The 218,375-nt window shown below is 62.0% G+C and carries 208 protein-coding genes, 2 tRNA genes, 9 pseudogenes and 1 riboswitch (1 of these 220 only partly in view); of the genes and pseudogenes, 101 read left to right on the top strand and 118 right to left on the bottom strand.

The features are described 5' to 3' along the window. The first annotated feature begins 305 nt into the window (after positions 1-305). Positions 306-2,234 carry an adenylate/guanylate cyclase domain-containing protein gene (locus NKJ09_RS08460; RefSeq protein WP_352484987.1) on the top strand — a complete coding sequence of 643 codons (1,929 nt, stop codon included), beginning with the start codon at positions 306-308 and terminating at the stop codon, positions 2,232-2,234. A gap of 365 nt (positions 2,235-2,599) precedes the next feature. Here NKJ09_RS08460 and NKJ09_RS08455 read toward each other — a convergent pair whose 3' ends face one another. From NKJ09_RS08455 to NKJ09_RS08425, 7 genes are all read right to left on the bottom strand, one after another. Beyond that, entirely contained in the window at positions 2,600-3,019 is a 420-nt protein-coding gene (locus NKJ09_RS08455) for an Ohr family peroxiredoxin (protein WP_352496626.1), read from the bottom strand. Between the two features lie 55 nt (positions 3,020-3,074). After that, complete coding sequence (locus tag NKJ09_RS08450) at positions 3,075-4,109, bottom strand: alpha/beta fold hydrolase (RefSeq protein WP_502896300.1); 1,035 nt, start codon at positions 4,107-4,109, stop codon at positions 3,075-3,077. 28 nt (positions 4,110-4,137) lie between these two features. Continuing rightward, entirely contained in the window at positions 4,138-5,172 is a 1,035-nt protein-coding gene (locus tag NKJ09_RS08445) for a redoxin domain-containing protein (RefSeq protein ID WP_352516211.1), read from the bottom strand. Positions 5,173-5,327: 155 nt separating this feature from the next. After that, positions 5,328-5,984: a VOC family protein gene (locus NKJ09_RS08440; RefSeq protein WP_031195072.1), complete on the bottom strand. Its 657-nt coding sequence runs from the start codon at positions 5,982-5,984 to the stop codon at positions 5,328-5,330. A 37-nt stretch (positions 5,985-6,021) separates the two neighbouring features. Beyond that, positions 6,022-7,302, bottom strand: coding sequence for an epoxide hydrolase family protein (locus tag NKJ09_RS08435; RefSeq protein WP_031195070.1), 1,281 nt, complete (start codon positions 7,300-7,302; stop codon positions 6,022-6,024). Then, on the bottom strand, positions 7,299-7,727 hold the full coding sequence (locus tag NKJ09_RS08430) for a DUF6130 family protein (protein WP_023722324.1): 429 nt from the start codon (positions 7,725-7,727) through the stop codon (positions 7,299-7,301). The genes NKJ09_RS08435 and NKJ09_RS08430 overlap by 4 nt, the downstream gene beginning before the upstream one ends. Positions 7,728-7,814: 87 nt before the next feature. Further along, a complete protein-coding gene (locus NKJ09_RS08425) occupies positions 7,815-9,176 on the bottom strand; it encodes an epoxide hydrolase family protein (RefSeq protein WP_023722323.1) in 1,362 nt (453 codons plus the stop codon). A 226-nt stretch (positions 9,177-9,402) separates the two neighbouring features. Here NKJ09_RS08425 and NKJ09_RS08420 point away from each other — a divergent pair, with 226 nt between their 5' ends. After that, the gene (locus NKJ09_RS08420; protein WP_352516210.1) at positions 9,403-12,258 is read left to right on the top strand and encodes an ATP-binding protein; all 2,856 of its coding nucleotides are present in this window, start codon (positions 9,403-9,405) and stop codon (positions 12,256-12,258) included. 419 nt (positions 12,259-12,677) lie between these two features. On the opposite strand, the gene NKJ09_RS08415 is transcribed toward NKJ09_RS08420, so the two are convergent. From NKJ09_RS08415 to NKJ09_RS08405, 3 genes and pseudogenes are all read right to left on the bottom strand, one after another. Further along, positions 12,678-13,871, bottom strand: a complete 1,194-nt coding sequence (locus tag NKJ09_RS08415; protein ID WP_502901345.1) for an IS91 family transposase — start codon at positions 13,869-13,871, stop codon at positions 12,678-12,680. Positions 13,872-13,875: 4 nt separating this feature from the next. Beyond that, positions 13,876-14,289 (bottom strand): annotated as a pseudogene (locus NKJ09_RS08410) (tyrosine-type recombinase/integrase); the annotation flags it as partial. Positions 14,290-14,327: 38 nt separating this feature from the next. Continuing rightward, positions 14,328-15,542, bottom strand: coding sequence for an NAD-dependent formate dehydrogenase (locus tag NKJ09_RS08405; RefSeq protein ID WP_352516209.1), 1,215 nt, complete (start codon positions 15,540-15,542; stop codon positions 14,328-14,330). Between the two features lie 1,308 nt (positions 15,543-16,850). On the opposite strand from NKJ09_RS08405, the pseudogene NKJ09_RS08400 reads away from it, so the two are divergent. After that, a pseudogene (locus NKJ09_RS08400) lies at positions 16,851-17,273 on the top strand (CBS domain-containing protein). A 307-nt stretch (positions 17,274-17,580) separates the two neighbouring features. Here the strand turns inward: NKJ09_RS08400 and NKJ09_RS08395 are convergent. Further along, positions 17,581-18,501: a complex I NDUFA9 subunit family protein gene (locus tag NKJ09_RS08395; protein ID WP_352516208.1), complete on the bottom strand. Its 921-nt coding sequence runs from the start codon at positions 18,499-18,501 to the stop codon at positions 17,581-17,583. A 296-nt stretch (positions 18,502-18,797) separates the two neighbouring features. Here NKJ09_RS08395 and NKJ09_RS08390 point away from each other — a divergent pair, with 296 nt between their 5' ends. The 11 genes from NKJ09_RS08390 (at position 18,798) to NKJ09_RS08340 (ending at position 28,437) form a co-directional block, all read left to right on the top strand. Beyond that, positions 18,798-18,956: a hypothetical protein gene (locus NKJ09_RS08390; protein WP_352516207.1), complete on the top strand. Its 159-nt coding sequence runs from the start codon at positions 18,798-18,800 to the stop codon at positions 18,954-18,956. 29 nt (positions 18,957-18,985) lie between these two features. Beyond that, positions 18,986-19,117 (top strand): hypothetical protein, encoded by a 132-nt coding sequence (locus tag NKJ09_RS08385; protein ID WP_352516206.1) that lies wholly within the window; start codon positions 18,986-18,988, stop codon positions 19,115-19,117. After that, the gene (locus NKJ09_RS08380; protein WP_352516205.1) at positions 19,117-19,971 is read left to right on the top strand and encodes an ABC transporter substrate-binding protein; all 855 of its coding nucleotides are present in this window, start codon (positions 19,117-19,119) and stop codon (positions 19,969-19,971) included. Before NKJ09_RS08385 ends, NKJ09_RS08380 begins: the two co-directional genes overlap by 1 nt. Positions 19,972-20,040: 69 nt before the next feature. Beyond that, the gene (locus NKJ09_RS08375) at positions 20,041-21,195 is read left to right on the top strand and encodes an ABC transporter permease (protein ID WP_352496623.1); all 1,155 of its coding nucleotides are present in this window, start codon (positions 20,041-20,043) and stop codon (positions 21,193-21,195) included. Further along, positions 21,192-21,956 (top strand): ATP-binding cassette domain-containing protein, encoded by a 765-nt coding sequence (locus tag NKJ09_RS08370; RefSeq protein ID WP_352496622.1) that lies wholly within the window; start codon positions 21,192-21,194, stop codon positions 21,954-21,956. Before NKJ09_RS08375 ends, NKJ09_RS08370 begins: the two co-directional genes overlap by 4 nt. 502 nt (positions 21,957-22,458) lie before the next feature. Next, the gene (locus NKJ09_RS08365; RefSeq protein WP_352496621.1) at positions 22,459-23,715 is read left to right on the top strand and encodes an ABC transporter substrate-binding protein; all 1,257 of its coding nucleotides are present in this window, start codon (positions 22,459-22,461) and stop codon (positions 23,713-23,715) included. A 140-nt stretch (positions 23,716-23,855) separates the two neighbouring features. Beyond that, positions 23,856-24,761 (top strand): carbohydrate ABC transporter permease, encoded by a 906-nt coding sequence (locus NKJ09_RS08360; protein ID WP_352496620.1) that lies wholly within the window; start codon positions 23,856-23,858, stop codon positions 24,759-24,761. A gap of 7 nt (positions 24,762-24,768) precedes the next feature. After that, positions 24,769-25,617 carry a carbohydrate ABC transporter permease gene (locus NKJ09_RS08355; protein WP_352496619.1) on the top strand — a complete coding sequence of 283 codons (849 nt, stop codon included), beginning with the start codon at positions 24,769-24,771 and terminating at the stop codon, positions 25,615-25,617. Between the two features lie 3 nt (positions 25,618-25,620). Next, positions 25,621-26,685: an ABC transporter ATP-binding protein gene (locus tag NKJ09_RS08350; protein ID WP_352496618.1), complete on the top strand. Its 1,065-nt coding sequence runs from the start codon at positions 25,621-25,623 to the stop codon at positions 26,683-26,685. Beyond that, positions 26,651-27,439 carry a formylglycine-generating enzyme family protein gene (locus NKJ09_RS08345; protein WP_352496617.1) on the top strand — a complete coding sequence of 263 codons (789 nt, stop codon included), beginning with the start codon at positions 26,651-26,653 and terminating at the stop codon, positions 27,437-27,439. The genes NKJ09_RS08350 and NKJ09_RS08345 overlap by 35 nt, the downstream gene beginning before the upstream one ends. Then, positions 27,418-28,437 carry a ScyD/ScyE family protein gene (locus tag NKJ09_RS08340; RefSeq protein ID WP_352496616.1) on the top strand — a complete coding sequence of 340 codons (1,020 nt, stop codon included), beginning with the start codon at positions 27,418-27,420 and terminating at the stop codon, positions 28,435-28,437. The genes NKJ09_RS08345 and NKJ09_RS08340 overlap by 22 nt, the downstream gene beginning before the upstream one ends. A gap of 15 nt (positions 28,438-28,452) precedes the next feature. Here NKJ09_RS08340 and NKJ09_RS32480 read toward each other — a convergent pair. The 3 genes and pseudogenes from NKJ09_RS32480 to NKJ09_RS08325 all read right to left on the bottom strand — a co-directional run. After that, positions 28,453-28,539: pseudogene (locus NKJ09_RS32480) on the bottom strand (formate dehydrogenase); the annotation flags it as partial. 685 nt (positions 28,540-29,224) lie between these two features. After that, on the bottom strand, positions 29,225-29,464 hold the full coding sequence (locus NKJ09_RS08335; RefSeq protein ID WP_352496615.1) for a hypothetical protein: 240 nt from the start codon (positions 29,462-29,464) through the stop codon (positions 29,225-29,227). A gap of 527 nt (positions 29,465-29,991) precedes the next feature. Further along, positions 29,992-30,153 carry a hypothetical protein gene (locus tag NKJ09_RS08325; RefSeq protein ID WP_352496614.1) on the bottom strand — a complete coding sequence of 54 codons (162 nt, stop codon included), beginning with the start codon at positions 30,151-30,153 and terminating at the stop codon, positions 29,992-29,994. Positions 30,154-30,377: 224 nt separating this feature from the next. Here NKJ09_RS08325 and NKJ09_RS08320 point away from each other — a divergent pair, with 224 nt between their 5' ends. The 4 genes and pseudogenes from NKJ09_RS08320 to NKJ09_RS08305 all read left to right on the top strand — a co-directional run bounded on the left by NKJ09_RS08320 (position 30,378) and on the right by NKJ09_RS08305 (position 32,677). Then, positions 30,378-31,049: a Crp/Fnr family transcriptional regulator gene (locus NKJ09_RS08320; protein ID WP_029356805.1), complete on the top strand. Its 672-nt coding sequence runs from the start codon at positions 30,378-30,380 to the stop codon at positions 31,047-31,049. Positions 31,050-31,272: 223 nt separating this feature from the next. Then, a pseudogene (locus tag NKJ09_RS08315) lies at positions 31,273-31,547 on the top strand (DUF4062 domain-containing protein); the annotation flags it as partial. A 694-nt stretch (positions 31,548-32,241) separates the two neighbouring features. Continuing rightward, positions 32,242-32,457, top strand: coding sequence for a hypothetical protein (locus NKJ09_RS08310; protein WP_352496613.1), 216 nt, complete (start codon positions 32,242-32,244; stop codon positions 32,455-32,457). Continuing rightward, positions 32,375-32,677: a hypothetical protein gene (locus NKJ09_RS08305; protein ID WP_352496627.1), complete on the top strand. Its 303-nt coding sequence runs from the start codon at positions 32,375-32,377 to the stop codon at positions 32,675-32,677. The genes NKJ09_RS08310 and NKJ09_RS08305 overlap by 83 nt, the downstream gene beginning before the upstream one ends. A 196-nt stretch (positions 32,678-32,873) precedes the next feature. On the opposite strand, the gene NKJ09_RS08300 is transcribed toward NKJ09_RS08305, so the two are convergent. Then, on the bottom strand, positions 32,874-33,038 hold the full coding sequence (locus NKJ09_RS08300; RefSeq protein ID WP_352494243.1) for a L,D-transpeptidase: 165 nt from the start codon (positions 33,036-33,038) through the stop codon (positions 32,874-32,876). Positions 33,039-33,112: 74 nt separating this feature from the next. Between NKJ09_RS08300 and NKJ09_RS08295 the strand changes: the two genes are divergently transcribed. From NKJ09_RS08295 to NKJ09_RS08275, 5 genes and pseudogenes are all read left to right on the top strand, one after another. Then, positions 33,113-33,406 (top strand): GYD domain-containing protein, encoded by a 294-nt coding sequence (locus NKJ09_RS08295; RefSeq protein ID WP_065012366.1) that lies wholly within the window; start codon positions 33,113-33,115, stop codon positions 33,404-33,406. A gap of 13 nt (positions 33,407-33,419) precedes the next feature. Beyond that, a complete protein-coding gene (locus tag NKJ09_RS08290; protein WP_352494223.1) occupies positions 33,420-33,617 on the top strand; it encodes a hypothetical protein in 198 nt (65 codons plus the stop codon). Positions 33,618-34,821: 1,204 nt separating this feature from the next. Further along, positions 34,822-34,932: pseudogene (locus tag NKJ09_RS08285) on the top strand (pyocin activator PrtN family protein); the annotation flags it as partial. Between the two features lie 280 nt (positions 34,933-35,212). After that, on the top strand, positions 35,213-36,178 hold the full coding sequence (locus NKJ09_RS08280) for a Vgb family protein (RefSeq protein WP_352494222.1): 966 nt from the start codon (positions 35,213-35,215) through the stop codon (positions 36,176-36,178). Positions 36,179-36,411: 233 nt separating this feature from the next. After that, positions 36,412-36,618, top strand: a complete 207-nt coding sequence (locus NKJ09_RS08275; RefSeq protein ID WP_352494221.1) for a hypothetical protein — start codon at positions 36,412-36,414, stop codon at positions 36,616-36,618. A 1,274-nt stretch (positions 36,619-37,892) separates the two neighbouring features. On the opposite strand, the pseudogene NKJ09_RS32475 reads toward NKJ09_RS08275, so the two are convergent. Both NKJ09_RS32475 and NKJ09_RS08265 read right to left on the bottom strand, forming a co-directional pair. Further along, positions 37,893-38,608, bottom strand: a pseudogene (locus NKJ09_RS32475) (pentapeptide repeat-containing protein). A 977-nt stretch (positions 38,609-39,585) separates the two neighbouring features. Continuing rightward, a complete protein-coding gene (locus NKJ09_RS08265; RefSeq protein WP_352494219.1) occupies positions 39,586-40,902 on the bottom strand; it encodes a tyrosine-type recombinase/integrase in 1,317 nt (438 codons plus the stop codon). Between the two features lie 158 nt (positions 40,903-41,060). Between NKJ09_RS08265 and NKJ09_RS08260 the strand changes: the two genes are divergently transcribed. Then, a tRNA-Arg gene (locus NKJ09_RS08260) sits at positions 41,061-41,125 on the top strand. A 493-nt stretch (positions 41,126-41,618) separates the two neighbouring features. Here NKJ09_RS08260 and lpxD read toward each other — a convergent pair. From lpxD to NKJ09_RS08210, 10 genes and pseudogenes are all read right to left on the bottom strand, one after another. Then, a pseudogene (lpxD, locus tag NKJ09_RS08255) lies at positions 41,619-42,698 on the bottom strand (UDP-3-O-(3-hydroxymyristoyl)glucosamine N-acyltransferase). 134 nt (positions 42,699-42,832) lie between these two features. Further along, complete coding sequence (locus NKJ09_RS08250; RefSeq protein ID WP_352494218.1) at positions 42,833-44,929, bottom strand: DUF3313 family protein; 2,097 nt, start codon at positions 44,927-44,929, stop codon at positions 42,833-42,835. A gap of 459 nt (positions 44,930-45,388) precedes the next feature. Further along, a complete protein-coding gene (locus tag NKJ09_RS08245; protein WP_352494242.1) occupies positions 45,389-46,801 on the bottom strand; it encodes a GMC family oxidoreductase in 1,413 nt (470 codons plus the stop codon). 389 nt (positions 46,802-47,190) lie between these two features. Continuing rightward, on the bottom strand, positions 47,191-47,682 hold the full coding sequence (locus NKJ09_RS08240) for a class I SAM-dependent methyltransferase (RefSeq protein WP_352494241.1): 492 nt from the start codon (positions 47,680-47,682) through the stop codon (positions 47,191-47,193). Between the two features lie 231 nt (positions 47,683-47,913). Beyond that, positions 47,914-48,780, bottom strand: coding sequence for a MipA/OmpV family protein (locus tag NKJ09_RS08235; RefSeq protein ID WP_352494217.1), 867 nt, complete (start codon positions 48,778-48,780; stop codon positions 47,914-47,916). Positions 48,781-49,005: 225 nt separating this feature from the next. Continuing rightward, the gene (locus tag NKJ09_RS08230) at positions 49,006-49,965 is read right to left on the bottom strand and encodes an aspartyl/asparaginyl beta-hydroxylase domain-containing protein (protein ID WP_352494216.1); all 960 of its coding nucleotides are present in this window, start codon (positions 49,963-49,965) and stop codon (positions 49,006-49,008) included. Between the two features lie 366 nt (positions 49,966-50,331). Beyond that, a complete protein-coding gene (locus NKJ09_RS08225; RefSeq protein WP_352515605.1) occupies positions 50,332-51,123 on the bottom strand; it encodes an antitoxin Xre/MbcA/ParS-like domain-containing protein in 792 nt (263 codons plus the stop codon). Positions 51,124-51,477: 354 nt separating this feature from the next. Further along, positions 51,478-52,593 carry a porin gene (locus NKJ09_RS08220; protein WP_352494214.1) on the bottom strand — a complete coding sequence of 372 codons (1,116 nt, stop codon included), beginning with the start codon at positions 52,591-52,593 and terminating at the stop codon, positions 51,478-51,480. Between the two features lie 884 nt (positions 52,594-53,477). Continuing rightward, positions 53,478-54,893: a sensor histidine kinase gene (locus NKJ09_RS08215; protein WP_352515606.1), complete on the bottom strand. Its 1,416-nt coding sequence runs from the start codon at positions 54,891-54,893 to the stop codon at positions 53,478-53,480. Further along, positions 54,890-55,645 (bottom strand): response regulator, encoded by a 756-nt coding sequence (locus NKJ09_RS08210; RefSeq protein ID WP_352494212.1) that lies wholly within the window; start codon positions 55,643-55,645, stop codon positions 54,890-54,892. The genes NKJ09_RS08215 and NKJ09_RS08210 overlap by 4 nt, the downstream gene beginning before the upstream one ends. Before the next feature lie 263 nt (positions 55,646-55,908). Between NKJ09_RS08210 and NKJ09_RS08205 the strand changes: the two genes are divergently transcribed. From NKJ09_RS08205 to NKJ09_RS08190, 4 genes are all read left to right on the top strand, one after another. Continuing rightward, on the top strand, positions 55,909-57,510 hold the full coding sequence (locus NKJ09_RS08205) for an efflux transporter outer membrane subunit (RefSeq protein ID WP_352494211.1): 1,602 nt from the start codon (positions 55,909-55,911) through the stop codon (positions 57,508-57,510). After that, positions 57,510-58,583 (top strand): efflux RND transporter periplasmic adaptor subunit, encoded by a 1,074-nt coding sequence (locus NKJ09_RS08200; protein WP_352494210.1) that lies wholly within the window; start codon positions 57,510-57,512, stop codon positions 58,581-58,583. The genes NKJ09_RS08205 and NKJ09_RS08200 overlap by 1 nt, the downstream gene beginning before the upstream one ends. Continuing rightward, positions 58,580-61,822, top strand: coding sequence for an efflux RND transporter permease subunit (locus tag NKJ09_RS08195; protein WP_352494209.1), 3,243 nt, complete (start codon positions 58,580-58,582; stop codon positions 61,820-61,822). Before NKJ09_RS08200 ends, NKJ09_RS08195 begins: the two co-directional genes overlap by 4 nt. A gap of 212 nt (positions 61,823-62,034) precedes the next feature. Further along, positions 62,035-63,009: a glycosyltransferase family 9 protein gene (locus NKJ09_RS08190; protein WP_352494240.1), complete on the top strand. Its 975-nt coding sequence runs from the start codon at positions 62,035-62,037 to the stop codon at positions 63,007-63,009. A 650-nt stretch (positions 63,010-63,659) separates the two neighbouring features. On the opposite strand, the gene NKJ09_RS08185 is transcribed toward NKJ09_RS08190, so the two are convergent. Next, positions 63,660-64,523, bottom strand: coding sequence for an alpha/beta fold hydrolase (locus tag NKJ09_RS08185; protein WP_245278662.1), 864 nt, complete (start codon positions 64,521-64,523; stop codon positions 63,660-63,662). 362 nt (positions 64,524-64,885) lie between these two features. Here NKJ09_RS08185 and NKJ09_RS08180 point away from each other — a divergent pair, with 362 nt between their 5' ends. Both NKJ09_RS08180 and NKJ09_RS08175 read left to right on the top strand, forming a co-directional pair. Continuing rightward, the gene (locus tag NKJ09_RS08180) at positions 64,886-65,935 is read left to right on the top strand and encodes a hypothetical protein (RefSeq protein ID WP_352494208.1); all 1,050 of its coding nucleotides are present in this window, start codon (positions 64,886-64,888) and stop codon (positions 65,933-65,935) included. Position 65,936: 1 nt separating this feature from the next. Then, positions 65,937-67,412: an FAD-dependent oxidoreductase gene (locus NKJ09_RS08175; protein ID WP_352494207.1), complete on the top strand. Its 1,476-nt coding sequence runs from the start codon at positions 65,937-65,939 to the stop codon at positions 67,410-67,412. A gap of 39 nt (positions 67,413-67,451) precedes the next feature. Here the strand turns inward: NKJ09_RS08175 and NKJ09_RS08170 are convergent, their stop codons facing one another. Both NKJ09_RS08170 and NKJ09_RS08165 read right to left on the bottom strand, forming a co-directional pair. After that, complete coding sequence (locus NKJ09_RS08170; RefSeq protein ID WP_352471470.1) at positions 67,452-67,922, bottom strand: YbhB/YbcL family Raf kinase inhibitor-like protein; 471 nt, start codon at positions 67,920-67,922, stop codon at positions 67,452-67,454. Positions 67,923-67,971: 49 nt separating this feature from the next. Continuing rightward, complete coding sequence (locus NKJ09_RS08165; RefSeq protein WP_352494206.1) at positions 67,972-68,409, bottom strand: DUF2267 domain-containing protein; 438 nt, start codon at positions 68,407-68,409, stop codon at positions 67,972-67,974. A 264-nt stretch (positions 68,410-68,673) separates the two neighbouring features. Between NKJ09_RS08165 and NKJ09_RS08160 the strand changes: the two genes are divergently transcribed. Continuing rightward, a complete protein-coding gene (locus NKJ09_RS08160; protein ID WP_352762587.1) occupies positions 68,674-69,153 on the top strand; it encodes an Hsp20/alpha crystallin family protein in 480 nt (159 codons plus the stop codon). Positions 69,154-69,243: 90 nt separating this feature from the next. Here NKJ09_RS08160 and NKJ09_RS08155 read toward each other — a convergent pair whose 3' ends face one another. After that, the gene (locus NKJ09_RS08155) at positions 69,244-69,672 is read right to left on the bottom strand and encodes a CBS domain-containing protein (protein WP_023677862.1); all 429 of its coding nucleotides are present in this window, start codon (positions 69,670-69,672) and stop codon (positions 69,244-69,246) included. A 284-nt stretch (positions 69,673-69,956) separates the two neighbouring features. Here NKJ09_RS08155 and NKJ09_RS08150 point away from each other — a divergent pair, with 284 nt between their 5' ends. From NKJ09_RS08150 to NKJ09_RS08135, 4 genes and pseudogenes are all read left to right on the top strand, one after another. Further along, positions 69,957-70,691 carry a phosphoribosyltransferase gene (locus NKJ09_RS08150; protein WP_352480831.1) on the top strand — a complete coding sequence of 245 codons (735 nt, stop codon included), beginning with the start codon at positions 69,957-69,959 and terminating at the stop codon, positions 70,689-70,691. Between the two features lie 324 nt (positions 70,692-71,015). Then, positions 71,016-71,516 carry a DUF6496 domain-containing protein gene (locus NKJ09_RS08145; RefSeq protein ID WP_023678569.1) on the top strand — a complete coding sequence of 167 codons (501 nt, stop codon included), beginning with the start codon at positions 71,016-71,018 and terminating at the stop codon, positions 71,514-71,516. A 295-nt stretch (positions 71,517-71,811) separates the two neighbouring features. Beyond that, positions 71,812-72,759, top strand: a pseudogene (locus NKJ09_RS08140) (arginase family protein). A gap of 194 nt (positions 72,760-72,953) precedes the next feature. Continuing rightward, positions 72,954-75,484, top strand: a pseudogene (locus NKJ09_RS08135) (NAD-dependent epimerase/dehydratase family protein). A gap of 108 nt (positions 75,485-75,592) precedes the next feature. On the opposite strand, the gene NKJ09_RS08130 reads toward NKJ09_RS08135, so the two are convergent. Together NKJ09_RS08130 and NKJ09_RS08125 are read right to left on the bottom strand one after the other, a co-directional pair. Beyond that, entirely contained in the window at positions 75,593-76,366 is a 774-nt protein-coding gene (locus tag NKJ09_RS08130) for a glucose 1-dehydrogenase (protein WP_352494204.1), read from the bottom strand. 108 nt (positions 76,367-76,474) lie between these two features. Continuing rightward, on the bottom strand, positions 76,475-77,893 hold the full coding sequence (locus NKJ09_RS08125) for an aminotransferase (RefSeq protein WP_352480837.1): 1,419 nt from the start codon (positions 77,891-77,893) through the stop codon (positions 76,475-76,477). 297 nt (positions 77,894-78,190) lie between these two features. On the opposite strand from NKJ09_RS08125, the gene NKJ09_RS08120 reads away from it, so the two are divergent. Genes NKJ09_RS08120 through NKJ09_RS08110 form a run of 3 tightly spaced genes read left to right on the top strand, consistent with a single transcriptional unit; the run spans position 78,191 to position 81,053 of the window. After that, positions 78,191-79,108, top strand: a complete 918-nt coding sequence (locus tag NKJ09_RS08120; protein WP_352480838.1) for an ABC transporter permease — start codon at positions 78,191-78,193, stop codon at positions 79,106-79,108. Between the two features lie 24 nt (positions 79,109-79,132). Beyond that, positions 79,133-79,957, top strand: a complete 825-nt coding sequence (locus NKJ09_RS08115; protein ID WP_023720898.1) for an ABC transporter permease — start codon at positions 79,133-79,135, stop codon at positions 79,955-79,957. A gap of 22 nt (positions 79,958-79,979) precedes the next feature. Further along, positions 79,980-81,053: an ABC transporter ATP-binding protein gene (locus NKJ09_RS08110; protein WP_352481109.1), complete on the top strand. Its 1,074-nt coding sequence runs from the start codon at positions 79,980-79,982 to the stop codon at positions 81,051-81,053. A gap of 2 nt (positions 81,054-81,055) precedes the next feature. On the opposite strand, the gene NKJ09_RS08105 is transcribed toward NKJ09_RS08110, so the two are convergent. The 6 genes from NKJ09_RS08105 to NKJ09_RS08080 all read right to left on the bottom strand — a co-directional run bounded on the left by NKJ09_RS08105 (position 81,056) and on the right by NKJ09_RS08080 (position 86,560). After that, positions 81,056-81,457, bottom strand: a complete 402-nt coding sequence (locus NKJ09_RS08105) for a hypothetical protein (RefSeq protein ID WP_352762583.1) — start codon at positions 81,455-81,457, stop codon at positions 81,056-81,058. A gap of 5 nt (positions 81,458-81,462) precedes the next feature. After that, positions 81,463-82,740: a flavin monoamine oxidase family protein gene (locus NKJ09_RS08100; RefSeq protein ID WP_352480840.1), complete on the bottom strand. Its 1,278-nt coding sequence runs from the start codon at positions 82,738-82,740 to the stop codon at positions 81,463-81,465. After that, the gene (locus tag NKJ09_RS08095) at positions 82,737-83,813 is read right to left on the bottom strand and encodes an extracellular solute-binding protein (RefSeq protein WP_352494203.1); all 1,077 of its coding nucleotides are present in this window, start codon (positions 83,811-83,813) and stop codon (positions 82,737-82,739) included. Before NKJ09_RS08095 ends, NKJ09_RS08100 begins: the two co-directional genes overlap by 4 nt. A gap of 114 nt (positions 83,814-83,927) precedes the next feature. Then, positions 83,928-85,016: an ABC transporter substrate-binding protein gene (locus NKJ09_RS08090; RefSeq protein WP_352480842.1), complete on the bottom strand. Its 1,089-nt coding sequence runs from the start codon at positions 85,014-85,016 to the stop codon at positions 83,928-83,930. A 26-nt stretch (positions 85,017-85,042) separates the two neighbouring features. Further along, on the bottom strand, positions 85,043-85,759 hold the full coding sequence (gene betI / locus NKJ09_RS08085; protein WP_502896875.1) for a transcriptional regulator BetI: 717 nt from the start codon (positions 85,757-85,759) through the stop codon (positions 85,043-85,045). Positions 85,760-85,765: 6 nt separating this feature from the next. Beyond that, the gene (locus NKJ09_RS08080; protein WP_352480844.1) at positions 85,766-86,560 is read right to left on the bottom strand and encodes a methyltransferase domain-containing protein; all 795 of its coding nucleotides are present in this window, start codon (positions 86,558-86,560) and stop codon (positions 85,766-85,768) included. A gap of 186 nt (positions 86,561-86,746) precedes the next feature. On the opposite strand from NKJ09_RS08080, the gene NKJ09_RS08075 reads away from it, so the two are divergent. Genes NKJ09_RS08075 through NKJ09_RS08060 form a run of 4 tightly spaced genes read left to right on the top strand, consistent with a single transcriptional unit; the run spans position 86,747 to position 91,475 of the window. Beyond that, positions 86,747-88,366: a phytoene desaturase family protein gene (locus NKJ09_RS08075; protein ID WP_352494202.1), complete on the top strand. Its 1,620-nt coding sequence runs from the start codon at positions 86,747-86,749 to the stop codon at positions 88,364-88,366. Then, on the top strand, positions 88,353-89,927 hold the full coding sequence (locus tag NKJ09_RS08070) for a phytoene desaturase family protein (RefSeq protein WP_352480845.1): 1,575 nt from the start codon (positions 88,353-88,355) through the stop codon (positions 89,925-89,927). The genes NKJ09_RS08075 and NKJ09_RS08070 overlap by 14 nt, the downstream gene beginning before the upstream one ends. Before the next feature lie 52 nt (positions 89,928-89,979). Continuing rightward, positions 89,980-91,212 carry an aminomethyl transferase family protein gene (locus NKJ09_RS08065; RefSeq protein WP_352762578.1) on the top strand — a complete coding sequence of 411 codons (1,233 nt, stop codon included), beginning with the start codon at positions 89,980-89,982 and terminating at the stop codon, positions 91,210-91,212. 2 nt (positions 91,213-91,214) lie between these two features. Next, the gene (locus NKJ09_RS08060) at positions 91,215-91,475 is read left to right on the top strand and encodes a hypothetical protein (RefSeq protein WP_023720906.1); all 261 of its coding nucleotides are present in this window, start codon (positions 91,215-91,217) and stop codon (positions 91,473-91,475) included. Positions 91,476-91,563: 88 nt separating this feature from the next. Here the strand turns inward: NKJ09_RS08060 and NKJ09_RS08055 are convergent, their stop codons facing one another. The 4 genes from NKJ09_RS08055 to NKJ09_RS08040 all read right to left on the bottom strand — a co-directional run bounded on the left by NKJ09_RS08055 (position 91,564) and on the right by NKJ09_RS08040 (position 94,679). Further along, positions 91,564-92,622 carry a dipeptidase gene (locus tag NKJ09_RS08055; protein WP_352480847.1) on the bottom strand — a complete coding sequence of 353 codons (1,059 nt, stop codon included), beginning with the start codon at positions 92,620-92,622 and terminating at the stop codon, positions 91,564-91,566. A 186-nt stretch (positions 92,623-92,808) separates the two neighbouring features. Then, a complete protein-coding gene (locus NKJ09_RS08050; RefSeq protein WP_352476216.1) occupies positions 92,809-93,108 on the bottom strand; it encodes a GNAT family N-acetyltransferase in 300 nt (99 codons plus the stop codon). Further along, a complete protein-coding gene (locus NKJ09_RS08045) occupies positions 93,101-93,736 on the bottom strand; it encodes an alpha/beta hydrolase (RefSeq protein WP_352480848.1) in 636 nt (211 codons plus the stop codon). The genes NKJ09_RS08050 and NKJ09_RS08045 overlap by 8 nt, the downstream gene beginning before the upstream one ends. A 10-nt stretch (positions 93,737-93,746) precedes the next feature. Beyond that, entirely contained in the window at positions 93,747-94,679 is a 933-nt protein-coding gene (locus tag NKJ09_RS08040) for a VOC family protein (protein ID WP_352494201.1), read from the bottom strand. Positions 94,680-94,898: 219 nt separating this feature from the next. Between NKJ09_RS08040 and NKJ09_RS08035 the strand changes: the two genes are divergently transcribed. Then, a complete protein-coding gene (locus NKJ09_RS08035; protein ID WP_023720911.1) occupies positions 94,899-96,467 on the top strand; it encodes an alkaline phosphatase family protein in 1,569 nt (522 codons plus the stop codon). A 51-nt stretch (positions 96,468-96,518) separates the two neighbouring features. Here NKJ09_RS08035 and NKJ09_RS08030 read toward each other — a convergent pair whose 3' ends face one another. Then, a complete protein-coding gene (locus tag NKJ09_RS08030; protein WP_352494200.1) occupies positions 96,519-97,862 on the bottom strand; it encodes a PRC-barrel domain-containing protein in 1,344 nt (447 codons plus the stop codon). A 252-nt stretch (positions 97,863-98,114) separates the two neighbouring features. Between NKJ09_RS08030 and NKJ09_RS08025 the strand changes: the two genes are divergently transcribed. Beyond that, positions 98,115-99,035 (top strand): diacylglycerol/lipid kinase family protein, encoded by a 921-nt coding sequence (locus NKJ09_RS08025; protein WP_352494199.1) that lies wholly within the window; start codon positions 98,115-98,117, stop codon positions 99,033-99,035. Between the two features lie 59 nt (positions 99,036-99,094). On the opposite strand, the gene NKJ09_RS08020 is transcribed toward NKJ09_RS08025, so the two are convergent. Continuing rightward, a complete protein-coding gene (locus NKJ09_RS08020) occupies positions 99,095-99,268 on the bottom strand; it encodes a hypothetical protein (protein ID WP_023720914.1) in 174 nt (57 codons plus the stop codon). A gap of 146 nt (positions 99,269-99,414) precedes the next feature. Between NKJ09_RS08020 and NKJ09_RS08015 the strand changes: the two genes are divergently transcribed. Continuing rightward, a complete protein-coding gene (locus tag NKJ09_RS08015; protein WP_352494198.1) occupies positions 99,415-100,941 on the top strand; it encodes a sensor histidine kinase in 1,527 nt (508 codons plus the stop codon). Between the two features lie 58 nt (positions 100,942-100,999). On the opposite strand, the gene NKJ09_RS08010 is transcribed toward NKJ09_RS08015, so the two are convergent. Next, the gene (locus tag NKJ09_RS08010) at positions 101,000-101,479 is read right to left on the bottom strand and encodes a hypothetical protein (RefSeq protein ID WP_352494197.1); all 480 of its coding nucleotides are present in this window, start codon (positions 101,477-101,479) and stop codon (positions 101,000-101,002) included. Positions 101,480-101,489: 10 nt separating this feature from the next. Then, entirely contained in the window at positions 101,490-101,816 is a 327-nt protein-coding gene (locus NKJ09_RS08005; RefSeq protein ID WP_023720917.1) for an ElaB/YgaM/YqjD family protein, read from the bottom strand. A 226-nt stretch (positions 101,817-102,042) separates the two neighbouring features. On the opposite strand from NKJ09_RS08005, the gene NKJ09_RS08000 reads away from it, so the two are divergent. Next, entirely contained in the window at positions 102,043-102,411 is a 369-nt protein-coding gene (locus NKJ09_RS08000) for a response regulator (protein ID WP_352480853.1), read from the top strand. Positions 102,412-102,442: 31 nt separating this feature from the next. Here the strand turns inward: NKJ09_RS08000 and NKJ09_RS07995 are convergent, their stop codons facing one another. Together NKJ09_RS07995 and NKJ09_RS07990 are read right to left on the bottom strand one after the other, a co-directional pair. Next, positions 102,443-102,994 carry a sigma-70 family RNA polymerase sigma factor gene (locus NKJ09_RS07995; protein WP_023678544.1) on the bottom strand — a complete coding sequence of 184 codons (552 nt, stop codon included), beginning with the start codon at positions 102,992-102,994 and terminating at the stop codon, positions 102,443-102,445. 3 nt (positions 102,995-102,997) lie between these two features. After that, positions 102,998-103,201, bottom strand: a complete 204-nt coding sequence (locus NKJ09_RS07990) for a NepR family anti-sigma factor (RefSeq protein WP_023720919.1) — start codon at positions 103,199-103,201, stop codon at positions 102,998-103,000. 215 nt (positions 103,202-103,416) lie between these two features. On the opposite strand from NKJ09_RS07990, the gene NKJ09_RS07985 reads away from it, so the two are divergent. From NKJ09_RS07985 to NKJ09_RS07965, 5 genes are all read left to right on the top strand, one after another. Next, positions 103,417-104,211, top strand: a complete 795-nt coding sequence (locus NKJ09_RS07985) for a response regulator (protein ID WP_023678542.1) — start codon at positions 103,417-103,419, stop codon at positions 104,209-104,211. A gap of 241 nt (positions 104,212-104,452) precedes the next feature. After that, entirely contained in the window at positions 104,453-104,617 is a 165-nt protein-coding gene (locus NKJ09_RS07980) for a DUF1328 domain-containing protein (RefSeq protein WP_023678541.1), read from the top strand. Positions 104,618-104,807: 190 nt separating this feature from the next. Further along, the gene (locus NKJ09_RS07975; protein WP_352515608.1) at positions 104,808-105,842 is read left to right on the top strand and encodes a sensor histidine kinase; all 1,035 of its coding nucleotides are present in this window, start codon (positions 104,808-104,810) and stop codon (positions 105,840-105,842) included. 138 nt (positions 105,843-105,980) lie between these two features. After that, positions 105,981-106,151 carry a hypothetical protein gene (locus NKJ09_RS07970; protein WP_352494195.1) on the top strand — a complete coding sequence of 57 codons (171 nt, stop codon included), beginning with the start codon at positions 105,981-105,983 and terminating at the stop codon, positions 106,149-106,151. 345 nt (positions 106,152-106,496) lie between these two features. After that, complete coding sequence (locus NKJ09_RS07965) at positions 106,497-106,742, top strand: YMGG-like glycine zipper-containing protein (protein WP_006328050.1); 246 nt, start codon at positions 106,497-106,499, stop codon at positions 106,740-106,742. A 99-nt stretch (positions 106,743-106,841) separates the two neighbouring features. Here the strand turns inward: NKJ09_RS07965 and NKJ09_RS07960 are convergent, their stop codons facing one another. The 4 genes from NKJ09_RS07960 to xylF form a co-directional block, all read right to left on the bottom strand. Further along, positions 106,842-108,464 (bottom strand): CHASE domain-containing protein, encoded by a 1,623-nt coding sequence (locus tag NKJ09_RS07960; RefSeq protein WP_352515609.1) that lies wholly within the window; start codon positions 108,462-108,464, stop codon positions 106,842-106,844. Between the two features lie 129 nt (positions 108,465-108,593). Beyond that, positions 108,594-109,394: an ATP-binding cassette domain-containing protein gene (locus NKJ09_RS07955; RefSeq protein ID WP_023720922.1), complete on the bottom strand. Its 801-nt coding sequence runs from the start codon at positions 109,392-109,394 to the stop codon at positions 108,594-108,596. 14 nt (positions 109,395-109,408) lie between these two features. After that, entirely contained in the window at positions 109,409-110,740 is a 1,332-nt protein-coding gene (locus tag NKJ09_RS07950; RefSeq protein ID WP_352494194.1) for a sugar ABC transporter permease, read from the bottom strand. Positions 110,741-110,882: 142 nt separating this feature from the next. Continuing rightward, positions 110,883-111,923: a D-xylose ABC transporter substrate-binding protein gene (gene xylF / locus NKJ09_RS07945; protein WP_352494193.1), complete on the bottom strand. Its 1,041-nt coding sequence runs from the start codon at positions 111,921-111,923 to the stop codon at positions 110,883-110,885. Between the two features lie 286 nt (positions 111,924-112,209). Here xylF and NKJ09_RS07940 point away from each other — a divergent pair, with 286 nt between their 5' ends. Then, a complete protein-coding gene (locus NKJ09_RS07940) occupies positions 112,210-113,454 on the top strand; it encodes an ROK family protein (RefSeq protein WP_023720925.1) in 1,245 nt (414 codons plus the stop codon). A 9-nt stretch (positions 113,455-113,463) separates the two neighbouring features. Here the strand turns inward: NKJ09_RS07940 and phoB are convergent, their stop codons facing one another. Genes phoB through pstS form a run of 6 tightly spaced genes read right to left on the bottom strand, consistent with a single transcriptional unit; the run spans position 113,464 to position 118,672 of the window. Beyond that, positions 113,464-114,153, bottom strand: coding sequence for a phosphate regulon transcriptional regulator PhoB (gene phoB, locus NKJ09_RS07935; RefSeq protein WP_031194536.1), 690 nt, complete (start codon positions 114,151-114,153; stop codon positions 113,464-113,466). A gap of 16 nt (positions 114,154-114,169) precedes the next feature. Beyond that, complete coding sequence (gene phoU, locus NKJ09_RS07930; RefSeq protein ID WP_023720927.1) at positions 114,170-114,877, bottom strand: phosphate signaling complex protein PhoU; 708 nt, start codon at positions 114,875-114,877, stop codon at positions 114,170-114,172. Between the two features lie 32 nt (positions 114,878-114,909). Beyond that, positions 114,910-115,713: a phosphate ABC transporter ATP-binding protein PstB gene (gene pstB / locus NKJ09_RS07925; RefSeq protein WP_352494192.1), complete on the bottom strand. Its 804-nt coding sequence runs from the start codon at positions 115,711-115,713 to the stop codon at positions 114,910-114,912. Further along, complete coding sequence (pstA, locus tag NKJ09_RS07920; protein ID WP_023720929.1) at positions 115,710-116,561, bottom strand: phosphate ABC transporter permease PstA; 852 nt, start codon at positions 116,559-116,561, stop codon at positions 115,710-115,712. Before pstA ends, pstB begins: the two co-directional genes overlap by 4 nt. A gap of 3 nt (positions 116,562-116,564) precedes the next feature. Then, entirely contained in the window at positions 116,565-117,551 is a 987-nt protein-coding gene (gene pstC, locus NKJ09_RS07915; protein WP_502896305.1) for a phosphate ABC transporter permease subunit PstC, read from the bottom strand. Between the two features lie 59 nt (positions 117,552-117,610). Beyond that, positions 117,611-118,672, bottom strand: a complete 1,062-nt coding sequence (pstS, locus tag NKJ09_RS07910) for a phosphate ABC transporter substrate-binding protein PstS (RefSeq protein WP_031194537.1) — start codon at positions 118,670-118,672, stop codon at positions 117,611-117,613. A gap of 661 nt (positions 118,673-119,333) precedes the next feature. On the opposite strand from pstS, the gene NKJ09_RS07905 reads away from it, so the two are divergent. Then, positions 119,334-119,687, top strand: a complete 354-nt coding sequence (locus NKJ09_RS07905) for a hypothetical protein (protein WP_352494191.1) — start codon at positions 119,334-119,336, stop codon at positions 119,685-119,687. 91 nt (positions 119,688-119,778) lie between these two features. Here the strand turns inward: NKJ09_RS07905 and NKJ09_RS07900 are convergent, their stop codons facing one another. Continuing rightward, a complete protein-coding gene (locus tag NKJ09_RS07900; protein WP_352494190.1) occupies positions 119,779-120,771 on the bottom strand; it encodes a DUF2865 domain-containing protein in 993 nt (330 codons plus the stop codon). Positions 120,772-121,104: 333 nt separating this feature from the next. On the opposite strand from NKJ09_RS07900, the gene NKJ09_RS07895 reads away from it, so the two are divergent. Next, on the top strand, positions 121,105-121,320 hold the full coding sequence (locus NKJ09_RS07895) for a hypothetical protein (protein WP_023720934.1): 216 nt from the start codon (positions 121,105-121,107) through the stop codon (positions 121,318-121,320). Positions 121,321-121,457: 137 nt separating this feature from the next. On the opposite strand, the gene tolA is transcribed toward NKJ09_RS07895, so the two are convergent. The 4 genes from tolA to NKJ09_RS07875 all read right to left on the bottom strand — a co-directional run bounded on the left by tolA (position 121,458) and on the right by NKJ09_RS07875 (position 124,585). Continuing rightward, positions 121,458-121,862, bottom strand: a complete 405-nt coding sequence (tolA, locus tag NKJ09_RS07890; protein WP_023720935.1) for a cell envelope integrity protein TolA — start codon at positions 121,860-121,862, stop codon at positions 121,458-121,460. A gap of 364 nt (positions 121,863-122,226) precedes the next feature. Further along, entirely contained in the window at positions 122,227-123,117 is an 891-nt protein-coding gene (locus NKJ09_RS07885) for a glutathione S-transferase family protein (protein ID WP_023720937.1), read from the bottom strand. Between the two features lie 27 nt (positions 123,118-123,144). Continuing rightward, entirely contained in the window at positions 123,145-123,726 is a 582-nt protein-coding gene (locus NKJ09_RS07880) for a VOC family protein (RefSeq protein WP_023720938.1), read from the bottom strand. A gap of 418 nt (positions 123,727-124,144) precedes the next feature. Beyond that, positions 124,145-124,585: an SRPBCC family protein gene (locus tag NKJ09_RS07875; RefSeq protein ID WP_023678521.1), complete on the bottom strand. Its 441-nt coding sequence runs from the start codon at positions 124,583-124,585 to the stop codon at positions 124,145-124,147. Between the two features lie 116 nt (positions 124,586-124,701). On the opposite strand from NKJ09_RS07875, the gene NKJ09_RS07870 reads away from it, so the two are divergent. After that, positions 124,702-125,769 carry an adenylate/guanylate cyclase domain-containing protein gene (locus NKJ09_RS07870; protein WP_023720940.1) on the top strand — a complete coding sequence of 356 codons (1,068 nt, stop codon included), beginning with the start codon at positions 124,702-124,704 and terminating at the stop codon, positions 125,767-125,769. Between the two features lie 694 nt (positions 125,770-126,463). Here the strand turns inward: NKJ09_RS07870 and NKJ09_RS07865 are convergent. The 6 genes from NKJ09_RS07865 to NKJ09_RS07840 all read right to left on the bottom strand — a co-directional run bounded on the left by NKJ09_RS07865 (position 126,464) and on the right by NKJ09_RS07840 (position 129,637). Continuing rightward, complete coding sequence (locus NKJ09_RS07865) at positions 126,464-127,102, bottom strand: glutathione S-transferase family protein (RefSeq protein WP_352494189.1); 639 nt, start codon at positions 127,100-127,102, stop codon at positions 126,464-126,466. A gap of 244 nt (positions 127,103-127,346) precedes the next feature. Next, positions 127,347-127,580, bottom strand: a complete 234-nt coding sequence (locus tag NKJ09_RS07860; protein ID WP_352494188.1) for a hypothetical protein — start codon at positions 127,578-127,580, stop codon at positions 127,347-127,349. Positions 127,581-127,677: 97 nt separating this feature from the next. Further along, on the bottom strand, positions 127,678-128,523 hold the full coding sequence (locus tag NKJ09_RS07855; RefSeq protein ID WP_352515630.1) for a DUF4238 domain-containing protein: 846 nt from the start codon (positions 128,521-128,523) through the stop codon (positions 127,678-127,680). Positions 128,524-128,684: 161 nt separating this feature from the next. Next, a tRNA-Glu gene (locus tag NKJ09_RS07850) sits at positions 128,685-128,759 on the bottom strand. Positions 128,760-128,849: 90 nt separating this feature from the next. Next, positions 128,850-129,257 carry a VOC family protein gene (locus tag NKJ09_RS07845; RefSeq protein ID WP_352494186.1) on the bottom strand — a complete coding sequence of 136 codons (408 nt, stop codon included), beginning with the start codon at positions 129,255-129,257 and terminating at the stop codon, positions 128,850-128,852. Continuing rightward, entirely contained in the window at positions 129,254-129,637 is a 384-nt protein-coding gene (locus NKJ09_RS07840) for a fimbrial protein (protein ID WP_352494185.1), read from the bottom strand. Before NKJ09_RS07840 ends, NKJ09_RS07845 begins: the two co-directional genes overlap by 4 nt. 26 nt (positions 129,638-129,663) lie before the next feature. Between NKJ09_RS07840 and NKJ09_RS07835 the strand changes: the two genes are divergently transcribed. The 3 genes from NKJ09_RS07835 (at position 129,664) to NKJ09_RS07825 (ending at position 132,666) form a co-directional block, all read left to right on the top strand. Continuing rightward, positions 129,664-130,704, top strand: coding sequence for an RluA family pseudouridine synthase (locus NKJ09_RS07835; RefSeq protein ID WP_023720953.1), 1,041 nt, complete (start codon positions 129,664-129,666; stop codon positions 130,702-130,704). Between the two features lie 187 nt (positions 130,705-130,891). Next, a complete protein-coding gene (rpoH, locus tag NKJ09_RS07830) occupies positions 130,892-131,803 on the top strand; it encodes an RNA polymerase sigma factor RpoH (protein ID WP_023720954.1) in 912 nt (303 codons plus the stop codon). 347 nt (positions 131,804-132,150) lie between these two features. Further along, a complete protein-coding gene (locus NKJ09_RS07825; RefSeq protein WP_036245367.1) occupies positions 132,151-132,666 on the top strand; it encodes a hypothetical protein in 516 nt (171 codons plus the stop codon). 171 nt (positions 132,667-132,837) lie between these two features. Here NKJ09_RS07825 and NKJ09_RS07820 read toward each other — a convergent pair whose 3' ends face one another. From NKJ09_RS07820 to NKJ09_RS07805, 4 genes are all read right to left on the bottom strand, one after another. Beyond that, on the bottom strand, positions 132,838-133,710 hold the full coding sequence (locus NKJ09_RS07820; protein ID WP_023720957.1) for an MBL fold metallo-hydrolase: 873 nt from the start codon (positions 133,708-133,710) through the stop codon (positions 132,838-132,840). Between the two features lie 152 nt (positions 133,711-133,862). Further along, positions 133,863-134,522 carry a peroxiredoxin gene (locus NKJ09_RS07815; RefSeq protein WP_023720958.1) on the bottom strand — a complete coding sequence of 220 codons (660 nt, stop codon included), beginning with the start codon at positions 134,520-134,522 and terminating at the stop codon, positions 133,863-133,865. A gap of 174 nt (positions 134,523-134,696) precedes the next feature. Then, complete coding sequence (locus NKJ09_RS07810; protein WP_023720959.1) at positions 134,697-135,062, bottom strand: cell division protein ZapA; 366 nt, start codon at positions 135,060-135,062, stop codon at positions 134,697-134,699. Positions 135,063-135,066: 4 nt separating this feature from the next. Then, the gene (locus NKJ09_RS07805) at positions 135,067-135,339 is read right to left on the bottom strand and encodes a DUF4164 domain-containing protein (RefSeq protein ID WP_006200774.1); all 273 of its coding nucleotides are present in this window, start codon (positions 135,337-135,339) and stop codon (positions 135,067-135,069) included. Positions 135,340-135,599: 260 nt separating this feature from the next. On the opposite strand from NKJ09_RS07805, the gene tkt reads away from it, so the two are divergent. The 3 genes from tkt (at position 135,600) to NKJ09_RS07790 (ending at position 140,868) form a co-directional block, all read left to right on the top strand. After that, a complete protein-coding gene (gene tkt / locus NKJ09_RS07800; RefSeq protein ID WP_352480874.1) occupies positions 135,600-137,591 on the top strand; it encodes a transketolase in 1,992 nt (663 codons plus the stop codon). 158 nt (positions 137,592-137,749) lie between these two features. Further along, the gene (gap, locus tag NKJ09_RS07795; RefSeq protein WP_023720961.1) at positions 137,750-138,760 is read left to right on the top strand and encodes a type I glyceraldehyde-3-phosphate dehydrogenase; all 1,011 of its coding nucleotides are present in this window, start codon (positions 137,750-137,752) and stop codon (positions 138,758-138,760) included. A gap of 218 nt (positions 138,761-138,978) precedes the next feature. Further along, positions 138,979-140,868 carry a potassium/proton antiporter gene (locus NKJ09_RS07790; RefSeq protein ID WP_023720962.1) on the top strand — a complete coding sequence of 630 codons (1,890 nt, stop codon included), beginning with the start codon at positions 138,979-138,981 and terminating at the stop codon, positions 140,866-140,868. Between the two features lie 178 nt (positions 140,869-141,046). Here the strand turns inward: NKJ09_RS07790 and NKJ09_RS07785 are convergent, their stop codons facing one another. After that, a complete protein-coding gene (locus tag NKJ09_RS07785; RefSeq protein WP_352494184.1) occupies positions 141,047-141,964 on the bottom strand; it encodes a polyprenyl synthetase family protein in 918 nt (305 codons plus the stop codon). A 78-nt stretch (positions 141,965-142,042) separates the two neighbouring features. Here NKJ09_RS07785 and NKJ09_RS07780 point away from each other — a divergent pair, with 78 nt between their 5' ends. The 3 genes from NKJ09_RS07780 to NKJ09_RS07770 all read left to right on the top strand — a co-directional run bounded on the left by NKJ09_RS07780 (position 142,043) and on the right by NKJ09_RS07770 (position 143,723). Then, the gene (locus tag NKJ09_RS07780; RefSeq protein WP_031194544.1) at positions 142,043-142,801 is read left to right on the top strand and encodes a transglycosylase domain-containing protein; all 759 of its coding nucleotides are present in this window, start codon (positions 142,043-142,045) and stop codon (positions 142,799-142,801) included. 139 nt (positions 142,802-142,940) lie between these two features. Next, positions 142,941-143,123 (top strand): 50S ribosomal protein L32, encoded by a 183-nt coding sequence (rpmF, locus tag NKJ09_RS07775; protein WP_006203806.1) that lies wholly within the window; start codon positions 142,941-142,943, stop codon positions 143,121-143,123. Positions 143,124-143,321: 198 nt separating this feature from the next. After that, a complete protein-coding gene (locus tag NKJ09_RS07770) occupies positions 143,322-143,723 on the top strand; it encodes a hypothetical protein (protein ID WP_023720966.1) in 402 nt (133 codons plus the stop codon). A 10-nt stretch (positions 143,724-143,733) separates the two neighbouring features. Here the strand turns inward: NKJ09_RS07770 and NKJ09_RS07765 are convergent, their stop codons facing one another. The 3 genes from NKJ09_RS07765 to NKJ09_RS07755 form a co-directional block, all read right to left on the bottom strand. Then, positions 143,734-144,165, bottom strand: a complete 432-nt coding sequence (locus NKJ09_RS07765) for a GlcG/HbpS family heme-binding protein (RefSeq protein WP_023720967.1) — start codon at positions 144,163-144,165, stop codon at positions 143,734-143,736. 100 nt (positions 144,166-144,265) lie between these two features. Continuing rightward, positions 144,266-144,496, bottom strand: coding sequence for a hypothetical protein (locus NKJ09_RS07760; RefSeq protein ID WP_023720968.1), 231 nt, complete (start codon positions 144,494-144,496; stop codon positions 144,266-144,268). Positions 144,497-144,572: 76 nt separating this feature from the next. Next, positions 144,573-145,097, bottom strand: a complete 525-nt coding sequence (locus NKJ09_RS07755; protein ID WP_023720969.1) for a winged helix-turn-helix transcriptional regulator — start codon at positions 145,095-145,097, stop codon at positions 144,573-144,575. A gap of 97 nt (positions 145,098-145,194) precedes the next feature. Here NKJ09_RS07755 and NKJ09_RS07750 point away from each other — a divergent pair, with 97 nt between their 5' ends. Beyond that, positions 145,195-146,061: an alpha/beta fold hydrolase gene (locus tag NKJ09_RS07750; RefSeq protein WP_352494183.1), complete on the top strand. Its 867-nt coding sequence runs from the start codon at positions 145,195-145,197 to the stop codon at positions 146,059-146,061. Positions 146,062-146,122: 61 nt separating this feature from the next. Next, on the top strand, positions 146,123-146,779 hold the full coding sequence (locus NKJ09_RS07745) for a glutathione S-transferase family protein (protein ID WP_352762561.1): 657 nt from the start codon (positions 146,123-146,125) through the stop codon (positions 146,777-146,779). Positions 146,780-146,926: 147 nt separating this feature from the next. On the opposite strand, the gene NKJ09_RS07740 is transcribed toward NKJ09_RS07745, so the two are convergent. From NKJ09_RS07740 to NKJ09_RS07730, 3 genes are all read right to left on the bottom strand, one after another. Next, positions 146,927-147,214, bottom strand: coding sequence for an ArsR/SmtB family transcription factor (locus tag NKJ09_RS07740; RefSeq protein WP_023720972.1), 288 nt, complete (start codon positions 147,212-147,214; stop codon positions 146,927-146,929). A gap of 31 nt (positions 147,215-147,245) precedes the next feature. Next, complete coding sequence (locus NKJ09_RS07735; protein ID WP_352480880.1) at positions 147,246-148,493, bottom strand: MFS transporter; 1,248 nt, start codon at positions 148,491-148,493, stop codon at positions 147,246-147,248. A 95-nt stretch (positions 148,494-148,588) separates the two neighbouring features. Beyond that, the gene (locus NKJ09_RS07730; protein WP_023720974.1) at positions 148,589-148,783 is read right to left on the bottom strand and encodes a DUF1192 domain-containing protein; all 195 of its coding nucleotides are present in this window, start codon (positions 148,781-148,783) and stop codon (positions 148,589-148,591) included. A 124-nt stretch (positions 148,784-148,907) separates the two neighbouring features. Between NKJ09_RS07730 and NKJ09_RS07725 the strand changes: the two genes are divergently transcribed. From NKJ09_RS07725 to NKJ09_RS07715, 3 genes are all read left to right on the top strand, one after another. Further along, positions 148,908-149,918: an NAD(P)H-quinone oxidoreductase gene (locus NKJ09_RS07725; protein ID WP_352494182.1), complete on the top strand. Its 1,011-nt coding sequence runs from the start codon at positions 148,908-148,910 to the stop codon at positions 149,916-149,918. Positions 149,919-150,050: 132 nt separating this feature from the next. Next, positions 150,051-150,191, top strand: coding sequence for a DUF1127 domain-containing protein (locus NKJ09_RS07720; RefSeq protein ID WP_023720976.1), 141 nt, complete (start codon positions 150,051-150,053; stop codon positions 150,189-150,191). A gap of 354 nt (positions 150,192-150,545) precedes the next feature. After that, positions 150,546-151,241: a DUF1013 domain-containing protein gene (locus tag NKJ09_RS07715; RefSeq protein ID WP_352480882.1), complete on the top strand. Its 696-nt coding sequence runs from the start codon at positions 150,546-150,548 to the stop codon at positions 151,239-151,241. Between the two features lie 61 nt (positions 151,242-151,302). Here NKJ09_RS07715 and NKJ09_RS07710 read toward each other — a convergent pair whose 3' ends face one another. From NKJ09_RS07710 to NKJ09_RS07700, 3 genes are all read right to left on the bottom strand, one after another. After that, positions 151,303-152,022, bottom strand: coding sequence for a helix-turn-helix transcriptional regulator (locus tag NKJ09_RS07710; protein WP_023678491.1), 720 nt, complete (start codon positions 152,020-152,022; stop codon positions 151,303-151,305). Between the two features lie 18 nt (positions 152,023-152,040). Further along, positions 152,041-152,448 (bottom strand): hypothetical protein, encoded by a 408-nt coding sequence (locus NKJ09_RS07705; protein ID WP_023720978.1) that lies wholly within the window; start codon positions 152,446-152,448, stop codon positions 152,041-152,043. A gap of 135 nt (positions 152,449-152,583) precedes the next feature. After that, a complete protein-coding gene (locus NKJ09_RS07700; protein ID WP_023720979.1) occupies positions 152,584-152,751 on the bottom strand; it encodes a hypothetical protein in 168 nt (55 codons plus the stop codon). A 203-nt stretch (positions 152,752-152,954) separates the two neighbouring features. Between NKJ09_RS07700 and NKJ09_RS07695 the strand changes: the two genes are divergently transcribed. Further along, positions 152,955-153,116 carry a hypothetical protein gene (locus NKJ09_RS07695; RefSeq protein ID WP_008873884.1) on the top strand — a complete coding sequence of 54 codons (162 nt, stop codon included), beginning with the start codon at positions 152,955-152,957 and terminating at the stop codon, positions 153,114-153,116. Between the two features lie 117 nt (positions 153,117-153,233). Here the strand turns inward: NKJ09_RS07695 and NKJ09_RS07690 are convergent, their stop codons facing one another. The 7 genes from NKJ09_RS07690 to NKJ09_RS07660 form a co-directional block, all read right to left on the bottom strand. Beyond that, positions 153,234-153,965, bottom strand: coding sequence for an SGNH/GDSL hydrolase family protein (locus NKJ09_RS07690; protein ID WP_023720980.1), 732 nt, complete (start codon positions 153,963-153,965; stop codon positions 153,234-153,236). An 85-nt stretch (positions 153,966-154,050) separates the two neighbouring features. Beyond that, on the bottom strand, positions 154,051-154,788 hold the full coding sequence (locus tag NKJ09_RS07685) for a DUF899 domain-containing protein (protein ID WP_352494181.1): 738 nt from the start codon (positions 154,786-154,788) through the stop codon (positions 154,051-154,053). A 151-nt stretch (positions 154,789-154,939) separates the two neighbouring features. Continuing rightward, the gene (locus NKJ09_RS07680) at positions 154,940-155,965 is read right to left on the bottom strand and encodes a class I fructose-bisphosphate aldolase (RefSeq protein WP_023720982.1); all 1,026 of its coding nucleotides are present in this window, start codon (positions 155,963-155,965) and stop codon (positions 154,940-154,942) included. A gap of 140 nt (positions 155,966-156,105) precedes the next feature. Further along, positions 156,106-157,302, bottom strand: a complete 1,197-nt coding sequence (locus NKJ09_RS07675) for a phosphoglycerate kinase (RefSeq protein WP_023720983.1) — start codon at positions 157,300-157,302, stop codon at positions 156,106-156,108. Positions 157,303-157,476: 174 nt separating this feature from the next. Next, positions 157,477-158,331: a lytic transglycosylase domain-containing protein gene (locus NKJ09_RS07670; protein ID WP_352494180.1), complete on the bottom strand. Its 855-nt coding sequence runs from the start codon at positions 158,329-158,331 to the stop codon at positions 157,477-157,479. A 4-nt stretch (positions 158,332-158,335) separates the two neighbouring features. Further along, positions 158,336-159,589, bottom strand: coding sequence for a flavodoxin-dependent (E)-4-hydroxy-3-methylbut-2-enyl-diphosphate synthase (gene ispG, locus NKJ09_RS07665; RefSeq protein ID WP_352480886.1), 1,254 nt, complete (start codon positions 159,587-159,589; stop codon positions 158,336-158,338). Positions 159,590-159,793: 204 nt separating this feature from the next. Further along, complete coding sequence (locus tag NKJ09_RS07660; protein WP_023678481.1) at positions 159,794-159,973, bottom strand: YdcH family protein; 180 nt, start codon at positions 159,971-159,973, stop codon at positions 159,794-159,796. A 241-nt stretch (positions 159,974-160,214) separates the two neighbouring features. Between NKJ09_RS07660 and NKJ09_RS07655 the strand changes: the two genes are divergently transcribed. Next, positions 160,215-160,418 (top strand): YdcH family protein, encoded by a 204-nt coding sequence (locus tag NKJ09_RS07655; RefSeq protein WP_023678480.1) that lies wholly within the window; start codon positions 160,215-160,217, stop codon positions 160,416-160,418. 34 nt (positions 160,419-160,452) lie between these two features. On the opposite strand, the gene NKJ09_RS07650 is transcribed toward NKJ09_RS07655, so the two are convergent. Further along, the gene (locus tag NKJ09_RS07650) at positions 160,453-161,256 is read right to left on the bottom strand and encodes an IclR family transcriptional regulator (RefSeq protein ID WP_023720986.1); all 804 of its coding nucleotides are present in this window, start codon (positions 161,254-161,256) and stop codon (positions 160,453-160,455) included. 127 nt (positions 161,257-161,383) lie between these two features. Between NKJ09_RS07650 and NKJ09_RS07645 the strand changes: the two genes are divergently transcribed. From NKJ09_RS07645 to NKJ09_RS07610, 8 genes are all read left to right on the top strand, one after another. Next, positions 161,384-162,265, top strand: a complete 882-nt coding sequence (locus NKJ09_RS07645) for a transporter substrate-binding protein (protein ID WP_031194546.1) — start codon at positions 161,384-161,386, stop codon at positions 162,263-162,265. Between the two features lie 71 nt (positions 162,266-162,336). Further along, positions 162,337-163,002: an amino acid ABC transporter permease gene (locus NKJ09_RS07640; RefSeq protein WP_023720988.1), complete on the top strand. Its 666-nt coding sequence runs from the start codon at positions 162,337-162,339 to the stop codon at positions 163,000-163,002. A gap of 1 nt (position 163,003) precedes the next feature. Then, positions 163,004-163,654 (top strand): amino acid ABC transporter permease, encoded by a 651-nt coding sequence (locus NKJ09_RS07635; RefSeq protein WP_023720989.1) that lies wholly within the window; start codon positions 163,004-163,006, stop codon positions 163,652-163,654. A gap of 4 nt (positions 163,655-163,658) precedes the next feature. After that, positions 163,659-164,453, top strand: coding sequence for an amino acid ABC transporter ATP-binding protein (locus NKJ09_RS07630; protein ID WP_023720990.1), 795 nt, complete (start codon positions 163,659-163,661; stop codon positions 164,451-164,453). A gap of 34 nt (positions 164,454-164,487) precedes the next feature. Further along, complete coding sequence (locus tag NKJ09_RS07625; protein WP_023678474.1) at positions 164,488-164,949, top strand: RidA family protein; 462 nt, start codon at positions 164,488-164,490, stop codon at positions 164,947-164,949. 17 nt (positions 164,950-164,966) lie between these two features. After that, a complete protein-coding gene (locus NKJ09_RS07620) occupies positions 164,967-166,172 on the top strand; it encodes an aminotransferase class V-fold PLP-dependent enzyme (protein WP_352480888.1) in 1,206 nt (401 codons plus the stop codon). A 99-nt stretch (positions 166,173-166,271) separates the two neighbouring features. Next, positions 166,272-166,769: a 5-(carboxyamino)imidazole ribonucleotide mutase gene (purE, locus tag NKJ09_RS07615; RefSeq protein WP_023720992.1), complete on the top strand. Its 498-nt coding sequence runs from the start codon at positions 166,272-166,274 to the stop codon at positions 166,767-166,769. Then, positions 166,766-167,842: a 5-(carboxyamino)imidazole ribonucleotide synthase gene (locus NKJ09_RS07610; RefSeq protein ID WP_352480890.1), complete on the top strand. Its 1,077-nt coding sequence runs from the start codon at positions 166,766-166,768 to the stop codon at positions 167,840-167,842. The genes purE and NKJ09_RS07610 overlap by 4 nt, the downstream gene beginning before the upstream one ends. Before the next feature lie 70 nt (positions 167,843-167,912). Here NKJ09_RS07610 and NKJ09_RS07605 read toward each other — a convergent pair whose 3' ends face one another. Beyond that, positions 167,913-168,335 carry a lysozyme inhibitor LprI family protein gene (locus tag NKJ09_RS07605; protein ID WP_023720994.1) on the bottom strand — a complete coding sequence of 141 codons (423 nt, stop codon included), beginning with the start codon at positions 168,333-168,335 and terminating at the stop codon, positions 167,913-167,915. Positions 168,336-168,571: 236 nt separating this feature from the next. Here NKJ09_RS07605 and ykgO point away from each other — a divergent pair, with 236 nt between their 5' ends. Together ykgO and NKJ09_RS07595 are read left to right on the top strand one after the other, a co-directional pair. Further along, the gene (gene ykgO / locus NKJ09_RS07600) at positions 168,572-168,697 is read left to right on the top strand and encodes a type B 50S ribosomal protein L36 (protein WP_006327841.1); all 126 of its coding nucleotides are present in this window, start codon (positions 168,572-168,574) and stop codon (positions 168,695-168,697) included. Between the two features lie 95 nt (positions 168,698-168,792). After that, positions 168,793-169,392 (top strand): tetratricopeptide repeat protein, encoded by a 600-nt coding sequence (locus NKJ09_RS07595; protein WP_023720995.1) that lies wholly within the window; start codon positions 168,793-168,795, stop codon positions 169,390-169,392. 107 nt (positions 169,393-169,499) lie between these two features. Here the strand turns inward: NKJ09_RS07595 and NKJ09_RS07590 are convergent, their stop codons facing one another. The 3 genes from NKJ09_RS07590 to NKJ09_RS07580 form a co-directional block, all read right to left on the bottom strand. After that, complete coding sequence (locus tag NKJ09_RS07590; protein ID WP_352494179.1) at positions 169,500-170,582, bottom strand: NAD(P)H-dependent flavin oxidoreductase; 1,083 nt, start codon at positions 170,580-170,582, stop codon at positions 169,500-169,502. 215 nt (positions 170,583-170,797) lie between these two features. Continuing rightward, complete coding sequence (gene pyk / locus NKJ09_RS07585; RefSeq protein ID WP_352494178.1) at positions 170,798-172,228, bottom strand: pyruvate kinase; 1,431 nt, start codon at positions 172,226-172,228, stop codon at positions 170,798-170,800. Further along, a complete protein-coding gene (locus tag NKJ09_RS07580) occupies positions 172,225-172,671 on the bottom strand; it encodes a DUF1036 domain-containing protein (protein ID WP_473505739.1) in 447 nt (148 codons plus the stop codon). The genes pyk and NKJ09_RS07580 overlap by 4 nt, the downstream gene beginning before the upstream one ends. A gap of 286 nt (positions 172,672-172,957) precedes the next feature. Here NKJ09_RS07580 and NKJ09_RS07575 point away from each other — a divergent pair, with 286 nt between their 5' ends. The 4 genes from NKJ09_RS07575 (at position 172,958) to NKJ09_RS07560 (ending at position 176,067) form a co-directional block, all read left to right on the top strand. Then, the gene (locus tag NKJ09_RS07575) at positions 172,958-173,755 is read left to right on the top strand and encodes an N-formylglutamate amidohydrolase (RefSeq protein ID WP_352494177.1); all 798 of its coding nucleotides are present in this window, start codon (positions 172,958-172,960) and stop codon (positions 173,753-173,755) included. Between the two features lie 25 nt (positions 173,756-173,780). Next, a complete protein-coding gene (locus NKJ09_RS07570; protein WP_023721000.1) occupies positions 173,781-174,089 on the top strand; it encodes a DUF1244 domain-containing protein in 309 nt (102 codons plus the stop codon). Positions 174,090-174,254: 165 nt separating this feature from the next. Next, the gene (locus tag NKJ09_RS07565; protein WP_352480892.1) at positions 174,255-174,716 is read left to right on the top strand and encodes a cupin domain-containing protein; all 462 of its coding nucleotides are present in this window, start codon (positions 174,255-174,257) and stop codon (positions 174,714-174,716) included. Between the two features lie 169 nt (positions 174,717-174,885). Beyond that, positions 174,886-176,067: an MFS transporter gene (locus NKJ09_RS07560; RefSeq protein WP_352494176.1), complete on the top strand. Its 1,182-nt coding sequence runs from the start codon at positions 174,886-174,888 to the stop codon at positions 176,065-176,067. On the opposite strand, the gene NKJ09_RS07555 is transcribed toward NKJ09_RS07560, so the two are convergent. Continuing rightward, positions 176,025-176,936, bottom strand: a complete 912-nt coding sequence (locus tag NKJ09_RS07555; protein WP_023721003.1) for a LysR family transcriptional regulator — start codon at positions 176,934-176,936, stop codon at positions 176,025-176,027. The two genes, NKJ09_RS07560 and NKJ09_RS07555, sit on opposite strands and share 43 nt — an antisense overlap. Before the next feature lie 92 nt (positions 176,937-177,028). Between NKJ09_RS07555 and NKJ09_RS07550 the strand changes: the two genes are divergently transcribed. Then, the gene (locus NKJ09_RS07550) at positions 177,029-178,006 is read left to right on the top strand and encodes an SDR family oxidoreductase (RefSeq protein WP_352494175.1); all 978 of its coding nucleotides are present in this window, start codon (positions 177,029-177,031) and stop codon (positions 178,004-178,006) included. Positions 178,007-178,043: 37 nt separating this feature from the next. On the opposite strand, the gene NKJ09_RS07545 is transcribed toward NKJ09_RS07550, so the two are convergent. The 6 genes from NKJ09_RS07545 to NKJ09_RS07520 all read right to left on the bottom strand — a co-directional run bounded on the left by NKJ09_RS07545 (position 178,044) and on the right by NKJ09_RS07520 (position 186,301). Next, positions 178,044-178,202 (bottom strand): DUF3309 family protein, encoded by a 159-nt coding sequence (locus NKJ09_RS07545; RefSeq protein ID WP_023678456.1) that lies wholly within the window; start codon positions 178,200-178,202, stop codon positions 178,044-178,046. A gap of 99 nt (positions 178,203-178,301) precedes the next feature. After that, on the bottom strand, positions 178,302-181,478 hold the full coding sequence (locus NKJ09_RS07540; protein ID WP_352494174.1) for an efflux RND transporter permease subunit: 3,177 nt from the start codon (positions 181,476-181,478) through the stop codon (positions 178,302-178,304). 2 nt (positions 181,479-181,480) lie between these two features. Further along, on the bottom strand, positions 181,481-182,692 hold the full coding sequence (locus NKJ09_RS07535; protein WP_023721006.1) for an efflux RND transporter periplasmic adaptor subunit: 1,212 nt from the start codon (positions 182,690-182,692) through the stop codon (positions 181,481-181,483). A 379-nt stretch (positions 182,693-183,071) separates the two neighbouring features. Beyond that, complete coding sequence (locus NKJ09_RS07530) at positions 183,072-184,202, bottom strand: patatin-like phospholipase family protein (RefSeq protein ID WP_023721007.1); 1,131 nt, start codon at positions 184,200-184,202, stop codon at positions 183,072-183,074. Between the two features lie 26 nt (positions 184,203-184,228). Beyond that, positions 184,229-185,011, bottom strand: coding sequence for a 3-hydroxybutyrate dehydrogenase (locus NKJ09_RS07525; RefSeq protein ID WP_023721008.1), 783 nt, complete (start codon positions 185,009-185,011; stop codon positions 184,229-184,231). Positions 185,012-185,212: 201 nt separating this feature from the next. Next, positions 185,213-186,301, bottom strand: coding sequence for a citrate synthase/methylcitrate synthase (locus NKJ09_RS07520; protein ID WP_352480894.1), 1,089 nt, complete (start codon positions 186,299-186,301; stop codon positions 185,213-185,215). Positions 186,302-186,392: 91 nt separating this feature from the next. Here NKJ09_RS07520 and NKJ09_RS07515 point away from each other — a divergent pair, with 91 nt between their 5' ends. Continuing rightward, positions 186,393-187,541: a citrate synthase gene (locus NKJ09_RS07515; protein ID WP_023721010.1), complete on the top strand. Its 1,149-nt coding sequence runs from the start codon at positions 186,393-186,395 to the stop codon at positions 187,539-187,541. A 42-nt stretch (positions 187,542-187,583) separates the two neighbouring features. On the opposite strand, the gene NKJ09_RS07510 is transcribed toward NKJ09_RS07515, so the two are convergent. Next, positions 187,584-188,237: a TetR/AcrR family transcriptional regulator gene (locus NKJ09_RS07510; protein WP_352494173.1), complete on the bottom strand. Its 654-nt coding sequence runs from the start codon at positions 188,235-188,237 to the stop codon at positions 187,584-187,586. A 101-nt stretch (positions 188,238-188,338) separates the two neighbouring features. Between NKJ09_RS07510 and NKJ09_RS07505 the strand changes: the two genes are divergently transcribed. Then, complete coding sequence (locus tag NKJ09_RS07505) at positions 188,339-188,785, top strand: hypothetical protein (protein ID WP_023721012.1); 447 nt, start codon at positions 188,339-188,341, stop codon at positions 188,783-188,785. A gap of 127 nt (positions 188,786-188,912) precedes the next feature. On the opposite strand, the gene phaR is transcribed toward NKJ09_RS07505, so the two are convergent. After that, positions 188,913-189,521, bottom strand: a complete 609-nt coding sequence (gene phaR / locus NKJ09_RS07500; protein ID WP_023721013.1) for a polyhydroxyalkanoate synthesis repressor PhaR — start codon at positions 189,519-189,521, stop codon at positions 188,913-188,915. A 278-nt stretch (positions 189,522-189,799) separates the two neighbouring features. Here phaR and NKJ09_RS07495 point away from each other — a divergent pair, with 278 nt between their 5' ends. The 7 genes from NKJ09_RS07495 (at position 189,800) to NKJ09_RS07465 (ending at position 197,796) form a co-directional block, all read left to right on the top strand. After that, positions 189,800-190,984 carry an acetyl-CoA C-acetyltransferase gene (locus tag NKJ09_RS07495; protein WP_352480897.1) on the top strand — a complete coding sequence of 395 codons (1,185 nt, stop codon included), beginning with the start codon at positions 189,800-189,802 and terminating at the stop codon, positions 190,982-190,984. Between the two features lie 104 nt (positions 190,985-191,088). After that, entirely contained in the window at positions 191,089-191,814 is a 726-nt protein-coding gene (gene phbB, locus NKJ09_RS07490) for an acetoacetyl-CoA reductase (RefSeq protein ID WP_023721015.1), read from the top strand. A gap of 32 nt (positions 191,815-191,846) precedes the next feature. Then, positions 191,847-192,146 (top strand): hypothetical protein, encoded by a 300-nt coding sequence (locus NKJ09_RS07485; protein WP_352480898.1) that lies wholly within the window; start codon positions 191,847-191,849, stop codon positions 192,144-192,146. Between the two features lie 398 nt (positions 192,147-192,544). Next, positions 192,545-195,961, top strand: coding sequence for a helicase-related protein (locus tag NKJ09_RS07480; protein ID WP_352494172.1), 3,417 nt, complete (start codon positions 192,545-192,547; stop codon positions 195,959-195,961). Between the two features lie 12 nt (positions 195,962-195,973). Beyond that, complete coding sequence (locus tag NKJ09_RS07475) at positions 195,974-196,360, top strand: RNA-binding S4 domain-containing protein (RefSeq protein ID WP_023721017.1); 387 nt, start codon at positions 195,974-195,976, stop codon at positions 196,358-196,360. Between the two features lie 148 nt (positions 196,361-196,508). Next, positions 196,509-196,847 carry a ferredoxin FdxA gene (gene fdxA / locus NKJ09_RS07470; RefSeq protein WP_023721018.1) on the top strand — a complete coding sequence of 113 codons (339 nt, stop codon included), beginning with the start codon at positions 196,509-196,511 and terminating at the stop codon, positions 196,845-196,847. 367 nt (positions 196,848-197,214) lie between these two features. Continuing rightward, positions 197,215-197,796 carry a CarD family transcriptional regulator gene (locus NKJ09_RS07465; protein WP_006327799.1) on the top strand — a complete coding sequence of 194 codons (582 nt, stop codon included), beginning with the start codon at positions 197,215-197,217 and terminating at the stop codon, positions 197,794-197,796. A gap of 74 nt (positions 197,797-197,870) precedes the next feature. Here the strand turns inward: NKJ09_RS07465 and NKJ09_RS07460 are convergent, their stop codons facing one another. From NKJ09_RS07460 to NKJ09_RS07450, 3 genes are all read right to left on the bottom strand, one after another. Beyond that, positions 197,871-198,644 (bottom strand): amino acid ABC transporter ATP-binding protein, encoded by a 774-nt coding sequence (locus NKJ09_RS07460; RefSeq protein WP_352494171.1) that lies wholly within the window; start codon positions 198,642-198,644, stop codon positions 197,871-197,873. Then, the gene (locus NKJ09_RS07455) at positions 198,641-199,321 is read right to left on the bottom strand and encodes an ABC transporter permease subunit (RefSeq protein WP_023721020.1); all 681 of its coding nucleotides are present in this window, start codon (positions 199,319-199,321) and stop codon (positions 198,641-198,643) included. The genes NKJ09_RS07460 and NKJ09_RS07455 overlap by 4 nt, the downstream gene beginning before the upstream one ends. A 121-nt stretch (positions 199,322-199,442) precedes the next feature. Continuing rightward, the gene (locus tag NKJ09_RS07450; RefSeq protein WP_352762550.1) at positions 199,443-200,216 is read right to left on the bottom strand and encodes an amino acid ABC transporter substrate-binding protein; all 774 of its coding nucleotides are present in this window, start codon (positions 200,214-200,216) and stop codon (positions 199,443-199,445) included. Positions 200,217-200,544: 328 nt separating this feature from the next. On the opposite strand from NKJ09_RS07450, the gene NKJ09_RS07445 reads away from it, so the two are divergent. Beyond that, positions 200,545-201,402, top strand: a complete 858-nt coding sequence (locus NKJ09_RS07445; RefSeq protein ID WP_031194549.1) for an RNA polymerase factor sigma-32 — start codon at positions 200,545-200,547, stop codon at positions 201,400-201,402. Here NKJ09_RS07445 and NKJ09_RS07440 read toward each other — a convergent pair. The 5 genes from NKJ09_RS07440 to thiB form a co-directional block, all read right to left on the bottom strand. After that, positions 201,399-201,584: a hypothetical protein gene (locus tag NKJ09_RS07440; protein ID WP_352480900.1), complete on the bottom strand. Its 186-nt coding sequence runs from the start codon at positions 201,582-201,584 to the stop codon at positions 201,399-201,401. The genes NKJ09_RS07445 and NKJ09_RS07440 overlap by 4 nt on opposite strands. Positions 201,585-201,656: 72 nt before the next feature. Beyond that, entirely contained in the window at positions 201,657-203,126 is a 1,470-nt protein-coding gene (locus NKJ09_RS07435; RefSeq protein WP_023721023.1) for a M48 family metalloprotease, read from the bottom strand. A gap of 243 nt (positions 203,127-203,369) precedes the next feature. Beyond that, entirely contained in the window at positions 203,370-204,161 is a 792-nt protein-coding gene (gene thiQ / locus NKJ09_RS07430; protein WP_352494170.1) for a thiamine ABC transporter ATP-binding protein, read from the bottom strand. Then, positions 204,158-205,777, bottom strand: coding sequence for a thiamine/thiamine pyrophosphate ABC transporter permease (gene thiP / locus NKJ09_RS07425; RefSeq protein WP_352480902.1), 1,620 nt, complete (start codon positions 205,775-205,777; stop codon positions 204,158-204,160). The genes thiQ and thiP overlap by 4 nt, the downstream gene beginning before the upstream one ends. Before the next feature lie 233 nt (positions 205,778-206,010). Further along, complete coding sequence (gene thiB, locus NKJ09_RS07420) at positions 206,011-207,024, bottom strand: thiamine ABC transporter substrate binding subunit (RefSeq protein ID WP_352762546.1); 1,014 nt, start codon at positions 207,022-207,024, stop codon at positions 206,011-206,013. Between the two features lie 43 nt (positions 207,025-207,067). After that, a riboswitch (TPP riboswitch) is annotated at positions 207,068-207,182 on the bottom strand. Between the two features lie 127 nt (positions 207,183-207,309). Between thiB and NKJ09_RS07415 the strand changes: the two genes are divergently transcribed. From NKJ09_RS07415 to NKJ09_RS07400, 4 genes are read left to right on the top strand one after another with little or no spacing between them, the layout of a single operon-like run. Further along, complete coding sequence (locus NKJ09_RS07415) at positions 207,310-207,954, top strand: thiamine diphosphokinase (RefSeq protein ID WP_352494169.1); 645 nt, start codon at positions 207,310-207,312, stop codon at positions 207,952-207,954. Position 207,955: 1 nt separating this feature from the next. After that, positions 207,956-209,776 (top strand): ABC-F family ATP-binding cassette domain-containing protein, encoded by a 1,821-nt coding sequence (locus NKJ09_RS07410; protein ID WP_352494168.1) that lies wholly within the window; start codon positions 207,956-207,958, stop codon positions 209,774-209,776. Positions 209,777-209,833: 57 nt separating this feature from the next. Next, a complete protein-coding gene (locus NKJ09_RS07405) occupies positions 209,834-210,076 on the top strand; it encodes a type II toxin-antitoxin system CcdA family antitoxin (RefSeq protein ID WP_352480905.1) in 243 nt (80 codons plus the stop codon). Next, positions 210,076-210,375, top strand: a complete 300-nt coding sequence (locus NKJ09_RS07400; protein WP_352480906.1) for a CcdB family protein — start codon at positions 210,076-210,078, stop codon at positions 210,373-210,375. The genes NKJ09_RS07405 and NKJ09_RS07400 overlap by 1 nt, the downstream gene beginning before the upstream one ends. A gap of 31 nt (positions 210,376-210,406) precedes the next feature. Here the strand turns inward: NKJ09_RS07400 and NKJ09_RS07395 are convergent, their stop codons facing one another. Both NKJ09_RS07395 and NKJ09_RS07390 read right to left on the bottom strand, forming a co-directional pair. Then, a complete protein-coding gene (locus tag NKJ09_RS07395) occupies positions 210,407-212,113 on the bottom strand; it encodes a hypothetical protein (protein ID WP_352494167.1) in 1,707 nt (568 codons plus the stop codon). Between the two features lie 74 nt (positions 212,114-212,187). Then, a complete protein-coding gene (locus tag NKJ09_RS07390; protein WP_023680654.1) occupies positions 212,188-213,486 on the bottom strand; it encodes an adenylosuccinate synthase in 1,299 nt (432 codons plus the stop codon). A 216-nt stretch (positions 213,487-213,702) separates the two neighbouring features. On the opposite strand from NKJ09_RS07390, the gene NKJ09_RS07385 reads away from it, so the two are divergent. Further along, entirely contained in the window at positions 213,703-214,605 is a 903-nt protein-coding gene (locus tag NKJ09_RS07385; protein ID WP_352480908.1) for a DMT family transporter, read from the top strand. Positions 214,606-214,689: 84 nt separating this feature from the next. Here NKJ09_RS07385 and serA read toward each other — a convergent pair whose 3' ends face one another. The 3 genes from serA to NKJ09_RS07370 all read right to left on the bottom strand — a co-directional run. Next, the gene (serA, locus tag NKJ09_RS07380) at positions 214,690-216,288 is read right to left on the bottom strand and encodes a phosphoglycerate dehydrogenase (RefSeq protein ID WP_352480909.1); all 1,599 of its coding nucleotides are present in this window, start codon (positions 216,286-216,288) and stop codon (positions 214,690-214,692) included. Between the two features lie 187 nt (positions 216,289-216,475). Then, a complete protein-coding gene (locus NKJ09_RS07375) occupies positions 216,476-217,651 on the bottom strand; it encodes a phosphoserine transaminase (protein ID WP_352494166.1) in 1,176 nt (391 codons plus the stop codon). 189 nt (positions 217,652-217,840) lie between these two features. Beyond that, on the bottom strand, positions 217,841-218,375 hold the 3' portion of the coding sequence (locus tag NKJ09_RS07370; protein ID WP_352494165.1) for an outer membrane beta-barrel protein. The gene runs 215 nt beyond the window's last position; 535 of the gene's 750 nt are visible here — the last part of the coding sequence; the start codon falls outside the window, past its right edge; it ends in the stop codon at positions 217,841-217,843.

Here is a 218,375-nt window from a genome sequence, read left to right as displayed (position 1 = left end):
AATCGGTGATTGCAACGTCACCACCGTGCCATGGCCGCTCGCCCTTCAGAGCAAGCGCCGTTCTCTCTCCAAAACTTTTTGCAGAACCTTCAGGACACTATCGGCCGGAACCGGACTGTCAGCTTTCAAGATGACTGGACAAGATAGCCGGCCCTTGCGTCCAGCCCCGTCTGACCGCTGTGCGCCAGAAGCGACCTTTCGGACCACTGGGGCTAATGGACGACCTCCTGGCTTTGGCCGGGCGGGCTCGTCAGGGCGCCGCGATAGGTGTACAATTTTAGCCATGTTGGGTCCGGGGCCGGATGATGATCGTCCCTCCATTGAACCGGAAACTGCTGGCGATCCTTGCAGCGGATATGGTCGGCTATTCAACGGCGATCGAAATTGACGAAGCTGGCACCATCGGACGCCTGAGAGCTATCCGGGCCGACGTAACCGATACGGCGATCGCTCTGCACCAGGGTCGAATTGTCAAACTATTAGGAGATGGCGCACTTGTCGTCTTCGACAGCGTGGTCGATGCGGTAATCTGCGCAGCCGAAATTCAAAAAGCTGTGGCCGTTCGCAATGGTGGACTGCCGGAGCATGAGCGGATTGTGTTCCGCATCGGGATAAATCTTGGCGATGTGGCGCTCGTGGATGGCGATGTGTATGGCGACGGCGTCAATATCGCCGCTCGGTTGCAGCAACTCGCTGACCCGGGCGGCGTGATCGTATCGGGCACGGCCTTTGACCATCTGCAGGGCAAGCTTGATTGGCCCCTCGATTTCGCTGGCGAGCAGCAAGTCAAGAATATCAATCGCCCCGTGCGGATGTACCGGCTGAGGCTCGATGGCAAGCCGGCGCGCCGCCCGCTTCTCGGAATGATGCCGCGCTGGGCCAGGACGGCTGCGGCGGCCATCGTGGTGCTGGCTCTGGCGGGTGGAGGGACATGGTGGGTCTTTCAGCCTGCGCCACTGGGGGCCAAGCCGTCGATCGCGGTGCTGCCCTTCAATAATTATGGCGGCGACGAGGCCACCGGGCGTTTGGCCGATGGCCTCACCGAAGACATCATCACCGATCTCGCGCAGTTTCCCGAACTCGACGTCGTGGCACGCAATTCGACGCAAGCGTACAAAGGCAAGTCGCTGGATGTCCGCCAGGTCGCGAGTGCGCTCGACGTCGGCTATGTGCTGGAAGGCTCGATCCAGCGCCTGGGCGGTCGGCTGCGGATCACCGCGCAGCTGATCGATGCAAAAACCGGCAACCATCTGTGGTCGGAGCGATGGGACCGGCCTGCTGAAGACGTATTCGCCGTTCAAACCGAGATCGCCGAGCAGGTCACCAACCGCCTCGGCAACGGCGTGGGGCTGATTCAAGGCGCGGGGCGGGCTGCAGCGAAGCGTAAACGGCCGGACAACTTGACTGTCTATGATTACTACCTGCTCGGAACCGAAAGGATTGAAAAGATTACCGTAGCGGATGAGGAGGAGGCCATCAGGCTGCTCAACCTCGCTGTCGAGCTGGACCCGGGGTTCGCCCGCGCCTGGGTGGAACTTTATCATGCTCATAACATATTGGCTGGCTTCGGTATCAATCCCGAGAGCGAGATCAAGGCGGCTGCCGATGTAGCCGAACGCGCGGTGCGGCTCGATCCGAGCGACGCCGAGGCGCACGCCGTTTTTGGCATGAGCCTCAAAGACAAGGGCGACAACGCCCGCGCCAAGGTCGAGCTGGACACGGCCCTCCGCCTCGCTCCGGGTTCGGCCGAAATCCTGACATTCTATTCCGGCTTTGCGGCAGGCTTCGACGAACCCGAACGCGGCGCTCAGTTGGTCGACCAAGTTATACGGCTCGACCCGAATTACCCGATGTGGGCAACTGCTTTCTACTCCACTGCCTATTTTATGGCTGGTCGCTATGAGGACGCCTTGAAGATGCTGGAGCGCAAGACGCCCGATAACTACGGCAAAGGGGGTTGGGTGGTGCGTAGCAGCTCCTTTGCGGCTCTGGGTCGAATCGATGAGGCGAATGCTTCGGTCCGGGAAACCCTCAAACGGTATCCGGACCTGACCGTCGAGGGCATGGTCAATGAATTCAGCTTGAGCAAGACGGAGCGCGGTCGTTTCATCGAGACAATGCCGCTAGCCGGCTTCCCGGCGTGCGCCAAGACCGGGTCGCTGGCAAAACTCGCCAAACCTGTGCGGCTGCCGGAATGCGAGGCGGGGGAGGCGCAGCCTCTCGGGCAGCCATAGAACAAGCTCGGCGCAAAAGGGAGACGTGAGCCGCGAATCGCCCCGGCACTGGCGGGCGCTGTCGCCGAAGGTTGGAGGCGATGACACATATGGTTGTGACGCCGCGCGAGGCTCCCGCTAGCGAACGAAGAACTCAGGGTCAAACGCTCAAGTGAGTATCCCTACGGTGGAAGCCGGCTGAGCAAGTGATTTTCTGAGCAGTGGCGATTATGTCAGGAATGGGCCGACAACGGATCGGCCGCTTCGAGCCCGTGGATATCGAAAGCGGACATTCACGTCGATGTGGGCATGATCATCATCTGACCCTGAACAGACTGGGAGCGAGGTGCCAAAAGCTTCAACGCCGAAGAGCGATTTAGGTCAAATCAGACGATCCTCATTACGACATCGATGTTGCCCCGTGTCGCTTTGGAGTAAGGACAAATCTCGTGCGCTTCATCCACCAGAATTTGTACCACATCGCGCTCCAGACTCGGCACGGCAATATCCAGTTGGACGTTAAGAAAGTGGCCGTTTTCTCCGTAGTTCAGATTCACCTCGGCCTCGATGCTCATCCCTGCAGGCAGCGCGATTTTTCGTTCGTGGGCCGCAGATGCGATTGCGCTTGCGAAGCTGGCCGACCAGCCGGCCGCGAGCAACTGCTCCGGATTGGTGCCGATGCGCGCCGATCCAGGCGTCGATAGCCAGATGTCCAGAAGGCCGTCGGAACTGCGCGAGGCGCCATTTTCGCGACTGCCCGTGGTTGCGGTCCTGGCCGTATAGACAACCCTTGTGATGTGGCTCATGGGCATTCTTTGCTGGTAGCGGTAACCGCCGCTTCGGCGGTTGCCGCGAACTCGATCAGGCGTCGACTTCGACAACGGCATCGGCAAAGGCCTGCGGCGCTTCCTGGGGCAGGTTGTGCCCGATGCCGCCGGTGACGACCCGATGCGCGTATCTGCCCGGGAACATCGTGGCGTATACGCTGGCGTCCGGATGCGGCGCGCCATTGGCGTCGCCTTCGAGGGTGATCGTCGGCACGCCGATGACCGGTGCCTGCGCGAGTCGCTCCTCGAACGCGTCGTATTGCTGCTCGCCGGCGGCGAGTCCGAGCCGCCAGCGATAATTGTGGACCACAATGGCCACGTGATCGGGATTGTCGAAGGCTGCGGCGCTGCGCTCGAATGTGGCATCGTCGAAATTCCACCGCGGCGACGCGAGTTGCCAGATCAGCCTGGTGAAATCTCGTGTGTATTTCTCGTAGCCGGCGCGGCCGCGATCGGTGGCGAAGTAATATTGATACCACCATTGCAGCTCGGCCTTGGGTGGCAGCGGCAGCTTGCCGGCTTGCTGGTTGCCGATGAGGTAGCCGCTCACCGAGACCATCGCCTTGCAGCGTTCAGGCCATAGTGCGGCAATGATGTTCGCGGTGCGCGCGCCCCAGTCGCAGCCGCCAATCGTCGCCTTTTCGATGCCCAGTGCGTCCATCAGGGCGACAATGTCCGCGGCAATCGCTGACTGCTGACCGTTGCGCATCGTGTCGTCCAACAGGAATCGGGTCGTGCCGTATCCGCGCAGGTAGGGAACAATCACGCGGTGGCCTTTCGCTGCCAGCAGAGGAGCGACATCGGCATAGGTGTGGATGTCATACGGCCAGCCATGTAGCAGGATGACGGGCGGGCCGTCGGTCCGTCCAAGTTCCGCATAGCCGACGCTCAGCACGCCGGCCTCGATCCGCTTCAAGGGCCCAAAGGACGCCGCAGGCTCTCCAGTCGTCTGTTGCGCTTGTGCCGGGCCGATCAGGCCGAACTGAGTGGCGGCGACAGCCATCGCGGCGGCGCCAAAGAACCGACGGCGATCTTGGTCGATTTCATCGGGGATATTGAGCGAATGCATTTGGGAACCTCTATCCTTGCGCGGGCGATCAGCCGAACGTGAATGCAAAGACCTCCACGCCTGAGTCGAGAAACTCGATCTCGAACTGGCGATCGACGATGGGTTTCGATTGTCGGATCAGTTGGTACAGGCGCTGCTCTGTCACTGCGCCTTCGCCCATTTCATTGACGTCGATGCCGTGAGCCGTGCCTGGCGGCTGCCCGTCGATCAGCACGCGAAATCTCACAGACGTTCCCGGCGCTGCCGGACCCATGACCAGATGAAGGTCGCGCGCGTGAAAACGGTACGCGATGCGGGCATCGGACTTGTTCAGTACGGCGGTTTCTTTCCTTACCGTCCAACTGCCAGACAGCCCCCACTCATTCAGGCGTAGTCGCGCCGGCACGTCGTAGATGTGCGGCGCGTCCAAGACCGCTTCACCGCCGGAGGCAGAATTCTGGGTGCGTTCGTAGCCGAGATAATTTTCCGGAGACTTGAGGGTCTCCCAATCGGCCGCGGCCTCGATGCCGCGGGCATCCACCGACACAGGCTCACGGTCGAATCCGCCGGCGCCAGCCTCAGTCAGCAATTCCTGGATGACCATTTCCGACTGTTGGTATGAGCCCTCGCCAAAGTGGTGATACCGGACGCGTCCCCGCGAATCGACGAAATAGAGTGCCGGCCAGTACTGGTTGCTGAAAGCCCGCCATATGAGATGGTCGTTGTCGACGGCGATCGGGTAATCGATCCCCAGGTCTTTCACCGCCCGGTGCACGTTGTTCAGGTCTTTTTCGAACGAGAACTCCGGCGCGTGGATTCCGATCACCACCAAACCATGCTTCCGGTATTTCTCGTCCCAGGCCTGAACGTAGGGAAGCGTGCGCAGCCAGTTGATGCAGGTGTAGGTCCAGAAATCGATGAGGACGACCTTGCCATGCAAAGCCGACGCCGTCAGCGGCGGCGAATTTATCCACTCGTGCGCCACGCCAAGCGAAGCAAGCTCGGATTGACTCTCGAACTGGTCGGAGGAAAGTCCGTGAAGGAACGGAACCCTCATCGGTGCGGAGGGTATCGGCTGAGCCACATTCGTGTCTCCCAGAAAACTGGCAATCGGAGCCCCGATTGCCATTGCGAGCGCCACGGCGACGAGCAGCTTAATTGCTTCATCGACGACGCCTTTTCAGTTTCGATCGATATCGCCGCGCAGACGGTTCAGCGGCGCGCTGCGCGCTGAATCCTTCAGAGCGGAAGCTCTTTGCCGGCCTGCTCAGCCACCATGTATTCCGCGTACCAGTCCGGCCAGTTCTCATCGCGCTGGCCGCCGTTGCGCTTCTCGTGCTCGCCGTGGGCCTCCGACGCGCGTCGCAGCGCGGCAACAAGATCCGCTCCGGAAGCGTAGGTCGTGGTGTCGATCCGGCCGGGAAAGCGGGTGGTGATTTCCTGCAGCAGCCATTCGTTGCCGTCCGGGTCCTTGAACGTCGCGAACGAGGAGTAGCTGCGCCGCTCGGGATCGCGCCCCTTGACCGCCGGCTTGCCGGGACCTGTGCGGTGAAACGCCTCGCTGACCTCGGCGCCGTGGCCAATGAGCTCGGCGCGCGCCGCCTCGATGTCCGACACGACAAGATAAAGCCCGCTTGCCGAGCCGGGCTCCGCCGTCGTGACCCCCGTGCCGAAGTGGATCGAGGCAGGCGAGCCCGGAGGTGTGAACTGCACACCCCGGAACGTATCGCCGACGACGAAATCGCCGTCGAGCCGCCAGCCCAGGCCGATATAAAAGCTCTTGGCGCGATCGACGTCCGAGACGGGGATGACCACGACCTCGAGCTTCATGTCGAGCGCCTGCTTTTTGAGGGTCCCGGTCGCAGTTTCGTGCTTTTCGTCACGGGGCGTTTTCATGGTTTGAGACATTTGTCGTTCCTTTCGAGTGAGGTGGTTATTTGGTTTGCCGCAGCGGCCTGAACGCGGCGCGCAACTCGGCAGAAAAGAGCTCCGGCCGCTCCCACGCGGCGAAGTGGCCGCCTTTGTCGACCTCATGGAAGTAGATCAGGTTGGGGTAGGCGCGCCGGGCCCACGTCTCGGGGGCCTGATAGCCTTCCCCCGGAAAGACCGTGATGGCCACCGGCAGCGAGACTTCGCTGGTCTTTTCAGGGCCGGCAAAAACGGGACTGCGCCCGCCGCCGTACTCCCAGTAAATTCGCCCGGACGAGGTGGCGGTGTCCGTCAGCCAGTACAGCGTGATATCGTCCAGCACCTCGTCAGGCGACTTTTCGGGGTCGCTTTTGTCGTAGGTCCAGCCCGAAAAGCCCGGATGCCCGAGCATCCAAGCGGCGAGCCCTGCGGGGGAGTCATTGATGGCGTAACCGATCGTCTGGGGCCGGGTGCCCATCATCGTGGCGTAGGATCTGTTCCCCATCTTGGCGGCCATGCTGAGCGCATCGAACGCCGCGCGCTCCTTGTCCATGAGCCCCGCCGGCGCCGGTCCGCCGGCGGCGAGCACCGCGGCAATCTCTGGCGGTACGACAGCCGGCAGGTTGACATGAATGCCGAGCAGGCCTGCCGGGGCCAGACGTCCCATTGCATTCGAAACGGGAGAGCCCCAGTCGCCGCCCTGGGCGACGTAATCTGTGTAGCCAAGGCGCTTCATCAGCTCTGCCCAGGCTCGTGCAATGCGGTCTGTACCCCAGCCGGTATCTGTGGGTTTGCCGGAGAAGCCGAAACCCGGCAACGACGGCAGTACGAGGTCGAACGCGTCTTCCGGGCTACCGCCATGCGCCGTGGGATCGGTGAGAGGGCCGACGGTCTTGAGCAGTTCCAGCACCGAGCCGGGCCAGCCATGCGTCATGATCAGCGGCAAGGCATTGGGATGTTTCGAGCGAACGTGAATGAAGTGGATGTCCACTCCGTCGATCGTGGTCATGAACTGGGGCAGGGAATTCAGCTTCGCTTCCGCTGTCCGCCAGTCGTAGGCCGTGCCCCAATACTCGACGAGCGGCCTGATCTTCGCGAGCTGTATGCCCTGCGACTGGTCATCGACCGTCTCCCGGTCGGGCCACCTTGTCTGCGCAATGCGACTGCGAAGATCATCGAGCGGCGCTTGCGGCACATAGACTTTGAAGGGCCGGATCGAGCGATCCTCGACCGGGTTGGCGGAGGCGGGCGCGGAAAGGATGCAAAGCCCGAATGCCAGCACGGCCGCCAGTTGGTCGAGCCTCATGGCTGCACCTTCTTGTCCGGAGTGTGGAACGTCACCGTTTGTTTGGTGAAGACTTTGCCTTCGGGATCCACCACCTCGATCAGCACCTTGTGCTGGCCGCTTGGCATGCCAACCAAGATGATGGTGTTGCTCTGACCGTAGTCCGCCCACGCCCAAGGCAGGTCGTCGACGGTGACGTGCAGATGCCCGACCCGCGGAGACACGTTGCGCGCGGCCGCCCCGCCCACAGGCAGGATGCGCAAGTTCTCCACCCGGTACGGGATGAACACGACGCCGTTGGCCAACGGACCCGGAAGCGGCGGCTCCACGATCAGCTTGGATGCGGGCTCGTTGTCGATGGGAACGACCGTGCTCTGGGCAAACGCGCCCGTGGCGAGCACGGTGCAAACCGCGAGTGCGGTGAGCGTCTTGATGAGGGGGTTCATTGCAGTCGCTCCCTTCGGAGGTTCGCTACGCAGCTATCGCTGGGCGGAAGATGACGAGCGTCCGGCGCGCCATCCCCCGCCAACACGTCATGTCTGCAACGTCTTGAATGTTGCGCGCACCTCATCGGTGAAACTCTTCGGCTGCTCCCAGGCGGCGAAATGGCAGCCCTTGTCCGTGCGGCCATAGTGCAGAAGCTTCGGGAACGCGCGTTCGGTCCAACTCTTCGGTGCGGTGTAGATTTCACTGGGGTTCGCAGTCGCACCGACGGGAATGGTGATGCCCTTGGCGTCGAAGAAGCCGGCCTTCGCCGTTTGCGTATGTTCCCAATAGAGACGTGCCGACGAGATCGCCGTGTTCGTCAGCCAGTAGAACGTGATGTTGTCGAGGATGTCGTCGCGGGTAAGGCCCTCCGGCTCTCCATCGAAGGAGCGGGCGATCAGCGCATAACTGTCCGCATCGTGATCGAGGATCCACGCCGCCAGGCCGGCCGGTGAATCGACGATCCCGTAGAGCGTTTGCGGACGAAGAGCCATCTCGTTGGCGTAGCCCAGGCCGTTTTGGTAGAAGAACGCTACCTGCTCGTAGGCACGCTTCTCGTCGGGGCCAAGATCAGCGGGGGGCGGACCGCCGGAGGCCAGCGCCTTCACGATCTCCGGCGGAATGGTCCCCGGCATATTCGTGTGGATGGCGACCAGCTCGGGAGGTGCGATCAGGGCCATCTGTTCCGTGATGAGTGCTCCCCAATCGCCGCCCTGCGCGACGTAGCGGTCGTAGCCAAGGCGTTTCATCAGCACGATCCACGCCCGCGCGATGCGCCCGGGATCCCAACCGGTTTCGGTGGGCTTGCCGGAAAAGCCGTAGCCCGGCATCGACGGGATCACCACGTCGAACGCCTCCGCCTCCGTGCCTCCGTGCGCAGTGGGATTGGTGAACGGGTCGATGATCTTCAAAAGTTCGATGACCGAACCGGGCCAGCCGTGCGTGATGATGACAGGCAGGGCGCCCTGATGCTTAGACTTCACATGGATGAAGTGGATGTCGAGCCCATCGATCTCAGTGACGAAATTCGGCAGCGCCTTCAACTGCGCCTCGCACTTGCTCCAATCGTATTCCGTTCGCCAGTACTGCATGAGCTTCTGCATTGTGGCGAGTTGCACGCCCTGCGTTGGCCCTACAGTTGCTGGGGTCGACCAGATCCGCCGGGACGCCTCGTCGGAGACGAGTTCGCGCTCGGGCCAGCGCGTGGCGGCGATGCGCCGGCGCAGCTCATTGATCTCCTCCTGCGGGAAACTGACGGAGAAAGGGCGGATGGCATCGCTCGTGGATGCGGCGGCCAATTGCGACGGGAGCAGGCTTGCCGCGCCGGCGGCGGCGATGCCGGCCGCCGCAGTGCCCAAAAGTCGCCGGCGATCCTGGTCGATTGCTTCGGAGGTTCTGGTCGTGTCCATGGGTCTCTCCTGGGTTGATGGGTTTGCGATCTATCTACGTAGCTTGAACTACGCCCAGGAGGCGGGATTAGCCCGTTATGCGTCGTGAGCTTGTGTTAGCCGCTGCCAGCCTGCCGCTTTTTTGAGCAGATAGGAGGCGCCTAGACTGTGAGACTCCCTATGGTGCAGGAGCGCTCCTTGACTTAAACTGCGGCGCTGGGTGCAGGCGGCTCCAAAAGAAGACGCCATGACGAAAACGGGAATACAAGCCAAAGACAGATTGTCGTTTGGCCCTTTCCATTTTGCTGCGGGTGAAAGGCTCCTGACAAGAGAAGGCGCTCCCGTAGAGTTGGGTTCGCGCGCCATCGACATTCTCATAGTCCTGACCTCTGCACCGAATGAAGTCGTCAGCAAGAAAGATCTAATGTCGCGGGTTTGGCCGGATGTCGTCGTCGAGGAAGGCAGCCTGCGGTTCCACATGACCGGACTGCGCAGGGCGCTGGGCGATGGAAAGGATGGCGCGCGGTACATCGCGACGCTTCCGGGGCGGGGCTATTGCTTCGTTGCGCCGGTTTTGCGATTAAACAGCCCACGCGACGAAGCCCTATTCATTGCCGCTGAGTTTCCGCACGCGAATCTTCCAAACCGCTTGAGCCGGATGGTCGGACGGGACGAGGATGTTCTTAAGCTGTCGGTGCAACTGAATGCTTCGCGGTTCGTCACCATCGTTGGCGCCGGTGGCGTCGGCAAAACCACCGTCGCGATCGCAGTCGGGCATCACCTGATCGAAGCATTTTCAGGGGCGGTCTTGTTCGTCGATCTGGGAATGATCGGCGATCCCGGTCTGGTGACGACAGCCGTCGCCTCGATGCTTGGACTAACGGTTCAAACAGAGGATGCGACGCCCAACCTGATCGCTTACTTGCGCAACAAGCGGATTCTCTTGATCCTCGATACCTGTGAGCATCTCGTGGATGCGGTGGCGCCTCTGGCCTCGAGCATCGTCGATGCGGCGTCACAGGTCTACATCCTGGCGACGAGCCGCGAGGCGCTTCGGGTCGAGGGCGAACATATCTGCCGGTTGGATGCGCTTGCGTTTCCGCCCGACGAACCGGGGCTAACGGCGGCCATCGTCCAGACATTCCCGGCCACCCAGCTGTTCGTCGAGCGAGCGGTGGCAGGTGGCGCTCGTTTGGACGTCGGCGACGCCGAGGCCTTGATCATCGCAAGCATCTGCCGAAAGCTTGACGGGGTGGCGCTCTCGATCGAACTGGCGGCCAGACGTGTCGAATCCTATGGGCTGCAGCAGACAGCCGCGCTTCTCGATCAACGCCTGACACTGCTGTGGCTCGGTTCACGGACAGCGCCGCCGCGTCAGCAGACCTTGCAGGCGACACTAGACTGGAGCTTTGGGCTCCTGACCGACGTTGAGCGCGTGGTGCTTCGCAGGCTCGCTGTATTCGTCGGTCATTTCACGCTCGATGCCGCCCTGGAGGTCGTGACGAGCGCGACCCTCGACCGATCGACCGTCCTTGGCGCCATGGACAGTCTTGTCGCCAAATCGATCGTGGCGACGCGTCCGGTTGGAGCAATGATGCGCTACAGGCTCCTCGATACGACGCGCGCCTACGTTCTCGACATCCGGATCGATGACGCCGAGGCTGCCGATCTGGCAGTGCGCCACGCCGCCTACTATCGGAGATGGCTGGAGCAGACCGGGATCGAGTGGCCAAGCCTGGCGACCGGTGAGGAGCGGGCGCCCCACTTCGCCGCCATCAACAATGTCCGGGCTGCCCTGGAATGGTGCTTCGGCGACAGCGGAAACGCCGACATCGGCGTCGGACTCGCCAGCGCTGTCGCGCCGGTTTTCCTGGCAATGTCCTTGTTGCCGGAGTGTCATCGCTGGTCTGAAAGAGCAATATTCGCTTTCGACGATGCCGCCCTTGGCGGACTTGACGAGATGCATCTTCAGGCAGCCCTCGGCGTGTCCTTCATGTTCATGCGGGGAGGACGCGACAGGGCGCGCGTAGCTCTGGAGAGGAGCCTGGCGATCGCCGAGCAGCGCGGCGATCCGCTGGACCGGGTGCGTCTGTTGGGTTCGCTCAACATGTTCCATCTGCGGACGGGCAATTTCGCAACCGCCCTTGAGTTTGCAAGGCGTTGTTCAGCCACAGCCGCGACCTTGGACGACTCGGTCGTCAACGCGCTGGCACACTCGATCCTGGGCATCTCGCTCCACCTGCGAGGCGACCTCGCGGAGGCCCGCGCAGAGCTGGAGGCGGCGCTCGACCGTGGGCCGCGCTCCCAGCGGACCACGACGATCTATCTGGGCTTCGAAGGCAAAATCCTGGCCAGGGCCATCCTGGCGAGGAACCTTTGGCTACAAGGCCATCCGGACCAAGCCATGGCACACGCCCGACAGGCCGTCGAAGAGGCTGCCGCCATGGATCATTCTCTAACGTTGGCGATCGCGTTGATCTGGGCGATATCGGTCTTCCTGTGGACCGGTGACCTGAAGAGCGCCGAGGCGTACATAGATATGCTCATCGCCCGCGCGGAATCCCATTCCATGACTCCTTACCTGCTGGTCGGTCGGGGCTTCAAAAGCGAAGTCGCGATCCGTCAGGGCGATGCAAAAAGCGGCGTCGAGGGCCTGCAGACATCTCTTCGGAAGCTCCACGCGGCGCCTTATGAATTGCTCACGACGCCGCTCAACCTCTCGCTAGTTAGGGGACTGTCCGCGATCGGTCAGGTTGATGAAGCCATTGCGTTGATCGACGAGTCGCTTGGTCAAGTCGAAAAGAACGGCGACCAGTTGTACCTCCCGGAGTTGCTACGGATGAAGGGAAGCCTCCTTCTCCAGTCGGAGCGCAACCGTGATGAAGCTGCCGCCTACCTCATGCAGGCACTGGAGTTGAGCCGAAGTCAGCGCGCACGGGCATGGGAGTTGCGAACCGCAATCGACATGGCGACGCTGATGGCCGGGCGCGGGGAGATCAACAGCGCTCGCGAGCTCTTGCAGTCGGTTGCGGCGTATTTTGTGGAGAGCCTGAATACGGCGGATGTCGGGGCTGCCGAACACCTGCTGGCGACACTGAGGTAGAGCCTCAATGCCACTTCTCCTAATGGTGTCGTCCCCTCTCGGCGCAATTTCGACGGTGGTGTGGGCACTATTAATGTCGGCTTCGGGAGGACAGGAGTGGCTGGCTGAATGACCGACATGCTGAAGGGTTTCGGGTGCCGTCAGGCGTACGAAAGTCTCTCATGCAGGAACCCGCGGGCCGCAGACGACGGCCTATGGGGATTTGTGTTTCGGAGCGTGCCAGCGCCTGGGGCGAACTTCCGCATAGGATGCGGTGGGCATGTCGTGGAAGCGGCTTCCGGGCCCGGTCGCAGAGCCTGGAGCGTTGATTCCGACGGGATTGGTGTGCGTGACGACCGGCTCGACGGCAATGTGCACATAACATCCCGTTGACCGTCGCCGGCGTGGCGCGGTCGTACGAGCAACTTGGTCATGCCGGGTCATGAGGTGTTCTCCCGGTTCGGCGCTCGTGAGGTTGGCGGCGCACGAGGCTGGCACCACCGTTCGAACCTCTCGATGACCACCATGCGCCCGCCGCAGCAAGGGCAAGGCGGGCGGACGTCAGCCGGTTCTTCTGGAGTGTCGTTTTCGGGCGGCGGAGCGACGCCCAGCAGTTTGCGCGCGAGTGCGAGGCTGGCCTTGCGGGCGGAGCCGGCGAGCAGTCCATAGTGACGGATGCGGTGGAACCCACGCGGCAGGACATGGAGCAGGAAGCGGCGGATGAACTCGTCGGCGGCAAGCGTCATGGCGCGCTGGCGCTCGACACCATCGCGGCGATAGTCCTTGTAGCGGAAGGTGACTCCAGCCTCATCGAAGGTGATCAGGCGGCGGTTCGAGATGGCGACCCGGTGAGTGTAGCGCGACAGGTAGGCGAGCACCGCTTCCGGCCCAGCGAAGGGCGGCTTGGCATAGACCACCCAGCGCTTGCTGCGAACAGGCTTCAGATGACGCAGGAAAGCCCGACGGTCGGCCAGGTGAGCCGCCGATCCGAAGAGGGCGAGCCGACCGGCGTCGTGCAGCGCGACCAGCCGAGTCAGGAACAGACGGCGGAACAGCTTGCCCAGTACTTTGACTGGGAGAAGGAAGGCTGGCCGCGACGATATCCAGCGTGACCCGTCCGGCGCGATGCCGCCGCCCGGCACGATCATGTGGACATGAGGATGGTGTGTCATTGCCGAGCCCCATGTGTGGAGCACGGCAGTGATGCCGATGCGCGCGCCGAGGTGCTTGGGATCCGCCGCGATCGTCAGCATCGTCTCCGATGCCGCCTTGAACAGCAGGTCATAGACCAGCGCCTTGTTGTGGAAGGCGATGACGGCGACCTCGGCGGGCAGCGTGAACACGACGTGGAAGTAACCGACTGGCAGCAGGTCGGCTTCGCGCTCGGCGAGCCATGTACGCGCGGCGGCGCCCTGGCACCTGGGACAGTGCCGGTTGCGGCAGCTGTTATAAGCGATCCGCCATTGACCGCAGTCCGCGTAGGCTTCGACATGACCACCCAATGCAGCGGTGCGGCAGTGTTCGATCGCCGACATGACCTTGAGCTGCTGCAGGCTCAGATGCCCGGCGTGGGCGACCCGGTATCCGGGGCCGGCAGCACGGAAGATATCGGCGACCTCCAGGTCTGCGCGCACCGGTTCAGCCGGGAGGCGTCTTGCCTTCCATCAGCGCCATCAGCCGGTCGAGCGGCCCTGCGATCGCGTGGATCGTCCGGGTCGAGACCTTGGTGTAGAGCGCGGTGGTATCGAGCTTGCTGTGCCCGAGCAGGACCTGGATGACGCGGATGTCGACATCCTGCTCGAGCAGGTGGGTGGCGAAGCTGTGACGCAGCGTGTGCGGGCTGACGCGCTTGCGGATGCCGGCGACTTCAGCTGCTTCCTGGACCGCGCGATGCAGTTGACGCGACGAGATCGGCGCCGTGCAACCGCGCCCTGGGAACAGCCAGCCGTGCGGGAGCATCACCCCGCGCCGCTTGCCTTCGCGCCACCACAGACGCACCAGTTCCAGCAGTTGCGGCGAGAGCATGGCGTTGCGGTCCCTGCGTCGCCCTTGTCTTCTTCCCGTCCGAGTCGAGCTCAGCGGAAATCGATCTAGCGCGGATCACTCCTAGCCTTGAAGCGTGCCGCCTCTTCCGACCCGCGGGTGGCGTCTCCCGCGCTGTAGGAATGCGCGCCAGCGCCGGCGAGCTTGCCGCCATCGACGATCAGATATTCCTCACGGATCGGCCGGCCTTCGAACCAGCATTCGAGAATTTCGCGGGTACCCGCGGCGTAGCGCGCCTGGGCGGAGAGCGACGATCCTGAAATGTGCGGCGTCATGCCGTGATGTGGCATCGATCGCCACGGATGATCCTTGGGAGCCGGCTGCGGGAACCAGACGTCGCCGGCATAGCCAGCGAGTTGGCCACTCTCCAGCGCGCGGGCGATGGCGTCACGATTGCAGATCTTGCCGCGCGCCGTGTTCACCAGATAGGCGCCGCGTTTCATCCTAGCGATCATCGTCTCGTCGAAGAGGTTCTCCGTCTCCGGATGCAGAGGTGCATTGATCGTGACCACGTCGCAGACGCCGACCATGGATGCGGAATCCTGGTGGAAGGTGACGCCGAGTTCTTTCTCGACCGCCTCAGGCAGTCGGTGGCGATCGGTGTAGTGCAACTTGACGTCGAACGGCTTCAGCCGGCGCAATACTGCGCTGCCAATCCGGCCGGCGCCAATGGTTCCGATCTGCATTCCCTCGATATCGTAGGAGCGTGCGACGCAGTCGGCGATATTCCAGCCGCCTTTCACGACCCACTGGTAGGACGGGATGTAGTTGCGCACGAGCCCCAGGATCATCATGACCACATGCTCGGACACGCTGATCGAATTGCAGTAGGTCACCTCGGCGACCGTGATGCCACGGTCCATGGCGGCTTGAAGATCGACATGATCGGATCCGATGCCGGCGGTGATCGCAAGCTTCAGTCTGCTTGCCTTGGCTATTCGTTCTTCGGTCAGATATGCCGGCCAGAACGGCTGCGAGATCACGATTTCGGCGTCAACGAGTTCGCGTTCAAAAATGCTGTGGGGACCGTCTTTGTCCGAGGTTACTACCAGGCTATGGTCCGCGCCTTCGAGAAATTTCCTCAGGCCGAGTTCGCCCGACACGCTACCGAGCAAGACCCCTGGTTCAAAGTTGATGGTCTTCGGCGTGGGAAGTGTCTGGCCGCCGGGATAGCGGTCGAGCTTCGGCAGGCCGTCCCGCGCATATTTTGTCGGATAGCCGTCGACCGGATCGTCATAGAGGACGCAAACGACCTTTGCCATTGTGTATCTCCCTTCGTCTGACAACGAAGAGGAAAACGCTCTGTTGTTAACGCTGCCGGCCAACGATGGTCGGCACGGCGATGCTCTATTGAATTGCTGGTGGGGAGCAGACTCATCTGCCGGCGCTTCCTCATTCGGAAAGTTGTGCGCTATTGCGTATTACATGGAAGACCCGGGCATGGTTTCAAGTGCTGCGGGCGGCACTGGTGCAGCGTTCGAGTTCCTTTATTTCAGACCGCGCGCACGGTTTGCTGACAACAAATGCTTGATGCGGACACTTCAGAATTGCCGAGGTTCGGCACCGTGCATCATGATCACTGACAGGCTCCGACTTCGCAGACTTCTGTATCCCCCCAAAGATTGCAAACAACCTGTTAGCCAGCGCTTATCAAGCAGAGGAATCTCGCATCGTTTGCCGCTCAGACGGTATTGCCAAGCCAGTTCGCAACGCTCACCAGCCAGCGCTACAAGGCTAGCCTTTCCACAATGCGGGCCGTTTGTTGCCTTTCTACAGAAAATACGAAAACGCCGCTCGACCGGAAGGGAGCGGCGTTTACCAAGTGTGGTGTCCTACCCTAGACGAAACCCCGATTTGGCCGGGGCCGTCGGACTTGAACCGACGTTTCCAGCTTGTTCGCTATCAGTTTATAGGTGGTGTTTTCCTGTCGTCCTTGCAAGCGCCATCGGCGCAGCTTTGCAGGGTGTGCAAGGATAGTCGGAGTCGATATAATTCCATCCGAATTCCGTAATTGAACGACGCTGCTTTCCGGCTTCCGTGACGCGCACACTCGCTGGTTCTGCCGTCAGCAACGTCATCAATCGACCGGTCGCGTTCGACGCGGCTCGGAACGGCGATGATGCAACGACATCCTGACTCGCCGTAGCGGCAGACGCTGGCCCTGTCGCCTAACTGCTCCGCCACTGTTTTCAGTGGAGCCGTAAGCCCGCGCCGAAAAATACTAGAAGCCCCGCTCCTGCGGGGTTTTTCGTTGGGGGAAGCGTTGCGGCGACATCGACGGGTGATCCGCAGGAGAGGGAGCAGCGCCAGAGATCAGCGATGCGGCTTGGTCGGCACAAGGCGACGGCAGGCCAACCTCACCAAGCCACTCGTCGTAGTGATGGTTTAGGGCCAACAACAACTCGTTTGGCTCGGCCGTCGTGCGCCGAACGCTCACTCGACCGCGCCTGGAGGAAAATAACGAATGACGAATGATGATCGCACCAGATAATCCCAGGAGAACGCCGGAATCAGCGGCCTTGTCAGCAAACGTCAACACAGCGGCGGGGCAACCAGCAAGGGAGTCCGCTATGAAAGTCAAAGACGCAATGCACAAGGGTGTCGACTGGGTCAGCCCCGAAACCCCTGTCGCCGAACTAGCGAAGATGATGCGAGCCCAGGATATTGGCTCGATTCCTATCGGAGAGACGACCGGTTGATCGGAATGGTGACCGACCGCGACATCGTCTGCAAAGCACTGGCGGAGGATGGTTTAGACAGCCGTAGCGCGACGGCGCGCGATGTCATGACCGCCGGCATTCACCGCTGCCGCGAAGACGAAGATCTGGCCAAGGCCATGCAGCACATAGAGGAAACTAAAAATCCGCAGGTTACCGGTGATCAACGAGAATATGCGGATGGTCGGCATCCTCGGCGTGGGCGACCTCGGTCAGTCGGCGCCGATGGAACTGATGTCCGAATACATCAAGAGCGTTTCCGCCCATCACCACTGAAAGGGTGGCTCGCCCGGCGGATAGTCGATACCCGTCGGGCTTCGGCTCCGACGATTGCGGAACCAACCGCAACTGTCGGCTGCATCCTTGAAATGCCGCGTGTGCAGGACGAACTTATACTGCACCCGTACGCAGCTCTGGCGGAGAAGGAGCAGCGGCAAATATCGGAGCGCACTCGGTCCGCCCTCGCATCTGTCGTTGTGGCGCTCCCATGCAGAACCTGGCCCATAGTGCATCCTTTGATTCGGACGACAATGATGAACCATCAAAGCCTGGGATCAAACATCTAGCCGAAGAGGCTCTTTAATCAGTGATCCCACAATATCTCCTGGAGCATTTCCTCGACCGAGTGCGGCGAAATGCCAAGTCCTTCAAATCCGGGCATCTGCGGCGATGACACATTGTCAACCTGCATCAGTTCCACCTGATTACGAGTGACGGGCGGACTCGCAAGCATTTCCGCGGCCCATGCGAACGCGTGCCAAGCGGCAAATGGCACTGGGACCAGTATGGGTCTAAGGCCGGCTTGGTGTGCAACGGCTTTGAGAAATTCCTCGTAAGAGTAGATGCGAGGACCGCCGCACTCATACGTGATCGCATGCGTTTCCGTTCCCTGCAGCGCTCTTGCGGTCGCCTCTGCCACATCGCCCACATAGGCCGGCTGCAATCTCGTCAGGCCGCGACCGAACATCGGATAGATTGGAAGCCGGCGGAGAAGTTTGAGGATAATGGTGAGAAGCGCGTCATCCGGTCCGAACATCACCGCCGGGCGGATGATAGTGGCGTCAGCAAACGCGGCACGCACCACCAGTTCGCCTTCGCCACGCTTGCGGATGTAGGGCGACGGCGAGGCAGCATCGGAGCCGATTCCTGAAACGTGAGCGAGCCGTTCGACGCCAGCTCGGTGTGCTTGAGCTGCAACCTGCCGGGCCGACTCGACATGCACGGAGTGAAAGGTCTCCTGTCCCCGTTCGACATAGAGACTGACCGCATTTACAACACCGAAAGCACCGGCAAGTGCATCGGCGATCGCCCGCTCATCGTGGATATCGGCTTTGACCGATTGAAATTGCGGATCATCAGAACCAAACAACTTCTTGGCCCGTTCCGGATGTCTTGATGCAATCCGAACAAAAAACTCGCCATCGCGGAGATGCCGAACAACGCGGCGGCCGAGAAACCCGGTTCCACCGAACACGATGACGACGCGATGGTTCATAGCAGCCATGGCTTAGACTTTGTCAGCTTGTGTCGGCGGTCTCGACCCGGCGGTTCAGGTCATGTGGGCGGCACGCCTACCGACCACTATCTGAGCTGCCTCGTACAGATTGGGGTCGATCTCGTCCGTCAACTGATCGAAAATGACCCCACTCCTTGCGGAATTCCGGCGATTGATGAGCCGATCGCAGCAGATCGCGATTCTGCCATTGTGCGTCGTTGACGGTGCGCCGCCCGTTGAGGCTGCTAGGCTGATTGAAGTCAGGCTGGCGCGCCATAAAAGCAGCAGGAGGATCTGGCCACCAATTGAAAGTGGATGTTGGTCGCCTGCGCGATGAACAGGGCAGCCAACGTCATGTAGATGCGGCCCAGCCTTTCGCCGTCAACGGACAGTCGTCGTTTGCAAACGATTCAGCACCTGCTAAAATTGCCAAAGCCTCAGCGACGATCTGTGACGTCGGCTGAGCATCAAAAGTCAACTCGAGAGGTGAAAAATGTCCAAGAGACAGCTTTGCCTTGCGCTGATCACAGCGCTGGCTCTGGCGGCAGCTCCGCAGGCTGCTGCCGCACAAGACAAGATCAAGATCGGCTTTCTGCCTGGCGTCGTCGATCTTTCTATCAGGTGATGCAGACTGGCGTTGAGGCTGCGGCGAAGGACCTCGGCGTCGAGGTCGTGACGCAGATCCCGCAGACGTGGGGCGTCGAGGCCCAGACGCCGATTTTGGACGCCATGGTGGCGCGCGGCGACCTCGACTACATCGTGACCGCGCCGACCGATAAGGACCAGATGATCGGTCCACTCAAGGCGGCGGTCGACGCCGGTATCAAGGTCATCACCGTTGATACGTTCCTCGGCGACGGCGACTACGTGAACGGCCCGGTGACCTTCCCGATCAGCTATATCGGCTCTGACAACGTCGAAGGCGGACGCATTTCAGCCCGGGGCCTCGCCAAGGCAATCGGCGGAAAGGGTATTGTCTACATCAACTCCACGAACCCGAACGTCAGCTCGGTCGAGGGTCGCGAGCAGGGCTTCAAGGAGGTGATGGAGAAGGAATTTCCGGACATCAAGGTCCTCGGGCCGGACTACAATCTCGATGACCAGAACAAGGCGACGCAACAGACCGCGGCGGTCCTCGAACGCGAACCCGACCTCGCCGGGGTGTTCGGCACCAACGTGTTCAGCGCTCAAGGCGCCGGAACGGCCGTCGTCAACGCCGGATTGGGCGGCCACGTTCAAGTTGTCGCCTATGACGCGACGCAATTGGCAATCGAGCTGATGAACAACGGCGTCGTCTCGCTGGTGTTGGCACAGAAACCGTTCGACATGGGTTACATGGCTGTGCAGTTCGCCGCGGCCGATGCTGCCGGCGTCACGAGCCTGCCGCGTCGTGTCGAGACCGGGTTCGCCATCGTCGACAAGGATAACGTCAAAGACCCGGCGATTGCCCGCTTCATCTATCAGGTTCCGGCCAAATAGCGGGCGACTGGCCTGCCGGGAGCGGCGCTCCCGGGATTAGCTCGCGTCCGCTCATGAGGACAAGGTTTCGTGGCCCGCGTGGAAATGAAGGTGGTGGCGGAGATGGCCCCCGCAGCGCAAACCCTAACGCCGCCGAAGCGATTCGTGCTGGCGCTGAGCCGGTCCTGGGCCTGGGCTTTCCTCGCCCTGATGATCGTCTTCTTCGTCGTGACAGTACCGATCGTCAGCTTTGGCGCCGTCAATTTCCTCACCGTGCGCAACTCGCAGAACATCCTCGTCGCCATCACACCGATACTGTTGCTCGGCCTCGGCCAGACCTTCGTCATCATCGCCGCCGGCATCGACCTCTCCGTCGGCTGGGTCATGAGTCTCGCCTCGGTGCTGTCGGCGCTGGCGATCCGCGCTGTCTTCAATGCCGGACTGCCGCTTTTTCCCTCGGTCGTCGTCGGATTCCTCGCTGCGGTGGCTGGCGCCGGTGTCGTCGGTTTCGTCAATGGCGTCATCATCGCCAAGCTGAAAGTACCGGCCTTCATCGTGACGCTGGGGAGCTCGTTCATCGTGCGTGGCGTCGCGTTGTTGATGTCCGAGAACACGACGGTGATCGGCCTGCCTCCAGGAATTCGCGCCTATGGCAATGACGCTCTCGTCTATTTCATACGCGGCGAGGCCGGCGGCCTCCATTTCCTCGCAGCGCCGGAGGTAAGCGGCGAGCTGCTCCGTCGCATGGACCGCATCCTTCCTTATCCCGTGGTGCTCACCGCCATCATTGTCGCGATCGCGATCTTCGTTTTGCGAAAGACGCAGTTCGGCCGGCACACCTACGCCATCGGCGGCAATGTCGAGGCAGCCATCCGCACCGGCATCCCGGTCGACCGCCATATCATCTCGCTCTACATCCTCTCCTCCGCAACGGCCGGTATCGCCGGTTTCCTGTCGACACTCCGCTTCACTGCCGGCTCGGCGGTGATCGGCGATGCGTTGCTTCTCTCCTCGATCGCCGCCGTCATCATTGGCGGCGTCAGCCTATTCGGCGGCGCCGGAAGCGTGATGGGCACCGTCATCGGCGCTTTGATCATCGCAGTGCTAACTACCGGTCTTGTCATGCTGAACGTCGAGGCGTTCTGGCAATTCATCGTCGTTGGCGTTGTCGTGATCGTCGCCGTGCTGATCGACCAGTCGCGAGACCTGATTATCGGCCGGGCGACACGAGGGCCGCCGACGTGACGGAGCCTGTCCTTTCGATCAGGAAGCTGACTAAGCGCTTCGGCGGCCTTGTGGCCGTCAACGACGTAAGCTGGGATGTCTACCCTGGCGAGGTCGTTGGTCTGCTCGGCGACAACGGCGCCGGCAAGTCGACCCTTATCAAGTGCGTCTCAGGCGTTTATCAGCCCGACGAAGGCGAGATCTACTTCGAGGGCCGGCTCAGCCGTTTTGCCCGCCCGATGGATGCGCGCCGGCAGGGCATCGAGACGATCTATCAGGACTTGGCGCTCACCAACAATCTCGATGTCAGCGCCAATATCTTCCTTGGGCGCGAAGCGAAGAAGCGCTACCTCGCCGGCCTCATCCGGACGCTCGACGAGCAGATGATGCTTCGGGAGTCCCGGGCGGCGCTGGAGTCGCTCGCGATCCAATTCCCGAGCCTCACGCAGCCGATCGAGAGCCTATCCGGCGGACAACGTCAGGCCGTCGCAATCGCTCGCGCCGTCTATTGGGACGCCCGGTTGATGATCATGGACGAGCCGACCAACAATCTGGGCGTTCCCGAGCAGCACAAAGTCCTGGAGCTCATCAGGAAGCTGCGGGACCAGGGGGTCCCCGTCATCCTGATCACGCACACACTGCCCGATGTTTTCGCGGTCTCAGACCGCCTCATGGTGATGCGCAGGGGGCACAAAGTGACGGAGAAGCGGACGGCGGAGACGCATACTCAGGAGCTTGTGCAATACATGGTGGGCGCCCTGGACGATACGCGCGTACAATAGATGGCGGCGCTCGGTGTACTGGAAGAGATGACACCGAAGAGTGACACGAACACAACGCGCCCCAGCGGGAGGAGCGCTCAAGCACGGCCATCAGTGCGAACGATACGTCTTCGGCGCGGACAGGAAGCGGTTCGTTGCGAACAACGGTGCACTCCTGGCCACTGCCGCCACCGCGGGGACCGACAATCTCGTACTGACCCGACCGGGGCGCATTTGTCACACCGTGGAGCCCGCATCCACTTCAACTGAAGCAGCCAAGATGTTAAAATGGCAGTTAGCGCACCTCGGTGCACCTACGGGAGATGTGGGTTGTGATGACCCACGAGTTGCCCCGCAGTATTGATGCTTTGGCGGTCCAAGTGGCCCCCTGCGCCGTTCGCACCCCTTTCAAACGTTGCCGTCTGCGACGGAGCGCTCGCGCGCTTCGTAAGCGGTCAAAACGCGTGCGAGCGGTTCTGGCACCGGCCGCCCGACAGGCCGGAGCGGAAACGGGAGGAATAAGATGGTCAGAAGATTTCTTTTCTCCGTGGTCTTGGCGCTGTCGTCGCTGATGGCGACGCACGCGTGGGCCGACATAACAGTGCTCGTTCCCTCGGGAAGCGAGGGCGACGGCCTGAGAGCCGCTGCCGCCGACTATGCGAAGCTGAAGGGCACCAAAGTCGAGATCGTCCAGGCTCCCTACAGCAACGTCTTCGAACAGGCGGCCAATGCCGGCCAGACAAAATCGGGCGCCTTCGATATCGTTCTGATGGACGATCCGTGGATTCCGTTCTTCGCGGAAAACGGGCATCTTGAAGATCTGACGCCCTATTTCAAGAAGGCCGGGCTCGAAGGACCGGACAGCGACTTCCTGTCGAAATCCCTGGCAGTCTGCCGCAATCCTTACAACAAGGGGCCCTACGTGTGCCTGCCCTATGTGGGAAACGCGCAGATGTTCTTCTATGACGCCACCAAGTTCAAGGAAGCAGGCGTTGAGGCACCGAAGACGTGGGACGACGTGCTGAAGGCAGCCAAGGCGCTCTCCGAAAAAGGCGGCGGCCGCTATTTCGGCTATGTTTTCCGGGGCGGCCAGGGCAACCCCGTCGTCGCCGACTTCATGCCGATCTTCTGGTCCTATGGCGCGGACATGTTCAACGCTGACCGGACAAAAGTGACGATCGACACGCCCGAAGGTGCGGCCGCGATGAAGACCTTCATGGCCCTGCGCGACGTCTCGCCGAAGGGCGTCGAGAGTTACAACGCCAACGAGGTCGGGCAGGCCCTGGCAGCGGGCACCGCAGCCTCGTCGATCAACTGGCCGAACTGGGTCGCGACCTTCGAAGATCCCAGCCAGTCGAAGATGGTCGGCAAGATCTCTTACTCGCCGATCCCGGCGGGCACCAAACCGGGCAGCTCGGAAATCGGCCACTGGACGATGGGCATCATGGCCGCTGCGAAGAACAAGCAGGAGGGCTTCGACTTCATGCTGTGGGCGACCTCACCGGAACAGATGAAAATCTCGGCCCAGCGCGGCAACCCGCCGGTGCGCAAGTCGATCTTCGCTGATCCCAGCCTGACCGGCCAGGAAAAATTCCGGCATTATCCAGTGCTCATGCAAGCGATCGAAGCCTCGACGCCGCGTCCGCGTCATCCGAAATGGCCCGAGATCGAGAACGCGTTCGGGATCGAGCTTTCCAAAGCCGTAGCTGGCACCGAAACGTCGGAGGAGGCGCTGAAGAGATCCCAGGCTGCGGTCGAAGAGATAACCGGCATCAAGTAGTTGGCCGCATATGGTGGTATCCGGTGATGCTGCTCCATTTTGCCGGATCAGCTCTCGGGGCAAGCACGAGCGAGTACGCGCCGGTTTGGATCTCGGGTTCGCCATGCTATGATTGACTGATATGACGGATAGAACTTCCGATGACCGTCTCTATCGGTGCGAAGTTCGGAAATTCGTTCGAGCGGTGGTTTGAGCGCCACCTGCGGGTATTGATGCTTGCGCCAGCTATGCTCGTGCTCCTGGCGCTCACGATATTTCCGTCGATCTACATGATCATTGCGGCGGCAACGCGGATCAGCCCGAATCCGGACCTGCCCTGGCAATTTGCCGGCGCTGACAATTTTCTGCGGCTTCTCACCGACGAGCAGTTTCACGTCGGCTTGTGGAACACGCTGGTGTTCACCGTCTTCGCTGTCGGCACCGAGTTCCTGTTTGGCCTCGGCCTCGCCTTGCTGCTCGACCGATACATCCGGCGCTTGAATTTCCTGAAAACGATCCTGATGCTGCCGATGATGCTGCCGCCGGTTGCGGTCGCGATCACCTGGAAGCTCATCTACGAGCCGCAATTCGGCGTGCTCAACGAGATCATGTTCCGGCTCGGCCTGCCCCTCCAAGCTTGGGCCGGCGACGTCCGACTGGCTATGTTGTCCGTGATCGTCGCCGACGTTTGGCAATGGACGCCGTTCATGTTCCTGCTGATGCTTGCCGGGCTCGCCAGCCTGCCGGACGAGCCCTACGAGGCGGCGGCGATTGACGGCGCCTCCGCCTGGCGGCAGTTCTGGGATCTGACGCTGCCGTTCCTGAAGCCGGTCATCGCCATCGCGCTGCTGTTACGCATCATGGACGCGCTGCGGCTCTTTGACCTCGTCTTCATCTTGACCGGCGGCGGCCCTGCCGACCGGACAAAGACGCTCAGTCTCTATATTTACCAAGTGGCGTACCGCTTCGCCGACCCCAGCTATGCGGCCGCCATCTCGCTTTTCGTGCTGTTCACGACCGTCGCGTTCAGCACCTGGTTCATCAAGCGCATGCGGCTTGCCGACTAGAGGACCTATGGCGCACCGCCGAAAGCGTATCGGAATCCAGCGCATCGCCGCCTATGTGGTGATCGCCGTAGCGCTCGTGGTCACCCTCTTCCCAGTCTACTGGATCGCGGCCAACTCGTTCAAATACGACATCGACATCTTCTCGATACCGCCGCAATGGGTCCCCGCCAATCCGACGTCGAAGCATTACCACGCCGCCTTCGTCGAGCGGCCTTTCCTAATCTATGCATTGAACAGCCTGATCATCGCGGTCTCGACGACGCTTGTCTCGGTCGTCTTTGGCTCCCTGGCCGGCTATGCGCTCGCCCGTTTCCAGTATCCGGGCAGATGGCGCTACCAGATCTCGTTCTGGATCCTGTCGACGCGCATGATGCCACCCATCGTGACGATCATCCCGCTCTACATCGCCTTCAACCATCTCGGCATGCTGAACACGAAGCCTGCGGTGATCATCGCCTATACGGCGTTCAACCTGCCTTTCTCTACCTGGATGATGAAGAGCTACTTCCAGGACCTGCCGGTCGAGCTCGAGGAGGCGGCGATGGTCGACGGCGACACGCGATGGGGCGCATTCCTGCATGTCGCTTTGCCGCTCGCCCGTCCTGGGCTGGCGGCCACAGCCATCTTTTGCCTGATCATTTCGTGGAACGAATTTCTGCTCGCCCTTATCCTGACCCTGACCGAACGATCGCAGACACTACCGATCGGCATTGCCGGGCGCGTCACGCAGTACAACACCTATTGGGGCGAAATCAGCGCCGCCGGCTTCACCGCCTGCATCCCGATCATGATCTTCGCCTTCGTCGTCCAGAAACACCTGGTTCGCGGCATCTCGTTCGGCGCGGTCAAGGGGTGAGCCATGGCCTCGGTCGTGTTCCAGAACGTGGTCAAGAAGTTCGGCACCTTCACCGCGGTCAGCGACCTCAATCTTGAGGTGCGCGACAAGGAGTTTCTCGTCCTACTCGGGCCTTCGGGCTGCGGCAAGACCACGACCATGCGCATGGTAGCCGGCCTCGAGGAGGTTACGGCTGGAGAGATCTTCATCGGCAGCGACCGGGTCAACGACGTGCTGCCGAAATATCGCGACGTCGCGATGGTCTTCCAGTCCTACGCGCTCTACCCCCACCTCAGCGTCGCCGATAACATCGGCTACCCCTTGAAGATCCGCAAGGTGGCGCAGGACAAGATGCGCCAGATGGTCATGGAGGTGGCACGCCGCGTCGAGCTCGACGGCCTGCTCGACCGGCTGCCGAAGCAACTCTCCGGCGGGCAGCGCCAGCGCGTCGCGCTGGCCCGCGCCATCATCCGCACACCAAAGGTCTTCTTGATGGACGAACCGCTGTCCAATCTCGACGCCAAGCTGCGGGTCCAGATGCGGGCCGAACTCAAGCACCTCCAGCACGAGCTACAGGTGACGACGATCTACGTCACCCACGACCAGATCGAGGCGATGACCCTCGCTCACCGGGTGGCGGTGATGAACAAGGGCGTGATCGAGCAGCTCGGCACGCCGAAGAAAATCTACAACGACCCGCGCACCCTTTTCGTCGCGGGCTTCATCGGTTCGCCGCCGATGAACCTGATCGACGGTGAGGTCAAGGACGGGGTCTTCACGAGCCTCGGCGGCGTCAGGGTCGACGGCCTCGGGGGCGCGAACGTTGCGAGCGCTGTACTGGGCGTCCGCCCGGAGGACATCCACGTCCTTCCTGCCGGAAGCGAAAAGACCAATATCGTGGCCCCGATCTATTCGGTCGAACTGACCGGCGAAAGCACGCTGGTCACCCTGCGCGCCGGAGCGGCCTTGCTCACTGTTCGCGCCGACAAGAATTTTGTGGGCGACTTTGATCAGATGGTGGAGGTCGGCTTTGCGCCCGGACGGGTGTTCCTGTTTGACCGCCAGAGCCAGGACCGTGTTGACTTCTAGGATGCTCCTCGCCGTCGCGGCACTTCTGTGGAGCGGAGGCGCCGCGGCAGGCGAGGATGTCATTGCGGACAATCCGCTTGTCGAAATTCCGGGGGGGCCGTTCGTCTTCGGCAACGACACGGGCGATGAAAACGAGCGGCCGCGACATGTCGTCGAAGGCCAGGCCTTCGCCATGAACCAGACCGAGATCACCAACGCGCAATACCGCCGCTTCGTCGCGGCGACGGGACATCGCGCCGCTTTCTACGACCGGCATCCGGCCCTCGGTCTGCCTGACCACCCGGTCGTCGGCGTCAGCTTTACCGATGCAGAGGCGTTCTGCGCCCATTATGGCCTGAAGTTGCCGTCCGAGCAGGAATACGAACGCGCCGCGCGCGGGCCGCAGGGAGCACACTTTCCCTGGGGTGATGCGCCGGTCGACGCGACACGCGCCAATTTTGGACGCGGCGCCTGCTGCGACGAGGACGCCAGCGACGGTCATGACATGACGGCACCCGCCCGGTCGTTTCCACTAGGGGCGGGCAGGGAGGGCCTGCTCAACCTCGTCGGCAACGTGTGGGAATGGACCCGCGACTTCTATGCACCCTACGGCGGCGAAGCGCTGCCCGAAATCGCCGGAAAATATCGGGTGCTTCGTGGTGGCGCGTGGAACAGCGACCCCACCCGCCTGAGCACGACCCGCCGGCTTGCCTATGACCCTGATTTTCGTTTCGCCGCCAACGGAGGCTTTCGATGCGTACGCTCACCGGATTGATTGCCCTTTTGCTTATGGCGATCGCAACGCAAGGGTCGGCGGAGCCGAAGGCAGCGTCGGGATACGAAGTCGAAATCGTGCGAAGACCGGGAGCGATCTTTGCCGGACTTGCTCGCGACGGCGATGCGCTTCTGGTGACCGACCTAGCCGACGGCCGCCTCTACAGGCGCACCCCGAACGGCCGTTTCACCGCTTTCGGTCCGGTCCTGCCGCATGGCACCGACGTCATGGGCGAACCGACCGGGCCCTATCGGGTCGAGCGCCATGGCAGCGGCTATCTCGTCGCCCAGGGCTGGACGCCGGCGGACCATGACGAGGACTCCAACGACCACGCGATGCTCGAGGTCGACGAGGGCGCCGTCACGCGGGTCGTCAGCAACGACTTCTGGAACCCGTACGACTTCGCGTTGTCAGGCGACACGCTCTATGTCGTCGACGCCGCGCGGAACTCCGTCGAACGCCTTCTGGCCGACGGGAGCGGCCGCACGCAGCTCTTTGCCTTTGCTCGGCTGAGCACCAGCGGCCAGGCCCTAACCGCCCTCTCGCCGACCGAGTTCGGCGACGGTCAGAAATACGAGTTCGACGCGGTTCCGACCGGCCTTGCCGTGCACGGCAGCCGGCTTTACGTCTCCCTGTTCGGCGGATTTCCCTTCGTCGCCGGCAGCGGCCGTATCGTCTCGCTGAAGCAGGCCGGCCAAACAGGCAGCGTCCGCATCGAGGCCATCGGCATGAATGCTCCGGTCGATGTCGCCTTCGATGCAGAGGGCGAGATGCTGGTCCTCGAACATGGCACTTTCGATCAGTCGGATGGCTGGGCTTCTGGCAGCGGCAGGCTTCTCGGGTTAGACCTTGTCTCAGGAAAGAGGCAGGTGCTTCTCGATGGACTGACCCGGCCGGTCGACGTGCTCCCCTTCGACAAAGGCGCTATCGTCGTCTCGCAACTGGACGGGAAGCTCGTCTTTCTCAAACAGGCAGGGCCTGCCCAGCCGCACCCCTAAATATCTGTTATCGATGGCGTCGCCGGCGCTAGGGGAATGCGCACCGGCGCCGGCGCGCTTGCCGCCATCGACTATCAGATATTCCTCGCGGATCGGCCGGCCTTCCTTTGCCGTTCGCCATAGGCCTGAGCAACACCAAGACAGGTCGCTTCACGCGCAACAACGGAGGAGATATCGGAGATTTTCTTGGTGTGGGGAAAGGCGGTAGCGCTCTCCCGACTCGAACCGCGACCGTTTCTTAGGTCGCGCCTACCGTTTTGCACGCCCTCCCCTGCCCGGCCGTGGCGGAAGGTTGAACCAGTTGGGCGACTGCTAGGTTCCAGACTGGAGGTAAGGTCGGCTCGCTGAAAGCACGGCAGGTGGCATGCGGCACATGCGCGACAACGGCGGCGGAGGGTTTGAGAGGGCCGGAGCCCCGACAGCTTTCGGCAGTTCGAACGATATAGTCGAACGGCCGAAATCGGGGCGCAAAGCTGCCATTCGGCACAAAGATAACAAATAGCATCGGCGATCGGCTGAAGCCGCTCCTTGTCAGTCTGCTGGCGAACCGCGTAACCGGGGCAGATTTCCGGGCGAAGGGGTTTGCAGGCGAGCGCGTTCGTGATTCACCCTATGCGTGACGCTACCACCGACTGATTCGTTTGAAGGCTGTCGCTCGCGGAACTCCGCGGGTTGGTTACTGCGCTGATCGGCGAAGTGCGCGGTCCAAACATGGTTCGAAGTGGTCGATCGCAGGGCCGCGTCGCACGGTGCAGAAGGCCATGCATCGTTGATTATGCGCAAACTGCTATCGCGCGCCTAGTCGGAACTCGCGCATCGAACAGTACATCACGTCTTCCGTCCCCAGCGCACCGGCGGCCTCCCGCTCGCAATCCAAATAGACGTCTTTCAGCTGTTTGATTGGCATGTCAGCGTGAGCGAACGCGAGGTCCTGAGCGTCAGAAGCCGACAATGAAGCCGGACTGATTGCGATCAGCACGGTGCCGAGCGTCACAGGCGCGAGGGACTTAACAACTGACATGATCATTTTGAGATCCTCCCCAGCTCCCGTCGGTCAACATTCAGTCCCTGGGGTCGCAGGTGTAGTGCCGTTCGAAGGTCCCGTCCGCGCGCCGCTGCTTGTCGAAGCCGCGATGTAAGGCTCGATCGCGCGCTCGTGAACCAGCCAAAGGGGATCTCGGCCGAGGCGTAGCCACTGCCGGCGGCCAACCGTTTCGGGATCGAGGCCGAAGCGATCCTGGTGCGCTCGATCGTCGTGCCGGCCGCGCCTGCCTCCGCATGACGGATGGCGCGGCTTGGCAAAGCGCACATGATTTCGTCACGTGAGATGCCGATGTCGCCAAGAACGTCATCGGGTAAACGGCTCAACTGGTCCGTTGCCGACAAGAGAGCTTTTCGCTCGGCGCGGAGGCGTAACCACCTGCGAAATGGACCAATGGCGGCAGCATGAATTATAACCATGATCAGATCGTCCCTTCATTTGATCTGAATTGACCGGTACGGAACGGCGCGAACGGCACTCCGGGCGAGAGCGTCAGCCGTCCGCGAGGCAAGTTAGGCGTAGTGGTCGATGGATTGGTTTTGCCGCGGCGCGCCCATACGGCGGGCGGTGGCTGGCCCCGGGCCACGCATGTAATAAAGCTCCGGGCGGTAGCGCGGCGCGACGAATTTGCGAAACCCCGCAGCAAGTTTTGTGACGGGAGCCAAGAATTTCATGACTGTTCCCTTTCCCTTCGCCGGCTTGCACACGAGCCGGCGGGCCTGACGTTGCAACAAGGATATGACAGTCGAACCAGGCTCGGCTGTGGGAATTCCCACACCGGGGAAAACATTGGCGAAATCCGCTCCCAGTTTGCATCCCGGAAAGCGGGGCCTGCGGCCATCAAATTTCCTTGGATAGGGAGTAAGGTGAAGTACACTTGATTGAACAAGAGACCGTTGTGACAGGCTCTCTGGCCTTCATCTCAAGACTTTGCGATGCCGACCTCGCCGCGCTGACCAAACGGTGGCACGAGCGCAGCTATCGACACAACGAGCTAATCATTTCCCACGGCGACACTGGTCGCGATGTCTTCTTCCTGCTGGAAGGACGGGCTCGCGTGACACTGGTTTCAGCGGACGGCAGGGAGATAGCGTATCGCGATGTCGAACCGGGTGACATTTTCGGGGAGCTCGGAGGCATTGACGGGATTGCACGCTCTGCCAGCGTAGTCGCGCTGGAGGCAACCCGCGCTGCACGGCTGTCCGGCACAGCATTCCGGGATATCGTGATGACCCACCCGACTTTTGCCTGGATGCTGCTTGAGCATCTGTCTGCCCAACTCCGGCGCATGACCGAGCGGGTATTCGAATACAGCACTCTGGTCGTGCGAAAACGGCTGATCGTCGAGCTCCTGCATCGGGCGGAGAAAGCCGCACTCGTGGACGGCGAGGTGTCCATAAGCCCGGCACCGACGCATTCCGAGCTGGCGGCAACGATGAGCACGCACAGGGAAGCGGTCTCGCGCGAAATGAGCGACCTCGCCAAGAGAGGCCTGATCGAAAAGCGCGGCAGCAGGTTATTGCTGCATGACGTCTCGGCACTACGGGCGCTGGTCGACAAGAAGGAATAGCGAAGGCTGTCGCTGCGGCGGGGGCACAGCACGTTTCATACTCCTCGGCCGCAAGTGATTATTCCTTCCGGCAAACCGGGCAACCTAGCGTGCCAGCGCGCGGGTCGGGCTTTGATCGCTTCACCCCTTGCAAGAATCATGACTCGGCTTCTTGATGCGGGCACGGAACGTTATCCCCAGCCTGCTTGCAGACTTACAAGGGCGGATCGAAGGGTGAAGCCGCATGGACGTTAAATACCAAATCTTCGTCAGCTCGACCTACGCCGATTTGGTGGACGAAAGACGGTCGGTCATCGAGGCCGTTCTTAACCCCGGGCATATTCCTGTGGGGATGGAGGCATTCCAAGCCAGCGACGACACTCAATGGGATACATTAAGCGGCGCATCGATGACAGCGACTACTACGTACTCATCGTAGCAGAGCGGTACGGCTCAGAGTTGAAGGGTAAGAGCTACACCCAGATGGAGTACGAGTACGCCGTCGCCCAAGACGTGCCTACCGTGGCGTTTTTGCTCGAAGGCGGTGCTCGCAAGACGTGGGCCGCGGAAAGGTCGAGTTCGAGAAAAAGGCCAAACTCGAGAGATTCCGAAAGCTGTATGAAAAGAAGCTCGTCAAATATTGGCGCAACAAGGACGATTTGGCGGGTAAGGTTGCGATGGCTATTAGACGTTATGACTCTGAGCGGCGGCCCGCCCTTAGTCTTTGCAGCTGTTAAGCAAACGGGGGTTGCTCGGGAGTGCCGAGCCGAGCCCCAAGCGAAGAAAGGACGGGCCATGGAGCAAGATAACGTTTTTTACGTCGGTGTCGATGTGTCGAAAGCCAAGCATGCTGTCGCGATTGCCGAGGGCGGACGCGGTGGAGAGGTCCGGTATTTCGGCGAGGCGTTCCCCGCGCGTCGTCACCGGAACGTCGTAGCCGTGAAGCCGAACCGGTCCCGTCATCGTGAACAAGCGTCACCTCGCCAGTCATCGTGATCGTGTCGCCTTCGGACAGTTTCGCCATCGGCATCGCCCTCGCAAAGGCCGCCGCTGAACTGGACGTGGAAAGCGCCATCGACGGTGAGATCGTCGTATTGAACGAGACTGGCCTGTCTGACTTCGGAGCCTTGCGGAAAGCCATCACCCAACGCCAGCACGACCTCTATTCGTCGCCTTCGATCTTCTGCATCTCAATGGTCACGACCTGCGCGACATGGCGCTGGAGGACCGCCGCGAGTTCCTTGCCGAGATGATCCCGGACGGTGGCCGTATCCAATTCAGCCAGGCGCTTCCCGGCGAGGCTAAGGCGATCTTCCCACCTGATAGACCAGGCGGGGCTCGAAGGCATGGTGTCGAGGCGCAAGGACAGCAAATACCGGAGCGGCAATTCGACGGCTTGGCACAAGACCAAGGCTTACAGCATCGATGAATACGAGTTGCTCGGCGTCGAGCGTGAACCCGGAAAGCCGGCTTTCGCCCTAATGGCCGAGCGTGGCACAGGACGCTATGTCGGGAGCGCCTTTATCACCTTGAACCGGGAGATGCGGGAACGCCTCTGGGAGCGCGTACAGGAGCATTCTGGGCCTGCGCCAAACGGGATGAAACGGCCGGCGATGCAATGGGTCAAGCCGGGGCTGATCGGCCCGTGAAGCATCTCCGCGGCGAGGAGAATCTGCGCCATGCCTCGCTGAATCGATCTCAGTCGGCTGCAGGCCCAACGCTGCCGGTCTCTCCTTGTTCCAAGACGCGCGGAGTTGCTGTGCGCGAAGCGCGCGCTGCGTCCAATTCTGCGACTTTCCTTAGGTATGGCTGTGAAGGGCAAGTCTGCTCGCCAAGTTCGCTTTGCTACTGAGCGCGCTCGTCGGCGGCGTGGGCCATCCCGTCCTTGAAGTCGACTTTGGTGCCCGGCTGCACGATCGAGCCGAGGTCTTCGGCATCCCAGTTGGTCAGTCGGATGCAGCCATGCGAGAAAGTCGTGCCGATCTTGCCCGGTTCGGGCGTGCCGTGGATGTGCTATGCTTAGAGATGGGAGACACGGCGGTCGCCGAAGCGCCCGCACGCCTCCCTGTTTATGGGAGGATAACATGGCCTACTATGTGCTGCTCACCAACTTCACAGATCAGGGGGCTAAGACAGTCAAGGACACCGTAAAGCGTGCTGAAGCATTCAAGGAGATGGCGGCCAAAAGCGGGGTCAAAGTACATTCGCTTTACTGGACGCTCGGTCAGCACGACGTGGTCGCGATTGCCGAAGCCGACGATGATATTGCCGCGACCGCGCTCAGCTTATCGATAGCTTCGCTCGGCAACGTCCGAACGCAGACCCTAAGAGCGTTCGACGCCAACGATATGGCAAAGGTCATTGCCAAGATGGGCTGAAAAAGAAGCGGCAATGAAGATCGCGGCCGACTGTTGGCGCAGGCAAATGGCCGACGCGATCGCGATCGCGATCGCGATCAAAACGTGGATTGATGGGACATGCGGCCGGCATCAAGTATATCGGCGGCTGCTGGTGCGCTTTGCTGCTCGAAAGCATACTGAAGCCAGGCTTGGACGCGGGTTAGTCATGAGCTCGCGCATACCCACGTAGGTAGACTATCGGCTTGCTTAAGGAGCGATCTGATATGTCTAAGGATAACGGTAGCTATACAAGTGCCGGTGCTAACTTTTATGGTCCGCAGTACGCGCGCATCGACGGCGAACTCGCTGCTGATGCCTCTCGATTCACGGCTGTAGTGAGCCCCCGCCTGGGGACAGAGTCAATTCGTGCGCGTGGCGCCGGCTTCCGTCTGGCGTTATGGACGCTGGCGGGGTGGCAAAAGCGTGATATCGAGGCAAGCAGCATCGTCGCGCCGATCGTCAGCCGAACTGTCAGCGCCGGTCCCTCGTCTTGGGCGGTTGTTCCGAAAAGGGTCACAAGCGCTGGTAGCGAGGAAGGTCCGGTTTGGAGAGGAAAATCGGCGCCGGAAAGGCGGCATTGGGTCACAACTTCTTGACCGGCGACCGTCGGCGAAGGTCCGAGAAAGATGGAAGACTGTCCTTTGAGTTGAAGCATCGAGAGGCTTAGGGCTCCGCCCTCGGCGCGCTTCGGAGCGTTTCCGCCCAACTTCGGTCGCTTTGCTCCCTGCAGCCGGTTCCCCGCGAAGGCGCCCACTCCGGTTGCACACCCGCTGCTCGCCGCGAGGCAGGGCTGCAGCGCAGTGCTGCGCCGCACCCCGACCTCAAGACCGGCATGGACGAGAGTGGTGGCTGGGTGAAAATCAGCCTTGCAAAAAGGTGGGGAGTCCTCCGCCAGCCCGTTCTTGTCCTCTGCTATCTTGGTCTCGGCGATGGCCAGAAGATCATTGCTCAGCTGCGATTTGTGCGGCAATCGGCGGTCTATAGAGGGCCGGGAGGGTTTCGAATTCCGCGTTAGGAAGAGCGTCCTTCTCGTCTTCACCGTGCAGGCTGGTTACTCTGGGCGGCAGAGTGCCCTTCCGCGCTTCGCAAACCTGCCGTGGGAAAAGCCTTGCCGTTTTTTCCGGCGGGGCTTTGATCAGATCGCGACTATTAGTGATTTATGCTGGAACTGGTTGCGGAGGTTGGAGTCGGACCAATTTGCACCGATTAAGAAGCCCCGTCAGCAAACGAACTCGGTCACAGCACTGTATTGGCGGTATCCCTCTACTGACTCGAGCCCGACCGCTTCTTAGGTCGCGCCTACCGTTTTGCACGCCCTCCCCTGCCCGGCCGTGACGGAAGGTTGAACCCGTCGGGCGGCTTGCTAGGGTTCCAGACTTAGGTGGTAACCCGGCATGAACACGGCACTGCTTTTGATGGCTCAGTATGGTGGTAAGGCCATCATCCCGATCGATGACGTCTGCCGAGACTATTTCTCCCACCTGACGCCGCCGAAATTGATTCAGCATTGGCATCCTCGGCTATGGCCGTATCGGCAAGATGCTTGCCCTTCGCGCCAAAGCTTTTGGCGCATTGCGCCTGTTGAATACGCATCCTTGTCAAGCCGGGTTGGGTTCCATAAGCGCGTCAGTCGAACCCCAAAAGTGCCCCAACAGCAGGGCTGGATTGGTCGATCCGCGGGGCGGTGAAACGCAGTGCAGGGCGCCGTGATTTTCCCGATCCGTCATTGCCGCGACGAACTTTGCGCCTAGAGTAGTGGCACATGCCGCAGCATGGAGAGTTCTCATGCGCCGCCTCTTCCGCTTTATCGCACTCGCCGCCAGCCTTGCCGCCTTCCCGGCCGGCGCGCAGGAACGTCAGGTCTACAGTCTCCCGCAGGGCGCGCATCCCCATGACGTCGCGCCCGCGCCCGACGGAGACATCTGGTACACGGCCCAGCAACAGGGGGCACTGGGTATTCTCGATCCCGAGACCGGCAAGGTTCGCCAAGTACCGCTTGGCGAAGGATCCAGCCCTCACGGTGTCATCCAGGGTCCGGACGGTGACGCGTGGATAACCGATGGCGGGCTCAACGCGATCGTGCGCTTCGACTCGACAACCGAGGAAATCAAGGTGTGGGCGCTTCCGCAGGACGTCGGCTACGCCAATCTCAATACTGCCGCCTTCGACGGCGACGGCCTCCTCTGGTTCACCGGGCAGAGCGGAATCTACGGAAGGCTCGACCCTGCGACGGGCGACATGAAAATTTTCCACGCTCCAGAGGGCCGCGGCCCCTACGGGATTACTGCGACCCCCAACGGAGACGTCTACTTCGTGTCGCTCGCCGGCAGCTATCTGGCAAGCATCGACCGCAAGAGCGGTGAAGCTCGAGTGATCGAGCCTCCGACCCCGGACCAGGGGGCGCGCCGCGTGTGGTCGGACAGCCGGGGACGGCTTTGGATTTCGGAATGGAACGCGGGACAGGTATCGGTCTACGACCCCCATGACGGCGGCTGGAACGCTTGGCGTTTGCCCGGCGACCTTCCTCGCACCTATGCGGTCTATGTGGACGAGCGCGACATTGTCTGGCTCTCCGATTTCGGAGGGAATGCCGTGCACGCGTTCGATCCGCAGACAGACAAGTTTACGACGTACCCCAAGTCCACGGAAAACGCTGATGTCCGTCAGATCAATGGACGCCGCGGAGAGGTTTGGCTGCCAGAATCCGGGGCCGACCGGCTGGTCGTGATCCGCACCGTCTCCGCCAAGTGAGGCGCCGGTCCCAGTCGCGGCTTCATTAGCGCCAGCAAGGCGAAGTTCGGTCTCCCCGTCCTTCCTCCGCGCTGCTAGCGCCGCGCTCCGTGCAGGATCGACGCGGATCCGCATCGCGGATCGGCGCCGCCCCTTTTGCGGCGGCTCATTCCGTCAACGCTGTGCGGAAGCTTCATTGCTATGACCGGAAAGGCGCTTTCGAGCACGCAGACCGGCTTGGATAGGCTCTTGCGGTGAACATGGCGAAATGGTTCGAGCCGACCGGCGACAGCTATTTCTCGCATATCAACCGCCAGAGCATCGAGGCCGTCATTCGGGAGGCGAAGGGTGATCAGGCCGCGCTTGCCGTCAAGGCGGCGGGCAAGAAGTTCAACGATCATTTGCATCGAGTTGTGGCTCACATCTGGGGATCACGACCTGCACGGCCCCCACTCCGGTAACAACAGGCTGCAAAATTGGAACAGTCGTTTGGCCCTCTCCATAGCCCTTCAGATGCGTCTTTGATCATTGCCTGAGGTACGCGCCCGTGTAGGTCTGGCCAGCAAGCCTAACGGTTCCGGCGAGGGCTCCGTCGGACAGCATAACAAAACTGACGTCCGCGCCATTCGGTAGGCGCTCAAGCCGGCGGCCTCTCCCGGATAGTTGTCGCCCAGATTTCCCCACGCATAGGTGACCGTCACCTTCCATCGGAAGAAATCGTCTGAACAGCAAGTTTGGCGTCATACATCCCATCCAATCGTCCGGCCCATAGACCCGAAAAAGCAGCGTACTTTGTTGGAACGCCCTTGCCAGGGAGAGTGACCGCCACGGATTGATGCATGATTGCTGAGCCGGAAGGAACCAAGGCAGGTTGGGGAGGAATGGCACCAGGTTCTAACGCAGGTTCGAGAGTGGCGGGTTGCGGCGTTTCAGGAGCCGATTGGCACGCGGCTAGGGCAAGTGCCGCGAAGCCAAGCATTGCGTTGCACATTCGGTGTGCCATCTTCTGGTGCGCCGGCCATCTTTGAATCTAGCGCAGGCCGACCTTATCGCGCGTTTTCACAAGCCGTGTCTACGCAGGGTATGTCATACGACAGCGGGTCGTCGAAGAACCCGCAGCGGTCGTGAGTGAATGCCTCCATTCGTCGCCCAAGTAGCGGCCTGGAGCGCCATTCGCCCCGCAACCGCTGGTTCATTAGGAGTTGAGCGGGAGGATCAGCAGTTGACCTTCCAGATCACATAGTGAGCCCGTTGCGACTGTATTCCTGAACCTTCGACAAACGAGTACACGTCGGTCGAACGGACTCACCAAGCTGCTGAATGAACCGCTTGTCTTATGACTTTCCGTCGTTTCGAGGCCAAAGTGGGTTGCCGCCTGCGGGCCTTCACCACCCGCAGGCGGCGGGAGGGGTGGGATCGATGAACCGTCGGTCGTGATGGACCGAGCTAGAGTATGATCGACGCGTTGGTGCCAGGCTTCTGAATGATAATCACGACGATGGTAGTCATTCTCGACGATACAAGAGTTGCTGCCACTTATTCGGACAGGAGCTACCGGTTCGATTGAACCGGTAGCGGTGAACGGAAGGGCACAAACACCCTTCGGCCGCGATTTCGCCAATAGCAATACCGCAGAAACGTGCCACTTTGGCGGACGATCTGCGCCCTCCGAAGGCAGAAGTTACAGGTTCGAATCCTGTCGGGTGCAGCATTGCCGCAGTTCGCTTGCCGACAACTATTCCTGCTGGAATTGACAGGGCCAATCTTCAGGCCTCGTCAAGCCAGAAGGCAACTCGGTCCGGGCGTCTCCGCAAGCCATGTTGAGCTGCCACTGGGACAGACCCGCCGAATTGGAAAGATCGACACCCTCGATACGGGTCAGAAAGAAAAAGGCGCGGTCAAAGTCTATCGGCGCGGTGAACGTCGCTCCTCGGAAGTCCGCCCGTGCGAGATTGGCAAACGAGAAGCGGCTGCCGCTGATATCGGCGTCATGGAACTGCGCACGCCCCAATTCTGCCTTTGTGAAATCAACATTGGTCAGATTGGCGCCCTGGAAATTCGAGCGCTGCATTTCCGCGCTCGCAAACACAGCGCCCTGCGCGTCCATACGGCTGAAGTCGGTCCTGTAGGCCTCGATTCTGTCGAACCGGGCGCCTTTGGCGGTCGAGTCGGCCAGGGAAGCACGCACAAGCGTTGCCTTCTCAAGATTTGCCGCAAGGAGATTGCTGTTCCTGAGGTCGGTCGAAGTGAAATCAACACCGAACAGGTTCGCCCCGCTCAGGTCCTGTCCTTCTAGATGAGAAGCTTCTTGTCACACTCGTGCCAATTAACGCCAGGCGTCGCGGCTGCGTGGCAATTGTGAGCAGCAGTGGCGTTCTGCCAAGCAAACACAGTGCAAACCGCTAGAGCCAAGCCGGATGCGCCGTAAGCTCTGGTTCGCCTCAAAGTCATTGTTGCTGGACCTCTGCTACTCGCCGACACTCAACCTTACCACATCTGCTGACACTCGAGCCACGGTGACCACCGCCGTCACAGTTAGCGCATTTCTCATATTCAAGCTTTGATGTTGTTCAACCGATCAACCCGCGCGTAGGGCGCGATTTGCGAGCGCCTCCCCATATCATCGGCGGTCCAGCAGAGATTCATTTGTCACCGGCCAGGCGCATCATTCCGTAGGTATGCTTGACTAAGCCGAGGAGAGCGGTCGTTCAGGCTGGCGAAGTCGCGTGCCAAGATTGGCCTCCGCTCTGGACGCTTGTCTCGCTAATTGGGAGCCTGCTCGAGTGCAGACCGCCAACCGCCGGCGTCCGCTGCCGACAAGCGTGAATCCGCTTGGTTCCGCACCGGTCGGTACTTCCCGACGGCGAGGTTGACCCGGCACGGGGTGCTAGTCGCGTATCCTGATTCCGCTGTCGCATGAATCCCACGACTTCGCTTAGCGAGGCCGAAGTTGATCTCTGCCATCTACCAGGTTGAAGCATCAACCCGCATATTTGTGTCGTAAGCTGACGTGCCGCGAATACGCCGTTTTCGGTAGGCGGGCTTTATGGCGGGCGCGCAACCTATTCTTGTATTTTTATCAATGTAAAACAATGTCTTATGGCGGAGAGGGAGGATTCGAACTCCGCGCTTGGAAGAGCGTCCTTCTCGTCTTCACCGTGCAGGCCGGTTACTCTGGGCGGCAGAGTGCCCTTCCGCGCTTCGCCAAACCTGCCGTGGAAAAGGCCTTGCCGTTTTTTCCGGCGGGGCTTTGATCAGATCGCGACTATTAGTGATTTATGCTGGAACTGGTTGCGGAGGTCGGAGTCGGACTTATTTGCGCTGATTAAGAAGTCAGCAAACGAATTCGGTGGCCGCACTGTATTGACGGTATCCCTCTCCCGACTCGAACCCCCGAACTCGTTTGCGAATTATTGGCAGCAAGCCGCCTAACCCTTCCCGCTCATCAGTTCAGAAAGCAGGCGCCTGCTTGGAAGTGCGGGCCACGCGAATCTACGGCGCTTCGTTTCTTTCTGTCGCGATTGCCCCGCTTCGAGCATCCGACGTGAGATGACCTCCTGCTGCTGGCGCAGGTGGTCGCTCAGCAGTTTGTTGCGCGTGATGTAACCTGCATTAACACCCGGGATCGAGTGGTTCATCAGAAGGTGGACGTCCAGCTCCGCAACGCCCGCGGCCTGGGCGATGGTGCGGAACGTCTGCCGCAGGTCATTCCCCCATTTCGACAGATCGCTGCGTTTTTCCTTATGCTCGATAATGTGACCGCTTTTGCTCTCGGCTGGGAACAGCCATTCACGCGATTGTTCGCCATAGAGAGCCCGGCCAATGCGCATCACTCGAACCAGGCAGCGGATCATGGCTCGCGAAAGCGGTATGTCGAATGCCTTGACCTCGCCGCCCTTCGGCCTGGGTATGTGCAGGACACGTGCGCGAAAATCGACATGCTCGACCCTCGCCTTCCTGATCGCCTCAGGGCGATGGCCTGAGAGCAACATGAACAGATGCAACTCCCGCCGAATTGGGTTCTTCAATGCCGTGAGTTGGGTGAACCAGTCCTCGAGGTCCGAAAGCCCCAGCGCGGTATTGCGCCGATGTTCGGCATTCCAATCTATGGCTGAGACCGGATTGTCCGCTGGCAGCGTGCGGGCGGCCCTGCGAGCATGATTGTAGACGGCGCGCAGCGTTCGCATGCACCCGTTGGCGATATAGGCGCCGTTCTCCTTGGTGAGTTTCTCATGCCGCACGGTCACGATGGAAGGATCGTTGCCGAGCTTGGAAAGCGGCTCGTCAAGCCAATCAGCCAACAGCCGCTCGACGTGATCACGATAGTTGTTGATCGTCCCACCGCTTCGGCCTTTGTTCTTCATATACCCGTCGCGATAGCGTTCCCAGGCAATGCGCAGCGTGGGGTTCGCAATCGATGGCAAATCAACCGCTGCAACATTGCCGTCCGGCTTGCGTGTCGACGCGCGAGGGTCAACGCCGTTGGCGATCTTGCCAAGAATATCCTTCGCCTTCTTCCGCGCCGCGCGCGTCGTGAGTTCACCAACCTCAGCAACCTTCATTCGGACGGAAAGCCGCTTGCCCGCCTTCCTTCGCTCACCCTGGACAACGAATGTCTTTTGCCGTTTGCCCACAAGCACCATGAAGCCCGGCAGATCGGTGTCACGAGCAAAATATTGGCCCGAAGACGCCGGCTGGAGACGTTCGATGGCGCGGTCGGTGAGGGAGAGGCGAAGGTCTGTCATGAAATTAGTACGGGATTAGTACGGCAATTGCGTCGTGTTCGATCTGGCTCGATCTGTTGGTTTGTCTACCCCATGATAGCCGCTCAGTACGAAAACAGCAACAACTTTAACATGTTAGAACCAGCGCAATCGTACAACGAGCGGCATTGGGAAACACCAGGAAAGGCGATCTGACAAATTCCTAATCTGTAGGTCACAGGTTCGATTCCTGTCGGGATCACCACTCAGTCACAACAAATACGGCTCGCACCGGGTGGCTCGAAATTCGCTCGACGTATCCGTAGGCTAGGCTGGGCGGTCTCTGAACAGTCGGGCTTGGTCGCCGAGCCGGTCTCTGTTTCTACAGCCTTTTCACGACCTGTCTCTGCAGGTGGTTTCCGTCGTGTTTCAGGAAAGGCCAGGAATTCGCTCAGAGTTCAAGCTAGCCGCCAACGAATTTCTGGCCGGTTGGCCCGAAAGCTGACCTGTTGAAGGTCTGCTTCGGGTTCAAAAAGCTGCCAGTGCCGCCCTTGCGCATTAGAGAACATGAACACCATAGCCGAATCGCGACCGGGAGGATCCGCATTTGGCGCGAAGCCGACCGTCAAGGGTCGCAGAGCATCATTTATGGAACCGTACATCGAATCGCGCGCCCGGCCAGCACCGCCCGGAACACTGGGTTCTATCTGAGCTCAAACAGCCTTGAACAGTCGGGTGAGAATGGGACAGCTACAGAGTCAAGCACCAGTGCGATACTTCGCTAGTTTCCTAAGGGTCGCCTGCTCGCGGAACCATTCTCGCAGAGGTCTGGCGGGCATTCCGCCTCAGCGTTCGCCTGCCGGTACGTCTCTCATGAACCGCGAAGCCGCCGCAAGTTGAGCGCCCTGACCGATGCGCAGATGGCCAGCGATCGCACTATGGCCACCCACCGCAACGTAATCCTCCAGCACGGTCGAGCCCGCGATCCCGACCTGGGCAGTGATGACGCAATGACGCCCGATCCGTACGTTGTGCGCAATCTGGACGAGATTATCGATCTTTGTCCCGTCTCCAATGACAGTATTGCCCGAGCTACCGCGATCGACCGTGCTGTTGGCTCCGATCTCGACGTCGTTTCCGATCGTGACTCGACCGAGTTGCGGGACTTTTACATGTCCTGAGCCGCTCATCGCAAAGCCGAAACCATCCTGGCCTATACGCGCGCCCGCATACACGATCGACCGATCACCTAAGGTGCAATGGGCTATTGAGACGCTAGGGCCGATAGAGCAGTCCCAGCCGATTACCACGTCCGGACCCAGCACCACATGGGCGCCTATTGTGGTGCCGGCTCCGATGAACACCCGATCTCCGATGACAACACCAGGATCGAGCACGACGCCGGCGCCGATCTGCGCCAATGGATGCACAAAACATCCCTCGGTGACATCAGGGCTGCCCAAAAGCGGCGCGGCTCGCAATGCCTCGGGGTGTAGCCGGGCAAGCACCTTGGCATAAACAAGGCGGGGATCCCGGACGGTGATGGGAACCGTGCCAGGCGGCACCAGATGGGCGAAGCGCTCCGTGACAAAGCAAGCGCCGGCCTTGGTGGTGCGCAAGGCGTTCGTGTAGCGTGCATGATCAATGTACGCGATATGCCACGACCGTGCCGTCTCAAGGCTCGCCCCGCTCTGCAGAAGCATGTCTGGATTGGCAGCTGCGGGCAGCAGCACTCCCGCCTCTTTGGCGAGTTCGGCTAAAGCTAATCCGCTCGGCTGAAAGATCGGCGGCACGGTCAGGCTCGGTTCATGGCAGGACTGGTTTGGTTTGATTTGCATTCATCAAAGTGTCGGTCGGCCTGTCGGGGGGCAGGGGAGTGCAGGCCGACCGACTTACCGCGGGTCCGCATGCGGACGACGCAGTCCATAAATCCGGATGCCCGGCGATGGAGTTGGTCGATACAAATTCTACTCTAGCTCTGCGGGCGAGCTGGCTTGTCCGTCCAGGACGGCGGCAAACCGAGTTGCCCGCCTGCGAAATCCTTCAGGCCGGGCGACCGACCGAACCTTTCGCAAGCCTGATATTTGGGTTTGCCGCCGAGCCCGGATTTCAGCTTCTGATAAGACGGAAGCTTCGGGAAGCCAAACTTGAATGGTGTTTTGCCCGTGACAAGCATCTTGGAAAAGTCGCTTCCGAAACTCTCCGCCAGAGAGTAGGCGTCGCCAATCTGTGACATCCGCGCGCCTGTTGTCACGAAATTCGCGCCCTTCGACCACACCATCGCAGCCGCCTGTTTTCCATCCTTCGTGGTCGCCTCGGCCTCGACGGCAAGCCCGCCCAGTCCCAGCGGAATCCTCGGGATAGGGACGGAGGAGGACGCGAACGAAGCGCCAATCGACGCCGCGGTCGACAGGCCGGCGACTGTGGCGTTCGTTGGCACAATGCGGGTGACCGTCGCGTGGACGACCAGATCGGCATTTTCTCTGTCGTCCGTGACCACGAAACGATCGCTGACGCCAACGCAAAGCGCGCGGCTGACTACGGCTGCCACCAAGGCCTGATCGGCGGGCTTTATGGAGGATTGCGCTGCGGTTGGCGAAACCAGCGTAGGCTCAATGTACACTGTTTTGCTTACGTTGAGATCCTCGGGGACAGCCTTGTACTCTGCCTTTCTTATTCGCCCGTCGACCTTGGTGAGACCGTCATAGGAGGCCAGCGAGTTGTCCGGCTGGAGTGGCACCGAGGTGCAGCCGGCAACTGCCGATACAAGCAGCGACGGCAGAAGCGCGGCGCCGATCGATCTATGCTGCAGCCGACCGGCAGCCTGGTTTGTATGGAAATTTGGCACTTCGTTCTCCTGTTGGGGCTTGGGGAATGGAGGGAGGCAGGCGGGTGGCTGCTGCATCTGTTTCGCTGGCTGATCGGCAGCAACCTTGTCGGTGAACACGGGCCTGTCTTGCCACAGGCTGCCACGAGCCATTTTTGTGTATCCCAGGTTGTAGACGGCGCGCATGTAGTCCGTGTTGAACGGATCGGTCATGCTGTAGGGGAGCTGCTTGTCGATCGAAGCCACGCGAAATCGAATGCCGTTCTTTTGGGCGTAGACGTAAGTGGCCAGCAGCGCACTGCGGGTCTGTGACTTGACAAGGGTGGAATTCGCCCTGGCCATGACAGAAAACGTATTGTTGGTTGTCGTGGTAAATTCTGGCATGAGCGCATTGTTGATGATGATGTACATGTTGAACTTGAGGTTCTTAGGCAGGACGCTTTTGTCCGAATTGGCTATCCACCCCTCCGGGATCGTCAGGATCTGGGTCGCCGAACCGCCGTCGGAGTGCATTTCTTCAAACGCCTCCCCTCCAGCTTCGGCGCGGATGAGCACGGCCGGATAAATGCCGGGGATACTTGCCGAGGCGATGAGTATGTCCTGGAAGAGTTTCAGCGAACCGGGCCGCCCGCTGCTGGCGATGGCGCCCATGTTCCAGATCACCGCTCTTTGGGAATCGAGGTTGGAGGTCAAAACAAGCAGTCGTCGCCCCTTGCGGTGCTCAGCCGCGATTTTTTTCAGTATGTCTCGCGTCAAATAGCGCTCGACCATTTTGCGAAGCGGCTCCTGTTTCAGGAGACTTGCTCCGAAGAGGCCTTTCGGTAGGAAATCCGCATCGACCAACTCCTTGGCGACACCGCTTGTATAGAGATCCACGAGGGGCTGGTCGTAGGCCGAGCCTAGGAAGGCGTAGGGCGCAATTAGCGCGCCCGTGCTGACACCGCTGACCATCTCGAATTCCGGCCGCTGTCCATTGTCCGACCAAGCCTTGAGCGCGCCGACGCTGAATGCGCCTGCGCCACCGCCGCTCGACAGGACGAGGTAGTTGATTTCCTTGTGTCTCGGGATGGGCAACCAGGTTTGCGCGTCGCGCAGTTTCCGGGCCGAATCTGCATAAATACGAATGTCGCTGAACCCTTGGATGCTGGCTACCGTCGCAGCCTTTGGCCCGTAAACAATGCGGTCCGGCGCCAAACAGCCCGCAAGGAAGGCCAGCAGGACGATGGCCACCAGTCGATGCATGTCTACCGCCTTGTCCCGGGCCATCGCCGGAAGGAACCATCAAGGTCTCCACCGGCGGTCGGCATACCCGCGACCGCTGTTCGCAATCGCGTCTGGCGGCATTAATCCCGATTTGTCGTTGCCGTGGGTTTTGTATTGTTAAGAGTTGTTTCGCCCTGCAATCCTCGCCGGCAAACGCTCTGCGCTTAAGAAGCCGCGCCGCCGAGTCGAAGGCCGCGGCCGTCAATGGTTTGACTTTTTGAAGGAACGGGCTCGGCGAAGATCGTCGCACAATGTGCCAATGCCGGGCTGGTACCGCATCTTGCGGTCGGCGGAAGCTATGCGGATGCTTTCCCGGCCGACCTTAGCACCGACTGAGCTGGTGCTGATGGCGGACGTTTCGGCGCTGCCGGTTTGGCTCTTGTTCGTTTGGTTGACTGGAAAGCGCGCCCTTTCCCCACAGGCCGTTCCCGACGACGCTTACGCCAACACCCGGATCAGATCGGCAGAGATCTTCTCCGCCAACATGATCGTGGGCGCGTTAAGATTCGCCGTAGGGATCGTGGGGAAGATCGATGCGTCCACCACCCTCAGATTGTCGAACCCGTGCACTTTTCCGGACGAGTCCACAACACTCCCCTCTCCCCTCCCCATACGCAATGTGCAGGAAGGATGATAGCTGGATTTCGCGACCCGTTTTGCCCAGGACAGCAACGTCTTATCGGTGCGACAGGCGACCTGTTCCCCGACCTCGCCCTTGAGCTTGGTCACCATGCTGGGCTGGTTCATCAAGTCGCGCAGCTGCCTGAGCGCGACAACCGCCAGCTTCCTGTCATGCTCTGTTCGTAGGTAGTTGAACCGAAAGGCCGGGGGAGCAAAAGGATCGGCGCTACTCAGCCAAACAAGACCCGTGCTTGTAGGCCGCTGAAGGCTGACAAAGCACTGAAACCCTGGGGCAATGCTGATTTCGCCGGCGCCGAAGCTCGATCGCGCCGCAAGACATTCTATCTGCACATCGGGCCGGCTCACCGTCTGGTCGGACGATAGCACGGCTCCTACCTCGAAAAGACCTGAGGTCCCCGGGCCGCGCCGGGATAGTAGCCATTCCAGACCCGGCGTAAGTCCTCCACCAAAGGGCAGGGTTTGAGCGGCCGACTCGCGGGAATCCTTGACTTCATATTCAACACAGAAACAGATGTGATCGCTTAATCCCTGACCAACTGCCGGCAAGTGAGAGACGACCGGTATGTCTAGCTGTCGCAAATGGTCCGCATGTCCGACACCCGACAGCATGAGCAATGGCGGCGAGACTAATGCTCCTGCGCAGCAAATGGCCTCCTGATGGACCGGGATCGTGATGCGGGTGCGGTTTTTAACTACCTCGACCGCAACACAACGATGGCCCTGGAAAATGACGCGAACTACGCGCGCGTTGAGCAAGACATCCAGATTTGGCCGGACCGGCCGATTGTGGAGATAGGCGAAGGACGCACTCATTCGGCGCCCGTTGCCGATGTTGTGTTGGATGCGATGGACGCCGCTTAGATAAGCCGCGTTGTGGTCGTGATTCACGCCGTGACCTGCCTCCACGCCCGCGGCAAGAAAGGCCTGGAACAGAGGATTGTCGGCTTTGGAACGCTCAACCTGAATCGGGCCTTGGCCTCCCCTGAACCGGTTGTCGCCACCCTCGAAAGTCTCAGACATTTTGAAGAACGGCAGAACCTCATCGTAACTCCAACCCTGAACGCCATAGCTTGCCCAACTGTCGTAGTCTTTCCTGTTGCCGCGCGTCCAGTTCATGCGACCGATAGACGAAGAGCCTCCCAACACCTTGCCGCAGGGTTGATAGACGCCGACGTCCTGGCCCTCCTCATCTCGGGCATACCGAAATATTTCCAGTTATACCGATCGCTTATCAACGGAAGACCTATGGCCGCAGGCATGCTTCCATCGATCGACTGGTCGGACCCGCCCGCCTCAATGAGAAGGACCGTTCGGGCAGAATCCTCTGCCAACCGGCTGGCCACCACACTACCGGCCGAACCAGAGCCGATGACCACGTAGTCGTATCGTCCTTTCCTGGGGGACCGCACGACTTGGATCATTTGGGTTCCCTCGATCCATGGTTAAACGGCCTGGCAACCCTGCCCAACGGGGAAGGCCACCATCGCGTCGACGGTGCGCCTGAGCTGCTGCAGGATCAGGTTGTCTTCAGAGCGGCCAGCCGCTGACGTCCGCAGTTTGATGTGGGCTGGGTCGGCGGTGGATGGCTGACGACAAGCTCATCGTTCACTCCCGATCGCGTCCGATCTTCTGGCGATCCGGTAAACCTGCGCAGGCGGCGCGTTTGCGAAGACCCATTCCATAAACGTCGCCTCAAGCCCGATCCGGTCGAGAACGGTGTCAGGTACTGGGCACCGCCAGCCGTAAGTGAACTGATAGACGGCTCCTCCCGGCCGAAGAATGTGAAAAGCGCCGTACAGAATGGCGAACACACGCCAAGCCGGCATAGTAGAAAGCGGGAGGCTGCTGATCACCGTGCCTATTTTTTCCCCGTCAAAGGGATTGCATCGCCGCAACTCCGTTGCGTCGATATCCAGCAACGCGGCAGCGGGGAACTGCCGACGTAGCACGCGGGCAAGGGACGCAGCGTTTTCGACGAGCGCAATGCGCTGCTGAGGCACGCCGCGTATGATAAGCTGTCGGGTGAAGACACCGGTTCCGGGCCTAAGCTCAACCACCGGAGACTGCGCAGAACTTATTTCGCGAGTCATTGCCACTGCCAGAGCTCTCCCGGAAGGCACGAGCAAGGCCGTCCGGAAGGTATCCGACATCCAGGTTCGAAATAGAGTAGTAGGATCCAACATTGCGGAGCTCCGCATACCGACAGGCAATATTTGTTATCCGTAAGCCTAAGGCGGAAAACGCCGATCAGGCAGCAGAGTTAAGGGCCGGTGCTGGCCGGAAAGTGTCGAAGGGGTAGCGCGGGAGTTAGTACGGAAGTCCTAGAACCTATAGCCCGCCATGAGCATCCCTGAAGGCTGCACTGTTTTCCGAACAATCGGACTGTCCTTCGCGTCGCCCGTGAGGAAGCCAACCCCTGCCTGCCCGCGCACAAACCAGTTTTGCGATGCCATGTACGTTACCGAAGCTTCGATATCGAAGCGCTTAAGCCCTGCACCTGCATCGTACTGCCGCAACCCCGATCTTGCCGACTGCAGAGCAGTCACCCCAAAGTAGCTTTGCATGTGATTTTTGTCTGCGAAGGTCGCCGACGCGCCCGCAGAGAGAATGAATGCGTTGTAGTGATGGGAAACGTTTGCGCCGATTTGACCAATCAGGCCGTCACTGCCCCCGAACGTCCTGTCGACAGATGTATAAATTTCCATCGGCCCCATTTCGTATGAGATCTGCGCTCCGACGACGCCGCCGCCGTCAATGTCACCGAGGCCTTTCAGGTGCTTGGAGTCCTTTTCCTTTCGCCCTCCGCCTATGTCATAGCCGCCCTTCACCGAGACCTTGAAACCGTTGGATTCTAGCACATCGATGCTCAGGCCGCCCGGATCAATGGTAAGACGACCAATGGTTGCGGAGATCATCGGTAGCGGGACGAGTTCGAACTCATCGGATCCTTCGTATTTTGGCGCGTACATAGCTCCGGCGGCAAGCATCACGTTCCAGTCGGCAAGCTTCTGGCGTATGGGGCCGTACCGTCTCTCGTCGACAGCATCCGCAGAGGGCACTGTTGCAGCCGCTTCATTCTCGAACGGTTCAGATGCGCCTGCTTGGAACGGCAAAAAAGCCACTGCTGAGAGGCTCGTGGCGACAAGAGCATCCCGCGAGCGGGTTGAGCGAGACTTTGTGGCTGGCATGCGAATCGTCTCCTGGGGATGGTGGAGGTATTCAAAGACGGCAAAAGGGAAGCCCGACACAGTCGTACCTCCAGCGCACGCACTATCTCGGACTACGACATTGCTTTGGGTTTAGTGATGTTAAGACATGTTGCGGCTCGACCCGTCTGGGTTGCTATGGCGGGGTAACAATCGCGCGGCCTTCGCTCAGATCACGCACATCAGGAGCCAACTAAAAACTGTGCTTTAGACGAGTTGGCTCAGCAACTGTGCTACACCGGCAATCAGCCCCAACACCAACAGCAACAGCGAGGTATTCACCGACCATTTGATGACGAGGTACAAGGGGCGGTTCGTCGACTTCAGCGCCCTGGTGCCTGCTAGGAGCGGCGCGAGCCCCGCAAAGACCCTGTTAGCGAAGCCACGATGGTCTTCCGGGGTATTAGGCACCACCGTGGCTCGTGTCAGGCCTTCGTAGAAGAAATTGAACACTGCACCCACCGGGTTCAAGGGCCTTTTGACATCGCACATGAGGATGAGCCGATCGCAGTCGGTATCGTTGCGCACGAAGTGCAGGTAGGTCTCATCGAACATGATGGCCTCGCCGTCGCGCCAACTCAACTTGCGGCCATCGACATTGATAAAGCAGGCGTCGGAGTTCGGGGTGACAAGACCGAGGTGGTAGCGCAGTGACACGGCGATCGGATCGGCATGCCGTGTCAGTTGCGCGCCCTTGGGAAGATAGGCAAACATCGCTCCATGGACGCTTGGCACGCTCTGGAGGATCTGGACCGTCTTGGGGCAAAGGCGTTTTGCTGAATGGTGCTCATATCCGTACCACTTAATGTAGAAGCGGCTCCAGCCGTACTTGAAGAACGTGCGGAAGCCGACGTCATAGGTTCCCGCCGTGCCCGGTCGTTTGGTGGCGTCGAAGTAGTTCTGGCGCAGCAGTTCAAGGCCTTCCTGGCGAATGGTGTGCCAGTTTTGACGCAGCACCTCGAGTTCAGGAAAATCGGCCGGGTCGAGAACAGCCCTTGATCCGTGCGGCAGCGTTGTCATGTACAAGGCACAATTCAACGGCGAAAAAATTGGCCATCCCTTGCGGATGTATTCAGACAGGCTTTCGTAGCGAACTTCACCCCGGAAGCGGTAGACGTACACGGTGCTCGCCGCCACTAGCGTGACCATGACGACAAGAATTAGCATGAGATTTGCCCAGAATGCGCCAGTTGCCGCGATGTTGAGATGCTTCCGTTGCGCCGACCCAAGTCAGACACTTCAGAATGTGTTCATCCGAGGCGCGCTTGCACGTTCGGATGGCGGCATTAGTCCAGATTCGTCGTTGCATTGGATTTTGTGTTGTTAAGAGTTGTTTTCGGTCCAGACGATTCATCACGGACGGTCGCCGGACGACCATCCGGCCGATGAGGGCCGGAGCCAAACCTTGCTCGAAATGATCTGCTATGCTGGGAGCGTGCTTGCTATGGCCGCTTCGGCCTACGACTTTCGCCTGACATCACTCGCTGCGCGGGGGATTCCAAGCTTCAACTTTCGCGTTCGACGAATGATCAGCTAAAACGAACGTTTGGCAGCTATCACGACTTCGTCGACTAGGTCTCGTCTCAGCAAATCGATGGGAATACTGCCCTCGAGGTAAGGTGAAGGGCGAACGAGCCATGACCACGCAAGCCTTGGCTGCTTTGCCAGCGCGAACACTTCAGGTATTCCGGCAACGGGTCTGCCGTCAACGAACTGGGCCAGCGGGAACACGTGCCGGCCGAGGCCCTTGCGCAATGCGATAACCTGGTTGCGTTTCTGCCAGCGGTGCAACGTCGATCTCGGAATCTGCAGATTTTCCTCGAGGTATGTTGGCCCGACAACCGCGCCTGCCCAGTCTTCAAGACGCATCGTGGCAACATCGGCGAGTCGCCATCGCGTCAAATAGGGTTCAGACTCTCGCCCCGCATTCACTCGCGCCAAATCGGCATTTGTTTGTTCAGACGGCCCTGTGCCCCTGGATACATTGTCACGAAGAAACTCCGTCTTGCGCCTGAATTCGGTTACGGGCTCGAAGTAGGTAACAGAGTCCGGTTCGCGCGTTGCGCCGCCGAGCTCGCTTTCGTTTCCCGAGCTTGCCACCGCACCTTCTATTACCTGCCTGACGTCCGTAGTCTCGTGATCATAGGTCACCATGCAACCCCAGCGATACGGGCTTGGGCCTCCGGGATGATCCGCGCAACGGAAACTGTCCGCGCTGATAACACCCGGAACCTTCATCACCTTGTCGCGATACAAATATGCGCGCTGATCATCATCGGACCCCATCAAGGCTTTAGTCAGGATGATCAGCTTACGAGAGCTCATAATCGGACCTCTATTGCGATTTAGGTGGAAACCTCTTTAAAATAACGGTCTCCATTGCTTTTTAAAGCAATAATTTGTTTGAATAGATTTAGAAATATTTTCGGATATTTCCATTCTTTTCGATTTTGATCGAGCGTTTCCACCATTGCCTCTCTGACCTAGAGCGCCTGAGATGCCGTTGCTTTGCGGCGATTGAACGAGAGGGCCGGGCCCCTAGTCGAGCGCTACCGCGATCTGCCTTTTCTCTACTACCGCGCAGCGCCGGAAAGCTAATGCAGTCCGACGGTCATGCGAAAAGCCGGAAAGAAAACGGTCCGCGGCGCCCGCCGCGGACCAAGCCAGACCAGACGAAATCTAGAACGAGCGCTGCATGCGAAGGATACCGCCGACACCATCGGTCTTGGCGTGATACACGCTGGCACCCTTGTTGTAGTAATCGACTTCTGCCGTGGCCGTGAGGCCGGGGACGAGGTCGTAGGCAACGTTGGCAGCGACACCGAGGGTCTTGCCTTCGTCATACGAGGCCTGGAGGTTGAACGAAGTCTTCTCGTTGAACTTGTAGGTGCCACCACCCCAGACTGCCCACTCGCCATCCCATAGCTTGTAGAAGTTGTGAGCAGCATTCGAGTCCGAACCGTAGCCGCCGATAGCAAACAGCGACAGTTCGTCGGTGGCGTTCACGTCCAAGCGAACTTTGCCCGCCACTTCTTCATAGTTGCTGTCATAGGCGATGACGCCAGTGACCGCGCCCCAGCCCTGCGTGTACTTCACGCCGCCAACGACATGCGGGACATAGCTGTCGATCGTCTCGGCGCCAGCGCCCTCTTCGAGCGAGACCACGGCCGAAAAGCCGTTGCCAGCGTCGAAGTAGTACTGGATGACGTTGGTGTCGAACGAGCCGTATGGGACGATCGTGTCGTCGATGACGTTGCCGGCGTAGCCGATGAACGTATCGAAGGCTGATTCGTCCTTACCGACGCGAAGACCACCGAGCTGCATCCAGGCGAAGTTCAGCGATACGTCCTTGTTACCTGCCTGCCAGCCAGGGCCGCCAACCAACGGGCCGGCACCATCCGGGTCAGCATAATCGCCGCTGCTGTTGCCGAAGTTGAACCGGGTCTCGGTGTAGGTCTTCAAGGTGCCCATCTCGGTTTCCTGACCGGTGTAGGTCCTCAGCGTGAAGCGGGCCTGCTTGTAGTAGGTGTCGTTTGTTTTGCCGGTTTTGAGATGATCCGGAACGTTCTGCGCGCCCTCCCGGTCACCGACGCCGACGTCGTAGCGGATGTAGCCGCCGATGCGCAGGCAGATTTCGGTGCCGGGGATGTAGAAATAGCCAGCGCCGTAGACGTCGCAAATCTTGACGTATTGAGCAGGTTCCGGCTCGGCAACGACGACGGCGTCGGCGGCGCGAGCACCGGAAACTGCGACCAGGGCCGCAGCTGAGCCGAGAAGCAGGCTCTTGATGTTCATTTTCTGACCTCCAGTGAAGTTAAAAGGGGCTGGCCAAGATCTTAGCCTCGATCCCCGTCCACGAAGCAGCGTGACGCGCCGCCTCTCCGCAAGGGATTATCGATGGGGTCGAATTGATCAATGGTATTTTGCGATCGTGTGACGACAATTACTAAGTATATGCGCTCATGTTGCGTAAATATCACCTATTTCGGCACGAATTGTACTTATAATCCGCGTGGAACTGACGGCACATTTGCAACGTATGTTACGATTTTACATTTCATCATGAAATACCCTTCTCCCGCAGCCAGTTCACGATGTTTGGTCGTTCGGGAGAAGGCCTCCTATGCAATCGCGTCCGTTAGCGCGCGGAAATATGCCCAATGAAGCAATTTCGATCGGGTCGGGCCCAGACAGGCGCTGGGCAGGTTTGGCTGGCGAGGGAGCAGCCCGACAGTTGCGCAGTGACCGAGCGCGCCGGCCTCGGCATGAGGCAAGCTCACCGATCGCCGTGGCCATTTCGGTTGCCGATGGAACTTTTGACCGGAGCGAACCCGCCACGGTGGCCGGCAACAAAACTTCACCGACCGCCTTGGTTTTGTCCCGCTTTTGACATCGCCAGGATCTCGGCCGCGGCTACGTTCGAATGCGATAAAGACGGAGACCGTTTATGGCCCATGACGATCTAAAGCGGGCAGACATCCTGAAAGACCCACTCATAAGACAGATGATGCGTGCGGACCGGGTCTCTTTGAGAGAGATGAAGAAACTGCTTCAGGATGCGGCGGCGCGGTCGCACCGGTGTCATGGCAAGGACGAGCCCTTGCGGACGCAGGAGACGCCGCCCTCACCGCGATAAGACTTTGAACGCGGCTGTCAAACGTCACGCATCCTGCGTCCTGCTACGTGGTCGACTGCCTGCCCTTGGCGAGCGCCTGCCGCGTTGAAGCCTGTCGTTGCATCTCGTCAGTCTTGCTGTTTTTGAGCGAAACAACCTGCTCCGGCGGCAACGATATAGTTGCCCGTAGCCCATGCGGCGATATGTTCTCGAGCAACAGCGAACCACCATGGCTCTTTGCGATCTCATCCGCGATCGAAAGACCCAGACCAAAACCGCTGTTGGTATTCGAGGATCTGGCCTCATCTGCCTTGAAAAAAGGCTCTAGAGCCTTCTCGTGGAGACCTTCTGCAAGGCCGGGGCCATCGTCTTGCACAACAACGGACACTTTGCTTGGCGGGAAATTGGACAATTGGACATGCACGATCTTGCCGAATCTGACGGCATTTTCCACGATGTTGGTGACTGCCCGCGTCAGCCCTTTCTGCTTGCATGAATATCCGAATCTCTCGGGGCCGACGTAAATCACTGTGTGTCCAACATCGGAGAACCCGGCAACGATTGTCTTTATCAGGGCCGCAATATCAACTTTTCGAAGCGGCTCGTCGCGGGCCGTGCTGCTCAGATACTGGAGGCTTTCCTCGATCATCGCTGTCAATGTAGCGATATCGTCAAGCATCGCTTGTTTGGACGGGATCTCCTTTGATCGCTCCACGCGCATTCTTAGCCGCGTCAGTGGTGTTCTCAGGTCGTGGCTCACTGCGGTCAGCATCCGCGTGCGGTCATCAACCATCTTGCGAATTCCGCGCCGCATGTCGTTAAGTGCCGTTGCGAGGGTGCGAAGCTCCTTGGCGCCTGCGACAGTGAACAACTGCTCCTCGTTGCCGTCGAGGCGCAGGCTCTTTGCAGCCTCGGCGAAGCGGACGAGAGGCGACGTGATCACGCCGCCGATATAGAGGACCAGCAGAAGCATCGGCAGGATCAACATCAGAATCTTGGCAATGAGTTCGACAATCGTGCCGAACACGGCTGGATAGGTATCGGCGTCAGAGAACCGGACCAGGAGGCCGCGCTTGGCGTCGACACGCACCGCCAGGGCATTGTGTTCAGCATCCTGCGGAACAACCGTGGCCTCAAAGTCAGAGGGCAGCACGTCGCGGAGATCATCGGCGATGAATTGCATATTCCCTTGGTGGCTGCTTGCGACGTTAAGATCAGGCCACGGTAAAACGCTCATCTCCAGACCGGTGGGAGCGCTCGCGCGCAGCAGCTTCTCGGCGTCGGCATCGTCCGCGCTGTTTCTGAGTTGCTCTACGATCAATTCGATCTGCGTGCTTCTGACCGCCACCACTTGCTTGGCCTGGAAGATGTACGGCTCCGGCAAGAGCGCGACAACGCTAAGGAGCACTGCCGGAATAGGGATCGCGGCGAGCACGACGAACTGGAGCCGAATGGGCGCCCGTCTGAACCGACCGATCATATGGCTACCGAGACCTCCGGAGTGAAGATGTAGCCTCCCAGCCGCACTGTCTTGATGAAAGTGGGCTCCTTATAGTTCGGCTCTATCTTTTGCCGGATACGGCTCACATGCACATCAATGCTGCGCTCGACAGGTCCGGCAGCGCCAGCGTGGGTACGCGCAAGTATGTCGTGCCGGTTCATCACCTGGCGAGGATTCTCGCAGAACACAAGCAGCACATCGAATTCCGCCGTCGTAAGCGGCACATGCACACCGTCAACGTCAGTTAATTCGCGTGTGACAGGGTCGATGCGCCAGCCCGCGAACGTCATCGGGTCTTGGCTTGGCCTGACTTGGCTTGAATAAGACGAACGGCGCAACAGCGCCTTTATTCTCGCCAACAGCTCCCTGGAGCTGAACGGTTTTGTAACATAGTCGTCGGCACCCATTTCAAGCCCAACGACCCTGTCCACCTCTTTCGTCAGAGCGGTGAGCATAAGGATGGGCGTCGTATCGGATGCCCTGATCCTTCTGCAAATGCTAAAACCATCCTCTCCCGGCAGCATTCCGTCCAGCACAATAAGGTTGAACTCTCTCTTTTTTAAGACGCGGTCCATCTCCATCGCCGATCCGACCGTCTCGGCAGCATAACCCGCATCCTTCATCAACTCGATCAGCATGGTGGCTATATCCCGGTCATCCTCGACGACGAGGATTCGGGCTGAAGCTTGAGTTAGGACATTGTATCCGAGGCTATCCATAGGTTTGGCCATTTTCGTTGCCCTTTCCCTTCCGGAATAACACGCTGTACATGATGGCTGTCAGCAACAATTGTGTTTAGTTTTGTTGCTGCGCCCCCCACAGGCCGCCTCCGGGCCCGACAGCCGCTGTATCTACGGCCCATGAATGACGCGCACCGGTGCTTCCGGCGGGCCGCTCAGCCGCTGCGCCTTAGCAACTCTTAACAATACAAAACCCACGGCAATGACAAAACCGGACTAATGCCCCAGGCGCGATTGCGAAGAACATTCGCGAAATGTGCGGTGCTGCCGGTGGAGACTTAGATGTTTCCGCCGGGTGGCGGCCCCGGAACAAGGCGGTAGACATGCATCGACTACTGGCCATCATCATGATGGCCTTTCTTGCTGGCTGTTTCGCGCCGGGCCGTAATGCCTGCCAATCGAAGGCCGCGATGAAGGCGGCCTATCGCAGGATTGTCGGTATGGGCGGTCTTGGAGCGTGCCTGATCGTGTCAGGCTGCACGACCGTGGCCAGCGTTCAGGAACCTGATTTGAAGATCGCGAATGCCTGGCACGCGACCTTTCCGCATGGCGGCCGGGCCGGCGATCTCGTGTCCTGGTGGTCCACGTTTTCCGATCCATCGCTGACGGCCCTCATTGCATCTGCGCAGGCGGAAAGCCCCAGTCTCGAGTCGGCCGCTGCAGAGATCGAGAGGGGGCGCGCCACGCTGACATCTACGCAGGCGAGCCTTTTTCCGGGGCTTGGCGGCTCGGGATCGCTCGCCCGCTCCGGCAGCGGCGGCAACAAAGCCAACCAAGTTGCTGCCGCTACGACGGTGAGCGGCAGCCTCGACGCTTCTTGGGAAATCGATCTGTTCGGCAAGACTCGGCAGAGGAGCGAGGCTGCGCGGCTGCGGGTCCACGAGCGCACCGCCGATTGGCACGATGCGCGCGTCTCACTCGCGGCGGAGGTGGCGGACTACTATATGCAGTACCGTGCCTGCCGGCAGCTGGAGCAAGTTTATACCACCGAACTCGCCTCGCAGCGCGAGACGATCCGGGCAATGGAAATGGCCGCAACCTCCGGCCTTACGTCGAGCGCCGACCTCGCGCTAGGGCGGGCGAGTGCTGCTACCTCGGCCTCGACACGGACCGCCCAGCGTGCCGAGTGCGAGGTTCTCGTCAAATCTCTCGCCCGCCTTATCGGCGGTGACGAGCCTCACGTCCGCGATATTCTGGCGATGGGCAAGCACGGGTTACCCACGCCGAGGACCCTCAAGCTATCCGCCGTGCCTGCCGACGCCTTGCGGCAGCGCCCCGACATCGACGCCCTTGAGCTCGAGGTCGCTGCATCGCTCGCCGAGATCGGCGCGGCAAAAGCCGATCTCTATCCGAGTCTCAGCCTCAGCGGCTCGGTCACGATCGACAGTTCATCGCTGATCGGAACCTCTCTGCCCTGGTCCTTCGGCCCGGCCATCTCGATCCCGCTCTTTGACGGTGGTTCGCGCCGGGCGGCAGTGGGCAGCGCGGCAGCCGCATATAAGGTGGCGGTGGCCGCCTACAAATCAGGTGTGCTGGACGCGGTCGCCGAAGTCGAGACCGCACTCGTGCGGATCGACAGTACGCGACGGCAGATCGGCGACGCCAGTGTCGCGGCGCGCAACTATCGCGCCTACTTCAAAGCCGTGGATTCGAACTGGAAGGCCGGTGGCGCAAGCCTGCTCGACCGCGAGGAAGCCCGGCGTTCGGCGCAGTCGGCGGAGGTCTCGCTCATCGAAATCCGTCGTGACTCCGTGCGCTATTGGATCGCCCTCTACAAGGCGCTGGGCGGCGGCTGGGATGCGAGCGCCTCCTCATCCAAGGACCTGCCGCAAACATCGAAAGAAAACCTGCTCTGATGCGATCTTCACCTCTTCTCCTCGCCGCTACCCTGAGCGGGATCCTTGTTTTCGCCGTAGAGCCCGCGCTCGCGCAACAGAACGAGGCGGCAGCGCTTACCGTCGCAGTGGCAAAGCCCGCGGAACGCCAGTGGCCTGAAACGATACCCGCCAGCGGCTGGCTGAAGCCCTGGCACGAGGCGGTCATCGCCGCGGAAATCGGCGGCCTGCGTGTGACCGATGTCCTTGCCGATGTCGGGTCGGTTGTCTCAAAGGATCAGCCCCTGGTTCGGCTGGCCGACGAAACGGTGCGGGCGGAACTGCGCAAGGAAGAGGCTGTCCTGGCAAGTGCCAAGGCGGACCTCGCAAAAGCCAGGGCTAGTGCGGACCGAGCACGCAAGGTGCAGGGAAGCGGTGCGCTTTCTGAAGAGAAGATCACTGAATACCTGATCGCCGAGCAGACTGCGATCGCGAGTGTCGAATCCGCCGAAGCCTCGCTGGAAAGCCAGAGGATCAAGCTTGCTCAGACGACCATTATGGCCCCGGACGACGGGCTGATCACCGCCCGTTCGGTCCAACTCGGCGCTGTCGTCTCCTCCGGCACGGAGCTATTCCGTCTCGTGCGCCAGCAGCGCGTCGAGTGGCAGGCGGAAGTGTCTGCACGTTATTTGCCTCGCATCAAAGAAGGCCTGACCGCCACGATCATCAGCCCGGAGCGGCGGCGCGTCAAAGGGACCGTGCGGCTCGTGGGGCCGACGGTCAGCACCGATACCGGAAGGGTGCTCGCCTATGTGGCGCTGCCGGCGGACGCGCACCCACCCATCGGCCTCTACGTCACCGGCCAGATTGAGCTTGCGACCACGCAGGCCCTCACCGTGCCCGAGACGGGCCTCGTGATGCGTGATGGCATCGCTTACGTCTTCACCGTGGGTACAGACGGGCGTGCGTCACGCGTCCGAGTTGAAACCGGCCGCCGCAATGGCAGCGAAGTGGAGATCCTCTCGGGCCTTGATCCCTGGGCCGACGTGGTGACGGCGGGCGGCGCCTTCCTTTCGGACAGGGCTCTTGTCCGGGTAGAGGAGGACGCACGATGAACTTTTCCGCCTGGTCGATCCGCAATCCGGTTCCCGCAATCCTGCTATTCATCCTGCTCACCGTTAGCGGCCTGCTCGCCTTCGATCGCTTAGCGGTACAGAATTTCCCCGACATGGTGCTGCCGACTGTCCAGATCAACGCCGCGTTCGAAGGTGCCGCACCGGCCCAACTCGAAACCGAAGTCGCGCGCAAGATCGAGGACAAGCTCGCCTCTCTGAGCCTCCTAGAGCATGTCACTACCACGATTACGGACGGCGCGGTCAGCATCAATGTCTCATTTCAGCTGGAGAAGGACGGCGAGGCAGCGCTGAACGAGGTGCGCAATGCCGTCGACAGTATGAGCGGCGACCTGCCTGCCCAGATGCAGACACCAAGCGTGACGAAAACGACGGTGCAAGGCTCACCGATCCTTACTTATGCCGTGCGCTCCGTCCGCCTCAATGAGACGGAACTCTCCTGGTTCGTCGACAACGACATGACAAAGGCCTTACTTGCCGTGCCCGGCGTCGGCCAGGTCAGCCGCATTGGCGGCATCAATCGTGAGGTGCAGATCGATCTCAATCCCCAACTCATGAGTTCGCTCGGCCTCAGCGCCGCAACCGTTTCCGCGCGGCTCAAATCCATGCAGTCGGACGCTTCTGGCGGCCGGGCGGAAATCGGCGGCAGCAAGCAGGTGATCCGCACGCTCGGCGCGGTTTCTTCGATTGAGGCATTAAGGGCGCTCGCAATCCCGCTCCCAAGTGGCGCCCTGGTGCGTCTCGACGAGATCAGCACCGTTACGGACAGCTTCGCTGACCGGGGGTCCATCGCCTATCTCGATGGCGAGCCGGTGATCGCAGTGCAGCTCAAACGCTCGAACGGCTTTTCGGATACGGGCGTCGCGGCAGCCATCCGGACTGGCATGCAGAACTTCGCCGCCGCCAAGCCCGATGTTGAGATCGTCGAGGCCTACAGCACGACCGGGCCGATCATTGAAAACTATGACGGCTCCATGCACATGCTCTACGAGGGCGCCATCCTCGCGATCGTCGTGGTCTGGCTCTTCCTGCGCGACTGGAGGGCGACTGTCCTTTCGGCGGTTGCGCTGCCACTATCGGTCATTCCGACCTTTCTTGTGATGTATCTGGCGGATTTCAGCCTCAACACGGTGACGCTGCTCGCGCTCTCTCTCGTGGTCGGCATCCTGATCGATGATGCGATTGTCGAAATCGAGAACATCGCGCGCCATCTGCAAATGGGCAAACACCCGAAGGAGGCCGCGCTTGAGGCCGCCGACGAGATTGGCCTTGCCGTCATCGCCACGACCTTCACGCTCGTCGCCGTCTTCCTGCCGACTGCCTTCATGAGCGGTATTCCCGGCCTGATCTTCCGTCAGTTCGGGGTGACGGCAGCCGTGGCGGTCCTCGCCTCACTGGTCGTCGCGCGCCTGCTGACGCCGATGATGGCCGCCTACATGATGAAAGCGCATCCCGTCGAGGCAAAGGACGGCTGGATCATGCGCGCCTACATGGCCGTCGTCAGAATCTGCCTGCAGCGCCGCAAACTAACGGTCCTTGGCGTCATGCTGTTTCTCGGCCTTTCCATGTCGACGATCCCGTTCCTCAGTTCCGGCTTTCTGCCCGCTTCGGATGATGCGCAGACGCAAGTCACCTTGACGCTGCAACCTGGCAGCACCATTGGGCAGACGGAGGCGATCACGCGGCGAGCCGCCGAGATCGTTTCCCGACTGCCGGACGTGACGCATGTGTTCTCCTCCGTGGGAAGCGTCTCTTCGAATGACTTGATCGATTCCTCGACGACCGCCGATACGGGGGCCGCTTCCCTCGTGGTCGATCTCAAGAAGATCGGCGATCGCACCCGCACGCAGACCGAGATCGAGAATGATATCCGGCAGGCACTTTCCGTCCTTCCCGGCACCAGGATCGCTGTGGGGACGCGCGGCAACGGCACGACATTGGAGATCACGTTGGCGAGCGACGATTCCGATGCGCTCGGCCAGGCAGCCGGCGCGCTCGAAGAGCAACTGCGCACCCTCAGGAGAGTCGGCGCGGTCACCTCCAGTGCCTCCCTGCAGGCGCCGGAAATCCAGATCGTCACGAACCTCGACAGCGCGGCCGCTCTCGGCGTGACGGCGGAAGCGATTTCCGAGGCGGTTCGCGTGGCAACAAACGGCGACTATTCCTCTTCGCTCGCGAAGCTCAACCTGTCACAGCGCCAGCTTCCTATCCGTGTCCGATTTGACCCCAGCAACCGGACGACGTTTGATGACATTGCCAATCTTCGCGTTGCCGGCGCCAGGGGCAGCGTCGATGTTGGCTCGGTCGCCGAGATCAGCATCGGCGGCAGCCCGTCGGAAATCAGCCGCATCGACCACTCGCGAAATGTCACGCTATCGCTCGAGTTGAACGGGCGCATCCTCGGCGACGTCTATCGCGAGGCACAGGCATTGCCTGCCCTTCGCAACCTCCCGGAAGGCGTCCGGCTCGTCGAGCAAGGAGAATTAGAGCGCAGCTCCGAGCTCTTTGGCAGTTTCGCCATCGCTATGGGGATCGGAATATTCTGCATCTATGCCGTGCTGGTCCTTCTCTTCCACGACTTCCTTCAACCGGTGACGATCCTTATGGCGCTGCCACTTTCTCTCGGCGGCGCCCTGCTGCCGTTGGTGCTGACCGGCACGAGCTTTTCCATGCCAGTGGTGATCGGGTTGCTCATGCTGATGGGTGTGGTGACGAAGAATTCGATCCTTCTGGTCGAATACGCGATCATCTCACGCCGCGCCGGCCTCTCGCGCTTCGACGCTCTTGTCGACGCCTGCCATAAGCGCGCTCGCCCGATCGTGATGACGACGATCGCGATGGGCGGCGGCATGCTTCCGGTAGCCCTCAGTCTCAGCGGCGGCGACTCCAGTTTCCGTCAACCCATGGCAATTGTTGTCATCGGCGGCCTGATGACTTCCACCGTCTTTAGCCTCGTCGCGATCCCCGTCATCTTCACCTTCGTCGATGACTTTCTCAGGCTTCTCAAACGGCTTGCCGCCCTAGGAGAGCATGAGACCTCGCCGGCTTCCACACCTGAAGACGCAGTGCAGTTCGAGGCACCGCTTCGGCGGGAGCGGTCCTGGGACGCACCTCGACTACGATCCGGCCTTCGTGAAACAGGCGCGGAATCGAACTGGCCTGCCACGCCAGCGGACGGACTTTCTCATCCTCCTGCCGAACGACCCGCGCGTCGGAATTGAGGCCGATGAGTGGTAGCACTTTGGCCGCATTGGCTAGCCGCGCTGTCCGTCTATTCGGCCATGGCGGGTGCAGATCGCGAGCGCCTGCCACGACTGGCCAGCTGTCCGTCAAGTCCATTCTCATCATTCAGACAAAGTATATTGGCGACGTTGTTTTGACGTCAGCTTTGGTGCGCAATCTACGTCTCGCCTACCCGGATGCCACCGTGACCATGCTTTGCGCCCCCGGTCTTCGGCGGTTCATAGTCAGCCAAAACATCGCGGACGAAGCAATCGGGTTCGACCGCCGCGGCAAGGGAAAGAGCCTCTTCCAGCGGCTAAGAGCGTATCTGAGCTTGGTCTCTGATCTCCGCCAACGAAGGTACGATCTCACTATTGATCTGAGTGATTCCAAGACATCCAGGATTCTGCACCGATTGCTCGACGCGCCGCTGCGGGTTGGCTTCGATCCTCCCGAGAGGCCACTGAGATTCTGGGAGGTTCAACCGGCAAACGTTTACGCCGCCACCTGTGGTCACGGCGGCATCCACTATCTGTACCGATATCTTTCTCCTCTAAAGGCTCTCAACATTGACCTCGCTGACTCCACACCAAGGCTTGTGCCCACATGCGCCGCTCAAAGTGAAAGCGCACAAATCCTGGCGCAAAGGAGTTTGGTCAAAAACGCCTATATCGTCGTCCATGCAGGGGCACGATTTGAGGGGCGATGCTGGCAACCGGAGCGGTTTGCAGCGGCAATCGATGAAGTCTATGCCGCCACCAGCCTTCGGTCTTTGCTGATTGGTGGCCGGGACGAGACAACAGCCGAGCAGACAATACTCGCATTGGCTGTGTCACCTGTGGCGAGCGTGGTTGGGAAGGTCTCGCTTGAAACACTGACGGCATTGCTTGGCGACGCCGTTATCTTTCTAGGAAATGAGAGTGGTCCCATGCATCTGGCGGCATCAGTAGGGACTCCTGTCGTCGGCCTTTACGGCTTGACACCGCCGGACATATGGGGGCCGCTCGGAGTTCCGCATCGGATCGTGGCGCCTCGGCTGCCCTGCCAATGCGCTGCTCCCAACTTGTGCAAGCCGAACAATCCCGGTGGCGTCTACTGTGTGCATCGCGTGCGAGTAGAGGAGGTCACCACAGCTACCCTCGACCTGATCGAGTTCGAAACGCTCAAATCAATACCGAATCGTTAAGCTCAGCTCAGCTAGTTCGTTGAAGCGGCGGACCTAACAACTGGCCGGATCGACGGCGAGCGGCCTAGGTCCATCAGATCAAAGCCGGGCCTCGATCCAGAACCGAGATATCGTAAACTACACTCTGCGTCTCATGAACGGCCAAGTCAGCAAAATACCCTATTCACCCCCGCCGTCGGTTACTGCTCATCGCCTTGAGATAGCCTCTTGCGAGTCGACAATCGCCTCCCGCGCTATGACAATGTCTTTCCGGGTGAGAGCATTGCATTCCCTCGCAAGCGCGATTCGAACCGTTATTGCGCGTTCATTTTCCGCAAGGCGGCAGCGCGCTCCCGGATAACGAACATTCGATCCCAGCTAACGGCAATCGCATCCCACATAACGACAACGGATTTCCCTGTTAATTCACCGGCGGCCGCGAATATTCACGCAAATCTGGTCGATATTCCCTGACGCCTCGCGCAGGAAATCTCCCACTAAGTAGCTGACATCGCTACAAGATATTGATGTTCTGCCCGCCCAAAGCGCGCATTTCGCACAAATACCCTGCTTTTTGCCTGTTAGCAGGAAATATCAAACGGAGACTGGTTCGCCACAGACCGGTCGGTTCACCATGCTTTCAATAGGTTACCCGAGGGATGCATCGGTCATCAGCCGTGGACGCGTGCAAGGAAGTCGCGCACCAACGCAAGCGCCTCATCGAAATGGGTTTCCAGTAGCCAGTGGCCGGCGCCATCGAGGAGGTGGAACTCAGCTTGCGGCAAGTCGCGTTTGTAGGCGCGGGCCGATGCGGCCGGCATATAGCCGTCCTCGGGACCCCAGACGATCAGTGTCGGCGGTTGCCGTTTGCGCAGATAAGCTTGGTATTTCGGGAACCAGTTGAGGTTCCCCTCCAGCTTCTCCATCAGGCCGACCGCAAGCCGCCGACGGGCTGGCGTGTCCATCAGAGGCCAATGGAGTTTCCACAGATCCGGTGGCACGCGCTCGGCCACGGCCTCGCCAACTTCACCGATGAACTCGTGCCGGAAGCCCTCCTCGCTGACCGCATCTTCCAGCGGGCGATGCTTCTCGGACGTCTTATCGTTCCAATACATCTTGATGGCTGCGTATTTCGGGCCGAGCACGTCTTCGTAGATGTCGCCGTTCTGGATGATAAGCGCGGCAACGCGCTCCGGATAGGCGATGGCGTGGCGCAATCCGATCTGCGAGCCATAGTCGTGCAGCCACAGCGCATAGCGGGATAGGCCGAGCGCGTCAGCGAAAGCCGCCAGAAACCCGGCATAGGCATCGAAATCGTAGCCGAATGCAGCCATGTCGGGCGTGGCGCTGTAACCGAAGCCAGGAAAATCCGGCGCGAACGTGTGCCAGCGATCTGCCAGTCCAGGCATCAGCCTTCGAAACTGATAGGACGAGCAGGGATAGCCGTGCGGCAGCAGAAGCACCGGAGCGTCGGCCGGGCCGTCCTCGCGAAAGAAAATAGCGTCTCCGTTAACTTTGACTTGGCGGTGTCGCAATTTTGCCTCCTTGATCGAAAGGCTGCAACCTCCCGCATCCCGTTGTTTACGATGCTCTCGCTGGAAGGTTCCGTGGAAAAATAGACGCGGCAACTGACTTCCAAAACACAAATACGGTGACAGTGCACTTTGTCTTGTTCGCGCGATTGTCGCTTTCTGTACTGCTCCGCTCGGCCAGTCCGGGCATGAGTTCGGGCCACGTGGTCCCCGCACCGTCCAAGGCCAATTCGCAAACTTATGACTAGGCGGAGGGTTCCCGGTCGCGCCGTTGAAAGCGCCAAGGAACCTGCCGCCGATCAGATCGTTTCGCGGTATCTGGCCAGATCGACCGCAACGGAGGAGAGACATGCTCGAAATTCTGCATGCTCACAATCGCGCGACACCGAACATCGGCCGGCTCGGCCAGTTCGGGCTTTGGCACGATGCTGCGTGACGTCGACTACGTCCTGCGAAAACTCGACTGGATGCGCGCCGAAGGCATCTGGCCCAACGGCTTGCGATATCTGTGGACCGATGCATTCGGGGTCGTGCTCTACGTCTCGCTTTACACAGAAACTGGCGAACAGCGCTGGCTGGACGCGGCCGAGCGGCTGGTCGCCAATGTCGAGCGTGTGCTCGGCCGCCGGCGCGGACTGAGGATCGGCGAAGCGGCCGATCGCGACGGCCAGTACTTCCACTATCTCGCGATGTGGCTGTTCGCCTTGGCGCGCCTCGGCGATCTGAAGCCGGAATACCGCAAGCGCGGCATTGCGCTGGCGCGTGACATTCACCCGGCATTTGTGGTCCCCGGCCGCGGTGTGATCTGGAAGATGCAGGAGGATCTAAGCAGCCCATATCCTGGCTACGGTCTCGGCAGCATGGATGCCTATGACGGCTACGTCTCTTACCGGACGCTCGATGAGGACGCACTGGCGCCCGAGATCGCGCAAATGCGTGATCTGATGCAGCGCGATTGGCGCACCCTCGACATCGAGCAGGACCTCGGCCTCGGCATGATGCTGTGGCTCGCCCATTTCTTTCCCGACGAGCCGTGGGCCGAGGCCCAGACGAGGCGTTCCCTGCGAAGCCTGGAAACGATGTGGGTCGACCCGCCCGGCTATTTCAGCCGTGCCCCATGGCTGGGCGACACCAAGTTCGCCTTCACCAATTACGGCGTTTCGCTCGGCCTGCAGGCCGCCGGTATCTGGCCGGGGCGTGTCGATAGGCTGAACGCCTTCTTCGAGGACTGGCGCTCCGGCGACGAATACGACCGCGAGGCGATCACGTGGGTGATGGCCTGCACCTCGCATCTTCCTGGTGCTTTTCTGACCCGGGGTGGCGAGACAATGATTGAAAGCGACCAAGCTCGGGAACGTTCCTCTGCCGGCGCGGTTGTCGATGGAAGTGCACCGAGACGCAAGGAACGCGGTTGAAATGGCCATTCTCTTGGGAAAACCGGGAAGCTGTTGGGTGGCGGCAGCCAGATCCACGAACTATCCCCAGCTCGAAGGTTCGATCCATGCGGACGCCGTTGTCGTGGGGGCTGGAATTGTCGGGCTGACGACGGCGCTTCGGCTTTGCGAGGCGGGCCGATCGGTGGTCGTCCTCGAAGGCCTGCGCACGGGCGGCCAGGTGACCGGCCGCTCGACGGCCAAGATCACCACGCAGCATACGCTGATCTATCGTCATCTCATCGACACTGTCGGCCGGGAGTTGGCCCAGGTCTACGCCGATGCGAATTCCGCCGGCGCCCGACAAATCCGCGATTGGGTTAACAACTACGCCATCGCCTGCGATCTCGAGAGCAAGGAAGCCTATACCTACACCTGCGACGATCGCCGGCGCGCGGAGGTCGCGGCCGAGGCGGAGGCCGCGCGCCAGGTCGGGCTAGAGGCCGAGGTTCTCGAACGCGCACCGCTGCCTTTCGAAACAGCCGCGGCATTACGGTTCCCCGACCAGGCGCAGTTCAATCCGGCGATGTATCTGGTTGGTCTGGCGGAAGCGGTGACGGCCCGTGGCGGTCGGATCTTTGAAAACAGCCGCGCCACCTCGATCGACGAGGCAAGCCGCTGGCGCGTCGTCACAGATGGCGGCGCCGTTGATGCCGGGCACGTCGTCGTCTCCACCAACATGACGGTGAAGAGCCCCGTCGGCATGGCGAACCGGACGCAACCGCGCTGCCACACCGTGATGGCCTTTCGGATCGATGATCCCCTCCCTGTCGACGGCATGTTCATCGGCATCGACGAGCCGACGCATTCCATTCGCACAGGCCGTGATGCCGAAGGTCCGCTGCTGGTCACGCTTGGCCCCAAATTCAACACCGGCTGGGATGGCGACTTGGCGAAGCGGTTTGTCGAACTGGAAAAATGGACAAGAAAGAACCTTCCGGTCGGCGACGTCGCGTGGCGCTGGTGCAACGAGGACTATGATACGGCCGACAGGATCCCATACGCCGGCGAACCCGATCCCACCAAGGCCGCCGGCTTCCGCATTGCCACGGGCTTCAACGCCTGGGGCATCACCAACGGGACGGCCGTGGGAACGATGATCGCCGACCTGATTTGCGCCCGCCCGAGCCCATGGCAAAAACTCTACGATCCGGCGCGGCCCTATCCCGAGGACTTCCACAAGAATGGCCGCAGTCAATCGATCGTCTCGAGCACCCACGACATTGCGCCCGGCATGGGTGGCGTGATCGTCAGGGGAGACGAAAAGATTGCGGCCTGGAGAGACACCGAAGGCGCACTCCAGGCGGTTTCGGCGACCTGCACCCACAAAGGCTGCACCGTAACCTGGAACAATGTGGACCACACCTGGGATTGTCCCTGCCACGGCTCGATCTTCGCCGCCGACGGTTCGGTCATCCACGGCCCTGCCCGAAAACCGCTTGCCCAGATTACATTGTGAAGGCGGCCACTGTGAAGGCGGCGATCGGCGCGGCCCGCGTCACGCCGGCCGTTCGTAGGTTCCGACCAACTCCGTCTCCTCCAATGCGTGTTTCTGGGCTTGCTTCCAGACCTGATGCACGCCCGCCTGTCCTGGTACGCTGAGGCTCGGCACATCGAGCGCGGCCAGTAGGAAGTGGTAATGGTGGACGCCGTGCCCTGCAGGCGGCTGCGGACCATCGTAATAGGCATTGCCGAAATCGTTGGTGCCTTGCCTGAGGGCCGATGGGCCGGGCTTGCCGTCTTCGGCCTCGGCGAGTCCGCCGGCATCCGGCGGGATGTTGAAGACCGCCCAGTGCCCGAAAATCCCGCTTGGCGCATCGGGATCCCGCACGACAAGAACAAGGCTCTTGGTACCATCCGGAACACCGGACCACTTCAGCGGCGGCGAGACGTTCTGGCCGTCACGCGCATATTTTTCGGGAATTCTTCCGCCTGCCCGGAACGCCGGGCTGATAAGGGTGAGTGGCATTGCTATTTCCCCAAGGAGGTTGCGACCGAGAAACCCGCGCCGGCGCCGTTCACGCCGCTTGTTGAGCTTCGGCGATGCGTCTGATCTCTCCTGGCAGGGATTCCCAGACCTTGTGCATCTGTCCTTCTCCGACGTGATGGGCGAGCACCTTGGACACGACCCTGAAGGCATCCTTGGAATCGACCGGACAGGTGAATTCCAGCTCCGCCTTGATCTTGGCCAGAAACTCGTCGAGCGACCGCACCTTCTCGGGAGCTTTGGAAGGCTGATATTGGTCATAGAAGGCGCCGCGCACCAGAATCGGCAGCTGCGAGCCGAGGTGAGCTGCAAGGTCCGGTTGCATACGGTCGCGCAGGGCGTGCAGCACCGCTCCGAGAACGTGCCATGCGACCTGCCGATCCGGCCCGATCTCGTCCATGATCTCGTCGAGCCAGATGTTCGTGGTCTGCAGGGTCTTGTCGAATACGTCGAGTCCGGTGGCGTTCATCGAAATCCTCCGATCAAATCCGATTACGGCTGATGTGACCAAACAGCCGTACCGGCCCGTTGTTCCCCGATGGGCATGTCCTGACGCGCATTCATTGTCGGAGGTTCCGTCATGAGGGAATTTGGGCCGGCTTTTTGCCGCTGTTTTTTCGACCGCCTTTCTTGGCCGGCGCTCGGAACATCCTCATGGGCGGACGAGTTTTATTTTGCCGTCGCCGATCACATGGCGACGAGTGATGCAGACACGAGAAACAGGAGAAGAACCATGGCACATCACGATTTGGCGCCCAGGACGCCATCGCGCAGCCTCTACCCATCCGCGCGAGACCCGCTCACGTCATTTCACCGGCAGATTGATCGCCTGTTCGACGACTTCTTTGCGCCAATGGCCGAAGCGACTACGGCGGGCGGTCTTTGGCCGAGCGTCGACGTATATGAAACAGACCAAGCCTATAAGGTCACCGCCGAATTGCCGGGGCTCGAGCAGAAGGATGTTGAGCTCGAGCTGCGCGACAACACCCTCTCCATTACAGGCGAGAAGCGTTCGGAGCACAAGGAAGGCGACGGCGGCCGCACTTACAGCGAACGCAGTTATGGCCGGTTTCAGCGGACCATCCTCCTGGAAACGGAGATCGATGCCGACAAGGTGCAGGCCACTTTCAGGAACGGCGTTTTGGCTCTCGAGCTTCCGAAGAATCCCGCTGCAAAGGACAAAACACGCCGCATAGAAGTGAAAGCGCGATAGTTGCCAAACTGAAGGCTGCCTCAGCAGGCGGCGTTCAGCCCCTGTGGAAGGAGAGCGGCGAGCACGGCGGCAACCGCTCAGGGCGAGCGTCTAGCGCCGGGGATCGTCCGTCGCCTCGGAAACGCCTTCGAGAGCGATCTTGGCGGCTTCCTCATCGGTCCGCCCGAGGTCGGCCAGGGCAATGACGCCGACGAGGCGCTTGTCGTGGTTGATCACCGGAAGACGACGCACCTGATGCTTGGCCATGATCTTCGCCGCATCGGTGATATCGGCATCGTCGAAGCACCAATAGACATGCTCGGACATGACCTCGCGAACGGTCGTGTTGCCGGCTGAGCGCTCCTCGGCGACGCCGCGCATCACGATGTCGCGGTCCGTCACCATGCCGACCAGCCTGTCATTCTCGCCGACCGGAAGGGCACCGAGATTGTCGGCCCGCATTTTCCGGGCGGCATCCCTGATTGTCGTGTTCGGGCCGACCAGTTCGGTCCGACGGCTCATGATCTCCTGAACTTGCATGGGATATTTCCTCTCTCTGATTGCTGAGGCAACAAGTCGCCAATCGCGCTGTTGCCGCGCATCGCGAGATTGCCAGCTGGCCGGACGAGGCTTGTGCGATCGCTATCCTCTCGATCCCGCGCCAATGCACGTGCCGGCACCTCGCGATTGAAACTATTCTTGGAACGTCCAGGCAGCGAGCGAGTTCCAAAACGGTAACCGGCGTCGCAGCCATCCCACGGGATGTCGCCGCAGGCTGGTGAAAAACATCCACCGGAAAAACAGATGCACGCGGATTGAAGATCATGGCTATCATCTTTTCAGATCGCCGCGAGGCCGGGCGGCGACTCGCCGGAGAGCTCGTTCGCTTTGCCGGGCGCGACGACGTGACCGTGTTGGCGCTGCCCAGAGGCGGCGTGCCGGTCGGCTACGAGGTCGCGCAGGCGCTCAAGGCACCGCTCGACGTCTTCGTCGTGCGCAAGCTCGGCGTCCCCGGTCACGAGGAGCTGGCCATGGGAGCGATCGCGCCCGCAGGCGTACGTGTCCTGAACGACGAAATCGTCAGCGGTCTCGCGATCCCGCCACATGTCATCGACGCGGTCGCCGCAAAGGAGGAAAAAGAGCTTCTGCGCCGCGAGCACCTCTATAGGAACGGGCGACCCCCACCGCAGTTGAATGGACGAACCATTATCCTCGTGGATGACGGGCTTGCGACCGGATCGACCATGCGGGCCGGGATCAAGGCGCTGCGAAAAAACCACGCCGCCCATATCGTCGCGGCCGTTCCCGTCGGTAGCCCCGACACTTGCGACGCGATGCGGGCGGACGCCGACGAGGTCGTTTGCGCGACGAGACCAGAGCCGCTGCTCGGTGTCGGGCGGTGGTACGTGGATTTCTCACAGACGAGCGATGAAGAGGTCCGCGCGCTCCTCGCCAGGTCCGTGCCCAAGCCTTCCGCTTCCGACAAACCTGCCGCTTCCGAAGAGGAATTGGCTGGGCACGCGAGTGCGGGTCCGGCGCCTGGCACCAGATCGACATAGCGGAGGTGGATATGGACCGGGATAGCGAGCACGTCGTGCATGTTCCCGCGGGCCTATCACGCACGAGGGCAATCTTTCGTTACCCCGGATGCCCGCGGCCTTGTGCTCTTCGCCCATGGCAGCGCTGGACGAAGTCGCGGATCTCGCGAGCCGATGGTTCTTGCGCCATCTGATTTCGGACAGATCGGTGTCCACGTCCTGACAGCTGGAGGTTGGATCACCAGTCCCGGGATCATTTGCGTCCTCAACGCGTTAAGGTCCTCGTAAAACAGCGCGCAGCTGCAACCCAAATGGCTGTCGCAACCCCTAGTTGGGAGAAAGACAATGCCGGACAAGAAAACCATCGAGAAGGCCCGAAAGGACAAGCGCGAGGGCAAATCGCCGAGCACGCAGGCCGGCGAGTTCGTGCACGAGGAGATCGATAAAATCCGCCGCGGCGAGCACGGCGCGCGCTCGACCCAGCAGGCTATCGCCATCGGGCTTTCCGAGGCGAGACGCGCAGGCGTAGACCTGCCCCCGCCCAAAAAGGGCAAGGTGAAGGAGAGCACGCGCAAAAGCGCCGAATACGCCTATGAGGCCGGCCAGGGCGAACGCACGCCGAAACGCCGCCCGCGGGTCTCGAAAGCCGTCTCCAAGGTGCTCGAGCACGAGCCGAAGAGCACAGCGTCGCACGAGGCGCTGGCGCAGCAGGCAAAGCGTGCGGCCTCGCGCCGGACGGCTGAGGAGCGTTCCGCAGCCGCAAAGAAAGCCGCCGAGACGAAAGGCGCCAGCGGAAGGAAGGCGGCGGCGCAAAAGGCCGCCAGAACGCGGGCACACCACGCATAGTTCAAAGATGGCAGTTCGGCTCTAGGAAACCCGATATGGCCCAAACGACCGGTATCGAGCTCCGCTCCTGCAGCGTGGGACGGTGCCGCTGCCCAAGGCGAATCAGTGACTGCATCTGCGGGACAACATCGACGTCTTCGCTCGAAATGTTCCCTTACGCGTAACACCGACCCAGAGGTACTCGGCGGCAAGGCCCCGGAGGTACTCGGCGGCAAAGCCGACGGGAGACCGGGAGGAAAGCGCAGCCTGTTTCTTGAGCAGATGCCTATTGCCCACAACGCGGAGAACTCTGATCATGTCCTCAGTAGCCAGCACGACAATGCCACGAACCACCCCTCAGGCGAGACATATCGCTTTGCTCGGCGCGCCCTCTAATCTTGGGCTGATGCCGCAGGAGGGTGAGCCGGAGCCCGGCGCATGGAAGGCGCCGGAGGTACTTCAATCGCTTGGTCTCGCCAACCGTTTGGGCGCCGGTCCGTTGCGCACGGTTCGGGCTCCGCCCTATCGGCCTGAGGTGGACCCTGCGACGGGCGTGCGCAATGCCCAGGCGCTGCGCCAGTATTCCGAGACGCTTGCCGAAGCCGTCGGCGAGGAGCTAAACTCGGGAGGGTTCCTGCTCATACTCGGCGGCGATTGCAGCGTGTTGCTTGGCCCCGCGCTAGCGCTACGGCGTCGTGGCCGCTACGGCCTTATCTTCTTCGATGGGCACACGGATTTCAAATTGCCGGATACCTCGCCCTCAAAGGGAGCCGCGGGCATGGATTTGGCCTTCGTGACCGGCCATGGACCGAAGCTCCTGACCGATTTCGGCGAGCACACTCCTTTGGTCCGTGAGGCCGATGTAGTCGCGTTTGGCTATCGCGATGTGCAGGACCCCGCGACTTACACGTCCAAGGCCGTCTTCGACACCGATGTTCACCGGATGGATTTGGCTGAAGTGCGGCGGCGCGGCGTCGCCGATGCTGCACGCGTAGCGCTTGACGCGGTCGCAGGGCAGGACGTCGAGGGTGTATTCGTTCACTTCGATGTCGACGTGCTGGACAGCTAGATCATGTCGGCTGTCGATACGCCGGAAGCCGGCGGTGTCTTGCCCGACGAAGCCGTCGAAGCTCTTCGCACATGGTGCAATGATTCACGCGTGATTGGGATGGAGGTGACGATCTATGATCCCGACCGCGATCCAGATCGTCGCTGCGGCAAGCTGCTGATCGACATTCTGACTGCTGCACTTCGCGACCGGTAGGCCAATGGCAGTCGTCCTGCACTTGTGCACGAATGCAATCCGCCGGAGCGAATGGCAGTCGGTCTGACGGATCGCCGCGCGCATCCATTCCGTGATGCCACCTCATCGGGAACCGTTCTCAACGAACATGGTTCCGAGTGTGCGACTGAAAGCATTTGGCCCCTTTCATCTCGCTACCGCCAAGGAGATTCGCCATGACCGGCAAAACCCGTCCCACCGTCCTGATCACAGGCAGCAGCGGGTTTCTGGGCCAGGCCATCGCTCGCGGCCTGACGGAGCGCCACGACATCATCGGCCTTGATGTTGCCAGGCGGTCCTTGCCCGGCGTCGAGACGATCGAGATCGACCTTACCTCGGATACGAGCGCGGCGAAGGCGCTGGCCGAGGTGCGCGAACGGAGTGGCGGCCGCATTGCCTCGGTGATCCATCTCGCGGCCTATTACGACACGACCGGCGAGGATAATCCGAAATACGGCGCGGTGACCGTCGAGGGAACGCGCCGGCTGCTGAACGCGCTGAGGGGGCTCGAGACGGAGCAGTTCGTGTTTTCGAGCACGTTGCTGGTGCATGCGCCGAGCCCGGTGAAGGGCGCCAAGATCAACGAGCGATCGCCGATCGATCCGGCCTGGGCCTATCCGAGATCGAAGGCCGAGACCGAGACACTGATCCTGAAGGAGCACGGCGACATCAAGGTTGCGATCCTGCGACTGGCGGGTGTCTATGACGAGGATTGCCACGCCGCCTTCATCGCCCAGCAGATCGCCCGCATTTTCGAGCGCATGCCGACCGCCTATCTTTTCACCGGCGACATCACCACCGGACAGCCTTACCTGCACCTGGACGACCTCGTCGACGCCGTAGTGCGCACCGTCGACCGGCGCAGCGAGCTTCCCGACGAGACCGTACTGCTGATCGGCGAAGAGCAGACGCCGTCCTACGACGAGATGCAGAAGCAGATTGGGCGGCTCCTGCATGGCGAGATCTGGCGGACCTGTCCCTGCCCAAGGAGGTGACGAAGCTCGGCGCCTGGATGCAGGAGAAGGTTTTCGACCAGGAGACCGACATCAAGCCATGGATGATCGAGAACGCCGACGATCACTACGAGATCGACATCTCCCGCGCCAGGCGGCTGCTTGGCTGGAAGCCGCGGCACAGCCTGACCGCTACCTTGCCGGAAATGATCCGGCGGCTGAAGGCGGATCCCACCGACTGGTACAAGAAGAACAAGCTTGAACCGTCGGCGGTCGCCGCTTCCGCGCCCGAGCTCGACCAGGCCGCCGCAAGGCTGCGGCGTCCGCTCGAGCGCTCGGACGACGAGGTCGAGGTGGAAACCGAACGCCACCGGGCCGCAACGCTCTGGGCGCCACTGACCAATGTTGCCATCGGACTGTGGCTCGTGGCGGCGCCCTTCACGCTCGGCCTGTTCGATCCCGCTTCAGCACCGATTCCGCCGGCGCTCGGACATGAGATCGCCTCGCCGGAGACGCGCGACGGAAGGCTCGGCATCAGTGAGATCGTATCCGGCCTCGCCATCCTGTCGCTGGCGCTTGTAGGCATGCGCCGGCGCTGGCGCGGACTGCAATGGATCACCGCCTCGATCGGGGTTTGGGTGATGTTCGCGCCGCTCCTGTTCTGGACCACCAGCGCCGGAGCCTACGCGACCGACACGCTGGCCGGCATGCTGATCGTCGCGTTCGCGGTGATGGTCCCGCCAACGCCGGGTATCAGCCGGCGTGCCCTTGCCGCCGATGACGACCGGCCGCTCGGCTGGAGCTATTCGCCCTCGCTCTTCACCCAGCGCATTCCCATAATCGGCCTCGCCTTTGTCGGCCTGTTCGTCTCGCGTTATCTCGCTGCCTATCAGCTTGGCCATATCGATGGCCTTTGGGAACCGTTCTTTGGCCCGGGCGAAACGCCGGCCGGCAATGGCAGCGAGGCGGTAGTCACCTCCTGGGTCTCCAAGGGCTTTCCGATCGCCGATGCCGGGCTGGGCGCCTTTACCTATGCGCTGGACATCCTCGCCGGCGCGATCGGCGACCGCCGCCGCTGGCGCACGATACCGTGGATGGTGCTTTTGTTCGGCTTGCTGGTCGTCCCGCTCGGCGTGGTCAGCGTCAGCTTCATCATCATCCAGCCGCCGCTCATCGGAGCGCTGTGCACGCTCTGCATCGTCCAGGCTGCCGTCACCGTCGTGCGCATCCCCTATTCGGTCGACGAGGTGCTGGCGAGCTGCCAGTATCTTTGGCGTGCGAAACAGGCGGGAGAGCCGTTCTGGCGCACATTCTGGTGCGGAGGCCCGGCACTTTCGGAGGACCAGACGCCGGCGCCGGATCTCGACCGGCCGCTGTCGGAAGTGGCGCGGGACTTCGTCACCGGCGGTGTGAACTTCCCATGGACCCTAGTCGCCAGCACCCTCGCCGGCGCCCTGCTGATGATCACGCCGCTCGCCTTCGGCACAAGCCCGCCGCTCTACTTCAGCGACCATGTCACCGGCTGCCTGGTCATAATGGTCGCCGTTACTGCGATGGCCGAAGTGGCGCGCGCCGTCCGCTTTCTGAACATCGCGCTTGGAGCCTGGATCGCCCTCTCTCCCTTTATCCTCGCCGGCGGTGCGGCGGCGAGCCTAGCCAATCTGGCGATCGGAGCGCTGCTGGTCGGGCTCAGCCTGCCGCGCGGCACGCGCAGCGCCGCGCATTATGGCGGTTGGGACCGGGCCATCGTATAAGGATGTTCAGCAGCGCTGGACGTGTCGAGATGAGGGTCGCCGAAGCTAGCCAAAGGATGGCGGCGCGGCGCCCTGATCGTGCCCCAACAGCGACCGCGACGCCCGCGCTCACACCGAGCCGGTCATGCCGCCGTCGACATAGATGATCTGGCCCGTCATGAAGCTCGATGCATTGGATGCCAGGAAGATCGCGGCGCCGCCCAGTTCGTCGACTTCGCCCCATCTGGCCAGCGGTGTGCGCCCGACCAGCCAGCGCGAGAATTCGGCGTCTTGCACCAGCGCCTCGTTCAGTTCTGTCCGGAAGTAGCCTGGGCCGATACCATTGACTCTGATGCCGTGTGGGCCAAGCTCGGTGGCAAGCCCCTTGGTCAGCATTTTCATCGCACCCTTCGATGCCGTGTATGGCACGATCGAGGAACGCCCCAGTTCGCTTTGCACCGAACATATGTTGATTATGGACCCGGTCTTGCGGGCCATCATCGAGCGGACCACCGGCCGGGTGACATAGAATGCACTGTAAAGGTTTGTCCGCATCAATCTGTCGAACATGTCGAGCGGGAAATCGGCGAATGGCGCGCGGTGCTGCATGCCGGCATTGTTGACGAGAATATCGATCGGGCCGCGCTCTGCTTCCAGCCTGCCGATTTCACGCTCGACGTCTTCAGCCACGGTCACGTCGAAGGTGGAGCCGATCGCCTGGATACCGGATTCGGCCAACGATCCGAGTGCCTTTTGAACGTGGTCTTCGTCCCGCCCATTGATGATCACCGTCGCGCCGGCGCTCGCCAGCGCCTTCGCCATGGCAAAGCCGATTCCGCGGCTCGATCCGGAGATGAAAGCGGTTTTGCCGGCGAGGCCGAACAGGTCCGATAGGTCGGTCAATGTTTGTTTCCCAGAGATGCGGCCAGATGCAGGCGATCGAGGCCCTGCCGTACATCGTAAGCGCGAACGACCGCTGTCAGCAATGGCGAGATTGCCGGCGATAAACGCTTATCCCCGCCAGACGCCTTCCCGGCGCAGATCGTCCATCGTGCGCGAAATGCCTTCGCGCAGGATCGACACCATGTCGTCGATCTGCTCGCGCGTGATGATCAATGGCGGCGACATCACGCACATGTTAATCAGCGGCCGGACCAACAGGCCGAGCTCGTGGCAATGCGCGTCGATGCGTTTGCCGACATCCTTGTCGAGCTGCAGTGGATCCTTGCTGTCGCGGTCGGCGACGCATTCGACGCAGCCCATCAGCCCCATGCCGCGCACCTCACCGACCACCGGCAATTCCTCCAGCGTCTTCAGTTGCGCCTGGAAGTAGGGCGCGACCTCGCGCGTATGGGCCAGCACGCTTTCGTCCAGAATATCGAGGTTCTTCAGCGCCACCGCGCAGCCGACCGGATGGCTGGTGTAGGTCAGGCCATGGCCGAACATGGCGTCCGGATGGTTCGAGCGGCGCAGCTCCTCCAGCAGCCGTTCCGAAAGGATGACGCCGCCGAGCGGGAAATAGCCTGAGGTCACCCCTTTCGCAAAGGTGATCATGTCGGGCTCGATGCCGAACACCTCGCCGGAGGCAAAGACATGGCCAAGCCGGCCGAAGGCGGTCACCACCTCGTCGGAAATATAGAGGATGTCGTTGTCGCGGCAGATCGTCCGGATGCGCTGGAGATAGCCCTCCGGCGGCACGATGACGCCGCCCGACGCCTGCACCGGCTCGCCGACGAAAGCACCGATCCTGTCGGCGCCGACACGGGCGACCATATCGCGGAATTCAGCGACCAGCGCATCGGTGAAAGCGGCAACGCTCATGCCCTTCGGACGGCGGAACGGATCGGGTGAGGACAATTTGACGACCAGCTCGTCTGCGCCATCCATCCAGTCACGGTCGCGCGGACGCCCGTTAAGCGAGGCCGACAGATAGGTCGAGCCGTGATACGCGCCGCCCCGGCTCAGGATCAGCTTCTTTTCCGGGCGGCCGCGCACATTGTTGTAAAATTGCATAAAGCGCAGCGCCGTCTCGACCGCCGAGGAGCCGCCCGTGGTGAAGAAAACATGGCTGAGATCGCCCGGCGCGTGGCCGGCGATTCGCATGGCCAGTTCCGCCGACGGCGCATTCATCGTGTACCACGGCGTGTTGTAGGACAGCGCCATCGCCTGGTCGTACATTACCTTGGCGAGCTCTTCGCGACGGTGGCCGACATTGATGCACCACATGCCCGCCGGTCCGTCGATCAGCCGCTTGCCGGTGGCATCGGTGATGTAGATGCCCTCGCCCGCGCCGATCAGGGCGCGTGCCTCCGCGCCGACCGAGCCGGCGAACGGCCAGGGCTGGACAAGATGGCGCTTGGCCAGTTCGACGGCATCCTGAGCGCCGGCTCCAGCCATTTCGGTCGAAGTGATGTCTCTTGCCGCCGCCATCTTCGCCTCGCATTGTATGCCGCAATTTCACCGGACACGAAGCTGGTTCACGCTCCAGGAAAGCTCGGCTTTCTTCGTTCATTTTGAATGGCCGTTCAATCAATATTGCAGAAATAGCGCTTGATTTCAATCCGCCGATGCGCGCATGATGAAAGAAAGCCGGCAAGCTCGGAGCACGATTGCGCCCTGGGCATAAAGTGGGAACAGATAGCCGGTTCCAGCAATGGGATGCCGCATGGCAGGACAGTCCGCGCCAGCAACCGAAATCACGCCGGAGACCCTGCCCGAGGGCCTGCAATGATGGTGGCCGCGGAAGGGTCGCCCGCTTTCGGCATGACGCGGGCGAGGCGAAACGCCCTTCTGCAATCAGAACCCGTTCAGGGTCTTGCCCTGATCAGCCCGACCTTCGTCTATGCGCTGATACTTCTGGTGCTGCCGATCCTGGCGGTCATCGCGCACTCCTTCTGGACGCAGAATTACCTCACTGTCGACCATACCTTCACGCTTGAAAACTACCGCCTTGCGCTGACCGAGCCGATCTATCGCGACCTGCTGTGGCGCTCGCTCTACATCTCGCTGACGGTGAGCTTCTTCACGGTCGTGCTCGCCTATCCGATCGCCTATTTCATCTCGTTCCACGGCGGCCGCCACAAGGGCCTGTGGCTGTTCCTGATCACCATCCCGTTCTGGACCAGCTATCTGCTGCGGGTAATGTCGTGGAAGGTCATCCTCGGCTATAATGGCGTGCTCAATTCCGGCCTGATGGGCCTTGGCATCATCGACGAGCCGTCGACCGCGCTGCTTTACAATTCGACTGCCGTCATCATCACGCTGACCCACGCCTGGGCAGCCTTCGCCATCCTGCCGATCTTCGTCTCGCTGGAAAAAATCGACCGCACGCTGGTCGAGGCGGCCACGGACCTCGGCGATGGCCCTGTCCGTTCCTTCCTGCGCGTGACGCTGCCGCTTTCGGCGCCCGGTATCATTTCGGCAGCGCTGATCGTCATGATCCCGACGGTCGGCGATTACGTCACGCCGAAGCTTGTCGGCGGCAAGGACGGCGTCATGATCGCCAATGCCATCCAGGCGCAATTCGGCAAGGCCTCCAATTGGCCGCTGGGTGCTGCACTCTCCGTCACCACGATGCTGGTTGTGACGCTGATCGCAGGCGCCACGGTTCTGATCATCCGTGCCGCCCAGCGGCTGGCACGATGAGGCTGGCGCGATGAGGCCGGCGCGATGACGGCGATGCGCCGCTTGCTGCCGGGCCGATTGCTGCCGGCCTATGCGTTCCTCTACGTCGTGTTTCTCTATCTGCCGGTTATCTTCCTGCCGATCTTCTCCATCAACACCGCCGCGACGCCGAAATTCCCGCTCTCCGGCTTCACCTTGAAATGGTACCACGACCTGCCGCGCACGCCGGCGCTGCTCGACGCCACCTGGAACAGCCTGGTCGTCGGGGTATCGGCCTCCATCCTGTCGACCGTTCTTGGCATCCTCGCCGCGCGCTCGATCACCCGCTACCGCTATCCCGGCCGCCGCGCCATCAACGGCCTGATCATGGCGCCGCTGGTACTGCCCGAAATCATCGTTGCCATCTCCTTGCTACTGGTGATCCTGCAACTCGGTTTGAGCCTGTCGCTGTTCACCGTCGTGCTTGGCCACGTCCTGGTCTGCGTTCCCTATTCGATGACGGTGCTGACCGCCGGCTTCGAGGGCTTCGACCGCAGCCTGGAGGAAGCCTCCGCCGATCTCGGCGAGAGCGCCTTCGGCACGTTTCGGCGGGTGACGCTGCCGATGGTGGCGCCGGCGATCATTTCAAGCCTGCTCGTCTGCTTCACCATTTCGCTCGATGAGTTCCTCATCGCCTTCTTCCTGACCGGCACCGAGGCTACACTGCCGATCTATATCTGGGGCCAGTTGCGTTTCGCCGCGAAACTGCCCGGCGTGCTGGCGCTGGGCACGCTGTTGCTGGTTGCCTCGTTTCTTTTGATGACCATCGCCGAAATCCTGCGCCGCCGCGCGGCCAGACGCACCCAGAACGAGGGAGGCCTCCATGCCTGAGCGGCCCCAAATCGAGCGCTCTATGATCGAGATCCGCAACGTCACGCGCAGCTATGGTTCGTTCAAGGCGCTGGACGACGCCTCGCTGACCATCAGGGAGGGCGAATTCTTTTCGCTGCTTGGCCCGTCCGGCTGCGGCAAGACCACGCTGTTGCGTATGATTGCCGGTTTCGACAACCCGACCAGCGGCTCGATCTCCGTCGATGGCCAACCGATGGAAGGCATCCCCGCCAACGGCCGGCCGACCAACATGGTGTTCCAGAACTACGCCATCTTCCCGCACCTCAATGTCGAGCAGAACGTCGCCTATGGCTTGAAGCGGCTGAAGCTGGCCGGCACGGAGGAAAGGCGCCGCGTCGAGGAAGCCCTCGCCCAGGTGTCGCTGACCGGCCTCGGCAAGCGGCTCGCCACCGAGCTTTCCGGCGGCCAGCGCCAGCGCGTGGCGCTGGCTCGCGCGCTGGTGATGCGCCCAAAAGTGCTTTTGCTCGACGAGCCGCTGTCGGCGCTGGACAAGAAGCTGCGCGAGCAGATGCAGGTCGAACTGCGCCGCCTGCAGCAGGCGGTCGGCATCACCTTTGTCCTGGTAACCCACGACCAATATGAGGCACTGGCGATGTCGGATCGCATCGCAGTGATGTTCGGCGGCATGATTGCGCAGGTCGCATCGCCGAAGGAGATCTACCAGCGGCCGGTCAATCGCCAGGTGGCCGACTTCCTCGGCGGCATGAATTTCGTCAAAGCGGAGATCGTCGAGGAGAACGGCGCCTCGCTGGTGCTCGACACGCTGGGCTTCGGCCGCGTCAAGACCGACAAGCCGAAAGCTTTTGTGCGCAATGGCACCGCCGCGACGCTTGGCATCCGGCCCGAGCGCCTGCGCGTTCTGTGGGACGATGCGACGGCAAAATTCGAGGTCGCCGGCAAGGTGGTCGAGCGCCATTATTTTGGCGAGATCACCCATTTGATCGTCGAGATACCAGGGCTGGAAAAGCCGTTGTCGGTGACCGAGACCAACGACTTCGGCGCCGACGACATTCCGGTCGGCACCACGATCCGCCTCGCCTACGACCCAGAGGCCTTGGTGGCGATGGCAGATTGACGCTATCTCACCTCCAATTCGGCGGACAGATAGTCACTTAATCGATTGTCGCCTGCCTTCTTTGAATCCTCCAGCAGCATTTTAAGATCATCAATGTCGACCAATCCATGGTTCTGCAAATAGACGACTGTAAGCTCCGGGTCGAACCCGCACTTGAGATTACCCAATTGGCTAAGCACGTGATAATGCGCACGGTCGCCGGACTTCCAAACAGCAAATGAGTTGACCGGCCAGCCGCCCTGAAGGTCAGCTTTAAGTGAGCTTGCCGAGTATTCGCAGACCTTCTTTAAGGTATTGTCGAGTTCACCAATCTCGATTGGGTGGGGCGCCGAATAATAGCCAGCCGCAAATCCTGTAACTGCCATGACCGCACCGGTGAGTACGATCTTCGAGACCGTTTTCATACCGCTCAGATCTCCTCGATCAACCGCCGCGCCATTTTTCGCCCGGCGACGATTGCACCCTCGACATAGCCTGGGAATGACGGCGACAGCTCCGACGAGGCGAAATGGACCGGCGGCGCGCCGGCGCGGATGATGCGTTCGGCATTGGTTGCCGTCGCATCGACGATAAGGTCGCTGTAGCCGCCACCGCTCCAGCGATCGTCCGTCCAGTCACGGTAGCTGAGATCGGAGAAGCCGGCCGCCTCGGCGCCGAGCGCTTGCTCCAGTTTTGACGTCACCTTAGCGCGCAGTTCCGCCTCGCCCAGTTCGCGCCAGCGCCGGGCCAGCGGCCCGCCGATGAAGACGACAAGTGCTGGATGACCGTCGTCATTGCCGGCGTCGCAGGCAAAAAGCCCGTGCGGATCGCGCCACATCACCATGCCGCTCAAGCCCCTGTCGCGCCAGAAGGCCGTGGGATAACGCGCCAGCATCTTGATTACCGCGCCGCTTTGCCAGACGCCGAGCGCTGCTTCCAGCGCAGCCGGCAGCAGCGGTACGAAATCCAGTCTCGACGCCATCATCGGCGGGACTGCGACCAGCACCGCTCGCGCCTCGATTGAGCCTGCGGCCGAGACGACGCGAACCCCTTCCGCTCGACGCTCGATGGTCTTGACCGGCGTGTTCAGCCGCAGGCGACCACCGAGGTCGCGGGCCAGGTCGTCTGCCAGCGAATGCATGGTTTCGCGCACGAAATACTGCAGTTCCGACACCTCGTTGGTGATGCGGCGGTCGTTGTCGATCAGGTACCACAGCGGCAGCCTTTCCATTGCCAGGCACCAAAGGCCCTCGATCAGCGAATGAAAGACCGCCTTGGCTTCATCGGGATCATTCTGGCGATCGAGCCATGCCGCGACGGTCAAACCGGCAATGGCCGGATCGTCCGGTGCAATCGCGTTCATCCGCTCGCGTATTCGCATGGCGGTGCCATAAGTGCGCTCGGCTTGCGCCTCGCTCATCCGCGGTTGGGTGATGAATTCGCCGGCGAAATGCGTCCCGACCAGCGTCTTGCCGCGTGCCCGCACCAGCGCCATCAGTTCGGGCATGTCCTCGCACAGGAACTGGCCGCCGCTGTCGATGCGCTCGCCGAGCCCGTTCGGCATGGCTTCGACGCGTCCGCCGACGCGGTCGCGGGCTTCGAGCAGCACGAAATCGACGCCAGCGTTGTTCAGCTCATGCGCCGCCGACAGGCCGGTGAAGCCGGCGCCGACGACGACCACCTCGGCTCGTTCGATCTCGGACGTCAATAGCCGGCCTTGATCTTCTCGAATTCGGCGATCATCCGCTGCTTGAGCTTCGGCGCCACCGGCTGCTGGAACAGCGTCTTGTCGAGGGACTTGTCAAGATCGTCGAAGCCGCGCTCGGCCAGGATCTTGGGATCGATCGCCGCCATGGCAGCGGCGTTGCCATGGCCATAGCCGAACGTCTTGACCAGATAGTCGGATACAGCAGGCGCATTGACAGCGTTCAGGAAATCATAGGCCTGGTCGAGATCACCCGGTGCGTCCTTCATCAGCACATAGCCGCACACCCATGTCGACAGGCCTTCCTTGGTATCGCGGTTCATGGCGATCGGCACGCCTTGGCCCTTGAGGGTGACGAAAGTCTCGTTCCAGCCCCAGGCGAGATCGACCTCGTTGCCGGAGAAGGCCTGATTGATATCGGTGTCGTCGGTCCAGTAGAAGCGGATGTTCTTGTGCACGTCACGCAGAAATGCCGAGGCGTCCTTGAACTGCGCGTCGGTCATCTTGTTCCAGTCCTTGAGGCCGATGACCAGGCTGGCCAGCGCGTAGGCGTCGTCGACATTGTCGCCAATGGTAACGCGCCCCTTGAACTTCGGATCGGCAAAGATCCTGAGCGACTGCGCCTGATCCGGCGTCACATTGTCGGTGCGGTAAAGCAGGGCCGTATTGCCCCAGTCGAAAGGCATGAACCAGGCCTTGCCGTCAGCGGTGGTGGCGAGATCCTTCATCGCCATGATGCCGGGATTGAGATCCTTCCAGCCGGCGATACGGCTGGTGTCGAGCGGCTGCAGCATGCCGGCCTCGCGCCATTTCACCACGCTTTGCGAGCAGGGATGCGCAATGTCCGCCTTGAAGCCGGCCCGCATTTTCTGAAAGGCCTCTTCCTCGTCGCCGAAGAAGGCGAAGGTCGGCTCGGCGCCTTGTTCGGCGGTGTAGGCCGGATGCAGCAGCGGGTCCTCATAGCCCGACCAGTCGAACACGACGAGGTCGCCGCCGCCTGCCGCAAGTGCCGCGACTGTGCCTGCGCCGATTGCGCAGGCCGCGGCGATGGCCAGGCGGCGAAGCACGGAATTCATGGCGCAAAGCTCCTCATCGCGGGAAACACCGCGGCGACGTTAGGAGAATTCGGGAGCTTTGGCGAGCCCGTCCGCCCGCTATGTCCGTGGGCAGACGGGCCAAGCGAGGAGAGCTCAATAGCCGGCTTTGATCTTCTCGAACTCGGCGATCATCTTGAGCTTGAGATCGGATGGAACCGGCGACTGGAACAGCGTCTTGTCGACGAACTTCTGCACGTCGTCATAGCCTTTCTCCTTTAGCACCACCTGGTCGACGCCGGCCATGCCATTGGCATTGGCCTGGCCGTAGCCCCAGTCCTTGACCAGGACCTTGGCGACTTCCGGATCGTTGACGGCGTTGAGATAATCATAGGCCTTGTCGGCATTGCCGGGCGCATCCTTGAACAGCACATAGCCGCAGACCCAGGTCGAAATGCCCTCGTCGGTGTCCTTCTTGGCCTTGATCGGCACGCCGGCGGCGACAGACTGCACCGTCGCGTCGTTCCAGGCCCATGCGAGATCGACCTCGCCGCCGCTCAACAGCTGCACGATATCGGTTGAGTCGGTCCAGTAGGAGCGGACGTTTTTGTGCACCTGGCGCAGGAAGCCTGATGCCTGTTTGAACTGGTCATCCGTCATCTTGGTCCAGTCCTTCAGGCCGATGGCGAGACTGGCCAGCGCGTAGGCGTCGTCGACATTGTCACCGACGGAAACCCGGCCCTTGAACTTCGGATCGGCGAAGGCCTTCAACGACTGCACGTCCTTCGCATCGATCTTGTCGGAATTGTAGGTCAGCTGCGTGTTGCCCCAGTCCCAAGGCATGAACCAGGCCTTGCCGTCGGCGGTGGTGGCGAGATCCTTCATCGCCATTATGCCGGGATTGAGGTCTTTCCAGCCTGATATCTTCGAGGTGTCGAGCGGCTGCAGCAGGCCGGCCTCGCGCCATTTCACCACGCTTTGCGAGCAGGGATGGCCAAGATCGGCCTTGAAACCGGAGCGGACCTTTTCGAACGCCTCGTCCTCGTCGCCGAAGAAGGTGAAAGTCGGCGAATCGCCGTTCTTTTCGACATATTTCGGATGGAAGCCGGGCTCCTCGTAGCCAGACCAGTCGAACACGACGAGATCCCTGTCCGCAGCCAGCGCCGCCGCCGAAGCGGCGAGCGCTCCGGCCAATGCCAATGTCAGCGTCAATGTCAGCGTCGGGCGTCGCGTCATTGTCTTCATTGCTGTTCCATCCTCTTTTGATTGTTTCACGCCGGCTTGGCACCGCCGGCTGTCGGCCACGGATAATGCTTGGGAAATGCCGCGGACAGGAACGCGTTCGCGGCCTGCAGCGCAGTCTCGCGCGTGGTGTCTTCGGTGCCCATCATCAGCCGCAGCCACAGTCCCTCCAGCATGGCGCTGAGCGCCAGCGCTATCACCTGCGGCTCATAAGAATAGCCGCCGCTCTGCTTGAGCGTCGCGCAAAGGTCGATAAAGATGTTCTGATAGACGGCGTCGCGTGCGCTGCTCAGCGCCTGATAGGTCGGCCGCGATTTGGCTTCGCCCCAGAACGCACACCAGGCCGCCAGCTTGCGCTTGTTGCAGATCGAGCGGTCGAAATCGGCCGCGACCAATGCCTGCAACTGGCGGGCGGGATCATCGCCGGCCTTCTGCAAGGCGCTGCGCCAATGCGCCGAATACTCGTCATACATGTATTGCAAAGTCGCGACGAGCAGCTTCTCCTTGCTTTCGAAATGGAAATTGACGATGCCGCGCGACAGGCCGGCACCGTCGGCAACGTCGGCCATCGTCGTATCCGAATAGCCGCGCTTGGCCAGTGAATCGATCGTCGCTTCGATCAGTTGAAGCTGCCTGGTCTCTTTCGACGCCTTGCGGCCACGCTTTTCGGTGTCGCTCTTTCGCGTCGCCTCGAGGAGGGCTTCGCGCGCCTCTGTTGTCTTCATGGGATTGATGGTCTCCAGCATCGCCGGCTAGCCAACCGGCTTTCGGCCGCGAAGATGAGTGGGACGGTGCTCGCCTGTGTCAAGCACCTTCTGCATGGCTTCCCAGGTTCGTATATTCTTGTCGACATAGGCCGCGCCGACGGCAGCCGCGACCACCGGGTAGAGCGGCCCCTTCAAGCGGTTCAGCTCCTCCCCCGCGATCTCGCGATACCAGGGATTGCGGTCGCGCACGGTGATGTCGGCAAAGCCGGCCTGGCGCATCGCCTGCACATAGCGGGCCGGCGATGCCATGGCGAAGGACAGGCCTTCAGCGGCGACATAGGCCTTCATCTCGGGCGACGGCTCGCCATCATGCGAGATCATCCAGTTCGACGCGGCAAAGACGCCGCCAGGCTTCAGGACGCGGAATATCTCGGCGAACAATGCATCCTTGTTCGCCACGTGCAGCAGCGCGTCCTTGGAAAATACGACGTCGAAGGCACCGTCGGCAAAAGGCAGCGGTCCTGGCGCCGCCTGGATGAAATCGGCGCGACGCGCGAGCCCGCGCGCAGCGGCCCGCTTCCTGGCCGTCTCGATCACGGGCCGTTCGACGTCGAAGCCTGTGAGGTGGGCCGCGCGGTGACGCTCGATGAGATGCAGCGTGATGCCGCCGGAACCGCAGCCCATGTCCAGGACTGTCTTGCCCGCAAGCGACAGCCCTTCGACGACCCGGTCGACCTCTTCTGGCCCACCCGGCGACAAATAGCCGTCGCCCCACAGCGCCTCGAGGAAGCGGATGGCGGTGTCGTCATACTCCGGTTCGGCCTCTGCCGTTTCGATCATCAAACCCTGGTCCCAAGGCTATCCTCGAATGAGCCAAAGCCTAGCGCATAAACACGAAAACGCAACATCATTTGTTGAACATTCATTCAATATGGCTGGACAGGATGACCGTCTTCGTGCGAAATTCGGCTTATTGGGGGCGCATCACACGAAAAGAAGGTCGGGCACGATGAAGGCTGGGCCAAAGTGAAGAGCTGGGACGCGATCGTCATCGGCGGCGGGCATAACGGGCTGGTCAATGCCTGCTACCTGCAGCGTGCCGGGCTCGACGTGCTGGTCGTCGAGAAGAACGACTGGGTCGGTGGTGCCGCCACCAGCCGCGAGCTGACGCCCGGCTTCCTCTATTCCAACTGCTCCTATGTCTGCTCGCTGTTCCGCCCGGAGATCATGCGCGACCTCGAGCTGCCGCGCTTCGGCCTGCAGGTGATCTCCTATGAGGGCGGCGCGGTGTTCACCCGCGATGGCGACTATCTCGCCAACTACCGCGACCACGATGCCCACCGGCGCGAATTCGCGCGGTTCTCCAAACGCGATGCCGAGGCCTATGATCGTTATGCCCGCGACGTGACGCGGCAGTGCCGCTTCATCCAGCCGCTGCTGATGCGCACGGCGCCCGACCCGACCAGCCTGCGGCCGCGCGACCTTGGCGAACTGCTCTATCTCGGCAAGAAGTTCACGGGGCTCACTGCGGAGGAAATGGCGCTGACGCTGCGCTTCTGGACCATGTCGATCTCCGACTTTCTCGACGAATATTTCGAGACCGACGTGATCAAGGCGAATTTCGCTTTGTCCGGCATCATCGGCACCGCGCTCGGGCCGATGTCGCCCGGCACCGCCTATGTCCTGCTGCATCATTATATGGGCGAGGTCGACGGCTCGGTCGGCGCCTGGGGCTATGCGCGCGGCGGCATGGGCGCGGTCACCGAGGCGCTCGCCGCATCCTTCCAGGCTTCGGGCGGCACCATCCGTACCGGCGCCGAGGTCGACCATGTGCTGATCCGGCGCGGCAAGGCCAATGGCGTGGTGCTGGCCGGCGGCGAGGAAATATACGGCAAGCTCGTGGTTTCCAACGCCGACGTGAAGCGCACCTTCCTCAAGCTGGTCGAGGAAAAGGAATTGCCCGAGATTTTCCTGCGCCGGGTCAGGAATTTCAAGATCCGCGGCTCGTCAGGCAAGGTCAACATCGCGCTCGATTCACTGCCGGAATTCCCGGCGCTGCCGAAGGATTCGCCCGTCTATTGTGGCGACATGCATTTCACCGATTCGATCGAGCGCATGGAGCGTGCCTATGACGACTGGAAGGCCGGGCGCTGGTCGGCCGATCCTTTCCTCGACATGGTGATCCCGACGACGCTCGACCCGACCATGGCTCCACCCGGCAAGCATTTCATGAGCTGCTTCGTGCAATATGCGCCACCGAAGGTGGACGGCCGCGGCTGGACCGACGCCGACCGCGACGGCTTTGCCGAAAGCGTGATCGCGCAGATATCGGACTATTCGCCGGGCTTCCGCGACCGCATCGTCCACATGGAAGTGCGCACGCCGCGCGAGATCGAGGCCGAGGTCGGCCTCACCGAAGGCAATATCTTCCAGGGTGAATTGACCTTCGACCAGTTGTTGTTCAACCGCCCCGTGCCGGGCTACGCACAATACCGCTCGCCGGTCGATGGACTCTACATTTGCGGCTCCTCGACCCATCCCGGTGGCGGCGTCATGGGCGCGCCGGGCCGCAATGCCGCCGCCGAGATCCTGCGTGATCTCGCCAAGCCAAATCAGCATATGAGCCCGGCCCATGACGTCATCTGACAAATGGGATGTTGTCGTCATCGGCGGCGGCCATAATGGCCTCGTCGCCGCCGCCGTTCTGGCGAAGAGCGGCCGCAAGGTGCTGGTGCTGGAAGCCGCCGGCGAGGTCGGCGGCGCCGCGCGCACGGAGGAATTCGCGCCCGGATTTCGTGTTTCGTCGATCGCCCATCTGCTGAACCGGCTGCACCCCGATGTGGTGAAGGTATTGGAGCTGGAGAAGCACGGGCTGCAGGTCGCACGCGGCGACTTCGCGCCGTCGGTGGTGCTGGCGAAAAGCGGTCCGCCGCTTTTCCTGCATGGCGCCTATGGCGAGGTGCTGACCGGCACCAGTCCTGCCGAGCAGTCCGCCTGGAAGGAGTTGCGGGCACAGCTGCTGCGCTACGCCGGCATCCTGAAGCTGTTCTTGTCACGCCGGCCGCCCGATCTCGGCGCCATGTCGCTCGCCAACACGGCAGCGCTCGGCCAAACCGGACTGGCGCTGAAGAAGCTTGGCAAGGAGGACATGCGCGATTTCCTGCGCGTGCTGTTGATGAACGTTGCCGACCTGCTCGACGAGCAGCTTGCCGACGACCGGCTGAAGGGCCTGCTTGCCTTCGACGCTACGCTCGGCAGCCATCTTGGCCCGCGCTCGCCGACCTCGCTGCTCGGTCTCTATTACCGCCTGGCCGGCGAGACCGGCGGTTCCGCCGGCGCGCAGATGCTGCCGAAGGGCGGCATGGGCGCCGTCATAGCCGCCATTCGCGCATCGGCGCAACAGGCCGGCGTGACCATCCGCACCGCGACGCCGGTGGCAAAGATTATCGTCGAGAAGGGCCGCGCCGTCGGCGTGCTGCTCGACAGCGGCGAGGAAATCCGCGCGACAACGGTCGTGTCCGCCATCAACCCGGCGACGACCATGGTCGACCTTGTCGGCCCGCGTGAAGTCGACACCGGCTTCGTTCGCAAGGTCGGCAATATCCGCATGAAGGGCGATGCTGCGAAGCTCAATCTGGCGCTCGACCAGCCACCGCAATTCGTCGGCGTCGATGCCGCCGGCCACCGTGGCCGTCTCGTCATCGCGCCCTCGACCGATCATGTCGAGCGCGCCTTCAACCCGTCGAAATATGGCGAGTTCTCACCCGAACCGGTGATGGAGATCACGCTGCCCTCGCTGTCGGACGCCTCGCTCGCGCCCGAGGGGGCCTGCGTGCTGTCCGCGGTGGTGCAATACGCCCCCTATGCCTTGAAAGAGGGCTGGAGCGTCGGCAAGCCGAAATTCCTCAAAGTCTTGATGGCTGAACTCGAGGCTTATGCGCCGGGAATCGGCGGCAGCGTGCTCCATGCCGACCTGCTGACGCCGGCCGACATCGAGGCGCGCTACCGGATGCCGGGTGGGCACTGGCACCACGGCGAACTGCAGGCCGACCAGATGCTGATGTCACGGCCGATCTCCGGCTGGTCCGGCTACGACACGCCGGTGGACGGGCTGTTCCTTGCAGGCGCCGGCTCGCATCCGGGCGGCGGGGTCTCCGGCGTGCCGGGCCTGAATGCCGCAAGGCGCATCATTACGGTGAGGGGGTAGCTGTCATGGTGCAACGAGCCAAGACCGTGCTCCACGGCGAAAGAACGCCGTGATGAACCATCAGCCCATTGGCCCATCCGATGCCCGCATCGCGGCACAATCCCATTTCCGCAGTTTGCGCCTCGACACGCCGTTCCAGGCGCGCATTGATGCGCTGGCGAAGACGAACGACTGGTACAATTGGGCCGGCTATCGCGCCCCACATTCCCTATGGGACGAGGATCTCGAATATTTCGCCATCCGCAGCCAGGCCGCTCTGTTCGACATCTCGCCGATGACGAAGTACCGCATCGAGGGACCGGATGCCGAGACCTTCCTCGACCGCCTGACATTGCGCGACGTGACTAGGCTGAAGCCCGGCCGCGTCAACTACACCGCCTGGTGCGACGATCAGGGCTTTGTCCTCGACGACGGCACGTTGTTTCGGCTATCGCCGACACGGTTCCGGCTGTGCTCGCAGGAGCGGCATCTGCCGTGGCTTCTGGACAGCGCCATTGGCTTCGACGTGGCGGTTGAAGAAGAGACCGAAACCGTCGCCGGCCTCGCCTTGCAAGGCCCGACCTCCTTTGCCGTGCTGCGCGATGCAGGTTTTGCAGGTATAGAAAAACTGAAAATATTCGACCTCGCCGAGTTTCCGCATGACGGCGTCACCATCACCATCTCGCGCACCGGCTTCACCGGCGATCTCGGCTACGAGTTGTTCGTGCAAACGGACAAGGCGCTCAGCCTCTGGGATCGGCTGATGACGGCGGGCGAGCTGCGCGGCATCCGCGCCAGCGGCTACGCCGCATTGAACCGCGCCCGGCTCGAAGCCGGGCTGATCGTCGCCAATGCAGATTTCGTCACCGCCGAGCATGCCATCCGCGCCGATCGCCTGCGCATGCCGGACGAGATCGGCCTCGGCTTCATGGTCGACTTGGAAAAGGGTCATTTCAACGGCCGCCGCGCAATACTCCACGCACGGGCGAAGAAGCGTCTTCGCCATGTCCTGGTCGGGTTGCAGATCGAGGGCAATATCCCGGCCGAGCATGCGATCGTCTACCACAGGAAAAGCCAGGAGGTCGGGCTGGTCAGCGCCGCCATGTGGTCGCCAATGGCCAAGCGCAACATCGCCATCGCCTCGCTGACGCGGCCGTTCGGCGAGACCATCGTCGACGACCTCTGGGTCGAGATCTACGCCATGCGCGAACTGCAGTACCAGAAGCTGATGAAGCGGGCCAAAATCGTGGCGCGGCCGTTCGTCAGGCTCGACCGCCGCACCGCCAATCCGCCCGCGGATTTCTGAGCATGTCCGACGAAGCCGAACGTCATGAGGATGACGCCGAAGCCGCCGAACAGTGGCAGCTGGTCAACACGCCGCTCGGCGAAAAATGGTCGGGCCGCACCCGCTATGCAGCGGCCATGTTCTTCTACAAACGTGGCGAGATGAGCGCTGAAACGCTGGAGGTCTACCGCATTTGTGCGAGGCTGGACTCGACCGATCCGCTGCCGATCATCCGCGATCGCGGCATTGGCCAGGACTGGCTTAAACGCATAGGTTTTGAATAACTCGCCCTGGGGCGTGTTGAGATTCAGGTCAGGCCGAGTCGAAAATTGTGGGTTCCGAGAACCGGAGCGGAGCGTACTTTTGGGTGCCCTAGCCGATGGTCTTTTCCAGCATACTGAGCCAATTGCGATAGGCGATCTTCTCGATCAACGCGCGCCCGAAGCCGCGTGCTGCGAACGCGTCGAGCAGCTTCGGCAGGCCGGCAACGTCGCCGATCACGGCAGGAATCATGGCGCCGTCGAAATCCGAGCCGAGGCCAACGCCGTCTTCGCCCAGCGCCTGCAGCAGCGAATCGACATGGCGCACCATGATGTCGAGGCTGGTGTCGGCGTTCATCCTGCCGTCCTCACGCAGGAACCCGGTGGCGAAGTTCAGCCCGACCATGCCGCCCGAGTCGCGGATTGCGCCGAGCTGCCATTCGGTGAGGTTGCGCGAATGGCCGCAAATCGCGTGCACGTTGGAGTGGGTCGCGACCAGCGGTGCATCGCTGATTTCGACGACGTCGCGAAAACCTTTTTCGTTGAGATGCGAAAGATCGATCATGATCTTCAGCTGGTTGCAGGCTTTCACCAGCGCCTTGCCGGCATCGGTCAGCCCTGGCCCTGTATCGGGCGACGACGGAAAACGGAACGGCACGCCGTGGCCGAAGGCATTGGGACGGCTCCAGACGATACCGAGCGAACGCAGGCCGGCTGCGTGGAGGACGTCAAGCAGGGTGAGCTCAGGATCGATCGCCTCGACCCCTTCGATATGGAACACCGCCGCGATCGAGCCTTGCGTCATCGCCTTCCTCACGTCGCCGGCGCTGCGGCAAACGGTGAGCGCCGAAGCCCGCTCCAGCCTGAACAGGATCGAGGCCATCGCCATGGTGGAGTTGAGCGCATCGGCGCGCGGAACCTCGGGCGGCAAGGGCTCGCTGTCACTCGGCGCCAGCGGCACCGAGCCGCGTTTGGATTTCTCGACAGGCGGCGGGAAGATCGCGAACATGCCGCCGGCAAATCCGCCTTTCTTCGCGCGCGGCAGGTCGATATGGCCACCCGGCGTCCCCTCGACGAACAGCTTTTCGACGTCCGCATCCTTCGACTGGTAGAGCCTGAGCAGCGTATCGTTGTGGCCGTCGAAGACGGGAACGAGATCGGATTCGGTCATGGAGGGCCATTCGGTTGAAGTGGTCGGGCCGCAGACGGCGAGCCGGTTTGTTGGCAATACTTAGGCAAGACGGGCGCTCTTCGCAAATCCCGCATGTTGCCGCTGTGTTTGTACGCCTCCAATGGCCGAAGAGGCCCGCGGTAAAGCCGCGCACCCTTTCTCCTGTCATTCATCGATGGCTGTCTCTTACCGCTTCAGCACGTCCGCCCATTCCGGATGGCGACGGAACTGGGCATTGGCGAACGGGCAAAGCGGGATGATCGTTTTGCCCGCCGCACGCGCATCCTCGACGGCACGGGTGACCAGGCGAAGCCCCGCGCCCTGGCCGCGAAATGCATCCGGCACTTCGGTATGGTCGATGATGATCTGGTGCTCGCCGATCTTGGTGAAAGTCATCTCCGCCTCGGCGCCGCCCGGCCCACGCAGGAGATAGCGGCCCTTCGAGCCGCGGTCCTCCAGTTCGATCTCCGGCAATAGGTCAGACATGGCTTGCGGTCCTTTCGTCCGGCGCCACGGCGAACAACCGCCGCGCCGCCTCGATCTCGCTCGGCCGCACCTCATGGCCGCCGTCATGCCACTCGACTGTGACATCGGCGCCATCGGCGCGCAAATAGGCTTCGAGCCGCACCGTCAAATTAGGCGGACAGACCGGGTCCCGCCTGCCGGCGGTGACCAGGATGTGACTGCCGCCAAGGCTGCCCTTGACCTCCGGCTCGAACGGGATCAGCGGATGCATCAGCACCGTTGCGTCGAACAGCGACGGCTCGGCAAACAGCACCGAGGCCAGGATGTTGGCGCCGTTGGAGTAACCGAGGCCGAGCACCGAAGATGGCTTTGCCGCCTCGACATGTGCCTTGACGAAGCCGGCCATCTTCTCTGTCGCTCGCGTGAGGTCGCCCATGTCGTAGACGCCCTCGCCGGCGCGGCGAAAGAAGCGTGCAGCGTCTTGTTCCGAAACATCGCCGCGCGGAGCGACGATCGTCGCTTGCGGCACAAGATCGCGTCCAAGCGACAGAAGCTGGGCCTCGTCGCCGCCGGTGCCATGGAAGACGAAGAGCAGCGGTCCATCAGGCGAACCGGGCAGCACCTTGTGAATATACGAATCCTTACTCACGACGTTGCCCTCAGTCTTCCAGTTTCTGCAGATGCTGCTCGAGATAGGGCCGCAAATGCTGGTGTTGTGACGGCAGCTTCAGCGCCTCACCAAGATGGGCGGTGTCCTCGTCGCGGTCGAAGCCGGGCTCGTTGGTAGCGACTTCGAACAGCACGCCGCCCGGTGTGCGGAAGTAGATCGCCCAGAAATAGTCGCGGTCGATTACCGGCGTCACCTGATAACCGGTATCGAGCAGCGCCTTGCGCACTTCGAGCTGCTTGGCGCGGTTCTCGACGGCGAAGGCGACATGGTGGACCGAGCCGGCGCCGAGATTGGCGAAGCCGGCCCCTGGCAGCGATTCGATATCGACGACATCGGCGCCGTTGCCGTTCTTCACCGTTAGCCGCCTGACATTGCCGGACTTGTCGACCTCCTCATAACCCATGAATTTCAGCAGCTCTTCGGTGGCGCCACCATCTTTCAGCCTGAGCGACACTGAGTGAAAGCCGCGGATCGCCTCGTCAGTGGGAATGCCACCCTTGGCCCAGGGCGCTCGGCTGTCCGCTCTGTCCTCGACCAGCGCAAAACCGTCGCCGTCGGGACCGGCGAAGGCAAGACGCTTCTCGCCGAACGTCTCCTCGCGAGAAAGCCCTGTGACACCTTGCTCGGCAAACCGTTTCTCCCAATAGCCGAGCGTGCCCTCGGGCACCGAGTAAGTGGTTGTGCCGACTTCGCCGACTCCATGGCGGCCCTTGCCGATGTTGGGGAAGGGGAAATAGGTCATCACCGAGCCGGGCATGCCGACCTCGTCGCCGTAATAGAGGTGGTAGACGTCGGGCGCGTCGAAATTGACGGTTTTCTTGACCCGCCGCAGGCCGAGCGTCCCGGTGAAGAATTCATTGTTCTGGCGCGCGTCGCTGGCCATCGAGGTGACGTGATGCAGGCCCTTGACCTGGTCGAGCATGTTTCTGCTCCTTCCCTTGTACTGGTGCGGCCCTTGCCGCTGTCCACGCAAATATGAGGATCCGGCTCCTGGCTGCAAAGATGGCAAACACAGAATGGACTGTGCTGTTAAAGTGAACGATCAAACAGGTTTTGTTCACCATTCGTCAAACTGGACCGGCTTGCATATTCGCCGAAATTGCGCTCCATGAGCGACGTAGCCGGCATGAGGATATAGCGGTTGATTGGAAAACGCCCCAACATTCTCCTGATCACCTGCGACCAGTGGCGCGGCGACTGCCTATCGGCTGCTGGCCACAAGGTGGTAAGAACGCCGAATGCCGACGCGTTGGCTGCAGAGGGCATTCTTTTCAAGAAGCACTATGGCGGCGCCGCGCCTTGCTCGCCGGCTCGCGCCTGCCTCTACACCGGCCTCTACCAGATGAACAATCGTGTCTGCCGCAATGGCACACCGCTCGACGCCCGCCACGGCAACATAGCGCTCCGGGCGCGTGCCCTCGGCTATGAACCGACGCTGTTCGGCTATACTGATATGGCACGCGATCCGCGTACGCTGGCGCCTGGCGACCCGCAGCTGAAGAGCTATGAAGGCGTGCTGCCCGGCTTCACCGTACGTCAGCTTCTGCCCGAGCACCAGAAGCCTTGGCTGTCATGGCTCAAGGCGCGCGGCGTCGATGCCGGCGCCGGCTCCCCCGACATCCATCTCCCGGTGGGTGAAATCCCGGAAAACGACGGCGGGGTTAGCAACGCCCCGCCCGTCTATTCGAAGGACGAAACGCCGTCGGCCTTCCTGGCCGGCGAATTTATCCGCTGGCTCGGCGAACAGGAGCGCGATGCGCCGTGGTTCGCGCACCTTTCCTTCATCAGTCCTCACCCACCCTTCATCGTGCCGGCGCCTTACAACGCCATGTACGATCTGGCCATCGGTCCAGCTTTTGACCGCGCCGAAAGCTGGCAGGCCGAAGCAGCAAGCCACCCTTATCTCGCCTATGAACTTGACCGGCAGGAACGGTCGAAATTCCGGCCCGGCTCGGAGGGCAAGGTGCGCGACTGGGGCGACGATAATTTTCGCCGCATCCGGGCGCTTTATTACGGCATGATCTCGGAGAGCGATGCGCAGCTTGGCCGGGTCTGGCAAGCAGTCAAGGCGGCCGATGCATGGGACGACACCGTCATCGTGCTGACCTCCGACCACGCCGAGATGATGGGCGACCATTTCATGCTGGGCAAGGGCGGCTTCTTCGACGGCAGCTTCCATATTCCGCTGATCATTCGCGATCCGCGCCGCCGAAAGGCTGTCGGCAGCAGCGTCGACCGCTTCACCGAGGCGGTGGATTTGGCGCCGACCTTGCTCGAGCTCACTGGCGGCGAAGTGCTGCCGCATCTCGACGGCCGCTCGCTGGCGCCTTTCCTGGACGCGACGGAGCCGGACGCCTGGCGCGACGCGGCCCATTGGGAGTTCGATTTCCGCTCGATCGCGGATGGTGATGCCGAACGGTATTTTGGCATCGGTCAACGCCAGTGCAATCTCGCCGTCATCCGTACGGAAAAGTACAAATATGTGCATTTCGGCGGTGGCCTGCCGCCCTTGCTCTTCGACCTCGAGAAAGACGCCGGCGAGGTGACCAGCGTCGCGGACGACCCAGCCTATCGGCCGGCGCGGCTGGAACTTGCCGAAAAGCTCCTTGCCTGGCGGGCCGAGCATCTCGACCAGTCGCTGGCGCTCGCCGAATTGACGCATGACGGCGTTACCGGCCATGTCGCGGGCCTGCCTTTTGCGTCGACATGAGAAAGCCCGCGCCGTTGCCGGCGCGGGCTTACCTGTCGACTGAGATGCAGCTTACCGCATGATCATGCGCTGTTTGTCGCGGTTTTGCGCATAGCTGCCCTTGTCATAGGCGGCCTGCGCCTCGAGCTGCTCCTTGGTGAAGTTCGTGTAGAGATAGCGCTTGCCGTTCTTGTCGGTCATGAATTTCAGGTTGTCCATACCGACTGCCACCTCCTTCTCGCCGACGCCGAGGAAGCCGCCGACGTCGATGATGACTGCGTCGACCTTCTTGTCGCCGCTCAGCACGACGTCGCCGATCTCGCCGACATTGGCATCATTGGCGCCGTAAACGGTTGTTCCAACCAGATCCTCGGCCCGGATTTCGCCTATCGGCATTTCAGTCAGCGTCGACTTGTCGATCGAGCCGGTCTTGGTCTGGTCGGCCGCGGAATTAGCCGTAGGCGCCGGCGCCGGGGCATTTTGAGCCGTTTTACTGGCTTGGTCAGTGTTGCTGGTGGTCGCGGTGCTGGCCGTCACGGTAGGCGTGACGGTGGCAGGCGCATTAGCCGCGGCATCGTTCGACGCAGTGGTTGCCGGGGCCGGATCATAGGCCTTGCGGTTGAAGTCCGGCTGTGCCTGCAGCTCTTCCTTGGTCGTTTGCGCGACCAGCCAGCGATCGCCGTTCCTCTCGGCCCACTGTGCCTTGTCGAAATCATAGGCGACGTTCTTTTCGCCGATGCCGAGGAAGCCGCCGACACCGATGATCAGCGATTGCGCCTTGGCTTCCTTGTTGATGACGATGTCGTTTACGTCGCCGATGTTCTGGGCGTCGTCGCCGGTGCCGTTATAGACGGTCTCGCCGATGATATTGGTGGCGAGATTGCCTTCGGCGCGCTTCACCGGCTCAGCCGGCGCGGCAGGCGCCGGGGTTGTATTTTGCGCGCTGGTGGAAGGGGCGGCAGGCGCCGCATTATCCGCCGAAGCTGGTGGCGGCGGCGGATCGTAAGGCCTCCGGTCGAAATCCGGCTGAGCCGTCAGTTCATCCTTCGTTGTTTGCGCTATCAGCCAACGGTCGCCATTTCTTTCGGCCCATTGCATCTTTTTGTAGTCGAAAGCGACGTTCTTGGTTCCTATGCCAAGAAAACCGCCGACGCCGATGACGACGGATTTTACCTCGCCGCGCTCGTCGAAGACGACGTCGCTGATGTTGCCGATATTCTGGGCATCGTCGCCGGTGCCATTATAGACGGATTCGCCGATGATGTTGGTGACAAGGCTGCCCTCGGCACGTATCGCCGGAGCGGTATCCTGGGCGGCGGGTGGTTGCGCCGGCGCCGGGGTCGTCGCCGATTGCGCAAATGCACCCGTCGCAATCAATGTTGCGACTGCTGTCGTGGTTAAAAGGGTGCGGATCATCTTAGTGTCTCCTCGTCGGTGATTTCGTGCACGCCCTGCCCGCCTGGCGTCACTGCGGGCGCAGCGTCTTCTGCATGTTCACAACGTTGTGACCACACTGTTGTTCCGAAAAAAGCCGCGGTGCACCCGGTGCGATGTCAATGGTTCTCGGATTCGCCGCGCTGGTCGAACGGAACATTTTCTCGGCCGCCCCGTTCCACTCCCGGCTGGGCCCCCGTCCCGGCCCGATAGGTGCTGGAAAATGGAACGGCCATGCGGTTTGCAGCGGTGCTGAACAAGGACGGGGGCACCCTGCGCACCATCGATCTTGAGGCCTTCGCCAGCCGGATGCGCGGCACGCTTGAGACTGCCGGCCACTCGATCGATATCGAAATCGTCGCCGGCAAGGATATCGTCGCCACGCTGGACGGCGTAACTTCCAGGCGCGGCATCGACGTCGTGCTGGCGGGCGGTGGCGACGGCACCATTTCGGCCGCGGCAGCCCGTTTGATGAATGGGGAGAAGGCGCTGGCAATTCTGCCGGCTGGCACAATGAACCTTTTTGCGCGCGGCCTCGGTATTCCGCAGACCCTCGATGCGGCACTGAAATCGTTTGCGGACGGCGAGGTGATGGCGATTGACATTGCAACAGCCAACGGCCGGCCTTTCGTGCATCAATTCTCGATCGGCATGCACGCCAGGATGGTGCAACTGCGCCAGAAGATGGAATTCGGCTCGCGGCTGGGGAAGATGCGTGCCTCGGTGCGAGCCGCTTGGGCAACGATCAACAATCCACCGGCGATGAACGTAACGCTGACGGTCGGTGAGGCCGAGATCAGAACCCGGATCACCGGTATCGGCATCACCAACAATCTGTTCGGCGAGGGCCACCTGCCCTATGCCGACGATCCGGCAGGCGGCGTGCTGGGCATCTATGTCACCGTGGCACGGCGGCGCGGCGAATTGATCAGGTTCCTCTTTGACGTCGCCCGTGGGAAATGGCGCGGCAACGAGCATGTCGAAATCCATCAGGCAAACCGCGCCGTTTTGAAAATCCATTCGACGAACAGGAAAGTTCAGGCCGTCATGGACGGCGAACTCGTAAAGCTCGATCGCGAGACGACCGTCGAAATCCATCCGCGCGCGTTGAATGTTCTCGTCCCGGCGCGCGCCGCCGAGGCAAAGGTTGCCTGACGTGAGGTAGCGTGATGTGGGGTTGCGTGATGCGGGTTGGCACGAGAGATGGAGAGAGTCTAGCCGCTGGGTGTGTTGCCCTGCTCGGTCTTAGGCGTCTCGATCATCCAGCCGTAGATTTCGGCGACGCCCCAGGCGATAAAAGCCAGCAACAGCGCGGCGATCAGGATACGAAGGACATGCTGACCCCGCCGCCCTTGACGGGCTTTGTTTTCAGGAACGATTTTTGGCATGGTCTGGCTCCATATTTGGCGCCGGCAGGCGGAGCTAGCGGGGCATTGGCTGGTAACGGCTCCCCGCTGCGAAAGTTCCGGCTCGACAAGGCGGCAAACGGGCCGGTTGGCCTGATCAATCAGCGGGGCCGGCCACTGGGGGCGTAGTGGACGACAATAGCCAGACAAAGCCGGGCCTGCCGGTCGATATTCGCCGTGTGGTGGGCGCTGCGGACCGCCTTGCCGTGCTGCACGGCCTCGACGCGCTGGATACGGCTGCCGACCCTGATTTCGACCGTATCAGCGGTCTTGCCGCTTCGGCGATGCAAACGCCTGTCGCACTGATCACGCTGGTCGATGCCGAGCGGCAGTGGTTCAAGTCCTGTATCGGCCTCGACGAGACCGAAACCGCAACCGAGACATCGTTCTGCGCCTATACCATCGCAGCCGGGGACGTGCCGATGGTGGTGGCCGACGCGGCGACGGATCCGCGGTTCAAAGCCAATCCGCTGGTCACCGGCGAGCATCATATCCGCTTTTACGCCGGCGTGCCGATCGTAGTCGACGGCGCACTGATCGGCACGCTCTGCGTGCTCGACCGGAAGCCGCACGCACGTCCCTCTTCTGTCCAGATCGACCAACTGTCGGCGCTAGCTGGCCTCGCCGCGAGCCTGTTCACGCTGAAGGATGCAACCCGCAGCGCAGCGATTGCCGAGGCCGCACTGGCTCGAGAGGAAAAGCGGCGCGCTATTGCGCTCGATGCAGCTTCGCTCGCCAGTTGGGCATGGGATATCCGCAGCGACATGATCGACTGCGATGTCCTGCTGTCCGAATTGTTCAACTTGCCCAAGTCGAACAGGCTGAGAGCGCGCGACATCCTGACCGCCATCGACCCGCGCGACGTTCATCAGACCGAAACACGCTTTCGCGACGCGCTGACCGGCAGCGACGATTATTTTGGCGAATACCGTGTCAAAGGCCTCGATCCGCCGCGATGGATCGCAACGCGCGGCCGCGTCATAGAGCGCGACGGCGAGGGCAAGCCGACGCTGATCTTCGGCGTCAACTACGACATCACCGAACGCAAGCTTGGCGAAGAACGTCAACGGCTGTTGCTGCGCGAGCTCAATCACCGCGTCAAGAACACTTTGGCAACCGTACAGGCGCTGGCGACGCAGACCGTTCGCCATGCCCGTCAGCCAAGCGAATTCCTTGAAGCTTTCAGCGCCAGGCTGCAGGCGCTGGGCGTTGCGCACAGCCTGCTGTCGGACCGCGAGTGGCGCGGCATCGGCATCCGGGAGCTGGTGGAGATCGAAGTAAAGCCGTTTCAAACCGCTGGACAATCGCGCATGGCGATCTCCGGCACCGATGTCCTGCTCTCACCCGACCAGGCAGTCGGACTCGGCCTGATCCTGCATGAACTGGCAAGTAACGCACTACAACATGGGGCGCTCTCGGTTTCTTCCGGAAAGGTCGATCTCGATTGGAAGGTGCAAGGCAGGAAGGGTGCACGACGTCTGTTGCTGGCTTGGCGTGAAAGCGGCGGCCCGCGGGTTGCGCCGCCCGAACGCCATGGCTTCGGCTCGATCCTGATTCGCCGCAGCCTGGCCAAGGTCATTTCCAGCGAGGTGACCCATGAATTCCGGCCCGACGGCGTAATCGCCGAAATATCGATGCCGCTCGACGATTTGTGACGCGAGGATTTTTCGACCGGGCGCCAGAATCGTTTGGGCCGAACTATCCGCTTCCGAACTATTTCCCTTTGCCGGTATCCGGATCGTCGGAGTCGGGCTTCACGTTCTCGCGGTAGATGGCGTAGGCTGCGAGTGCTATCGCCGGGCCGAGAATGGCGCCCAATCCGCCCTTCGCCACGCCACCTTTGCCCGTGAGCAGCGCCGGCAGCACGGCGAGTGCTGCGGCGATGCCGACCGCCTTCATGTCGGCGTTGCGTCGCTTCGCCCGGCGTCTGGCGCGCGAGCCGGCCGACATCCGGTAGACGAGCAGGATGAGACCGGCGATTGCCAGAAAGCCGATCCCGAAGCTCAACGACGCTGCCATCGGTCCATAGCGGGCCGCCGTCCAGATATAGGCTGCCCCGACTAGGAAGCCGAGGCCGCACAGCGCCGCGAGTGCTGCGACCGAATAGACCATCGCAGCGACGCGCGCGCGTTGTATCGCCGCAATGGTTTCGCCCGAGGCGAGGCCCGAGATCAGCGATGCAAGCATTCCCATGCGTGCAGAACTAGCGGCGCGCGAGGAGTGCGAAGAGGAACCCGACGCCTGCGGCGATCGCCAGCGAAGTCACAGGCTTTTCGCGCATATGGGCTATCAGCTGCGCCTCGATGTCTTTGGCGTTGCTGCGCAGGCTGTCGAAGGCTGCTTCGCCCTGGGTTCGCAACTGCTCGACGCCCTCGGCGGCGGCGCGCCGCGCAGCCCCGTAGCCATGTTCGCCAGTTTTGGCCAACAGCTTGGTAAGTTGGTCGATGTCGGCCTTCAGTTGTGCGATGTCGGCCTCAATATCGGAATTCGTGCGGGCTTCGTTCGCGGCCTTTCCTGCGGCAGTCGCCATTGCTTCACTCTCCTTGCTTTTGCTCGGTCGAAAACGCCCAACAGACCCCAAGGTTCCGGCACGAACCTCTTCTAACCCTATCTCCGGCAGCGCTCGTTGCAAATGCCTTGCAAGGGCCGCGGCCGACGCATCCGCCGGCATGTCTTTTTTAAATGACAGCATGCCAAATAGCGATCATGACTTCCCCGGTTTGAAGATAGAGGCGCATTTAAGGAGATATTGCTGCGTGGGCCCATCGCTTGACGGTTTGCGGATTCTTATCCTGGAAGATGAGTTCCTGATTGCCATGGATATCGAGCAGCTTTGTCGCGACTACGGCGCGCTCGATGTGGTCATCGCCCGTGATCTGACTGAGATCGAACAGCAAGACGTTGCCGCGCAGTTCGACGTGGCCATCGTCGACCTCATGCTGAGCGGCGTTTCGACGCTTCAATTTGCTTCACGGCTGCGTGAAGCTGGCATCCCGTTCGTCTTCGCCTCGGGCCAGTCGGATATGGACGAGATCAAGAAATCCTTTCCCGGCGTCAGACTGGTCACCAAGCCCTATTCGGGAGACGATCTCGTCGAGGCAGTGGCAGCGGCCTGCAGGCGCTGAGGGCGCGGAGCGGCTCGAACACGCCCACGCTTCACGCTGCCGTCGACCCCGTTACCTGAGCCGAAATTGCGTCCGGGCCATACTCGTCTTCACCGGAGATCTTCAAGATTTCCTGCAGCCGCGTGCGGGCGCGGCTGACGCGGCTCTTGATCGTTCCGACGGCGCAGCCGCAGATCTCGGCCGCTTCCTCGTAGGAGAAGCCCGATGCGCCGATGAGGATAATGGCTTCGCGCTGGTCTTCGGGCAGCAACTCGAGCGCGCCGCGAAAGTCTTCGAGGTCAAGCTGGCCGTGCTGGGCCGGATGAACGGCAAGTCTGGCCGTCATGACGCCATCGCTGTCCTGCACCTCGCGGCCGCGCTTGCGCATCTGCGAATAGAATTCGTTGCGCAAGATCGTGAACAGCCATGCCTTCAGATTGGTGCCGGGCTGGAAGCTTTCATGCTTGTCCCAGGCCTTGACTAATGTTTCCTGCACCAGGTCGTCGGCCTTGTCGGCATTTTGCGTCAGCGACACGGCAAAAGCCCGCAGGCTCGGGATCGAGCCGAGCAAGTCGGTCTTGAAGCCCTGGGAGACGGCCGCCATGCCTCAGTCCTTCTTCTGTACAGGTTCGGCCTTTTCCAACTGGCTGAGCAGTTGTGCGAAGCGATCCGGCACATTGTCGGAGACCAGCTCGTCGTAATATTGTTTGAGTTTGCGGCCGATTTCCGAGTTCGGCCCAAGCGGGTCGCGGGAAGCAGCCCGGCGCCCGTTGCCAACGCCAGCCGTGGTAGCTTTCGTCATGTTCTTCATTTCGCCCTTTGTCCCAGCCTTAAGCCGCCCTTCAACACATAACGCAAGGCAAGCGGCAGCCTCGTCTGGTTGCCCAACCCCGCCCTAAACGCCAGCCCGCATACTTAGTTCCGCATGACCGGAACTTTTTCGCACAACCCGCGTTTTTAACTTTGGGCTTGCGAACCGTTTTTAGCTGTAACATGTAATCACGTCATATGAGGGAGACGTCCGATATGAGCCTATCAGCAACCATCGCTCCGCACCTGCCGTTCCTGCGCCGCTTCTCGCGCGCGGTATCCGGATCGCAGGAGAGCGGCGACGCGTTGGTCGCCGCAATGCTCGAGGCCATCATTGCCGATGTCGATATCTTTCCGGACGCATCGAACGACCGCATCGCACTCTACAAGGTCTTTGCCAAGCTCTTCACCTCGGTGGCCATTCGCGTTCCGCAGGAGCATGCCCAATCGGCATGGGAGCAGCGCGCCGCGGCCAATCTGAATGCAATCGCGCCTCGTCCCCGCCAGGCCTTTCTGCTGGTCGCCGTCGAAGGCTTCAGCGAAGACGAGGCGGCGGAGATTCTCGACGTCGACGAACAGGAATTCTCAGAACTTCTCGCTCAGGCGAGCAACGAGATCTCCCGTCAGGTGGCAACCGACGTGCTGATCATCGAGGATGAGCCGCTGATCGCCATGGATATCGAGGAAATGGTCGAAAGCCTCGGCCACCGCGTCGTCGGAACAGCGCGCACCCACGCGGAGGCGGTGGCGATGTTCGGCAAGGCGCGGCCAAAGATGGTGCTTGCCGATATTCAGCTCGCCGACGGCAGTTCGGGCATCGCGGCCGTCAATGAAATCCTGTCGTCCACCTCGGTGCCGGTGATCTTCATCACCGCCTTTCCCGAGCGGTTGCTCACCGGCGAGCGGCCGGAACCGGCTTTCCTCGTCACCAAGCCATTCAACCCGGATATGGTCAAGGCTCTTATCAGCCAGGCCCTGTTCTTTGACCGGCACGCGAAGGCCGCGGCATAAAACAGCTGGCGACCGAGTTGCGGCCGCCAGGGTGTGGGATAGCCACTCCCCTTGGACCGGATGGGGGCGTGACGCCGACTTAACACACGACAGCCAACTGCTGCCGAACCTGACGAGAACCTTTTCGCACACACCGCAGCAATTCGGGCCGTAACGATTTTCAGCATCGTCTTTTTCGGGAAATGGTGGAACAAACGGAGGCGAATCACGTTTTCACCGCAGCATTGGAAGGAGATGGATCATGCTTTACTGGGCGCTCGTATTTCTCGTCGTGGCGATCATCGCCGGTGCGCTTGGTTTCGGCGGCATCGCTGGCACTTCGGCCGGCATAGCGCAGATATTGTTCTTCATCTTTCTCGCCTTCCTGATCATATCGCTTATTGCCGGCCTGATCAGACGGGCGTGAATGCCAAGCGGCCATTCAAGCGAACACTGGAAGCCGCACCCCTCAAACGGTTTCCAGCCACCGCCGGGCAGTGTCCTCCGACGGGATGCCGCTCGGCGGACCGCTTTTTAGGGCTCGATCCGAAGCTCCTCCTTTTGGAACCCATTTTTCCGTGAGCCGTTCAGCCCGACGTGGGTTGAGCAAATTACCGATGCGTTCCAGAGTCGGAAAAATGAAAGACCGCGGCCAGAGGGATGAGATCATCGCTCTGCATCCCGCCGAAAGCGGAATGCAGCTTGGCCGAGCCCTTCTCCACGCCTTGCACAATGCCGGGATTTCCGTTCTATACCAGGATCGCGAGATGAAGACGGTGTGGGCGCGCAACATGCGCGCACCATGGACCTCTGATGCCTCCGACAACAACGGCATCTTGCCGCCGGCGCAGGCAGAGCGTATCGGCGCCGCCAAGCACGACGTCATCGTCTCCGGCAATCCTCAACATCTCGAACTCAGCGTGCCGGCCGATGATGGCGCCCGCTGGTTTCAGGTATGGATCGACGCCGACCGCAGCGAGACCGGCGCGGTGCAGGGCGTCGTGACCACCATGGTCGAAACAACCGAGCAGAAACGCCGGGAGCAGACGCTGAAGGCGCTGCTGCGCGAGGTCAGTCACCGCTCCAAGAACCTTTTGGCCATCATCCAGAGCATCGCCACCCAGACGGGGCGTTATTCCGGCAGCATTGACGATTTCCTGACGCGTTTCCGGGGCCGATTGCAGTCGCTGGCCTCCTCGCAGGACCTAGTTACGTCATCCAACTGGCGGGGAGCGGCGCTGCGCGAGCTGGTTTCCGGTCAGGTCGGAAGGTACGGCGCGGACCCCATGCACAGCCTGCGTTTCCGCGGCGCAAATCCATATCTCAATCCCAATGCTGCCTTGCACATCGGCTTGGCCATGCATGAGCTCGCCGTCAATTCGGTCAGCTATGGCGCGCTGTCGCGCAGCGATGGTTTCGTCGAGGTGACGGCCGATCTGACGGCCGCTTCCGCTGGCGAGCCTGCGCTGTCGCTGACATGGGCCGAAGTGATCGGAGCCAACGACAATCAACGCAGCGAGAAGCGTTTTGGCAGCGTCGCACTTGAACGCGTCGTGCCCACTTCGTTGAATGGAACGGCGACACTTGAGATCACCGGGAACCGCCTCGAATACCGTCTTGTCGTTCCTCACGGCAATTTCGAGACGGATTGAACGAACGGCGGCCGCAGGAAGAAGGCTGGCTGCATCACCCCGCCTTAACCGACTGTTCACCATAAAGTCCGATCCTGTCCGAACGTGCCGATTCAGCGGACATTGATTGAGTTTGGCACAATATGAAAGGAATGGGCCTTGACGGCTGCCGACTTGAACAGACTGGAACAGGCCGCTCGCGTCTCGATGGGCGGTTTTCAGGATCCCGACGTGTCCGCAGCGCCCGCGCCTCGTGCTTTGCCCCTTCGCTTCGCCGCCTTTGCGCTTATGGCCGCGATCGTCCTGACCGCCGCGTCCCAGTTGATCTGATCGAGCTCGCCTCTGCTTGATTCCTTTGAAACCGCGGCCGAGTGCACGGCGGCGCGCCCCCGTTCGCGGTCATCGACCGGCAGGGCCAAGCCCAACATGTCGGCGCCAAATGTCTTGCCGTCGATCCTGCGCTCGAGGACGGCTATGACAGGATTGTCTGGAATGTGCATCCCGACGCCACGCTCGATGCGTCCTTGGAGATTTCCGAGTTCGTGGTAGCATCGAACGGCGCACGTCCGAAAAGACTATCTTAATCAACAATGAAATCGTGCGCGCAGAGGCCGCACTTTCATGCTAGATGGCGGCTGGAGCTTGTTAAAGTGAGGACAAAGTGAGGATGACTCCATGCGGAAGATGATTATTGCCATGGTTGCCGTGGTTGCGGTCAGCGGCTGCACCACCACGGAAGAGAACGTGGGTATCGGCACTGTGGGCGGCGCGCTTATTGGTGGCGCTGTTGGCGGCGGCAAGGGCGCTTTGATCGGCGCTGGCGCTGGTGCGATTGGCGGTCTGCTGGTTCGCCGCCTGCAAAATGGCTACTGCCAATACAGAGATCGTCACGGCCGGATCTACACAGCTCGCTGCAACTAGTTTCGAGTTCCAGGCGAACAGCAAACGCGGAGGCAGACCACCTGTCTCCGCGTTTGCACTTCCAAAGCGCTGTCGCGATGCGGCTCACGAGACGGCGTTTCAAGCCGGCAGCGGAACCTTGATTTCCACGTTCAAGCCGTTTTCGTGAAAATCGCGCCTGATTGTGCCACGCAACTCGCGTGTGACGTTGAGATCGATCAGTCTGGTGCCGAAACCGCTCTTCGCCGGTGTCTCGAGCTTCCTCTGCCCGGCCTCGCGCCAGTTGAGAGCCAATGTCCGGGCTCCGCCGCGGCCTTCGAGCGACCAGTCGACCTTGAGCGCACCGACTGAATTGCCGGTTTCGCCATGCTTCAGCGCATTCGTCGCCAGTTCGTGAAAGACGAGGCCGAGTGCCTGCGTCGTCTTTTCGTCGAGAAGAACCTCCGGTCCCGACAACAGCCCGTCAGGAAGCTCGCTTCCGAACACCTGGCCAAGCTCGATGCGCAGCAGGTCGCCGAGATCGGCTTTCTGCCAGCGTGAGCGCGTCAGCATGTCCTGGGAAGCCGCCATCGCCTGCAGCCGAGCCGAAAATGATGCCGAGAACTCTTGGACGTCGGCGGTGTGCGATGCTGTCTGGCGCGCGATTGCCAGCACCCGCGTGATCGAGTTCTTGATGCGATGCTTCATCTCCTGCAGCATCAGGTCTTTTTCCAGCAGGCTCTTTTCGGTCGTTTCGTGAAGCAGCGAGACCGCCTCATAGGCCCGCTCCTGATAGCGGGCCACCAGCGCGATGGCGCCCGCAAGCAGTAGCCCGAACAATCCGAGCATCACCGGAATGGCACGCGAGGAAGGTTGCGAGAAAGCACTTGTCGGCCTGAACAGGACGACCCACGGCCGACCGGCAACGGTGATCTTGCGGGTGATCAGCAGCCTGTCGCCAAGGGCTGAAACAGGCGGCGTTTCCGACTGGAACAGCAGGTTGTCACTGTTCACAGCGCCGTCATAGATTTCGGTGTTGACCGGCAACAGAGGTGCCCGGCTGAGCGCAGCCTGGAACAGGTCCCGGGAGCGGAAGGCCGCATAGAGGAAGCCGGCAGTCGAAGATCTCGATGCGTTGACGGCGTCCGGCGCGGTTTCGACATTGAGCCGGACGAAGACGAGGAACCCGGTGAAGGTCTGCGCGGCACCCGTATCCTTGCCGAGCTGCACGAGCCCGCTGGCGTGCAGCTGGTCGTCGACCATCGCCTTTTCGATCGCCTCGCGCCGCACCGGCCCGGCGAACATATCATAACCGATGCTGGATTTATTGGACGGGTCCAGCGGCTCGAACAGCACGATGGGCGTACGCCACGGCAAGTTCGTGTCGGGATAGATTGGATGGCTTGCGCCGTGATCGTGCAGGATATCGCGCTCGACCGCCGCCTCGTTTTCAGTTTTCGCCAGGCGGAGGAAGCCGATGCCGCGCAGGCCGGCGAAATTATTGTCGATGTCGAGCGCGTTGAAGAAAGCCTTGAACTCGCCTTGCGAGATACCGCCATTGCGCGCATCGAACAATGCCCGGGTTGAGCGCAGCAGCGACAGGTCCAGGTCGATGCGGCTTTCGATCCGGTTAAGCGCGTCGTCCGCCGTCGCCTCGAATTTTATACGGGCGGCTTCCTGGGTGGCAAAATAGGCAAAACCCGCCATCGTCAGGCTGATCAGCGCGACGGCGATGAAAGCTACGGTCGGAAAGAGTTTCTTCAATTGCCGATACGTCCCGTGGACGGTTCGGCATCTTTATGGGCAACTCCCGACGCCAACACAATGGGGAGGCCAAAGCATGGTGACTGCTGGCACATTTTGGCGACTTGTGATTAGCCGGCTAATTCTCGTTCAGGCCGCGATCTTCAGGGCGCCCGGCCCTGGGATGGCGCCGGGCGGGCACTTGCCGAGGATGATCATGCCGAGCACCTCGTCCTGGGTGACATCGGTCGTGCGCGCCGTGCCGACAACCCGACCGTTCTTCATGACGCAGACGCGGTCGGCAAGCTCGAACACGTCATGGATGTCATGGCTGATCAGGAAGATGCCGATGCCGTCGGCCTTGAGCTGCCTGACCAGTTCGCCGACCTGTGCCGTCTCCTGCGGCCCGAGTGCCGCTGTCGGCTCGTCCATGATCAGGATGCGGGCGTTGAACAGGATGGCGCGGGCGATCGCAACCGACTGCCGCTGGCCGCCCGAAAGCTTTACCACCGGCTCCTTGAAGCGTTGGAAGCGCGGATTGAGCCTGCCCATCACCTTGCGCGCCTCAGCCTCCATGGCGACGTCGTCGAGCGTACCCCAGCCGGTCATCAGCTCACGGCCGAGAAACAGGTTGGCAGCCGCGTCGACATTATCGGCCAGCGCCAGCGTCTGGTAGATCGTCTCGATACCGTACTTCTTGGCGTCGCGGGGATTGGAGATCGAAGCCTCCTCGCCGTTGACGAAAATCTGGCCCGCATCGCGCTTGTAGGCGCCGGACAGGATTTTTATCAACGTCGATTTGCCGGCACCGTTATGGCCGAGCAAAGCCATCACCTCGCCCGGAAAAAGATCGACCGAGGCATCGTCGACGGCGCGAATGCCGCCGAAGGCGATCGAGATGTTGCGCATGTCGATCAGCGGCGTGCCCGTGGGAGCGGTCCTGTCTGCCATGCTCGTTCTCCTCACTAGACCCGTTTGCGATAGACGGTATCGAGCCACACCGCGACCACCAGCACGGCGCCGACAACGATGCTCTGCAGCGGCGAATCGATGCCGAGCAGCACCATGCCGGATTGCAGCGACTGCATCAAAAGCGCGCCGAGCATGGCGCCGAGCACCGTGCCGGAGCCGCCGGCGAGCGACGTGCCGCCGATCACGGCCGCCGCGATGACCAGCAGCTCGTCCAGGGTCCCCAGCGCATTAGTCGACGCGTTGAGGCGCGCCGATGCGATCGCCGCACTGATCGCGGCCAGCACGCCCATGATCATGAACACCTTCATGGTGACCCAGCGTGTGTTGATGCCGGCGAGTTCGGCCGCTTCCGGATTGCCGCCTATGGCAAAGACATAGCGGCCGAAACGGGTGCGTCTGGTGATGAAGGTCATGACGATGCCCGCGGCCACGGCCATCAGCACAGGTATGGCGATGCCGTGGGCGATGAACAACCCGCCCTCGGGAACGGTGATGCCGTTCTGCTGGGCATATTGGCGTACGATGCCGACCGGCCAAGGATAGGAATTGGCGATCCACACGGCGCCGAGGATGGCGGCGCAGGCTATCACGCCGAGCAAGCTTTCCGCCCAGACAGGGCGCAGCGGAAAGTTGAAGCGCTTGCGCTGCGAGCGGCCGTTGAAGAGCATGAAGGCAACGGCCGCGCAGGCGAGGACACCGACGATCCAGCTCCAGGTGGCGCCGATCGAGCCCCGTGGTCCGCCGCCCATCAGCTGGAAGGTCCTGTCCAGCGGCGCAACGGTGCGCCCGCTGGTGATCAGCCATGCCATGCCGCGCCAGACCAGCAATCCGCCGAGCGTCACGATAAAGGCAGGAACCTGGAGATAGGCGATGATGAAACCCTGAAACGCTCCGATAGCCAGGCCGAGCACCAGGCCGGCGGCCAGTGCGATGACCCACAGCCAGGGGCTGCCAAGCTGAAATCCCATGATGCGGACGAGGAATTCGGCCTGCGCCACGCCCATCACCATGCCGATCACGCCTTCCACGGAGCCGACGGAAAGATCGATGTTACGCATCACGATGACCAGCACCATGCCGGTCGCCATGATCGCCACCGACGAGGTCTGCACCGAAAGGTTCCAGAGATTGCGCGGCGTCAGGAAGAGCCCGCCCGACAGTATGTGGATCCCGACCCAGATGACCAGCAGCGCGCCGACCATGCCGAGCATGCGCGTGTCGAGTTCGGTTGCCTTGAGAAATCGGGCAACGACGCCGGCCTCCGATTCCCGCGCCCGGTCTGCCGTCGAGCTGTCGACCGGCGTGTTGGAAGTCGTGTCGGTCATGATGTTTCTCCCGCCGGGTTGCCGTCTGCCGCGGATGCCGGAAGCAGCCTAGAAGTTATCCGCCGGAAGCGGAAAAACAATTCTTTCTTGAAAAAACGCCGCGGCAAGCGGCCGCGGCGTTCGGACTTCTCGGAAACTCGGATCAGTTGCAGACCGGAACAGCGCCCGCCGCCACGCCCGCGCAGACCTCTTCTTTCTTGATCCAGCCGGCGTCGATGACGACGTTGAGGTTGTCCTTGGTGATGGCGACCGGGGTCAGGAACAGGGACTTTACGGTGTTGCCGCCGGGCGTGGTGAAATCCTTCACGCCGGCAATGTCGGTCATCTGCTTGCCGTCGGCCAATTGCGAGGCGATCTCGGCGGCGTTCTTGCCGAGCTCGCGCGCGTCCTTCCACACCGAGACCGTCTGTGTGCCGAGCGCGATGCGGTTCAGCGCGGCGTGGTCGCCGTCCTGGCCCGAGACCGGAACCGATCCAGCCAACCCTTGCGCCGTCAGTGCGGCGACGACGCCGCCGGCAGTGCCGTCGTTAGCGGCGACCACCGCATCGACCTTGTTGTCGTTCGCGGTCAGGAACTGTTCCATGTTCTTCTGGGCGTTGGCCGGCAGCCAGCCGTCGGTATAGGCCTCGCCGACATTCTTGATCTTGCCGCTGTCGATGGCGTCCTTCAGCACTTCCATCGAACCGGCAAAAAGGAAATCGGCATTCGGATCGGCGCCCGAGCCCTTGATGAAGACATAGTTGCCTTCCGGCTTCACCTTGAACACGTCGCGGGCCTGCATGCGGCCGACTTCCTTGTTGTCGAAGGTCAGGTAAAAGACGTCCTTGTTCTCGATCAGCCGGTCGTAGCCGACAACCGGAATACCTTCGTCCAGCGCCTTTTGCACGGCCGGCCCTATCGCCGAGGCGTCCTGCGCCAGGATGATCAGTGCGTTGGCGCCCTGCGAGATCAGGCTCTCGACGTCGGTGAGCTGCTTGCCCGGATTGGACTGTGCGTCGGCGGAGATATACTTGTCGCCGGCAGCCTCGATGGCCGCCTTCATTGCGGCTTCGTCGGTCTTCCAGCGCTCTTCCTGGAAGTTCGACCAGGAAACGCCGATGACCTTGTCTTTAGCCTGCGCCACCGACGCAAGCGCCAGCGTCATGGCGACACCCGCCAGAATGGCGGTCGTGAATTTCTTCATCATATCCTCCCTGCGCCGCGTACGGCGTGACCAATTGGCCCCAAAGGCCAGCTTAGAGGCGCTAATTTTTTCGAGCCTCGAAAAAATACTGGCCCGATCTCCCGCTGCTGTCAACATCGATTCTGATGGATTTTGATGTTGCTGCGACTTTTTTCGAGCTTCGGAATAAACGATGACAGCGCCACCTGCATCTGACACTATTTGCCTCATCCGACACTATTTGTCGGCATTACCGACGGCTTCCGGTTCATGAGCGGCCGCGGCAAACCGGGAGGAAAGCAAAACGATGTCGGTCGGAATCCGCCATGACGATTTGCGCCGGCGCAACCGGGCGATGGTGATCTCGGCCGTGCGCCGGGCCGGCCAGCCATCGCGTACGGAGATCGCCGCAACCACCGGCCTCAGCCATTCGACCATATCGGCGATCTCCTCCGACCTGATACGGGAAGGCATCCTCGCCGAGAGCAAGGCAAGCGAACCCGTTTCGTTGAAACGCGGTCGTCCGCAGGTCGGCCTCGCCCTCAATCCGGAAGCGGCGGCGGTGCTGACCGTGGTGTTGTCGCTGAATTTCCTGTCGGCCGCCATCATCGACTATGCGGGGCAGGTGGTCGCCGAGGAACAGCGCCGGCTGGACACGCTGACCATGCCGCGCGACGAACTGATCCGCGAATGCATGGCCATCGTCCGGCGCCGGCTGGACGATCCAGATCTTGACGTCCGCAGTGTCGCCCGCATCGCCCTGGCGATTCAGGGAATTACCGACTCCCCTGCACGCGCCATGCTGTGGTCGCCGATCACGCCCCAGACGGACATCGCCTTTGCCGACATGCTGGAAGATGAATTCGGCATCCCGGCCACGGTGGAGAACGACTGCAATATGATGGCGGTGGCTTTGCGCTGGCGCGATCCGGATCGCTATCGCGACGACTTCATCGCCATCCTGCTTTCGCACGGCATCGGCATGGGGCTGGTGTTGAAGGGCGAGCTGTTCACCGGCACGCATTCCTCGGGCGGCGAGTTTGGCCACATGATCCATCGTCCGGGCGGCGCGCTCTGCCGTTGCGGGCGGCGCGGCTGCATCGAGGCCTATGCCGGCAATTACGCCATCTGGCGCAACGCCACGCAGATGAGCGAAGACAGCCAACCGGTCGCCGACGTCAGCGACGCCGACATGCGCGCGCTGGCGGTTCGGGCGCGCGAGAAGGACGGGCCGGAACGCGAAGCCTACCGCAAGGCCGGCGAAGCGCTGGGTTTCGGTCTCGGCTCGCTGTTCGCGCTGATCGATCCGGCACCGGTCGCAATGGTCGGCGCCAGTGCCGCCGCCTTTGATCTGATCGAGCCGGCCTTGCGGAAGGCCATCGCCCAGACCGCCGGCGGCCAGCATTCGGGCTCGATCTCCTTCGATACCGAGCCGAACGAATTGCCGCTGATCCGCGAAGGCTGTGCAATGCGGGCGTTAAGCTTCGTCGACCAGCAGATTTTCGCGCCGGGCGCGCAAATGAGGCCCGGCGTCAGAAAGAACGTAGCCTGACTGGGCGGGTCAATCTTCCCTGATCGCGTAGCCGGCACCGCGGATGGTGCGGATGACATCAGGCATGCGGCCGTTGTTGACGGCTTTGCGCAGCCGCCCGACATGCACGTCGACGGTGCGTTCGTCGATATAGATCGTCTCGCCCCAGACATTATCGAGTAACTGGCTGCGCGAGAAGACGCGGCCCGGATGCCGCATCATGAATTCGAGCAGCCGGAATTCGGTCGGCCCGAGCCGGATCTCGGTCTTCTTGCGATACACCCTGTGCGATTCGCGATCGAGCACGATGTCGCCGACCTTCAGCACGCTGGACAGCACTTCCGGCTTGGCGCGGCGCAGCAGCGCCTTGACCCTGGCCATGAATTCCGGTGTCGAAAACGGTTTGACCAGATAGTCGTCGGCGCCGGTCGAAAGACCGCGTACCCGGTCGCTCTCCTCGCCGCGCGCGGTCAGCATGATGATCGGCAGCCGTTCGGTTTCGGGGCGCACCCGCAACCGGCGGCAGAGCTCGATGCCGGAAACCGCTGGTATCATCCAGTCGAGCACCAGAAGATCGGGCACATTCTCCTGCAAACGGATCTCGGCTTCGTCGCCGCGTGTCACCACCTCGACCTGGTAGCCTTCGGATTCGAGATTGTAGCGGAGCAGCACACCCAACGGCTCCTCGTCCTCCACCACCATTATGCGTGGTGCGATCATCGGCTGGGCACCCCCATCATGTCGCCGGTGCGGACATTGTCGTTTCGTCTTGCTTCGGACGATTGACCGGCAATTGCTCGCCGGTCAGCACATAATACGCATTTTCGGCGATGTTGGTGACATGGTCGCCGATCCGCTCCAGATTCTTGGCGCAGAACAGCAGATGCGTGCAAGCGGTGATGTTGCGCGGGTCTTCCATCATGTAGGTCAACAGTTCGCGGAACACCGACGTATATTTGACGTCGATGCGCTCGTCGGCGGCGCGTAGCTTGGCCAACGCGGCCGCATCGCCTGCAGCATACTCCTCGATGACGCCCTGCACCTGGATGAGCACCAGCTGCGCCATCGCATCGATGGAATGCGATAGGTCGCGCGGTGTGACGCTAAGGCCGACCGCACTCACACGCTTGGCGATATTCTTGGCAAGGTCGCCGATGCGTTCGAGATCGCCGGCCATGCGGATCGCCCCGACGACATGGCGCAGATCGTGGGCCATCGGCTGGCGCTTGGCGATCAGGGTGATGGCGCGGTCGTCCAGTTCGCGTTGACGCGCATCCATGATGGCATCGTCGGAAACGACGCGTTGCGCCAGCACGTTGTCAGAATTCAACAGGGCCTTGGTCGCCCCGCCGACCATCGAACCGGCGAGGTCGGCCATGTCGCGGATCAGCTTGCTGATCTGCTCGAGATCCTCGTCGAAAGAAGCGACTGTGTGTTCGCCCATGGTCCTGTCCTTATATGCATGATCGGAACGGCTCAGCCGAAGCGGCCGGTGATGTAATCCTGCGTGCGCTTCTCGCGGGGCGACGTAAAGATCTTCTCGGTCCGGTCGAACTCGACCAGTTCACCCAGATACATGAAGGCGGTCTGGCGCGACACGCGCGCCGCCTGCTGCATGTTGTGGGTGACGATGACGATCGTGTAATCGGCTTGCAACTCGTCTATCAGCTCCTCGATCTTGGCGGTCGACAGCGGGTCGAGTGCCGAAGCCGGCTCGTCGAGCAGAATGACTTCCGGCTTCACCGCCACGGTGCGGGCAATGCAAAGCCGCTGCTGCTGGCCGCCTGACAGGCTCAAGCCGCTGGCGTTGAGCTTGTCCTTGACCTCGCCCCACAGCGCGGCCCGCTTCAACGCTTGTTCGACGCGGCCGTCCATTTCGGACTTGCCGAGATTCTCATAGAGCCTGACCCCGAAGGCGATGTTCTCGTAGATCGACATAGGGAACGGCGTCGGCTTCTGGAACACCATGCCGATCTTGGTCCTCAGGAGATTGAGATCCTGCGAGCGGTCGAGAATGTTCTTGCCGTCGAGCAGCACCTGGCCCTCGGCTGTCTGCTTCGGGTAGAGTTCGTAGATGCGGTTGAACACACGCAGCAGCGTCGATTTCCCGCAGCCCGAAGGGCCGATGAAGGCAGTGACGCTGCGCTCGGGCAGCGACAAGGTGATGTCCTTCAACGCCTTGCTCTGGCCGTAGTAGAAGTTGAGGTTCTTGACCTCGATCTTCGTCTTCTCGGCGACCGTTTCGGTCATCGTCATGTCCGCGGACAACATCTGTGTCATCTGTCCTCTCTGCGTCCGGTAAGGCTGCGGGCGAGGATGCTCAAGCCCAGAACCGTCAGGGTGATTATGAGTGCGCCGGTCCACGCCAGTTGCTGCCATTCCTCGTAAGGGCTGAGAGCGAACTGGAAGATGGTCACCGGCAGGCTGGCCATCGGCGCGTTGATATTGCTGCTCCAGAACTGGTTGTTGAGCGCGGTGAAGAGCAGCGGCGCCGTCTCGCCGGAAATGCGTGCTATCGCCAGCAATATGCCGGTGACGATGCCGGACAATGCGGCGCGGTAGGCGACCGAACGGATCACCACCCAACGCGGCGCGCCGATCGCGGCACCGGCTTCACGCAACGCGTTCGGCACCAGGTTGAGCATGTCTTCAGTGGTGCGCACGACCACCGGAATGACCAGGATGGCAAGCGCAACGGCGCCGGCTATGGCCGAGAAATGCCCCATTGGCCGCACCATCAACTCATAGACGAACAAGCCGATGATGATCGAGGGCGCCGACAACAGGATGTCGTTGATGAAGCGCACGACGGTGGTGATGCGCGAGAAACGCCCATATTCGGCCATGTAGGTTCCCGCCAGCACGCCGATCGGCGTGCCGACGACAACGGCGATGATCGTCATCAGCAGGCTGCCCGCGATTGCATTGAGCAGGCCGCCGGCCTCGCCTGGCGGTGGCGTCATCTCGGTGAAGACCGCGAACGAAAGCCCGGCTGTGCCCTTATAGACCAGTGCACCGAGAATGAGCGCCAGCCAGGCAAGCCCGATGCCGGCGGCGACGACGCAAAGCGCCATCATCACCGAATTCCTGGCTTTGCGGCGGCTGTGGAGCGATGAGGATGTCGACATCGGTCAGGCTCCCGTACGGGCGTCGATCCGCATCAGCATATAGCGGGCGGCGGCAAGGATCAGGAAAGTGATGACGAACAGGATCAGGCCGAGCGAAACCAGGGAAGAGGTGTAGAGATCGCCGTCGGCCTCGGTGAATTCATTGGCGATGGTCGCCGAGATGGTCGTGCCCGGCGCGAACAGGGAGGCGCTGATGCGGTGGGCGTTGCCGATGACGAAGGTCACCGCCATGGTTTCGCCGAGCGCGCGGCCGAGGCCAAGCATGACGCCGCCCATGATACCGATGCGGGTATAGGGAATGACCACGCGCCGGGTCACTTCCCAGGTCGTGCAACCGATGCCGTAGGCCGATTCCTTCAGCACCGCCGGCACCGTATCGAAGACGTCCTTGGTGATCGAGGTGATGAAGGGCAGCACCATGATGGCGAGGATCAGCGCCGAGGTCAGAAGGCCGATGCCGTAAGGAGGGCCGGCGAAAAGGCTGGATAGTCCCGGCACGCCGTGGAAGATGTTGATGATGAAGGGCTGTATCGTCGTCTGCAGGAACGGCGCGAACACGAACAGGCCCCAGATGCCGTAGATGATCGAGGGAATGCCGGCCAACAGCTCGACCGCTATGCCGATCGGGCGCCTGAGCGGGCGCGGGCAGAGTTCGGTGAGAAACACGGCAATGCCGATGCCGATCGGAACCGCGATCAGGATGGCGATGGCCGCCGTGACCAGCGTGCCGTAGATCGGCGCCAGCGCGCCAAATTTTTCCGTTACCGGATTCCAGCTTTCAGTCGTCAGGAAAGAGAACCCGAAGGACGACAGGGCCTGCCATGAGCCGGCAAACAGCGAGATTGCGACACCACCGAGGATGACCAGCACAAGAATTGCGGAAGCGCGGGTGAGTCCGCGGAATATGGCGTCTGTGAGCGCGAAGCGCCGCACCGTAGCTTCCCTGGCCCGGGCTGCAGATGATAGCATGGCATCGGAAGCGATGGTCATTGGGTCCTCGCGATTGAAGGCAACAGGGAGGGCGCCGTCGACGCCCTCCCTGGAGGAGATTACATAGCCGAGTAGAGCGGCTTGCCGTCGCTGCCGACGACTTCCTTGGCCCACATGGCCTTGACGCTCTCGACCACCTTGTCGGGCATCGGAACGTAGTCCAGCTCGCCGGCCATCTCGTCGCCCTTGTCGTATGCCCAGGCGAAGAATTTGAGCGCTTCGCCGGTGGTCGCCGCGTCGTCCGGCTTCTTGTACAGGAGGATCCACGTCGCCGCCGTCATTGGCCAGGACTCGGCGCCCGGCTCGTTGGCGAGGATGACGCCATAGCCCGGCTGCGAGCTCCAGTCGGCATTGGCCGCTGCCGCCGAGAATGCCGCCGCGGTGGGTTCGACCTTCTTGCCGTCCTTGTTGATCATATCGGTGTGGGTGAGCTTGTTCTGCTTGGCATAGGCGTATTCGACATAGCCGATCGCGCCGCCGGTCTGGGAGACGTTGTTGGCAACGCCCTCATTGCCCTTGGCGCCGATGCCCACGGGCCATTCCACGGCCTTGTCGACGCCGACCTTTTCTTTCCAGTCCGCGCTGACGTCGCCGAGGTAGTATGTGAAGTTGAACGTCGTGCCCGACCCATCGGAACGGTGAACGACCGCGATCGCCTGCGAAGGCAGCTTGACGTCGGGATTGAGCTTCTTGATCGCCTCGTCATCCCAGCTCGTGATCTTGCCGAGGAAGATGTCGGCCAGCGTCGGGCCGTCGAGAACCAACTCGCCCGGCTTGATGCCTTCGAGGTTGACGACGGGAACGATGCCGCCCATCACCATCGGGAACTGAGCCAATCCGGACGATTCAAGCTCTTCGCCTTTCAGCGGCGCATCAGAAGCGCCGAAGGTAACGGTCTTGGCTTTGATCTGCTTGATGCCGCCGCCGGAACCGATCGACTGATAGTTAAGCCCAATGCCGGTGTCTTTCTTGTAAGTGTCGGCCCACTTCGCATAGATCGGGTAGGGGAAGGTGGCGCCGGCGCCGGAGATGTCCGCGGCGAGCGCGGCGGACAGGGTGAGGGTAGTCGTCGCCGCAGCCATTGCAATCGCAACGGCCGCCGAGCGGATGAAATGTCTCATGTGGCCTGCTCCTGTTCGGAATATGGTCTCTCGGCGCCATTCCTCCGGCGCCCGCTGAGGCCAATAGCCCCCGATTATTACAGTCGCATGACAGTTTCATGTCGCTCCGGTAACGTCGTCCAGCCGGGTTAAGAAGGAACGGCCGCGGGCTTTGTCGGCATGGGCCGCGGTTTGCCGCTGGAATCAGCAGCTTGCGTGAATTCCGGCCGGCTTTGTCCGCTCGACGATAGCAGCCACTGACCTTGAGAAGAAAAAAGCCGGACGGGAGCGCATTGCATGCAGCCAGAACGTGTCATGGCCGCGCCATCGCCGAAACAGGTCCGTTGGGGTAAATCTGACCCTGTTTCTTGCCGGCGGTCGCTGCTCCCGCCCGTAACTGGAGGAGCGGAACTTCGAATATCCCATTGTCGCGACTGAGCGCGCCATTGGGTATGGTGCGATCGCACCATGGCCTTACGCTGGAAGCGGTGACGAATCGCAAGGTTTTAATTCGCCTCGCGCTGGACCTCCATCCGCGCCCGACCCGGCGATCGATCTTTCGAGCGGGGCCTTCGACTGGAAGTGCGGCGATTTCTACTTCACCTTACCTACTCCCTCTGCACTATTCCGCCGGTTGTCGGTTGGGCCGAAGCAGCGTTATAAGCTTGCAGGGGTGTTGCTGATGTTTCGACGGATTCTGCCTGTCTTCCTGTGCCTGGCGCTGCTTCTGGGAACCGGCTGCGCGCGCAGCTATGACGGCACCGTGATCATTCCCAAGCCGCTCGATGTTCGCCGTTTCTGGGACCGGCCTTCTCCGCAGGCGCAAGCCGAACAGTCGCAGCTGGAGACCGATGTCTTTCCTGTGGCGCCTCAAACGCCGAAAAGGCCGGCGGTGCGCAGGAGCGCAGCTTCCGTTGCAGCGCCACGAAGGAAGGTCGTCGCCAACCCGCCCATGCTGTCATCGGAGCCGGCGAAGCCGCTCACCTGCAGGAATGTCAGCCTGCCCGGCAAACGGGCCCGCATGGTCTGCGAATAACCAACCGGCCGTCGGTCGATACGTGCGGCTGTAGGCCTTGAAGCGGCTATCCGGCCAGCCGTTCGCCGTCTCGGGACATCGCCTGCCCTGGTCAGTCCGCCGGGAAAAAGGCCGGCCCGACCACTCTCACCGGCCGCGCGCCGATCGCTCTTTCGACCGACTGATGCTGGGCAGCCCCTGGCACCTCGGCAACCGGCGTTTTTGCCCCTGCGAGAGCGGTACCGGCGGTTTCGATCCCGGATTCAGGAATTTCCGCGACGCTGCCAAAATCCGGCTTTGCCGTCGGCAACGGAATGATGGCGTTGCTCATGTTGGCCGGTGTCACGGTTCGTGCCCTGAGTTCGGCGACGCGCTGGTAATAGCGCTTGACGTCGCAGGCCTTGAAGTTCGCGTCGTCGCGGTACCTGAAGGCGGTCGCAAGCTCCACATAGGGCTTTTGCGTCTCGAGCGCGATCATCTCTTCGGTCTCGCGGGTGGCATCGCTCAGCGTATAGAGTTCGACGCCGGCATCGTCGCAGATATAGCGGCACTGATCGACCGTTTCCTTCAGATCGTCGTTCTTGGCGAACTGCGATTTTGGCGCGGGGAAGAAATATCCGTCCGACAAGCGAACGCAAAACAGCATCCGATTGCCACCCATTGTTGCGCCTGCGGACTGGGTTTTGGGTGCTGTGCGCTGCTGCGCCGGCGGCTGGTCTTGCTGCGCCTGCTGCTTCTTGGCAGCGGGGGCGGCGCAGCCCAGCGCGACGAATCTGGCCTTCAGGCCGGAGGTGTCCCTGCCCGAATTCGACAGTCTGGCGATCTGCCGTTGCACCTCCGCCTTGCTGCTTACGAGGTCGGCGCAGGGGTTGAAGAAGAACCCGGCCGTTTTCGCCGTGCATCGGCGCTGTCTCTCCAGCCTTTGAATCGCGGCGAGTTGCCGGCGTAGTTGGGCAAGCTCGGGGCTGGTCCCGGCGTCACGCCCCGCCGAAAGCAATTGGCTCCTGATCGCGCCGCAGCTATCCGCATAGGAGGAGGACGTGCCGAGCGCAACGGCTATTGCCGACACCAGCATCAGAATCGTGAGAAGCCAGAAGCGTGTCATTGGAGCGACCATTGTCCTTGTTGCGCCGAGAACAGGATTTCTTTGTCGACTATGGATAAGTACTGGCTAAATCAGTTTTACCTAATTGAAGTAGACCGCCCCGCCACCAGAGACTTTAGTTCTAGTGTATTATATCCACTGGCGTAAATTCAATATTACATTTTTATTTCAAGATTGAGACGAACCGGCAGCAACGCCGGCGAACTCGCGCCACGGCGAAGTTTGAAGCACCCGGCCGGTTCCGCACCGCGATCAATCCGGCGTTACCGGCCGGCCGTTGCTGAAACCTTAGCCCCAAGTTCGGCGTTGAGCGGCCAAAGGAAGAGACCGCAAATGTCGATTCATTTCACTGTCGCGGGCCTGACCAGGAATCTGTTCCATTCACTTGGGCTGGACCATGAACGCACACCGAGGCCGCTCGACCACGAGCAGAGGCTTTTGCTGGAGTGCTATCTCGCCGGCCAGATTCCGGAATCGGCCTGGAGCGACTATGTCTTCGAAATGCCGGAACTGGCGCGACATGTCGAGGCCAGACGAAGCCGCCACTAAAGCGCATCGCGGTCGACCGGGCCTCATGCGACGCGCTTAGGTTCTTGTTTTATGCATGTCGTTGTCGCAAAACCGCTGCACACTTTTGCTCGACATGCGCTAGATCCCGAAAAGTAGAATCCGGTTGTCGGAAAAGATCAAGGCGAAGCCTGCACCCGCGTTGCAGGCTGTTTTTGTTTGGGCGAGTTGAATTGCAGAGTGAACACCTTGCCCGGGATGCCTTCAGCCAGCGCCGGTGAAAGGCTCAACGGCAGGCAGTGGTCCACGGCCGCAATCGCCGCATCGACAAAAGCTTGCCGCGCCTTCTCGTCGCCGGCCACGCGGATGGCAGTCGGCTTGGGCCGGCCGATCAGCGTGCCATTGCGCCTGAAGCTGAAGCTCAGGGTGACGGTGGAGTTCCCGGCATTCGCTGGCGGGGTCCAGCACGCCTGGATGGCAGCCCCGACCTCGGGCATGGAGTTGAGCGTTGCTGCATTCGATTGACCGGCTGTGCCCGCCAGCATGGCGCCTGCAATCACCACCATTCCAGCAATGCTTTTCATGACAGGGCCTCTGTCCTTGAACCGCCCTCGAGGACGTGACTAACTTCGATGGTAGGGCCGACATCGGCGATGACAAGGTGCCAGCAACGCGCTTCATCAGCCATGCAGGCGTCGTGAAGCGCCGTCGGCCGCAACTTCGGCAGGGCTGCAACAAGCAAAAGGCCGGCGAGCCGCCGACCTTTGCTTTCCATCCGCGCCAGTACATCCGTGGTCGCGGGCTGGAGGTGGATACAGTAGAAAGGGTTTCGGTTAACGAAACCTTAAGCTCCCCACATCGTGCAAACAGGGGAGAGTAAAAAAGAATTACCCCAGATCGTTACCGGCTCCTGCAGAACGTACGGACGATCGCCGGCCTGCACGTGCCTCAGGCGTTGGCCTGCGACCGCACATAGGCGATATAGCCGCGCACATCGCCGGCCGGCTCGGCATAGGCCTTGCCGAGCTTCTTCTCGATCGCCGTCATATAGTCTTTTGCCCATTGGGGCAGCGCATAGTCGATGACGGCGAGGAACTCGAGCGTCGCCGCCAGACGGATGTCGGCGATCGACGGGTTCTTGCCGCCGATGAACGGCTTGCCGTTCCTGAAGAAGCTGTGAAACACCTCCAGCGGCTCGGCTATCGCTTCTATAGCGGCCTTTTGGGCTTCCGACTTCTTGTCGGGATGAGCGTCGCTGTGGCCGACCTCGCCGGCATATTGCGGGAAATTCAGTGCAGGATAGGTGGCGCGCGCCACATAGGGGTAGAGCGTCCCGATCAGGTAGAACATGGCGCTGTCGATCATTGCCCGCTTGGCCGGCGCCTTGGGATATAGTTTCTCCAGCCCGTGCTTGTTGGCGAGGTACTGCATGATGGCGCAGCTTTCCCACAAGACACCTCTCGGCAGGCCCTTGTCCTCGATCATCGGCGTCAAATGGGCCGGGTTTCGCGCCATGTATTCAGGCGAGCGCGTGTGGCCCCATACGTCGGTCTCGGAATGGTCGAGCCCGGCCGCGCGCGCAAACACCCGTACGCTCATATTGTTGACGCTCGGCTTCAGCATGCTGAGCATCAGCGCGGGTTTTTTCGCTGATTTCGCTACGGCCTTCCGCGCGGACTTCGCGGATGCCTTGGCTGCAGGTTTTGCGGCGGCTTTCGTTGCCGACTTGGCGGACGCTTTCGACGCCTTGGCTGCAGGCTTTGTCGCGGCCTTGGCAACTGGTTTCGGAGCGGCCTTGGCGGCCGGCTTCTTCGCACTCTTCGTTGTCGTCTTTGCCATTGTGTCCTCCCTTTGTTTGGCCTGTCGTCAGTATGGATCTTTCGGAGCGCGGTCTTCCGACAAGGTCGCGCGGGAGCGCTCGACAAGCGCCTGGATCGCGTCGGCGAGATGCACCTCGGCTATTGCGTAGTCGCCGCGCGCGACGCGGATCTTGTGCGCCTGCATCAACACGTCGGCATGGGTGAAGCCCGCCGGCGGCTCGAAACGGTAGGAGGCGAGCTCGATCAGCAGGCCGAGCGGATCCTCGAAGTAGATCGAGTCCATGAAGCCGCGATCCTTGACGCCGCTGTGCTTGATGGCGCGCTCGTCGAGCCGGCCGACCGCCTGCAAAAAGGTGACGCGCGACACCGCGAAAGCGATGTGATGGACGCAGCCCGTATCGGTTGGCGTGCGCCGCTTGACCGGCGTGCGGCTCTCGTCGGTGAAGACGGTGATCAGCCGGCCGTCGCCCGGATCGAAATAAAGATGGCTTTCGCTGGCTTTGTCGAGGTTGGGCTGCTCGAAGATGAAAGGCATGCCGAGCACGCCTTCCCAGAAATCGATGGAGCTCTGGCGATCGGCGCCGACCAGCGTGATGTGATGGACGCCTTGTGATTGCAGCTTCTGCATCTGACTCCTCCCGGCCACGCCGTCTTGCCGCCGAACGGAAGTTCGGATGCCCAGTCGCGCTTGGATCAGCGCCCGGCATGTGACCGCGCCCGGCCTCGCTCGCCTGCGCTCCGCATTCCGCATCCTGCAGGAGTGCGGCCGGAGCTTTGATGAACGGATGCTAATTCAATCCGAGGCGTTGCGCCAGAAGCGCTGAGTTTCAAGAACTCCACGCAGGCGCCAAGAGCGGCACCGGGATCGCGGACGCCTTCGCCGAGCTCGCCGAAACGATCCGTCGCCGGCAGCTGTAATGGTGCGGCAGCCCGCAGGTCGCTGGGTTTCCCGAGCGGCCGGTTTGGCGACGGCAGGTCAAAGGGGCCTCGTTGACGCATGCCGCGCCTGGTTCGGATTACGGGCATCCGCGGCCCTTAGATGAAAATCACATATTCTTCATCGGCACGTCGGGATCGACATGTCCCCCATCAGCAGTGATCTTCAGCCGTGAGAGGTAGTGCTCCCATCCCCTTCGGTGGCTGTCACGCTCCTTTGCGTTCGGCAGTCCGCTGTGCGTGAAGCGGATCAGTGTCCCCGCATCCCTCGCGATCAGGTCGATCTCGACATGGCTGGAGCCGGGCGGCACGGTCTCGTTGTCTTCCCAGCCAAAACTGTAGGCAAGACGGTGGACCGGGATCACCTCGGTGAACTCACCGCGGGCCATATGGCGACCACCGACATTGACGAGGAACAGACCGCCCGGCGATGCATCCAAATTCGCTTCGGTCCCGATCCATCGCACGATCTGGTCCGGATCCGTCAAAAGCGCGAACACGGTCGCTTGTGGCGCGGCGACCTCAATCTCTGTGTAAACCGATTCCGCCATCGCTCACTCCAGGTCACATCCGCATCGAATACCGTGCATGATTGAAGCGAATGTGGGGAGTTGCAAGAAGATGTTCGAGGCGTAAGCATAAGCCTGTGCCGAGTGACCTTCTGCCGATGCTTCTCGCAAACTCGCTTTCATTCCTTCTGGACGACGCCGCGCATATTGGCGACGGTGGGCGACTTCTATTGCAGCTCTCAACGCATTTGATGGAAGACGGCCTGCCGATCATCGCCGGCGCGCTGGCGCAGGATGCTCCCGACCCGATCATTTCACGCCGCATCTGGCTCTGGCGAGCGCCTGGGAATGAAGTGGTCGAGGCTTTGGGCATAGGCGCCGACCGCCAGAATGCCGATCCCCGGCTCGTGCTGCGGGAGTGGCTTGGCACGACGCGGGCGATGGTGTTCGACGAGCGAGCGGGCGGTGTCGCACCGACTTTGGTGTGGGCGTTCGATCATACTCCGGATGAGGCGCAGTCAGAGCTGCTGCGGCAAATCTCCCGGTTTGCTGCGGCTCCGATGACCGCACTCGCAGAACGGTCCGCGAAACGCGCATTGCTCGAAGCATATTTGGGAAAGCGCAGTGCAGCACATGTGCTCAACGGTCATTCTCGTCGAGTAAAGGGAGAGACGATACGGGCTGCGCTTCTGTGCGCGGACCTTCGAGGTTTCACCGATCTATCCGAGGTTCATGATGCAGACGAGATCGTATTGGTACTTGATGCCTGGTTCGATTGCGTCGCGGGCGCGGTGCACGCATTTGGTGGTGAGGTTCTCAAGTTTATAGGTGATGGCGTCCTCGCGATTTTCCCGATTGGCGAGCGCGATGCAAATGCCGCATGTGACGCTGCGGTACGCGCCGTGAAGGCCACGCGCGCCGGGATAGATCATCTCAACCAAACTCGGCGCCGCAATGGCGGCCCTGAGCTCGGATATGGCATTGGCCTGCATGTCGGCGAGATACTCTGGGGGAACATCGGCACTGCCGGCAGGTTGGACTTCACCGCGATCGGCAAGGCTGTAAATCTTGTCAGCCGCATCGAAGGGCTGTGCAAGCCGTTGGGACGGACGGTGCTCGCGTCGACAGTGTTCGAGGCAGAAACTACCGAGCCGATGATCGCCATGGGCAGTCATCCGCTCGGAGGAATAGCAGGCGCGCAAACACTTTTCGGCTTGCCGGAATAGATCGAATGGTTGAGCCCGCCGTGGATGTGTCGTTCGCAGCATATCTTGGTATCGTGCGAAGCCATGACTGAGAGAAATTCGAACGGCAAAGAAGCTACGATACTGCAACTGGAGTATGGCGCGTTTAGAGCCCAGCCATGCCGTCGGCATGCTTGCCGATCGCGTCGCCGGGGCCGTGGATAGTGCGCTGAGTCAAATCAGCCGGACAGCTTCAAACGGACGGAAGCCCGAATCCTCGCCAATCAGGCATCGGACATGCGGCGGGCAGCGTCACGGAACGGATAGTCGACACGGACGACGCCATCTTGTTTCCTGAGGACCCAATACTCACATATGTCGCCCCCGTTTCGGGGCCGGGATACTTGAGCTATATTTCAGGGAAGGAGAACAACATGGGTGGCGTTAAGGTGGCAATGAGGCGCTTCCCCGCTGCCGCTATCGCTGGCCCCGAGCCGTGCCATCGGATGAAAGCTGCATCCTTGCCGGTAATGTCCTTCACCGATTTCAACAGGGTTCATGGACCGCTCGAAGCGCCCGATAATGGTCGCAGGTAGGCGATAGCAGCGGCCGGACAATGCTCTTGTGAAGCTGAGGCCGTAGCGTTGGTTTCCCGCTAAACAACGCTACCAGACATTTAAGTACGACCGCGTAGGATCGATGGTCTTGCGAATTTTTGGATTCGGCAACGCGACAGCTACTCCCAGAGGGATATTCCCTCTTGCGTTAAGGCTCGTTGCACAGCCTCTCGCTCCTCCAACCGACGTGCATGAGAGGTCCAAGCGGGGTAGGTATTTCGCATGTCTAGGGCCATGCGATTTCCCCACCTGTAGAATACGAGCAAATACGGATCAACTATTGAATAGGACTCTCCTACGGCCCAATCTCGATCCGTCAACTTGGATTCTATAAGCGCAAACGCGGAAGCCAAGTGCTCCTTTCCTTTATGAACCAAGGGCTCGTACATCGATTGATCCGGTAAGAAAAAGTCGGCGCGCCAGATCATTCGGACGGCGACCGCGTGAACCGCACTCGATAGCCAGTTAAACCATTCGATGGAACGGATGATGTTTTCTGCATTCGCTCCCAGGAGCCGCGCGTCTGGATTCGTCAGGCCCAGGTGAAATAAGATTGCCGGCGCTTCAGTGAGAGTGAAATTGTCGGCAATGAGAACAGGGATTCGCCCTTTCGGGTTTAAGCGGTGAAATTCGTCGGTCTTGGCTTCGGGATGACCTGGCGACATCAACGCCAGCGAATAGGGCCTTCCAATCTCCTCCATGACGATGTGAGGTGCAAAAGAGCAAGAGCCTGGCGCAGCATGAAGTGTGTAATGCATCAATTCCTCCGAAAACCGCATCTTACCTGTTTCAATCTGTACTAAGTTGCCAACGACGTCTTGCTGTTGTTTAGCGTACTTCCAACGCTACGGCCTCAAGCTCTTCCGCAGCCGCCATGAAGCGGTCGATCTCGGCCTGTGCAAGTTGCTTGGATGGTTTGGTTCTGGCCATTTTGCGATCTCCGTTAAGTGGATCGCCGCACCGGCGCAAATGAGGACCATATTCCTAATTCGACCGCAAGAGTTATTCTGCCAGATGGTCCTGATCGATCTTGGCAATTACCCCCTCAAGAGCCTGGACTGCGCGCCTCGATATCTCAACATGAGCAGCCGTGGTATCGACTTTTCCCTTGCCTGGCTGAACAGTCCAAATGCCCGTTTTCCCTGCTTCGGCATTGGTGATGAACCGGCGCTCCTCTTCGAGCTGCTGGCTAAGTTCTTCGCGGAAAGCCTTCCACTGGTCTTTCGTTGCGGCCATCGGGTCTCCTTCCTCGCTGCCTTTCGGCTGAAAGTGACGCAGCTCTGCCGGGCGCGCAAGCGCCCCTCAACGGTTTGCCGCCTCCCCGCGAAGGGAGTTAGACCAAGTGTGAGGACGACTCCGTTCTTGTTAGGTAACGATCGACGAAGCTGGGCTCTGCGTCGCCATACACAAATTTCTTCGCTGTGGAGATGGTGGAGATGTTCGTGGCGTCTACCACGCGCCTATCGGGCATCTTAGCGATGTTTTCTGCGATTGACCGCGCGTTTGTTGCGAAAAAGGCGTGACCAGGGGAGATGGGGAGATTTATGAGACATTTCGGACGGTAGAGGTCTCCAATGCGTTCAAGTGGGTCGTCGCCGAGCATGAGAGGCCGACTTGAATTGCTGACGTCGCGTACTGTCCACCAGAAGGAAAGCAGGCGCTCAATTGGCCGGCTCTCGCCGATCATCTTGGACAAGGTTTCCATGCCAGAATTGGCCAATGCACTAGGTGCGTGATTCCGAGCCCATTCGAGTAGGTTTCGTTCGGGTGCGGACCCTTTTGCAGCGTCGAAGTCTGCATCGGGTTCCGAAAGTATTTTTTGCTGCATCTCTTCAATGCGCTTTGATATCGACGCGACAACATGAGGGACACGCAGCAGCGCCGCGTTCAGATAGATCGCCCACCAGTATCGTTCTTCAATGGAGAGCGATTTTGCCCCTCGAACGACCATCTTCTCGAGGATGGGTGCTGCTTTGTCGTCTACGAAACCGAAAACCCGTTCTTCCACAAGGTGGACCTTGTCCGCGGGGACGTGCTCCAAAGCGTAAAGACCTGGGACGTATCCGGTGGCAGCAGGAGCTACCCCCTTTCTAGTCAGTTTTCCATTGTGCTTGATTCTGCCCCATTGTGTCACATAGCCAGCAGTGTCGGCCCACCGCCGGAGGTGAAACTGCGGCACATAGTGATGGTCCCCATCCTTGCTCAACGGTTTTGCTCAACTGCTTGCCAAGCGGCGCGGCTCACGGCGCTCTAGGCACCTCAAAAATGGATCCTACGAATGGCTTATTTGACCGTTATTTGACGGTTTTACCTGCCGGCCCGCTAAGTAGTTGAAACGATTGGTACGCCCAAGGGGAATCGAACCCCTGTTCCCGCCGTGAGAGGGCGGTGTCCTGACCGCTAGACGATGGGCGCGTTCAAGAACCGGCGATATAGGCTGACGGCTGGGAAAAAGCAACTAGGCTTAAGGCTGCCTGTCGCGCCGGTGAAATATCCGCTGCAAGCCTAGCGTTTTGGCTCGATCAGGTCCCAGAGATTTCCATGGAGATCGGCGAAAACCGCGACCGTGCCATAGGCTTCATGGCGCGGCGCCTCGCGGAACTCGACGCCCTTTTGGAACATCAGCGCATAGTCACGGGCAAACTCGTCGGTTTCGAGGAACAAAAAAACCCGCCCGCCGGTCTGGTTGCCGACGGCGTGCCTTTGCGCATCGCCGGATGCCTCGGCGAGAAGCAGCCGCGCGCCCTGCCCGTTGCCCGGCGTGATCGTGACCCAGCGTTTGCCGCCGCCGAGATCGACATCTTCGGTGAGGACAAAACCCAGCCGGTCGACATACCAGGAGATCGCCTCGTCATAATTTGCGACGACGAGCGCGACCGTGGCAATGCTGCGGTGTTCGGCAAAACCGGTCATTTGTTCCTGATCGAAAAGCGGCCGACGATGCGGCGCTCAGTGGTGTCGTAGACGAAAATGGCGCGGCTGCCGTCGGCCAACTCGGCGTCGATCGACAGGCGATTGCCCGAGAGCGATTGGCTGACCACCCTGGCGCCGACCGGCAGCACGATGTCGCCACTGACCGGCTCGCCTGCCGACACCTGGATGTCGCTCGTCAACGGCGGGGCGGCAGGCGGTGCATTGCGCGCTTTGTAGACAAGCGCCGCGATCACCACCATAAGGGCGAGGAACAGCAGGCCGAGATTGATGGCGACGAAGCGGACGAGCTTCCTCCGCACCTTTTCGACCTCGGGGTCGAGCGGCTTTTCCTCGTCTTCGTCGGCAAGCGGCTGGGCCATGGCAGCAGATTCCGGAACTGTTTTCGATGAGCGCTCATAACGAAGAGGTCAGACAATTAATAGGGGCCAGACAGATCGTGCTGGAGGCCGGCGCCGATGCGGCCGGCCAACGGCTCGACCAATGGCTGGCGGCCAGGCTCGGCCCCGACATGTCGCGCAGCCGGGTGCAGATGCTGATAAAGCAGGGCGCGGTCAGGATCGGCGGCAGGCCAGCCAGCGAGACGAAGCGCAAGATGGCACAAGGTGACAGCGTGTCGGTCGACATGCCGGAGCCGGAACCGGCGGAGCCGCAAGGCGAAGATATTGCGCTGGATGTCCTCTACGAGGACAGCGAGCTGATCGTCATCAACAAGCCGGCCGGGTTGGTCGTGCATCCCGGCGCCGGCAACTGGACCGGCACGCTGGTCAACGCGCTGATCCATCATTGCGGCAACAGCCTGTCGGGCATCGGCGGGGTGAGACGGCCGGGCATCGTCCATCGCCTCGACAAGGAGACCAGTGGCGTCATGGTCGTCGCCAAGACCGATCGCGCCCACAAGGCGTTGTCGGAGGCCTTTGCCGACCACGGCCTGACCGGCGATCTCGAGCGCGCCTATCTGGCGTTGGTCTGGGGCATACCGGCAAGGCCGACGGGGATGGTCGACGCGCCGCTCGGCCGCGCCGCCGACCGGGTACGCCGCGCCGTGGTGCCGCAAGGCCGCGACGATGCCCGCCACGCCATAACGCATTTCACCGTCATTGAGCGCTTTGGCGAGCAGCAGCAGGAATTCGCCACGGCGAGCCTGGTCGAATGCCGGCTGGAAACCGGTCGCACCCACCAGATACGCGTCCACATGGCCCATATCGGCCATCCGGTGATTGGCGACCCCGAATACGGCCAGGCTTTCCGCACCAAGGCCAACCGGTTGCCTGCGCCGCTAACCAGCAAAGTGAAAGCATTTCCGCGACAAGCGTTGCACGCCCGCCTCCTTGCATTTCGGCATCCGGATACCCATTTAACGATGAGGTTCGAAGCACCGATACCGTGGGACATGGAGAACCTCGTCGACGGCTTCCGCAAGCTTTGAACCAACCACCTGAAAACCTGACCGGCGTTGTTCACTTCAGCGTGACACACTGTTTCGTGTTGAACAAATGCCTGTCTTTCTGGTTTTGTTCCTATATATGTCGGTTGGCGCGAATGTGCCTTTGGCATTCGCGCCACATGCCTGCCGCGTTTCGGGGGCATCACTCCAATAGAGAGGGGGCGCTATAATGGCCCAGTCACTACCCAGTATCGTTTCCGGCGAAGGCGGCCTCAGCCGCTACCTGGAAGAAATCCGCCGTTTTCCGATGCTTCAGCCGCAGGAAGAGTACATGCTCGCCAAGCGCTACGCCGAGCATGAGGACACCACGGCTGCGCACAAGCTCGTCACCAGCCACCTTCGGCTCGTCGCCAAGATCGCCATGGGCTATCGCGGCTACGGCCTGCCGATCGGCGAGGTGATCTCGGAAGGCAATGTCGGCCTGATGCAGGCCGTCAAGAAATTCGAACCGGAGCGCGGCTTCCGTCTCGCCACCTATGCGATGTGGTGGATCAAGGCCTCGATCCAGGAATACATCCTGCGCTCGTGGAGCCTGGTTAAGATGGGCACCACCGCCAACCAGAAGCGCCTGTTCTTCAACCTGCGCAAGGTGAAGGGCAAGATCCAGGCGCTCGACGAAGGCGATTTGAAGCCCGACCAGATCACCGAGATCGCCACCCGGCTGAACGTCTCGGAAGCGGAAGTCGTGTCGATGAACCGTCGTCTGTCGGGCGACGCCTCGCTCAATGCGCCCATCCGGGCAAGCGAAGGCGAATCCGGCGAATGGCAGGACTGGCTGGTCGACGACCACGAAAGCCAGGAAGAGATGCTGATCGAGCAGGACGAGCTGGAAAACCGGCGCGGCATGCTGTCGGGCGCTCTTGCCGTGCTCAACGACCGCGAACGCCGCATCTTCGAGGCGCGCCGCCTCGCCGATGAGCCGTTGACGCTGGAAGAGCTGTCGGCCGAGTTCGATATCAGCCGCGAGCGCGTGCGCCAGATCGAGGTGCGCGCATTCGAGAAGGTGCAGGACGCGGTCAAGGCCGCGGCCAAGCGCCAGATGCAGGCGCTTCGCACCATCGAGGCGCAGCCGGCGGCGTAAAGCCTCCCGATAGAAACAAATAACGGCGGCGCCACGTAACTGGCGCCGCCTGTATTTTAGAGGGTTGCCAGTTCCGCGGCGCCTTCGCGGATGTCCGATCCACTGCCACAAACTGCTCAGTAGCCTCGCCATCGTGTCCGCAGACGATCTCATCGATAGCGGCATTACCGCAATTTTCCCCAAGCCCTGGAAACCGCAACGCTGCAAGCTGTGGCGGCAATGTTCCGGCGCCGACACGGGCTTCCGTTGCAAAATTCCACAAGGCGGCGCTTGCGGCAGGCGGGCGACAACGGGCCGCCGGGCCGCGCCGGGCAGTTGAACTCGTCTGTTCGGAAACGAAAGGCAGTATGACGATGACGATTTCTCCGTTTCTGACCGCTCTCGGATCCGAAGGTCCCCCAGCCGACCGAGCGAAAGACATGGACCTGTATGGATGGCTAATTGGAAGCTGGGAAATGGACACGGTCCACTACCTCGATGACGGGACAATCCAGAAATGGAATGGAGAATGCCATTTTGGCTGGGTGCTCGAAGGCCGCGCGGTTCAGGACGTTTGGATCAGGCCCAAGCGCCCTGCTCCGTCCGCGATGTATGGCACAACCTTGCGCATCTTCGACCCTGGGATCGATGGCTGGCATATCATATGGAACGACCCGCTCAACCGGGATCACTCGCGCCAGATCGGCCGGGCCGAGGGTAAGGACATTGTCCAGCTCGGCAATGACTCGCGCGGTCTGAAAACTCGATGGCGTTTCACTGAGATCACTGCCAACAGCTTCCATTGGATCGGCGAGGAAAGATCTTCCGAGAGCGATCCTTGGCAAATCACGTATGAACATTTAGCCCGCCGAACAAAACCCTGACGCTGGACTAAACACTTAGCTGGCGTCTGCGCCGCTCCTCATCCGGCTGCCGCCACCGTCTTCCCGCATGGACCTCTCGGATTCAAACATCGCAAAAATCGAATCTGGATCAATAACTTGGATGACCATCGCAGAGTTTGAATGGCATTGTAGTGCCAACGACCCATCTCCTCACAGGCAATCGAGCGGAAATTTCAGATAGCGCCGCCCGTTGGATTCCGGTTCCGGCAGGCGTCCGCCATTCATATTGACCTGCAGCGCGTGCAGGATCAGCCGCGGCATCGGCAACGTCCTGTCGCGGGCTTGGCGGAGCGCGACGAAGTCGGCTTCCGTCTTGCAGCCGGCAACATGGATGTTGCCGCCTTTCTGTTCCGCGACCGTGCTTTCCCAGCGCGCTTCGCGGTCACCCGGCTGGTAGTCGTGACCGACGAACAGACGTGTCTCGTCCGGCAGTGCCAGGATGTCCTCGATCGAACGCCAGAGCCGCTCGGCGCTGCCGCCGGGAAAGTCTGCCCTTGCGGTGCCGCTGTCCGGCATGAACAGCGTGTCGTGGATGAAGGCGGCGTCGCCGATGACGTAAGTAATCGAGGCCAGGGTGTGGCCCGGCGAAAACAGCACTCTTGCCGGAAGGCCGCCGACCGAAAAAGTCGCGCCGTCGGCGAACAGCCTGTCCCATTGCGAACCGTCGGCGGGGAATTCCGGCCAGTTGTAGATCACCTTCCACAATTTCTGGACGTCGATGATCCTCTCGCCGATTGCCGTCGGCGCTCCGGTTCTCCCCCTCAGATAATGGACGGCGGACAAATGGTCGGCATGCGGATGCGTGTCGAGGATCCACTCGACCTCCAGCCCGCTTTCCCTGACGAAGTCGAGCAGGGCGTCGGCGTTTTTCGTTGCCGTTGCACCGGACCTTTCGTCGAAGTCGAGCACCGGATCGATGATGGCGCATTTGCGGGTCGCCATGTCGGCGACCACATACTGGACGGACCCGCTCGGCTTGTCATAGAAGCCGGTGACCTGCGACCTAGCCGATAATGCGTCCAATCCCAGCCCCCTTGATCTCTCACCGTGGCAGGAATGATTTTCTCAGCCACGGCAAATGAAAGGCATGGTTGTCCGTCAACCAGGCGTCGTCAAGCACCCCGTGCTCACACGGCTAGGAAAACCAAAAATTTCTCCGTGCCGCCTCTGCCTGCTCAGGCGGAAGGCTGCTTGGTTTTCCTGAGATATGGCAGGATTGTCTCGTAGGCGCCGAAGCGCTTGATGGCATCCTCATTCGAGACAGCAGCGGTGATGATGACGTCCTCGCCCTGCTTCCAGTTCGCCGGCGTCGCCACCTGGTGCTTGGCGGTCAGTTGCATGGAATCGATGGCGCGCAGGATTTCGTCGAAGTTGCGGCCCGTCGTCATCGGATAGGTGAGGACCAGCTTGATCTTCTTGTCGGGCCCGATGACGTAGACCGAACGCACCGTGGCATTGTCGGCGGGCGTGCGGCCCTCCGAGCTCTCGCCGGCACCCGCCGGCAGCATCTCGTAAAGCTTGGCGACCTTGAGATCCTTGTCGCCGATCAGCGGGTAGTTCACCGAATGGCCGGTCGCCGTCTTGATGTCGTTCTGCCACTTTCCATGGCTTTCGACGGGATCGACCGAGATGCCGATGATCTTAACGTTGCGCTTCCTGAACTCGCCTTCGAGCCCGGCCATCGTGCCGAGTTCGGTTGTGCAAACCGGCGTAAAGTTCTTCGGATGGCTGAACAATACCGCCCAGCCGTCGCCGATCCATTCATGGAAGCTGATCGGTCCTTGCGTGGTCTCAGCGGTGAAGTCCGGCGCGATATCGTTGATGCGGAGGCTCATGACATGTCCCTACCTTGTGAGTGCAGATCGCAGCCGGCGTTGACCGGCGCTGCTTTTGCCTTTCTACCACTCCGGCGTCATCCTTCAAACGGCTGTTGCGCCGGCATCGAGGCCGGCGGCGAAATATTTTCATTGCTTCTCGGCAAATGCAGCAGGAATTTTCGCTGCGCTGGCTCAGGCCTTGCTCACTGCTAACGTCGTCGTCAGGTCTTCCATGCGCTGGGCCAACGCGCCGAGCGCCCCGGTCAGCACGGAATCGTTCTTGTCGGCCTTGGTCAGTGCGTCGTCGCGCGTCTTGCGCAGCGTCAGCACTTCGCTTTCCATGCCCTTGACCCGCTTTTGCAGTTCTGAAAGCTCGTCCATGACCATGATGCCGGCCATCACGGTCAGCCTCTGGTCGCCGATCTCGCCAAAAGAATCCTTCAGATGCGAGACATAGCGGTCGAAGCGCTCGGCAAGATCGATCAGATGCTCTTCCTGGCCCTCGTCGCAGGCCATCCGATACTGCTTGCCGTCGATGGAAACCGTGACTTGTGCCATTGGCCTACCTGTCCAGTACCGCGCGGATGGTCTCCATGGCTGTCACCAGCCTTCGCGACACTTCCTTGTTGGCATCTTCCAGCCGTTCGGCGCGGGCCTCGGAATTGTCGAGTTCCTGCGCCAGCCGCGAGCGGTCGGCGTTCATCCGCTGCACTTCGGCCTCGGCTTCCGAATAGTCCCGCTCGTGCTCGAGCTTGGCCGCGACGGCGTTTTCCAGCCCTTCGATGGCCTTACCCAGCCTGGCAATGACTTCCTTGAGGGTCGTTTCCCCGGTCATGGCTTTCGTCCTGCGCCCTGCCCATCACCGAATCATCCACGTTCAGAACGCGTTATCCCTGAAACATTACGCGCCGTGTGAACCGCACGTCAATAAAGCGATCGCGACTGTCCCCTGCTAACGCTAATGTAAGTGGTGCATGGCCATCACAAGACCGGCAAAAGCACACCGATTTGTTGACTAAAAGGCCGCGCCTGCTATGTGTCGCGCACCCTTTTCAAGGGCTTTCCCAAGGCCCAAACCCCCATTTTGGAGGAAGCATGACCTCGCGCGAACAACATGACCGGATGGCCAATGCGATCCGTTTTCTCGCCATGGACGCCGTCGAGAAGGCAAACTCCGGCCACCCCGGGCTGCCCATGGGCTGTGCCGACATCGCCACCGTGCTGTTCACCCGCTTTCTCAAATACGATCCGAAGAACCCGCATTGGCCGGATCGCGACCGCTTTATCCTGTCGGCCGGCCACGGCTCGATGCTGCTTTACTCGCTGCTCTATCTGACCGGCTACGAAGACATCACCATCGACCAGATCAAGCAGTTCCGCCAATTGGGGTCGAGGACCGCGGGCCACCCGGAATACGGCCATGCCGCCGGCATCGAGACGACGACGGGCCCACTCGGCCAGGGCCTTGCCAATTCGGTCGGTTTCGCGCTCGGCGAGCGCATCATGAATGCCGCTTTCGGCAACGATCTCGTCGACCACTACACCTATGTGCTGGCCGGTGACGGCTGCCTGATGGAAGGCGTGTCCCAGGAAGCCATCGCGCTTGCCGGACATCTGAAGCTGAACAAGCTGATCGTCTTCTGGGACAACAACAACATCTCCATCGACGGCCCGGTGTCGCTGGCCGACAACACCGATCAGGTCGCCCGCTTCCAGGCGTCCGGCTGGAACGCCAGCCATATCGACGGCCAGGACCCGGAAGCGATCGCCTATGCCATTGAAGCGGCCCGCCACTCCGACAAGCCGACGATGATTGCCTGCAAGACGACGATCGGCTTCGGCGCGCCGACCAAGGCCGGTACCAACAAGGCGCATGGCTCGCCGCTCGGCGCCGAGGAAATCGCCGGCGCCAGAAAATTCTTCGGCTGGGATTATCCGCCGTTCGAGGTTCCGGCCGATATCCTCGACGCATGGCGTACCGCCGGCCGGGCCGGCGTCAAGGCGCGCACCGACTGGGAAAGCCGCCTTGCCAAGGCCGACACCAAATTGCGCGGCGAATTCGAACGCCGCATCGGTGGCACGCTGCCGGCCAACTTCGATGCTGTCATTGGCGATTACAAGAAGAAGCTCGCCGCCGACAAGCCGAAGGTCGCCACCCGCAAATCGTCGGAAATGGCGCTGGAGGTCATCAACGGCGCCGTGCCCGAAACCATCGGCGGCTCGGCCGATTTGACCGGCTCCAACAACACCAAGACCAGCCAGACCAAGAACATCACTGCCGACGATTACGGCCAGCGCTATGTCCACTACGGCATTCGCGAGCACGGCATGGCGGCCGCGCTCAACGGGCTGACGCTGCATGGCGGCATTGTCGCCTATGGCGGCACCTTCATGTGCTTTTCCGATTATGCCCGTCCGGCGATGCGGCTTGCCTCGTTGATGGGCATCCGCTCGATCTTCGTCATGACCCATGATTCCATCGGCCTTGGCGAAGACGGCCCGACCCATCAGCCGGTCGAGCATCTGGCAGCACTTCGCGCCATCCCGAACCACAATGTCTTCCGCCCGGCCGACGCGGTGGAAACCGCGGAATGCTGGCAGCTGGCCATTGAATCGGAAAAGACGCCTTCGACTTTGGCGCTGACCCGGCAGAACCTGCCGACGGTACGCAACGACTTCGTTGCGGAAAACCTCTCCAGCCGCGGCGCCTATGAACTTGCCGCCGCAAGTGGCGAGGCGGCGGTGACAATCTTCGCTTCGGGCTCCGAGGTCGAGATCGCCCTGGCCGCGCGCGAGGCGCTGGAAAAGCACGGCCATGCTACCCGCGTCGTCTCGGTGCCGTGCTTCGAATTGTTCGACAAGCAGAGCGCCGACTATCGCAGCAGGATGATCGGCAATGCGCCGCTCAAGATTGCCATCGAAGCCGGCATCCGTCAGGGCTGGGATTATTTCATCGGCACCGAAGGCATCTTTATCGGTATGACCGGCTTCGGCGCCTCCGGCACGATCGAACAGCTCTATCCGCATTTCGGCATCACCGCCGAAGCAACGGTGAAGGCGGCGGAAGCCCGTCTGCACGGCAAATGAAATTAAGCCCCGATCCGCAAAGGCTGGCATAGCGGTTTTGCCGGCCGGCGGAGCACTAATCGATTTAAATCCGAGCCTCGGCGGCTGGATTCTTTGCCCGTCCGCCGTTATGAAGCTGCGGACTTGATCTTCGGCCCCCAACTCCCAGGGAGAGAACAATGACCGTCAGAGTTGCCATCAATGGATTCGGCCGCATCGGCCGCAACATCCTGCGCGCCATCCACGAATCCGGCCGCAAGGATATCGACGTCGTCGCCGTCAACGATCTCGGCCCGGTCGAGACCAACGCGCATCTGCTGCGCTTCGACAGCGTGCATGGCCGCTTTCCGCATGAGGTGACGGTTGACGGCGATCAGATCATCGTCGGCAAGGAAAAATTCAAGGTCACCGCGATCAAGGATCCGACGCAACTGCCGTGGAAGGAACTCGGCATCGACATCGCGCTCGAATGCACCGGCATCTTCACCGCCCGCGACAAGGCCGCCGCCCATCTGACCGCCGGTGCCAAGCGCGTTCTCGTCTCCGCTCCGGCGGAGGGGGCCGACCTGACCGTCGTCTATGGCATCAATCACGACAAGCTGACCAAGGACCACATCGTCATCTCGAACGCCTCCTGCACCACCAACTGCTTGGCGCCGCTGGCGGCCGTGCTGAATGAGGCCGTCGGCATCGAGAAGGGCATGATGACGACGATCCACTCCTATACTGGCGACCAGCCGACGCTGGACACCATGCACAAGGACCTCTACCGCGCCCGCGCCGCCGCGCTTTCGCAGATTCCGACCTCGACCGGTGCCGCCAAGGCCATCGGCCTGGTACTGCCCGAGCTCAAGGGCAAGCTCGACGGCATCTCCATCCGCGTGCCGACCCCGAACGTCTCGCTGGTCGATTTCAAGTTCATCGCCAAGCGGTCGACCACCGTCCAGGAAATCAACGACGCGGTAATCGCCGCTTCGAACGGCAAGCTGAAGGACATCCTTGCCGTCACTCGTCATCCCAATGTTTCTATCGACTTCAACCACGATCCGCACTCCTCGATCGTGGCGCTCGACCAGACGAAGGTCATGGACGGCAATTTCGTTTCGGTGCTGGCCTGGTACGACAATGAGTGGGGCTTCTCCAACCGCATGGGCGACACCGCTGTCGCCTTCGGCAAGACCATCGCCTGATCGCAGAACCATCTTCTCGACTTGGACAACGCCCGGCTCAGTCCGGGCGTTTTTCGTTGCAGCACGCCCCCCCGAGGCAGCCTCCGCTGCTCGGAGGTGCCAAAACATTCGACTATCGGCAGCGTAGGGCGAAAAGCCGCGCTGCTGCCTTGCAGCGGCCATGTCTTCGCCCCACTCTCCCGTGATGCCGGAGCATATCGACTAGGGGCGACCAACGAATGGAGCATGGTATCTATCTGGTGACGCTCGTTGGCGCAGCACTTGTCGTTGCCGCCGCGTTTTCGAGCCTGATCGCCTTCCGTTTCGGCGCCCCCCTCCTGCTGCTGTTTCTCTGCATCGGCCTTGCCACCGGAACCGACGGTCTCGGAATCCATTTCGACAATGCCCGATTTGCCTATTTTGCCGGCTCATTGGCGCTGGCGGTGATCCTTTTCGATTCCGGCTTCGGCACGCCGCTCAATGCCTTGCGGCAGGCGGCCGGGCCGGCGCTGTCGCTGGCGACCTTCGGCGTCCTTTTGACCACTGGCCTGTTCGGCGCCGCCGCCTATTATTTGCTCGACCTGACATGGCTGGAATCCTTCCTGCTCGGTGCCGCCGTCGCCTCGACCGACGCCGCGGCGGTGTTCTTCCTGCTGCGCGCCGGCGAGATCAATTTGCGCGAACGCGTGCGTTCGACGCTCGAGGTGGAATCCGGCACCAATGACCCGATCGCCATCTTCCTGACCATCACGCTGGTCGAGGTCATCGCCGCCAACACCCACCCCGAGGCCAAGGTGCTGGTTACCGATCTTGCCGTCGGTTTCCTTGTCAACATGGGGCTCGGTGCGGTCATCGGTATTCTCGGCGGCATGGCCATCGTGCGCCTTGTCGATCGCCTCAATCTAGATCACGGCCTGCTGCCGATCTTCGTGCTGACGCTGTCGCTGATGGTGTTTGCCGCCGCCGGCGCCGTCGGCGGCTCCGGCTTCCTGGCGGTCTATCTCGCGGGCCTGATCGCCGGCAATTCCGATATCCGGGCTGTCACCATCCTCAAGCGCTTTCAGGACGGGATGTCGTGGTTGGCGCAGATCATCATGTTCCTGATCCTCGGCCTGTTCGCGACGCCTTCGCAATTTCCGGCGATCCTGGTGCCGGCGGTGCTGCTCGGACTGTTCCTGATATTTGTCGCACGGCCAGTCGCCGTCTGGCTATGCCTGGTGCCGTTCCGTCTGCCACGCCCGGAAGTCGCCTTTGTCTCATGGGTTGGCCTGCGTGGCGCCGTGTCGATCCTGCTTGCTATCACGCCGCTGCTCGGCGGTCTTGAGAACGGCCGCCTCATCTTCAACACCGCCTTCATCATCGTGCTGGTCTCTCTGGTCATCCAGGGATGGACCGTCGGGCCGCTGGCGCGCCGCCTCGGCCTTATCGTGCCGGCCCGCCTGGGACCGCTCGACAAGGTCGAATTGGAACTGCCGGGCTCCGCCCATCATGAGCTTCTTGCCTACCGTGTGGCACCCGGCAGCCCGGTGGCGCGGGGCGAACGCATTCCGCGCTGGGCGCGGCCGTCGCTTGTGCTGCGAGACGGACGCTCGATGCGCTTCCAGGATATGGGCCGGCTGGCGGCTGGCGATCATGTCTACATCTTCGTGCCGGACCGCTATCCGCGCCTGCTCGACAAGCTGTTCGCCAGCCGTGCCGTGGTCGATCCCGAGGATGCGGATTTCTTCGGCGCCTTTGCCGTCGATCCGTCACGCTCCGCCGAGGAACTGGAGACCGCCTACGCGCCGGGCCTGACCGAAGCGGAACGCAAGCTCACCATTGGCGATCTGGTCACGGCGCGGCTCGGCGGCCACGCCGAATATGCCGACCGCGTGCTGCTCGGTCCGATCGAGCTGATCGTCCGCGACGTCGACGACAAGGGCAGGATCACCGGCCTTGGCCTATCCTTCGAGCCGACCGCGCCGGTGGCACGCGTTCCGGTGTTCCTCAGCGCCGGCGAAATCCGCGACCGTATCGCCGCCTTCATCCGCAACCGGCGCAAGCCGGCCGAAGCGCGAGCGGTCGAGGCGGTGGCCGAAATGGAACCGGTTCCGCAGCCCGTGGTGGAAAAGACAACTGGCGAAGGCTGACCGCGTCGACCCGAGCCGCGGAGCCCTGCCGCGAGGCTGAAGAATGGTTCGGCAACTGGCGTGGCGAGTCCATGTGGTCCGACATCGCCGGAAATCATCCCGATCGGCCGGCTGCGAGGGCATCTGGCCGAACAGTCGCCAATTCTCCGTGGCTGTACGGCGCGCCATAGGGGGCAGCTTAATTGTTGCGGGCCGCAACGAACTGCGCCGCTTGTTTCAGAAGCGCGGCTTGTTCGCCATAGGGCTCGAGCAGCGCATGAGCTTGGTCGACGAGGCCATGGAGCTGGTCCCGCGCCCAGTCCGGTCCGTGCAGCGCGACCAGCGTCGCCTTGCCGGCCGCGGCATCCTTGCCGGTTGCCTTGCCCATCTGATGCGCGTCGGCGGTCAGGTCGAGCAGATCGTCGGCAAGCTGAAAGGCAAGCCCGATCGCCGAGCCGAACTCGGCCAGCCTTTCGCGGTCGCCCGACGGCGCGCCGGCAACGATGGCGCCCGCTTCGCAGGCAAAGCGGATCAGCGCACCGGTTTTCATCGCCTGAAGCCGAATGATGCCAGCCTCGTCCGGCCGGCTTTGTTCGGCCTCGAGATCGAGCATCTGGCCGCCGACCATGCTGCCGGCCCCTGCGGCGCGGGCCAATGCCAGCACCAGCGCTGCCCTGCGCTCGGCCGGCAGCATTGTCGCCTCGTCGGCAAGGATGTCGAAGGCAAGCGTCAACAAGGCGTCGCCGGCAAGAATGGCTGTCGCTTCATCGAAAGCCCTGTGCACGGTCGGCTGGCCACGGCGCATATCGTCATCGTCCATGGCCGGCAGATCGTCATGGATGAGCGAATAGCAGTGCACGCATTCGAGCGCTGCCGCGACGCGCAGCGCCGGCTCGACGTCGGCTGAAAACAGTGCAGAACTTTCCATGACCAGGAAGGGGCGCAGTCGTTTGCCGCCGTTCAGAACGCCATGTCGCATCGCGGCCATCAGGCGTTCCGGCCGCGCGATCTCGCCTGAAAGCGTGCGTCCGTCGAGCAACCGCCTCAGCAGCGCCTCGAGCGGAACTGCCCGGGCAATAAGTGCAGCCTCGAACGCCATTTGGTCGTCTTTCGTCATGGTCGGGAGCGGTAGCCGACACTCAGACGTTGCGCAAGAAGCCAAGCGCCATTATGCCGGGGCAGGGAGTAGCGCGGATTGGGTGGCTTGGCGGAACCGATCGTCGATCACGAAACCGAAGGGTTGGACATGGCGAGACCGAGACGCGGCAGCCGCATCGGTCTTCAACGCTGGGTCCGGCGCGGCATCGCTGTCGCCATCGTGCTGGCGCTGATGCCGGTGGTTCTGACCTTTCTGTACCTGCCGTCATTCGTGCACCCGGTGTCGACATTGATGCTGAAGGACCTCGCGACGTTTTCCGGCTACGATCGGCGCTGGGTTTCTATCGATGATGTGGCGCCGGTGCTGGCATATTCGGTCATCATGTCGGAGGACGGGCAGTTCTGTTTCCATCGCGGCGTCGATCTAGGCGAGTTGCGCGGCGTCGTCGACGACGCGCTCGCCGGCGAGATGACGCGTGGCGCCTCGACCATCACCATGCAGACGGTAAAGAACCTTTATCTATGGTCGCGGCCGTTGGGCTCGGTCCGTAAGGTCGTCGAACTGCCGCTGGCCGTCTATTTCGATGCGGTGCTGTCGAAACGGCGGATCATGGAGATCTACCTCAACATCGCCGAATGGGGACCGGGCATCTACGGCATCGAGGCCGCCGCCCAACATCATTTCGGCGTCTCGGCAAAACAGCTGTCGCGCCGACAGGCAGCGCTGCTTGCCGTCACCTTGCCGAACCCGATCGTGCGCAATCCGGCGAAGCCCGGGCCGGGACTGAGGCGGCTTGCCGCGTTGATCGAACGGCGCGCGGGCCGCGCCGGCGCCTATGTCGGCTGCCTGCGATAGTGTCAAAAAAAAACACCGCGACGCTGGCCAAAACGCCATCGGGCGTGTATAGGCAGCCGACTTTCTCAGATTCCGGCCCCTGACGTGGCCCTTTCACGAGGGCCGCCGGGGCGTTTTGACCATGTAGTGGAGCATATCCATGGCCGTTCCGAAACGAAAAACCTCTCCGTCGAAGCGCGGCATGCGCCGTTCCGCCGACGCACTGAAGGCCCCGACCTATGTCGAGGACAAGAACTCCGGCGAGATGCGCCGTCCGCACCATATCGACCTGAAGACCGGCATGTATCGCGGTCGCCAGGTGCTGGAGCCGAAGGAAAGCTGAGACAGCTTTCGACGGTTTATTATTGCAAAAGACCGGCCACTGGCCGGTCTTTTTGCGTTCGTCGACAACTGATCGTGTCGACCGGGGCTGACATTGTTGTTTCACGCCGTCTTTGTCCGTGTTTATGGGCCGCACGAAAATTCTTGACGGCGAACGCCGGGCGCACTCTACAAAGATCAGTCCAACCGGAGCCGCCACATGTTCGGTGCCATTCCGCTGCTGATCGTGCCTTTCATTCTCTACAATCTCGGGCTTCTGGGAATATTCGGCAGCGGCGACGACCCGTGGGCGACCGAAATGTTTTCGGTCCGGATGATGTCGGGCGGGGTGTTCTCGATGACCCTCGGCGATCTCATCGTGCTGATCGCATTGATCTTCTTGTTCGTCGAAGTGGTGAAGTCGACGCGAACGACAAATGCCTCGATCATGGACCACCTTTTGTCGACCTTCGTCTTTGTGGCCTATCTGGTCGAATTCCTGCTGGTGAAGGGCGCCGCCCATTCCGTTTTCTTCACACTGATGGTCATAGCACTGATCGACGTGCTGGCCGGCTTTTCGGTGTCGATGCGGTCGGCCAGCCGCGACATCAACATGAATTAAGGATTCCGGCTCAGCCCGGGTCGGCGGTGAAGCCAGCCGCCTCGATGCCAGCGATGGCTGCCGTTTCATCATTGTCCGACGTATCGCCGGAAATGCCGACGGCGCCGATGATCGTGCCAGCCTTATCGCGGATCAGCACGCCGCCGACGACCGGCAGGACGCGTCCGCCCGACACGTCGGAGACGCCGGCTATCAGATGCGGGCGCTCCTTGGCGAAAGCCTCCACCCGGCGCGAGCCCATGCCGATAGCGAGCGCGCCATAGGCCTTGCCGGCCGACATTTGCGGACGCAGGAACGAGGCGCCGTCCTGACGCTGGAACGAGACCAGATGGGCGCCGGCATCGAGCACCGAGACGCCAAGCGGCCTGAGCTTGAGCTCGGCACCCTTGGCAAAGGCGGCGGCGATGATCTCAAGGGCTTTGTCGAGCGTCAGTGCGGTCATGGCCGCCTCCTAAACGCGCCAGTTATCAACCGGCAGAACAGATCGCGGTGAAAACTGTTCCGCGTACGAAACGAAGCAATGCGATCCAAGGAGCGCCGGCTTATTTCTTCTTGGCGCGGGACTTCTTCACCGGCGCCGGAGGCGCATTGGCCAGGTCTTCCGCTTCCTTGGCGAGGCGCAGCGCCCGCAGCTTGTTGGTTTTGGCCTGGCGAGCGTCGCTCTCGGCGACATATTCCGCCATGGCCTTCTGGCGCACCGTGGCTGCCTCTTCCTGTTTCTTGAAACGCAAATCGGCCCGCGCACGGGCAGTGTCCTTAGAGTTCTCGACCAAGAGCGTTATCCAATCCGGTAAATTATCTTCAGTCCCTTGATAGCAGAGCCAGCCCGCAATTGGGAAAATAAGTTGGTCATGGCGCCGGATCGCACCCGACTCGCTCCGCATTGCGGGCGATCACCGCATCGTATGCGGCCTGCAACGTCGCGCGCACGGTGGGTCCAGATGGGGCGGGAGACGCACCTAGATGCTCGTGGCGCAACTCGTTCATGAACTTATCCCACATCGGCGGGCCGCCTTTTTCCAGAAGCTCGGCACGGATAGAGAGCTCTTCGCTGACCGGGAGCCAGACGCGGCCCCAGGCGCCGAGATGCGCCAGGATCGGCACCAGCGTAATAGCCATTTCGGTCAGGCTGTAGATCGCCTTCTGCTTGTGGGAGGGATCGTCCGCCTTGGTCAGCATGCTGAGCTCCATCAGCCGTTTCAGCCGGTCGGCGAGGATGTTGGAGGCGATGCCCTCCATCGAGCCATTGAGCAGCTCGCGAAAGTGGCGTCTGCCGCCGAAGATGATGTCGCGAAGGATGATCAGGCTCCACCGATCGCCGAACACTTCGAGCGACAGATTGATCGGACATCCGGACCGGCGATCGATGTTCATGCGAATCTCCAAAAACCGGTTGCATTATCGTATCGGTTTTAATATCGTGCAACCGATTGCAAATTGCAATCAGATTCGCGACCCGAGGAGGAAAGCCATGAGAAACGCCGAACACCCCGAAATCGTATCCCAGACGTTCGGCGATCCGGCACATCCGGCGGTATTGTTGATCATGGGCGCCATGGCTTCCATGCTCTGGTGGCCGGAAGCGTTTTGCCGGAAGCTGGCCGGCGAGGGTCGCTTCGTGGTCCGCTATGACAATCGCGATACCGGCCGTTCGACGAAATACGCGCCGGGCGAGCCGCCTTATACATTCGACGACATGGCGGACGATGCCATCCGCGTCCTTGACGACCAGGGAATCCGAAAGGCGCACGTGGTCGGCATGTCGATGGGCGGCGTGATTGCGCAGCTCGTTGCGTTGAAATACCCGTCGCGTGTCACTTCGCTTACGGTGATCAGCAGCTCGCCCTTGGGCATTGATACGTCGCATCTGCCCGGAACCACCGAGGCCTACAGGAAACATTCGGACGAAGGCGCGAAGGTCGACTGGTCTGACCGTGGCCAGGCGGTCGATTTCATCGTCAAGGACGCGTATGCGCTCACCGGCACCGCACGCTCATTCGACGAGCAGCGCACGCGGGCTTTCGTCGAACAGGATTACGACCGGTCCGGCGGCTTTCTAAGCGCCACCAATCATTTCATGCTCAAGAGCGGCGAAGATGCGAGCGGCGAAGATCGGAGCGGCCAGGACTGGACGGGGCGGCTGCACGAGATGAAGATCCCGCTCCTCGTTATCCACGGCACCGACGATCCGATCTTTCCAGTCGAGCATGGCGCCGCTCTTGCCGACGCGGTCGCCGGCGCAAGGCTGGTCCGGATCGAGAGCGGCGGCCACGAGCTGCATCCCGACGACTGGGCCGCGATCATCGATGCCATCGTCACCCACAGCCAAGCCAAATAGTACCAAGCCTGACCTCAACACCGAATTTCCGCGAGACGAACCACCCAAGGAACGACAACCAATGTCCCTGACTATGCATCTTCATCCACTGGCCTCCTTCTGCTGGAAGCCGCTGATCGCGCTCTATGAGAACGGCGCGCCATTCACATCCGTTGTCGTCGATCTCGGCAATGAACAGTCGCGCGTGGCGTTTCTGAAATTGTGGCCGCTCGGCAAGATGCCGGTACTGCGTGATGAAGCGCTGGATCGGACCGTGCCGGAATCGACAATCGTCATCGAATATCTCAACGCGTATTATCCTGGGCCGGCCGAACTGATCCCCGCCGATGTCGATCTCGCTCGCCAGACCCGGCTCGCCGACCGCTTCTATGACTTCTACGTCCAGGAACCGATGCAGAAGATCGTCGGCGACCGGCTGCGGCCGGAGGGCAAGACCGATCCGTTCGGCGTCGAGCAGGCGCGCGCCCAGCTGCGCAGCTCCTACGCCGTCATCGAACAGGACATGCAGTCGAGGACATGGGCGGTGGGCGGGAGCTTCACCATGGCCGACTGCGCCGCCGCCCCCGCGCTGTTCTACGCTAACAAGGTCGAGCCGTTCGGCGACAAATATCCTGCGGTGAGGCGCTATCACGACCGGCTGCTGCGGCGCCCGTCGGTTGCCCGTGTGATCGAGGAAGCGCAGCCCTATTTCAAGCTCTTCCCCTACAACAACGGCTAGAGAGTGGTTCATCGTTTCACGGAAACGCCGAACCGCTCGATCCTTTTGTTTTTTGCGCAATTCCGGACGGAAAACCGTTTCACACTTTTCCTGGAATTGCTCCAGGCCCGAGGCTGCACGAGCTGCCCGACGCGCGGACGACGCCTCTCAGCTTCCGGGTGAACCGAGCTGCTCTGCATCCCAGAACTGGTCGAGCCAGATGTTGAGCTTTAGGAAGCCGGCATTGCTGACCGTATAGACGCGCCTGGTGCCTTCCGGCTTGGCGTTGACCAGCCCGGCATCAAGCAGCACCTTCAGATGCTGCGAAACGGCCGGGCGGGACACCGGCAAGCCAGAGGCCAGTTCGTTGACGGTCTTCGGTCCGCGCCGGAGCTCTTCCAAGAGATAGCGCCGGTTGGGATCGGCAATCGCCATGAAGGCGTCGGAAAGCATCATGCCTTATTTGTGGGGCAAAGCGTCTCGAATCTCAACCGTCGGTTTCAGCTTTTCTGCGCGGGTCGAGCCGCAACGCTTCCGGCGTCACCGAGCGGTCGGCCGGCTGGGTCTTGAAGGCATCGCGGCCTTCGATTGGCACCGGCGCGCGACGGCTGATGCGCAGCAGCGTATAGGCGGCCAGGCAGAGATGCGCCAACGCAGTAGCCAGGAACAGCCCCTCGGGACGCATCCAGCCCATCAGGCCGGCGGCCAGCAGCGGGCCGATCATCGTGCCGAAGCCATAAAGCAGCAGCAGGCCGCCCGACACTTTGACGAAGTCTTCCGATCGGGCATGGTCGTTGGCATGCGCCACCGCGATCGAATAGAGCGTGTAGGCGAAGGCGCCGTAGGCGGCGGTGCAGACGATAACGAAGACGCCGGAGCGCGGTTCGAACAGGAAGATGGCGATGGCGAACAGCGCAGCGCCGAAAGCCGCGCCCGCCAGCACGAAACGACGGTCCGTCGTGTCGGAGAGCCGCCCGGCCGGAAGCTGCATGGCGGCGCCGGCGATGACCACCAGGCTCATCATGAGCGCGATCTCGGCCGTCGAGATGCCGATGCGAGCTCCATAAACGGCACCAAGCGTGCCCCAGGCGCCGTTGGCGATGCCGATCAGCACGCAGGCGATCGCCGACACCGGCGAATTGACGTAGAGCCCTTTGACGTCAAGCGACACGTCCTGCAGCGGCTTGGGGTGCGACGCCGTCGAGACCGCCGTCGGGATCAGTGATAGGCAAAACAGAATGCCGGTGATCATGAATAGCGACGCCGATTTCACATCGCCGCCGGCAACGATCATCTGACCGCCCATGATCGAGGCATAGGTGACCATCATGTAGAGGCCGAAGACGGTGCCGCGGTTTTCGTTGGTGGCCTTCTCGTTCAGCCAGCTTTCGATGACCATGAAAGCACCGGCCATGGTGAAGCCGGTGAAGGCGCGCAGCAGGATCCAGGTATATTCATCAATGATCAGGCCGGTGAGCAGTGCGACGATCGCTCCCGATGCGGCAAAGGCGCCGAAAGCCCTGACATGACCGGCGCGGCGCACGATGCGTGGCGCAAAGAAGCAGCCGGTGACGAAGCCGCCGGCCCAAGCCGTGCCCATCAGGCCGAGCGATGCGGTCGAGAAGCCCTCCACCTGGCCGCGCAGCGGCAACAGCAGCCCGTGCAGCCCGGATGCCGCCAGCAGGAACGCGGTGCCGCGCAGCAGCGAGAGGATCGGTCTGTAGCTTGCGAACATTGTTCAATCCGGCTGGGGTTCGGGGCACAGGTCTGGAGACAGCGGCATTCGGGCTTTTCGGCGGCGTGCCCGAGCTTTTGGAATTGCCCGCAGTACTATCCGCGGCGAAACAGCGCCTCTGCCGCCGACTTGGTGGAGCCCTTGGTCATGAGCTCGGCTTCCAGCCGGGCGATCTCGCCGCGCAGGATGCCGATCCGCTCGGACAATTCATCGACAGAAAGCAGCGACAGATCCTGCCCGATCTCGTGCGGGCGCGCTTTCTTCTTGGGTTCGTCGTCGAAGACCGCCATCGTCGCTCCTCCGTGATTGCCCATTTGCCTGATTTGCCAATGAGCATACATAGGGCAGGGGTATGGATGCAAATGGCCGGCAACAGCTGGCGCTAGAAACCGGCGAAACACGACGGGAAAATTCATGGCGAACGCACAGAAAATTCCGGCCAGGATGATGGCGATCGCCATCTCGGAGCCGGGCGGGCCGCGGGTGCTGAAACCGGAAACCCGCGACGTGCCGGTACCCGGCCCTGGCGAGATCCTGATCCGGGTGCGTGCCGCCGGCGTCAACCGGCCCGACGTGCAGCAGCGCAAGGGTGCCTATCCGCCGCCGCCAGGTGCGTCGGATCTGCCGGGCCTGGAAGCGGCGGGCGAAGTCGCCGCCCTCGGCGACGAGATATCGCGCTGGCGCGTCGGCGACCGGGTCTGCGCGCTGACGGCGGGCGGCGGCTATGCCGAATATGTCAAGGTTCATGCCGGCAGCGTGCTGCCGCTGCCCGCCGGCTTTACCTACACCGAAGCGGCGGCGCTGCCGGAAAACTACTTCACTGTTTGGCACAATGTCTTCGAGCGCGGCGGCCTGAAGAGCGGCGAGACGCTGCTCGTGCATGGCGGCTCATCGGGTATCGGAACGACGGCGATCCAGCTTGCTGCCGCTTTCGGCGCTTATGTCGTCACCACCGCCGGCAGCAAGGAGAAATGCGACGCCTGCCTCAAGCTCGGCGCCGACCGGACGGTCAACTACCGCGAGGAGGACTTCGTCGCCGCGGTCAAGGAGGCAACCGGCGGCAAGGGCGCCAACGTCATCCTCGACATGGTCGGCGGCGATTATGTCGCGCGAAACTACGAGGCTGCGGCCGTGGAGGGCCGCATCGTCCAGATCGCGACGCAGGGCGGAGCGGTGGCGAGCGCCGATTTCTTCAAAATCATGGCCAAGCGGCTCGTGCACACGGGTTCGCTGCTCAGGCCACGCACGGTGGAGTTCAAGGCGGCAGTCGCGGCTGCGCTGGAGGCGCAGGTTTGGCCGCTGCTCGGCACGCGCAAGGTTGCACCGGTGATGGACACGATCTTCCCGCTCAAGGAAGCCTGGCGGGCGCATGAGCGGATGGAGGAGGGTGAGCACATTGGCAAGATTGTGCTCGATGTCGCCTGACGGCCGGTAAACAGGCTGAACGAAGGCTTAATGGTGCAATGCAACAAACGCATTGCCGCCATGCAAAAGCGTCTGTTCAATTTTTCATCGCCGATGCCTATTTACGCGGCATCGAAACGATGGAGGACTACCATGAACCCGATCCGCGCTTTCCGTAACTGGCGCATGTACAACGAAACCGTGCGCGAACTGAACCGGCTGAACGCTCGTCAGCTCAATGATCTCGGCATCAACCGCGGCGACATAGAGAGAATCGCCCGCCAAGGGCTTTGATCTCGAGCACGATCCTGTCCGAAGACCGGGCGCTGCTTTTCCGCAACGCCGAGCCGCGGTTCGGGATCAAGCCTTAGAAGCCAGAGCCGTAGCAGACGGATTTCCGTCGCCGGTTCCGAGCCCGCCCGACCTTGGTCTGGCGGGCTTTGTCTTTTTGAAGCTTTCGACTGCATGGCTTCATGTGCCGACCCTTCGCGGTCTGCTGGTCGCGCCGCCATGCCGTCCTTGACGCGCGCCTGCCAAAAACATTGCGAAATGGCGAGTGAGCAGTTATATAGACCGCGATTTTCCCATTTTGGTGGCTGTAAACCACCGCCCGCGCGGGAACGCGGGCGAACGAGAAGGATTTTTGTAATGGCCAATACGCTGCTGATGCCAAAAGCGACCGCCGTCTGGCTGGTTGACAACACAGCGCTTTCCTTCGAGCAGATCGCGCAGTTCTGCGGACTGCATCCGCTTGAGGTCAAGGCGATCGCCGACGGCGAATCTGCGCAAGGCATCAAGGGTATGGACCCGATCATGACCGGCCAGCTCACTCGCGACGAGATCGCGCGCGCCGAGAAGGACCCGAACCACCGGCTGAAGCTCTCCGACCCCAAGGTGCGGGTGCCGGAATCCAAGCGCAAGGGTCCGCGCTACACTCCGCTGTCCAAGCGCCAGGACCGGCCCAACGCCATCCTCTGGCTGGTGCGCAACCATCCCGAGCTCAAGGATGCGCAGATTTCCCGCCTTGTCGGCACGACGAAGTCGACGATCGACCAGATCCGCGACAGAAAACACTGGAACTCCGCCAATCTCCAGCCGATGGATCCAGTGACGCTCGGCCTGACGTCGCAGATCGACCTCGACATGGAAATCAACCGCGCCTCGCGCGGCCGCGAGCAGGCGCAGCCGGTCGGCGATACGCTGCTGCCGGCCGCCTTGACCGAACGGCTGGTGCCGGCGCCGGAAAAGCCAAAGGACGAGGATCGCGAACTCGACGCCAACGCCGTCTTCGCCAAGCTCTCGGCGCTGAAGTCGAAGGACAAGGATACGGGCGAAGAGGAATAGAGGTCTCGCATCCAAAACAAAAAGCCCGCTTTCAAGCGGGCTTTTTTTTCGATCTTCCGTGTCAGCTTCGCGCCGCCCGGTCCGGTGCCATGCCGTAGTCCTCGCTGCGTTCCACCGCGCGGTAGAAATCGGCGAGCTGCTTGCCGCGCTCCGGCTTGAAGGTGCGGCCGGCGATGACCACGGAGGCGATGCGGTCGATGCGGAAGGCGCGGAAATCGCCGCGCATCTCGCACCAGGCGACCAAGGTCCACACCTTGCCCCAGAACCACAGGCCGAGTGGGCGGATGTCGCGCGCGGTGCTGCGGCCGGCCTCATCCGAATAGTCGATGGTCAGCACCTGACGTTTCTCGATGGACCGCTCAATCAGGTCGATGGCTTCGCGGGCGGCGTCGCTTACCACCCACATCGGCGTGTGGATCTCGGTGCGGGCGATGCGGTCCTTTTCGGCGTCGGGCAGCACGGCGCCGATCTTGACCAGCGCCTCGTCGGCGGCTCGCGCCATGGCCGCGCCGCCAAAGGCGCGCACCATGCGGGCGCCGGCGACCAGCGCGACGATCTCGTCACGCGTGAACATCAGCGGCGGAAGGTCGAAACCCTCCCTCATCATGTAGCCGACACCGGCCTCGCCGTCGATCGGCACGCCGGTCGACTGCAGGTCGGCGATGTCGCGATAGATGGTCCGCTCGGAAACCTCGAGCCACGTGCCCAGCTTCTGGGCGGTGACCAGACGGCCACCGCGCAGGTGCTGCACGATCTGGAAGAGCCTGTCGGCGCGGCGCATCGTATGGTCCCTCGGCGTCTATTGCTCTAGCCCTTCGCGCTTGCGCTGCGCGGCGACGGAGGCCGCGCCGAAGGACAGTTTCCTCGTTGTCGGCGTGCTTGCGTCGAGCACCCGCCAGAACGGCGCAATGTCGCCCAGCGCCATGCCACGCTCAAGATCCTCGTTGGCGGCCTCGGCGACGGTACGCAGATGATAGCCGATGGTGACCGGACATGTCACCTCGGCACCGTGCTCGATGGCGAGCGCGGTGCGCAAAGCCCGGATATCCATATCCATGCCTTCGGGGATGGCGCAGATGAATGCATCGACCTGGCGAGCTGTGGGAACCAGCATCGGCTGGCCTTCGACGACATCAGCGATGGTGCGTGGCGACGGTGTTATGCCGTTGATGCCAGGCGTGTTCAGCCTGTCGGTCCAGCTTTTCATCGATCGTCCTCTCGGCCGTCCGTCTCTGACGGCCATCCCACTATGGCACGAGCCTCCTGACACCATACTGTCAGGAGGCTTCAGCATGCCTGTTTATCGCCGGGCCGCATCCAAACGCCGGGCAGAAAGATTGCCTCAATTGCCGCCATTGTGGCGGTCGCCATACATGTCCGGCCAGCCAATATCCTTGCGGATGTCCGCCGGCAGGGTGTTCATGAAACGCTGGGTGCGGATCTCATTGCGCATCGTCCGGATCTTGCCGACATAGTGCTGCACGCTACGCAGAATGGTAAAACCGTTCATGGCTGGTCTCCTCTCTTTCGATGCAGGCACTATCGCACACCCCTACTGACAGCAGTCTGTCAGGAGGGTGCGGCTCTCGCGACCGGCGTTCCGATTTGTCCACCGAAGTGATCGAACAGTGCTGAAAAGAGGCGTGCCGCGGTGGAAAGACCGCGATCGCGGAGCCGCTTTGACAGCCAGCCGCGATGCTGATCAAAGGCTGCATGTCGAAACTTCTCGCGCTCGTCATCATCGCCATGATGGTCATCCAGCTCATCAAGCCGCTCGGCTGGCCGGGGCTGAAGCGGCGCAGCGATTTCTGGAAGCTGGCGCTGTTGGCTATGGCGGCGATTTCGATTACGGCGGTGCTCGGACACTGGACGTAATGCATGTCGCGCAAAAGTGTGCAGCGGTTTTGCGCCAACGACATACATAAAACAAAGAACCTAAAGTAGCGTCGCATGAGGCCAATCGAACGCGACGCGCTTTAGTGCCGGCAGCCGCTACGCGACGCCCGGTTCGTTGGCGAGCACCAAGCCGGCCAGATGTTCCGCCCAGGCGCGGTAGCCGGCTTCCGAAGCATGAAATCCATCCGACGCAAAGCCGGCCTCGGCGTCGGTGATCGGCAGGCGGGGCGCCGGTATGGCGCCGCGCTCGAGGCAAAGGCGCTCGCCCATCCGGTTCATCTCGCCGGCGCGGATCTCGAGGATCTTGCCGAGCAGCGGCGGCATTGCCGGCGCCCGGGTGAACTCCAGCACCGGCGACCACACCACGCGCGCCTCCGGCCATTTGGCGCGCAGCGCGTAGAGCAGGCCGCCAAAATCGCGCTTGAAGCGCGGTACCGAATGAAAATTCTTGGTGTCGTTGGTGCCGATGGCGAGCACGATATGCGTCCACGGATCGGCCGACAGATTGGGCAGCACATGATCGCGGATCTGGCCAGAGGTTGCCGAGTTGAAGCCGGCTGCCCGCCAGCGCACGGTGCGGCCGGTGCGTTGCGCAATTAGAACGGCCAGTTGCGCGGCCAATCCGTTTTCGGAATTGCCGATGCCGACTGAGGCGGCGGAGGAATCGCCGAGCACCAGCAGCGAGATTGCCGGCGCCTGGCCTGATATCTCGTGCATGACCGGACCTTGTGCCGGCAGCATGCGGGTGGTGCGGCGACGCACGCCAAGTCCTTGCCAGACATAGACCGGAAAGGCGAGCCAGGTGAGAAGGGTCGGAAAGCGCCGCATGGCAAATCCCTTTTAGGGCACAGCGAACAGCACTTAGCGCATGTTGCACTGAAGGTGAACGACCTTGCAGCGACAGCCTGTCGCCTCAATGGCAGCAGTCATGCGTCCCGGATTGGTCTTCATACTCGTCATGCAGCCGCACCCAGTCGGCGAGGCTATGATGCGGCCCGGTTTCGTTGCGGCCTTTCGGCGTCAGGTCGAGATAGTGATAGGCGCCGATCAGCGGATCGCCGCCTCTGGAGCGCGAGATGAAAGTCAGGAAGATGTCGCCTTTCTCGTCGCGATAGAACACGCTGGTGCCGGGAAGGTCCTTCGATCTCCGCGCGCGCCGCTCGAAATTGTAGGTCGTGTCGCCGGCCGCGATCTGCTTGTCGGTGAATGACACCTGGATATCGAAGTTGAAGTCCGAGGCGTAGGACGACACCCAGTCGAATTTCCAGCCCATGCGCTGCTTGTAGGGCAGAAGCTCGGCCAGCGGCGCCCGCGCCACCACGACAAGCGAAACATCGTGGTGCCTGAGATGCTGGTTGGCGCCGTCGATGTGGTCGGCAAGGAACGAGCAGCCCTCGCAACGATAATCGGCGCCCGGCCCGAACATGAAATGGTAGACGATCAACTGGCTGTTGCCGCCAAACAGGTCGGGCAGTTTCTTTGGCCCTTGCTCGGTCTCGAAGACGTAGTCCTTGCGGATCTTCAGCCACGGCAATTCGCGGCGTTCGGCGGCGACGCGGTCGCGAAAGCGCGTCAATTCCTTTTCGCGCGCCAGATGCGCCTTGTGCGCCTGATACCAGTCTTCCTGCGAAACGGTCTTGTTGTTTGGCATAGGTCTGCTCCTCTTTTCACGGAGGACGTTCGGCAGCGAGGAATGCCGACACCGAGCTGCATTTCAGTTGCAAGAAAATTGCAGCCCTTGCTGCTTTCAAGCAAAACCCGGGCACGTGGCCCGGGTCGGGAGAAACGCAAGATGGATTCGGTTAAGCGGCTTGCTCCAGCGACGGCTGCCATTGTCCAAGCGCTGCCAGATGGTTCATGTGGGCGCGATGGGCGAAGGCGGCCTGCGCGGCGGCGACGTTCGCCGCCTTGCCGCTCCAGGCCTTCTGCGGAGCGGCCTGCAAGGCGCGGCCGTAGGAGAAGGTCAGCTTCCACGGATGCGGGCCGATGGCGTTGATGGCGTTGAGGTTGGCGGTCGCTTGCTCGTCCGATTGTCCGCCCGAAAGGAAGGCGATGCCTCCGATCGCGGCTGGCACCGTCTCGCGGAACAGTTTTATCGTCCTTTCGGCGACCTCGTCGGGGCTGCTGACCTTGCCCGATTTCTTGCCGGCGAGAACCATGTTTGGCTTCAGGATGGTGCCTTCGAGGACGACGCGGGCCGCATAGAGCTCGGTGTATAGCTTTGTCAGTGTCGCCTTGCTGATCTCGTAGCAAGTGTCGATGTCATGAGCGCCGTCCATCAGCACCTCCGGCTCGACGATCGGCACGATGCCGGCTTCCTGGCAAAGCGCGGCGTAACGGGCGAGCGCATGGGCATTCGAGCCGATCGAGGTGGCGGAAGGCACCCCCTTGGCAACATCGATGTCGATTACCGCGCGCCATTTGGCAAAGCGGGCGCCAAGCTTGTAATAGTCGGCGAGGCGTTCGCGCAGGCCGTCCAGGCCTTCGGTGATGGTATCGCCGGGAAATCTTGCCAGAGGCTTGGCGCCGGCGTCGACCTTGATGCCGGGAATGGCGCCTGATGCCTTGATGATGTCGACCAGCGGCGTGCCGTCGGCGGCCTTCTGGTGGATGGTCTCGTCATAGAGGATAACGCCGGAAATGTACTTGGTCATTGCATCGCTGGCGCGGAACATCATCTCGCGATAGTCGCGGCGGCTGTCGGCGGTCGACTCGACGCCGATGACGTCGAAGCGCTTCTTGATAGTGCCGGAGCTCTCGTCGGCAGCCAGTAGGCCCTTGCCGTTGGCCACCATCGCGGCGGCAATGTCCTCGAGACGTTCGCTCATCGTGCTTCTCCTGAAAGAATTGACCCGTACCCAGCAGACCACCAGAGCAACGCAGGTTCAAGTCGAACCCTTTCGTCGGAGAAGCGCGAATCGATTGAAAATCGCGAGCGCACTGCTTCGCGCTGTTATTAACGCCGCGCTCAGCGCTTCAAGACGTCGACGCCGGGCAAGGGCTTGCCTTCCATCCATTCGAGGAAAGCGCCGCCGGCCGTCGAGACATAGGTGAAATCATCGCTGACGCCGGCATGGTTGAGGGCGGCCACCGTATCGCCGCCGCCGGCCACCGAGACCAGCCTGCCGGCCTTGGTGCGCGCTGCCGCGTGCCTGGCCGTCGCCACCGTCGCATGGTCGAACGGCTCGATCTCGAAGGCGCCGAGCGGCCCGTTCCAGACCAACGTCGCGGCACGGTCGATCCATTCGGCAATGGTTTTCACGGTTTTCGCGCCGACATCGAGGATCATGCCGTCGGCTGGTACGTCTGCAATGGCGACGGTCTCGCTTGCGGCACCGGCCTTGAACTCCCTGGCGACAACGGCGTCGGCGGGCAGGATGATGGCGCAGCCGGCCTCGGCCGCCTCGATCATGATCTGCTTGGCGGTGGTCGCGAGATCGTGCTCGCACAAGGATTTCCCGACGTCGGTGCCGCGTGCCGCGAGAAACGTGTTGGCCATGCCGCCGCCGATGACCAGCGCGTCGACCTTCTTCACCAGGTTCATCAACAAGTCGATCTTGGTCGAGACCTTGGCCCCGCCGACAATGGCGACAACCGGGCGGACGGGATTGCCGAGGCCCTTTTCCAGCGCATCGAGCTCGGCCTGCATGGTGCGCCCGGCGAAGGCCGGCAGCACGTGCGCCAGCCCTTCCGTCGACGAATGGGCGCGGTGCGCAGCGGAGAAGGCGTCGTTGACGAAGATGTCGCCGTTGGCGGCGAGCTTTTCGGTGAAGGCCGGGTCGTTCTTCTCCTCGGCTTTGTAGAAGCGGGTGTTCTCGAGCAGCAGCACATCGCCGCTTTCCATGGCGGCGACGGCGCTCGCGGCCTTGTCGCCGATGCAGTCGGTGGCAAAGCCAACCGGGCGGCCGAGCACGTCCGCCGTCGCCTTGGCGATCGGCTCGAGCGAGAATTCCGGCGCCGGTCCATCTTTGGGACGACCGAAATGTGCAAGCAGGATGACCTTGGCGCCCTTGCCGGACAGCTCGGCGATGGTCGGTACAATGCGCTCGATGCGGGTGGCGTCGGTGACCTTGCCCTCAGTGACGGGAACGTTGAGGTCGACACGCACCAGCACACGCTTGCCGCTGATATTGCCGATGTCGTCCAGTGTCTTGAAGTCGGCCATGCTGATCCCTTTCGCGAAAAATCGCGGGGACCTTACCCCGCATCAACGACGATGCAAGACCTGCCTGACGGTTCTGCTTAAGGGTTCACGGAAAATGTGATCGCGTGTCGAAGATGAAGCGCCCAGCGGGAGCGAGATGGGCAGCAATGGCGCGAAACGCGCCGACATATGGCTTTACCGGTTGCGCACCACAATGCATGCGCCGCCGACGCTGTGCAGCTTCTGGCAAATATCGTCGGCCTTGGCTTTGGTGTCGGCGCCGATCCGCACCGCATAGATGCCGCGCCTGCCGATCGGTGTGCGCACCCGGCTGACCACCGGATTGCGACCGCTGAGCAAGGCTGGAAACCGCCGTCTCACATTGCTCCACTGATTGAGCGCCGCGGCGCGGCGGAAATTGCCGGCCACCTGCACGCCCCATGGCTTGATGTTGATCGACGACATCGGCACGGTTCTGGACATGATCACCGGCAGCGTGCGGCAGGCGGCAGCGAAGCTCGCCTTCTTGTCGAGCGGCCGGATGACGCCGGCATACGCGGCATCGGTGAACCTGTCGGCCGGCTCGCCCATGACGTCCAAAACGTAGCTTTCGGTCTCCATCGGCAAGAAGCCGCCGGAATTCAGCCAGCGCGTCACCCGGCTCTCGCCGGCATTGTATGCGGCTGCGGCGAGGCCCAGATTGCCAAAGCCGGTCTTCATTTCGGCGAGGTATTTTGCCGAGGCCGGGATAGCCTGCTCGATATCGAACGAATTGGCGAGCCCGCGCATCTTGGCGGTACCCGGCATGAATTGGGCGATACCCTCCGCACCGACGGGGCTGACCGCATTGGGATCGAAGCGACTCTCCTTCCAGATCAGCCGGGCAAAGAAATCCCGGGGCAGGCCGTTCTGGTCGGCATGCGTCTCGATAAGATCGCAAACTCGATCGATCAGCTTCTGCTTGGCGGGCCGCGGCGGATCGGCCTGGACGGCTGTCGCCCAGCCCAGCCAGCAAATGACAACCAGCGTCGCCCCAAGCAAACGCCGCATCGAACTACTCCGCCGCGGCTTTGCCGTGTTGGCCAAACCGCCGTTCGATGTAGTCGGAAACCATTTTCTCGAAATCCGCGGCGATCGACGGGCCGCGCAGGGTCGCCGCCTTCTTGCCGTCGACGAACACCGGGGCGGTCGGCGTCTCACCGGTTCCGGGCAGCGAAATGCCGATATCGGCATGTTTGGATTCACCCGGACCGTTGACGATGCAACCCATCACCGCGACCTTGAGGTTCTCGACGCCGGGATATTGTTCGCGCCACACCGGCATGTTCTTGCGCAGGTCGGCCTGGATGTTCTGGGCAAGCTCCTGGAACACGGTCGAGGTCGTGCGGCCGCAGCCCGGGCAGGCGGCGACGATCGGCACGAACTGCCGGAAGCCCATGGTCTGCAACAGCTCCTGCGACACCTGCACTTCGCGTGTGCGGTCGCCGTTCGGCTCCGGCGTCAGCGAGATGCGGATGGTGTCGCCGATGCCTTGCTGGAGCAGGATGCCCATCGCAGCCGATGATGCGACAATGCCTTTCGAGCCCATGCCGGCCTCTGTCAGGCCGAGGTGCAGCGCATGGTTGGAACGGGTGGCGAGCTCGGTGTAGACGGCGATCAGATCCTGCACGCCGCTGACCTTGGCCGAGAGGATGATTTTCTCGCGCGCAAGGCCAATCTCTTCGGCCATTTCGGCCGACAGGATCGCCGACTGCACGATCGCTTCGCGCGTCACTTCCTGCGCGGTCAGCGGAAAGCCTTGGGCCTGGTTGTCATCCATCAGCCGGGTCAGCAGCTCCTGGTCGAGCGAACCCCAGTTGACGCCGATGCGCACCGGCTTGTCGTATCGGATCGCCATCTCGACGATCGCCGCGAACTGCCGATCCCTCTTGTCCTTGAAACCGACATTGCCGGGGTTGATGCGGTACTTGGCCAAGGCCTCAGCGCAGGCCGGATGATCGGCCAGGAGCTTGTGGCCGATGTAATGGAAATCGCCGACCAGCGGCACGTCGATCCCGAGCCGCTCCAGTCGCTCGCGGATGGCCGGCACAGCGGCAGCGCTTTCGTCGCGATCGACCGTTATGCGCACGATCTCGGAGCCGGCGCGATGCAGTGCCGCCACTTGCGCCACCGTCTGGTCGACATCGGCCGTGTCGGTGTTGGTCATCGACTGGACGACGACTGGGGCGCCGCCGCCGACCATCACGCCGCCGACGTCGACACCGACCGACCTGCGGCGCGGGAAGGGTGAGGAAAAATATCCGGTCATGCCGGCTGCCTTTAATCTTGAAGGTCCGGGCATGAGGTGGAGGAGCAAAGATGGCTTGTCAATGGCGACTGGCGCGCAGACCTAGCAAATCGGAAATGACAAGACGGCAGCTTGCCGCAAATCCATAAGCGTTTCCGGCAGCATAGAGACATGCCACCGGAAAGAAATCGCGCGCCAGGCGGCGCAGCTAGTCCTGGATGGGCGTCAGTGCGTCGTCGGTTTCGCCTTCAGTTTTTCAATCTCGTCCTTGAGCGCCAGCTTGCGCCGCTTGAGATTCACGATTTCGAGGTCGTCTACCGACGGATGGGTCATCGCATCGTCGATTTCGCGTTCGATGTCGCCGTGTTTCCGCTGCAGCTCATCAAGATGGGATGCAAGAGACATGATTGGTTCTCCCTTTCATGGTTTCCTCGGATTGCAGCCGTCATGGCACGTCCACCGCAGGCTCGCTTCTGTGACGGCATAATGACAGTGTGCCACCATCGCGCACCGATGTCGAATGCTGCGTGGTAGCATTCCACGACAATATGAAATGTGGTATGGGCTGCGCGCCGGTGCAAGAAGACCCCCGGTCCCGCCCAATCAGGCCCATAGTTTGGGCGCCGCAGACGTGCAGACGGTAAAAATGTCCGATCAGGAACAGGCAGATATCCGCCTCGAATATTCCCGGCTGAAGCAGGAACACGCCGATTTCGACGCGGCCATCAATGCGATGATCGCCATGAATTGCGACCCGCTGCAGATCCAGCGCATGAAGAAAAAGAAGCTTTTCCTGAAGGACAGGCTGATGGCGCTGGAAGACAAGATCATTCCAGACATTATCGCTTGAATGGACGCCGGCGCTGGCCTGCTGAAAAGGCGGCCTATGCCGCGATCGAAAGCCGCGCGGCGCGCTCGAGCAACAGCTCTATCAGGTCATCGGTCTTTTCGGTCGAGGTATCGATGGGAACCACCAGGCACATCGTCGCCTCGACCCTGCCCGGCGCCGAAAAGACCGGCGCGGCCAGGCATTTCGTGTAGGCATCGACAAGGCCGGAGGTGACGCAGTAGCCGGCCGACTTGGCCACCGCGATATCGGCTATGAAATCGTCGAGCTGCAACCTGCGGCCGTCCGGCAGTACGAGGTCGTCTTCCGAGACCATATCCTCGATCGCTGCCCTGTCGAAGCCGGCGAGGAGCAGCCGCCCGGAAGCTGTCCAGGGAAGCGGTATTTGCAGACCCGTCGCCGAGCTGATCCTGAATGGCCTGGTTCCCGGGCTTGAATGGACGATGGTGTAGCGGCCGCTTTGCAGCATGCACAGCTCCGAGGTCTCGCCGGACTCGCGTGACAGATGGTCGACTTCCTGCCGCCCTCGCCTGAGCAGGTCGTTGCCCCGCACATAGTCCATTCCGTAGAGATAGAGCTTCTTTCCAAAATAGACCCGATTGCCGTCTCCGGCCATCTCCAGCAGGCCTGCGTCGACCAGCGAGCGCACCAGCGTATAGGTCGTCGACCGCGGTGCGTTCACCCCTCTGGCAAGATCGCCAATGCCGATCGCGCGCTGGGTCGCGTGGAGAAACTCCAGAATCTGGAGGACCCGGTTGAGGCCCTTCTCCCGCGAGCCCGAATTCTTGTCTTCGTCCAGACCGGCGTCCGGTCGAGCGGCCAAGGCATTGCCTTCTTGCATTATCGATTCCTGATGTTAATCTGTCTTGTACAGAGTACAGGCGTCCCTTGTAAGGGACAATGACGTCAGTTGCAACCGATGCCTGCGCTGCTGGTCCAACGGGGAACACAACACGAAGGAGGTCGCCGTGAACGACACATCCAAGAGGCGTGAATTTCTGAAACTGGGAATGGCCGGGCTTGCAACGGCCGGAGTGATGAGTGCCGCCACTGCGGTCGATGTCCAGAAAGCTGCGGCCCAGGCAGCGCCTGACAGCCTGCTGCGCACCGTTCTCGAGCGCGGCAAGGTGATCGTCGGCACCGGCAGCACCAACGCGCCCTGGCACTTCGAGAACGATGCCGGCGAACTGGTGGGCATGGACATAACCATGGGTCGCATTCTCGCCAAGGGGCTTTTCGACGATCCGACCAAAGTCGAATTCGTCATGCAGGATCCGGCTCAGCGCATTCCGAACGTGACCACCAACAAGGTCGACATCACCATCCAGTTCATGACCATGACCGCCCAGCGCTCGCAGCTGATCCACTTCTCCAGGCCCTACTATGTCGAAGGCATCGCCTTGCTGACCCTTCCGAACGCCGAGAATAAGACCTTCGACAAGCTGCTTGCCGCCGGTTCGGCGACCCGGATTTCCATCCTGCAAAACGTCGATGCCGAGGCAAACGTGCGCATCGTCCTGCCGGAGGCGCAGGTGATGCAGATAGACACGCAGGCCAACGTGCTGCAGGCACTGGAATCGAAGCGATCCGACGCCGCCGCCGTCGATCTGTCGACGGTCCGCTGGCTCGCCTCGCGCAATCCGGACAAATACTTCGATGCCGGCAAGAGTTGGTTCTCGATGCTTTATGGTGCCGCACTGCGGCAGGGCGACCTCGACTGGCTGACCTTCGTCAACCAGACCTTCACCATCGCCATGTTCGGCCATGAAACGGCACTCTACGACGCTGCGTTCAAGGATTATTTCGGACAGGAGCCGCCGGCCCGCCATCCTGGATTCCCGGTTATCTGATCCATCAGGCGGAAGGATGCCTCCGGCGCCCTTCCGCCTCGTTCCCGGACTGTCGGCACTAAGCAGGACGCATGGGCTATACCCTCAACTTCAACCTGATCTGGCGGCATTTCGACAAGCTCTGGGGGGGGCTGCTGCTCAGCCTTGAGCTGGCTGTCATCTCCATCGCGATCGGCATCGTCATCGGGCTGCTTCTGGCGGTCTGGTACGTGTCGGCCGGGCGAGCGGTGCGGACCGTCATCGCGGGCTATGTCGAGTTCATCCGCAACGTGCCGCTGATCCTGCTCGTCTACCTGGTCTTCTACGGCCTGCCGACCGTGGTCGATATCGCCTACAGCGCGCAAACCTCGTTCATTGCCACGCTGTCGCTCTACAGCGGCGCCTATCTGGTCGAGGTATTTCGCTCGGGGCTCGAGGCGGTGCCGCGCGGACAGCTCGACGCCGGCAAGGCAATCGGCCTGACACCATGGCAAAGGCTGCTCCATGTGCGCCTGCCGACGATGCTGCGCATAACGCTGCCGGCGCTTTCCAACACTTTCATATCGCTCTTCAAGGACACGTCGGTGGCGTCGGTCATTTCGGTACCCGAGCTCACCTATGGCGCCCAGTGGATCAACTTCAACACGTTCCGCATTGTCGAGGTCTATCTGGTGGTGACTGCGATGTACCTGTTGACCGGCTACGCGCTGCTTTTCGCGCTGCGGCTGGTCGAGCGCCGGTTCAAGGCGGCGCGCTGACATGCTGAGCCAGATCATCTACGCCTTGCCGTTCCTCGCCCAAGGCTTTGCCGTAACCTTGTGGGTGTCGCTGCTGGTCGTAGTGTTATCGCTTATCGCCGGCGTGCTGATGGGTGTCGGCCTCGTCTATGGTCCGGCTCCGCTGCGCTGGGCAGTGCGCATCTTCAGTGACACCATACGCGGCATTCCGATCCTGGTGCTGATCTTCTTCGTCTATTACGGCCTGCCCGCGGTGGGACTGCATCTTGAGTCCTTTTGGGCGGCCGTACTCGCCCTCACCCTCTTCAAGACCGCACAAGTCGTCGAGTATCTCAGGGGCGCCGTCGGCTCGATTCCCAAGGGTCAGTCCGAGGCGGCGATGGCGATCGGGCTGACCTTCCGCCAGCGGCTGGCCTACGTCATTTTTCCGCAAGCGTTCAGGCGCTTCCTGCCGCCCTGGATCAACGGCGTCACCGACGCGGTGAAAGGCAGCGCGCTGGTCTCGCTGCTCGGCATCACCGACCTGATGCAAGCGATCAACCAGGTCATCGGCCGCACCTATGAGGCGATGCCGCTCTACCTCCTCGGCGCGCTCGTCTACTTCGCTGTCAACTACGCCCTCTCCTTGGCCAGCCGGCGGCTGGAGCGGCGTTTCTCCTTCATCCGGGAATAACAAGATGTCCAAAGCCTCGCACGCAAATCCGGCGCTTCTCGATATCTCCGAGGTCTCCAAAGCCTTTGGATCGGTCGAGGTCCTGCGCTCTGTAAGCCTCAAGGTGACACGCGGCGAGGTGGTGACAGTCATCGGGCCATCCGGCAGCGGCAAGACCACGCTGCTGCGCTGCGTCAACTTCCTGGAGAGCTATGATAACGGCTCGATCCGTATCGACGGTAAAGAGGTCGGCTACCGCGAGGCGGGAACACGCCAGCGACGCAGCGAGCGCGACCTGGCGGCGATGCGCGCCGAGACCGGAATGGTGTTCCAGAGCTTCAATCTGTTTCCGCATTTGACTGCGGCCGGCAACATCATGCTCGGCCTGCGCAAGGTGCGCGGCAAGAGCAATGCCGAGGCCCGCACCATTGCCGAGCACTGGCTCGGCCGGGTCGGGCTCGCCCACAAGGCCGACAGTCTGCCGGCCGAGCTTTCCGGCGGCCAGCAGCAGCGCGTCGGCATCGCCCGCGCTGTGGCGATGGAGCCGAAGATCCTGCTCCTCGACGAAATAACCTCGGCGCTCGACCCCGAACTGGTTGGCGAGGTGCTCGAGGTCGTACGCAGCCTCGCCGAAGACGGCATGACGATGCTGATGGTCACGCACGAGATGGCTTTTGCACGCGATGCATCGAGCCGCATCGTTTTCATGGCGGATGGCGGCGTCAGTGCCGTCGGACCTCCCGCCGAGATCCTGGCTGCGGACTTCGACAATGAACGCCTTCGCAGCTTCCTGGCGCGGTTTCGCGCCTCGCATTTTTGACACCGGACGGCGAAAGCTGTCGCAAGGAGCTTTTATGACGCCTTACATCCGGCTCGCGGAATTGGGCCTGACGCTGCCCGAGCCGCCGAAGCCCATCGCCAACTTCGTCACCTATGCCGAGAGCGGACGGCTGATCTTCCTCTCCGGCCAGGGGCCGTTGCGCGCTGATGGCGCGCTCTGCACCGGCAAGGTTGGCGAGGATGTCTCCGTGGAGGAGGCCTATGGGCATGCCCGTCTCACCGGCCTGAACCTGCTCGCCGTCATGCATGCCGCGGCCGGCGACCTCGGCCGCATCGTGCGCGTCGTCAAGCTGCTTGGCTTTGTCAATGCAACGCCGACATTCAGCGAGCACCCCAAGGTGGTGAATGGCTGTTCCGATCTTTTCGCGGCCGTCTTTGATACGCTTGGCGGACACGCCCGTTCCGCGATCGGTGTCGGCTCGCTGCCGGGCAACATCACAGTTGAAATCGAGGCGGTCGTCGAGATCGCCGCCTGAAAACAGGATCTACAGAGATGACGACCTATGCCGCTGACCGTTCCAATACGACAATCCGCGAACGGCTCGGCCTTCGCCCGATCATTAATGTTTCCGGAACGATGACGGCGCTCGGCGCTTCGATCATCGTGCCGGAAGCGATTGCCGCAATGTCGGAAATCGCCTCGCAATGGGTCGAGATGGACGATCTGCAGCGCGCCGCAAGCACGGTGATTGCACGCCTCACCGGCGGCGAGGCCGGCTTTATCACCGCATGCTGCGCCAGCGGCATAACCATGGCGATTGCCGGCGCGATGACCGGAACCAGCCTTCTTGCGATCGAGCGGCTGCCGGACGACACCGAGGGCCTCAAATCGGAGGTCATCGTCCAGCTTGGCCACATCGTCAATTATGGCGCGCCGATCGACCAGTCGATCCGGCTTGCCGGAGCCAAGGCAGTGCCCGCCGGCACGGTCAGCGTTACGCAGGACTATCATGTAGGCGAGGCGATCCAGGACCGGACGGCGGCAGCCCTCTACGTCGTCGCGCACCACACCGTGCAATACGGCATGCTCTCGCTCGAAGAGTTCTGCGAGATCTGCCACGCCAAGGGCGTGCCGGTGATCGTCGACGCCGCCTCGGAATACGATTTGCGCGGCTTTCTGGCGCGCGGCGCCGACATTGTCGTCTATAGCGGGCACAAATTTCTCTCAGGGCCGACAAGCGGCATCGTTGCCGGCCGCAAGGATCTGGTGCGGGCCGCCTATCTCCAGAACCGCGGCGTTGCGCGCGCCATGAAGGTCGGCAAGGAGAGCATTGCCGGCACCATGGCGGCCCTGGAAGCCTGGGAACGGCGCGACCATGCCGGCATCCGCCAGCGGGAAGAAGCCGCACTGCATCTGTGGCAAACCGCATTGCAGGGCCTGCCCGGCATCGCAGCAAACATCATTCCCGATCCGACCGGAAATCCTCTCGAGCGCCTGCAGGTGTTTGTTGCGCCCGAAAGCCGGTTCACCGCCGCCGGGCTGGCCTCGGCACTGGCGGCGGGTTCGCCCCCCATTATCGTTCGCAACCACGAGGTCGAGCGCGGCCACTTCTTCCTTGATCCGTGCAATCTGCACCCCGGCGAGGCGGAGATCGTCGCCGAGCGCCTGCGGGCGGTGTTGAGCGCTGCTGAGCGGCCCGCGGATGCGATGAAGTCCGCTCGCAAGCAGTCTGCCGGGGCTTTGCGCTGGCCGGATTAGGTAGCGATGGCGCCATTCGCCCGAGTGCGGGACGCTCCTATCCTTGCGGCTCCCCTCGATTTCCGCTAATGCGCGCGTTTGCCGCCGGGGAGCAGAAGCTTGGACAATCACCGCGCCGACGTCGCCATCATCATGGGCAGCCAGTCCGACTGGGCGACGATGCGCCACGCCGCCGAAACGCTTGAGGCGCTTGGCATTCCGCACAAGCGGCTGATCGTCTCGGCCCACCGCACTCCCGACCGGCTCTATGACTTCGCCAAGGGCGCCAAGGGCGCCGGCTACAAGGTGATCATCGCCGGTGCCGGCGGTGCGGCGCATCTGCCGGGCATGACGGCAGCGATGACGCCACTGCCGGTGTTCGGCGTGCCGGTGGAATCGAAGACGCTGTCCGGCCAGGATTCGCTGCTTTCGATCGTGCAGATGCCGGCCGGCATTCCGGTCGGCACTTTGGCCATCGGCAAGGCCGGCGCTGCCAACGCCGCCCTTCTGGCCGCCGCGGTGCTGGCGCTGAGCGACGAAAAGCTTGCCGCCCGGCTGGACAGCTGGCGCGCCGCGCAGACCGCCAAGGTGGCCGCCGAGCCGACGGACACGCCGTGAGCCGGCCCGCCGGATCGACCATCGGCATCATTGGCGGCGGCCAGCTCGGCCGCATGCTGGCGATGGCCGCGGCCCGCCTCGGCTACCGCATCGTCGTGCTGGAGCCGCAGCCGGACTGCCCGGCGGCACAGGTCGCCAACCGGCAGATCGTCGCCGCCTATGACGACGCGGCCGCGCTCGGCGAGTTGGCTGCGGCCAGTGCCGTCGTTACTTACGAATTCGAGAACGTTCCGGTTGCGGCCGCCGCGGCACTTGCCACCACGGTCCCGGTCTATCCGCCGGCACGCGCACTGGAAGTGGCTCAGGACCGGCTGGCGGAAAAGAAATTCCTCAACGGCATCGGCATACCGACCGCGGATTTCAGCCCCGTCGACAATGACGAGGAACTGACGGCCGCGCTGAAAAAGTTCAACGGCAGCGGCATATTGAAGACGCGCCGGATGGGCTATGACGGCAAGGGCCAGCGTGTCTTCCGCAACATGGAAACAGGCGGCTTTGCCGGCACTTGCGAGGCGATGGGCAACGTGCCGTTGATCCTGGAATCATTCGTCGCCTTCGAGCGCGAGATTTCGGTGATCGCCGCGCGCGGCATCGACGGTTCGCTCGCCGCCTACGATCCGGCCTGGAATGTCCATCGCAACGGTATTCTTCACAGTTCGACGCTGCCGGCCGGGGTGAAGTCCGACACGGCGGCTGCGGCTCAAACGGCGGCGGCCGAGATACTTGCAGCGCTCGACTATGTCGGCGTCATCGGCGTCGAATTCTTTGTCCTGGCCGACGGTTCGCTGCTGGCCAACGAGATTGCGCCGCGCGTCCACAATTCCGGTCACTGGACGGAGGCCGCCTGCACCATCTCGCAATTCGAGCAGCACATCCGCGCCGTCGCCGGCCTGCCGCTGGGAAATCCCGCACGGCAGTTCGACTGCGTCATGGAAAACCTGATCGGCGACGACATCCGGCGCGTTCCTGAACTTCTCGCCGAGCCCGATCTGATGCTGCACCTCTATGGCAAGGCCGAGGCGCGGCCCGGCCGCAAGATGGGCCATTTCACGCGCGTGAGCCGCCGCAGCTAGAGCATGATCCCGAAAAGTGGAATCCGGTTTTCGGGAACGATCATGCTCAAACAAAAGTTAGAACCTACGCTTACTGGATGTCGCCGCTCTCGTCCTCGTCGGGGCTGGCGCAGCTCACATCGCCTTCCGCGCAGGTCGAATCGGCGGTGAGCTGTTTGGTGCGGTCGTCGGTCAGCCGCGTCAGGCATTCCGATATCAGCATCGGATAGATCGAGCCGCCTTCGCTGTCCGCGGCGGAATAGCTGCATTCCGCGTCGCGAAAGGCGATCCACGCGCGCTGCGCCGTCTGCAACAGCTTCCTGGCTTTTGCATCGCTTGCGCTGATGAGCTCCTGGTAGGCCTTGTTGAGTTTGGCGTCGGCGGATTTGTAGTCCGCGTCGGCGCAGATGTTCATCATCTGCTGGCTGTCGTCGTTGCGGTCGCATTCCTGCGCATGGGCAACAGAACCTGCCGCAAGGACGGCAAGACAGGCGGACACAAGAATTCGGCGCATGATGATCTCCAATTCGCAACCGCATCATTCCAGCCGTCTCAAGCCCGCGCAATGCCGCAAGGCGCCGTTGGCGGGTATTTCGATGATACGAAACGGTCCGTATCGTTTAGGCAACGCGCTTGCGGTTGACACGGGCAAGGCTCCTCGTCTATGAGCCACGCACAGTTCAAAGGCGCGTCTGTGGGCGCGCCTTAATAGTTCGGCCCGGGACCGGGCCCAGACCGACGGGCAAGACCATGAAGATCAAGAATTCGCTCAAGGCGTTGAAGGCGCGTCACCGCGACAACCAGCTGGTTCGTCGCAAGGGCCGCGTCTACATCATCAACAAGACCGCTCCGCGCTACAAGGCGCGCCAGGGTTGAGTTTTTGACCGGAGGCTGCGTGCCTCCGTGCGCATGATACGCCTCTCACGCTAAATTCAGTTTGACGATCCGGCGTCGGGGGCTAGATTCCCGCGATGCGGATTCTTTTTGCATTTTTCACGGCTTTCTTCGTTTCCAGCGCTGTCTCGCTGCCGGCGTGGGCTGAAGATCCGACAGCAAATCGGCCGACAGCACCTCCGGTTGTGATGACGAAACAGGCGCGGCTCGATCAGCTGTTTGCCGATCTCAAGCGCGAACGCAACGAAAAGGCGGCCGAGCGCATCGCCGGGCGCATCGGCAGCGAGTGGTCCCAGTCGGGCAGTGCCTCGATCGACCTCATGATGCAATGGTCGCAAAAGGCGACTGAAAACCAGAAATTCGATGTTGCGCTCGATTTCCTCGATCAGGTGGTAACCCTGCAGCCGACCTATGCGGAAGGCTGGAACCGGCGCGCCACGGTTCATTTCATGATGAAGAACTACGGGAAGTCGATGTCGGACATCGACCGTACCCTGCAGCTCGAACCACGCCATTTCGGCGCGCTTTCCGGCCTGGCCCAGATCATGGCCGAAACCGGCCACAAGCAGTCGGCGCTCGAGGCCTGGCAGCGCGTTCTCGGCATCTATCCGATGATGCGCAGCGCCCAGGACCAGGTCGCCGCACTTTCCGAAGAGCTTGCCGGCGAAGGCATTTGAGACCAGTAAGGGAATAGGGGAGTAAGGCAGTATGTGAGTGGTGTAGATGCACTCTGGAACACATCCCCTACTCCCCTACTCCCCTACTCCCCTACTCCCCTACTCCCCTACTCCCCTACTCCCCTATCGGCCCGATCTATGCCGCTTGCTTCCGTGACGAGTTTCTCCACAAGGGCGGCGGCCGGCATCTCCCGCAGCTTCGCAACGCCCTGCCCGGCCCAAATAGGCAAGAAGTCAGCCCGCTTGCTTTCATCCTTTGCCATTGAAAGCGGCATGACCAGACTCGCCTGTAGCGGAAACGCCAGCGCAGCATCTTCCTCACCAGCCATTTCCATCACAAACCGGTTGCGCACCACGCGCGCTGGGCGGCCAGTGAAGCAGCGAGTCACCGACGTGCTCTCGTCGTTGGCCGAGCGCAATGCTACGCGATAGACTGGCTGCACATTGGCTTCAGGACAGGCCAGGAAAGCCGTGCCGATCTGCACACCAGATGCACCAAGTGCAAAGCTGGCAGCAATGCCGCGACCGTCGAAGATACCGCCGGCAGCAATTACAGGCACCCGCACGGCATCAACAATCTGTGGTACGAGGGCCATAGTGCCGGCTGTGCCGATAGCAGGGTCGCCAGTGAATGTGCCGCGATGCCCACCCGCCTCGTATCCCTGCGCGATAATGGCGTCCACCCCTCCTGCCTCAAGCTGGCGCGCTTCCGAGACGGTGGTAGCCGAACACAGGACAATACAGCCGCCGGCTTTCAACTGCTGCACAATTGCGGTGTCGGGTAGGCCGAAGTGGAAGCTGACCACCTTCGGGCGAAGCTCGAGCACAATTTCGAGACGCTCACGATCGAAGGTGGGGAAGGGTTCGCCCGGCTCGGGCACCGGTCCGAGGCCGACCTCCTCATAGCAGCCGCGAAGGCGGTCTCGCATACTTTGAGCTGCCGCATCATCGCGTGCCGGCGCCGGGTGCGCAAAGAAGTTGACGTTGATCGGACGATTGGTGGCGTGCTGTGTCGCCGTGAGCTGCTCGCGGATAGCCGCCGCAGGCAGAATGCCGCATCCGAGCGAGCCAAGCGCCCCGGCATTGCTGACTGCCGCCGCGAGTTCCGGCGTGGTGATGCCGCTCATCGGCGCCTGGATTATCGGGTGTTCAATGCCGAGGAGTTCCAGAAGATCAGTGCGCATCCACATTGGATCACCCTCCTCTTTCTCCCAGGAGAGATTACCTTAACTGACTTCCAGCTCAAGTCGGATAGGGCCTTCGAACCGCTTCACGGCCGGCCACAGGCTGATGCAAGCTGGCGGAGTTCGGCGTCGATCCTAACCCGACTGCGGTCGATGCGCCGGACTGGCGCCGCGTTTACGACGCGCCATGCAGCCGGCCCATCCGGCAGCCGCAGCCGACATTAGCGGCCGACTTCCGATCCGACATAGGCGATGCGCAGCATGTTGGTCGAGCCCGGCGTCCTCAGCGGCACGCCGGCCGTGATGATGACGCGGTCGCCGGGCTTGCCGAAGCCTTCGTCCAAAGCGATGCGGCAGGCGCGATCGACCATGTCGTCGAGGTCGATGGCATCGGGAGAAACGACGCAATGCGTGCCCCACAGCAGCGACAGCCGCCGCGCCGTGTTGAGGATCGGCGACAGCGCCACGATCGGCACTTGCGGCCGCTCGCGCGCGGCGCGCAAGCCGGTTGTGCCGGACGCGGTATAGGTGATGATCGCCGACAGCTTAAGCGTCTCGGCTATTTCGCGGGCGGCGAGCGAGATGGCGTCGGCTCCCGTCGCTTCCGGTTCCGAGCGCTGCGCGTTGATGATGCCGGCATAGGTCGGGTCGGTTTCGACCTTGGTGGCGATCCGGTTCATCATCGCCACCGCCTCGACCGGATAGGCGCCGGCGGCGGACTCCGCCGAAAGCATTATCGCGTCGGCGCCTTCAAACACGGCGATCGAAACGTCCGACACCTCGGCGCGTGTCGGCACCGGCGCGGTGATCATCGATTCCAGCATCTGCGTGGCGACCACCACCGGCTTGCCGGCGCGGCGCGCGGCGCGGGTGATCTGCTTCTGGATGCCGGGCACGGCTTCGAGCGGCATCTCGACGCCGAGATCGCCGCGGGCAACCATCAGCGCATCCGAAAGTTCAATGATCTCGGCCAGCCGGGCGACGGCCTGCGGCTTTTCGATCTTGGCCATGATCAGCGCCCGGCCGCGTGCGATCTTGCGTGCTTCGGCCAGGTCCTCGGGCCGCTGCACGAAGGACAGTGCCACCCAGTCGACGCCGGTCGCCAGAACCGCGTCGAGATCCCGGCGGTCCTTTTCCGTCAGCGCTCCGACCGGCAGGTCGGTGTCGGGCAGGCTGACGCCCTTCTTGTCGGAAATGATCGTGCCGGCGACGACGGTGCAGACGATCGCCTTGCCGTTGCTGCTGACCGCCTTGAGCTCGAGCTTGCCGTCGTCGATCAGCAGGCGATGACCAGCCTCGACCGAACGCAGGATTTCGGGATGCGGCAGGTAGACCCTCGTCGAATTGCCGGGTTCGGGATTGTCGTCGAGCGTGAAGGTCTGACCGACGGTCAGCACCTCTTTGCCGTTGGCGAACTTGCCGACGCGCAGCTTTGGCCCTTGCAGGTCTGCGAGAACGCCGATCGGCCGGCCGACCGCCTCCTCGACGGCACGAATACGGCCGACGAGCGTACGCATCAATTCATGGTCGGTGTGGCTCATATTGATGCGGAACACGTCGGCGCCGGCTTCGAACAGCTTCTTCAGCATCTCCTCGGACGAGGAGGCCGGACCGATGGTGGCGAGGATCTTGACCTTGCGGCTGCGTCTCATTGACTGTTTGTTCCCGGGGCGGCTGGAGCGCCATCCGTTGCGGGCTCGTCAGTCAGCTGGACCATCCAGCTTGCCTGCTCGCCCGTGTCATATTCCTGGAATCCGGCGCGCTGAAAGCCCCGGGCGACGCAATCGGTAACGCCGGCGATCTTGAACTCTTTTTCGGCCACGCACATGTTGATCGGGCCATCCCAGCGTCCGCCGCGCTCGGCGTCTTCTGCATAAAGATAGTAAAACCTTGATGACAACGGTCCCTCGATCAGCGTCTTGCAGCTCGACCCTTCGATGTGCCACCAGCCTTCGGTGATCCAGCCAGCTTTGGCGCGATAGCCGATGCCGACACCGACCAGGTTCTGCGTGGCGTTGCAGACCCGGAAATCGGCCCGTGCCGGCGAGGCCGAAATCACCGCGAAAAGGCCCATGGCCGGTATCAGGAGCGGCATGGCCAAGGCATGGCGCACGCGCAGCCTGCCGGCGAAACCCATCCTGAAACCCCTCAAGAACCACATTTGCATCTCTCAACGCCCCTTTTCGGAAAAGTCCGTACGCATGTCAACGCGCCGATCTGTCCAATCCAATCGATTTAGAAGGCTCTGACGCGCTTGCGGTCGCCCCTGCTCAGTTTTTTGGCAGAAACCGTGGCCAAACAACGGCATTGCGCAAGCGTTCTCTTCGTGGAATGACGATACCACCCTCCCCCTGAAGCCAGCGAACAGACCTTTCCCACCAATGACCCGATCCACAGTTTTCGCGCCTTTCGACATCGTCGAAGGCGACCGCAAGCGCTGCATGGTGCTTTTGGCCGATCACGCCCGCCGCGACCTGCCGGAGGAGTATGGCAGCCTCGGCCTGGCCGCGGCGGAGTTCGACCGCCACATCGCCTACGACATCGGCGTCGAGACTGTAACCCGCGAACTCGCAAGTCTGCTCGGCGTTCCGGCGGTGCTTGCCAATTTTTCGCGACTGCTGATCGACCCCAATCGCGGCGAGGACGATCCAACGCTGATTCGCCAGCTCTATGACGGCACCGTCATCCCGGGAAATTATCCCATGGCGCCGGAGGAACGCGAAAGACGGCTGGATCGCTTTTACCGCCCCTATCATGACGCCGTCGGCGCCATGATAGCCTCGGTGGCGCAAGCGTCGGCGCAGGCGCCCTTCATTTTTTCGGTGCATTCCTTCACACCGACCATGCAGGGCTTCATGCGGCCGTGGCATGTCGGCATATTATGGGATCTCGACGATCGCGTTGCGCGGCCGCTGATCGACATGCTCGCCGAGGACAAGAGCCTCGTCGTCGGCGACAACGAACCCTATGACGGCGCACTGCGCGGCGATACCATGTTCAGGCACGCTATCGTCAACGGCTTTGCCCATGCGCTTATCGAGATCCGCCAGGACCTGATCGCCGACCGGAAGGGTGCGCTCGCCTGGGCCGAACGGCTGGCGCCGATCGTTGACGCGATAGATCGACGTGCCGATATACATGCAGTGAAAATATTCGGCTCGCGCACCGGGCCGGCATGATGGAGGCCAAGGAGGCCAACAAGCCATGACCGAACTCAGCGACGTACAAAAGCGCGATTTCGAAGCCGCTGCCTTCCGCCGGCTGGTCGCGCATCTGCGCGAGCGTTCCGACGTGCAGAACATCGACCTGATGAACCTCGCCGGCTTCTGCCGCAACTGCCTGTCCAACTGGTACCGCGATGCGGCGCAAGCCGAGGGTGTCGAACTCAGCAAGGACCAGTCGCGCGAGATCATCTACGGCATGGCCTATGCCGAGTGGCAGGCACTGAACCAGATCGAGGCCTCCGATGCCAAGAAGGCCGAGTTCGAGGCAAGACGCCCCAGGGACCACTAGAGCAATTCCAGGAAAAGTGTGAACGGTTTTCCGTCCGGAATTGCGTCAAGACAAAAGGATGGAACGGTTCGGCGTTTCCGTGAAACGATGAACCGTTCCAGGGTCACAATCCATCGCACTGAACGACCTTCACGAATGGTTTTTGCCCCAAATGGGAGGACTGCCGTGCCTAAGATCGACGTCGCCGACGTACCCGGACGCAAGGGCTCATCCTATCCACCTCCGTTCGATGCACCCTGTGCCGAACGCGTGCGGCAGCGGCTGGGCAACGCCGGCGGGCTCACCGACTTCGGCATCAATCTCATGCGCCTGCCGCCGGGCAACTGGTCGAGCCAGCGCCACTGGCATTCGCACGAAGACGAGTTCGTCTACGTGCTCGAAGGCGAGCTGACGCTCGTCGAAGATGCCGGCGAGACGGTGCTGCGCGCGGGTGATTGCGCGGCCTTTCCGAAAGGCTCCGGCAACGGCCATCACATGATCAACAAATCGGGCGCAGTTGCGATCTATCTCGAAGTTGGTTCGCGTTGGCCCGCCGACGTAACCACCTGCTCCGACATCGACATGATGAGCACCAACGCCGACGGCCGGTTTGTGCACAAGGATGGCGCGCCTTATCCCGAGCCGTAGAGATTTTGGAGTGGACCACCGAGGTGGTTGGCCGACACGAGAGGACGTAGCGTCCACCGGCGCCTTGTGGCGCCGTCTGGTCCAAGCACTTTCGGCGAAGAGCGCTTGACTGTGAATTGAATCGATCTAATTTGCCGCGCAAAGCCATTTCCGGACCGGATTCTACCCGATGGACGCGCAGAAAATCACGCAAATCGCGATTCGTGGACGCTGGGCCGTGGCCGGCATCTTCCTCGCCAACGGCTTCCTGACCGGCAGCTGGGCGCCGCAGATCCCGGTGTTCCTGACCCGGCTGGACATCAGCAAATTCACGCTCGGCCTGCTGATCCTGTTGTTCGGCGCCGGCGCCGTCACCGCCATGACCTGGTGCGGCCATCTGATCTCGAAGCATGGCTCGCGCACCGTGCTGCGCTGGTTCGGACTTGCCGGCAGCTTCGGTCTTTTGATGGTGGCTCTGGCCCCCAATGTGCCCCTGGCGGCCATCGCCATGTTCATCTTCGGCGGTTCGATCGGCGGCATGGACGTCGCCATGAATGCCAATGCGGTGGCGGTGGAACGGCGGCTGTCCCGCGCCATCATGTCGTCCTCGCACGGTTTCTGGAGCCTTGGCGGTTTCGCAGGCGGCGCTTTGGGCGGTTTCGCCATCCAGAACTATGGTCATCTCGCGCATGCGACGATGGTGACGGCGCTTGCCTTTGCTGTCATCGCGGTAGCGATCCGCTACCTGATCGCCGAGGACAAGCATCCGGTCGCCGAGCATCACAAATTCGCCCTGCCGGCAAACCCGCTTGTCTATCTGGTCGGGCTGATGGCGCTGCTGACGATGATCTCCGAAGGCGCGGTGCTCGACTGGGCAGCGCTGTATCTCAGGCAGGAGCTCGGCGCCGATCTTGCTATCGCAGGCCTGGCCTATGCCGCCTTTTCCGGCGTCATGGCCGTCATGCGCTTTCTCGGCGATGGCGTCCGCAACCGTTTCGGTGCCGTTACGACGCTGCGCGCGTCGGCGCTTGCCGCTGCAGCCGGCATGCTGGTGGCCGGGCTGGCTCCCTCGCCGTGGCTGGCCATTGCCGCCTTTGCCTTTTGCGGCCTGGGTATTGCCAATATGGTGCCGATCATCTTTTCGGCCGGCGGCAACCAGGAGGGCATGGCGCCCGGCACCGGCATGAGCGTCGTCACCACAATGGGTTACTCAGGCATCCTGGTGGCGCCTTCGGCCATCGGCTTCATCGCCGAACACTCGAGCTTCGGCCCGATCTTCGTCGCTCTGTCCGGGTTGCTGATAGTCGTGCTGTTGATGGCCGGGCTCGCTCACCGCGCCGAATTTGCTGCCGAGCCTGCACCGGCTGAATAGCGCTTGAACTGTTCGTAGAGGAAATCCGCGACGCGGCGGATGCGGACGCTGGTACGCACGTCGCGGTGCATGGCCAGCCACACCGGCAGCGTCGGCAGCGGGAGGTCCGGCAGCACGATTTCCACCAGTGCATCGCGCTCGGCCAGCGGCTGCTGGCCAAAGCCGATGCCGTTTCCCGCCCGCAGTGCCTCCCACAAAACTATGTGGTTGTCGGTCCTGAAGCGGAAGGCATTGCGGTTGAGCGGAACCCCGAATTGAGCGAAGCCGCGAATGATTTCATCGCTGCGATCGAAGCCGACCAGATCGTGCTCGGCAAGATCGCGGGCCTCGCGCGGACGGCCACGCCGGTCGAGATAGGATTTTGCCGCGCAGGCGCGGAGCGGAATGTCGGTCACCTTGCGCGCGACCAGTTCATTCTGCGCCGGCTTGACCATGCGGATGGCAATGTCGGCGTCGCGACGCAGCAGATTCTCGACCTGGTTCGAAGCGACGATCTCAACCTCGATGCCGGGTTCCTCGACGGCAAGCCGCGCCGTCATCTCGGGTAGCACATAGGCCGCCACCACCTCGCTGGCGGCAATGCGCACCGTGCCCTCGATCGCTTCGACCGATCCCAGGGCCAGCAGCGAAAATGCGCTCGCCTGCTCGCTCACCGCGCGGCCCCGTTCAAAAAGCGTGCTGCCCGCTTCCGTGAGCGCATAGCCGCGCCGCCCGCGCCGGAACAAGGTGACGCCGAGCGCCTGCTCCAGCTCGGCGATGTGGCGGCCGAGTGTCGGCTGGCTTGCGGCAAGCTTTCGCGCGGCGGCCGACAGGCTCCCGGTCTCCGCCACCGTGACGAAACTCTTGATCAGGTTCCAGTCTATATCCATTCAAAATTGAATATCAGACCGCCAGCTTTCGTCAATTTCCATTCGTTTGCGAGGAGATCATATTGGGTCATACGCAAACATGGAGACAAACAATGACCAAGATGGCAATTCTCGGCGCCAATGGCCGGCTCGGCCGCACGGTGGCCATGGCCTTCATTAATGCCGGCTACGATGTCCGTGCCGTCACCCGCAGCGGCAAGGTGCCGGCGGAACTCAAAGGCGCCACGGCGATCGCCGGCGATGCGCTCGACCGCGAGGCGCTGATCCGCGCCACCGACGGCATTGATATCATTTTCAACGGCCTCAACCCGCTCTACACCGACTGGAGCAAATGCCTGCCGATGGCCGAGAATGTGATGGCTGCCTGCCGGGCGAATGGCGCACTGCATCTCTTCCCGGGCACCGTCTACAATTACGGCTCGCCGATGCCGGCGGTGATCGCCGAGGACACGCCGTTTCGTCCGACGACGGAAAAGGGCCGCATCCGCGTTGCCATGGAAGACCTGTTTCGCCGCGAGGCCGACGCGGGTCGGGTGCGCACCATCCTGCTGCGCGCCGGTGACTTCTTCGGCGGCACCGGCAGCGGATCGTGGTTCGATCTGGTCGTTGCCGCCAAGATGACCAAGGGCGTCTATACCGCCCCAGGGCCGGTCGATCTCGTGCATGAATGGGCCTATCTGCCCGACCTGGCCAAGGCTTTCGTCGGACTGGCCGACAATCTCGACAAGCTCGGCTCCTACGAGGCGCTGAACTTTCCCGGCCATGCGGTGACCGATCTCGAGATCAAGGCGGCCGCTGAGAAGGCGCTCGGGCGCACGTTGAAACTGACGTCGATGCCGTGGTGGGTGCTGCGTGCCGGCAGCCCGTTTGTGGCGATGTGGCGCGAGATCGTTTCGATGTCCTATCTCCGCTTTGAGCCGCACCGGCTGGTTTCAGGCGGGCTTGAAGGCATTATCGGTGCGATCCCCCACACGCCGCTGGAAAATGCAGTGTCGGAAGCGCTTGAAGACATCGGTATCGCCACGGTGAAGGCAGCGCAGAAGCAATCTGAAAAAAGGCGGATGGCCTGACGGTCATCCGCCGCTTGTCGGGGACCAATGATTGCGGTCAGATCCGGCCCATCAACAGCAGCACCAGGACAACGATCAGGATGACGCCGACGATGCCGGATGGTCCGTAACCCCAGGACCGCGAATGCGGCCACGCCGGAACCGCGCCAATCAGGATAAGAATAAGGATAATGATGAGAATGGTGCTTATCGTCATCAGAAAATCCTCGCTTTGAGGTTGCAATGACGGAACAATGCAGAAGGCCGCCCATTGTTCCCGGGCGGCCTTTGCTTGATCAGGACGGCGATTCAGCCTCTATTCGGCGGCCTTCGGGAAGGCGATCGCCGGTTCGGCGCCCAGATCGGCCTCCAGGCCTTCCGAGGAGATCTCGGCCTTGCCGCGCCCCAACAGGCGACTGAACCAGCCCCGACGCGCACTGGGTTTTACTTTGGCGCGGGTGAACACCATCAGCATTGACGGCGTCACCACCAGCGTCAGCACGGTGGCGAAGGACAGGCCGAAGACGATCGCCGACGACAGCGAAATCCACCATTGCGTCGACGGCGCGTTGATCGTCGTCTCGTGATGGAAGATTTCGAGGCCGAGGCCGAAAGCGATCGGCAGCACGCCGAGGATCGCCGACACTGCCGTCAGCACCACCGGGCGGGCACGTTCGCGGCAGGTCTGCAGAACGGCTTCGTATTTGTCCCAGCCCTCTTCGCGCAACCGGTCGTAGGTGTCGATCAGCACGATGTTGTTGTTCACCACCACGCCGGCCAGCGCGATGACACCGATGCCCGACATGACGATGCCGAATGCCTCTCCCGTCAGCAGCAGCCCTAGGAACACGCCGATCGTCGCCATGACCACGCAGGACAGCACCAGCCAGACGCTGGTGAACTTGTTGAACTGCGCCAGAAGCACGATGAAGATCAGGAAGATCGCGGCACCGAAGGCTTTGCTGAGGAAGGCCCCGGCCTCCGCGCTGTCCTCATTGGAACCGGCAAGCTTCCAGCGAATGCCGCTGCCGAGGTTCATGTCGGCGACAGCTTTGGTGACCTCCTGCTGGACGGCAGCCACCTGGGCGCCGGCAGCGACGTTGGCCTGGACGACCACCGTTCGCGCGCCGTCGATGCGATTGAGGATACCGACCGTCGGCTCCGGCTTGCGTACGACGAAGTTCGAGATCGGCACCGAGCCTTGCGCGGTCTGAACCCTGAGTTCGTCGAGCGTCGACAGCGTGCGCCGATCCTCGGGCAGGCGCAGTCTGATGTCGACGGCATCGTCGGCGCCGGCGGGGCGGTACTCGCTGAGCTTCAGCCCGTTGGTCACCAGTTGGACCACCGTTCCGACCGCGGTCGGGCTGATGCCGTACTGCGCCGCCTTGGCGCGATCGACCTCGAGCGCCCAATCGACGCCGGGCGGCGCCAGGCCATCGGAAATATCGATGACGCCGGGCACCTTGGCAATGCGCGCGGCGACGGCGCGGGCCTTGTCGTCAAGACCCTTCGGATCGACGGCCGAAAGCCTGATCTGGATCGGCTTGCCGGTAGGCGGGCCGGCTTCCGGCACGCGAACCTCGACGTCGACACCGGGAATGCCGGCCATCACGCCGCGCAGTTCGTCGAGGATTGAGTTCGCCGATTTGCGCTCGCGCCAGTCGACGAATTCGTACTGGATCACGCCGACCACGTCTTCCGGAACGTCCTGGCCGCCGCCCTGCGTCTTGCCGACACGGGTATAGACAGACTTCACGCCCGGCCAGCCGAGCAGCCGATTTTCCGCCGTCTTGGTGGCCGCGTCCATTTCGGCAAGCGAAAGATTGCCGCGGGCGTGGACATAGAGCAGGCCGTAGTCAGGCTCGACATTCGGGAAGAATTCGACGCCGGCGCCGAATTTCGAATAGGCGTAGCCCACGCCAAACAACAGCGCGACGGTAAGGACAAGCACGGTGATGGGATAATGCACCGCCTGCTTGACCACGGCCATGTACCAGCCGTCGCGATTGTCGTCGGGGTGATGAGCCGGCGCCTTGGCAAATATGGCGCCCAGTGTCGGCGCGAAGACCAGCGCATAGAGCATCGAGGCCGAGAGCGTCACGATCAACGTGATCGGCATGTATTTCATGAAATCGCCGATGATGCCCGGCCAGAACAACAGCGGCGAGAAGGCGGCAATGCGCGTCATCGTCGCGGCGATGACCGGGCCGGCCATGCGCTTGGCCGCAAGCGCGAACGCCTGTTCCTTCGGCATGCCCTCGCTCATGCGTCGCTCGGCGAATTCGGTGACGATGATAGCGTCGTCGACCAGCATGCCGACCGCCAGGATGAGGCTGAACAGCACGATCATGTTGATCGTGTAGCCCATCATCGCCAGCAACAGGATGCCGATCAGGAAGGATGAGGGGATGGCCAATCCGATCAGTAGCGAGGCACGGCCAGACAGCGCGTAGAGAATGACGATGAACACCAGGATGACGGCGATCATCACGTGGTTCTGAAGGTCGCCGAGCAACTGGTTCACGAAGACGGACTTGTCTTGCGTGTAGGTGACGTGCATGCCCTCCGGCATCGTCTTGATGAAGGCGTCGGACACCTCCCTGACCTTGCCAATCGTATCGATCAGGTTGGAGCCGATGCGCTTCTTCACCTCGATGGCAATCGCCGGCTTGCCGTCCAGGCGGGTAACCGTCTCGGCGTCCTTGAAGGTCGAGCGGATGGTGGCGATATCCTTGGCCTGCACCACCGCGTTGGGGCCGGCGACGACCGGAAGCGCCGCCACATCTTCTGGTGTCTCGATAAGCGAGGGCACCTTGACTGCGTATTTGCCCTCGGATCCTTCGATGTTGCCGGCGGCGACAAGACTGTTGGAAGCGCCGACCGCACCGATCAACTGGTCGAGCTGCAGCCCGTAGGACGAAAGTTTCATCGGATCGATGACCACTTCGACGAGGTCGTCGCGCGCACCCTGCAATGAGCCCTCGAGCACGCCAGGCACTTCCTCGATGCGGTCGCGCAGCTCGCGCGCCGCCGCCGTCAGCACGCGCTCGGGCACCTCGCCCGACAGCGTCACGACCAGGACGGGGAACTCGGAGATGTTGACCTCGGAGACCACGGGCTCCTCAGCCGCTTGCGGCAGGTCGGCCTTGCCGTCCTGCACCTTGCTGCGCGTGTCCTGCAGCGCAGTGGCGAGATCCGTCTGTGGCTGGAATTCGACCAGCACATAACCGCCGCCCTGGAAGGCGGCCGAGCGCATCTCCTTGAGGCCCTTCAGGCTCTTCAGCTTGGCTTCCATCGGCCGCAGCAGGAGGCGTTCGGAGTCTTCCGGCGAGATGCCCTGATAGATCAGGCTGACATACATCATCGGAATCGGAACGTCGGGTTCCGCTTCCTTCGGCGTCGACTGGTAGGCGACCGCACCGGCAAGGATGAGAAAGACCAGGACCGCAATGGTCAGCCGGGCATTGCTGATTGCAAGTTTGACGATGTCCATGATTACTGCGTCCCGGTCGTCGCTTCGCCCAACAGCTTTTGAATGGTCGCCTGGTCGGCCTCGACCGGCTTGACCACTTCGCCTTCCTTCACCAGCTCCTGGCCAGCGACGATGATGCGGGCGTCGGCCGGAATGCCGCCGAGCACCAGGCCGGTCGGCGTGTCGTCGACCAGGTCGATCGGGAAGAACACGACCTTGTCATCCTTGTCGACGGCGCGGATGCCGAGGTCGCCCTTGTCGCCGAGCGTCACCACCGATCGCGGCAGCATCACGGCGTCGGTCGGCTGGGCGCTGAGCGCAATTTCTGCCGTCATGCCGGCCGGTACGGACCCATCGGCATTGGGGATAGCGACTTCAACCCGGAAGGTACGGGTTGCCGAAGATGCATCCCGGCTGATGTAGCGCACCGTACCCTTGACGGTCTGGCCACTGACCAGGCGCACATTGGCTTCGTCACCGATCTTCAGATAGCCGAGATCGCGCTCGCTGACTTCGCCGCGGGCGATCACCGGATCGAGCTTCAGAATGGTCGCCACCTCGCCGCCCTGCATGACGGAACTGCCAAGCTCCACCGGCACCCGGTCGATGACACCGTCGAAGGGCGCCTTCACCTCGTTGCGGTCGAGTTCGGCTTGCGCGGCGTCCAGTTGCGACTTGGCCAGCGTCAGGTTGGAGCGGGCCGTATCGAGCTGCAGCGTCGGCAGATTGCCGGTTTTCATCAACCGCAGGGCCGCAGCCAGCTCGGCCTCACGTTGCACGACAAGCTGCTTGGCGTTGTCGACCGCCGAGATTTTTTCCTCGGCGGCAAGCATCAGGATCAGGTCGCCGGTCTTGACGTGCTGACCCTGCTTGACCGGCAGCTTGTCGATGACGCCGGCGACGCGTGTCGCCAGGACCGCGCGCTTGTCGGCTTCGGTCAGTCCGGAAATGCGGATAGCGCGCGCATAGATGCGCCGCGGCGGGGTTATGATCGCGACCGTCCGCAAGGCCGCTTTGGGCTGTTCTGCCTCGGCAGTCCCCGGCTTGGCAGCCCCCTGTTCGCCAGTTTGGGGCTTGCCTGAGTCGGCGGCCTTGGGCTGCTCGACCTCTCCTGCCTTGGGCTTGTTGTCGGCGGACGCGCTGCCGACGGACGAGAATTCGCCTGTCGCCATCCAGCCGGCGAACCCGATGAGCACAACAATGGCTGCAAGCTTGTGAAACCTGAATTTCGGCATCGTCATTTTTTCCAGTGCGCGGGGTTCGGCCAGGCCGCATCTTCTACTTGGGGCGCGTCGCCGATATGGGTGCGCGCGAGGCCGTATTCAAATTGCCGTGATCGGCGAAGCGCGCTTCTACCTTAAAGTTGCGTCGCAATATAGTCAGAAAAGTTGATGGATTGTTGCTTTGTCCGCAAAGATGCGGCTGCAGCATCGGCTGTTGATCGCCAAAACAGCGGTATGGCAGCAAGTGTCAGGATGATTGGACAGATTGCGATGTCATCTGCTTTGCGGGGGAGCCAGAACAATTCCAGGAAAAGTGTGAAACGGTTTTCCGTCCGGAATTGCGTCAAAAAAGATAGAGCGGTTCGGCGTTTCCGTGAAACGGTAAATCGTTCTAGGCCGGACGGCGGGCGGCCTCGGGCTGCTTACGCGCCGCAAGAAACTCCTTGACCCGCCGGCCCGGCGCCGGCCCGCGCACCGGCTTCAAGCCGTCGTCGAGCTCGCCGGACAGATCGATCGTCGGCCGCTTGCCGACGGCGTCGTAATTTTCTTCCAGCCAATCACTGGCTGCGGTGCGGCCGAGGTCACGCAGATAGGCAAGGAACGCCCATTCGGCATTGACCTTGGACGATGCCGACAGATCCTTGAACGCTTCGTCGGCATCGATGCGGTGCATGCGGATGTCGCGATATTCGCCGTGCGGCAATCGGCCGGCGGCGATCAGTTCCTTGACGAAGGCGATCGAGCGGAATTCGCGCAACAGCCCGGCATTGAAGGTGATCTCGTCGATGCGGTTCTGGATCTCATTGGCGCTCTTCGGCGTCCCTTCGCGGACCACCGGATTGATCTGCACCAAAAGCACGTCCTCAGTGGCCGCCGTCTTGAAGAACGGGAACAGTGCCGGGTTGCCGCCATAGCCGCCATCCCAATAGGGCACGCCCTTGATCTCGACGGCGCGGAACAATTGCGGCAGGCAGGCCGACGCCATTACCGTGTCGAGGTCGATCTCGCCGTCCGAGAAGACACGCAACTGGCCGGTCTCGACATTGGTCGCGGAAATGAACAGTTCCATCGACTTGCAGGCGCGCACATTGTCGAAATCGATCTCACGTTCGACCACATCGCGCAGCGGATTGATGGCGAGCGGATTGGCGACATAGGGCGAAAATACCCGCGACATCGTATCGAACAGGAAATAGCCGGGCGTGTTCTCGATCGACCAATTGCCCCAGGCGACGTCCCACGGCATGCGCTGCACTGGGCTGAAGCGGCCCTTTGCCGCCACCGCACGCCAGAAATCATCAAGTTTCCGCCGTGCGCCCTCGACGCCGCCGCGAACGAAGCCGTCGGCCAGCGCGACGGCATTCATGGCGCCGGCGCTGGTGCCCGAAACCGCCGTTATATCGAGGCGCCCGTCCTCGAGCAGCCGATCGAGCACGCCCCAGGAAAACGCCCCGTGCGAACCCCCGCCTTGCAGCGCGATGTTGATCTTCTTTGGCTCCTCCGCCTTGCCGTTTTTCGGCATGGCGTGACCCTTGACCGCTGGACGGCTCACTGAGCGGTCCAGCCGCCATCGACAGAGATGTGCGTGCCGTTGATCTGCGCTGCCGCATCCGAGCACAGGAACACTGCCGCCGCCGCAACCTGCTCGACGGTGACGAACTCCTTGGTCGGCTGCTTTTCGAGCATGACCTCGCGGACCACAGTCTCGCGGTCCATCTTGTTGGCCTTCATCTGGTCGGGGATCTGCGCCTCGACCAGCGGCGTCAGCACATAGCCGGGACAAATGGCATTGCAGGTGATCTTGTCGCGCGCCAGTTCCAGGGCGACCGTCTTGGTCAGGCCCATAATGCCGTGCTTGGCCGAGACATAGGCCGACTTGAACGGCGAGGCCACCAGCCCATGGGCCGAGGCGACGTTGACGATCCGGCCGCCACCGGCCTGTTTCATCAACGGGATGGCGGCGGCGATGGTGTGGAAGGCCGATGACAGGTTGATGGCGATGATCGCATCCCACTTCTCGATCGGGAAGCTTTCCACCGGCGCGACATGCTGGATGCCGGCATTGTTGACCAGGATGTCGACCGAGCCGAATGTCTCGGCTGCCTTCATGACCAGAGCCCGGCACTCGGCCGGCTTCGACATGTCAGCCTTGACATAGGCGGTCTGGACCTTGTGGTGTTTCGCAATTGCGTCGGCGATGGCGTGGTCGTCGGCGGTGTCGGAAAAGGAATTGACGACGATGTTGCAGCCTTCGGCCGCGAGCGCGTGGGCAATGGCCAGGCCGATGCCCGAGGTGGAACCGGTGACGATGGCGGTTTTTCTGGCGGTCAAGGCGGCTTATTCCTTTCGAGGCGGGCTCCCGCGGAACCATGCTGCACTGCAGCATATAGGCTCTCTGCCACCCAAGAACAGCGGATGTGTGGAGCAATGACATGAAATTTTTGTCATGAGGACCTCTCTCACCTTGACGAGAGAGTGTCTGGCACCGGCTGTAGCGGGGCCGGTTTCCGCAAAGCATGCGGGGGAAAATCCTTAGGCGACGAGGTCCGGCACCGGCCCGATATAGCGCGACTGCGGCCGGATCAGCCGTCCGCTCGTCTGCTGCTCGCGGGCGTGGGCGATCCAGCCGGCGACGCGCCCGGCAGCAAAGACATTGGTGAACGCCTCTTTCGGAAAGCCCGCGGCCTCCAGCAGAAGTGCTGTGAAGAACTCGACATTGGTCTGGAGCGAGCGCGACGGCTTGGCGATGCGAAGCACTTCAAGCGCCGCTTGCTCCACGCTTTCGGCAAACGCCAGCCGGTGGCCGGCTTCGCCCTCGGCGCCGAGTTGCCGCACCACCGCTTTCAGCACGTCGGCACGCGGATCGCGCACACGGTAGATGCGATGCCCGAAGCCCATGATGCGGCGGCCGCGCGCGATCTCGTCGCGCAGCCAGATGGCGGCGTCGCCATGCGCCTCTATCGCATCCAGCATCTCGATCACCGGACCTGGCGCGCCGCCATGCAGCGGCCCCTTGAGCGCTCCGAGTCCGGCCAGCACCGCCGAAGTAAGCCCCGCCTGCGTCGAGGCGACCACGCGCGTGGCGAAGGTCGATGCGTTGAGGCCATGGTCGCAAACCGTCACAAGATAGGTATCGAGCGCTTTCGCCAACTTCGGCGAGGCCGCCATGCCGGTCAGCATCCGCAGCATGTCGGCGGCATGATCGGCCTTGCGATCAGGCGCAATTGGGCTTTCGCCGCGCTGCAAGCGCAGCAAGGCCGGCGTCAGCACGGCAGGTGCCGCAACCAGCCTGAGCGCGTCCGGCAATTTGTCGCCGTCCGGCAGTAGGGCAATGCCGGCGCGCATCGCGCTGTAGATATCGAGGGATGCGAGAAACGGCAGCAAGGGTTCGATCCGCTCGAACACTTCACTGCGCGCCCGGCCGATCGCTTTCGCCAGCTCCTTTTCGCCGGGAAGATCGTCGAAAGAGCCGTCGAACAGCAGCCGAACCACGTCGGCGTATTTCCAGCGGCCTGCCAGTTCCGGCAACGAATGGCCCCGGATGGTCAGGCGGCCGCCAAGACCGTCGACATCGGAGAGCACCGTTTCTGCCACCACCACATCATCGAGCCCATTCGCCATTGGTTTTCTCCTTGACCCTTTCCGGGTCGTAGATAAGGGTTGGCGGCTGGACCATCAATCTTGATCAACCGAATCAACGTGCCAGGTTTACATGACTGAGTGGCTGACGCGGGACGAAGCCCTGGAGCGCCTCAAGGTGCGCGCCCAGACGCTCTATGCCTATGTCAGCCGCGGACGCATCGGCATGCGGCCGGATCGGGCCGACCCACGCCGCAGCCAGTATCGCGCCGACGACATCGCGGCGCTGGCGAGCCGCCGGGCGCGCGGCCGAAATCCCCAGGCAATCGCCGAAAGTGCAATTGCCTGGGGTGAGCCGGCGATCGCCACCACGATCTCGACCGTTTTGCACGGCCGCCTCGTCTATCGTGGCCAGGATGCGGTTGCACTCTGCGAGACTGCCACGCTGGAGCAGACGGCAAACCTGCTTTGGGCATCTGACGCACCAGTGTCGTTCGTGTCGGCGAGCCGCCATGGCAACGGCGCAACTGGCCGGCCGGCTGCCTTCGCGGAATTGGCCGCGTTGGCGGCCAAGGGCCGGCCTTCGCTCGGCCGCAGGGCGGCTTCGCTCAACCACGATGCGGCCGGCGCCATCGCCGCTCTGGCCCAGGCGCTCGGCGCGGTTCGCGGAATCGGTGCCGTGCACGAACGACTGGCGCAGGGCTGGTCCCTCGATGCAGCCGGCGCAGACTTGATCCGCCGCTCGCTGGTGCTGTTGGCCGATCACGAACTGAACGCATCGACCTTCGCCGCGCGGGTCGCCGCGTCCACCGGTGCACCTGTTTCGGCCTGCCTGCTTGCTGGCCTCGCCACGCTCTCCGGTCCGCGCCATGGCGGCGCCGCGGAGGCGGTCATGATGCTGGCGGAGGATGCGCAGAGATTGGGGCCGGATGCGGCTGTCGGACGCTGGCTCGGTCACGACAGGCCACTGCCCGGATTTGGCCATCCGCTTTATCCCGACGGCGATCCGCGTGCGGAACCGTTGCTGGCCGCGATCGATGTCGATGATGGGCTGTTACGGCTTTGCGATGCGGCCTTTGCGGCAACGGGCATGCGCCCGAACGTCGATTTCGCCTTGGCCGCGCTGACGCGCAGCCTCCGTTTGCCGTCCGATGCGCCGTTTCGCTTGTTTGCGCTCGGCCGCAGCATCGGCTGGGCCGCGCATGCCGTGGAGCAGGTGACAAGCAGCGGCCTGATCAGACCACGCGCCCGCTACCAGGGACCGCTGCCGGAGTTCCATTAGCTGGCGACGCAATCGCGGGCCCTTTTTTTGGGTGCTGGCGGATTAAGCTTTAGATGGAATGGTCATCCGGCTCATGAAAAGTCGGAGAGCCCGCTGCGCGGCCAGGGCTGGCGGCTCGGACGGATGCCATTCCCGGAAATGACCATCGATCGCCATGCGTGCCAATCCATAAACGAGTGCACGCGCGGCAAGCACAAGATGATCAAAGTCGGTGCCTGGAGCAAGCCGACCCTGTTGTTGCGCTTGCGTCAGCAAGTCGATCATCGTCCGCCGAATAGCCTCATTCTGATCACGAAGGCTGTCCGACCCTTCAAAATCAATCAGGGTTCGGGAACTGATGATCTGGAAATGCGTGGGGTTGCTAATTGCCCATTCCAGATAGCCTTGTCCGATTGCTTCGAAGGCCTCAATGGGATCTGCGCTGTCGATTTTCGACCGCGCCTTGGCAACGGCCTTTGTCAGCCGATCCATGGCCTGTTCGGCGACCGCGGTGAGCAGCGCTGTTTTCGATCGAAAATGCCGGAATGGCGCGCCGGGCGAAACGCCGGCACGTTTTGCGGCCTCGCGTACGGACACATGCTCGGCTCCCCGCTCCTCGATGATCTCCACGGTTGCCGTGATCAAGGCCTCGACGAGATTGCCGTGATGGTATCGCTTGGCATCTCCGGCTTCGTCGGAATCAGTTGTCTTGGTCATCTCAGTCAAATAGCACGAGAGCGGAATGTAATCACTGATTATTTCCCTTGTGTTCGAGCGCTGCGTATGTAATCAATGTTTACATCGCAACGGAGGTTACCATGTTTCGCATCACCGCAACGACTGCCCTCGCTTTCTCCTTATTGTCGCTCGTATCTGCCGAGGCCGAGGATCGGCCCACCCTGGAAGTCGTCTGGCCGACGGCAGGTTCAGTTGTCGAACTGGGCAATTCTCCTGAGAAGGCGATAGGCGTTGTCGTCAGGAGCAACTTCAGGCTGCTCACTGCGGGTGAGTGCGGGGAAATCAAGCAATGCGGCCACGTGCATATGAAGATCGATCCCAACGGAGACACCTGCAACATCCCCGGCAAGCCGTACAACAGCATGAACAGCGACTTTGGCGGTGATCTTATCAAGGCCCGTTTCGGCCATTGCCCGGATGCCGCCGGCAGACACGTGATCGGCGTGCTTCTTGCCGATGATCATCACCGGCCCATTCTAGTAGACGGCAAACCTGTTACCGCTCTGGTGACGGTGACCACGAAATAGGGCATGCCACGAAATAGAGCGTGCCACAAAATAGAGCGTGGATGACATCTTCACCTTCGAGGCGAAGATGTTTTCTGACACAGGCCTGCTGAGGGAAATTTTGGGCCGGCGCTTCGCCGGCCGGCAGTCACGACATCGTGTCGAGCTTGCGCTGCATCGCGGCGATCTGCTCCTTCAGCTCCTGAAGGTCGTCCGGTTTTTCCGGTGTTTCTTTCCTGGCCTGTTCGGCCGGTGCTGCTGCCGGCGCAGACCCCGCAGGCGGGAACGGCGTGAACAGCCGCATGGCGTTCTGGAACATTTCCATGTTACGCCGAGTCTGCTCCTCCAGCACCTTGATCGGCGTCGCGATCTTCATCATGTCCATCGGCGACTTGCCGAGGGCATCTTTCATCTGCTCGCGAAAGCGTTCCTGCTCCTTCGAGAAGGCCAGCATCGACTGTTCGAGAAAGCTTGGCACGATCATCTGCATCTGGTCGCCGTAGTAGGCGATGAGCTGACGCAGGAACGGGATCGGCAGCATGTTCTGCCCGTCCTTGTTCTCCAGCTCGAAGATGATCTGGGTCAGCACCGGATGCGTGATGTCGTCGCCGGTCTTGGCGTCCTGGACAGTAAAGTCCTCGCCTTTTTTGACCATTTCTGCGAGATCCTCGAGCGTCACATAGGTGCTGGTGCCCGTATTGTAGAGACGGCGATTGGCATATTTCTTGATAACAATAGGTTCGTCTTTCGCGGCCATCTGCATCCTCCCCGGACACCGGCCAGCTTAAGTAAGCCGCCGGTAACGATTGCGCCTTGTTAAAGGATATGCGCAAAAGCGTCATGAATCCAAGCTGTTTGTGCAGTGCGGGAACATTTTATGCTGCGCAGCACGGATGGGCCGTCATCGCAGCGACGCGCGGCCTGCTTGCCGCGGAGGAACGCCATGCCCATTTCGGGTTTGACTCGGGTTGTGGAAAGGGCAAGAAAAGTCTCCGACGGCACCCGAAATCGCTCCCCGAAAGTCTGGAGAAGAACATGTCCGCTTCCAACGCCATCGTTGTCGCCAGTGCGGCGCGCACGCCTGTCGGCTCCTTCAACGGCGCCTTCGCCAACACGCCAGCTCATGAACTGGGTGCCGTCGCCGTCAGGGAAGCGCTTGCCCGCGCCGGCGTCGACGGCAAGGAGGTGGACGAGGTCATTCTCGGCCAGATCCTGACCGCGGCTCAAGGGCAGAACCCGGCGCGGCAGGCGGCCATGGCCGCCGGCGTGCCGCAGGAGGCGACCTCCTGGGGCCTGAACCAGCTCTGCGGCTCCGGCCTGCGCGCCATCGCGCTCGGCATGCAGCAGATCGCCCAGGGCGATGCAAAAATCATCGTTGCCGGCGGCCAGGAATCGATGTCGATGGCTCCGCATGCGCAGCATCTGCGCGGTGGCGTCAAGATGGGCGATTTCAAGCTGATCGACACCATGATCAAGGACGGCCTGACCGATGCCTTCTATGGTTATCATATGGGCAACACGGCGGAGAACGTCGCCCGCCAGTTCCAAATCACCCGCGACGACCAGGACCAGTTCGCACTGGCTTCCCAGAACAAGGCCGAGGCTGCGCAGAAAGGCGGAAAATTCAACGACGAGATCGTTGCCTTCACAGTCAAGGGCAGGAAGGGCGACACGATAGTCGACCAGGACGAGTACATCCGCCATGGCGCGACGATCGACGCCATGACCAAGCTCAAGCCCGCCTTCGACAAAGACGGCACGGTGACAGCAGCCAATGCTTCCGGCATCAATGACGGCGCCGCCGCCGTGGTGCTGATGACCGAAGCGGAAGCCGCAAGGCGCGGCATCACGCCGCTGGTGCGTATCGTTTCCTGGGCGACCGCCGGCGTTGACCCGCAGATCATGGGGACGGGACCGATCCCCTCCTCGCGCAAGGCGCTGGCCAAGGCCGGCTGGTCGGTCGGCGACCTCGATCTGGTCGAAGCCAACGAGGCCTTCGCCGCGCAGGCCTGCGCCGTCAACAAGGACATGGGCTGGGACCCGTCCATCGTCAACGTCAATGGCGGCGCCATCGCCATCGGCCATCCGGTCGGCGCCTCGGGCGCCCGCATCTTCAACACGCTGGTCTACGAAATGCGTCGCAGAAGTGCCAAGAAAGGTCTTGCCACGCTGTGCATCGGCGGCGGCATGGGCGTTGCCATGTGCGTGGAAGCATTGTGATGAGATAAGCGATACGAATAGGATACTGGCGCAAAGCGAGTAGGGAAAAGAGGGCAAACCCTACCGCTTCAACGCTCACTCATCTGCATTTCCCGGGAGGACACATGACAAAGGTTGCAATCGTCACAGGCGGGTCGCGCGGCATCGGCGCGGCGATATCGGTCGCCTTGAAAAGCGCCGGCTATTCGGTTGCCGCAAACTACGCCGGCAATGAGGAAGCGGCAGCAAAGTTCAAGGCAGCGACCGGCATCCCGGTCTACAAATGGTCGGTTGCCGACTACGAGGCCTGCGCTGCCGGCATCAAACAGGTAGAGGCCGATCTCGGTCCCGTATCGGTGCTGGTCAACAATGCAGGCATCACGCGCGACGCGATGTTCCACAAGATGACGCGCGAGCAATGGAAAGAGGTCCTCGACACCAACCTTTCCGGCGTCTTCAACATGACGCATCCGTTGTGGGGCGGCATGCGCGACCGCAAATTCGGCCGCGTCATCACCATCTCCTCGATCAATGGCCAGAAAGGGCAGGTCGGCCAGGTCAATTATTCGGCCTCGAAGGCCGGCGATATCGGCTTCACCAAGGCGTTGGCCCAGGAAGGCGCGCGCGCCGGCATCACCGTCAACGTCATCTGCCCCGGCTACATCGCCACCGAGATGGTCAAAGCGATGGACGAGAAGGTGCTCAACGAGCGTGTCCTTCCGCAGATCCCGGTCGGCCGTCTCGGCGAGCCGGAGGAGATCGCGCGCTGCGTCGTCTTCCTCGCTTCCGACGATGCCGGGTTCATCACCGGCTCGACCATATCAGCCAATGGCGGGCAGTACATCGCCTGACCGTTTATCTTTACGTTGAGATAGATACGCGCTTGGACGAACGGGCCTGCAAAACGGCCCGTTTCTATAGCGGTCTTCCCGTTGCAAGATCTCGATTCAGCACGCTGCCCCAATCCGGCACGCAAAGGTTAACGGCCGCTGCGCAGCCTGTGCAAAAACTGCCCGGCAGCCTGTGGATTCTCGGTGGAAAAGCTGTTCACAACACAACATGTTGCGGTGAACAAACCAAGAAACTTTGCCTATCGCTGATTCGTCGCCGATTCGTTCCGGCTTTGAGCGGAACGTTAACGGCGAGAGCCGAAAACACCCTCGAAATGATTAAAGCGCATTAGGAAACATCAATAATTTCATAATGTTGGGCGAAGCAGATTGGCCGGCCACGATCATTCACCGGCAAAGGTTAACGGTGGTGCTCGTTTGAATGCCGCCTGCATGAATCGGGCCAGTTTCTGTGATTCAGCATGTGGTGAGACTCGCCGGCAGAAATCCCAGATGTAGCCGTGAACAAAACCTGAATCAGCGCGAGTCAGTGATTCGTCGCTGATTCGTTCCAGACTCGTTCCAACTGTTAATCGGGAACAGATTTCTGGCTTCGAACCGACCAATCAGCCTGCCCTCGGCACATTCCGCTTTCGCTTCGCGCCCGAAATCCCTATGTGTCGCCTGTCATACGCGGCCAATATGGGCGCGCTCCCGACAATGCGAGGCAGAGAGCCTTATTTCCAGGCCGATGAACATCCATCCGAAACACACTGAACCGCTGATCCTGTCGGGTCGAGACGTGACGGCCGTGCTCGGCCCGACCAATACCGGCAAGACCCATCTCGCCATCGAACGCATGGTGGCGCATGAGAGCGGCGTCATCGGCCTACCGCTCAGGCTGCTTGCCCGCGAGGTCTATACGCGCGTCTGCGAGAAGGTCGGCGCCCATAAGGTTGCGCTCATCACCGGCGAGGAAAAGATCCAGCCGGCGGGCGCGAAATACTCGGTCTGCACGGTGGAAGCGATGCCGCGCGAGACCGACGCCGCCTTCGTTGCCATCGACGAGGTCCAGCTCGCTGGCGATCTCGAACGCGGCCACATCTTCACCGATCGCATCCTGCATCTGCGCGGCCGCCAGGAGACGCTGCTGCTGGGTGCGGCCACCATGCACGGCATTCTGCAGCGCCTGCTGCGGGGCGTGTCGGTGGTGACCCGGCCACGGCTGTCGCATCTTGCCTATGCCGGCTCGAAGAAGCTGACCCGCCTGCCGCGGCGCACCGCGATCGTCGCCTTCTCGGCCGACGAGGTCTATGCCATCGCCGAGCTGATCCGCCGCCAGCAGGGCGGTGCCGCCGTCGTGCTCGGCGCGCTCAGCCCGCGCACCCGCAACGCCCAGGTGGCGCTGTTCCAGTCGGGCGATGTCGACTACCTCGTCGCCACCGACGCCATCGGCATGGGCCTCAACCTCGACCTCGACCACGTCGCTTTCGCCCAGAATCGAAAATTCGACGGCTACCAGTACCGCAACCTGACCGCGGCCGAGCTCGGCCAGATTGCCGGCCGTGCCGGCCGGCATCTGCGCGACGGCACCTTCGGCGTCACCGGCCAGGTCGATCCGCTGGATGAGGAATTGGTCAAGAAGATCGAGGCGCATGATTTCGATCCGGTGAAAGTGCTGCAGTGGCGTACCGCGCATTTCGATTTCGCCAACCTCGATGCGCTGAAGCGCTCGATCGAGACCAACGCCCCGGTCGAAGGCCTGACGCGCGCACTGCCGGCCGTGGACGCGCAGGCGCTCGAGCATCTGTCGCGCGACGAGGACATCCGGGCACTCACCACCGACGCCAGGCGGGTGGCGCTGCTGTGGGAAGCCTGCGCGCTGCCCGACTACAGGAAGATCGCGCCGGCCCAGCACGCCGACTTGATCGCCTCCATCTACATGGACCTTGCCAGGCACGGCCATGTCGACGAGAACTACATGGCCGAGCAGGTGCGCCGCGCCGACACCACTGAAGGCGATATCGACACGCTATCGCACAGGATTGCCCAGATCCGCACATGGACCTTCGTTTCCAACCGGCCCGGCTGGCTGGCCGATCGGGCACACTGGCAGGAAAAGACGCGCGAAATCGAAGACAGATTGTCGGATGCGCTGCATGAGCGGTTGACGAAACGTTTTGTAGACCGCAGGACTTCCGTCCTCATGCGGCGCCTTAGAGAAAACACGATGCCTGAAGCCGAAATCAGCCCAACCGGAACCGTCCTCGTCGAAGGCCATCACGTCGGCGAGTTGCAGGGTTTCCGCTTCACCGCCGACCAGAGCGCCGGCGGCGAGGACGCCAAGGCGGTGCGGGCGGCGGCGCAGAAGGCGCTTGCCGCCGAGTTCGAGGCGCGGGCCGAACGCTTCGGCGCCTCGGCCAATGGCGACATCGCGCTGGGTTCGGATGGCACGCTGCGCTGGATCGGCGCGCCGATCGGCACGCTGGTCGCTGGCGAAGACGCTTTGAAGCCGCGTCTCGTTCTGCTCGCCGACGAGCAACTCACCGGCCCGGCCCGCGACAAGGTTGCGGCGCGCGCCGAGCGCTTCGTCAATTTCCAGATCGAATCCCTGCTGAAGCCGCTGGTCGATCTCAAGAATGCCGAGCAGATCACCGGCATCGGCCGCGGCATCGCTTTCCAGCTCGTCGAGCATTTCGGCCTCATCAACCGTCGCGACATCGCCGACGAGATGAAGTCGCTCGACCAGGAGGGCCGCGCGGCGCTTCGCCGTCTCGGCGTGCGCTTCGGCGCCTACCATGTCTTCGTGCCGGCGCTGATCAAGCCGGCGCCGGCCGGGTTGATAACGATGCTGTGGGCGCTGAGAAACGACGGCAAGGACAAGCCCGGCTTCGGCGATGTCGTTCACGCACTGGCCTCCGGCCGCACCTCGGTGGTCATCGATCCAACCTTCGACAAGACCTTCTACAAGCTGGCGGGCTACCGCAATCTTGGCCGGCGTGCTGTACGCGTCGATATTCTCGAACGGCTGGCCGACCTGATCCGGCCGGCGACCAACTGGAAGCCGGGCCTCGGACCTCGCCCCGACGGCGCCTATGACGGTCAGTCCTTCATGGTGACGCCGCCGATGATGTCGATCCTCGGCGCCACCGCCGACGACATGGAAGAAATCCTGAAGGGGCTCGGCTATCGCGCCGATGCCAAGCCGGCGGCCGAGGTCAAGGCGCGGCTCGAAGCACAGGACAATGCCGCGCGTGAAGCGGCCGCTGCAAAGCAGGCGGCGGAAGAGGCAACGCGAGCCGAGCAGGCGAGGATGGCGGAAGCAGCTGCCGCGGCAGAGCCGCCGGCGGAGGTTTCGGCGGAGGCTTCGGAGCCTGTGTCGGATGCGGCTCCTGTTGCGGAGGCGGCCGAAGCCGTGACCGAAGCGGCGGCAGAGCCTGTCGCGGAAGACCAGCCGGAAGCTCCAGCCCCTGAAGCTGCGGCAGAAGTCACGCAAGAGACCCAGCCCGCCGCCGAAGCGGCTGCAGAACCAGCGGCTGAGCCAAGGACGGAACTTGGGGCGGAAACTGAGGCTACGGCACCGGCAGAGCCGCCGGTTTCCGACACTATGGAAGCATCGCCGGCCGAACCTGCAGCAACGGCGGAAGCCGTCGCCGGCGAAGCTGCCCCAGAAGCCGAGGAGCCAAAACCTGTGCTGTTGTGGCGGCAGGGTCGTTTCGACCAGCGCCCGCGTCATCGCCAGCATGACAACCGCCCCCGGGACAATCATCGGGACAGTCGCCCGCGCAATGGTCAAGCTGCGCCGGACGGCCGCAGCGATGCGCCGGTAGATGCCGGCGGGCAACCGACGCCGGGCGACCGGCCCGCCCGTCAAGGGCGCCACGATCAGCGCGACGGCGCCGGCAAGCCACGCTTCGACCGCAGCAAGTTCAAGCCCAAGCCGCAAGGCGAGGCGGCAGAGCAGCGCGCCGGCAAGCCGCAAGGCGAACGCCTCGACCGGCGCGAAAACCGGCCCGACTGGAAGGCTGGACGGCAGGACGGCAAAGGCGGCGCCCAAGGCGCAAAGCCCGCCTTCCAGCCAAAGCCGCGTGAGGAACGCCCGGTCCGCTTCGATCCGGACTCGCCCTTCGCCAAGCTCGCCGCGTTGCGCGACCAGCTGAAGAAGTAAGCTGTTCGTCCGATGGTCACTGATGCCCGCCAGCGCATCGACAAGTGGCTGTTCTTCTCGCGCGCGGTAAAATCACGCACGCTGGCAGCCAAGCTGGTCGTCACCGGACGCGTCCGCATCAATCGCGACAAAGCAGCGCAGGCATCCGATACGGTCCGGCCGGGTGACGTTTTGACCATCACGCTCGAGCGGCGGATCTTCGTCTGGAAAGTCCTTGGCACCGGCGCACGGCGCGGCCCGGCCGAAGAAGCCCGCCTGCTTTACGAGGACATGTCGCCGCCCCCCGCGCCCAAGGGCGAGGCGCTTCCGGATGCGGTGCCGCCGTTGCGCGAAGCCGGCAGCGGTCGCCCGACGAAGAAGGAACGCCGCCAGACCGACCACCTGCTCGGCGACGATTGAGCAAGGTCGAACTTCCGCTTTGCCGGGCCTCTGGAATTCCATTCCGGAAACCCCGGCACCGCTGGCAAGGGCTGCCCTTGCCAGCGGCGGACAAAGGCGTTACCTCACCAAAAAAGCCCAACAAAATGGGACGTCCCGGAGCCGACCAATGACCTATGTCGTGACCGACAATTGCATAAAATGCAAATACATGGACTGCATCGAGGTCTGTCCGGTCGACTGTTTCTACGAAGGTGAGAACATGCTCGTCATCCACCCGGACGAGTGCATCGACTGCGGCGTCTGCGAACCGGAATGCCCGGCCGACGCGATCAAGCCCGACACCGAGTCGGGCCTCGACAAATGGCTGCAGATCAACACCGAATATGCCGATAAATGGCCCAACATCACCGCCAAGAAGGAGCCCCCGGCCGACGCCAAATCCTTCGACGGGGAAGCTGGCAAATTCGAGAAATATTTCTCCCCGGAGCCCGGCGAAGGCGATTGACGAGAGCGCTGATTGCGGCAGCCTGACGCGGCGTAACAGCCGTGATACATTAACTGCCTTGACAGGCGGCGATGGCGCATGGCCTTCGCGCGTGCAGCAAAACCTTGATTCTTCCGACTTTTTGTGTTATATCAGCCCAACATGCCGGTGACACAACGTCGATTTATGGCGCAAACGCCCCAAATCACTGAAAGGTGAATTTCTCAATCCGGACCAGAGCGATCTGGGGCAGGCGGTCGCAATGTTGCGATTTGCCGGTCCTGGTCTTCCGGTGAGTTCATCGTTGTGTGGCTAAGGACCGGTCACCCCGGTCGCACGAGTTCGGGCCGGCACGATGCCGGTACCACAACAAGGAGTTCAGGGCGTAATGGCAACGATCACCCCGCAGAAGAAGTCCACCGCAGCGCGCCACGGTTTCAAGACCGGCGAGTACATCGTCTATCCGGCACATGGTGTCGGCCAGATCGTCTCGATCGATGAGCAGGAAGTCGCGGGCCACAAGCTGGAACTGTTCGTCATCGACTTCCAGAAGGACAAGATGCGCCTCAAGGTGCCAGTCGCCAAGGCGACTTCGATCGGCATGCGCAAGCTGTCGGAAGAGGATTATGTCGAGCGCGCGCTGAAGGTCGTGCAGGGCCGCGCCCGCGTCAAGCGCACCATGTGGTCGCGCCGCGCCCAGGAATATGATGCCAAGATCAACTCCGGCGATCTGATCTCGATCTCGGAAGTGGTGCGCGACCTCTATCGCGCCGACAACCAGCCGGAGCAGTCCTATTCCGAGCGCCAGCTCTACGAGGCGGCCCTCGACCGCATGGCCCGCGAGATCGCGGCCGTCAACCGCATGTCGGAGACCGAAGCGGTGCGCCTCATCGAGGTGAACCTCAACAAGGGCCCCAAGCGCGGGGCCAAGGCCGACAACGAGGAAGCCGAGCAGGAAGAAGCCGCCTGAGCCTTTTCGCTTTCGAATTCAGAAAACCCGGCCTCACGCCGGGTTTTTTATTTTTGGGATCGGCGAATGCATATCTAACCTTCGCCACCGCCCTCCCTTTCCGCCTCCTGCTTCAGCGTCGCGATGAACCGCTTGGTCCGCTGGCGCTCCGGGTTGCTGAACAGCACCGCAGCCGGCCCTTGTTCGACGATGTTGCCGGCATCGAGGAACACCACTTCCCGCGCGATCTTGGAGGCGAGCCGCAGATCATGCGTCGCCATCACCATGGTCGTGCCCTCGCTGGCGAGCTTGCCGAGCACGTCGACCACCTCTTGCGCCAGTTCCGGATCGAGTGCAGAGGTCGGCTCGTCGCAGAGCAGCACTTTCGGCGACGGCGCCAGCGCCCGGGCAATCGCCACGCGCTGCTGCTGGCCGCCTGACAGCGTCGCCGGCCAGGCGTCGGCCTTGTGCGCCATGCCGACCTTTTCGAGCAGGGCGAGCGCCCGTTTGCGCGCCCTTTCCTTGGGCCATTTCAGCACCGTCACCAGCCCCTCCATGATGTTCTCGATCGCGGTGCGATGCGGAAACAGCTGGAAATTCTGGAACACCATGCCGGTCTGCAGCCGCAGCCGCTGGATATCCCTGGTCGAGACCCTGCCGCCGGGGTGGAATTCGAGTGCATCGTCGCCGATTCGCACCGTGCCTGAAGTCGGCAGCTCGAGCAGGTTGATGCAGCGCAAAAGCGTACTTTTCCCGCCGCCCGATGGCCCGACAAGCGCGGTGACGCTACCTTCCTCGATGGTGACGGTCACACCCTTCAGCACCAAATTGTCGCCGAAACGCTTTTCGATGTTGGTGAGGCCGATCATGCGCGCGCCTCCAGGAAGCCACCATAGCGGTTAAGCCGCGTTTCCAATCGGGCCTGCAAGGCCGACAGCACGGAGCTCATGACCAGGTAGAGAGCCGCTGCCTCGACATAGAGGATCAGCGGCTCATAGGTGGTGGCGACAATGCGCTGCGCCGCCTGGAACATCTCGGGCACGGTAATGGCGGCGGCGAGCGATGTATCCTTGACCAGTGAGATGAAGGTGTTGGACAGCGGCGGCACGGCGACGCGCCCCGCCTGTGGAAGAATGGTGCGCCGCATTGCCTGGGCCCAGGTCATGCCGATCGAATAGGCCGCTTCCCACTGGCCCTTCGGCACCGAACCAATGACGGCGCGGATGATTTCCGACGAATATGCGCCGATGTTCAAGGTAAAGCCGATCAGTGCTGCCGGAAAAGCGTCGAGCAGGATGCCGACCGATGGCAGGCCGTAGAAGATAAGGAACAGTTGCACGAGAAGCGGCGTGCCGCGGAAGATCCAGACATAGAAGCGGACCACGGCGACCAGCGGTTTGGGACCGAACAGCCGGACAAGCGCCACGACCAGGCCGAGGACAAGACCGAATGCAAACGACAGCAGCGTCAACGGCACGGTGAAGATCAGTGCAGCCCACAGCAGCGTAGGCAGGGATTCCAGCATCAATTGCAGCCAGTGCGGCACGAAGCCTCCTCCTTGCCAGATTGCCGTCGCTCATATCACGCGAAAGCGGCGGGCCGTCAAAGACAGCTCGCCGCGACATGAACGACGCGGGCCGGCATTCGGCCCACGCGAGAAAAGCCGTTTACTTCGAAACGTCCTGGCCGAAATAGGTATTGGCGATTTTCTGGTAGGTACCGTCGGCCTTGATGTCGGCCAGCGCCTTATTGATGGCGGCCACCAGTTCCGGATCGCCCTTGCGCACGATGACGCCGGAATAGTCGGCGTTTTCTTCCTGCGCGGCAATCTTCACATTGGCGTCGGGCTTGTGCTTCTTGAAGTCGAGGAAGGACAGGCTGTCGTTGATGGTGGCGTCGGCGCGGCCGGTGAGAAGAAGCTGGATCGACTGGTCGAAGCCGTCGGTGCCGACGAGCTCGGCGCCATTGGTTTCAGCCAGCTTGCCGAAATTCGAGGTCAGCGACTGCGCCGCCTTCTTGCCCTTGAGATCGGCGAAACCCTTGATGTCGGTGTTGTCGCCGCGCACGATCAGCACCGCCTTGGAGGCGATGTAAGGATCGGAGAAATCATATTTGGCCTTGCGCGCCTCGGTGATGCCGACCTCGTTGATGACGGCATCGTAGCGGTTGGCGTCGAGACCGGCGATCAGCCCGTCCCATTTGCCTTCGAGGAACTGGGCTTTGACGCCGAGGCGCTCGGCGATGGCCCGGGCGATCTCGACGTCGAAGCCGACCAGCGCGCCGGAAGCATCATGATAGGTGAAGGGCGCATAGGTTCCTTCCGTGCCGACCTTGAAGACGCCGGACTGCTTGATCTGGTCGAGATTGGCGCCGGCATGACCGGCGGCGATTGCCAGAACCTGCAGCGTTCCGGCGATAATGAGCGATTTGAGCCATTTCATTTTTCTGTGATCCCGTCCTTGGCCGATGTCCGGCGTCGTTGCGAGTGCCGGAAAATGACAGATGCGCGATGCCAAAATAAGAAACTAAATTTCAAAAATCTCGCGCCCTTGAAATCCCATTCTCAACCAACACCTCCCGGCGCCACCCGGCTGAGTCAAGGCCGATGGCGAATCGCCTGGAACAGCGCAATCGGCATGACAGTCCGGGGGAACATTCCCCCGCATCGCACGTTCTTGGCTGTTGTAGGGCGCGGCGCCGCCATTTCAACCATCGGCGCCAACTCACGATTCAGCGATCGCACCGCAACGCCTGAAGCAGGAGCGCGGCATGATGCAAGACAGTGCAGGACGGACCATGGTTCGCGCGGCGATGAAAGCCCCTTACCTGGAGCGCGACGAAGAGCATCTCCTGGCGCTGCGCTGGAAGGAGAACAATGACCAGCACGCGCTGCACCGCATCACCGTCGCCCATATGCGGCTGGTCATTTCTATGGCGTCGCGGTTCCGCCACTACGGCCTTCCCCTGGGCGATCTGATCCAGGAAGGCCATGTCGGGCTGCTGGAGGCCGCGGCCCGTTTCGAGCCCGAGCGCGAGGTGCGGTTCTCGACCTATGCGACATGGTGGATCCGCGCCTCGATGCAGGATTATATCCTGCGCAACTGGTCGATCGTGCGCGGCGGCACCAGCTCGGCGCAAAAGGCGCTGTTCTTCAACCTGCGGCGCCTACGCGCCCGCCTGGCAAACGGCGCCGAGCAGACGTCGAATGCCACGCTTTACCGCGAAGTGTCGGCGGCTCTCGGCGTTTCCGAGGCCGATGTGGCGATGATGGATTCCCGCCTTTCGGCACCCGACAGCTCGCTCAACACGCCGCTTGCCGACGATGCGGGCGCAACCGAGCGGATGGAGTTCCTGGTTTCGGATGACCCGCTGCCCGACGAGGTCGTCGGCGACACGATCGATGTCGAACGCCGCTCTGTCTGGCTGAAGACGGCGCTCGGCGCGCTCAATGCGCGAGAACTCAGGATTATCGAGGAGCGCCGGCTGAGCGACGAGGGCGCGACGCTCGAAGCGCTCGGCGAGACGCTCGGCATCTCCAAGGAACGTGTCCGGCAGATCGAGGCGCGCGCCATGGAAAAGCTCAAGGCAGCTTTGGTGAAGCAGAACCCGGAATTTCTCGCAGCCTAACGTGCCACGTCCTGGCTGATTATTTCTTGCCCGCTGCCCGGTTGATGCTGTTTGACATATGTCAGGCCTACCGCCAGTGAAATCGAAAGCAGGTAGCAGACCACCACAAAGAACCTTGGAAACCTGCTGCGCTCCGCTTTAGCGACCAGCGTTTTCATCATGAAATTGAAGAAAGTGTACAAAACCGCCTCGTTGCATGGCGCGCAGCTTGCCACGGTATTCAGGCTCTGGCCCTTACACAAGCAGCGTCGCGATTACTTGTCGGTGACGATCTTGACCTTGTCGCCGGCCGAAACGGCGGCGCCCGGCGACAGCGCGTTGAGCACCCTGAACAAATCCAGCTTGCGGTCGACGCCGACCATCTGTGCGGCCAGGGAGCCCATTGTCTGGCCGGGCTGCACCGTGACGATGCGGATACGCAGCGGCTTCAACGCCGCCTTCTCGGCAGCACTCAGGATGCGGAACGAGCCGCTGACCGAGCGCGCCACCGTGCTCAGCGAGGTGCTGGCCGAAGGCGCCGCGGTCAGCAAGCGGTAGACCTGGCCGCCGGCGCGGATCACCGCAATATCGAATTGCCAGCCATCGGCGCCGGCATGCGCGGTTGCCGCTTCGTTGCCGTTGATCGTTTCCTGGCGCACGCTGCTGTCGTCGAGGCCGGCAACCCAGCCGCTGCGGATGTAGTCGGTCAGCGAGCGGCCCTTGTCGATCGAAACGCCGTCGAAGCGGATCGCGATGTCGCCCGGGCCTGTCGCCGTCACCGCCGCTGCCGAATTGTCGATGATGAAGCCGTTGGGCACCGAGAACGACACGCCGAGGCCAGGATGCAGGAAAGTTTCGCCGCGCACATAGCCTTCCTCCGGTGTGTCGCCGTAAAGCAGCCCGTCTACGCCGGAAAGGAATGAATCGCGATCGCGCGACCCGACACCGGGCGCGCCGAACTGGCGGGCGTGGCGCTGCGCGAGGTCGATACGCTGCGGCGTGTTGGGGTGCGTCGCCAGGAAGTCGAGGCTGGCGTCGGTGGCGCCGCTGATCGAGCGGAAATCGGTATAGGCCGACATCGACTGCAAGAAGCGGCCGGCAGCGTAGGGATCGAAACCGGCTTCGCCGATCGATTTGATGCCGATGGCGTCGGCCTCCAGCTCCTGATTGCGCGAGAACTGGGCCAGCCTCAGCTTGCCGCGGATCAGCGCCGCCTTGGCCGTCGGGTTGTCGCCGAGCACATCCGAAACGACCTTGGTCGCCAACCCCTCTTCGGCTTCCAGCTGCTGGCGCTGCAGGCCGTGATTGGCCGTAACATGGCCCATTTCATGCGCAATGACGGCGGCAAGCTCGGCTGAATCGTTGGCCAAGGCAAGCAGGCCCCGGGTGATGTAGAGATAGCCGCCCGGCAGCGCGAAGGCATTGACGTTGGGCGAGTTGAGGATGGTGATGCGGTAGGTCTGGGTCGGGTTGGCCGACACTACGGTCAGTCTGCCGACGATCTTGGCCACCATGCGCTCGAGCTTGGGGTCGGAATATTCTCCGCCATAGGTGGCGAGGATGCGCGGGTGCTGCGCCTTCGCCAGTTGGGCGAGCTTGCCGTTGGCGGCGACGTTGTCGACCGTGATCGGCTTGTCTGAGGGCTGAAAGCCTGATTCCTGCACGTCGGGAGGCGTGAACATCTGGCAGCTTGCCAGCGCCACGGCAAGACCGGCCAGCGCCAGAAAGCGCGCCAGCGGTTTCACCCTCCGATTGTCGATGCCGGTCGGCAGATCGGCTTCCTTTCAAGTCCTGGCACGTGACCGCGAAAATCGGGCGCGATTTCCGGAAAGCATCACGCGCAAAATCAAGTGCTACGGCGTCCGACAGATACGAGGCAGCAAGGGCAAATCACGGTCTAAGCCGGACCAGCTCCTGGCGGACCTAGCCACACTACCTCGACCATGGCAAGCAAGCGCCGCTTCGCCTTCCGCCGGTTTGACCATAAATTATGTCCGCTTCCGGGCAACATCTCGTGATCCAGCCGCAAACGGACCCGAGCCGATATAGCGTCGGAATGCCTCCGGTCCAGCCCCGACGAAAAAATCGGCCGCAGTGCCCGTCGCGGCAACCGTGCCACCATCCAGGAAAACCATGTTTTGCCCGATACGGCGCGCATCGTCCGGCTGGTGCGTGACGAATAGCACCGTCATGCGCTGCTCCGAATGGACGTCGGCGACCAGGTCGAGCATGTCGTCGCGCAGTGCCGGTCCGAGCGAAGCGAACGGCTCGTCGAGCAACAACACCGGCCGGTCGCGCACCAGGACCCGAGCGAGCGCGACGCGCTGCCGCTCACCGCCGGAGAGTTCGCGCGGCAGCCGGCTTTCCTTGCCGGTAAGGCCGACGCGCTTCAGCGCTGCGGCGATTGCGGCGCGGTCAGCCTCGCTCAGCATGAGCGAAGGCGAGCGGCCGAGCCCGACATTCTGCTCGAGGGACAGATGGGCAAACAGGTTGTTTTCCTGGAACACCATCGACACCGGCCGCGCTGATGGCGGCGCAGTGCTGACGTCGGCGCCGCCGATGAGCACGCGGCCTGACCGCGGCGCCTCGAAACCGGCCACCAGATTGAGCAGCGTCGACTTTCCCGAACCGCTCGGCCCCATGATGGCGGTGATTTCCGACGCCGGGAAATCGACATCGAATATAAGCGGCGTTTCACCATAGCTGAACGAGACATTATCGAGCCGCACGGCCGCGCCTTTTTCGACCGAAATCGACCGTTCCGGGCTGATCGGCATCATGATTTCTCCCTCCTTCCCAGCCAGTCCGCGGTCAGCACAAGCGCCAGGCAGACAAGGCCGAGCAGCAGCGCCAGGCCGGCCGCATCCTCGGTGCGGTAGCTGCCCATGCGCGCCAGCAACAGATAGGGCAATGTCTGCACGGAATCGCTGCCGAACAGCGCAATGACGCCGAGATCACCGAGCGACAGCGCCATGGCGAAGGCGAAGCCGGTGGCGAGCGGCCGCCGCAGCGACGGCCAGTCGACCAGACGCAACCGGTTCCAGCCCGAGATGCCAAGCTGTGCACAGAGCCGTTCGTGGCGTTCGCTCGCCGCGTCATAGGCGGGGCGGATGGCGCGGATGGCGAACGGCATCGCCATCACCGCATTGACCACAACCACCATGACAGGGGCGATCGCAAAGACATCGCTGACGCTGCGCAGGAGCAGGAACCAGCCGGCACCGATGACGATGGGCGGCACCACCAGGACGAACCCCGCACCGGTGTCGGCCAGGTGTTCGAGCAGCGTCCGCCTGCCGGTCCGCCGGGTGAGCGCCAGCGCCCGGCGCGCCATAACCAGCGACAGCGACAACGCCAAGGAGAGCAGCGCCGATAGGAGGGAGAGCACGGCACTGGTCGCCGTCGCTTGCCGCACCGCGCTCTCGCCGGCCAGGCGGCCGAGATCGGCGCCAAGCCCGGCCGACAGCGTAGCCGCCATCGGTCCGGCGACAAACAGCAGTGCCAGCCCGATCACCAGTGCGTTCAGCACGGTCTCGGCCGCACCGGCTGAAAAATACCGGCGCGGGGCTACCGGCAGATTGGCGTCGCCGGTCATATTGGCGCCAAGCCGCGTTAGTGCCAGCACGACGACGAAGGTCAGGGCAATCTGCAACAAGGTCAGCGTCACCGCCCGCGCCGGGTCGAAGTCGAAACGCAGCGCCTGGTATATGGCAACCTCCAGCGTCGTCGCGCGCGGCCCGCCGCCGAGCGTAAGCACGATGGTGAAGGAGGTGATGCACAGCATGAAAACGAGCCCGGCAACGCCCGGCAGGGCCGCACGCAACGCCGGCCATTCGATCAGCCGGAAGGCCGGCGCAGCACCCATGCCAAGCTGGCTCGCCAGCCGCCATTGGTTAGCCGGCACCGTCTGCAACGCTTCCAGGAACAGTCGCGTTGCCAGCGGCAGGTTGAAAAAGACGTGGGCGACGAGAATACCCGATAGGCCATAGATGCCGGGCCAGTTCTGGCCGCCAATCGCACCGAGCAAGCCGGCGAAATACCCGGCGCGGCCATAGAGTGCCAAGACACCGAGTGCGGCAACAATGGCCGGCAGCGCCAGCGGCACGGCGAAAAGCTGCAGGACAAAGCCTCGCCCGAAAAACTGTGGATGCCGCGACAGCGCGCGCGCGACGAACAGCGCCGGTGCGACGGAGAGCAGGGTCGACAACAGAGCCTGCCAGAGCGTGAAGCGCGCAACACGGAGGAGATAGGAATCAAAGGCGGAGGCGGCGCCCGACAGGTCGCGCATGGCTTCGACGACGAGCCCGGCGAATGCCCCGCCGATCAGCAGCGCGATGGCGGCGAGCGCGACGATACCGGCAGCGACGCGGGTATCCGATGATGGCGCGCGTTGCACGCTAGACCACCAGATTCGAGATTCTTAGCGAGGATTGCGTTCCTTCGCGCGCCCCTCTGTCCTGCCGGACATCTCCCCCACATGGGGAGAGATTGGCAGGTTCAGCGCTCCGCTCATTCCGGCAATGTCGGAGATTGGCGAAAGCCGGCATGACGGCCAATCTCCCTCCTTGTAGGGGAGATGTCCGGCAGGACAGAGGGGGGCGCCGTAGGGCGATCATCTTTCAATCCGAGCTACTTGCTCATCACCGCCAGCCACTCGTCGACCCAGGCCTTGCGATTTGCGGCGACCTCTTCCGAGCTGAACAGCAAGGTTTTGGTCGGTTTGACGAGCTTGTCGAACGCCGGATTGAGCGGCTTGTCGGTCTTGCCGGCCGGGAACATCCAGTTGGTTTCGGGAATGAGATCCTGGAATTTCGGCCCGGTCATGAAGGCGATGAACTTTTCCGCCAGCGGGTTCTTCGCGCCCTTGGTGGTGATCCCAGCGACCTCGATCTGCAGATATTCGCCTTCCTCGAAGGACGCCGCCTGGTAGCGCGAGGTGTTTTCGGCAACCATGTGGTAGGCTGGCGAAGTGGTATAGGACAGCACCATCGGCGCCTCACCCTTGGTGAACAGGCCGTAGGCCTCGCTCCAGCCCGGCGTCACCGTCAGCACCTTTGCCTTGAGTTTGGCCCAGGCTTCCGGAGCCTTGTCGCCATAGACCGACTTGACCCACAACAGCAGGCCAAGGCCCGGCGTCGAGGTGCGCGGATCCTGGGTGACGATCTTGTCGCCGGCATCGCCCTCGACCAATTCCCTGAGGCTCTTCGGCGGGCTCTTCAGTTTTTCGCTATCGTAGACGATAGCGAAATAGCCATAGTCGAACGGCACGAAGATATCGTCGCTCCAGCCACCCGGCACACTGACGTCCGTCACGGCGCCATGCGGCGAAAACAGGCCGGTTGCCTTGGCGTCCGCCGTCAAATTGGTATCGAGGCCAAGCACGATATCGGCCTTGGTCGCGGCCCCTTCCAGCTTCACACGGTTGAGCAGTGCCACGCCGTCGGCGACCGAGACGAATTCGACGACGCAGGTGCACTCGGCCTCGAAGGCCTTCTTCACCGCCGGTCCCGGACCCCAATCGGCGGTGAAGCTTTCATAGGTATAGACGGTCAGCTTATCCTGTGCCGATGCCTGCCCCGGTAGGGCAAGCGCGGATGCCGCAAGCAGGATAATCGAGGCAAGAGAGTGGAAAAAACTGCGCATCGGCGCCTCCTTCGTTCGCGTTGAAAGGAATTGAGGCGTCGGGCTGTCCGAAACGTCTAATCCCTCCGCCGGTACAAACCGGATCAGGTTCAGCGGGTTGGCAGTCTTGCCTCTCAGCCGGTCCGCGAAGATCGCGTCCGGCACCCCGTTAGAGCGTTTCGACACATAGGCCCGGCCGAAGTGCTGCGCAAGCGGAAGTTTGCCGGGCATCCAAAGCGCGGCGTCCTGTTTCATCTGCCGTTTCATCTTCCGTTTCCGGGGCAGGGCTGGTAAGGGCCACGAGATATGAGCACATTCACCATCCTGCTTGGCGGCGATCTCATCCGCACGCCGCTGCTCGACCGCCAGGTCGAAGGCTCCCGCGTCATCGCTGCCGATGCCGGTATCGGCCATGCCCTTATGCTGGGCCTGATGCCGGAACTCTGGGTCGGCGATTTCGATTCCGTGCCTGCCGATTTGCCGGAGGATCTGGCCGCCGTGCCACGGCAGGTGTTTCCCGCCGAAAAGGACAAGACCGACGGTGAACTCGCTATCGCCGCCGCGCTCGAACGCGGTGCGACCAGCCTTGTGCTCGCAGGCGCCTTCGGCGGCAAACGCACCGACCACATCTTCCTGCATTTGGCGCTCAGCGTCCGGCTGGCGGAAGGCGGAACGGAAGTGCTTTTGACCAGCGGCGCACAGGAAGGCATTCCTTTGCTGCCTGGAAAGACTGGCTTCGATTATGTCGACGGTACGCTGTTTTCGGTGCTCGGCTTTTCGGATCTCGCCGGCCTGACAGTCACCGGCGCCAAATGGCCGCTCGCCCATGTCGAGGTTGCCTTCGGCTCGTCGCTGACCATTTCCAACGAGGTCAAGGGCCGGCTGGAAATCGCGCTGGCCAGCGGCCGCGCGCTGCTGCTCGCGCATCCTTTTTCCCTACCTGAAAGCTGACATGGCGCCGCCGCTTCTCAATCTCGACGGGATAAAGCTGACCTTTGGCGGCGCGCCGCTGCTCGACGGTGCCGCCCTGACGGCGTCAGCTGGCGACAAGATCGCCCTGGTCGGGCGCAACGGCTCTGGCAAGTCGACGCTCCTCAAGATCGCTGCCGGGCTGATCGAACCGCAGGACGGCGAAGTCTTCCGCCAGCCTTCGGCGACGGTGCGCTATTTGCCGCAAATGCCCGACATGGACGGTTTTGCGACCGTTCGCGCCTATGTCGAGGCGGGGCTCGGGCCCGCCGATGATCCCTACCGCGCCACCTATCTGATAGAGCATCTCGGCCTGACCGGCGAGGAACGGCCGAACGACCTCTCCGGGGGCGAGACGCGGCGCGCGGCACTCGCCCGCGTCATGGCGCCCGAGCCCGACATTCTTCTCCTCGATGAACCGACCAATCATCTTGACCTTTCGGTTATCGAATGGCTGGAGGAGGAGCTTGCCCGCACCTCCTCGGCCCTGGTCGTCATCTCGCATGACCGCCGTTTTCTCGAACGCGTGTCACGCGCCACAATTTGGCTCGACCGCGGCCAGACCCGCCGTCTCGATAAGGGCTTTGCCTATTTCGAGGAATGGCGCGACACGGTGTTGGAGGAGGAAGAGCGCGAGCAGCACAAGCTCGGCCGCCAGATCGTGCGCGAGGAGCACTGGCTGCGCTATGGCGTGACGGCAAGGCGCAAGCGCAACATGCGCCGGCTCGGTGAGTTGCAGACCATGCGCCAGCGCTTTCGCGGTCATCGTGGCGCCGAGGGTGCGGCGACGATGACAGCCAGCGACGCCGCCGAATCCGGCAAGCTGGTGATTGAGGCCAAGAACATCGAGAAGAGCTTTGGCGATCTGACCCTGGTCAAGGGATTCTCGACACGCATCCAGCGCGGCGATCGCGTCGGTCTGGTCGGGCCGAACGGCGCCGGCAAGACGACGCTATTGAAGATGCTGACCGGCGAATTGAAGCCGGACGCAGGCACGGTGCGGCTCGGCACCAACCTGGAGATCGCCACGCTCGACCAGAAGCGCGAGGCCGTCGATCCGCAGGAGACACTGGCGCAGTATCTCACCGACGGACGCGGCGAGAACCTTGTCATCAATGGCGAGCAGCGCCACGTCGTGTCCTACATGAAGGACTTCCTGTTCAAGCCGGAACAGGCGCGCACGCCGGTGCGCGAGCTTTCGGGCGGCGAGCGGGCACGGCTGATCCTCGCCCGCGTTTTGGCGCGGCCGGCAAACCTGCTTGTGCTCGACGAGCCGACCAACGATCTCGACATGGAGACGCTGGAGCTGCTGCAGGAACTGGTCGCCGGCTTTGCCGGCACGGTGATCCTGGTCAGCCACGATCGCGATTTCCTCGACCGCACGGTGACCAGCATCATCGCGCCGGATGGCGACGGCCGCTGGATCGAATATGCCGGCGGCTATTCCGATATGCTGGCGCAGCGCGGCGGCACCAGGCTGGACGACCGCAAGGCGCGGCCGAAGGCAGAGACCGGCGAGGCGACGGCGGCAAGCAGGAGCGAAGCGGCCGCTAGCAGGGGCCTGGCCAAGAAACTGTCGTTCAAGCAGAAATTCGCGCTGGAAACCTTACCCAAGAAGATCGAGGCGGTGTCGGCCTCGATCTCGCGGCTGGAGAACAACATCGCCGATCCGGCCTATTATGAGCGCGACCCGGCGTCGTTCCAGAAGACGATTGCCGCGCTCGACAAGGAGCGCGCCACGCTGGAAGCGCTCGAAGAGGAATGGCTGGAACTCGAGATGCTGCGCGAAGAGATGGAGGGGTGAGAGGTTGAATGCACGCTCATATGCGCCTACATTATGCGCATAAATGGGAGCGGCTCCATGCCTCGATCGAATCCAAAAACCCAAAGAAAGTCGGTTAATACATCGATCGACTCCGGATTGATCGAGGACGCCAAGGCGTTGGGCATCAATATATCCCGCGCTGCAGAAGAGGGTATCGCCAAGGCGATTTCGGCCGAAAAAACCCGGCGATGGCAGGAGGAAAACAAGGAAGCGATCGAGAGTTCCAATGACTATGTCAGGCGCAACGGCTTGCCTCTGGCCAAGCACCGGCTGTTTTGATGGCGCGTTATGATTTCTACCAGACTGCCGAAGGCGACGGTTATCTTCTCGATCTCCAGTCCGACCTTCTGGGACGGCTCGACACCAAGGTAGTCGTCCCGCTGATGCCAGCCAATAAGGCTCCAGTGCCGGGCCGCCGGCTAAATCCTATCTTCACCATCAACGGTAAGGACCATGTCATGGTCACTCAATTCATGTCAGCCTTGATGACATCTGAATTGCCCATTGCCGAAGGAAATCTTTCTCGCCATCACGACGACATCGTGAGCGCAATCGACATGTTGTTCCAAGGCTTCTGAGCCAAAGAGGGGTTGGGCTGGTGAGCCGGCCTCAACCCGCCGTCTTGGTTTGCCAGGCCTTCAGCGCCTCGTCGAACACCTTCTCGCCCGGAATGCCCTTTTCCATCGTGAGCAGCGCCCGCCGCCCGGTCTTGTAGACGACCGGCACGTCGATCCAGTCCTGGCCCCTGAGCAAGGTCAGATTGGCGTCTTCATCTGCCTTGGTATCGTTGAGCGCAACCAGGAAGAAACCGTCGGCGATCTTGGCCGGGATGCCGATCAGCGGGCTGCCGGCATCCTGCTCGGAGCCCTTCATGGCGACACGCAGGATGTTGTCGACGCCGCCGCCCTCGAAGCCGTCAGGCGTCAGGAAGATCATCTCGATGATATGGCTGGCCGGCAGTGTCTGGTCGGTGTTGCGACGGATCGTCATGCGCAACTGGATATCCTTGCCTGGAATGGTCGCCTCGGCGCGGATCGCCGGCTCGGGCGGCAGGTCGCCGCCGGGCGATTCCTGCACCAGTGACCAGACGATATTGCCGGGCTCGGCCGAGCCTTGAGCGGTGCTGGTGCGCTCCTCGTAGAAGATCGCTTTCTGGCCGACGGCCAGCGCGGCTTCCGGCGGAACTACCGTCGGTGCCGCTGCCGCCACGGGCGGTGTGGCGGCCGCTGCAGGCGCTGGCGGGACAGCTGCAGCATCGGCCGGCGCTGCCGCCCCGTTGGCGGGCGGCGTTGCGGGAGTTGGTGCAGCGGACCCGTCGACTGCTGGAGCATTGGCCGTGGCTTGCGCGTCTGCGGGCGCGGCCGGTGCCGGCGCGGCGGGTACCGGGCTGGTCGGCGTTTGTGCGGCCGACGGCGGCGTGGTCAGCGCGGCGACGGATTCGCCTTCGCCGATGCCCGCCTGCCCGGCCGCGGGGCCGGGATCGACCTCGTGGCCTTCGGGCGTCAGGCGCTGCGTGAACTTCGCGCCTTCGCCGGCCTCCGTCGGAGGCGCGGCGGCCGGGACGGCCGCATCGGCCACCGGCTTGGCCGGGGCTGGCTTTACCAGCGGTTCGGTGGCGACGGTTTTGGTCCCGTCGAGGCCGAGCATGCTGCCGAACGCATCCTTGTTCAGCCACATGCCGTAACCGCCACCGGCAATGACCAGCAAGGCGACGGCAGCGGCAATCACACCGCCATAGCTGCGCCTGCGCTCGGCAGGATGGAGCCGCTGGAACCTGTCCTCCGCGGGGTCGCCGTCGTTGGAAAAGTCATCGCCCCGAAAAACCCCGTCTTGGTCATCGGCTGTCGGAAGATCCATGTCGGACGGCGGCGGACCAGCGCGCTCCTGAGAAAGAGCGACGGGCTGCGGCTTTTGCCAGTTCGACGCCGGCTTGGCGGGCGTGGGCTGCCATGCCGGCCCAGTCTGTGCCGGCCCGGTCTTTGCCGGCTCGGTCTTGGCCGGCTCGGTTTTGGCCGGCTGGCGGACATGGCTGGGCTGGTTCTTGTTGCGGTCGATGGAGGAGAAGATGTCCTCCAGCTCCGCCAGCGGATCGGATGCCGGCGCCGGTTTGCCATACTCTCGCTCAATGCTTGCGATGGCATCTTCGAGTGCACGCTTCTGCCTGGCGACGTCCGACGGCGCAAGCGGTGGATCGCGTTCGGCAATCTTCTTTGCAATCGTCGAACGGGCCTTGTCGTAGACCCTGGCGCGCACCTCCGCCGACGGCTCGCCGAGATTGTCGAGCGTCTTTTTCAGAACAGAAACAAAATCTACCATGCTTCAGTCGACCTGCATTTTGTTTCTGGGCCGGCCCCCGCAAATCAGCCGCAATGCCCGGAAAGGCTGAGAAACTAGTCTTGAAACGGATCGGTCACAAGTATCGTGTCGTCCCGTTCAGGGCTGGTGGAAAGGAGTGCGACCGGCGCGCCGATCAGCTCTTCGATGTAGCGGACGTACTTCACCGCCTGGGCCGGCAGGTCGTTCCAGCTGCGCGCGCCGGCGGTGGTGCCTTTCCACCCCTCCAGCGTCTCGTAGACCGGTTCGACGCGCGCCTGCGCGCCCTGGCTGGCCGGCAGGTAATCGATCGCCTCGCCGTCGAGGCGGTAGCCGGTGCAGACCTTGATCTCGTCCAGCCCATCGAGCACATCGAGCTTGGTCAGCGCAATGCCCTTGATGCCGTTGACGGCGACAGCCTGGCGGACCAGCACGGCATCGAACCAGCCGCAGCGGCGCTTGCGGCCGGTGACGACGCCGAATTCATGGCCGCGCGTGCCCAGGAACTCGCCGATCTCGTTCTTCTGTTCGGTTGGAAACGGGCCTTCGCCAACGCGCGTCGTGTAGGCCTTGGTGATGCCGAGCACATAGCCGATGGCGCCCGGGCCGACGCCGGATCCAGCGGCGGCCTGGCCGGCAACCGTATTGGAGGAGGTAACGAACGGATAGGTGCCATGGTCGATGTCGAGCAGCGTGCCTTGCGCGCCTTCGAACAGGATGCGCTCGCCGGCGCGGCGCTTGTCATCGAGGATTTTCCAGACCCGGTCCATATAGGGCAGAATCTCGTCGGCGACCGAGATCAGCTCGCTCATGATCGCCTCATGCGTGACCTCGGCATGGCCGAGCCCACGGCGCAGCGCATTGTGGTGCGTCAGCAGCCTGTCGACCTTCAAGGGCAGCGTTTCCAAATCCGCCAAATCCATCACCCTGACCGCGCGTCGGCCCACCTTGTCTTCGTAGGCCGGACCGATGCCGCGACGGGTCGTGCCAATCTTCGTTCCGGAATTGGAAGCGGCGTCCTCGCGAAATCCGTCCAGCTCCCGGTGCAGCGACAGGATAAGCGCGGTGTTTTCGGCTATTTTCAGGCGGTCCGGCGTCACCTCGACGCCCTGTGCCTTCAATTTCGCCACCTCCGCGACGAAAGCGTGCGGATCGAAGACGACGCCATTGCCGATGATCGACAGCTTGCCTTGCCGCACCACGCCGGACGGCAGCAGCGACAGCTTGTAGACCTTGCCATCGACGACCAGCGTATGGCCGGCATTGTGGCCGCCCTGGAAGCGCACGACAACGTCGGCGCGCTCGGACAACCAGTCGACGATCTTGCCTTTGCCCTCATCGCCCCATTGCGAGCCGACGACCACCACATTGGCCATGCTTCTTTTCCCTTGAGATGCCGCGCCAGGCAGCTTGAAACGGTTCGAAACGACAGGCCTCTATAGCGTCAAGACCGGGCGAGCGCGACCATTCTTTGCCGCCCAAAACGCTCCGAGGCACAACAATTTTCGCCTTTGACATCATTTACTTGCGCGAGCTGCCGCAATAGGCCCGCATCGACCGCGCATTTCTCTCCGCCTGGCCGGGACTTCACGATGCATCGAGCCGCCTATCTGTTCCTGCTGTTCACCACCTTGCTGTGGGGCGGCAACTCCGTGGCGGGGAAGCTGGCGGTCGGTCATATCTCGCCGATGACACTTGTCTTCCTGCGTTGGCTGCTGGCGGTTCTGATCTTGCTGCCGATCGGCTGGGCAACGCTGCGCCAAGACTGGTCGGTGGTGCGCAGGCACTGGTTGCTGCTTGGCGGGCTCGGCGCTTGCGGCTTCGCCTTCTTCAACACGATCTTCTACACGGCGCTTAACTACACCACGGCAATCAACGTCTCGATCGAGCAGGCGGCGATCCCGATCGTCATCATCATCGCCAATTTCGTGTTCTTTCGCCTGCGCGTCAACGGCGTGCAGATCATCGGCGTCGTGCTGACCATCGCCGGCGTCGCGGTGACGGCGAGCCATGGCGATCCACGCCAGCTTCTCAGGCTGGATCTCAACTTCGGCGACGCCATCATGCTGATCGCCGTGCTTTGCTACTCCTTCTATTCGGTCGGGTTGCGGCTGAAGCCGGCCATCCGCTGGCAGAGCCTGATGCTGGCGCTGTCGGTTGCCGCACTCATCACATCGCTGCCTTTCTTCCTGTGGGAGATTGCCGCCGGCAAGGTCATCGTCCCCGATGCCCGCGGCTGGGCGGTCGCGTTCTATACCGCCATCGGTGCCTCGGTCATTTCGCAGATCTTCTATATCAGGGGCAACGAACTGATCGGCGCCAACAGGGCCGGCCTGTTCATCAATCTGGTGCCGATCTTCGGTACGCTGCTGTCGGTGCTGATCGTCGGCGAGACATTCCAGCTCTATCAGGCGCTGGCACTCGCGCTGGTGCTCAGCGGCATCAGCCTCGCCGAATACAGCGGACGGAAGACGGCGATATCCGCCGCTGAATGAAGTCGCTTGCCGCGACGTTTGACTGCGGTCCATCAACGACCGTGGAAGCGCCCCGCGTGCTGCTGCACACGGGGTGACCGAATTTCAGGCCACGCCGACGTCGAAGTGCAGCCGCTTGGCGGAGTCGATCGACTTGTGCGAGCGCACCTGCGCCAACACCTTTTCCGGGAACGGCGCATCGAGATAGAGCAATGCGATGGCATCGCCGCCCGGCCGGTTGCGGCCGAGCTGGAAATTGGCGATGTTGACGCCGTTCTCGCCGCAGACCGTGCCGAGCAGGCCGATGATCCCAGGCGCATCGGCATTCGTCGTGTAGAGCATGTGCTGGCCGACCTCGGCGTCGAGATTGATGCCCTTGATCTGGATGAAGCGCGGTTTGCCATCCGAGAAGCAGGTGCCGGCGATCGAGCGTGTCCTATGCTCGGTCTTGACCGTGAGCTTGATATAGCCGTCGAACACGCCGGATTTGTCGCGCTTGACCTCGGCGACGATGATGCCGCGCTCCTTCACCATGATCGGCGCCGACACCATGTTGACGTCGGAGACCTGCGGCCGGATCAGCCCGGCAAGGGTGGCGCTGATCAGCGCGCGCGTGTTCATCGTCGCGGTCGAGCCGTCGAACAGTATCTCGACCTCCTTGATTGGATCCTCGGTGACCTGGCCGACAAAGGCGCCGAGCACTTCGGCAAGCTTGACGAAAGGTTTCAGCCGCGGCGCCTCTTCGGCGGTGATCGACGGCATGTTGATGGCGTTGGAAACGGCGCCCTTGATCAGATAGTCGGACATCTGCTCGGCGACATGAAGGGCGACATTCTCCTGCGCTTCGGTGGTCGACGCGCCGAGATGCGGCGTCGCCACGACATTCTCCATGCCGAACAGTTCATTATACTCCGCCGGTTCGACCTCGAACACGTCGATGCCGGCGCCTGCCACCTTGCCGCTTTTCAGTGCCGCGATCAGGTCGGCCTCGACGACCAGCCCGCCACGCGCGCAATTGATGATGCGCACACCGGTCTTCATTTTGGCGATCGCCGCGGCATCGATGATGTTGCGCGTCTTGTCGGTGAGCGGTGTGTGCAGCGTGATGAAGTCGGCGCGGGCGAACAGCTCGTCGAGCTCGACCTTTTCGACGCCGAGCTCCTCGGCGCGGCTGTCCGACAGGAACGGATCGAAGGCGATGACATGCATCTTCAGGCCGACGCCGCGCGTAGCGACGATCGAGCCAATATTGCCGCAGCCGATGATGCCCAGCGTCTTGCCGGTGATCTCGACACCCATGAAGCGGTTCTTTTCCCATTTGCCGGCATGGGTCGAGGCGTTGGCCTCCGGTATCTGGCGGGCCAGCGCGAAGATCATGGCGATCGCATGCTCGGCAGTGGTGATCGAATTGCCGAAGGGCGTGTTCATCACGATGATGCCCTTGCGGCTCGCCGCCGGGATGTCGACATTGTCGACGCCGATGCCGGCGCGGCCCACGACCTTCAGCCTGGTCGCGGCGTTGATCAGCTTCTCCGTGACCTTTGTCGCCGAGCGGATGGCCAGCCCATCATACTGGTCGATCACCTCGAGCAATTTTTCCTTATCCTTGCCGAGATCCGGCAAATAGTCGACGTCGATGCCGCGATCCCTGAAGATCTGCACGGCGGTGGTGGAAAGTTTATCCGAGACGAGAACGCGAGGCATTGGCTTGGTCCTTTGCGATTGGCGTCCCTCCTTGAGGGGAGGGTCGGCGCGAAGCGCCGGGGTGGGGTCGGTGCGGCCGGATGCGGCCGAATCTTTCTGGATGGTGGATCGTTGAGCTCGTGTCGTTGAGCGGGTGGAGGCGACCCCACCCGGCCCTTCGGGCCACCCTCCCCTCGAGGGGGAGGGATCAGGCCGCCGCTTTGAGCGACGCCTTTTGCGCGGCAAAGGCCCAGTCCAGCCAAGGCAGCAGCGCCTCGAGGTCGGAGGCCTCGACCGTCGCGCCGCACCAGATGCGCAGGCCGGGCGGTGCGTCGCGATAGGCGCCGATGTCATAGGCGACGCCTTCCTTGTCGAGCACCGAGACAATTGCCTTGGCGAACGCGGCCTGTCCGTCGGCGTCGAGTGCCGCGACATCCGGATCGGTGAAGGAAAGGCATACCGATGTGTTCGAGCGCGTCGCCGGGTCGGCTGCAAGATGGCCGAGCCAGGAAGATTTCCGGACAAAGCCATCGAGCACGGCGGCATTGGCGTCGGCACGGGCGATCAGCGCATCGAGGCCGCCGATCGACTTCGCCCAATGCAGCGCATCGAGATAGTCCTCGACGCACAGCATCGACGGCGTGTTGATAGTCTCGCCCTTGAAGATGCCCTCGATCAGCTTACCGCCGGAAGTGAGGCGGAAGATCTTCGGCAGTGGCCAGGCCGGCTTGTAGCTTTCCAGGCGTTCGACGGCGCGCGGGCTGAGGATCAGCATGCCATGCGCGCCCTCACCGCCCAGCACCTTCTGCCAGGAGAAGGTGACGACGTCGAGTTTCTGAAAATCGAGCTTTTGCGCAAAGGCCGCCGAAGTGGCGTCGCAAATGGTCAGGCCCTTGCGGGTGGCCGGGATGAAATCGCCGTTCGGCAGGCGCACGCCCGACGTCGTGCCGTTCCAGGTGAAGACCACGTCGCGGTCGAAGTCTATTTTGGTCAGGTCGGGCAGTGCCCCGTAGTCGGCCTCTAACCTGCGCACATCGGCAAGCCTCAGCTGCTTGACCACATCGGTGACCCAGCCGGAGCCGAAGCTCTCCCAGGCGACCATGTCGACGCCGCGTTCGCCGAGCAGCGACCACAGCGCCATTTCGACCGCGCCGGTGTCCGAGGCCGGCACGATGCCGATGCGATAGTCTGCCGGAACCTGGAGGATTTCCCGCGTCAGATCGATCGCTTGTTCGAGCTTGGTCTTGCCGATCTTGGCACGGTGCGAGCGCCCGAGCGCGGCATTTTTGAGCGCCTCGACCGACCAGCCGGGGCGTTTTGCACAGGGACCTGAGGAAAAATTGGGATTTGCCGGACGGAATCCGGGCTTCGTATGCGTCGTCATCGTGGTCTATCCTTCCAGATAGTGGCCCCTCGTTGGGGAGGGGTGGCCCACGAACGGCGATATGCGTTCAGGCTTTCGGCGTCAAGGGGAAAGTTTTTGTCGCTGTCAGGATATTGCCAGCGCCCGGGGCAAAAATGCGAACGGCGGGCCTACGACCCGCCATTGTTAACGCCTCGGCTTCGATCGAGCCTACCAGAGGTCGTAGCGTAGTCCGACTTTGACTTGATGATTGTTGATTCCTTTGCGGATCGGAAAAGAAGTCAGGCTCTCCGCAGTCACATATTCGGCGTCTGGCGCGGAAAAATACTGATAGCCCAGATCGACTGAGACGTTCTTGGACACTTGGTAGGCAAGGCCGGCATTCAGCGTGTAGGCGAAGGAGTATTGGGTCTTGTTGTCACGCAGGACGAAATCGTCGGCGGGGTTGGCGTTGTCCGTGAAGTAGCTCGCCGAGAGGCGACGCTTGCTCTGGACGACACCGATACCAGCGCCGAGATAAGGTGTGATTCCGACATAGGTGCCAAGGTCGACATAGCCATTGAGTATGCCTGAGAAGGCATAGTTCTTCAGGGTCGCCGATGCCACCGTCGTTCCGTCGTTATAGCCGACGTCGATCTTGTTGCCGGGAAGATAGCCGACATTGAGATCGGCCCGCAGATAGTCGTTGAAATGGTAGCCGAAGCCTATGCTGGCGAAGATGGGATCTTCCTTTTCGTCGAAGCTC

The sequence above is a fragment of the Mesorhizobium sp. M0189 genome, from assembly GCF_040322135.1.
In the GTDB taxonomy this organism is placed as follows: domain Bacteria; phylum Pseudomonadota; class Alphaproteobacteria; order Rhizobiales; family Rhizobiaceae; genus Mesorhizobium.
This window is presented reverse-complemented; position numbering and strand designations above follow the sequence as displayed.

What these genes read in the sequence shown, in the direction of transcription:
- pstB (WP_352494192.1), bottom strand. Translation starts at nt 115,713, where the DNA reads ATGACACAGATGTTGTCCGCGGACATGACGATGACCGAAACGGTCGCC.
- NKJ09_RS07810 (WP_023720959.1), bottom strand. Translation starts at nt 135,062, where the DNA reads ATGGCACAAGTCACGGTTTCCATCGACGGCAAGCAGTATCGGATGGCC.
- NKJ09_RS08125 (WP_352480837.1), bottom strand. Translation starts at nt 77,893, where the DNA reads ATGGCGGCGGCAAGAGACATCACTTCGACCGAAATGGCTGGAGCCGGC.
- NKJ09_RS07445 (WP_031194549.1), top strand. Translation starts at nt 200,545, where the DNA reads ATGATGCAAGACAGTGCAGGACGGACCATGGTTCGCGCGGCGATGAAA.
- NKJ09_RS07840 (WP_352494185.1), bottom strand. Translation starts at nt 129,637, where the DNA reads ATGGCCCAGCCGCTTGCCGACGAAGACGAGGAAAAGCCGCTCGACCCC.
- NKJ09_RS08095 (WP_352494203.1), bottom strand. Translation starts at nt 83,813, where the DNA reads ATGAATTCCGTGCTTCGCCGCCTGGCCATCGCCGCGGCCTGCGCAATC.
- NKJ09_RS07695 (WP_008873884.1), top strand. Translation starts at nt 152,955, where the DNA reads ATGTCGAAACTTCTCGCGCTCGTCATCATCGCCATGATGGTCATCCAG.
- NKJ09_RS08395 (WP_352516208.1), bottom strand. Translation starts at nt 18,501, where the DNA reads ATGGCTGCTATGAACCATCGCGTCGTCATCGTGTTCGGTGGAACCGGG.
- NKJ09_RS08115 (WP_023720898.1), top strand. Translation starts at nt 79,133, where the DNA reads ATGACGGCGATGCGCCGCTTGCTGCCGGGCCGATTGCTGCCGGCCTAT.
- NKJ09_RS07965 (WP_006328050.1), top strand. Translation starts at nt 106,497, where the DNA reads ATGCGGAAGATGATTATTGCCATGGTTGCCGTGGTTGCGGTCAGCGGC.
- NKJ09_RS07715 (WP_352480882.1), top strand. Translation starts at nt 150,546, where the DNA reads ATGGCCAATACGCTGCTGATGCCAAAAGCGACCGCCGTCTGGCTGGTT.
- NKJ09_RS08005 (WP_023720917.1), bottom strand. Translation starts at nt 101,816, where the DNA reads ATGGCGACTGCCGCAGGAAAGGCCGCGAACGAAGCCCGCACGAATTCC.
- NKJ09_RS07745 (WP_352762561.1), top strand. Translation starts at nt 146,123, where the DNA reads ATGTCCCTGACTATGCATCTTCATCCACTGGCCTCCTTCTGCTGGAAG.
- NKJ09_RS07955 (WP_023720922.1), bottom strand. Translation starts at nt 109,394, where the DNA reads ATGGCAGACAGGACCGCTCCCACGGGCACGCCGCTGATCGACATGCGC.
- NKJ09_RS07415 (WP_352494169.1), top strand. Translation starts at nt 207,310, where the DNA reads ATGAGCACATTCACCATCCTGCTTGGCGGCGATCTCATCCGCACGCCG.
- NKJ09_RS07495 (WP_352480897.1), top strand. Translation starts at nt 189,800, where the DNA reads ATGTCCGCTTCCAACGCCATCGTTGTCGCCAGTGCGGCGCGCACGCCT.
- NKJ09_RS07720 (WP_023720976.1), top strand. Translation starts at nt 150,051, where the DNA reads ATGAACCCGATCCGCGCTTTCCGTAACTGGCGCATGTACAACGAAACC.
- NKJ09_RS08165 (WP_352494206.1), bottom strand. Translation starts at nt 68,409, where the DNA reads ATGAACGCCACCGGACTCGACGTATTCGACAAGACCCTGCAGACCACG.
- NKJ09_RS07875 (WP_023678521.1), bottom strand. Translation starts at nt 124,585, where the DNA reads ATGGCGGAATCGGTTTACACAGAGATTGAGGTCGCCGCGCCACAAGCG.
- NKJ09_RS07375 (WP_352494166.1), bottom strand. Translation starts at nt 217,651, where the DNA reads ATGACGACGCATACGAAGCCCGGATTCCGTCCGGCAAATCCCAATTTT.
- NKJ09_RS08170 (WP_352471470.1), bottom strand. Translation starts at nt 67,922, where the DNA reads ATGCCACTCACCCTTATCAGCCCGGCGTTCCGGGCAGGCGGAAGAATT.
- NKJ09_RS08280 (WP_352494222.1), top strand. Translation starts at nt 35,213, where the DNA reads ATGCGCCGCCTCTTCCGCTTTATCGCACTCGCCGCCAGCCTTGCCGCC.
- NKJ09_RS08150 (WP_352480831.1), top strand. Translation starts at nt 69,957, where the DNA reads ATGGCTATCATCTTTTCAGATCGCCGCGAGGCCGGGCGGCGACTCGCC.
- NKJ09_RS08460 (WP_352484987.1), top strand. Translation starts at nt 306, where the DNA reads ATGATCGTCCCTCCATTGAACCGGAAACTGCTGGCGATCCTTGCAGCG.
- pstC (WP_502896305.1), bottom strand. Translation starts at nt 117,551, where the DNA reads ATGACCATCGCTTCCGATGCCATGCTATCATCTGCAGCCCGGGCCAGG.
- NKJ09_RS07580 (WP_473505739.1), bottom strand. Translation starts at nt 172,671, where the DNA reads ATGCCGCTCCTGATACCGGCCATGGGCCTTTTCGCGGTGATTTCGGCC.
- NKJ09_RS07975 (WP_352515608.1), top strand. Translation starts at nt 104,808, where the DNA reads ATGCGTTCCAGAGTCGGAAAAATGAAAGACCGCGGCCAGAGGGATGAG.
- NKJ09_RS07400 (WP_352480906.1), top strand. Translation starts at nt 210,076, where the DNA reads ATGGCGCGTTATGATTTCTACCAGACTGCCGAAGGCGACGGTTATCTT.
- NKJ09_RS07650 (WP_023720986.1), bottom strand. Translation starts at nt 161,256, where the DNA reads ATGCAAGAAGGCAATGCCTTGGCCGCTCGACCGGACGCCGGTCTGGAC.
- NKJ09_RS08010 (WP_352494197.1), bottom strand. Translation starts at nt 101,479, where the DNA reads ATGGGAATGCTTGCATCGCTGATCTCGGGCCTCGCCTCGGGCGAAACC.
- NKJ09_RS07730 (WP_023720974.1), bottom strand. Translation starts at nt 148,783, where the DNA reads ATGGCGGTCTTCGACGACGAACCCAAGAAGAAAGCGCGCCCGCACGAG.
- NKJ09_RS07545 (WP_023678456.1), bottom strand. Translation starts at nt 178,202, where the DNA reads ATGACGATAAGCACCATTCTCATCATTATCCTTATTCTTATCCTGATT.
- NKJ09_RS07555 (WP_023721003.1), bottom strand. Translation starts at nt 176,936, where the DNA reads ATGGATATAGACTGGAACCTGATCAAGAGTTTCGTCACGGTGGCGGAG.
- NKJ09_RS08160 (WP_352762587.1), top strand. Translation starts at nt 68,674, where the DNA reads ATGGCACATCACGATTTGGCGCCCAGGACGCCATCGCGCAGCCTCTAC.
- tkt (WP_352480874.1), top strand. Translation starts at nt 135,600, where the DNA reads ATGACCTCGCGCGAACAACATGACCGGATGGCCAATGCGATCCGTTTT.
- NKJ09_RS08440 (WP_031195072.1), bottom strand. Translation starts at nt 5,984, where the DNA reads ATGAAAACGCCCCGTGACGAAAAGCACGAAACTGCGACCGGGACCCTC.
- tolA (WP_023720935.1), bottom strand. Translation starts at nt 121,862, where the DNA reads ATGAAAAGCATTGCTGGAATGGTGGTGATTGCAGGCGCCATGCTGGCG.
- NKJ09_RS07390 (WP_023680654.1), bottom strand. Translation starts at nt 213,486, where the DNA reads ATGGCCAATGTGGTGGTCGTCGGCTCGCAATGGGGCGATGAGGGCAAA.
- fdxA (WP_023721018.1), top strand. Translation starts at nt 196,509, where the DNA reads ATGACCTATGTCGTGACCGACAATTGCATAAAATGCAAATACATGGAC.
- NKJ09_RS08425 (WP_023722323.1), bottom strand. Translation starts at nt 9,176, where the DNA reads ATGGACACGACCAGAACCTCCGAAGCAATCGACCAGGATCGCCGGCGA.
- NKJ09_RS08195 (WP_352494209.1), top strand. Translation starts at nt 58,580, where the DNA reads ATGAACTTTTCCGCCTGGTCGATCCGCAATCCGGTTCCCGCAATCCTG.
- NKJ09_RS07900 (WP_352494190.1), bottom strand. Translation starts at nt 120,771, where the DNA reads ATGACACGCTTCTGGCTTCTCACGATTCTGATGCTGGTGTCGGCAATA.
- NKJ09_RS07880 (WP_023720938.1), bottom strand. Translation starts at nt 123,726, where the DNA reads ATGCAGAAGCTGCAATCACAAGGCGTCCATCACATCACGCTGGTCGGC.
- NKJ09_RS08340 (WP_352496616.1), top strand. Translation starts at nt 27,418, where the DNA reads ATGCGTACGCTCACCGGATTGATTGCCCTTTTGCTTATGGCGATCGCA.
- phbB (WP_023721015.1), top strand. Translation starts at nt 191,089, where the DNA reads ATGACAAAGGTTGCAATCGTCACAGGCGGGTCGCGCGGCATCGGCGCG.
- NKJ09_RS08310 (WP_352496613.1), top strand. Translation starts at nt 32,242, where the DNA reads ATGGCGCTGGAGGACCGCCGCGAGTTCCTTGCCGAGATGATCCCGGAC.
- NKJ09_RS07530 (WP_023721007.1), bottom strand. Translation starts at nt 184,202, where the DNA reads ATGCCGAAAAACGGCAAGGCGGAGGAGCCAAAGAAGATCAACATCGCG.
- gap (WP_023720961.1), top strand. Translation starts at nt 137,750, where the DNA reads ATGACCGTCAGAGTTGCCATCAATGGATTCGGCCGCATCGGCCGCAAC.
- xylF (WP_352494193.1), bottom strand. Translation starts at nt 111,923, where the DNA reads ATGAAGAAATTCACGACCGCCATTCTGGCGGGTGTCGCCATGACGCTG.
- pstS (WP_031194537.1), bottom strand. Translation starts at nt 118,672, where the DNA reads ATGAGACATTTCATCCGCTCGGCGGCCGTTGCGATTGCAATGGCTGCG.
- NKJ09_RS07460 (WP_352494171.1), bottom strand. Translation starts at nt 198,644, where the DNA reads ATGATCGGCCTCACCAACATCGAAAAGCGTTTCGGCGACAATTTGGTG.
- NKJ09_RS07815 (WP_023720958.1), bottom strand. Translation starts at nt 134,522, where the DNA reads ATGAGCCTCCGCATCAACGATATCGCGCCGGACTTCACCGCTGAGACC.
- NKJ09_RS08430 (WP_023722324.1), bottom strand. Translation starts at nt 7,727, where the DNA reads ATGAACCCCCTCATCAAGACGCTCACCGCACTCGCGGTTTGCACCGTG.
- phoU (WP_023720927.1), bottom strand. Translation starts at nt 114,877, where the DNA reads ATGGGCGAACACACAGTCGCTTCTTTCGACGAGGATCTCGAGCAGATC.
- NKJ09_RS08250 (WP_352494218.1), bottom strand. Translation starts at nt 44,929, where the DNA reads ATGCATCGACTGGTGGCCATCGTCCTGCTGGCCTTCCTTGCGGGCTGT.
- NKJ09_RS08030 (WP_352494200.1), bottom strand. Translation starts at nt 97,862, where the DNA reads ATGATCCGCACCCTTTTAACCACGACAGCAGTCGCAACATTGATTGCG.
- NKJ09_RS08435 (WP_031195070.1), bottom strand. Translation starts at nt 7,302, where the DNA reads ATGAGGCTCGACCAACTGGCGGCCGTGCTGGCATTCGGGCTTTGCATC.
- NKJ09_RS08290 (WP_352494223.1), top strand. Translation starts at nt 33,420, where the DNA reads ATGAAGATCGCGGCCGACTGTTGGCGCAGGCAAATGGCCGACGCGATC.
- NKJ09_RS08365 (WP_352496621.1), top strand. Translation starts at nt 22,459, where the DNA reads ATGGTCAGAAGATTTCTTTTCTCCGTGGTCTTGGCGCTGTCGTCGCTG.
- NKJ09_RS07905 (WP_352494191.1), top strand. Translation starts at nt 119,334, where the DNA reads ATGTTTCGACGGATTCTGCCTGTCTTCCTGTGCCTGGCGCTGCTTCTG.
- NKJ09_RS07385 (WP_352480908.1), top strand. Translation starts at nt 213,703, where the DNA reads ATGCATCGAGCCGCCTATCTGTTCCTGCTGTTCACCACCTTGCTGTGG.
- NKJ09_RS07980 (WP_023678541.1), top strand. Translation starts at nt 104,453, where the DNA reads ATGCTTTACTGGGCGCTCGTATTTCTCGTCGTGGCGATCATCGCCGGT.
- NKJ09_RS08040 (WP_352494201.1), bottom strand. Translation starts at nt 94,679, where the DNA reads ATGCTCGACCAGGTCAAGGGCCTGCATCACGTCACCTCGATGGCCAGC.
- NKJ09_RS08120 (WP_352480838.1), top strand. Translation starts at nt 78,191, where the DNA reads ATGATGGTGGCCGCGGAAGGGTCGCCCGCTTTCGGCATGACGCGGGCG.
- NKJ09_RS08305 (WP_352496627.1), top strand. Translation starts at nt 32,375, where the DNA reads ATGGTGTCGAGGCGCAAGGACAGCAAATACCGGAGCGGCAATTCGACG.
- NKJ09_RS07595 (WP_023720995.1), top strand. Translation starts at nt 168,793, where the DNA reads ATGCGGATTCTTTTTGCATTTTTCACGGCTTTCTTCGTTTCCAGCGCT.
- NKJ09_RS08230 (WP_352494216.1), bottom strand. Translation starts at nt 49,965, where the DNA reads ATGCTAATTCTTGTCGTCATGGTCACGCTAGTGGCGGCGAGCACCGTG.
- NKJ09_RS08215 (WP_352515606.1), bottom strand. Translation starts at nt 54,893, where the DNA reads ATGATCGGTCGGTTCAGACGGGCGCCCATTCGGCTCCAGTTCGTCGTG.
- NKJ09_RS07735 (WP_352480880.1), bottom strand. Translation starts at nt 148,493, where the DNA reads ATGTTCGCAAGCTACAGACCGATCCTCTCGCTGCTGCGCGGCACCGCG.
- NKJ09_RS07410 (WP_352494168.1), top strand. Translation starts at nt 207,956, where the DNA reads ATGGCGCCGCCGCTTCTCAATCTCGACGGGATAAAGCTGACCTTTGGC.
- NKJ09_RS07805 (WP_006200774.1), bottom strand. Translation starts at nt 135,339, where the DNA reads ATGACCGGGGAAACGACCCTCAAGGAAGTCATTGCCAGGCTGGGTAAG.
- NKJ09_RS08295 (WP_065012366.1), top strand. Translation starts at nt 33,113, where the DNA reads ATGGCCTACTATGTGCTGCTCACCAACTTCACAGATCAGGGGGCTAAG.
- NKJ09_RS07765 (WP_023720967.1), bottom strand. Translation starts at nt 144,165, where the DNA reads ATGACCGCACTGACGCTCGACAAAGCCCTTGAGATCATCGCCGCCGCC.
- phaR (WP_023721013.1), bottom strand. Translation starts at nt 189,521, where the DNA reads ATGGCCGCGAAAGACGAACCTATTGTTATCAAGAAATATGCCAATCGC.
- NKJ09_RS08070 (WP_352480845.1), top strand. Translation starts at nt 88,353, where the DNA reads ATGACGTCATCTGACAAATGGGATGTTGTCGTCATCGGCGGCGGCCAT.
- NKJ09_RS07710 (WP_023678491.1), bottom strand. Translation starts at nt 152,022, where the DNA reads ATGCGCCGCGCCGACAGGCTCTTCCAGATCGTGCAGCACCTGCGCGGT.
- NKJ09_RS08080 (WP_352480844.1), bottom strand. Translation starts at nt 86,560, where the DNA reads ATGATCGAAACGGCAGAGGCCGAACCGGAGTATGACGACACCGCCATC.
- NKJ09_RS07450 (WP_352762550.1), bottom strand. Translation starts at nt 200,216, where the DNA reads ATGAAATGGCTCAAATCGCTCATTATCGCCGGAACGCTGCAGGTTCTG.
- NKJ09_RS08210 (WP_352494212.1), bottom strand. Translation starts at nt 55,645, where the DNA reads ATGGCCAAACCTATGGATAGCCTCGGATACAATGTCCTAACTCAAGCT.
- NKJ09_RS07550 (WP_352494175.1), top strand. Translation starts at nt 177,029, where the DNA reads ATGACCAAGATGGCAATTCTCGGCGCCAATGGCCGGCTCGGCCGCACG.
- NKJ09_RS07575 (WP_352494177.1), top strand. Translation starts at nt 172,958, where the DNA reads ATGACCCGATCCACAGTTTTCGCGCCTTTCGACATCGTCGAAGGCGAC.
- NKJ09_RS07605 (WP_023720994.1), bottom strand. Translation starts at nt 168,335, where the DNA reads ATGCGCCGAATTCTTGTGTCCGCCTGTCTTGCCGTCCTTGCGGCAGGT.
- NKJ09_RS07865 (WP_352494189.1), bottom strand. Translation starts at nt 127,102, where the DNA reads ATGCATTACACACTTCATGCTGCGCCAGGCTCTTGCTCTTTTGCACCT.
- NKJ09_RS08405 (WP_352516209.1), bottom strand. Translation starts at nt 15,542, where the DNA reads ATGGCAAAGGTCGTTTGCGTCCTCTATGACGATCCGGTCGACGGCTAT.
- NKJ09_RS07725 (WP_352494182.1), top strand. Translation starts at nt 148,908, where the DNA reads ATGGCGAACGCACAGAAAATTCCGGCCAGGATGATGGCGATCGCCATC.
- NKJ09_RS07395 (WP_352494167.1), bottom strand. Translation starts at nt 212,113, where the DNA reads ATGGTAGATTTTGTTTCTGTTCTGAAAAAGACGCTCGACAATCTCGGC.
- NKJ09_RS07700 (WP_023720979.1), bottom strand. Translation starts at nt 152,751, where the DNA reads ATGAACGGTTTTACCATTCTGCGTAGCGTGCAGCACTATGTCGGCAAG.
- NKJ09_RS08225 (WP_352515605.1), bottom strand. Translation starts at nt 51,123, where the DNA reads ATGAGCTCTCGTAAGCTGATCATCCTGACTAAAGCCTTGATGGGGTCC.
- NKJ09_RS08190 (WP_352494240.1), top strand. Translation starts at nt 62,035, where the DNA reads ATGCTTTGCGCCCCCGGTCTTCGGCGGTTCATAGTCAGCCAAAACATC.
- NKJ09_RS07680 (WP_023720982.1), bottom strand. Translation starts at nt 155,965, where the DNA reads ATGAGCGAACGTCTCGAGGACATTGCCGCCGCGATGGTGGCCAACGGC.
- NKJ09_RS07640 (WP_023720988.1), top strand. Translation starts at nt 162,337, where the DNA reads ATGGGCTATACCCTCAACTTCAACCTGATCTGGCGGCATTTCGACAAG.
- pstA (WP_023720929.1), bottom strand. Translation starts at nt 116,561, where the DNA reads ATGTCGACATCCTCATCGCTCCACAGCCGCCGCAAAGCCAGGAATTCG.
- NKJ09_RS07670 (WP_352494180.1), bottom strand. Translation starts at nt 158,331, where the DNA reads ATGCGGCGTTTGCTTGGGGCGACGCTGGTTGTCATTTGCTGGCTGGGC.
- NKJ09_RS07540 (WP_352494174.1), bottom strand. Translation starts at nt 181,478, where the DNA reads ATGGACATCGTCAAACTTGCAATCAGCAATGCCCGGCTGACCATTGCG.
- NKJ09_RS08060 (WP_023720906.1), top strand. Translation starts at nt 91,215, where the DNA reads ATGTCCGACGAAGCCGAACGTCATGAGGATGACGCCGAAGCCGCCGAA.
- NKJ09_RS07770 (WP_023720966.1), top strand. Translation starts at nt 143,322, where the DNA reads ATGTTCGGTGCCATTCCGCTGCTGATCGTGCCTTTCATTCTCTACAAT.
- NKJ09_RS07480 (WP_352494172.1), top strand. Translation starts at nt 192,545, where the DNA reads ATGAACATCCATCCGAAACACACTGAACCGCTGATCCTGTCGGGTCGA.
- NKJ09_RS08055 (WP_352480847.1), bottom strand. Translation starts at nt 92,622, where the DNA reads ATGACCGAATCCGATCTCGTTCCCGTCTTCGACGGCCACAACGATACG.
- NKJ09_RS07590 (WP_352494179.1), bottom strand. Translation starts at nt 170,582, where the DNA reads ATGTGGATGCGCACTGATCTTCTGGAACTCCTCGGCATTGAACACCCG.
- NKJ09_RS08090 (WP_352480842.1), bottom strand. Translation starts at nt 85,016, where the DNA reads ATGAAGACAATGACGCGACGCCCGACGCTGACATTGACGCTGACATTG.
- NKJ09_RS07685 (WP_352494181.1), bottom strand. Translation starts at nt 154,788, where the DNA reads ATGCCAAACAACAAGACCGTTTCGCAGGAAGACTGGTATCAGGCGCAC.
- ykgO (WP_006327841.1), top strand. Translation starts at nt 168,572, where the DNA reads ATGAAGATCAAGAATTCGCTCAAGGCGTTGAAGGCGCGTCACCGCGAC.
- thiQ (WP_352494170.1), bottom strand. Translation starts at nt 204,161, where the DNA reads ATGATGCCGATCAGCCCGGAACGGTCGATTTCGGTCGAAAAAGGCGCG.
- NKJ09_RS08265 (WP_352494219.1), bottom strand. Translation starts at nt 40,902, where the DNA reads ATGACAGACCTTCGCCTCTCCCTCACCGACCGCGCCATCGAACGTCTC.
- NKJ09_RS08325 (WP_352496614.1), bottom strand. Translation starts at nt 30,153, where the DNA reads ATGAAATTCTTGGCTCCCGTCACAAAACTTGCTGCGGGGTTTCGCAAA.
- NKJ09_RS07660 (WP_023678481.1), bottom strand. Translation starts at nt 159,973, where the DNA reads ATGTCTCTTGCATCCCATCTTGATGAGCTGCAGCGGAAACACGGCGAC.
- serA (WP_352480909.1), bottom strand. Translation starts at nt 216,288, where the DNA reads ATGCCTCGCGTTCTCGTCTCGGATAAACTTTCCACCACCGCCGTGCAG.
- phoB (WP_031194536.1), bottom strand. Translation starts at nt 114,153, where the DNA reads ATGATCGCACCACGCATAATGGTGGTGGAGGACGAGGAGCCGTTGGGT.
- NKJ09_RS08050 (WP_352476216.1), bottom strand. Translation starts at nt 93,108, where the DNA reads ATGTCTGACCTATTGCCGGAGATCGAACTGGAGGACCGCGGCTCGAAG.
- NKJ09_RS07625 (WP_023678474.1), top strand. Translation starts at nt 164,488, where the DNA reads ATGACGCCTTACATCCGGCTCGCGGAATTGGGCCTGACGCTGCCCGAG.
- NKJ09_RS07755 (WP_023720969.1), bottom strand. Translation starts at nt 145,097, where the DNA reads ATGAACATCGATCGCCGGTCCGGATGTCCGATCAATCTGTCGCTCGAA.
- NKJ09_RS07620 (WP_352480888.1), top strand. Translation starts at nt 164,967, where the DNA reads ATGACGACCTATGCCGCTGACCGTTCCAATACGACAATCCGCGAACGG.
- NKJ09_RS07655 (WP_023678480.1), top strand. Translation starts at nt 160,215, where the DNA reads ATGTCCGATCAGGAACAGGCAGATATCCGCCTCGAATATTCCCGGCTG.
- NKJ09_RS08235 (WP_352494217.1), bottom strand. Translation starts at nt 48,780, where the DNA reads ATGCCAGCCACAAAGTCTCGCTCAACCCGCTCGCGGGATGCTCTTGTC.
- NKJ09_RS08065 (WP_352762578.1), top strand. Translation starts at nt 89,980, where the DNA reads ATGAACCATCAGCCCATTGGCCCATCCGATGCCCGCATCGCGGCACAA.
- NKJ09_RS07870 (WP_023720940.1), top strand. Translation starts at nt 124,702, where the DNA reads ATGCTTCTCGCAAACTCGCTTTCATTCCTTCTGGACGACGCCGCGCAT.
- NKJ09_RS08145 (WP_023678569.1), top strand. Translation starts at nt 71,016, where the DNA reads ATGCCGGACAAGAAAACCATCGAGAAGGCCCGAAAGGACAAGCGCGAG.
- NKJ09_RS07750 (WP_352494183.1), top strand. Translation starts at nt 145,195, where the DNA reads ATGAGAAACGCCGAACACCCCGAAATCGTATCCCAGACGTTCGGCGAT.
- NKJ09_RS07690 (WP_023720980.1), bottom strand. Translation starts at nt 153,965, where the DNA reads ATGCGGCGCTTTCCGACCCTTCTCACCTGGCTCGCCTTTCCGGTCTAT.
- NKJ09_RS08110 (WP_352481109.1), top strand. Translation starts at nt 79,980, where the DNA reads ATGATCGAGATCCGCAACGTCACGCGCAGCTATGGTTCGTTCAAGGCG.
- NKJ09_RS08105 (WP_352762583.1), bottom strand. Translation starts at nt 81,457, where the DNA reads ATGAAAACGGTCTCGAAGATCGTACTCACCGGTGCGGTCATGGCAGTT.
- NKJ09_RS07560 (WP_352494176.1), top strand. Translation starts at nt 174,886, where the DNA reads ATGGACGCGCAGAAAATCACGCAAATCGCGATTCGTGGACGCTGGGCC.
- NKJ09_RS07895 (WP_023720934.1), top strand. Translation starts at nt 121,105, where the DNA reads ATGTCGATTCATTTCACTGTCGCGGGCCTGACCAGGAATCTGTTCCAT.
- NKJ09_RS07570 (WP_023721000.1), top strand. Translation starts at nt 173,781, where the DNA reads ATGACCGAACTCAGCGACGTACAAAAGCGCGATTTCGAAGCCGCTGCC.
- NKJ09_RS08220 (WP_352494214.1), bottom strand. Translation starts at nt 52,593, where the DNA reads ATGAACATCAAGAGCCTGCTTCTCGGCTCAGCTGCGGCCCTGGTCGCA.
- NKJ09_RS07465 (WP_006327799.1), top strand. Translation starts at nt 197,215, where the DNA reads ATGGCAACGATCACCCCGCAGAAGAAGTCCACCGCAGCGCGCCACGGT.
- NKJ09_RS07405 (WP_352480905.1), top strand. Translation starts at nt 209,834, where the DNA reads ATGCCTCGATCGAATCCAAAAACCCAAAGAAAGTCGGTTAATACATCG.
- NKJ09_RS08355 (WP_352496619.1), top strand. Translation starts at nt 24,769, where the DNA reads ATGGCGCACCGCCGAAAGCGTATCGGAATCCAGCGCATCGCCGCCTAT.
- NKJ09_RS08380 (WP_352516205.1), top strand. Translation starts at nt 19,117, where the DNA reads ATGCAGACTGGCGTTGAGGCTGCGGCGAAGGACCTCGGCGTCGAGGTC.
- NKJ09_RS08200 (WP_352494210.1), top strand. Translation starts at nt 57,510, where the DNA reads ATGCGATCTTCACCTCTTCTCCTCGCCGCTACCCTGAGCGGGATCCTT.
- NKJ09_RS08385 (WP_352516206.1), top strand. Translation starts at nt 18,986, where the DNA reads ATGTCCAAGAGACAGCTTTGCCTTGCGCTGATCACAGCGCTGGCTCTG.
- NKJ09_RS07845 (WP_352494186.1), bottom strand. Translation starts at nt 129,257, where the DNA reads ATGACCGGTTTTGCCGAACACCGCAGCATTGCCACGGTCGCGCTCGTC.
- NKJ09_RS07535 (WP_023721006.1), bottom strand. Translation starts at nt 182,692, where the DNA reads ATGCCGAAATTCAGGTTTCACAAGCTTGCAGCCATTGTTGTGCTCATC.
- rpmF (WP_006203806.1), top strand. Translation starts at nt 142,941, where the DNA reads ATGGCCGTTCCGAAACGAAAAACCTCTCCGTCGAAGCGCGGCATGCGC.
- ispG (WP_352480886.1), bottom strand. Translation starts at nt 159,589, where the DNA reads ATGACCGGATATTTTTCCTCACCCTTCCCGCGCCGCAGGTCGGTCGGT.
- NKJ09_RS07885 (WP_023720937.1), bottom strand. Translation starts at nt 123,117, where the DNA reads ATGGCAAAGACGACAACGAAGAGTGCGAAGAAGCCGGCCGCCAAGGCC.
- NKJ09_RS07505 (WP_023721012.1), top strand. Translation starts at nt 188,339, where the DNA reads ATGTTTCGCATCACCGCAACGACTGCCCTCGCTTTCTCCTTATTGTCG.
- NKJ09_RS07835 (WP_023720953.1), top strand. Translation starts at nt 129,664, where the DNA reads ATGAGCGCTCATAACGAAGAGGTCAGACAATTAATAGGGGCCAGACAG.
- NKJ09_RS07990 (WP_023720919.1), bottom strand. Translation starts at nt 103,201, where the DNA reads ATGAAGAACATGACGAAAGCTACCACGGCTGGCGTTGGCAACGGGCGC.
- NKJ09_RS07520 (WP_352480894.1), bottom strand. Translation starts at nt 186,301, where the DNA reads ATGGCGAATGGGCTCGATGATGTGGTGGTGGCAGAAACGGTGCTCTCC.
- NKJ09_RS08420 (WP_352516210.1), top strand. Translation starts at nt 9,403, where the DNA reads ATGACGAAAACGGGAATACAAGCCAAAGACAGATTGTCGTTTGGCCCT.
- NKJ09_RS08240 (WP_352494241.1), bottom strand. Translation starts at nt 47,682, where the DNA reads ATGACTCGCGAAATAAGTTCTGCGCAGTCTCCGGTGGTTGAGCTTAGG.
- NKJ09_RS07705 (WP_023720978.1), bottom strand. Translation starts at nt 152,448, where the DNA reads ATGAAAAGCTGGACCGACAGGCTGAACACGCCTGGCATCAACGGCATA.
- NKJ09_RS07785 (WP_352494184.1), bottom strand. Translation starts at nt 141,964, where the DNA reads ATGACGAAAGACGACCAAATGGCGTTCGAGGCTGCACTTATTGCCCGG.
- NKJ09_RS08450 (WP_502896300.1), bottom strand. Translation starts at nt 4,109, where the DNA reads ATGCATTCGCTCAATATCCCCGATGAAATCGACCAAGATCGCCGTCGG.
- NKJ09_RS07860 (WP_352494188.1), bottom strand. Translation starts at nt 127,580, where the DNA reads ATGGCCGCAACGAAAGACCAGTGGAAGGCTTTCCGCGAAGAACTTAGC.
- pyk (WP_352494178.1), bottom strand. Translation starts at nt 172,228, where the DNA reads ATGAGACGCAGCCGCAAGGTCAAGATCCTCGCCACCATCGGTCCGGCC.
- NKJ09_RS07995 (WP_023678544.1), bottom strand. Translation starts at nt 102,994, where the DNA reads ATGGCGGCCGTCTCCCAGGGCTTCAAGACCGACTTGCTCGGCTCGATC.
- NKJ09_RS08455 (WP_352496626.1), bottom strand. Translation starts at nt 3,019, where the DNA reads ATGAGCCACATCACAAGGGTTGTCTATACGGCCAGGACCGCAACCACG.
- betI (WP_502896875.1), bottom strand. Translation starts at nt 85,759, where the DNA reads ATGCTGGAGACCATCAATCCCATGAAGACAACAGAGGCGCGCGAAGCC.
- NKJ09_RS08180 (WP_352494208.1), top strand. Translation starts at nt 64,886, where the DNA reads ATGCTCACAATCGCGCGACACCGAACATCGGCCGGCTCGGCCAGTTCG.
- NKJ09_RS07950 (WP_352494194.1), bottom strand. Translation starts at nt 110,740, where the DNA reads ATGACCGACACGACTTCCAACACGCCGGTCGACAGCTCGACGGCAGAC.
- NKJ09_RS07740 (WP_023720972.1), bottom strand. Translation starts at nt 147,214, where the DNA reads ATGATGCTTTCCGACGCCTTCATGGCGATTGCCGATCCCAACCGGCGC.
- NKJ09_RS08360 (WP_352496620.1), top strand. Translation starts at nt 23,856, where the DNA reads ATGACCGTCTCTATCGGTGCGAAGTTCGGAAATTCGTTCGAGCGGTGG.
- NKJ09_RS07510 (WP_352494173.1), bottom strand. Translation starts at nt 188,237, where the DNA reads ATGACCAAGACAACTGATTCCGACGAAGCCGGAGATGCCAAGCGATAC.
- NKJ09_RS08025 (WP_352494199.1), top strand. Translation starts at nt 98,115, where the DNA reads ATGCGGTTTGCAGCGGTGCTGAACAAGGACGGGGGCACCCTGCGCACC.
- NKJ09_RS08155 (WP_023677862.1), bottom strand. Translation starts at nt 69,672, where the DNA reads ATGCAAGTTCAGGAGATCATGAGCCGTCGGACCGAACTGGTCGGCCCG.
- NKJ09_RS08205 (WP_352494211.1), top strand. Translation starts at nt 55,909, where the DNA reads ATGTGCGGTGCTGCCGGTGGAGACTTAGATGTTTCCGCCGGGTGGCGG.
- NKJ09_RS08335 (WP_352496615.1), bottom strand. Translation starts at nt 29,464, where the DNA reads ATGATCATGTCAGTTGTTAAGTCCCTCGCGCCTGTGACGCTCGGCACC.
- NKJ09_RS07515 (WP_023721010.1), top strand. Translation starts at nt 186,393, where the DNA reads ATGACTGAGTGGCTGACGCGGGACGAAGCCCTGGAGCGCCTCAAGGTG.
- NKJ09_RS07940 (WP_023720925.1), top strand. Translation starts at nt 112,210, where the DNA reads ATGTCGGTCGGAATCCGCCATGACGATTTGCGCCGGCGCAACCGGGCG.
- NKJ09_RS07790 (WP_023720962.1), top strand. Translation starts at nt 138,979, where the DNA reads ATGGAGCATGGTATCTATCTGGTGACGCTCGTTGGCGCAGCACTTGTC.
- thiB (WP_352762546.1), bottom strand. Translation starts at nt 207,024, where the DNA reads ATGCGCAGTTTTTTCCACTCTCTTGCCTCGATTATCCTGCTTGCGGCA.
- NKJ09_RS07630 (WP_023720990.1), top strand. Translation starts at nt 163,659, where the DNA reads ATGTCCAAAGCCTCGCACGCAAATCCGGCGCTTCTCGATATCTCCGAG.
- NKJ09_RS07825 (WP_036245367.1), top strand. Translation starts at nt 132,151, where the DNA reads ATGACGATGACGATTTCTCCGTTTCTGACCGCTCTCGGATCCGAAGGT.
- NKJ09_RS08350 (WP_352496618.1), top strand. Translation starts at nt 25,621, where the DNA reads ATGGCCTCGGTCGTGTTCCAGAACGTGGTCAAGAAGTTCGGCACCTTC.
- NKJ09_RS07635 (WP_023720989.1), top strand. Translation starts at nt 163,004, where the DNA reads ATGCTGAGCCAGATCATCTACGCCTTGCCGTTCCTCGCCCAAGGCTTT.
- NKJ09_RS07475 (WP_023721017.1), top strand. Translation starts at nt 195,974, where the DNA reads ATGGTCACTGATGCCCGCCAGCGCATCGACAAGTGGCTGTTCTTCTCG.
- NKJ09_RS08175 (WP_352494207.1), top strand. Translation starts at nt 65,937, where the DNA reads ATGGCCATTCTCTTGGGAAAACCGGGAAGCTGTTGGGTGGCGGCAGCC.
- NKJ09_RS08020 (WP_023720914.1), bottom strand. Translation starts at nt 99,268, where the DNA reads ATGCCAAAAATCGTTCCTGAAAACAAAGCCCGTCAAGGGCGGCGGGGT.
- rpoH (WP_023720954.1), top strand. Translation starts at nt 130,892, where the DNA reads ATGGCCCAGTCACTACCCAGTATCGTTTCCGGCGAAGGCGGCCTCAGC.
- NKJ09_RS07985 (WP_023678542.1), top strand. Translation starts at nt 103,417, where the DNA reads ATGAGCCTATCAGCAACCATCGCTCCGCACCTGCCGTTCCTGCGCCGC.
- NKJ09_RS07675 (WP_023720983.1), bottom strand. Translation starts at nt 157,302, where the DNA reads ATGGCCGACTTCAAGACACTGGACGACATCGGCAATATCAGCGGCAAG.